At 38.3% G+C, this 230,686-nt stretch carries 224 protein-coding genes, 1 tRNA gene, 3 pseudogenes and 2 riboswitches (2 of these 230 only partly in view); of the genes and pseudogenes, 162 read left to right on the top strand and 66 right to left on the bottom strand.

Translation table 11 applies throughout. The annotated features are described in order from the left end of the window. From O3611_RS03555 to O3611_RS03470, 18 genes are all read left to right on the top strand, one after another. Nucleotides 1–195, top strand: partial view of a DUF1294 domain-containing protein gene (locus tag O3611_RS03555; RefSeq protein ID WP_075231611.1) — the 3' portion only. It extends 75 nt beyond the left edge of the window; the window shows 195 of its 270 coding nt (coding positions 76–270); its start codon lies off the left edge, out of view; its stop codon occupies nt 193–195. A 3-nt stretch (nt 196–198) separates the two neighbouring features. Continuing rightward, nucleotides 199–1,578: a 3-isopropylmalate dehydratase large subunit gene (leuC, locus tag O3611_RS03550; protein ID WP_248034378.1), complete on the top strand. Its 1,380-nt coding sequence runs from the start codon at nt 199–201 to the stop codon at nt 1,576–1,578. Nucleotides 1,579–1,590: 12 nt separating this feature from the next. Beyond that, on the top strand, nt 1,591–2,184 hold the full coding sequence (gene leuD / locus O3611_RS03545; RefSeq protein ID WP_248034377.1) for a 3-isopropylmalate dehydratase small subunit: 594 nt from the start codon (nt 1,591–1,593) through the stop codon (nt 2,182–2,184). Between the two features lie 24 nt (nt 2,185–2,208). Further along, nucleotides 2,209–2,988, top strand: coding sequence for an L-threonylcarbamoyladenylate synthase (locus tag O3611_RS03540; RefSeq protein ID WP_248034376.1), 780 nt, complete (start codon nt 2,209–2,211; stop codon nt 2,986–2,988). Between the two features lie 150 nt (nt 2,989–3,138). Further along, complete coding sequence (locus tag O3611_RS03535) at nt 3,139–5,079, top strand: McrB family protein (protein WP_371607852.1); 1,941 nt, start codon at nt 3,139–3,141, stop codon at nt 5,077–5,079. After that, complete coding sequence (locus O3611_RS03530; protein WP_371607851.1) at nt 5,063–6,394, top strand: McrC family protein; 1,332 nt, start codon at nt 5,063–5,065, stop codon at nt 6,392–6,394. Before O3611_RS03535 ends, O3611_RS03530 begins: the two co-directional genes overlap by 17 nt. 170 nt (nt 6,395–6,564) lie before the next feature. After that, nucleotides 6,565–7,548: a GMP reductase gene (gene guaC / locus O3611_RS03525; protein ID WP_000931194.1), complete on the top strand. Its 984-nt coding sequence runs from the start codon at nt 6,565–6,567 to the stop codon at nt 7,546–7,548. Continuing rightward, nucleotides 7,542–7,638: riboswitch (purine riboswitch) on the top strand. It overlaps the preceding gene by 7 nt. 76 nt (nt 7,639–7,714) lie before the next feature. Beyond that, nucleotides 7,715–8,296: a xanthine phosphoribosyltransferase gene (locus O3611_RS03520; RefSeq protein ID WP_371607850.1), complete on the top strand. Its 582-nt coding sequence runs from the start codon at nt 7,715–7,717 to the stop codon at nt 8,294–8,296. After that, nucleotides 8,296–9,555, top strand: coding sequence for a nucleobase:cation symporter-2 family protein (locus O3611_RS03515; RefSeq protein WP_000813114.1), 1,260 nt, complete (start codon nt 8,296–8,298; stop codon nt 9,553–9,555). Before O3611_RS03520 ends, O3611_RS03515 begins: the two co-directional genes overlap by 1 nt. 93 nt (nt 9,556–9,648) lie before the next feature. Beyond that, nucleotides 9,649–11,607, top strand: coding sequence for an NAD-dependent DNA ligase LigA (gene ligA / locus O3611_RS03510; RefSeq protein ID WP_371607849.1), 1,959 nt, complete (start codon nt 9,649–9,651; stop codon nt 11,605–11,607). A gap of 3 nt (nt 11,608–11,610) precedes the next feature. Further along, nucleotides 11,611–12,561, top strand: a complete 951-nt coding sequence (locus O3611_RS03505; RefSeq protein ID WP_371607848.1) for a diacylglycerol kinase family lipid kinase — start codon at nt 11,611–11,613, stop codon at nt 12,559–12,561. A gap of 32 nt (nt 12,562–12,593) precedes the next feature. Then, complete coding sequence (gene pulA / locus O3611_RS03500) at nt 12,594–14,876, top strand: type I pullulanase (protein WP_371607847.1); 2,283 nt, start codon at nt 12,594–12,596, stop codon at nt 14,874–14,876. Nucleotides 14,877–15,274: 398 nt separating this feature from the next. Further along, nucleotides 15,275–17,203, top strand: coding sequence for a 1,4-alpha-glucan branching protein GlgB (gene glgB / locus O3611_RS03495; RefSeq protein WP_371607846.1), 1,929 nt, complete (start codon nt 15,275–15,277; stop codon nt 17,201–17,203). Further along, complete coding sequence (locus tag O3611_RS03490; RefSeq protein WP_371607845.1) at nt 17,193–18,335, top strand: glucose-1-phosphate adenylyltransferase; 1,143 nt, start codon at nt 17,193–17,195, stop codon at nt 18,333–18,335. Before glgB ends, O3611_RS03490 begins: the two co-directional genes overlap by 11 nt. Next, nucleotides 18,325–19,464 carry a glucose-1-phosphate adenylyltransferase subunit GlgD gene (glgD, locus tag O3611_RS03485; protein ID WP_371607844.1) on the top strand — a complete coding sequence of 380 codons (1,140 nt, stop codon included), beginning with the start codon at nt 18,325–18,327 and terminating at the stop codon, nt 19,462–19,464. Before O3611_RS03490 ends, glgD begins: the two co-directional genes overlap by 11 nt. Further along, on the top strand, nt 19,461–20,894 hold the full coding sequence (gene glgA, locus O3611_RS03480; protein ID WP_371607843.1) for a glycogen synthase GlgA: 1,434 nt from the start codon (nt 19,461–19,463) through the stop codon (nt 20,892–20,894). Before glgD ends, glgA begins: the two co-directional genes overlap by 4 nt. A gap of 211 nt (nt 20,895–21,105) precedes the next feature. Then, nucleotides 21,106–21,747 carry a phosphoserine phosphatase SerB gene (gene serB / locus O3611_RS03475; protein ID WP_371607842.1) on the top strand — a complete coding sequence of 214 codons (642 nt, stop codon included), beginning with the start codon at nt 21,106–21,108 and terminating at the stop codon, nt 21,745–21,747. 16 nt (nt 21,748–21,763) lie between these two features. Further along, nucleotides 21,764–22,879, top strand: coding sequence for a glycerate kinase (locus O3611_RS03470; RefSeq protein WP_371607841.1), 1,116 nt, complete (start codon nt 21,764–21,766; stop codon nt 22,877–22,879). Here O3611_RS03470 and O3611_RS03465 read toward each other — a convergent pair. Then, nucleotides 22,876–23,319, bottom strand: a complete 444-nt coding sequence (locus tag O3611_RS03465) for a DUF1694 domain-containing protein (protein WP_060955799.1) — start codon at nt 23,317–23,319, stop codon at nt 22,876–22,878. The genes O3611_RS03470 and O3611_RS03465 overlap by 4 nt on opposite strands. Before the next feature lie 163 nt (nt 23,320–23,482). Here O3611_RS03465 and eno point away from each other — a divergent pair, with 163 nt between their 5' ends. The 27 genes and pseudogenes from eno to O3611_RS03330 all read left to right on the top strand — a co-directional run bounded on the left by eno (nt 23,483) and on the right by O3611_RS03330 (nt 53,502). Beyond that, nucleotides 23,483–24,787, top strand: a complete 1,305-nt coding sequence (gene eno / locus O3611_RS03460) for a surface-displayed alpha-enolase (protein WP_371607840.1) — start codon at nt 23,483–23,485, stop codon at nt 24,785–24,787. Between the two features lie 230 nt (nt 24,788–25,017). Next, entirely contained in the window at nt 25,018–26,358 is a 1,341-nt protein-coding gene (gene xseA, locus O3611_RS03455) for an exodeoxyribonuclease VII large subunit (protein WP_371607839.1), read from the top strand. Next, nucleotides 26,336–26,548: an exodeoxyribonuclease VII small subunit gene (locus tag O3611_RS03450; protein WP_075230269.1), complete on the top strand. Its 213-nt coding sequence runs from the start codon at nt 26,336–26,338 to the stop codon at nt 26,546–26,548. The genes xseA and O3611_RS03450 overlap by 23 nt, the downstream gene beginning before the upstream one ends. Then, nucleotides 26,545–27,420, top strand: coding sequence for a polyprenyl synthetase family protein (locus O3611_RS03445; protein ID WP_075231592.1), 876 nt, complete (start codon nt 26,545–26,547; stop codon nt 27,418–27,420). The genes O3611_RS03450 and O3611_RS03445 overlap by 4 nt, the downstream gene beginning before the upstream one ends. Next, nucleotides 27,413–28,228: a TlyA family RNA methyltransferase gene (locus O3611_RS03440; RefSeq protein ID WP_075231591.1), complete on the top strand. Its 816-nt coding sequence runs from the start codon at nt 27,413–27,415 to the stop codon at nt 28,226–28,228. Before O3611_RS03445 ends, O3611_RS03440 begins: the two co-directional genes overlap by 8 nt. After that, the gene (locus tag O3611_RS03435; RefSeq protein WP_075231590.1) at nt 28,221–28,652 is read left to right on the top strand and encodes an arginine repressor; all 432 of its coding nucleotides are present in this window, start codon (nt 28,221–28,223) and stop codon (nt 28,650–28,652) included. The genes O3611_RS03440 and O3611_RS03435 overlap by 8 nt, the downstream gene beginning before the upstream one ends. A 6-nt stretch (nt 28,653–28,658) precedes the next feature. Continuing rightward, entirely contained in the window at nt 28,659–30,326 is a 1,668-nt protein-coding gene (recN, locus tag O3611_RS03430; protein ID WP_371607838.1) for a DNA repair protein RecN, read from the top strand. Beyond that, nucleotides 30,327–31,055 (top strand): metallophosphoesterase family protein, encoded by a 729-nt coding sequence (locus tag O3611_RS03425; RefSeq protein WP_371607837.1) that lies wholly within the window; start codon nt 30,327–30,329, stop codon nt 31,053–31,055. A gap of 78 nt (nt 31,056–31,133) precedes the next feature. Beyond that, nucleotides 31,134–32,957: a translation elongation factor 4 gene (gene lepA, locus O3611_RS03420; RefSeq protein ID WP_371607836.1), complete on the top strand. Its 1,824-nt coding sequence runs from the start codon at nt 31,134–31,136 to the stop codon at nt 32,955–32,957. A 299-nt stretch (nt 32,958–33,256) separates the two neighbouring features. Continuing rightward, nucleotides 33,257–33,478, top strand: a pseudogene (locus tag O3611_RS03415) (transposase); the annotation flags it as partial. Between the two features lie 632 nt (nt 33,479–34,110). Beyond that, a pseudogene (locus O3611_RS03410) lies at nt 34,111–34,503 on the top strand (hypothetical protein); the annotation flags it as partial. 256 nt (nt 34,504–34,759) lie between these two features. Beyond that, on the top strand, nt 34,760–35,236 hold the full coding sequence (locus O3611_RS03405) for a PTS sugar transporter subunit IIA (protein WP_371607835.1): 477 nt from the start codon (nt 34,760–34,762) through the stop codon (nt 35,234–35,236). Between the two features lie 39 nt (nt 35,237–35,275). Further along, nucleotides 35,276–35,581, top strand: coding sequence for a PTS sugar transporter subunit IIB (locus tag O3611_RS03400; RefSeq protein WP_000590576.1), 306 nt, complete (start codon nt 35,276–35,278; stop codon nt 35,579–35,581). Nucleotides 35,582–35,625: 44 nt separating this feature from the next. Beyond that, nucleotides 35,626–37,101, top strand: a complete 1,476-nt coding sequence (locus tag O3611_RS03395; RefSeq protein ID WP_371607834.1) for a PTS transporter subunit IIC — start codon at nt 35,626–35,628, stop codon at nt 37,099–37,101. 102 nt (nt 37,102–37,203) lie between these two features. Beyond that, nucleotides 37,204–38,097, top strand: coding sequence for an aldose 1-epimerase family protein (locus O3611_RS03390; protein WP_371607833.1), 894 nt, complete (start codon nt 37,204–37,206; stop codon nt 38,095–38,097). A gap of 257 nt (nt 38,098–38,354) precedes the next feature. After that, complete coding sequence (gene lacA, locus O3611_RS03385; protein WP_000029280.1) at nt 38,355–38,780, top strand: galactose-6-phosphate isomerase subunit LacA; 426 nt, start codon at nt 38,355–38,357, stop codon at nt 38,778–38,780. A gap of 29 nt (nt 38,781–38,809) precedes the next feature. Beyond that, entirely contained in the window at nt 38,810–39,325 is a 516-nt protein-coding gene (gene lacB / locus O3611_RS03380; protein ID WP_001216925.1) for a galactose-6-phosphate isomerase subunit LacB, read from the top strand. A 10-nt stretch (nt 39,326–39,335) separates the two neighbouring features. Next, the gene (locus O3611_RS03375; protein ID WP_371607832.1) at nt 39,336–40,265 is read left to right on the top strand and encodes a tagatose-6-phosphate kinase; all 930 of its coding nucleotides are present in this window, start codon (nt 39,336–39,338) and stop codon (nt 40,263–40,265) included. A gap of 1 nt (nt 40,266) precedes the next feature. Beyond that, nucleotides 40,267–41,247, top strand: a complete 981-nt coding sequence (lacD, locus tag O3611_RS03370; RefSeq protein WP_371607831.1) for a tagatose-bisphosphate aldolase — start codon at nt 40,267–40,269, stop codon at nt 41,245–41,247. Nucleotides 41,248–41,482: 235 nt separating this feature from the next. Beyond that, a complete protein-coding gene (locus tag O3611_RS03365) occupies nt 41,483–42,319 on the top strand; it encodes a PRD domain-containing protein (RefSeq protein WP_371607830.1) in 837 nt (278 codons plus the stop codon). Between the two features lie 35 nt (nt 42,320–42,354). Then, the gene (locus tag O3611_RS03360) at nt 42,355–42,672 is read left to right on the top strand and encodes a PTS lactose/cellobiose transporter subunit IIA (protein WP_049548115.1); all 318 of its coding nucleotides are present in this window, start codon (nt 42,355–42,357) and stop codon (nt 42,670–42,672) included. Then, on the top strand, nt 42,672–44,363 hold the full coding sequence (locus O3611_RS03355) for a lactose-specific PTS transporter subunit EIIC (protein WP_371607829.1): 1,692 nt from the start codon (nt 42,672–42,674) through the stop codon (nt 44,361–44,363). The genes O3611_RS03360 and O3611_RS03355 overlap by 1 nt, the downstream gene beginning before the upstream one ends. A 213-nt stretch (nt 44,364–44,576) precedes the next feature. Further along, complete coding sequence (gene lacG, locus O3611_RS03350; protein ID WP_371607828.1) at nt 44,577–45,983, top strand: 6-phospho-beta-galactosidase; 1,407 nt, start codon at nt 44,577–44,579, stop codon at nt 45,981–45,983. Between the two features lie 42 nt (nt 45,984–46,025). After that, on the top strand, nt 46,026–46,280 hold the full coding sequence (locus O3611_RS03345; protein ID WP_371607827.1) for a DUF3884 family protein: 255 nt from the start codon (nt 46,026–46,028) through the stop codon (nt 46,278–46,280). A gap of 306 nt (nt 46,281–46,586) precedes the next feature. Next, nucleotides 46,587–49,154 (top strand): pneumococcal-type histidine triad protein, encoded by a 2,568-nt coding sequence (locus O3611_RS03340; RefSeq protein WP_371607826.1) that lies wholly within the window; start codon nt 46,587–46,589, stop codon nt 49,152–49,154. Nucleotides 49,155–49,307: 153 nt separating this feature from the next. Then, nucleotides 49,308–50,237, top strand: coding sequence for a metal ABC transporter substrate-binding protein (locus tag O3611_RS03335; RefSeq protein ID WP_371607825.1), 930 nt, complete (start codon nt 49,308–49,310; stop codon nt 50,235–50,237). 7 nt (nt 50,238–50,244) lie between these two features. After that, entirely contained in the window at nt 50,245–53,502 is a 3,258-nt protein-coding gene (locus O3611_RS03330) for a pneumococcal-type histidine triad protein (protein ID WP_371607824.1), read from the top strand. 76 nt (nt 53,503–53,578) lie between these two features. Here O3611_RS03330 and pepT read toward each other — a convergent pair whose 3' ends face one another. Further along, nucleotides 53,579–54,802 carry a peptidase T gene (pepT, locus tag O3611_RS03325; protein ID WP_371607823.1) on the bottom strand — a complete coding sequence of 408 codons (1,224 nt, stop codon included), beginning with the start codon at nt 54,800–54,802 and terminating at the stop codon, nt 53,579–53,581. A gap of 154 nt (nt 54,803–54,956) precedes the next feature. Here pepT and hemH point away from each other — a divergent pair, with 154 nt between their 5' ends. Next, complete coding sequence (gene hemH / locus O3611_RS03320) at nt 54,957–56,051, top strand: ferrochelatase (protein ID WP_371607822.1); 1,095 nt, start codon at nt 54,957–54,959, stop codon at nt 56,049–56,051. Nucleotides 56,052–56,443: 392 nt separating this feature from the next. Here the strand turns inward: hemH and mnmE are convergent, their stop codons facing one another. Both mnmE and O3611_RS03310 read right to left on the bottom strand, forming a co-directional pair. After that, nucleotides 56,444–57,817 (bottom strand): tRNA uridine-5-carboxymethylaminomethyl(34) synthesis GTPase MnmE, encoded by a 1,374-nt coding sequence (gene mnmE, locus O3611_RS03315; RefSeq protein ID WP_075231777.1) that lies wholly within the window; start codon nt 57,815–57,817, stop codon nt 56,444–56,446. A gap of 122 nt (nt 57,818–57,939) precedes the next feature. Then, entirely contained in the window at nt 57,940–58,122 is a 183-nt protein-coding gene (locus O3611_RS03310) for a 4-oxalocrotonate tautomerase (RefSeq protein ID WP_001117401.1), read from the bottom strand. Nucleotides 58,123–58,245: 123 nt separating this feature from the next. Between O3611_RS03310 and O3611_RS03305 the strand changes: the two genes are divergently transcribed. The 20 genes from O3611_RS03305 to O3611_RS03210 all read left to right on the top strand — a co-directional run bounded on the left by O3611_RS03305 (nt 58,246) and on the right by O3611_RS03210 (nt 80,131). Beyond that, nucleotides 58,246–58,845 carry a thymidine kinase gene (locus O3611_RS03305; protein ID WP_049504679.1) on the top strand — a complete coding sequence of 200 codons (600 nt, stop codon included), beginning with the start codon at nt 58,246–58,248 and terminating at the stop codon, nt 58,843–58,845. Further along, nucleotides 58,835–59,314 carry a GNAT family N-acetyltransferase gene (locus O3611_RS03300; protein ID WP_371607821.1) on the top strand — a complete coding sequence of 160 codons (480 nt, stop codon included), beginning with the start codon at nt 58,835–58,837 and terminating at the stop codon, nt 59,312–59,314. The genes O3611_RS03305 and O3611_RS03300 overlap by 11 nt, the downstream gene beginning before the upstream one ends. Before the next feature lie 9 nt (nt 59,315–59,323). Then, nucleotides 59,324–60,403 carry a peptide chain release factor 1 gene (prfA, locus tag O3611_RS03295; protein ID WP_075231774.1) on the top strand — a complete coding sequence of 360 codons (1,080 nt, stop codon included), beginning with the start codon at nt 59,324–59,326 and terminating at the stop codon, nt 60,401–60,403. Next, nucleotides 60,403–61,239: a peptide chain release factor N(5)-glutamine methyltransferase gene (prmC, locus tag O3611_RS03290; protein WP_371607820.1), complete on the top strand. Its 837-nt coding sequence runs from the start codon at nt 60,403–60,405 to the stop codon at nt 61,237–61,239. Before prfA ends, prmC begins: the two co-directional genes overlap by 1 nt. After that, nucleotides 61,223–61,825 (top strand): L-threonylcarbamoyladenylate synthase, encoded by a 603-nt coding sequence (locus tag O3611_RS03285; protein ID WP_371607819.1) that lies wholly within the window; start codon nt 61,223–61,225, stop codon nt 61,823–61,825. The genes prmC and O3611_RS03285 overlap by 17 nt, the downstream gene beginning before the upstream one ends. Nucleotide 61,826: 1 nt before the next feature. Then, nucleotides 61,827–62,258, top strand: a complete 432-nt coding sequence (locus O3611_RS03280) for an N-acetyltransferase family protein (RefSeq protein WP_371607818.1) — start codon at nt 61,827–61,829, stop codon at nt 62,256–62,258. Between the two features lie 66 nt (nt 62,259–62,324). Continuing rightward, entirely contained in the window at nt 62,325–63,581 is a 1,257-nt protein-coding gene (gene glyA / locus O3611_RS03275; protein ID WP_371607817.1) for a serine hydroxymethyltransferase, read from the top strand. 7 nt (nt 63,582–63,588) lie between these two features. Then, nucleotides 63,589–64,563: a nucleoid-associated protein gene (locus tag O3611_RS03270; protein ID WP_070460651.1), complete on the top strand. Its 975-nt coding sequence runs from the start codon at nt 63,589–63,591 to the stop codon at nt 64,561–64,563. After that, nucleotides 64,563–65,165 (top strand): lysozyme family protein, encoded by a 603-nt coding sequence (locus O3611_RS03265; protein ID WP_371607816.1) that lies wholly within the window; start codon nt 64,563–64,565, stop codon nt 65,163–65,165. Before O3611_RS03270 ends, O3611_RS03265 begins: the two co-directional genes overlap by 1 nt. Nucleotides 65,166–65,247: 82 nt before the next feature. Next, the gene (locus O3611_RS03260) at nt 65,248–66,222 is read left to right on the top strand and encodes a DUF1002 domain-containing protein (protein WP_311522711.1); all 975 of its coding nucleotides are present in this window, start codon (nt 65,248–65,250) and stop codon (nt 66,220–66,222) included. A 74-nt stretch (nt 66,223–66,296) separates the two neighbouring features. Further along, the gene (gene rlmD / locus O3611_RS03255) at nt 66,297–67,667 is read left to right on the top strand and encodes a 23S rRNA (uracil(1939)-C(5))-methyltransferase RlmD (RefSeq protein WP_371607815.1); all 1,371 of its coding nucleotides are present in this window, start codon (nt 66,297–66,299) and stop codon (nt 67,665–67,667) included. 313 nt (nt 67,668–67,980) lie between these two features. Then, nucleotides 67,981–69,051, top strand: a complete 1,071-nt coding sequence (locus O3611_RS03250; protein ID WP_371607814.1) for a hypothetical protein — start codon at nt 67,981–67,983, stop codon at nt 69,049–69,051. Nucleotides 69,052–69,074: 23 nt separating this feature from the next. Next, a complete protein-coding gene (locus O3611_RS03245) occupies nt 69,075–70,244 on the top strand; it encodes a hypothetical protein (RefSeq protein WP_371607813.1) in 1,170 nt (389 codons plus the stop codon). Between the two features lie 140 nt (nt 70,245–70,384). Continuing rightward, the gene (locus O3611_RS03240) at nt 70,385–72,124 is read left to right on the top strand and encodes an N-6 DNA methylase (RefSeq protein ID WP_371607812.1); all 1,740 of its coding nucleotides are present in this window, start codon (nt 70,385–70,387) and stop codon (nt 72,122–72,124) included. Nucleotide 72,125: 1 nt separating this feature from the next. Next, nucleotides 72,126–73,262, top strand: a complete 1,137-nt coding sequence (locus O3611_RS03235) for a restriction endonuclease subunit S (RefSeq protein ID WP_371607811.1) — start codon at nt 72,126–72,128, stop codon at nt 73,260–73,262. Nucleotides 73,263–73,274: 12 nt separating this feature from the next. After that, complete coding sequence (locus O3611_RS03230) at nt 73,275–76,511, top strand: type I restriction endonuclease subunit R (protein WP_371607810.1); 3,237 nt, start codon at nt 73,275–73,277, stop codon at nt 76,509–76,511. Between the two features lie 289 nt (nt 76,512–76,800). Next, nucleotides 76,801–77,367, top strand: coding sequence for a hypothetical protein (locus O3611_RS03225; RefSeq protein ID WP_371607809.1), 567 nt, complete (start codon nt 76,801–76,803; stop codon nt 77,365–77,367). A 115-nt stretch (nt 77,368–77,482) separates the two neighbouring features. Beyond that, complete coding sequence (locus tag O3611_RS03220) at nt 77,483–79,273, top strand: DUF262 domain-containing protein (protein ID WP_153225505.1); 1,791 nt, start codon at nt 77,483–77,485, stop codon at nt 79,271–79,273. Nucleotides 79,274–79,373: 100 nt separating this feature from the next. Beyond that, nucleotides 79,374–79,751: a hypothetical protein gene (locus O3611_RS03215; RefSeq protein ID WP_371607808.1), complete on the top strand. Its 378-nt coding sequence runs from the start codon at nt 79,374–79,376 to the stop codon at nt 79,749–79,751. Further along, nucleotides 79,748–80,131, top strand: coding sequence for a hypothetical protein (locus O3611_RS03210; protein ID WP_371607807.1), 384 nt, complete (start codon nt 79,748–79,750; stop codon nt 80,129–80,131). Before O3611_RS03215 ends, O3611_RS03210 begins: the two co-directional genes overlap by 4 nt. 137 nt (nt 80,132–80,268) lie before the next feature. Here O3611_RS03210 and O3611_RS03205 read toward each other — a convergent pair. The 3 genes from O3611_RS03205 to O3611_RS03195 all read right to left on the bottom strand — a co-directional run bounded on the left by O3611_RS03205 (nt 80,269) and on the right by O3611_RS03195 (nt 81,333). Further along, nucleotides 80,269–80,340: transfer RNA gene (locus tag O3611_RS03205), tRNA-Arg, on the bottom strand. A 107-nt stretch (nt 80,341–80,447) separates the two neighbouring features. Next, complete coding sequence (gene mscL, locus O3611_RS03200; protein ID WP_248034325.1) at nt 80,448–80,828, bottom strand: large conductance mechanosensitive channel protein MscL; 381 nt, start codon at nt 80,826–80,828, stop codon at nt 80,448–80,450. Between the two features lie 70 nt (nt 80,829–80,898). Next, a complete protein-coding gene (locus tag O3611_RS03195) occupies nt 80,899–81,333 on the bottom strand; it encodes a GtrA family protein (RefSeq protein WP_371607806.1) in 435 nt (144 codons plus the stop codon). A 28-nt stretch (nt 81,334–81,361) separates the two neighbouring features. After that, nucleotides 81,362–81,459, top strand: a riboswitch (PreQ1 riboswitch). Between O3611_RS03195 and O3611_RS03190 the strand changes: the two genes are divergently transcribed. The 13 genes and pseudogenes from O3611_RS03190 (at nt 81,460) to O3611_RS03130 (ending at nt 92,590) form a co-directional block, all read left to right on the top strand. Beyond that, on the top strand, nt 81,460–81,969 hold the full coding sequence (locus tag O3611_RS03190; RefSeq protein ID WP_045763277.1) for a QueT transporter family protein: 510 nt from the start codon (nt 81,460–81,462) through the stop codon (nt 81,967–81,969). A gap of 202 nt (nt 81,970–82,171) precedes the next feature. Beyond that, nucleotides 82,172–82,636, top strand: a complete 465-nt coding sequence (gene tnpA / locus O3611_RS03185) for an IS200/IS605 family transposase (RefSeq protein ID WP_371607805.1) — start codon at nt 82,172–82,174, stop codon at nt 82,634–82,636. Between the two features lie 203 nt (nt 82,637–82,839). Then, nucleotides 82,840–83,253, top strand: coding sequence for a hypothetical protein (locus tag O3611_RS03180; protein ID WP_371607804.1), 414 nt, complete (start codon nt 82,840–82,842; stop codon nt 83,251–83,253). Between the two features lie 28 nt (nt 83,254–83,281). Further along, nucleotides 83,282–83,916, top strand: a pseudogene (locus O3611_RS03175) (hypothetical protein). 71 nt (nt 83,917–83,987) lie between these two features. Then, entirely contained in the window at nt 83,988–84,785 is a 798-nt protein-coding gene (locus tag O3611_RS03170; RefSeq protein WP_371607803.1) for a formate/nitrite transporter family protein, read from the top strand. Between the two features lie 382 nt (nt 84,786–85,167). Further along, nucleotides 85,168–85,965 carry a formate/nitrite transporter family protein gene (locus O3611_RS03165; protein ID WP_075226869.1) on the top strand — a complete coding sequence of 266 codons (798 nt, stop codon included), beginning with the start codon at nt 85,168–85,170 and terminating at the stop codon, nt 85,963–85,965. 80 nt (nt 85,966–86,045) lie between these two features. Continuing rightward, on the top strand, nt 86,046–87,320 hold the full coding sequence (locus tag O3611_RS03160) for a DUF2130 domain-containing protein (RefSeq protein WP_371607802.1): 1,275 nt from the start codon (nt 86,046–86,048) through the stop codon (nt 87,318–87,320). Nucleotides 87,321–87,329: 9 nt separating this feature from the next. Beyond that, on the top strand, nt 87,330–87,773 hold the full coding sequence (locus tag O3611_RS03155) for an N-acetyltransferase family protein (RefSeq protein ID WP_371607801.1): 444 nt from the start codon (nt 87,330–87,332) through the stop codon (nt 87,771–87,773). Nucleotides 87,774–87,804: 31 nt separating this feature from the next. Next, nucleotides 87,805–88,608 (top strand): alpha/beta fold hydrolase, encoded by an 804-nt coding sequence (locus tag O3611_RS03150; RefSeq protein WP_371607800.1) that lies wholly within the window; start codon nt 87,805–87,807, stop codon nt 88,606–88,608. Nucleotides 88,609–88,611: 3 nt separating this feature from the next. After that, the gene (truB, locus tag O3611_RS03145) at nt 88,612–89,490 is read left to right on the top strand and encodes a tRNA pseudouridine(55) synthase TruB (RefSeq protein WP_371607799.1); all 879 of its coding nucleotides are present in this window, start codon (nt 88,612–88,614) and stop codon (nt 89,488–89,490) included. 176 nt (nt 89,491–89,666) lie between these two features. After that, complete coding sequence (gene rocS, locus O3611_RS03140; protein WP_000021254.1) at nt 89,667–90,158, top strand: chromosome segregation protein RocS; 492 nt, start codon at nt 89,667–89,669, stop codon at nt 90,156–90,158. 69 nt (nt 90,159–90,227) lie between these two features. Next, entirely contained in the window at nt 90,228–90,818 is a 591-nt protein-coding gene (locus O3611_RS03135) for a 3'-5' exonuclease (protein WP_248034317.1), read from the top strand. Between the two features lie 8 nt (nt 90,819–90,826). Next, a complete protein-coding gene (locus tag O3611_RS03130; protein WP_371607798.1) occupies nt 90,827–92,590 on the top strand; it encodes a glycerophosphoryl diester phosphodiesterase membrane domain-containing protein in 1,764 nt (587 codons plus the stop codon). Between the two features lie 46 nt (nt 92,591–92,636). Here the strand turns inward: O3611_RS03130 and O3611_RS03125 are convergent, their stop codons facing one another. Then, the gene (locus O3611_RS03125) at nt 92,637–92,942 is read right to left on the bottom strand and encodes a YbaB/EbfC family nucleoid-associated protein (RefSeq protein ID WP_371607797.1); all 306 of its coding nucleotides are present in this window, start codon (nt 92,940–92,942) and stop codon (nt 92,637–92,639) included. A 179-nt stretch (nt 92,943–93,121) separates the two neighbouring features. Here O3611_RS03125 and efeO point away from each other — a divergent pair, with 179 nt between their 5' ends. From efeO to O3611_RS03040, 17 genes are all read left to right on the top strand, one after another. Next, on the top strand, nt 93,122–93,994 hold the full coding sequence (gene efeO / locus O3611_RS03120) for an iron uptake system protein EfeO (protein ID WP_371607796.1): 873 nt from the start codon (nt 93,122–93,124) through the stop codon (nt 93,992–93,994). A 5-nt stretch (nt 93,995–93,999) separates the two neighbouring features. After that, nucleotides 94,000–95,214: an iron uptake transporter deferrochelatase/peroxidase subunit gene (gene efeB, locus O3611_RS03115; RefSeq protein WP_371607795.1), complete on the top strand. Its 1,215-nt coding sequence runs from the start codon at nt 94,000–94,002 to the stop codon at nt 95,212–95,214. Further along, the gene (locus O3611_RS03110) at nt 95,189–96,877 is read left to right on the top strand and encodes an FTR1 family protein (protein WP_371607794.1); all 1,689 of its coding nucleotides are present in this window, start codon (nt 95,189–95,191) and stop codon (nt 96,875–96,877) included. The genes efeB and O3611_RS03110 overlap by 26 nt, the downstream gene beginning before the upstream one ends. Continuing rightward, complete coding sequence (gene tatC / locus O3611_RS03105; RefSeq protein WP_371607793.1) at nt 96,877–97,608, top strand: twin-arginine translocase subunit TatC; 732 nt, start codon at nt 96,877–96,879, stop codon at nt 97,606–97,608. Before O3611_RS03110 ends, tatC begins: the two co-directional genes overlap by 1 nt. Further along, a complete protein-coding gene (locus O3611_RS03100) occupies nt 97,592–97,759 on the top strand; it encodes a twin-arginine translocase TatA/TatE family subunit (RefSeq protein ID WP_000512114.1) in 168 nt (55 codons plus the stop codon). The genes tatC and O3611_RS03100 overlap by 17 nt, the downstream gene beginning before the upstream one ends. 302 nt (nt 97,760–98,061) lie before the next feature. Next, nucleotides 98,062–98,769 carry a 2-C-methyl-D-erythritol 4-phosphate cytidylyltransferase gene (locus tag O3611_RS03095; RefSeq protein ID WP_371607792.1) on the top strand — a complete coding sequence of 236 codons (708 nt, stop codon included), beginning with the start codon at nt 98,062–98,064 and terminating at the stop codon, nt 98,767–98,769. Between the two features lie 4 nt (nt 98,770–98,773). Then, entirely contained in the window at nt 98,774–99,796 is a 1,023-nt protein-coding gene (locus O3611_RS03090) for a ribitol-5-phosphate dehydrogenase (RefSeq protein WP_301559981.1), read from the top strand. 12 nt (nt 99,797–99,808) lie between these two features. After that, entirely contained in the window at nt 99,809–100,678 is an 870-nt protein-coding gene (locus O3611_RS03085; RefSeq protein WP_311523504.1) for a phosphotransferase family protein, read from the top strand. Then, complete coding sequence (locus O3611_RS03080; RefSeq protein ID WP_311523505.1) at nt 100,668–101,546, top strand: DMT family transporter; 879 nt, start codon at nt 100,668–100,670, stop codon at nt 101,544–101,546. The genes O3611_RS03085 and O3611_RS03080 overlap by 11 nt, the downstream gene beginning before the upstream one ends. A 12-nt stretch (nt 101,547–101,558) precedes the next feature. Next, complete coding sequence (locus tag O3611_RS03075; RefSeq protein WP_311523507.1) at nt 101,559–102,248, top strand: sugar phosphate nucleotidyltransferase; 690 nt, start codon at nt 101,559–101,561, stop codon at nt 102,246–102,248. Nucleotides 102,249–102,496: 248 nt separating this feature from the next. Next, on the top strand, nt 102,497–103,297 hold the full coding sequence (locus O3611_RS03070; RefSeq protein ID WP_371607791.1) for a dihydroorotate dehydrogenase electron transfer subunit: 801 nt from the start codon (nt 102,497–102,499) through the stop codon (nt 103,295–103,297). Continuing rightward, nucleotides 103,260–104,246: a dihydroorotate dehydrogenase gene (locus tag O3611_RS03065; RefSeq protein ID WP_371607790.1), complete on the top strand. Its 987-nt coding sequence runs from the start codon at nt 103,260–103,262 to the stop codon at nt 104,244–104,246. The genes O3611_RS03070 and O3611_RS03065 overlap by 38 nt, the downstream gene beginning before the upstream one ends. Before the next feature lie 65 nt (nt 104,247–104,311). Continuing rightward, a complete protein-coding gene (locus tag O3611_RS03060; RefSeq protein WP_371607789.1) occupies nt 104,312–105,223 on the top strand; it encodes a bifunctional riboflavin kinase/FAD synthetase in 912 nt (303 codons plus the stop codon). 436 nt (nt 105,224–105,659) lie between these two features. Then, entirely contained in the window at nt 105,660–106,823 is a 1,164-nt protein-coding gene (gene mutY, locus O3611_RS03055; RefSeq protein ID WP_371607788.1) for an A/G-specific adenine glycosylase, read from the top strand. Between the two features lie 64 nt (nt 106,824–106,887). Then, nucleotides 106,888–107,592: a response regulator YycF gene (gene yycF, locus O3611_RS03050; protein WP_075231732.1), complete on the top strand. Its 705-nt coding sequence runs from the start codon at nt 106,888–106,890 to the stop codon at nt 107,590–107,592. Next, nucleotides 107,585–108,934: a cell wall metabolism sensor histidine kinase VicK gene (gene vicK, locus O3611_RS03045; RefSeq protein WP_248034301.1), complete on the top strand. Its 1,350-nt coding sequence runs from the start codon at nt 107,585–107,587 to the stop codon at nt 108,932–108,934. The genes yycF and vicK overlap by 8 nt, the downstream gene beginning before the upstream one ends. 1 nt (nt 108,935) lies before the next feature. Next, nucleotides 108,936–109,745 (top strand): MBL fold metallo-hydrolase, encoded by an 810-nt coding sequence (locus O3611_RS03040; RefSeq protein ID WP_045763287.1) that lies wholly within the window; start codon nt 108,936–108,938, stop codon nt 109,743–109,745. 36 nt (nt 109,746–109,781) lie between these two features. Here the strand turns inward: O3611_RS03040 and O3611_RS03035 are convergent, their stop codons facing one another. Next, nucleotides 109,782–110,129: a thiol reductase thioredoxin gene (locus tag O3611_RS03035; RefSeq protein ID WP_049508487.1), complete on the bottom strand. Its 348-nt coding sequence runs from the start codon at nt 110,127–110,129 to the stop codon at nt 109,782–109,784. Nucleotides 110,130–110,385: 256 nt separating this feature from the next. Next, nucleotides 110,386–112,104 (bottom strand): phospho-sugar mutase, encoded by a 1,719-nt coding sequence (locus O3611_RS03030; protein WP_371607787.1) that lies wholly within the window; start codon nt 112,102–112,104, stop codon nt 110,386–110,388. Nucleotides 112,105–112,256: 152 nt separating this feature from the next. Between O3611_RS03030 and O3611_RS03025 the strand changes: the two genes are divergently transcribed. The 12 genes from O3611_RS03025 (at nt 112,257) to O3611_RS02970 (ending at nt 123,264) form a co-directional block, all read left to right on the top strand. Beyond that, nucleotides 112,257–114,158 carry an ABC-F family ATP-binding cassette domain-containing protein gene (locus O3611_RS03025; protein ID WP_371607786.1) on the top strand — a complete coding sequence of 634 codons (1,902 nt, stop codon included), beginning with the start codon at nt 112,257–112,259 and terminating at the stop codon, nt 114,156–114,158. A gap of 1 nt (nt 114,159) precedes the next feature. Next, nucleotides 114,160–115,023 (top strand): XRE/MutR family transcriptional regulator, encoded by an 864-nt coding sequence (locus O3611_RS03020; protein ID WP_371607785.1) that lies wholly within the window; start codon nt 114,160–114,162, stop codon nt 115,021–115,023. Between the two features lie 75 nt (nt 115,024–115,098). Further along, nucleotides 115,099–116,292 (top strand): MFS transporter, encoded by a 1,194-nt coding sequence (locus tag O3611_RS03015; RefSeq protein ID WP_371607784.1) that lies wholly within the window; start codon nt 115,099–115,101, stop codon nt 116,290–116,292. A gap of 413 nt (nt 116,293–116,705) precedes the next feature. After that, the gene (locus tag O3611_RS03010; protein WP_075231397.1) at nt 116,706–117,092 is read left to right on the top strand and encodes a hypothetical protein; all 387 of its coding nucleotides are present in this window, start codon (nt 116,706–116,708) and stop codon (nt 117,090–117,092) included. A gap of 13 nt (nt 117,093–117,105) precedes the next feature. Continuing rightward, complete coding sequence (locus O3611_RS03005; protein WP_371607783.1) at nt 117,106–117,990, top strand: hypothetical protein; 885 nt, start codon at nt 117,106–117,108, stop codon at nt 117,988–117,990. Nucleotides 117,991–118,079: 89 nt separating this feature from the next. After that, nucleotides 118,080–118,871, top strand: a complete 792-nt coding sequence (locus O3611_RS03000) for an alpha/beta hydrolase (RefSeq protein ID WP_371607782.1) — start codon at nt 118,080–118,082, stop codon at nt 118,869–118,871. Next, nucleotides 118,852–119,571: a class I SAM-dependent methyltransferase gene (locus O3611_RS02995; protein WP_371607781.1), complete on the top strand. Its 720-nt coding sequence runs from the start codon at nt 118,852–118,854 to the stop codon at nt 119,569–119,571. Before O3611_RS03000 ends, O3611_RS02995 begins: the two co-directional genes overlap by 20 nt. Before the next feature lie 277 nt (nt 119,572–119,848). Next, nucleotides 119,849–120,730, top strand: coding sequence for a diacylglycerol kinase family protein (locus tag O3611_RS02990; protein ID WP_371607780.1), 882 nt, complete (start codon nt 119,849–119,851; stop codon nt 120,728–120,730). A gap of 45 nt (nt 120,731–120,775) precedes the next feature. Next, on the top strand, nt 120,776–121,654 hold the full coding sequence (locus O3611_RS02985) for a DUF4300 family protein (protein WP_371607779.1): 879 nt from the start codon (nt 120,776–120,778) through the stop codon (nt 121,652–121,654). Between the two features lie 84 nt (nt 121,655–121,738). Further along, nucleotides 121,739–122,059, top strand: coding sequence for a hypothetical protein (locus O3611_RS02980; RefSeq protein ID WP_371607778.1), 321 nt, complete (start codon nt 121,739–121,741; stop codon nt 122,057–122,059). A gap of 38 nt (nt 122,060–122,097) precedes the next feature. Beyond that, a complete protein-coding gene (locus tag O3611_RS02975) occupies nt 122,098–122,409 on the top strand; it encodes a hypothetical protein (RefSeq protein WP_371607777.1) in 312 nt (103 codons plus the stop codon). 48 nt (nt 122,410–122,457) lie between these two features. Continuing rightward, nucleotides 122,458–123,264, top strand: coding sequence for a hypothetical protein (locus O3611_RS02970; RefSeq protein ID WP_371607776.1), 807 nt, complete (start codon nt 122,458–122,460; stop codon nt 123,262–123,264). Between the two features lie 33 nt (nt 123,265–123,297). Here O3611_RS02970 and O3611_RS02965 read toward each other — a convergent pair whose 3' ends face one another. Next, nucleotides 123,298–124,317 (bottom strand): hypothetical protein, encoded by a 1,020-nt coding sequence (locus O3611_RS02965; protein WP_371607775.1) that lies wholly within the window; start codon nt 124,315–124,317, stop codon nt 123,298–123,300. Between the two features lie 118 nt (nt 124,318–124,435). Here O3611_RS02965 and O3611_RS02960 point away from each other — a divergent pair, with 118 nt between their 5' ends. The 17 genes from O3611_RS02960 to O3611_RS02880 all read left to right on the top strand — a co-directional run bounded on the left by O3611_RS02960 (nt 124,436) and on the right by O3611_RS02880 (nt 138,709). Continuing rightward, on the top strand, nt 124,436–124,942 hold the full coding sequence (locus tag O3611_RS02960) for a YfbM family protein (protein WP_371607774.1): 507 nt from the start codon (nt 124,436–124,438) through the stop codon (nt 124,940–124,942). A 31-nt stretch (nt 124,943–124,973) separates the two neighbouring features. Continuing rightward, complete coding sequence (locus O3611_RS02955) at nt 124,974–125,825, top strand: CbrC family protein (RefSeq protein WP_371607773.1); 852 nt, start codon at nt 124,974–124,976, stop codon at nt 125,823–125,825. A gap of 18 nt (nt 125,826–125,843) precedes the next feature. Further along, nucleotides 125,844–126,326 carry a hypothetical protein gene (locus tag O3611_RS02950; protein ID WP_371607772.1) on the top strand — a complete coding sequence of 161 codons (483 nt, stop codon included), beginning with the start codon at nt 125,844–125,846 and terminating at the stop codon, nt 126,324–126,326. A gap of 17 nt (nt 126,327–126,343) precedes the next feature. Beyond that, nucleotides 126,344–126,898 carry a hypothetical protein gene (locus tag O3611_RS02945; protein WP_371607771.1) on the top strand — a complete coding sequence of 185 codons (555 nt, stop codon included), beginning with the start codon at nt 126,344–126,346 and terminating at the stop codon, nt 126,896–126,898. Nucleotides 126,899–126,908: 10 nt separating this feature from the next. Continuing rightward, nucleotides 126,909–127,406, top strand: a complete 498-nt coding sequence (locus tag O3611_RS02940) for a hypothetical protein (RefSeq protein ID WP_371607770.1) — start codon at nt 126,909–126,911, stop codon at nt 127,404–127,406. 48 nt (nt 127,407–127,454) lie between these two features. Continuing rightward, a complete protein-coding gene (locus O3611_RS02935) occupies nt 127,455–128,249 on the top strand; it encodes a DUF4261 domain-containing protein (protein WP_371607769.1) in 795 nt (264 codons plus the stop codon). A 43-nt stretch (nt 128,250–128,292) separates the two neighbouring features. Further along, on the top strand, nt 128,293–128,760 hold the full coding sequence (locus O3611_RS02930) for a hypothetical protein (protein ID WP_371607768.1): 468 nt from the start codon (nt 128,293–128,295) through the stop codon (nt 128,758–128,760). Then, nucleotides 128,753–129,769, top strand: a complete 1,017-nt coding sequence (locus O3611_RS02925; protein ID WP_371607767.1) for a hypothetical protein — start codon at nt 128,753–128,755, stop codon at nt 129,767–129,769. The genes O3611_RS02930 and O3611_RS02925 overlap by 8 nt, the downstream gene beginning before the upstream one ends. 600 nt (nt 129,770–130,369) lie before the next feature. Continuing rightward, nucleotides 130,370–131,824: an aminotransferase class I/II-fold pyridoxal phosphate-dependent enzyme gene (locus tag O3611_RS02920; protein WP_371607766.1), complete on the top strand. Its 1,455-nt coding sequence runs from the start codon at nt 130,370–130,372 to the stop codon at nt 131,822–131,824. Beyond that, nucleotides 131,825–132,685 (top strand): polyamine aminopropyltransferase, encoded by an 861-nt coding sequence (gene speE / locus O3611_RS02915; protein ID WP_371607765.1) that lies wholly within the window; start codon nt 131,825–131,827, stop codon nt 132,683–132,685. Then, nucleotides 132,682–133,941 carry a saccharopine dehydrogenase family protein gene (locus tag O3611_RS02910; protein ID WP_248034272.1) on the top strand — a complete coding sequence of 420 codons (1,260 nt, stop codon included), beginning with the start codon at nt 132,682–132,684 and terminating at the stop codon, nt 133,939–133,941. The genes speE and O3611_RS02910 overlap by 4 nt, the downstream gene beginning before the upstream one ends. Further along, a complete protein-coding gene (nspC, locus tag O3611_RS02905) occupies nt 133,941–135,068 on the top strand; it encodes a carboxynorspermidine decarboxylase (RefSeq protein ID WP_371607764.1) in 1,128 nt (375 codons plus the stop codon). Before O3611_RS02910 ends, nspC begins: the two co-directional genes overlap by 1 nt. Continuing rightward, nucleotides 135,065–136,150, top strand: coding sequence for an agmatine deiminase (gene aguA / locus O3611_RS02900; RefSeq protein WP_371607763.1), 1,086 nt, complete (start codon nt 135,065–135,067; stop codon nt 136,148–136,150). Before nspC ends, aguA begins: the two co-directional genes overlap by 4 nt. Before the next feature lie 9 nt (nt 136,151–136,159). Then, entirely contained in the window at nt 136,160–137,035 is an 876-nt protein-coding gene (gene aguB / locus O3611_RS02895) for an N-carbamoylputrescine amidase (protein ID WP_371607762.1), read from the top strand. Nucleotides 137,036–137,142: 107 nt separating this feature from the next. Continuing rightward, nucleotides 137,143–137,919, top strand: a complete 777-nt coding sequence (locus tag O3611_RS02890) for a nucleotidyltransferase domain-containing protein (RefSeq protein ID WP_281335590.1) — start codon at nt 137,143–137,145, stop codon at nt 137,917–137,919. Between the two features lie 194 nt (nt 137,920–138,113). Beyond that, nucleotides 138,114–138,299, top strand: a complete 186-nt coding sequence (locus O3611_RS02885) for an AbrB family transcriptional regulator (protein ID WP_371607761.1) — start codon at nt 138,114–138,116, stop codon at nt 138,297–138,299. Beyond that, nucleotides 138,296–138,709, top strand: a complete 414-nt coding sequence (locus O3611_RS02880) for a type II toxin-antitoxin system death-on-curing family toxin (RefSeq protein WP_371607760.1) — start codon at nt 138,296–138,298, stop codon at nt 138,707–138,709. Before O3611_RS02885 ends, O3611_RS02880 begins: the two co-directional genes overlap by 4 nt. A 142-nt stretch (nt 138,710–138,851) precedes the next feature. Here O3611_RS02880 and O3611_RS02875 read toward each other — a convergent pair whose 3' ends face one another. Genes O3611_RS02875 through O3611_RS02865 form a run of 3 tightly spaced genes read right to left on the bottom strand, consistent with a single transcriptional unit; the run spans nt 138,852 to nt 140,701 of the window. Then, entirely contained in the window at nt 138,852–139,667 is an 816-nt protein-coding gene (locus tag O3611_RS02875) for a TIGR03943 family protein (RefSeq protein WP_371607759.1), read from the bottom strand. Then, nucleotides 139,664–140,569: a permease gene (locus tag O3611_RS02870; RefSeq protein ID WP_371607758.1), complete on the bottom strand. Its 906-nt coding sequence runs from the start codon at nt 140,567–140,569 to the stop codon at nt 139,664–139,666. The genes O3611_RS02875 and O3611_RS02870 overlap by 4 nt, the downstream gene beginning before the upstream one ends. After that, nucleotides 140,570–140,701 (bottom strand): SPJ_0845 family protein, encoded by a 132-nt coding sequence (locus tag O3611_RS02865; RefSeq protein ID WP_371607757.1) that lies wholly within the window; start codon nt 140,699–140,701, stop codon nt 140,570–140,572. It abuts the gene before it with no gap. A gap of 155 nt (nt 140,702–140,856) precedes the next feature. Here O3611_RS02865 and O3611_RS02860 point away from each other — a divergent pair, with 155 nt between their 5' ends. Genes O3611_RS02860 through O3611_RS02850 form a run of 3 tightly spaced genes read left to right on the top strand, consistent with a single transcriptional unit; the run spans nt 140,857 to nt 143,754 of the window. Further along, nucleotides 140,857–142,986, top strand: coding sequence for a Tex family protein (locus O3611_RS02860; protein ID WP_371607756.1), 2,130 nt, complete (start codon nt 140,857–140,859; stop codon nt 142,984–142,986). Then, nucleotides 142,973–143,422 (top strand): SprT family protein, encoded by a 450-nt coding sequence (locus tag O3611_RS02855; protein ID WP_281335595.1) that lies wholly within the window; start codon nt 142,973–142,975, stop codon nt 143,420–143,422. The genes O3611_RS02860 and O3611_RS02855 overlap by 14 nt, the downstream gene beginning before the upstream one ends. A 59-nt stretch (nt 143,423–143,481) precedes the next feature. Beyond that, nucleotides 143,482–143,754 (top strand): PspC domain-containing protein, encoded by a 273-nt coding sequence (locus O3611_RS02850; protein WP_371607755.1) that lies wholly within the window; start codon nt 143,482–143,484, stop codon nt 143,752–143,754. 212 nt (nt 143,755–143,966) lie between these two features. Here O3611_RS02850 and O3611_RS02845 read toward each other — a convergent pair whose 3' ends face one another. Next, a complete protein-coding gene (locus O3611_RS02845; RefSeq protein WP_371607754.1) occupies nt 143,967–144,662 on the bottom strand; it encodes a VIT family protein in 696 nt (231 codons plus the stop codon). Between the two features lie 218 nt (nt 144,663–144,880). On the opposite strand from O3611_RS02845, the gene O3611_RS02840 reads away from it, so the two are divergent. Both O3611_RS02840 and radC read left to right on the top strand, forming a co-directional pair. After that, the gene (locus O3611_RS02840; protein ID WP_371607753.1) at nt 144,881–146,161 is read left to right on the top strand and encodes an O-acetylhomoserine aminocarboxypropyltransferase/cysteine synthase family protein; all 1,281 of its coding nucleotides are present in this window, start codon (nt 144,881–144,883) and stop codon (nt 146,159–146,161) included. Nucleotides 146,162–146,224: 63 nt separating this feature from the next. Continuing rightward, nucleotides 146,225–146,905, top strand: coding sequence for a DNA repair protein RadC (radC, locus tag O3611_RS02835; RefSeq protein WP_311522272.1), 681 nt, complete (start codon nt 146,225–146,227; stop codon nt 146,903–146,905). A gap of 23 nt (nt 146,906–146,928) precedes the next feature. Here radC and O3611_RS02830 read toward each other — a convergent pair whose 3' ends face one another. From O3611_RS02830 to O3611_RS02800, 7 genes are all read right to left on the bottom strand, one after another. After that, the gene (locus O3611_RS02830) at nt 146,929–147,618 is read right to left on the bottom strand and encodes a gamma-glutamyl-gamma-aminobutyrate hydrolase family protein (RefSeq protein WP_371607752.1); all 690 of its coding nucleotides are present in this window, start codon (nt 147,616–147,618) and stop codon (nt 146,929–146,931) included. Nucleotides 147,619–147,633: 15 nt separating this feature from the next. After that, a complete protein-coding gene (locus O3611_RS02825) occupies nt 147,634–148,275 on the bottom strand; it encodes a redox-sensing transcriptional repressor Rex (protein ID WP_000660647.1) in 642 nt (213 codons plus the stop codon). An 81-nt stretch (nt 148,276–148,356) separates the two neighbouring features. Next, nucleotides 148,357–148,572 (bottom strand): DUF4649 family protein, encoded by a 216-nt coding sequence (locus O3611_RS02820; RefSeq protein WP_371607751.1) that lies wholly within the window; start codon nt 148,570–148,572, stop codon nt 148,357–148,359. A gap of 9 nt (nt 148,573–148,581) precedes the next feature. Continuing rightward, nucleotides 148,582–148,929, bottom strand: a complete 348-nt coding sequence (locus tag O3611_RS02815) for a DUF1831 domain-containing protein (protein ID WP_075230512.1) — start codon at nt 148,927–148,929, stop codon at nt 148,582–148,584. A 4-nt stretch (nt 148,930–148,933) separates the two neighbouring features. Then, complete coding sequence (locus tag O3611_RS02810; RefSeq protein ID WP_371607750.1) at nt 148,934–150,049, bottom strand: cysteine desulfurase family protein; 1,116 nt, start codon at nt 150,047–150,049, stop codon at nt 148,934–148,936. 15 nt (nt 150,050–150,064) lie between these two features. Next, nucleotides 150,065–151,009, bottom strand: a complete 945-nt coding sequence (locus O3611_RS02805; protein ID WP_045762947.1) for a ribose-phosphate diphosphokinase — start codon at nt 151,007–151,009, stop codon at nt 150,065–150,067. Between the two features lie 124 nt (nt 151,010–151,133). Beyond that, a complete protein-coding gene (locus O3611_RS02800; protein ID WP_371607749.1) occupies nt 151,134–151,703 on the bottom strand; it encodes a CYTH domain-containing protein in 570 nt (189 codons plus the stop codon). Between the two features lie 134 nt (nt 151,704–151,837). Between O3611_RS02800 and O3611_RS02795 the strand changes: the two genes are divergently transcribed. From O3611_RS02795 to O3611_RS02725, 15 genes are all read left to right on the top strand, one after another. Then, a complete protein-coding gene (locus O3611_RS02795) occupies nt 151,838–152,509 on the top strand; it encodes a GTP pyrophosphokinase family protein (RefSeq protein WP_000627444.1) in 672 nt (223 codons plus the stop codon). Beyond that, nucleotides 152,493–153,311, top strand: coding sequence for an NAD kinase (locus O3611_RS02790; RefSeq protein ID WP_371607748.1), 819 nt, complete (start codon nt 152,493–152,495; stop codon nt 153,309–153,311). Before O3611_RS02795 ends, O3611_RS02790 begins: the two co-directional genes overlap by 17 nt. Next, complete coding sequence (locus tag O3611_RS02785) at nt 153,308–154,207, top strand: RluA family pseudouridine synthase (RefSeq protein WP_371607747.1); 900 nt, start codon at nt 153,308–153,310, stop codon at nt 154,205–154,207. The genes O3611_RS02790 and O3611_RS02785 overlap by 4 nt, the downstream gene beginning before the upstream one ends. Before the next feature lie 15 nt (nt 154,208–154,222). Continuing rightward, nucleotides 154,223–155,197 (top strand): phosphate acetyltransferase, encoded by a 975-nt coding sequence (gene pta, locus O3611_RS02780; protein ID WP_371607746.1) that lies wholly within the window; start codon nt 154,223–154,225, stop codon nt 155,195–155,197. A gap of 251 nt (nt 155,198–155,448) precedes the next feature. After that, on the top strand, nt 155,449–156,141 hold the full coding sequence (locus O3611_RS02775) for a YjjG family noncanonical pyrimidine nucleotidase (RefSeq protein ID WP_371607745.1): 693 nt from the start codon (nt 155,449–155,451) through the stop codon (nt 156,139–156,141). 61 nt (nt 156,142–156,202) lie between these two features. Then, nucleotides 156,203–156,856: a uracil-DNA glycosylase gene (locus tag O3611_RS02770; RefSeq protein ID WP_371607744.1), complete on the top strand. Its 654-nt coding sequence runs from the start codon at nt 156,203–156,205 to the stop codon at nt 156,854–156,856. 9 nt (nt 156,857–156,865) lie between these two features. Beyond that, nucleotides 156,866–157,330, top strand: a complete 465-nt coding sequence (locus O3611_RS02765; RefSeq protein WP_371607743.1) for an NUDIX domain-containing protein — start codon at nt 156,866–156,868, stop codon at nt 157,328–157,330. Nucleotides 157,331–157,342: 12 nt separating this feature from the next. Beyond that, nucleotides 157,343–158,614 carry a dihydroorotase gene (locus tag O3611_RS02760; RefSeq protein WP_371607742.1) on the top strand — a complete coding sequence of 424 codons (1,272 nt, stop codon included), beginning with the start codon at nt 157,343–157,345 and terminating at the stop codon, nt 158,612–158,614. 10 nt (nt 158,615–158,624) lie between these two features. Continuing rightward, nucleotides 158,625–158,894 (top strand): hypothetical protein, encoded by a 270-nt coding sequence (locus O3611_RS02755; protein ID WP_371607741.1) that lies wholly within the window; start codon nt 158,625–158,627, stop codon nt 158,892–158,894. 2 nt (nt 158,895–158,896) lie between these two features. After that, nucleotides 158,897–160,237, top strand: a complete 1,341-nt coding sequence (locus O3611_RS02750; protein WP_371607740.1) for an MATE family efflux transporter — start codon at nt 158,897–158,899, stop codon at nt 160,235–160,237. A gap of 179 nt (nt 160,238–160,416) precedes the next feature. Further along, nucleotides 160,417–161,385 (top strand): thiamine pyrophosphate-dependent dehydrogenase E1 component subunit alpha, encoded by a 969-nt coding sequence (locus O3611_RS02745; protein WP_371607739.1) that lies wholly within the window; start codon nt 160,417–160,419, stop codon nt 161,383–161,385. Nucleotides 161,386–161,401: 16 nt separating this feature from the next. Next, complete coding sequence (locus tag O3611_RS02740; RefSeq protein WP_371607738.1) at nt 161,402–162,394, top strand: alpha-ketoacid dehydrogenase subunit beta; 993 nt, start codon at nt 161,402–161,404, stop codon at nt 162,392–162,394. A gap of 215 nt (nt 162,395–162,609) precedes the next feature. Next, entirely contained in the window at nt 162,610–163,653 is a 1,044-nt protein-coding gene (locus O3611_RS02735) for a dihydrolipoamide acetyltransferase (protein ID WP_075231347.1), read from the top strand. Between the two features lie 39 nt (nt 163,654–163,692). Then, the gene (gene lpdA / locus O3611_RS02730; protein WP_075231346.1) at nt 163,693–165,396 is read left to right on the top strand and encodes a dihydrolipoyl dehydrogenase; all 1,704 of its coding nucleotides are present in this window, start codon (nt 163,693–163,695) and stop codon (nt 165,394–165,396) included. A 58-nt stretch (nt 165,397–165,454) separates the two neighbouring features. Then, a complete protein-coding gene (locus O3611_RS02725) occupies nt 165,455–166,444 on the top strand; it encodes a lipoate--protein ligase (RefSeq protein ID WP_075231345.1) in 990 nt (329 codons plus the stop codon). A 67-nt stretch (nt 166,445–166,511) separates the two neighbouring features. Here the strand turns inward: O3611_RS02725 and xerS are convergent, their stop codons facing one another. From xerS to O3611_RS02650, 15 genes are all read right to left on the bottom strand, one after another. Next, nucleotides 166,512–167,582 (bottom strand): tyrosine recombinase XerS, encoded by a 1,071-nt coding sequence (xerS, locus tag O3611_RS02720; RefSeq protein WP_075231344.1) that lies wholly within the window; start codon nt 167,580–167,582, stop codon nt 166,512–166,514. Between the two features lie 360 nt (nt 167,583–167,942). After that, complete coding sequence (locus tag O3611_RS02715) at nt 167,943–168,824, bottom strand: GIY-YIG nuclease family protein (RefSeq protein WP_371607737.1); 882 nt, start codon at nt 168,822–168,824, stop codon at nt 167,943–167,945. Between the two features lie 308 nt (nt 168,825–169,132). Then, nucleotides 169,133–170,683, bottom strand: coding sequence for a chloride channel protein (locus O3611_RS02710; RefSeq protein WP_371607736.1), 1,551 nt, complete (start codon nt 170,681–170,683; stop codon nt 169,133–169,135). Between the two features lie 18 nt (nt 170,684–170,701). Further along, nucleotides 170,702–171,484 carry a ribonuclease HII gene (locus O3611_RS02705; RefSeq protein WP_371607735.1) on the bottom strand — a complete coding sequence of 261 codons (783 nt, stop codon included), beginning with the start codon at nt 171,482–171,484 and terminating at the stop codon, nt 170,702–170,704. Then, the gene (gene ylqF, locus O3611_RS02700; RefSeq protein ID WP_371607734.1) at nt 171,471–172,322 is read right to left on the bottom strand and encodes a ribosome biogenesis GTPase YlqF; all 852 of its coding nucleotides are present in this window, start codon (nt 172,320–172,322) and stop codon (nt 171,471–171,473) included. The genes O3611_RS02705 and ylqF overlap by 14 nt, the downstream gene beginning before the upstream one ends. 167 nt (nt 172,323–172,489) lie before the next feature. Beyond that, nucleotides 172,490–172,822 (bottom strand): Imm40 family immunity protein, encoded by a 333-nt coding sequence (imm40, locus tag O3611_RS02695; RefSeq protein ID WP_371607733.1) that lies wholly within the window; start codon nt 172,820–172,822, stop codon nt 172,490–172,492. Between the two features lie 76 nt (nt 172,823–172,898). Next, nucleotides 172,899–174,911 carry a glucosaminidase domain-containing protein gene (locus O3611_RS02690; RefSeq protein WP_371607732.1) on the bottom strand — a complete coding sequence of 671 codons (2,013 nt, stop codon included), beginning with the start codon at nt 174,909–174,911 and terminating at the stop codon, nt 172,899–172,901. 213 nt (nt 174,912–175,124) lie between these two features. Continuing rightward, nucleotides 175,125–175,571, bottom strand: a complete 447-nt coding sequence (locus O3611_RS02685) for a hypothetical protein (protein ID WP_371607731.1) — start codon at nt 175,569–175,571, stop codon at nt 175,125–175,127. Beyond that, a complete protein-coding gene (locus O3611_RS02680) occupies nt 175,552–176,463 on the bottom strand; it encodes a phosphodiester glycosidase family protein (RefSeq protein ID WP_049526308.1) in 912 nt (303 codons plus the stop codon). Before O3611_RS02680 ends, O3611_RS02685 begins: the two co-directional genes overlap by 20 nt. Beyond that, complete coding sequence (locus tag O3611_RS02675; RefSeq protein WP_075231336.1) at nt 176,460–177,503, bottom strand: bifunctional glycosyltransferase family 2/GtrA family protein; 1,044 nt, start codon at nt 177,501–177,503, stop codon at nt 176,460–176,462. Before O3611_RS02675 ends, O3611_RS02680 begins: the two co-directional genes overlap by 4 nt. A gap of 223 nt (nt 177,504–177,726) precedes the next feature. Beyond that, entirely contained in the window at nt 177,727–178,224 is a 498-nt protein-coding gene (locus O3611_RS02670; RefSeq protein ID WP_371607730.1) for a YkgJ family cysteine cluster protein, read from the bottom strand. Nucleotides 178,225–178,350: 126 nt separating this feature from the next. Further along, nucleotides 178,351–179,529 (bottom strand): hypothetical protein, encoded by a 1,179-nt coding sequence (locus O3611_RS02665; protein ID WP_371607729.1) that lies wholly within the window; start codon nt 179,527–179,529, stop codon nt 178,351–178,353. A 16-nt stretch (nt 179,530–179,545) separates the two neighbouring features. Then, entirely contained in the window at nt 179,546–183,196 is a 3,651-nt protein-coding gene (gene addA, locus O3611_RS02660; protein ID WP_371607728.1) for a helicase-exonuclease AddAB subunit AddA, read from the bottom strand. After that, nucleotides 183,193–186,444, bottom strand: a complete 3,252-nt coding sequence (gene rexB, locus O3611_RS02655; protein WP_371607727.1) for an ATP-dependent nuclease subunit B — start codon at nt 186,442–186,444, stop codon at nt 183,193–183,195. The genes addA and rexB overlap by 4 nt, the downstream gene beginning before the upstream one ends. Before the next feature lie 132 nt (nt 186,445–186,576). Then, nucleotides 186,577–187,248 carry a lysostaphin resistance A-like protein gene (locus O3611_RS02650; protein WP_371607726.1) on the bottom strand — a complete coding sequence of 224 codons (672 nt, stop codon included), beginning with the start codon at nt 187,246–187,248 and terminating at the stop codon, nt 186,577–186,579. A gap of 179 nt (nt 187,249–187,427) precedes the next feature. On the opposite strand from O3611_RS02650, the gene O3611_RS02645 reads away from it, so the two are divergent. The 3 genes from O3611_RS02645 (at nt 187,428) to O3611_RS02635 (ending at nt 190,185) form a co-directional block, all read left to right on the top strand. Then, on the top strand, nt 187,428–188,237 hold the full coding sequence (locus O3611_RS02645) for a Cof-type HAD-IIB family hydrolase (RefSeq protein ID WP_371607725.1): 810 nt from the start codon (nt 187,428–187,430) through the stop codon (nt 188,235–188,237). Nucleotides 188,238–188,507: 270 nt separating this feature from the next. After that, a complete protein-coding gene (locus O3611_RS02640) occupies nt 188,508–189,416 on the top strand; it encodes an ATP-binding cassette domain-containing protein (protein WP_371607724.1) in 909 nt (302 codons plus the stop codon). A 10-nt stretch (nt 189,417–189,426) separates the two neighbouring features. Further along, nucleotides 189,427–190,185: an ABC transporter permease gene (locus O3611_RS02635; RefSeq protein WP_371607723.1), complete on the top strand. Its 759-nt coding sequence runs from the start codon at nt 189,427–189,429 to the stop codon at nt 190,183–190,185. Between the two features lie 39 nt (nt 190,186–190,224). On the opposite strand, the gene O3611_RS02630 is transcribed toward O3611_RS02635, so the two are convergent. The 8 genes from O3611_RS02630 to glmU form a co-directional block, all read right to left on the bottom strand. After that, nucleotides 190,225–191,103, bottom strand: a complete 879-nt coding sequence (locus O3611_RS02630) for a sensor histidine kinase (RefSeq protein WP_371607722.1) — start codon at nt 191,101–191,103, stop codon at nt 190,225–190,227. Continuing rightward, the gene (locus O3611_RS02625) at nt 191,100–191,801 is read right to left on the bottom strand and encodes a response regulator transcription factor (RefSeq protein WP_371607721.1); all 702 of its coding nucleotides are present in this window, start codon (nt 191,799–191,801) and stop codon (nt 191,100–191,102) included. Before O3611_RS02625 ends, O3611_RS02630 begins: the two co-directional genes overlap by 4 nt. A 105-nt stretch (nt 191,802–191,906) precedes the next feature. Then, nucleotides 191,907–192,167 (bottom strand): SemiSWEET family transporter, encoded by a 261-nt coding sequence (locus O3611_RS02620; protein WP_006150712.1) that lies wholly within the window; start codon nt 192,165–192,167, stop codon nt 191,907–191,909. A gap of 312 nt (nt 192,168–192,479) precedes the next feature. Beyond that, the gene (gene pcrA / locus O3611_RS02615) at nt 192,480–194,768 is read right to left on the bottom strand and encodes a DNA helicase PcrA (RefSeq protein ID WP_371607720.1); all 2,289 of its coding nucleotides are present in this window, start codon (nt 194,766–194,768) and stop codon (nt 192,480–192,482) included. Nucleotides 194,769–195,060: 292 nt separating this feature from the next. Further along, nucleotides 195,061–195,756 carry a 5'-methylthioadenosine/adenosylhomocysteine nucleosidase gene (locus O3611_RS02610; protein ID WP_281334944.1) on the bottom strand — a complete coding sequence of 232 codons (696 nt, stop codon included), beginning with the start codon at nt 195,754–195,756 and terminating at the stop codon, nt 195,061–195,063. A 10-nt stretch (nt 195,757–195,766) separates the two neighbouring features. Then, complete coding sequence (gene macP, locus O3611_RS02605) at nt 195,767–196,078, bottom strand: cell wall synthase accessory phosphoprotein MacP (RefSeq protein WP_060955683.1); 312 nt, start codon at nt 196,076–196,078, stop codon at nt 195,767–195,769. Further along, nucleotides 196,071–196,634: an NUDIX hydrolase gene (locus O3611_RS02600; RefSeq protein ID WP_371607719.1), complete on the bottom strand. Its 564-nt coding sequence runs from the start codon at nt 196,632–196,634 to the stop codon at nt 196,071–196,073. Before O3611_RS02600 ends, macP begins: the two co-directional genes overlap by 8 nt. 9 nt (nt 196,635–196,643) lie before the next feature. Then, nucleotides 196,644–198,023, bottom strand: coding sequence for a bifunctional UDP-N-acetylglucosamine diphosphorylase/glucosamine-1-phosphate N-acetyltransferase GlmU (glmU, locus tag O3611_RS02595; RefSeq protein WP_371607718.1), 1,380 nt, complete (start codon nt 198,021–198,023; stop codon nt 196,644–196,646). Nucleotides 198,024–198,179: 156 nt separating this feature from the next. Between glmU and O3611_RS02590 the strand changes: the two genes are divergently transcribed. The 5 genes from O3611_RS02590 (at nt 198,180) to lysS (ending at nt 202,665) form a co-directional block, all read left to right on the top strand. Further along, entirely contained in the window at nt 198,180–198,980 is an 801-nt protein-coding gene (locus tag O3611_RS02590) for a glycoside hydrolase family 25 protein (RefSeq protein WP_371607717.1), read from the top strand. A 109-nt stretch (nt 198,981–199,089) separates the two neighbouring features. Then, nucleotides 199,090–199,932, top strand: a complete 843-nt coding sequence (locus O3611_RS02585; protein ID WP_371607716.1) for a DUF368 domain-containing protein — start codon at nt 199,090–199,092, stop codon at nt 199,930–199,932. After that, on the top strand, nt 199,932–200,417 hold the full coding sequence (locus tag O3611_RS02580; protein ID WP_371607715.1) for an aminoacyl-tRNA deacylase: 486 nt from the start codon (nt 199,932–199,934) through the stop codon (nt 200,415–200,417). The genes O3611_RS02585 and O3611_RS02580 overlap by 1 nt, the downstream gene beginning before the upstream one ends. Continuing rightward, the gene (locus O3611_RS02575) at nt 200,414–201,046 is read left to right on the top strand and encodes a histidine phosphatase family protein (RefSeq protein ID WP_371607714.1); all 633 of its coding nucleotides are present in this window, start codon (nt 200,414–200,416) and stop codon (nt 201,044–201,046) included. Before O3611_RS02580 ends, O3611_RS02575 begins: the two co-directional genes overlap by 4 nt. A gap of 128 nt (nt 201,047–201,174) precedes the next feature. After that, on the top strand, nt 201,175–202,665 hold the full coding sequence (gene lysS / locus O3611_RS02570; protein ID WP_371607713.1) for a lysine--tRNA ligase: 1,491 nt from the start codon (nt 201,175–201,177) through the stop codon (nt 202,663–202,665). A 93-nt stretch (nt 202,666–202,758) separates the two neighbouring features. On the opposite strand, the gene O3611_RS02565 is transcribed toward lysS, so the two are convergent. The 3 genes from O3611_RS02565 to O3611_RS02555 all read right to left on the bottom strand — a co-directional run bounded on the left by O3611_RS02565 (nt 202,759) and on the right by O3611_RS02555 (nt 207,256). Next, complete coding sequence (locus O3611_RS02565) at nt 202,759–204,429, bottom strand: formate--tetrahydrofolate ligase (protein WP_371607712.1); 1,671 nt, start codon at nt 204,427–204,429, stop codon at nt 202,759–202,761. 171 nt (nt 204,430–204,600) lie between these two features. After that, nucleotides 204,601–206,076, bottom strand: a complete 1,476-nt coding sequence (locus O3611_RS02560) for a hypothetical protein (protein ID WP_371607711.1) — start codon at nt 206,074–206,076, stop codon at nt 204,601–204,603. Then, a complete protein-coding gene (locus tag O3611_RS02555; protein ID WP_371607710.1) occupies nt 206,057–207,256 on the bottom strand; it encodes a hypothetical protein in 1,200 nt (399 codons plus the stop codon). Before O3611_RS02555 ends, O3611_RS02560 begins: the two co-directional genes overlap by 20 nt. A 141-nt stretch (nt 207,257–207,397) precedes the next feature. Between O3611_RS02555 and O3611_RS02550 the strand changes: the two genes are divergently transcribed. From O3611_RS02550 to O3611_RS02540, 3 genes are read left to right on the top strand one after another with little or no spacing between them, the layout of a single operon-like run. Further along, nucleotides 207,398–208,087 carry a phosphopantothenate--cysteine ligase gene (locus O3611_RS02550; RefSeq protein ID WP_371607709.1) on the top strand — a complete coding sequence of 230 codons (690 nt, stop codon included), beginning with the start codon at nt 207,398–207,400 and terminating at the stop codon, nt 208,085–208,087. Nucleotides 208,088–208,098: 11 nt separating this feature from the next. After that, nucleotides 208,099–208,650, top strand: coding sequence for a phosphopantothenoylcysteine decarboxylase (gene coaC, locus O3611_RS02545; RefSeq protein ID WP_371607708.1), 552 nt, complete (start codon nt 208,099–208,101; stop codon nt 208,648–208,650). Continuing rightward, nucleotides 208,634–209,197 carry an ECF transporter S component gene (locus O3611_RS02540; RefSeq protein ID WP_001042711.1) on the top strand — a complete coding sequence of 188 codons (564 nt, stop codon included), beginning with the start codon at nt 208,634–208,636 and terminating at the stop codon, nt 209,195–209,197. Before coaC ends, O3611_RS02540 begins: the two co-directional genes overlap by 17 nt. A gap of 193 nt (nt 209,198–209,390) precedes the next feature. Here the strand turns inward: O3611_RS02540 and udk are convergent, their stop codons facing one another. The 3 genes from udk to O3611_RS02525 form a co-directional block, all read right to left on the bottom strand. Continuing rightward, nucleotides 209,391–210,029 carry a uridine kinase gene (udk, locus tag O3611_RS02535; protein WP_007555045.1) on the bottom strand — a complete coding sequence of 213 codons (639 nt, stop codon included), beginning with the start codon at nt 210,027–210,029 and terminating at the stop codon, nt 209,391–209,393. Nucleotides 210,030–210,153: 124 nt separating this feature from the next. Further along, nucleotides 210,154–211,887, bottom strand: a complete 1,734-nt coding sequence (gene ptsP / locus O3611_RS02530) for a phosphoenolpyruvate--protein phosphotransferase (RefSeq protein WP_371607707.1) — start codon at nt 211,885–211,887, stop codon at nt 210,154–210,156. Between the two features lie 4 nt (nt 211,888–211,891). Continuing rightward, nucleotides 211,892–212,155, bottom strand: coding sequence for a phosphocarrier protein HPr (locus O3611_RS02525; RefSeq protein WP_000146952.1), 264 nt, complete (start codon nt 212,153–212,155; stop codon nt 211,892–211,894). A 362-nt stretch (nt 212,156–212,517) separates the two neighbouring features. Between O3611_RS02525 and nrdH the strand changes: the two genes are divergently transcribed. The 6 genes from nrdH (at nt 212,518) to O3611_RS02495 (ending at nt 220,030) form a co-directional block, all read left to right on the top strand. Then, complete coding sequence (gene nrdH, locus O3611_RS02520) at nt 212,518–212,736, top strand: glutaredoxin-like protein NrdH (RefSeq protein WP_000259242.1); 219 nt, start codon at nt 212,518–212,520, stop codon at nt 212,734–212,736. Between the two features lie 68 nt (nt 212,737–212,804). Continuing rightward, nucleotides 212,805–214,964: a class 1b ribonucleoside-diphosphate reductase subunit alpha gene (nrdE, locus tag O3611_RS02515; protein ID WP_371607706.1), complete on the top strand. Its 2,160-nt coding sequence runs from the start codon at nt 212,805–212,807 to the stop codon at nt 214,962–214,964. Nucleotides 214,965–215,137: 173 nt separating this feature from the next. Continuing rightward, nucleotides 215,138–216,100 carry a class 1b ribonucleoside-diphosphate reductase subunit beta gene (gene nrdF, locus O3611_RS02510; RefSeq protein ID WP_371607705.1) on the top strand — a complete coding sequence of 321 codons (963 nt, stop codon included), beginning with the start codon at nt 215,138–215,140 and terminating at the stop codon, nt 216,098–216,100. Nucleotides 216,101–216,227: 127 nt separating this feature from the next. Further along, on the top strand, nt 216,228–216,995 hold the full coding sequence (locus tag O3611_RS02505) for a DeoR/GlpR family DNA-binding transcription regulator (RefSeq protein ID WP_049526101.1): 768 nt from the start codon (nt 216,228–216,230) through the stop codon (nt 216,993–216,995). Between the two features lie 274 nt (nt 216,996–217,269). Beyond that, nucleotides 217,270–219,609, top strand: coding sequence for a Xaa-Pro dipeptidyl-peptidase (locus tag O3611_RS02500; RefSeq protein WP_371607704.1), 2,340 nt, complete (start codon nt 217,270–217,272; stop codon nt 219,607–219,609). Next, a complete protein-coding gene (locus tag O3611_RS02495) occupies nt 219,560–220,030 on the top strand; it encodes an arginine repressor (RefSeq protein WP_075231622.1) in 471 nt (156 codons plus the stop codon). Before O3611_RS02500 ends, O3611_RS02495 begins: the two co-directional genes overlap by 50 nt. 34 nt (nt 220,031–220,064) lie before the next feature. Here the strand turns inward: O3611_RS02495 and O3611_RS02490 are convergent, their stop codons facing one another. From O3611_RS02490 to O3611_RS02420, 15 genes are all read right to left on the bottom strand, one after another. Then, nucleotides 220,065–220,229: a hypothetical protein gene (locus O3611_RS02490; protein ID WP_000502583.1), complete on the bottom strand. Its 165-nt coding sequence runs from the start codon at nt 220,227–220,229 to the stop codon at nt 220,065–220,067. 9 nt (nt 220,230–220,238) lie between these two features. After that, nucleotides 220,239–221,549: a GTPase ObgE gene (obgE, locus tag O3611_RS02485; protein ID WP_153224708.1), complete on the bottom strand. Its 1,311-nt coding sequence runs from the start codon at nt 221,547–221,549 to the stop codon at nt 220,239–220,241. Nucleotides 221,550–221,624: 75 nt separating this feature from the next. Further along, the gene (locus O3611_RS02480) at nt 221,625–221,759 is read right to left on the bottom strand and encodes a DUF4044 domain-containing protein (protein WP_049548929.1); all 135 of its coding nucleotides are present in this window, start codon (nt 221,757–221,759) and stop codon (nt 221,625–221,627) included. A 30-nt stretch (nt 221,760–221,789) separates the two neighbouring features. Continuing rightward, entirely contained in the window at nt 221,790–221,981 is a 192-nt protein-coding gene (locus tag O3611_RS02475) for a PspC domain-containing protein (protein WP_075229473.1), read from the bottom strand. A 26-nt stretch (nt 221,982–222,007) separates the two neighbouring features. After that, nucleotides 222,008–223,324: a glycosyltransferase family 4 protein gene (locus O3611_RS02470; RefSeq protein ID WP_153224709.1), complete on the bottom strand. Its 1,317-nt coding sequence runs from the start codon at nt 223,322–223,324 to the stop codon at nt 222,008–222,010. Between the two features lie 8 nt (nt 223,325–223,332). Next, a complete protein-coding gene (locus O3611_RS02465; protein ID WP_228113854.1) occupies nt 223,333–224,385 on the bottom strand; it encodes a glycosyltransferase family 4 protein in 1,053 nt (350 codons plus the stop codon). Nucleotides 224,386–224,484: 99 nt separating this feature from the next. Next, complete coding sequence (locus O3611_RS02460) at nt 224,485–224,814, bottom strand: metal-sulfur cluster assembly factor (protein ID WP_000331926.1); 330 nt, start codon at nt 224,812–224,814, stop codon at nt 224,485–224,487. Between the two features lie 17 nt (nt 224,815–224,831). Beyond that, nucleotides 224,832–225,941, bottom strand: coding sequence for an RNA polymerase sigma factor RpoD (gene rpoD, locus O3611_RS02455; protein ID WP_000201894.1), 1,110 nt, complete (start codon nt 225,939–225,941; stop codon nt 224,832–224,834). A 2-nt stretch (nt 225,942–225,943) separates the two neighbouring features. Next, nucleotides 225,944–227,704, bottom strand: a complete 1,761-nt coding sequence (dnaG, locus tag O3611_RS02450) for a DNA primase (protein WP_371607703.1) — start codon at nt 227,702–227,704, stop codon at nt 225,944–225,946. Between the two features lie 103 nt (nt 227,705–227,807). Next, entirely contained in the window at nt 227,808–228,191 is a 384-nt protein-coding gene (locus tag O3611_RS02445) for a hypothetical protein (protein ID WP_371607702.1), read from the bottom strand. A 69-nt stretch (nt 228,192–228,260) separates the two neighbouring features. Beyond that, nucleotides 228,261–228,686, bottom strand: a complete 426-nt coding sequence (locus O3611_RS02440; RefSeq protein WP_371607701.1) for a hypothetical protein — start codon at nt 228,684–228,686, stop codon at nt 228,261–228,263. Between the two features lie 36 nt (nt 228,687–228,722). Then, entirely contained in the window at nt 228,723–229,031 is a 309-nt protein-coding gene (locus tag O3611_RS02435; RefSeq protein ID WP_371607700.1) for a hypothetical protein, read from the bottom strand. 277 nt (nt 229,032–229,308) lie between these two features. Next, the gene (locus O3611_RS02430) at nt 229,309–229,641 is read right to left on the bottom strand and encodes a DUF2185 domain-containing protein (protein WP_371607699.1); all 333 of its coding nucleotides are present in this window, start codon (nt 229,639–229,641) and stop codon (nt 229,309–229,311) included. Next, nucleotides 229,634–230,098 (bottom strand): ankyrin repeat domain-containing protein, encoded by a 465-nt coding sequence (locus tag O3611_RS02425; RefSeq protein ID WP_371607698.1) that lies wholly within the window; start codon nt 230,096–230,098, stop codon nt 229,634–229,636. Before O3611_RS02425 ends, O3611_RS02430 begins: the two co-directional genes overlap by 8 nt. 213 nt (nt 230,099–230,311) lie before the next feature. Continuing rightward, a protein-coding gene (locus O3611_RS02420) for a hypothetical protein (protein ID WP_371607697.1) crosses the window boundary here: on the bottom strand, nt 230,312–230,686 show its 3' portion. Its footprint extends 111 nt past the window's final position; the window shows 375 of its 486 coding nt (coding positions 112–486); its start codon lies beyond the right edge, outside the window; it ends in the stop codon at nt 230,312–230,314.

Below are 230,686 nucleotides of genomic sequence, written 5' to 3'. Positions count from 1 at the left end.
AAATCCAAGGCAAGAAGAGGTGCTTGGCGCGTTCCAGAGAAAATCTTACTCATTTTAGCCTTTACTTGTGCTGGATTTGGTGCCTGGTTAGCAGGAATGACCTTTCACCACAAGACTAGAAAATGGTACTTTAAAACAGTTTGGTTTCTTGGGATGGTGACCACGTTAGTAGCTTTATATTTTGTATGGAGGTAATGAATGGAAGGAAAATCAATTTTTGATAAATTATGGGACCTCCATGTGATCACAGGAGAAGAGGGACAACCTCAGCTTATGTATGTGGATCAACACTATATTCACGAGGTGACCAGTCCTCAGGCTTTTCAAGGATTGCGAGACGCAGGACGCAGATTGAGACGACCAGACTTGACATTTGGGACCTTTGACCACAATGTACCGACAGTTAATATCTACGATATTCGAGATGTGATATCCAAGGCTCAAATTGATAAGTTGGCAGAAAATGTTGAGGAATTCGGGATTGAACATGCGGCCCATGGTTCTGAAAAACAGGGCATCGTTCACATGGTTGGTCCAGAAACAGGACGAACACAACCAGGAAAATTCATCGTCTGCGGAGATAGCCATACGGCTACTCATGGAGCTTTTGGAGCGATTGCATTTGGAATTGGAACCAGTGAGGTCGAGCACGTCTTTGCAACTCAAACCATTTGGCAGGTCAAACCCAAGAAAATGCTGGTAGAATTCACTGGAGTTCCTCAAAAGGGAGTTTATTCCAAGGATTTCATTCTAGCCTTGATTGCCAAGTATGGTGTTGCATGTGGTGTTGGCTATGTGGTGGAATATCGTGGTCAAGCGATTGATGTACTCAGTATGGAAGAGAGAATGACTATCTGCAATATGTCCATTGAATTTGGCTCTAAGATGGGAATCATGAATCCAGATCAGACCACCTATGACTATCTTGAGGGACGTGAGTGTGTTCCCAAGGATTTTGATGCAGCAGTTGCTGATTGGAAAAGGCTGGTTAGTGATGACGATGCCGTTTATGACAAGGTTATCCGAATGGATGTCTCTGAATTGGCTCCTATGGTGACTTGGGGAACCAATCCAGCTATGGGTGTTGATTTTGATAGTAGCTTCCCAGAAATAAAGGATATGAATGATGAACGTGCTTATCATTACATGGATTTACAACCAGGTCAGAAACCAGCAGATATCCAACTTGGCTATGTCTTTATCGGTTCTTGTACCAATGCTCGACTTAGCGATTTACAATTGGCTGCTCGATTTGTTGAAGGGAAGAAAATTGCCCCTAACTTAACAGCTATTGTGGTACCTGGTTCTCGACCAGTCAAGCGAGCTGCTGAAAAGTTGGGCTTGGATAAGGTTTTCCAAGATGCCGGCTTTGAGTGGAGAGACCCAGGTTGCTCCATGTGTCTAGGGATGAATCCTGACAAGGTACCAGATGGTGTTCACTGCGCCTCAACTAGCAATCGTAACTTTGAAGATCGCCAGGGATTTGGTGCTAAAACTCATCTTTGCAGTCCAGCCATGGCTGCTGCGGCAGCAATTGCAGGGCGCTTCGTAGATGTTCGGAAAATGCCTGAAGCCTAGTAAGGAGAGGATATGGAAAAATTTACAGTTTATACAGGAACAACGGTTCCTCTTATGAATGATAATATTGATACCGACCAAATCCTACCCAAGCAGTTTCTAAAGTTAATTGATAAAAAAGGCTTTGGTAAGTACCTCATGTATGCTTGGCGTTATCTGGATGACAAGTATACGGAGGATCCAGACTTTGTTTTTAACCGACCTGAATATCGCAAAGCTAGTATTCTCATCACAGGGGATAACTTTGGCGCAGGGTCTTCAAGGGAACACGCAGCTTGGGCGCTAGCAGACTATGGCTTTAAGGTCGTGATTGCAGGATCTTTTGGAGATATTCATTACAATAATGAGCTCAATAATGGAATGTTGCCTATTGTTCAGCCTAGGGAGGTTAGAGAAAAGATAGCCCGATTGAAACCAACTGACCAGGTAACTGTGGACTTGGAACAACAAACAATCATCACACCAGTTGGAGAATTCACTTTCGAAATTGATAGCGAGTGGAAACACAAGCTCTTAAATGGTTTGGATGATATCGGTATTACCTTGCAGTATGAAGACTTGATTGCTGCTTACGAAAAACAACGACCAGCCTACTGGCAAGAATAAAAAAATAGAAAAGGAACTAGAACTATGACAAAACACATTCAATGGAACGGAACACTTTCACAAGAAGGCTATGAAATCTTGAAAGGTGAGGGCGGATGTATCGTTTGCCCTACAAAAGTTGGTTACATTATCATGACTAGCGACAAGGCAGGACTTGAGCGCAAGTTTGAAGCCAAAGAACGTAATCGTAATAAACCAGGAGTAGTTCTCTGTGGTAGCATGGATGAGCTTCGCGCTTTAGCACAACTCAACCCAGAAATTGAAGCTTTTTACCAAAAACATTGGGACGAAGATATTCTTCTTGGTTGTATCCTTCCATGGAAACCAGAAGCCTTTGAAAAACTCAAAGCTTACGGTGATGGTCGTGAAGAACTCATGACCGATGTGCGTGGAACTAGCTGTTTTGTTATCAAGTTTGGGAAAGCTGGTGAACAATTAGCTGCCAAACTTTGGGAAGAAGGCAAAATGGTATATGCTTCATCTGCAAACCCATCAGGAAAAGGAAATCGTGGTAAGGTTGAAGGAATCGGAGAGCGTATCGAAGGAGCAGTGGACCTTGTCATTGAGGCAGACGACTACGTTGCTTCAATCCAACCAGACAAAACAGTTGAAACTCGCTACGAGCAAGGTGTGATGGTGTCTATGGTCGATAAAGACGGCAAACTCATTCCAGAACAAGGTGGAGCACGCTCAACTTCACCAGCGCCAGTTGTGATTCGTAAAGGGCTTGACATTGATAAAATAATGATGCACCTATCGGATACCTTTAACTCATGGGATTATCGTCAGGGTGAGTATTACTAAAATAAGAAAGAAGTCTAGTGTTAAGAGGGGAGAAAGCCTCTACGCTGGGCTTTTTCTTTAGAAATTCTTTTCTTTTTCTATAGGATATGATATTCTATATATGAAATATATACTTTTTATTCGAACATTATTATAAAAGGAGTAAGATTGATGCTGAAAAGAAAAGTTAGTTTGGAAGATTTTTATGCTTGGTACCAAGAAAATAAAATAAGATTAAGAGAAGATGCATCTAAATATAGTATCTACAATGAGCAATTATGTGAAGAATTTCTTAAAGAGTGGCCACTTGATAGAATTTTAACCATGTCTATCGATGAATATGTCATTGGGAAAGGAGCTCAAAGCAATTCTTTTTGTTACGGTCTTGAGAGGGGAAAATACAAATCCTTATTTATGGGAATTGGAGGTGGTGGTTCTTCAAAATTTGGTATTTATTGGAATGAAAAAACAAAGAGTTATAAAGATCAAGCTAATAAAGTCATTCCTCTTTCAGAGTTGGAACATCGATTTACAAAATCAAAATCAGATTTGTACGAAATTATTAAGGAAGGTATTCATTTCAAATTTGATAATCCTATCTTTGATATGAAAAAGTCTACGAATGAATTTATTGGGCGTTCTGCAGTTGTCACAAAACTACTTTGTATCTATTCTGAAGGCTATCCTTTCTTAAGTGTAAATCTTAATAGTCAAAAGAAATTCTGGAACAAGCTACTTCCTCAAAAAAATCAAGGGGGCCCTTATCTTCAGAATCATGAGATTTGTCAACTCGTATTGCAAAAATATCCTGAGCTGGAACCATCATTGTTGGGAAGTATCTTATTTGAATATTCAATACAATTTTTAGACGAAAAAGAAAAGAAAGAAGAAAAAATGTCTCTAGAATATAAGGTTTATCATCCATTGAGTCAAACTCTACTACAATCCAAAAACCTCATCCTCCGTGGTGCTCCTGGTACAGGTAAAACCTATCTTGCTAAAGAAATTGCCAAAGAATTAACGGATGGCAACGAAGACCAAATCGGCTTTGTTCAGTTTCATCCATCCTATGACTATACAGATTTTGTGGAGGGGTTAAGACCGGTATCAAATGGGGATGGCGCTATTGAGTTTAAGCTACAGGATGGTATTTTTAAAGATTTTTGTCAGAAAGCAAAAGAAGCCCAATTGATTGGAGGACAAGACAATTTTGACCAAGCTTGGGATTCTTACTTAGAATATATAAATGTTGCTGAAGAAAAAGAATATATAACAAAAACATCTTACTTATCTGTTAATAGTAGACAAAATTTGTCAGTAAATTATGATAGTGGTGTTCCAGGATGGTCAATACCTCGCAAATATGTTTACGAGTTGTATAAAGATAAAAATTATAATAAGCAAGAATACTACAAAAGTGGTGGAAGAACTGTCCTAGAAACATTGAGAAAGAGATTTGGTCTGAAAGACTACCTTTCTCCAACAGAGGTTGATACAGACAAAAATTTCGTCTTCATCATCGATGAGATTAATCGTGGTGAGATTTCTAAGATTTTTGGCGAACTCTTTTTCTCTATCGACCCTGGTTATCGTGGTAGAGATGGGGAAGTTTCTACTCAATACGCAAATTTACACGAAACTGATGAGAAATTTTATATTCCTGAGAATGTTTACATCATTGGAACTATGAATGATATTGACCGATCAGTGGACACCTTTGATTTTGCAATGCGCCGTCGTTTCCGTTTTGTTGAAGTTACTGCTGAAAGCCAATTAGGAATGCTGGATGATGTTCTTGGCGATAAAGCGGAAGAAGCTAAAATCCGCCTAAGAAATTTGAATACTGCTATCGAAAAGGTTCCGGAGCTAAACAGTCATTATCATATCGGACCAAGTTATTTTCTTAAGTTAGAGGAAGTGGATTATAATTATGAATTACTCTGGTCAGATTATCTGAAGCCACTCTTGGAAGATTACTTGCGGGGCTCTTACGAGGAAGCTGAAACTCTTGAAACATTGAAAAAAGCATTCGATCTGACAAAGAATGAACAAAAAGATCAGGCAGTAGCTGACGACAATGAAGGCGATGAAAATAATGATGCGGATAACTGATAATCAGCATGAAATTGCGAAAGAAGACTTTGTCGCAGAATTTCCCAAACTAAGCCAACTTCTCTTAGATAGAATATTAGGAAATCTTTCTCAAGAAGACAATATCTTTATTTTTCCAAATGACTTGCAGTATTCTCCTGACTTGGATAAGGACCAAAAGATATTGGAAACCGTCAATCAGAAAATCAAGACAGGAAATGTGATTGGTTTTCTGGGCTATGGTCAGGAAAGATTAACAATCTCCTCTCGCTTTTCGAGTAAAGGTGATGACCATTTCTTGCATTATCTTTTACAAAAGGTTCTTCATATCAATCTGACTAGTTTAGATGTTGCTTTGTCGCGTGAAGATAAACTCTATCAGCTTTTAATCTACCTTTTTCCTAAGTATCTTCAAGCAGCTCTCCGAAAAGGTCTTTATAAGGAATACCAGAGATTTTCTCATAATGACAGCAATGTCAAGGGAGTGATTGATTTCGGAAATCATCTCAAGAAAAATCTTCCTTTCACGGGAAATATTGCCTACACAACTAGAGAGTTTACCTATGATAATCCTCTTATGCAGCTGATCCGTCATACAATTGAATACATGAAGAATCAGAAAAGTCTTGAGAGAGGAGTTCTTGATAATCTCTCAACTAGTCGTGAGAATGAGGCAGAAATCGTGCGAGTAACGCCCTCTTATAAATTAGCTGATCGTGCTAAGATTATCCGACTAAATCAAACCAAGCCTCTTCGTCATGCATATTTTCGAGAGTATAGAAAATTGCAAGAGCTTTGTCTGATGATATTAAACAGAGAAAAGCACGGTTTAGGATACCGAGAGCAAAAAATCCATGGTATTCTTTTTGATGTTGCCTGGCTTTGGGAAGAGTATGTTTATACCTTGTTACCAAAAAATTTCATCCATCCACGAAATAAGGATAAGACGGACGGTATTTCGTTATTTTCTGATCGTAAACGAAAAGTTTTCCCAGATTTTTATAACAGAGAACTAAGGACGGTTTTAGATGCTAAATATAAAAAACTAGAATTTACTGAAAAAGGAATTAACCGTGAGGACTTGTTCCAGCTGATTTCTTATTCTTATATTTTAGAAGCTGAGCAGGCTGGGTTTGTTTTTCCGAGCAAGGAGAAGGTAGTTTATAATGAGATAGGTAAGCTAGCAGGTTATGGAGCCCTGTTGAAGAAATGGTCTATCCAAGTCCCTGGACAAGCTGAAAGCTATCAAGATTTTGTCAGGAAGATGGAGTCCTTTGAAAAAATCTTTATCGAAAATCTAGGTAGAAATTTAAAAGGTAAGACAAATTCAAGGTAAATGTCTAGTTATCTCCTTGATCAAAAATACGAAACACGAACATTATTTGTTTTCGGTCATTACAATTGACAAAAAACGGACATTATTGTAAACTTGTTAGAGTAATTGTCTGGAAAAGACGAGGCTATTCCTAACTTTAGGAAGGTCTAAACAAGAGAAATGAGAGAAATATGTTAAACGAATTTCCGATCTTTGACTATGAAGATATTCAGCTAATCCCTAACAAGTGTGTTCTTAAAAGTCGTGCAGAGGCTGACACGCAGGTAACTTTAGGGAAGCATACCTTTAAATTACCAGTTGTTCCTTCCAATATGCAAACAATCTTAGATGAAAATGTTGCTGAACAACTTGCTAAGGGTGGATATTTCTATATTATGCATCGTTTTGATGAAGAAGGACGCATTCCTTTTGTCAAACGTATGCACGATCAGGGCTTGATTGCTTCAATCTCGGTAGGTGTTAAAGACTACGAGTATGATTTTGTGAGTCAATTAAAGGCTGATGCACCAGAGTACATCACCATTGATATCGCTCATGGTCATGCGGACAGCGTTATTTCAATGATTCAGCACATCAAGAAAGAATTACCTGATACTTTTGTCATCGCTGGTAATGTTGGAACTCCAGAAGCTGTGCGTGAACTTGAAAATGCTGGTGCAGATGCTACTAAGGTCGGAATTGGTCCAGGTAAGGTATGTATTACTAAGGTAAAAACTGGTTTTGGTACTGGGGGTTGGCAGTTAGCAGCCCTTCGCTGGTGTGCTAAAGCTGCGCGTAAACCAATTATTGCCGATGGTGGTATCCGTACACATGGTGATATCGCCAAGTCAATCCGTTTCGGTGCGAGCATGGTCATGATTGGTTCACTGTTCGCAGGGCATATCGAAAGTCCTGGTAAAACAGTTGAAGTGGACGGTAAACAATTCAAAGAATACTATGGTTCAGCTTCAGAATACCAAAAAGGTGCTTATAAGAATGTCGAAGGTAAGAAAATCCTTCTTCCTGCCAAAGGACATTTACAGGATACCTTAACAGAGATGGAACAAGATTTGCAAAGTTCGATTTCTTATGCTGGAGGTCGTAAAGTAGCTGATCTTAGACATGTGGATTATGTGATTGTGAAGAACTCTATATGGAATGGAGATGCTCACTAAAAAATATCATTACTTATTTATGCCGCGAATTGGCGTGGCGTTTCTACAAGGTACCGTAAATACCTAACAATGAGTAAGCTGCAGAGATATAAGGATAGGTGTTGAATCTATTTCTTTGTTTCCCAGAGGCTTACTTGGTAAGTCTCTTTTTATTTCGGAGGTTATTGTGAAATTATTAGAAGAACGAATTTTAAAGGACGGAAACGTTCTTGGTGAGAATATTCTTAAGGTGGATTCTTTCTTGACTCACCAAGTTGATTACAAGTTGATGCGCGAGATTGGTCGCACCTTTGCAGAACATTTTAAAAATGCTGGTATTACCAAAGTCGTGACGATTGAAGCGTCAGGGATTGCCCCAGCCTTATATGTGGCAGAACAGTTAGATGTTCCCATGATTTTTGCTAAAAAAGCAAAAAATATCACGATGAATGAAGGAATTTTAACTGCTGAGGTTTATTCTTTCACGAAACAAGTAACAAGTACCGTATCCATTGCAGGTAAGTTCTTATCTCCTCAAGATAAAGTATTGATTATTGATGATTTCTTGGCAAATGGCCAAGCAGCTAAAGGTCTGATTCAGATTATCGAGCAAGCTGGTGCTACAGTTGAAGCTATCGGAATTGTGATAGAAAAATCCTTCCAAGATGGTCGTGAACTGCTAGAAAAATCAGGTCATCAAGTAGTATCACTCGCGCGATTAGAGCGTTTTGAAAATGGAAAAGTTATCTTTAAGGAGGCAGATATCTAATGAAACAACAGGAAAACCACTCACAGGCAGCCGTTCTTGGTTTGCAACACTTGCTAGCCATGTACTCAGGTTCAATCCTGGTACCAATCATGATTGCAAGTGCTTTAGGGTATTCAGCTCAACAGTTGACCTACCTTATTTCAACAGATATCTTTATGTGTGGGGTTGCAACTCTTTTACAATTACAACTCAATAAACATTTTGGTGTTGGTTTGCCTATTGTTCTTGGGGTAGCCTTCCAGTCTGTTGCTCCTCTTATCATGATCGGTCAGAGTCATGGTAGTGGTGCTATGTTTGGAGCTTTGATTGCTTCAGGGATTTATGTTATCCTGATTTCAGGTATCTTCTCTAAGGTTGCCAATCTTTTCCCTGCAATCGTAACTGGTTCTGTTATCACAACAATCGGATTGACCTTGATTCCAGTTGCTATTGGAAATATGGGAAATAATGTTGAAAAACCTACTGGACAAAGTTTAGCTTTGGCAATGATTACAGTTCTCATTATTCTTTTGGTTAATATCTTTACCAAAGGATTTATCAAATCTATTTCAATTTTGATCGGTTTGATTGCAGGCACCATTATCGCTGCAACTATGGGCTTGGTTGATTTCTCTCCGGTAGCAGAGGCTCCACTCGTTCATATCCCAACTCCATTTTACTTTGGTGCTCCACAGTTTGAGATTTCATCTATTGTCATGATGTGTATCATCGCTACTGTATCTATGGTAGAATCAACTGGTGTGTATCTTGCCCTTTCTGATATTACCAAGGATCCAATCGATAGCACTCGTCTCCGCAATGGTTATCGTGCTGAAGGTCTTGCTGTCTTACTTGGTGGACTTTTCAATACCTTCCCTTATACAGGGTTTTCACAAAACGTAGGCTTGGTGAAACTTTCAGGTATTCGTACTCGTTTGCCAATCTACTACGCAGCTGGTTTCCTTATCTTGCTCGGTCTCTTGCCTAAGTTTGGTGCCTTGGCTCAGATTATTCCAAGCCCTGTTCTTGGTGGAGCTATGCTCGTCATGTTTGGTTTCGTGTCTCTCCAAGGGATGCAAATCTTGGCGCGTGTAGACTTCGAACACAATGAACACAACTTCCTCATTGCAGCGGTTTCTATCTCTGCTGGGGTGGGATTAAACGGAAGTAATCTCTTCAATACTTTACCGACTGAATTACAAATGTTCTTCTCAAATGGTATTGTCATTGCAAGTACAGTAGCCATCGTCTTGAATGCTATTTTGAATCGTAAAAAATAAAAATAAATGAGAAGCGATAGAAATATCCTTCTCATTTTCTTTTTTAGAGCTTGAGTATTGTTTATAGAGTCCTTTTTATGGTAAAATGGTTCTATGAATGAAAGAATGAAAGAGCTCGTTGAACTGCTCAATCGCTATGCGACAGAGTATTATACAAGTGATAATCCATCTGTATCTGATAGTGAGTATGACCGTCTTTATCGTGAATTGGTAGAGTTAGAAAAAGCTCATCCTGACCAAGTTTTACCAGAAAGTCCGACACATCGTGTTGGTGGAAAGATTCTTGATGGGTTTGAGAAATATAGTCATCAGTATCCTCTTTATAGTTTGCAGGATGCTTTTTCACGTGAAGAACTCGACGCCTTTGATGCGCGTGTTCGTAAAGAATTGGATGATGTCACTTATATTTGTGAGTTGAAGATTGATGGTTTATCGATTTCCTTGACTTATGAGCAGGGAATTTTTGTTGCTGGGGCAACTCGAGGTGATGGCTCCATCGGTGAAAACATCACTGAAAATCTTAAACGAGTGAAAGACATTCCTTTATCATTACCAGAAAAATTAGATATTACAGTTCGTGGTGAATGTTATATGCCGAGAGCTTCCTTTGACCAGGTCAATCAATCTCGTCAAGAAAATGGGGAGCCAGAATTTGCTAATCCAAGAAATGCTGCTGCAGGAACCCTTCGTCAGTTAGATACAGCAGTAGTAGCCAAACGTAATCTTGCAACCTTCCTTTATCAGGAAGCTAGTCCTTCAACTCGGGATAGTCAAGAGAAGGTTTTGAAACATTTAGAACAATTAGGTTTTGTGGTTAATCAAAGACGTCTATTAGCTCATAGTATGGATGAGATTTGGGCGTTTATTCAAGAAATTGGTCGAGAAAGAGATCAATTGCCTTATGATATCGATGGAGTTGTGATTAAGGTCAATGATCTAGCTGGTCAGGAGCAACTAGGATTTACAGTCAAAGCACCTAAGTGGGCAGTCGCTTATAAATTCCCAGCAGAAGAAAAAGAAGCGAAACTTCTTTCTGTTGACTGGACTGTTGGCCGTACAGGAGTTGTGACTCCGACTGCTAATCTTACTCCAGTGCAACTTGCAGGTACAACTGTAAGTCGTGCAACCCTTCATAATGTTGACTATATCGCCGAAAAGGATATCCGTAAGGATGACACAGTCATTGTCTATAAGGCAGGGGATATCATTCCAGCTGTTTTACGCGTGGTGGAATCAAAACGTATATCTGAAGAAAAACTCGACATTCCAACAAACTGTCCAAGTTGTGACAGTAAGCTTTTACATTTTGAAGATGAGGTTGCCCTTCGTTGTATCAATCCGCGATGCCCTGCTCAAATCAAGGAAGGCTTGACGCACTTCGCATCGCGTGATGCTATGAATATTTCTGGCCTTGGTCCATCGATCGTGGAGAAACTATTTGCTGCCGATTTGGTTAAGGATGTTGCAGATATTTATCGTTTGACTGTGGAAGATTTGCTCTTGCTAGATGGTATCAAGGAAAAATCTGCTCAAAAGCTCTACCAGGCTATTCAAGCATCCAAAGAAAATTCTGCGGAAAAACTCTTGTTTGGTTTGGGGATTCGTCATGTAGGAAGTAAGGCAAGTCAGTTGCTTTTACAAAACTTCCACTCAATCGAATCACTAGCACAAGCTAATCCTGAAGAAATTGCAAGTATCGAAAGTTTGGGAAGTGTCATTGCCCAAAGCCTACAGACCTATTTTGCTACAGAGGGTTCTGAAATCCTTTTAAGGGAATTGAAAGAATCAGGTGTTAATCTAGACTACAAAGGACAGACAGTTGCAGCAAATGCAGCCTTGTCTGGTCTAACTGTCGTATTGACAGGAAAGCTAGAGCGTCTTAATCGCTCAGAAGCTAAAAATAAATTAGAAAGTCTAGGAGCCAAGGTTACTGGTAGTGTGTCGAAAAAAACAGACCTTGTTGTAGCAGGAGCAGATGCAGGAAGCAAGCTCCAAAAAGCACAAGAACTGGGAATAGAGATTCGTGACGAAGCTTGGCTTGAGAGTTTATAAGCTATGAAAGAAGAAAAAAAACGCGCACGTCTCATTTATAATCCGACCTCAGGCCAGGAAATGATCAAACAAAATATCGCAGAAGTCCTAGAAGTGTTAGAGAGCATAGGCTATGAAACCAGTGCTTTTCAGACCAAACCTGAACACCTGACAGCCCAGAAAGAAGCAGAAAGAGCTGCAAAAGCTGGCTTTGATTTGGTTTTAGTAGCTGGTGGTGATGGCACCATCAATGAAGTGGTTAATGGAATTGCACCTCTGGAACATCGTCCAAAGATAGCCATCATTCCTACTGGAACTACCAATGACTATGCAAGAGCATTGAAAATCCCTATGGGGGATCCAGTTGCTGCAGCGAAGATTATTGCCAAAAATGAAACCAAGCAAATTGATATTGGTCGTGCCTTTGGTGACAAGTATTTTATCAATATTGCTGCTGCAGGAGCTCTTACAGAGTTAACCTTTAGTGTTCCGAGTGAACTGAAGACGCGTTTGGGTTATCTGGCCTACGTTGCTAAGGGTATCGAGATGTTTCCAAAATCTAAAGCCCGTCCTGTTCGTATTTACCATGATTGGGGAATTTTTACAGGAGAAGTTTCTCTTGTCTTTGTTGCCTTGACCAATTCTATTGGTGGATTTGAGCAATTCGCACCTGATAGCAAGCTGGATGATGGCAATTTTACGCTTATTCTAGTAAAGACAGATAAAATCCTAGATATGTTGAGTCTACTAGTTCAGGCCATAAACGGAGGCCAACACGTATCAGATGTCAATGTTGAATATCTGAAAACTAGTAAACTCCGAATTGAAACTTTGGATCAGGAAGAGCCGTTTATGCTTAATCTTGATGGAGAATACGGTGGTGACATACCAGTAGATTTGGAAGTATGTCATAATCACATTGAGTTTTTTGTGAATTGTGAGGCGATTGATCAAGAAATTATTAGTAACATATAAAATCAAATTTAATTTAGAAATTAGGGAGAACTATGTACAATTATCCTGTACTTATTCATTACCATCGTAAGGATGAAGCCTACGAGGCTTGTAGTTTCAGTAAAAAAACAGTAGATTCAGTAGAGCTTATCAAAGAAGAAGAATATTTTGGTGCCAAATTTTCACTGACTCAATCGAGTGAAGTAGCACTTGAAACCATGACTTTTAGCGTTGAAAAAGACGGTGTCAGCAAAGAATATCCTATTCGATTCAATTACTATCCACTTTTGACAGAGGTTTGGATTTTGGATGGAGACGATACAGTTTATTATTCTGAAAATCCTGCCATTGCAAGTCCACACTATAAGGACCAAAATCCTTTTGCCTTTGACAAGGCAATCAATAGTGCGAGTTTCGACCACCACTGGGGTTATCAAGGAGAGTTGGGATGTCAAGTTTCTGAAAATGAAACAAGTTTTAGCTTATGGGCACCAACAGCTACTTCTGTCCAAGTAGTAGTCTATGAATCAACGAGCAATGACGCTCCTATCCTTAAAACCTTTGAAATGGAACGAGGAAATAGTTATTCCTATAGCCACAAGTATAATACCATTGGTGTTTGGAGTTTAACAGTTTCAGAAAACCTAGCAGGTCGTGCTTACCACTACCAAATTGACTTTCCTCATCACCAGTCATTAACTCGTGATCCATATACAATAGCGACAAGTCCTGATGGAAAACGTTCAGCCATTGTCTCAAATCAAGATCGTCAGGTCGAAGGTTTTGAGGTTAAGCATGGTACAGAAGCAACTTGGCGTTTGGAAAATCCTTGTCAGGCTGTTGTGTATGAAATGCATATCCGTGATTTGACCAAGTCTGAAACATCTGGTGTTGCGCCAGAATTAAGAGGAACCTTCTTAGGTGCAGCGCAAACTGGAACAGTTAACCAATATGGTCAATCCACTGCGTTTGATTACATCAAAGAACTTGGTATCAACTACGTTCAGCTGCAACCAATTGCTGACCGTCATAAAGAATACGACCCAGATGGAAATGTAACTTATAACTGGGGATATGATCCACAAAACTACAATGCTCCAGAAACTAGCATGTCTACAAATCCAAATGATCCAGGTCAAGCTATCCGTGATTTGAAAGCCATGGTCCAAGCTTATCACGATGCTGGTATCGGTGTTATTATGGATGTTGTTTACAATCATACCTTCTCAACGGTGGATGCGCCATTCCAAACAACGGTTCCCGATTATTATTATCGAATGAACCATGACGGTACCTACCAAAATGGAACAGGAGTCGGTAACGAAACTGCCAGTGAGCATGAAATGTTCCGTAAATATATGATTGATTCTCTTCTCTACTGGGTAAAAGAATTCAATATTGACGGTTTCCGCTTTGACTTGATGGGAATTCATGATATCAAAACTATGCAGATGATTCGTTGGGCTATGGACGAAGTCGATCCTAAAATCATCCTTTATGGAGAAGGATGGGATATGGGAACTGGTCTTGCTCCTTATGATAAGGCTAAGAAAGACAACGCCTACCAGTTGCCAAACATTGGATTCTTTAATGATAATCAACGTGATGCGGTCAAAGGTTGTGAAGTCTATGGCTCTATCAAATCTGGTTTCGTCAGTGGTGCTGGAACTGAACCGATTGTCGCAAAAGCTATTCTTGGAAGTCGTGAGTTAGGTTCTTACCTCAGCCCCAATCAGGTTCTTAACTATGTAGAAGCCCACGATAACTACAATTTGCATGATTTGCTTAAAACCCTTCATCCAACGGAGAGTGAAAAACGCATCATGAAGAAAGTAGAAACAGCGACAGCCATGAACCTTCTCATGCAAGGGATGGCCTTCATGGAGCTGGGGCAAGAGTTTGGTCGTACCAAGCTTGTAGCTACGGGAGAAAATGGCGAGTTGACTCACGCAGATCGTGAGCGAGCTATGAATAGTTACAATGCTCCTGATAGCGTCAACCAAGTCAACTGGGATTTGATCAATGAGCGTCAAGATAGTATCGAGTTTGTTCGTCAGATTATCCGACTTAAAACACAAAACAGTGCCTTTTCATACCCTACTTATGAAGAAGTCTACCGTCATGTATTTGTTCATACAGCCATTGAAAATAGTGGTTGGATTGTTTATGAGATTCATGGTGGCGAAGAGCACTTCTTGGTTGTATTCAATGCCAAAGGGGCTTCCTATTACTATGAAAATGCAGGGAACCTAGAAATGTTGGTAACTAATAGTCGTTCTAACCAAGAAAATGCTATTGATGATGTCAGTGTGGCAGTTATGAATGTTTTATCCTAAAAAATGAACCAAAACTCAAGATTTATGCTTGAGTTTTTTTATATTTTCTAGACATAAAAATAAAAATGGAACAATTACTAAAAATAGTTGAAAATTTCAGAAAATTTGGTAAAATTATATAAAAAGAGTTATCTACGAATATTATGTTATCAAAATCTAAAAATGTTCAGTTTTTAAGCAAGTTGTTTTATATATAGATAATGAGAGTTATTTTTGTAACAGTAGCTAATAGAAAATTCCATCGCTTATCATCATTTATGAAAATTTTAGAAATGTTAAGATAGCTATATGAAGATTTTCGAAAAAAATTTTAGTAGAATTCGGAAATTAGTTGAAAGTTTTCTTAAAAGATAGTATAATAAAGGTATAGAAAACGCTTACAATAAAAGGGGGATTCAATGGATAAATTTGAGGCTTTAATAACTTTTACTAGTGGCGAAAATTTTCATCTTCAGCACTATTTGGGAGCGCATTGTGAAGAAAGAGACGGTGAGTATGGTTATACATTCCGTGTCTGGGCGCCAAATGCGCAGGCTGTCCATCTAGTTGGTGATTTTACTAACTGGGTTGAAAATCAAATCCCCATGGTTCGTAATGAATCTGGAGTTTGGGAAGTTTTTACAACTTTAGCTCAAGAGGGGCATATTTATAAATATCATATTACTCGTGCTAATGGTCATCAGCTTATGAAGATTGATCCCTTGGCAGTACGCTATGAAGCTCGTCCGGGAACAGGAGCTGTTTTAACAGAAATACCTGAGAAAAAATGGAAAGATGGTCTCTGGTTAGCTCGTAGAAAACGTTGGAGATTTTTCGAAAGACCGGTCAATATCTATGAGGCGCATGCAGGATCTTGGAAGAGAAATCCTGATGGGACACCTTATAGTTTTGCTCAACTCAAAGAAGAGCTCATCCCCTATCTTGTTGAGATGAACTATACTCATATCGAGTTTATGCCTTTGATGGCTCACCCACTTGGTTTGAGTTGGGGTTATCAGCTCATGGGCTACTTCGCTTTAGAGCATGCCTATGGTCGTCCTGAAGAGTTTCAAGACTTTGTTGAGGAATGTCATATCAACAATATCGGAGTAATTGTGGACTGGGTACCTGGACACTTTACAATCAATGACGACGCTTTGGCATACTACGACGGCACCCCGACTTTTGAATACCAGGATCATAATAAGGCTAACAACTACGGTTGGGGAGCACTCAACTTTGACCTTGGTAAAAATGAAGTCCAATCTTTCTTGATTTCTAGCATTAAGTTCTGGATTGATTTCTATCACCTAGATGGGATTCGTGTAGATGCAGTAAGTAATATTCTCTATCTAGATTATGATAATGCTCCGTGGACCCCAAATAAAGACGGTGGCAATCTCAACTATGAAGGCTATTATTTCCTACAACGTTTGAACGATGTTATTAAGCTAGCTCATCCGGATGTTATGATGATTGCAGAGGAGTCTTCTTCAGGTACCAAGATTACTGGCATGAAGGAAATGGGTGGACTTGGATTTGATTACAAGTGGAACATGGGTTGGATGAATGACATCCTACGTTTCTACGAAGAAGATCCAATTTACCGTAAGTATGACTTTAATCTAGTGACCTTCAGCTTTATGTATGTATTCAAAGAAAATTATCTTCTACCATTCTCACATGATGAGGTTGTACATGGTAAGAAGAGTATGATGCATAAGATGTGGGGTGATCGTTACAATCAGTTCGCTGGTTTGAGAAACCTCTACACCTATCAAATTTGTCACCCTGGTAAAAAATTACTCTTTATGGGTAGTGAATTTGGTCAATTCTTAGAGTGGAAGTCCGAAGAACAATTGGAGTGGTCTAACCTTGAAGATCCGATGAATTCCAAGATGAAATACTTCACATCTCAGTTGAATCAACTTTATAAGGACCACCGTTGTCTTTGGGAAATTGATACAAGCTATGATGGAATTGAAATTATCGATGCAGATAATAGAGATCAGAGTGTTCTTTCCTTTATTCGTAAAGGAAAGAAAGGCGAGATGCTAGTCTGTGTCTTTAATATGGCACCAGTCGAACGTCCTGATTTCACAATTGGACTGCCAGTTGCAGGTGTGTATGAAGAAATTTGGAATACAGAGTTGGAACAATGGGGAGGTGTTTGGAAAGAACACAATCAAACCGTTCAAACTCAAGAAGGATTATGGAAGGATTATGAGCAGACTTTGACCTTTACTTTGCCAGCTTTGGGGGCAAGTATCTGGAAAATCAAACGTCGCTTGAAACCCGCTAAAAAAAAATCAAATAAATCTCAAAAAGGAGTAGAAAATGAAGAATGAAATGCTAGCTTTAATCCTTGCCGGTGGGCAAGGAACTCGTCTCGGTAAACTCACTCAAAGCATTGCAAAACCTGCTGTGCAATTTGGTGGGCGCTATCGTATCATTGACTTTGCTCTTTCTAACTGTGCCAACTCTGGTATCAACAATGTTGGGGTTATCACACAGTATCAACCTCTTGCTCTTAACAATCACATCGGAAACGGTTCTAGTTGGGGTCTAGATGGTATTGACACCGGAGTTTCTATCCTTCAACCCTACTCTGCAAGCGAGGGGAACCGTTGGTTTGAAGGTACAAGTCATGCTATTTACCAAAACATCGACTATATCGACAGCATCAATCCTGAGTATGTTTTGATTCTTTCGGGTGACCATATCTACAAGATGGACTACGATGATATGCTCCAATCACACAAGGACAATAATGCCAGCTTGACAGTTGCTGTCTTGGATGTACCATTAAAAGAAGCTAGCCGTTTTGGTATCATGAATACAGATGCTAATAATCGTATTGTCGAATTTGAAGAAAAACCAGCTCAACCAAAATCAACTAAGGCCTCAATGGGAATTTATATCTTTGATTGGAAACGACTTCGCAATATGCTAGTTACAGCTGAAAAGGCTAATATTGATATGTCAGATTTTGGTAAAAACGTTATTCCAAACTATCTTGAAACTGGTGAAAGTGTCTATGCTCATGAATTCAATGGATACTGGAAGGACGTTGGTACTATCGAATCACTCTGGGAAGCAAATATGGAATACATCTCTCCAGAAAATGCTCTAGATAGCCGTAACCGTCAATGGAAAATTTATTCTCGTAACTTAATCGCTCCACCAAACTTCCTTGGAGAATATGCTCAGGTAGAAGACTCTCTTGTAGTGGACGGCTGTTACGTAAATGGTACAGTGAAACACTCTATTCTTTCTACAACTGCTCAAGTTCGTAAGGGAGCAGAAGTTGTTGATTCTGTCATCATGAGTGGAGCAGTTATCGGTAGAGGTGCTAAAATTACACGTGCAATCATCGGTGAAGGTGCCATTATTGCCGATGGTGTTGAAATTGATGGTACAGAAGAAGTGCAAGTAGTCGGATATAACGAAGTAGTGGGGGTAGCAACAGATGAAGATTGATAAATATTCAGCGATTTTAGGAAATACCGTTGGTTTCCATGATATGTCAACCTTGACAAGTAACCGTCCAGTGGCAAGTTTGCCATTTGGAGGAAAGTATCGTTTGATTGACTTCCCACTTTCAAGTTTAGCAAATGCTGGGGTTCGTAGTATCTTCGGAATCTTCCAACAAGATAACATCAGCTCTGTATTTGACCATATTCGTTCAGGACGTGAGTGGGGCTTGAATACGTTGCTTAGCCACTACTATCTTGGAATCTACAATACTCGTGTAGAAAGCAGCACTGTTGGTAAAGAGTACTATCAACAACTTTTGACTTACCTAAAACGTTCAGGTTCAGACCAAACCGTTTCCTTGAACTGTGATGTTTTAGTGAATATCGATCTCAATCAAGTTTTCCATTTGCATAATACAACAAAATCACCGATTACAGTAGTTTATAAGAAATTACCTAAGAAGGACATTTCAGAAGTAAATGCTATCCTTGATATTGATGAAACTGACCATGTAGTTTCCCATAAACTTTTTGATAAAAAATCAGACCAAGATTTCTACAATATGTCGACAGATATCTTTGTCGTAGACACTCAATGGTTGATTAAGCGTTTGGAAGAAGAAGCTCAAAAAGAGCATCCAGAAAAATTACGTTATGTTCTTCGTGATTTGGCAGCAAAAGAAGGTGCCTTTGCCTATGAATATACAGGTTACCTAGCAAATATTCATTCAGTAGAAACCTACTACCAAGCTAATTTAGATATGCTGAATCAGCAAAAATTCTACTCTTTGTTCTCACCAAATCAAAAAATTCATACTAAAGTTAAAAACGAAGAACCTACCTACTATGCATCAGGTTCAAAAGTGAACACATCTCAATTTGCTTCTGGTAGTATCATTGAAGGTGAAGTGGATAAATCTATTATTTCGCGTAATGTTCGTATCAATAAAGACAGCTTGGTTAAAGAGTCTCTTATTTTCCCTCGCGTTGTCATTGGAAAAGGTGCACAAGTCGAGTATGCAATCGTTGATAAGGGTGCTGAAATAGCTGAGGGAGTTGTTATTCGAGGTACAGCAGAAAATCCTGTTATCATCAAAAAAGGCGAAAAAGTAACAGAGGATGTCCTGTCATGAAAATTTTATTTGTAGCAGCAGAAGGCGCCCCCTTTTCAAAAACAGGTGGATTGGGAGACGTTATCGGAGCACTTCCTAAATCATTAGTAAAAGCTGGGCATGAAGTTGCTGTTATCCTGCCATACTATGACATGGTTGAGGCCAAGTTTGGTGATCAGATTGAGGACGTCCTTCAATTCGAAGTTTATGTTGGCTGGCGCAGACAATTTTGTGGAATTAAGAAAACTGTTTTAAACGGTGTGACCTTCTACTTTATTGACAATCAATATTATTTCTTCCGCGGACATGTGTATGGAGATTTTGATGATGGTGAACGCTTTGCCTTCTTCCAACTCGCTGCCCTTGAGGCTATGGAACGTATTGGATTTATCCCTGATGTCCTCCACGCTCATGACTACCATACAGCAATGATTCCGTTCTTGTTAAAAGAAAAATACAGATGGATTCAAGCCTACCAAGGAATCAAGACTGTTTTGACCATTCATAACTTGGAATTTCAAGGTCAATTCTCTGAAAGCATGCTTTGGGACTTGTTCAGGGTTGGATTTGAGCGCTACGCTGATGGAACAGTTCGTTGGAATGATTGCCTAAACTGGATGAAGGCAGGTATTCTCTATGCAGATCGTGTATCAACCGTGTCACCGAGCTATGCTTATGAGATCATGACTACAGAGTTTGGTTGCGGTATTGATCAGATTCTTCGTATGGAATCAGGTAAGGTTTCAGGTATTGTTAATGGTATTGATACAGATTTGTACAACCCAGAGACGGATGCTTTACTTGACTATCATTTTAATAAAAATGATCTGTCAGGAAAGGCTCAAAATAAAGCAAAACTTCAAGAAAAAGTTGGTCTTCCTGTTTGTCCTGATGTGCCATTGATTGGTATTGTATCTCGCTTGACTCGTCAAAAAGGATTTGATGTGGTGGTTGAAAGCCTGCATCGTATGCTTCAAGAGGATATTCAAATCGTTCTCTTGGGAACTGGAGATCCAGGATTTGAACAAGCCTTCTCTTGGTTTAGTCAAGTATTCCCAGAAAAACTTTCTGCCAATATTACTTTCGATGTGAAATTAGCTCAAGAGATTTATGCAGCATGTGATATTTTCCTCATGCCAAGTCGCTTTGAACCGTGTGGCCTTTCACAAATGATGGCCATGAGATATGGTACGCTTCCTTTGGTAAATGAGGTTGGTGGTCTTAGAGATACTGTTCAAGCCTTTAATCCAATTGATGGAACAGGTACAGGCTTTAGCTTTAATAACCTAACTCCATATTGGCTCAACTGGGCCTTGCAAACAGCTCTGGATGTTTATCACAACCATCCTGATGTTTGGAAAAATATGCAAGTTCAAGCTATGGAATGTGATTTCTCTTGGGATACAGCCTGCAAGTCATATCTTGATTTGTACCATAGCTTAGCAAACTAAATAGTTAAAAGGCGGTGGGACAGAAATCGATAGACAGAGTCTCGATTTCGTAGTCCCAGCCCCGCGAGGATGATTAGAAGCTTTTTGGAGTCTAAAAGACGAACAAAAAGTTCAATCAGCTACCGCGTCAAAGTTTGATTGCTAATAAAAAGTGAGGTCGGGATCTTTTGTCTCAACCTCTTTTTTGAAATGAAAAAAGTAAGGAAGTTATATGTGTAAAACTAGAGGGCTCTGTGTACTGGATGTGGACGGTACTCTAATCGAAGAGGAATTCATTGATTTGTTAGGGAAAGAAGCAGAGTGTGAAAATGAAGTAGCTCTACTGACTGCCCAAGCTATGAGGGGAGAACTAGATTTTGAAGAAAGCCTGAGAAAACGTGTTTCTTTATTACAAGGCCTATCTGTCGATAAATTTGAACATCTTTATACACAGGTTCATTTTAGCAAGAATGCTAAGCAATTTATCAAAGTTCTTCAAGAAAATCAGATAGAAGTCGGTCTGGTTTCAGGTGGTTTTATGCCTATTGTCGAAAGATTGGCAACTGAACTTGGTATTAGGCTAATTGCTGCAAATCGTCTTGAAGTAAAAGATGGATTTTTGACAGGAAAACTTGAAGGAGAGATCATTACTAGGGAAGTAAAGGAAGAGACACTGGTAAGATGGGGCAAAGAATTAGACCTTCCTATTGAGAGGACCGTAGCTATCGGAGATGGGGCTAATGATTTAGCAATGTTGAAGAGAGCTGGCATTGGAGTTGCCTTCTGTGCCAAAGCAATCGTGAAAGAGAAAATTCCCCTTCAAATTGAAGAAAGAGATTTCTCAAGAGTATTGAAGCTGATAGATTTATTTTGATTAGAAAGGAGAGTGTATGAAAATTGTTATCGCACCTGACTCTTTTAAGGAGAGTCTCTCTGCAAGTGAAGTAGCTAAAGCTATCAAACGAGGCCTTCAAAAGGCTCTACCTGAATCGGAATGTTTGCTCTTACCTGTTGGCGATGGTGGAGAGGGGACTGTCAATGCTATTAAGAATACACTAGGTCTTATAGAAAACACCGCTTTGGTGACAGGCCCCTATGGAGATGAGGTGCAAATGCCTTATGTTTATAAAGAAAATCTTGCTTTATTTGAAGTTGCGGATTTGATAGGTCTTGCTAAAATCCCTTTTGAAAAACGTAATCCTCTAGAGATTCAAACAAAGGGAATTGGTCAACTAATCCTGCATTTAATAGAGCAAGGGATGAAAGAAATCTATATCGGAGTTGGTGGGACATCCAGTAACGATGGTGGGATTGGTATTGCTTCAGGACTTGGTTACCAGTTCTATGACAAAAATGGGGATGAACTTCTAGCTACTGGTCAATCCTTGTTTGAAATTACTGATATCTCAGAGGAGAAAGCTATATCTATTCCTTCTGATGTGCGAATTAAAATCTTAGCAGATGTGACAAATTCACTCTGTGGACCACACGGTGCCACTTACACATTTGGGAAACAAAAAGGATTAGATCCAACTCAATTTCATGAAGTTGATTCTGCTATTGAAAACTTCTATCGTAAAGTTGCCCCTGAAATCTTAAAGCTGGAAGGGGCTGGAGCAGGCGGCGGTATTGCAGCTGGCTTATGTGCTTTTGCTGGAGCAACAATTGTGTCTGGTATTCAAACTTGTTTAGATCTAATCGGTTTTGATCAGAAGGTTGCGGATGCAGATCTTGTCATCGTTGGTGAAGGTAGGTTAGACGCTCAAAGTCTTGCTGGCAAGGCTCCAATCGGGGTAGCAAAAAGAACACCAGATGGTGTTCCAGTTATTGCTATTTGTGGGAGTTTGTCAGAGGCTTTACCATCCTTACCATTTGAAAATCTCGTTGCAGCCTTTTCTATCTTAGAAAAAAGTGAACCACTAGAAGAGAGTCTGAAAAATGCCGCTATCTATTTAGAATATACAGCTACAAACATTGGTCAAATCTTAGCTTTGAAGAAGAATTAACCAAACCATTTTTTCCAAAAAGAAGTAGGAGCTTTGGTCTCTTTCTCTTGCCACAAGTCTGGAAAGGCCTTTTTAAGATCTTTTTCATTTATTTGAACAGGGGCATCACTATGAATAATCAAACCAAAAGGGGATGAATTGTGATCTTCTGAAACGATAGTCGCTTGGCAGTCAGCATCTTTGGCTTGTTTTAAATAATAGACCTGTTTTTCAAATACTACTTGAGGAGAAATCTTGACAAACAGTGGTTCAGTTTCTTTTTTTAGACTCACTAAAATAGATACATAACCCTTTTGAAATTTATCATCATTAGCTGTTTCAAGGTCTGCATAGCCGAGGACCCTTTCCTCGAAAGTTCCGAGAAAACGTCTCTGTTCATCTGGATTTAGTTTAAGCCCGCCATGAGCCTTTTCTAGGATTTGTTTTGATACATCAGTCATAAAAATAGTATATCATAAAATAAAGGAGAAAACAGACAAAAGAAAGCGATTACTTTATAAACTTAAGGAAAATTTGCACAAAGATAATGTTTTTTCTTGAAAAAGGTCTCTTTTTAAGGTATCATAGAGGTGTAAAAAATTTAACTCAAAAGGAGAGTAAAAAATGTCAATTATTACTGATGTTTACGCTCGCGAAGTCCTAGACTCACGCGGTAACCCAACACTTGAAGTAGAAGTTTATACTGAATCAGGTGCTTTCGGACGTGGTATGGTTCCATCAGGAGCTTCTACTGGTGAACACGAAGCAGTTGAACTTCGTGATGGTGATAAATCTCGTTACGGTGGTCTTGGTACACAAAAAGCTGTTGACAACGTAAACAACATCATCGCTGAAGCAATCATCGGCTACGATGTACGTGACCAACAAGCTATCGACCGTGCTATGATCGCACTTGACGGTACTCCTAACAAAGGTAAATTGGGAGCTAACGCAATCCTTGGTGTGTCTATCGCTGTAGCTCGTGCTGCTGCTGACTACCTTGAAATCCCACTTTACAGCTACCTTGGCGGATTCAACACTAAAGTTCTTCCAACTCCTATGATGAACATCGTAAACGGTGGTTCTCACTCAGACGCTCCAATCGCTTTCCAAGAATTCATGATCGTACCTGCTGGTGCACCATCATTCAAAGAAGCTCTTCGTTGGGGTGCTGAAATCTTCCACACTCTTAAGAAAATCCTTAAAGGTCGTGGTCTTGAAACAGCCGTTGGTGACGAAGGTGGATTTGCTCCTCGTTTCGACGGAACTGAAGATGGTGTAGAAACTATCATCGCTGCTATCGAAGCTGCTGGTTATGTTCCAGGTAAAGACGTATTTATCGGATTTGACTGTGCATCATCAGAATTCTACGATAAAGAACGCAAAGTTTACGATTACACTAAATTCGAAGGTGAAGGCGCTGCTGTTCGTACTGCTGAAGAACAAATCGCTTACCTTGAAGGATTGGTTGACAAATACCCTATCATACTTATCGAAGATGGTATGGATGAAAACGACTGGGAAGGTTGGAAAGCTCTTACTGAACGTCTTGGTGGTAAAGTTCAATTGATTGGTGACGACCTCTTCGTAACAAACACTGATTACCTTGAAAGAGGTATCGCTGAAGGCGCTGCTAACTCAATCCTTATCAAAGTTAACCAAATCGGTACTCTTACTGAGACATTCGACGCTATCGAAATGGCTAAAGAAGCTGGTTACACTGCAGTTGTATCACACCGTTCAGGTGAAACTGAAGATTCAACAATCGCTGACATCGCAGTTGCAACTAACGCAGGACAAATCAAGACTGGTTCACTTTCACGTACAGACCGTATCGCTAAATACAACCAATTGCTTCGTATCGAAGACCAACTTGGTGAAGTAGCTGAATACCGTGGATTGAAATCATTCTACAACCTTAAAAAATAAAATAGTTCAGTGAACTATTTTATCCCGAACCTTGAAACTCAAAAGTTCGGCTCTTGATTAAACAAGATTTAAGCCCCTCGGATTTTATCCGAAGGGCTTTTGTATATTATAAGACAAGGTCAAAGAAATCCAGTCTTGTTTTCGTATTCTAGAGGTGAAAAAAGAGATTTTTAAACGTTTTTTTGGTATAATAATACCTAGGAAAAACTAGAGAAAAGAAGGAGGTAGAGATGGAAAAGTATTTATCAGTTACAACTTTGACCAAGTATTTAAAAATGAAATTCGATAAAGACCCCTATTTGGAACGGGTCTATTTAACTGGTCAAGTCTCTAACTTCCGCAAGCGTCCAACCCATCAGTATTTTTCTCTTAAAGATGACCGAGCGGTTATTCAGGCAACCATTTGGTCAGGTATTTATCAGAAACTAGGTTTTGATTTGGAAGAAGGGATGAAGATCAATGTGGTTGGTCGTGTTCAAGTCTATGAGCCAAGTGGAAGTTATTCGATCATCATTGAAAAAGCTGAACCAGATGGTGTCGGTGCCTTAGCTATCCAATTTGAACAACTTAAGAAGAAACTGGCAGAAGAAGGTTTGTTTCAAGAGCGATTTAAACAATCTTTACCACAATTTTCAAAAAAAATAGGTGTGGTGACCAGTCGAAGTGGTGCTGTGATTCAAGATATCATTACTACAGTCAGTAGACGCTTCCCTGGTGTGGAAATTGTCTTATATCCTACAAAAGTTCAAGGTGAGGGTGCTGCAGAGAAAATTGCTCGTAATATAATTCGAGCCAATGAACGCGATGACTTAGATGTTCTGATTATCGGCCGTGGGGGAGGTTCTATTGAAGATCTTTGGGCCTTTAACGAAGAGATTGTAGTTCGCTCTATCTTTGAATCACGGTTACCCATCATTTCAAGTGTGGGTCACGAAACAGATGTCACTTTGGCTGATTTTGTTGCTGATAAGAGAGCGGCAACGCCGACAGCTGCTGCTGAACTCGCTACACCAGTAACTAAGTTAGATCTTTTGACCTATCTTCAGAATCAAGAAAAACGCATGACTACAGCGGTTAAGCATACCTTGTCAAAGAAACAAGAAGCTTTGAGAATCCTCAGTCAATCGGTCATCTTCAGACAACCAGAGCGTTTATATGACGGTTATCTACAACGCTTGGATCAGTTACAGCTGCGACTGAAGCAAGGATTGAATGCTGAATTGGTTCGTAATCAACAAAAGGTGCAAGAACAAGTCCACCGTTTGGAACAATTATCACCAATTATTAAAATCCAGCGTTATCAGGATCGTATTTTCCAACTGCAAAAACTAATGCGTAGCCAGATGGCTGTGACCTATGATGCAAAAGTAGCAGAAGTAAAACGTCTATCAGAAGCTCTCCTTATGCTAGATACTAGTCGAATTGTAGCCAGAGGTTATGCAATTGTCAAAAAAGGAGAAGTTGTAGTGGCTTCTGCGAAAGATTTGAAAGAAAATGACCAAGTATCACTGTTGATGCGGGACGGTCAAGTAGAATTAGAGGTAAGAGATGTCAAAACAAAAGAAATTTGAGGAAAATCTAGCAGAGCTTGAGACTATTGTTCAAAGCTTAGAAAATGGTGAAATTGCTTTGGAAGATGCTATTTCTGCTTTTCAAAAAGGAATGCTCTTATCCAAAGAATTGCAGGCAACACTTGATAAGGCTGAAAAGACCTTGGTTAAAGTCATGCAAGAAGATGGAACAGAAAGTGAACTTCTATGAACAAGCAGGAAAAATTAGCTTTGGTCGAGTCAGCTCTTGAAGACTTTTATGGAGACCAACAATTTGCATCAAATTTAAGAGATGCCGTTCTTTATTCCATACATGCAGGTGGTAAACGGATTCGTCCTTATTTACTTTTAGAAGTTTTGGAGTCCCTTCAACTTTCCATTACACATGGGCATGCACAAGTTGCAGCGGCGCTTGAAATGATTCATACAGGAAGCTTGATTCATGATGATCTTCCAGCAATGGATGATGATGATTACCGTCGAGGTCGTTTAACCAATCATAAGAAATTTGGTGAAGCCCTAGCTATTTTAGCAGGCGATGCCCTCTTTTTGGATCCCTATGCTTTAATTGCTCAAGCTGATTTGCCGAGTCAAACAAAGGTTGATTTAATAGCTAATTTATCACTTGCTTCTGGTAGTATGGGAATGGTAGCTGGTCAAGTATTGGATATGGAAGGTGAAGGTCAGCAGTTGAGCCTAGAAGCCCTTCAAACAATCCATGCTAATAAAACGGGTAAGCTCTTAGCATTCCCTTTTCAAGCAGCTGGAATCATTGCTGAATTAGATAAAAATCTTCAAAATCAACTTAAAACTGTTGGAGAACTGATTGGACTTGCTTTTCAAGTGAGAGATGATGTCCTTGATGTAACAGCAAGTTTTGAGGAAATCGGTAAGACACCCCAGAAAGATTTGCAAGCCGAAAAGTCAACCTACCCTGCTTTGTTGGGATTAGATCAGGCGATAGCGTTTTGCAATCAAACTTTGGATCAAGCTAATGCGAAACTTGAAGAGATTAGCCGAGTTGTGAGCTTTGATAAGGAACCAATTGTGAAAATAGTAGAAAGTTTGAGAATCAATGGCTAAGGAAAGAGTAGATGTATTAGCTTACAAACAAGGTTTATTTGAAACGAGAGAACAAGCCAAACGAGGTGTTATGGCTGGTTTGGTAGTCGCTGTTATAAATGGCGAACGATTTGATAAACCAGGAGAAAAAATTCCTGATGATACAGAGTTGAAACTCAAGGGCGAGAAACTTAAGTATGTTAGTCGTGGTGGCTTGAAACTTGAGAAGGCGCTAGATATTTTTGATCTATCAGTTGAGGGACAAACGACCATTGATATCGGAGCTTCAACTGGAGGTTTTACGGACGTCATGTTGCAAAATGGTGCTAAACAAGTTTTTGCAGTTGATGTTGGTACTAACCAACTGGCATGGAAATTACGCCAAGACCCTCGTGTTGTCAGTATGGAGCAGTTTAATTTCCGTTATGCTGAAAAGAGCGACTTTAATCAGGAACCAAGTTTCGCAAGTATCGATGTCAGTTTTATTTCCTTAGGCCTTATTTTGCCAGCCTTACACCGTGTTTTAGCCGATCAAGGTCAGGTTGTGGCTCTAGTTAAGCCTCAATTTGAGGCTGGTCGAGAACAGATTGGTAAAAATGGAATTATCAGAGATGCCAAGGTTCACCAAAATGTTTTAGAATCAGTTACTAAAATGGCAGTTGATGAAGGATTTTCAGTCTTAGGATTGGACTATTCTCCTATTCAAGGTGGTCATGGGAATATCGAGTTTTTAGCCTATTTGCGAAAAGAAGATCACGCAATCAATCAGGTTACTTCTGAAATAGAAAAAATAGTGGAGAAAGCACATAGAGAATTTAAAGATGAATAAAAAAGAGCGACTTGAGAAGATTAGAAGATTTGTTACAGATTATCAAATCGGCACACAGGAAGAAATCGTTGAACACTTGAGAGAAGCTGGTATCTCTGCTACTCAAGCAACAGTCTCCCGAGATATTAAAGAATTAGGTATTGTAAAAATTCCATTGAAAGACAATACTTACATTTATGAATTACCAAAATCAATCGTTAGAAGCTTGCAATTGGCAGAAAACAATATTATTCATGCTGAACGCATGGGGAATATGATCAATTTGCAAGTCATTCCAGGAAATACTGTTTTTGTTAAGAGTCAGTTGATGGCTGTTTTTTCTGACCAAATTTTTAGCTGTATTGCTGATGATAATTCCATCTTGATGGTATTGAGAAGTGAAGAAACAGCCAAGGATATTTTTGAGCAAGTTAAAAATTGGTAGGATTATATGTTACTGGAAATTTCGATTAAAAATTTTGCTATCATCGAATCAATTTCTCTGAATTTTGAACAAGGGATGACAGTTTTAACTGGTGAAACAGGTGCGGGTAAATCAATCATTATTGATGCTATGAATATGATGTTAGGAGCTCGAGCTACAACAGAGGTTATTCGTCATGGGGCTCCCAAAGCAGAAATTGAAGGTCTTTTTTCAATTGAAAGTAATCGCGCGCTAGAAGAAATTTTTGATGAACAAGGATTAGAATTGAGTGATGAAATCATTATTCGTCGTGAAATTTTACAAAACGGCCGAAGCATCAGTCGTGTCAATGGACAGATGGTTAATCTCTCAGTATTAAGGACAATTGGTCAACAGCTAGTTGATATCCATGGTCAACATGACCAAGAAGAATTAATGCGTCCTCATCGACACATCCAGATGTTGGATGAGTTTGGGGATGCTTCTTTCTTTGAATTAAAAGAAGCCTATCAGATGAGCTTTGATAACTATCGCCGTATGCGTAAGCAAGTGCTTGACATCAAAAAAAATCAGCAGGAACACAAGGCTCGAATTGAAATGTTGGAATTTCAGATGGCTGAGATTGAAGCAGCTAATTTGAAAGCTGGTGAAGATGTTACTCTCAATCAAGAAAGAGACAAACTACTGAACCATAAACATATTGCCGATACTTTAACAAATGCTTATAGTATGCTTGATAATGAAGAATTTTCAAGCCTTGCAAATGTTCGTTCGGCTATGAATGATATGGAAAGTCTTGAAGAGTTTGATCCAGAGTATCGTGAGATTTCAAGCTCCCTTTCTGAATCCTATTATGTTCTAGAAGATATCACCAAGCGATTGGAATCCATTATTGATGATTTAGATTTTGATGGTAATCGTTTGATGCAGGTTGAAAGCAGACTAGATTTAATTCACACCATTACCCGTAAGTATGGTGGTAGTGTAGATGATGTCCTTGAATACTTTGCCAAGATTACAGACGAATACAATCTTCTAACAGGAAATAATCTATCTTCTGAAGATATGGAAATCGAACTCAAGAAACTTGAAAAAAATCTTGTGGACCTAGCAGGTCAAGTTGCTCAGGCTCGCCATAAAATAGCGCAGGACTTAGAAGCTGAAATCAAGCAAGAATTGCAAGACCTCTACATGGAGAAAGCACAATTTCAAGTTCGTTTTAGTCAAGGAAAATTCAGTCGTGAAGGTAATGAGAGTGTTGAATTTTATATTTCAACCAATCCTGGAGAAGATTTTAAACCTTTAGTAAAAGTAGCTTCTGGTGGGGAATTATCTCGTCTCATGCTAGCTATTAAGTCTGCCTTTTCACGTAAAGAAGGCAAGACTAGCATTGTCTTTGATGAGGTGGATACGGGAGTTTCAGGTCGTGTAGCTCAGGCTATTGCGCAGAAGATTCACAAAATTGGACAAAATGGACAAGTGTTGGCCATATCTCACCTTCCTCAAGTTATTGCTATCGCAGATTATCAGTTCTTTATTGAAAAGATTAGCAATGAACATTCAACAGTATCAACTGTTCGCTTGTTAACAGTTGAAGAAAGGATTGAAGAAGTCGCTAAGATGTTGGCTGGGGAGAATGTGACAGAAGCAGCATTGACTCAAGCGAGAGAATTATTACAAAGTAAGGAGAAATAAATGACAGACTATTATGTAATTGGTGATGTCCACGGAAAAGCTGGAATGTTAGAAGACTTACTTAAAACATGGGATGGTAAGACTCAATTACTCTTTCTTGGAGATTTGATTGATAGAGGAGAAGATAGTTGCCGAGTTCTAGAAATGGTCAAAGATTTAGTAGATAACCAAGGAGCTATCTGCTTATCAGGGAACCACGAGTATATGTTTTTAACTTGGTTGGATAATCCTGAAGAAAGCTATGACCACTATCGTCGTAATGGTGGGGATACAACCATTAATTCCATTTTAGGCCGTCCACTAGATGCACCAGTAGATGGAGTAGTAGATGCGAAGCGTGTTGAGACAGAAGCAGCAGACTTAGTGGAGTTTATCCGTCAGATGCCTTTTGTCATTGAAACAGATAAGTATATTTTTGTTCATGCCGGTATTGATTTGACTTTGGATGATTGGCACGATACTACCGATTATAAGAAGGTATGGCTCAGAAAACCATTCCACGAAGCAGCCAATCATACTGGAAAAACAATTGTCTTTGGTCATACACCAGTCTATGGTTTGTTGGATCAAAAACCTGGCACATCTGAACTCTGGATAACAGAAGATGGTAAGATTGGAATGGATGGAGGAGCAGTCTATGGTGGTGTCCTTCATGGAATCGTCTTTACAGACCAAGGTATGACAGAACATTACTTCATTGAAAATGACGGCTTTGTTGCTGAAGATTAGTACTCCTAACAGGGTATGGTCTTGTCAAAATGTTAAAAACAATTTATAATTAATAGATACCCTGAAAGGAAGAGAATGATGAACTTAGAAGAATTGAAAAAACGACAGGAGAAGATTCGTAACTTCTCTATTATCGCCCATATTGACCATGGAAAGTCAACCCTAGCAGACCGTATTTTGGAAAAGACAGAGACAGTTTCCAGTCGCGAAATGCAGGCCCAACTTTTGGATAGTATGGATTTAGAGCGTGAGCGTGGAATTACGATCAAGCTTAATGCTATCGAGCTTAATTATACGGCTAAAGATGGTGAGACTTATATCTTCCACTTGATTGACACACCTGGACACGTGGACTTTACCTATGAGGTTTCACGTTCGCTTGCTGCCTGTGAGGGAGCGATTTTGGTAGTAGATGCTGCTCAAGGGATTGAGGCTCAAACCCTTGCCAATGTGTATCTAGCCTTGGACAATGATTTGGAAATCATGCCAGTCATTAACAAAATTGACCTGCCAGCAGCAGACCCTGAGCGCGTGCGTATAGAGATTGAGGATGTCATTGGTTTGGATGCCAGTGAAGCAGTATTGGCTTCAGCCAAGGCTGGTATTGGTATCGAAGAAATTCTCGAGCAAATCGTGGAAAAAGTGCCAGCACCAACGGGTGATGTGACGGCGCCACTTAAGGCCTTGATTTTCGACTCAGTTTACGATGCTTACCGTGGGGTTATCCTCCAAGTGCGTGTCATGGACGGAGTGGTCAAACCTGGTGATAAGATTCAGCTCATGAGCAATGGTAAGACCTTTGATGTGACCGAAGTCGGTATTTTTACACCAAAAGCAGTTGGTCGTGATTTCCTTGCGACTGGTGACGTTGGTTATATTGCGGCTTCTATCAAGACGGTTCAAGACACTCGTGTAGGTGATACCGTTACCTTGGCAACCAATCCTGCGGCAGAGCCATTACATGGCTACAAGCAGATGAATCCTATGGTCTTTGCGGGTCTCTATCCAATTGAGTCAAACAAGTACAATGACCTGCGTGAAGCTCTTGAAAAATTGCAACTGAATGATGCCAGCTTGCAGTTTGAACCAGAAACATCCCAGGCTCTTGGATTTGGTTTCCGTTGTGGTTTCCTTGGACTTCTTCATATGGATGTTATTCAGGAACGTTTGGAACGTGAGTTTAACATCGACCTTATTATGACTGCGCCATCTGTTATCTACAAGGTTAATCAGACTGATGGTGAGTCTATGGATGTGTCAAACCCGTCTGAATTCCCAGACCCAACCAAAATTGCTACCATTGAAGAACCTTATGTTAAAGCTCAAATCATGGTACCGCAGGAGTTTGTCGGAGCAGTAATGGAATTAGCTCAACGCAAACGTGGGGATTTTGTAACTATGGACTATATTGATGATAACCGAGTCAATGTTATCTATCAAATTCCACTTGCTGAAATCGTCTTTGACTTCTTTGATAAGCTCAAATCTTCAACACGTGGTTATGCAAGTTTTGACTACGAGTTGTCAGAGTATCGTCCATCTAAGCTGGTGAAAATGGATATCCTTCTTAATGGTGATAAGGTGGATGCTCTTAGCTTTATTGTTCACAAAGACTTTGCTTATGAACGTGGGAAACTCATTGTTGATAAGCTCAAGAAAATCATCCCTCGTCAACAATTTGAAGTGCCGATTCAAGCAGCTATTGGGCACAAGATTGTGGCTCGTACTGATATCAAGGCTCTTCGTAAGAACGTACTTGCTAAGTGTTACGGTGGTGACGTTTCTCGTAAACGCAAACTCCTTGAAAAACAAAAAGCTGGTAAGAAACGCATGAAAGCCATCGGTTCTGTAGAAGTACCACAAGAAGCCTTCCTCAGCGTATTGAGTATGGATGAAGAATAGTTGAGATCTCAAGAAAAAATAAGATAAATATAAAATAATGATTTTTTAAGAGACTGGGTAAAAAGTCAATTTTCTCCGAAAATGGAAAAAATATAACGCATAGTATCAAGGTTTTCAACACCTGATATTATGCGTTTTTCTGATTTTAAAGATTTTTTGCCCAGCCTCTTTTCTTAATGTTTGACAAACGCGCCAACCTCAAGTATAGCAGATTGAACTTAGAATAGTATACTACAGATTCTAAAACATTTTTAGAAATTGATTTGACTTTCCTAATCTCTTTGTTCATATCTTATTTCAATCAACTATACAAGTTTGGGAATCGACATTTCTGGGCGGAAGGTTATTATGTGAGTACAGTAGGGCTTAATGAAGCCACAATTAAGAAATATATTCAAGAGTGAATAAATTATCCAGTGGATGATTTCTAAACGAGTATGAAAATTTGAAAATAAGTAAAGCATGATCTATCACTAGATAAATTGAGTGTAAAAGAATATGAGGATCCCTTTAGGGGATAGTAGCAAGTAATACTCACGCCTTTTTAAGAGGCAAGTGACGAGTCAAGAGCAATGAGGATTGAACAAGGTGAAAGCCAGCGTCTTTAGGCGCTGGCTGGTAATTTGGGATTATAGCGTTCTGGTGCAAACCAGCCGTTAGATGGATGGTTATGTTTTTTTGATTTTTTTCAACTTTTATTATACAATAAAACCAAATAAAAAGAAAGCGGTAACAATATGCTTAATGTGAAAATTTTTTATATATTTTTATTTTTGATCGTTGTCGAAACTACAGGCTTGTTGTTGTTGAAAAACGGTCTTGAAAGAGGTTATTTAGATACAGGATCTATCATCCTTGCAGTTTTTTCATTTGCTTTCTACAACCTATGTTCATTCGGTTGGGTCTACTTTACAATAAAAAACAATAAAAAATAAATAGACGTATTTTTAGTCAGAACTTCTCAAAAAACGCATTTTCTTGCACCTGCTCCGTAAATGTGTTATACGGATTCTGCGAAAAAGTGATAGTTTTCTAAGCCATGAGCAATGGAAAAGCACCAGCAGTGCGAATACTGAGGCTTTTTTTCGTGGTTGCAAATCACGTCCGGCCCAGTGGCACTTAATCATCGCCTTTCTTATCTAGCCAGACATAAGAAACTCAAATAGTAGGCTCAGATGATTATGGCTATGTGAAAATTCCTAAATCATGGGTTCATTTCAAAGAAATCGAAGGTGGAGATGGCATTCAGTACTGTGATGGGACGGATGTCAATATTGTAACTCTCAATACCTTTAAACCTTAGCAGTTTGGTATTAGTGAAAGTGAGTACGCTGCGCTTGAAACTGTTCAAATTTTAACTAGCATTTATGAATCTAAACAGAAAAGTCAAGACTTCTCCAAGGTATGGGAGGCAAAATCAACTATCGGAGGCTATGAGGCCTACGTAGTAAACTGTATTGCTAAGAATGGTAAATATTTAATTATCTGGATTTTTAAATCCGATGATGGCAAGTTTAGATATGTTTCTCTCGAAGGTGTTCCATAGGTATTAAAAAATCTCCTTCCAATGGTGGAAGAAAGTTGGACCAATAAAAAGAGTTAATATCGTGAAAACAGGAGTCATTCCTGTTTTTTTATTATACTTATTAGGAAATTATAAAAAATATGTTTGAAATTATTAAATGTTTAATTCGTAAACAAAAAAAATAAAAATCAAACAAAATGCAACAAAAAAATATTGACAACGGTTTCATATAGTGTTATACTTATACCATAAAAGTTAAATATGAAGGGAGAAGGTCATGGGATTAGATCATTTCTTTGACAAAGACCTAGTCTTTTGCTTAGAAGCAGATAATCAAGAGCAACTTTTCGATCAAGTTGCAACCATATTAGAAGAAAAGAAAGTTGTTACAGAGACCTATCGATCGGCCTTGATTGAACGTGAAAAATCGTTCCCAACTGGTTTGGATATGGAGTTTTTAGGGAAGGATTTGCCTAACGTAGCTATTCCCCATACTGATACAATTCATAATCTAACTGAAAATGTTGTCGTGGTTCGTCTGGAAAAACCAGTAACGTTCCACAATATGATTGCACCTGATAAGGAAGTAGAAGTCTCATTACTCTTCTTTATCATCAACAATTCAAGTTCAAGTCAAACAAATATTCTTGCACAGTTGATGGACTTCTTTACAGGCAATGGTCATCTTGAAGCGCTGTCTAAGATTAAGGAACCTGAAGCTTTGTTCCAATACATCTCAGAAGCGACTGCTTAATTTGTTAATAATTTTTATATAAAAACGGAGGAAATCCAAATGATTAAAATTCTTGCTGCTTGTGGTGCAGGTGTTAACTCAAGCCACCAAATTAAAAGTGCTCTTGAAGAAGAACTTTCTAACCGTGGGTACGATGTTCAATGTGATGCTGTTATGGTAAAAGATGTCAATGAAGACTTGATTAAAGGTTATGATATCTTCACACCAATCGCTGCTACTGATTTAGGTTTTGAACCAGGTATCCCAGTTGTTGAAGCAGGACCAATCTTGTTCCGTATTCCAGCTATGAGCGCTCCAGTCTATGACAATATTGAAGCAGCTATCAAAGAACATGGTCTAAGCTAATTATTAATTTGTAAATATTCCATAAAAATAAAGGGAGGAAAATTATGGATTTCATTATCGAACTAGCCAATAAGCTGTTCAAGCCTATCTTGGAAATGGGTGGACCGATCATCATGCTGATCATTTTGACACTATTGGCTCTACTTTTTGGAGTGAAATTCTCCAAGGCGCTTGAAGGTGGTATCAAACTTGCCATCGCTCTTACTGGTATCGGTGCTATCATCGGAATGCTTAACGGAGCTTTCTCAGCTTCTCTTGCAAAATTCGTTGAAAATACTGGTATTCAATTGAACATCACCGACGTTGGTTGGGCACCACTTGCTACAATCACTTGGGGTTCAGCTTGGACACTTTACTTCTTGCTTGTGATGTTGATCGTCAACATTGTCATGCTTGCAATGAAGAAAACTAATACACTTGACGTCGATATCTTTGATATCTGGCACTTGTCTATCACAGGTCTTTTGATTAAATGGTACGCTGACAACAATGGAGTTAGCCAAGGAGTTTCACTCTTCATCGCGACTGCAGCAGTTGTCCTTGTTGGGGTTCTTAAAATCATCAACTCTGACTTGATGAAACCAACATTTGATGACCTTCTTAACGCACCAAGTTCATCACCAATGACTTCAACTCACATGAACTACATGATGAACCCAGTTATCATGGTTTTGGATAAGATTTTTGATAAACTCTTCCCAGGTCTTGATAAATACGACTTTGACGCTGCTAAATTGAACAAGAGAATCGGTTTCTGGGGATCTAAATTCTTCATCGGTTTCATCCTTGGTATCGTTATCGGTTTGATGGGAACTCCACATCCAGTTCCTGGTGTTGAAGGTGCTGATAAATGGGAACTTGTTATTAAAGGTTGGTTGTCACTTGGTTTGACTGCCGGTGTCTGCTTGGAGCTCTTCTCATTGATCGGTTCATGGTTTATCGCAGCCGTAGAACCACTTTCACAAGGTATTACAAACGTTGCTACTAAACGTCTTCAAGGACGTAAATTCAACATCGGTCTTGACTGGCCATTTATCGCTGGTCGTGCTGAAATCTGGGCTTGTGCCAACGTACTTGCCCCAATCATGTTGGTTGAAGCAGTGCTTCTTTCAAATGTCGGAAATGGTATCTTGCCACTAGCTGGTATCATCGCAATGGGTGTAACTCCAGCTCTCTTGGTAGTTACTCGTGGTAAATTGCTCCGTATGATTATCTTCGGAACCCTCTTGTTGCCACTCTTCCTTCTTTCAGGTACACTTATCGCACCATTCGCTACTGAACTTGCTAAAGGTGTAGGTGCCTTCCCAGAAGGTGTAAGCCAAACTCAATTGATTACTCACTCAACTCTTGAAGGACCAATCGAAAAACTATTTGGTTGGGCAATTGGTAACGCTACAACTGGTGATATCAAAGCAATCCTTGGCGCATTAGTATTCCTAGTATTCTACGTTGGTATCTTTGCATGGTACAGAAAACAAATGATCAAACGTAATGAAGAATACGCAGCAAACGCAAAATAATTCGCTCCTAAAAATGTAAATTGTAAAAACTAGGTTGTCAGTTTCCAAATCTGGAGTCGACAGCCTAGTTTTTTAGGCCTTAAATAAATGGAGGTAATTCTAATGATTGAATTAAAAACAGAACAGCTAAGTGTACAGTTTCAAACTTTTGGTGGTGCACTTTCTTCAATAAAAGACAAAGATGGAATTGAGTATTTGTGGCAGGGAGATCCAACTTACTGGAGTGGACAAGCACCTGTTTTATTTCCAATTTGTGGATCCGTTAGAAATGATACTGTCTTATATGATCAAGCAGATGGTAGTCAAGTAACAGGTAAAATTCCACGTCATGGATTGGTTCGAAAAAAAGAATTTGAATTAGTGGAACAAACAGAGAACTCTGTCACCTTTGCTATCGAAGATGACCAAGAAATGTATGAGAATTATCCCTATCATTTTCGTCTAGAAATAACTTATACTGTTACTGGAAAGACTATTCGAACACAGTATCAAGTTACCAATAAGGAAACAAATAAGAAAATGCCATATTTTATTGGTGGACATCCAGGCTTTAACTGTCCTTTATTTGATGATGAGGCTTATGAAGACTACTATCTTGAATTTGAAAAGTCAGAAACTTGTACAGTTCCTAAACCATTCCCAGAAACAGGGATGTTAGATTTTCAAGATAGAAGTAGCTGGTTAAAAGACCAAAAAGAATTGGATCTAAACTATGATTTCTTTAGCTATGATGCTGTGACTTTAGACGAGTTAGCCTCTCGCTCTGTTTCCTTACGGTCACGTAAGCATGATAAAGGGTTGAAACTAGACTTTAAGGAGTTTCCAAACCTCATCGTTTGGTCAACGCTTAATAAAGGTTCCTTCCTTGCTCTGGAACCTTGGTCAGGTTTGTCAACTTCACTCGAAGAGGGCGATCATCTAGAAGATAAGAGAAATGTTCGAATCTTAAATCCAGGTCAAAGTGATCAAATTGGTTTTGATATAGAAATTTTCTAAAAAATAAACAAAAACAAACATAAACTGTTGACTTTTTTAAACAATAGTAGTATATTATGTTTAGAAAGAACAATTTGTGTTTGTTTTAACAAGTTATTCTTCCAATTTCTCCAAGGAGAAGTTACAAAGAGTGATTAGATAAATCATTCTTAAACTAAAATAGTCAACAAAAACTACCAGTAACTACTTGGTAATGGTCATTTTCTTTCCAGAACCCAAAAATTTTTACTGGTCTATATAAAAAAGGAGTATACAATATGTCTATTGTTATTGGTGCAGATGCTGCAGGTTTGAGATTGAAAGAAGTCGTTAAAGATTTCTTGGAAAAAGAAAACTTCCACGTTGTGGATGTTACAGCTGAAGGTCAAGACTTCGTTGATGTAACTCTTGCAGTTGCTGAAGAAGTTAAAAAAGAAGAACAAAATCTTGGTATTGTCATTGATGCTTATGGTGCTGGTCCATTTATGGTTGCAACTAAAATCAAGGGAATGGTTGCAGCAGAAGTATCTGACGAACGTTCAGCCTATATGACTCGTGGTCACAACAACTCACGTATGATTACTATGGGTGCTCAACTCGTTGGTGACGAATTGGCTAAAAACATTGCTAAAGGCTTTGTAAATGGTAAGTATGACGGCGGTCGTCACCAAATCCGTGTCGACATGTTGAACAAAATGTGCTAATTTTTATAACGAAAGAAAGGTAAGATAAAATGAGAATTGCAATTGGATGTGACCACATCGTAACAAATGAAAAAATGGCGGTTTCAGAATTTTTGAAATCAAAAGGACATGAAGTCATCGACTTTGGTACTTATGACCACGCTCGTACTCACTACCCAATCTTTGGTAAAAAAGTTGGTGAAGCAGTAGTCAGTGGCCAAGCTGATCTTGGTGTATGTATCTGTGGTACTGGTGTAGGTATCAATAACGCTGTTAACAAAGTTCCAGGTGTTCGTTCTGCTTTGGTTCGTGATATGACAACAGCTCTTTACGCTAAAGAACAATTGAATGCCAACGTTATCGGATTTGGTGGTAAAATCACTGGTGAATTGCTTATGTGCGATATCATTGAAGCTTTCATCAACGCTGAATACAAACCATCTGAAGAAAATAAAAAATTGATCGCTAAAATCCAACACGTTGAAACTCATAACGATCATCAAACAGATGCCAACTTCTTTACAGAATTCCTTGAAAAATGGGATCGCGGTGAATACCACGACTAAGAGGTGACTCATGATTTTAACAGTCACAATGAACCCATCCATCGATATTTCCTATCCTTTGGATGAATTGAAAATTGACACTGTCAACCGTGTGGTGGATGTCACTAAAACGGCTGGTGGTAAAGGTCTTAACGTTACTCGTGTCCTATCAGAATTTGGTGACTCCGTAGTCGCAACAGGACTTGTCGGTGGTAAACTTGGTGATTTTTTAGTAGAAAATATTGATGATAAAGTAAGCAAACGTTTCTTCTCTATTCAAGGTGAAACCCGTAACTGTATCGCAATTCTACATGGAGAAAACCAAACAGAAATCCTAGAAAAAGGTCCTGAAGTTCAAGAAAAAGAAGGTCAAGATTTCTTGGCTCATTTCAAAGAACTTTTAGAGACTGTAGAGGTAGTAGCTATCTCAGGTAGTCTGCCAGCTGGTCTTCCAGTTGATTACTATGCGAGCTTGGTAGAACTTGCTAATCAAGCTGGCAAGCCTGTTGTTTTGGACTGTTCAGGAGCTGCACTTCAGGCGGTTCTTGAATCCCCACATAAGCCAACAGTTATCAAACCAAATAATGAAGAATTGTCTCAACTTTTGGGGAGAGAAATTTCTAAAGACTTGGATGAATTAAAAGAAGTCCTTCAAGAACCACTATTTGATGGAATCGAGTGGATTATCGTTTCCTTAGGCGCTAATGGTGCCTTTGCCAAACACGGGAACACTTTCTACAAAGTAGATATTCCAAGAATTCAAGTAGTAAATCCAGTCGGTTCTGGCGATTCTACAGTGGCAGGTATTGCTTCAGGATTATTCCATAAAGAATCTGATCAAGAACTGTTGATCAAGGCAAATGTCCTTGGTATGCTTAATGCACAAGAAAAAATGACCGGTCATGTCAATATGGCTAACTATCAAGGTTTATATGACCAATTAATTGTAAAAGAGGTATAAAATGGTTTTAACAGAAAATAAACGCGCTTGTATGCAAAAACTCTCTGATGAGAATGGTATCATCTCAGCTCTTGCTTTTGACCAACGTGGTGCTTTGAAACGCCTCATGGCTCAATACCAAACAGAAGAGCCAACAGTAGCTCAAATGGAAGAACTTAAAGTCTTGGTAGCAGATGAATTGACAAAATACGCTTCATCTATGCTTCTTGACCCTGAGTATGGACTTCCAGCTACAAAAGCTCTTGATCCAAAAGCTGGTCTTCTCCTTGCTTATGAGAAAACTGGATACGACACAACAAGTACAAAACGCTTGCCAGACTGCCTGGATGTTTGGTCTGCAAAACGTATCAAAGAACAAGGTGCAGATGCTGTTAAGTTCTTGCTTTACTATGACGTAGATAGCTCTGATGAACTCAACCAACAAAAACAAGCCTACATTGAACGCATTGGTTCTGAGTGTGTGGCGGAAGATATTCCATTCTTCCTTGAAATCTTGGCTTACGATGAAAAGATTGCGGACGCAGGTTCTGCAGAATACGCTAAAGTAAAACCACGCAAGGTTATCGGTGCTATGAAGGTCTTCTCAGACCCACGCTTTAACATTGATGTCTTGAAAGTGGAAGTTCCAGTTAACGTGAAATACGTTGAAGGCTTTGGTGATGGCGAAATCGTTCATACACGTGAAGAAGCAGCTGCTTTCTTCAAAGCGCAAGACGAAGCAACTAACCTTCCATACATCTACTTGAGTGCAGGTGTATCCGCTAAACTCTTCCAAGAAACTCTTGTCTTTGCCCACGAATCAGGCGCAAACTTCAATGGTGTTCTTTGTGGACGTGCCACATGGGCTGGATCAGTTGAAGCTTATATCAAAGACGGTGAAGCAGCAGCTCGTGAGTGGTTGCGTACAACTGGATTTGAGAACATTGACGAACTCAATAAAGTACTTCAAACAACAGCTACTTCATGGACTGAACGTGTCTAAATTTCCCCCCCTTTTATGTCCTAAAACCTAGCTAAAAAACTTTTAAAAAAAGTTGTATGTTAGGGTTTACAAAAAATCATTCTTGTGCTATACTTAAGTCAAAAGTTAATACAAAGTGAGTGTTACTAAGTAATATTAGGCATGATCACAGATGACTCAGAGCTATATTTTCTGAACTCATTTGTGGTCATTTTTTATGCTCACAAAACTTAAATAATAGGGCAAGGAGGTTGCCATGTATCGGATATTAAATCCAATGAATAACAATGTTTCTCTCGTGCGGAATAGCAAGGGAGAGGAGTTGATCGTAATTGGTAAGGGGATTTCGTTCGGTAAGAAGAAGGGAGATTTGATTTCTGAGGATCAGGTTGAAAAAGTTTTTCGGATGAAAACAGAAGAGTCGCGAGAAAACTTTATGGCTCTTCTCAAGGATGTACCGCTTGATTTTATTACGGTCACTTATGAGATTATTGATAATCTTTCTAAAAAATATCAATATCCTGTCCAAGAGTATTTATACGTCACTCTGACAGACCATATCTATTGTTCTTATCAGGCTATTAGCCAAGGACGCTATAAGGATAGTAACTTACCTGACATTTCTGCCAAATATCCTATCGCTTTTCAAATTGCACAAGAAGCTTTTGAAATTTATCGTCAAAAACTGACAGAAAATTTTCCTGAAGACGAAATCATTCGTATCGCTTATCATTTCATAAATGCCGAAGGTGAGAATGAAGTCGAAGTTGTTGAGTCAATTGATAAGAGAAAGGAAATTTTAAAGAGGGTCGAAAGCGTTTTGAAGAGTTATAAAATCCAGCGAACACCTGAAAATAATAATTTTTACGACCGCTTTATGATTCATCTAAATTATTTTTTGGATTATCTGGATCGTAGTCGCGATGATAATCAATCCTTGCTCGATATGGAAAAACATATAAAGACTACGTATCCACAAGCATTCGAGATTGGTAGTAAAATTTATGAAGTCATTGCTCAGGAAACTGGTCTTGACCTCTACAAGAGTGAACGAGTTTATCTTGTTCTACACATCCAACGTTTATTGTCATAACGCTTTACTAAAAAATATATAAGGAGAAATCTATCGTGAATAGAGAAGAAGTGACATTGTTAGGTTTTGAGATTGTTGCCTATGCTGGCGATGCTCGTTCAAAACTATTGGAAGCTTTGAAGGCTGCTGAAGCTGGTGATTTTGCGAAAGCGGATAGCTTAGTTGAGGAAGCTGGTGCTTGCATCGCAGAGGCTCACCACGCCCAAACAAGCTTGTTAACAAAGGAAGCTGCAGGTGAAGATTTAGCCTATAGCGTGACCATGATGCATGGTCAAGATCACCTGATGACAACAATCTTGCTAAAAGATTTGATGCATCATTTAATTGAACTTTATAAAAGAGGAGCTAAATAATGAATAAGTTAATTGCCTATATCGAGAAAGGAAAGCCTTTCTTTGAAAAACTATCTCGAAATATCTATCTTCGTGCTATTCGTGATGGATTTATCGCAGGAATGCCAGTCATTCTATTCTCAAGTATTTTTATCTTGATTGCTTTTGTTCCAAACTCTTGGGGCTTCCAATGGTCTGATGAAGTAGTGGCTCTATTGATGAAACCTTATAGCTATTCAATGGGTATTCTCGCACTTTTGCTAGCTGGTACGACTGCTAAATCATTAACAGACTCTGTTAACCGTAGCATGGAAAAAACCAACCAAATCAACTATATGTCAACGCTATTAGCGGCTATTGTTGGTTTACTGATGTTAGCAGCTGATCCAATTGAAGGTGGCTTTGCAACAGGATTCCTCGGAACAAAAGGTTTGCTTTCAGCTTTCCTAGCAGCCTTTGTGACTGTAGCAATCTATAAGGTTTGTGTGAAGAATAATGTTACTATTCGCATGCCTGACGAAGTTCCACCGAATATTTCACAAGTCTTTAAAGACGTTATTCCGTTTACGCTTTCAGTTGTTTCTCTTTATGCTCTTGACTTGCTCGCTCGTCAATTTGTTGGTGCAAGCGTAGCTGAATCAATTGGTAAGTTCTTTGCGCCTTTATTCTCAGCAGCAGATGGTTATGTTGGAATTACGATCATTTTCGGTGCTTTTGCATTCTTCTGGTTTATTGGTATCCATGGACCATCTATCGTTGAACCTGCGATTGCAGCAATCACTTATGCAAATGCCGAAGTCAACTTGAACCTTCTTCAACAAGGTATGCACGCTGATAAGATCCTTACATCTGGTACACAAATGTTTATCGTCACTATGGGTGGTACAGGAGCAACTCTTGTAGTTCCATTCATGTTTATGTGGTTGTGTAAGTCTAAGCGTAATCGTGCCATCGGACGTGCTTCAGTAGTTCCAACCTTCTTCGGTGTAAACGAACCAATCTTGTTTGGTGCACCACTTGTTTTGAACCCAATCTTCTTTATCCCATTCATCTTTGCTCCTATCGCAAACGTATGGATCTTTAAGTTCTTTATCGAAACACTTGGCATGAACTCATTTACTGCCAACCTTCCATGGGTTACTCCTGGACCTTTGGGGATTGTCCTTGGTACAAACTTCCAGTTCTTATCATTCGCTCTTGCAGCATTATTAATTGTAGTAGATATTGTTATCTACTATCCATTCCTCAAGGTTTATGATGAACAAATTCTTGAAGAAGAACGTTCAGGTAAAGCTAATGATGAATTAAAAGAAAAAGTAGCAGCAAACTTTAATACTGCTAAAGCTGATGCTATCCTTGAAAAAGCTGGACTAGAATCAGCACAAAATACAATTACAGAAGAAACCAACGTACTCGTTCTTTGTGCGGGTGGAGGAACAAGTGGTCTTCTTGCCAACGCCTTGAACAAAGCAGCAGCAGAATACAATGTTCCTGTTAAGGCAGCCGCTGGTGGCTATGGTGCTCACCGTGAAATGTTGCCAGAATTTGACCTTGTTATCCTTGCTCCTCAAGTAGCTTCAAACTATGAGGACATGAAGGCTGAAACAGATAAACTTGGAATCAAATTGGCTAAGACTGAAGGAGCTCAATACATCAAGTTGACTCGTGATGGAAAAGGTGCTCTAGCCTTTGTTCAAGCTCAATTCGATTAACGATAGGGACTCTGAAATAGTCTCCTATCGTTACGGAAATCGCTATGGCGAATTTCCTAATCGCCTTATTAATTCGTCGGTAAAAAGATATCGTTTTTACCTCCTCATGTCACAATTCGGTGACTTGCTACAAGAAGTGAGACGGAGATGGATAGCTCACTAGCTCCTCTCCGCTCGCTTTTCATTTTATTCAATCAAGAAATAGGTGAAAAAATGACAAAAACACTTCCTAAAGATTTTATATTTGGTGGCGCAACAGCTGCTTATCAAGCAGAAGGAGCTACTCATACAGATGGTAAAGGTCCTGTTGCCTGGGACAAATACCTAGCAGATAACTATTGGTACACAGCTGAACCAGCTAGTGATTTTTACCATAAATATCCAGTAGATTTGCAGTTAGCTGAGGAATATGGGGTAAACGGTATCCGTATTTCAATTGCTTGGTCACGTATTTTTCCAACTGGTTATGGTGAAGTAAATCCAAAAGGGGTAGAATTCTATCATAACTTATTTGCAGAATGTCATAAACGTCATGTAGAACCGTTCGTAACTCTTCACCATTTTGATACACCTGAAGCTCTTCACTCAAATGGAGACTTCTTGAATCGTGAGAATATCGAACACTTTGTAAATTATGCTGCCTTCTGTTTCGAAGAATTTCCAGAAGTCAACTACTGGACTACTTTCAATGAAATCGGACCAATCGGTGATGGTCAATATTTGGTAGGTAAATTCCCTCCAGGGATTCAGTATGACCTTGCTAAAGTTTTCCAATCACACCATAACATGATGGTATCTCACGCCCGTGCTGTGAAATTGTACAAGGACAAAGGCTATAAAGGTGAAATCGGTGTTGTTCACGCCCTTCCAACTAAGTATCCATTAGATCCTAAAAACCCTGCAGACGTTCGTGCAGCTGAGTTAGAAGATATCATTCACAATAAATTCATCTTGGATGCAACTTATCTTGGTCATTATTCTGAAAAAACCATGGAAGGGGTCAACCACATTTTATCAATAAATGGTGGTAGCCTAGATCTTCGTGACGAAGACTTTTTAGCGCTTGAAGCAGCTAAAGATTTGAATGACTTCCTCGGAATTAACTACTACATGAGTGACTGGATGGAAGCCTTTGATGGTGAAACTGAGATCATCCACAATGGTAAAGGAGAAAAAGGAAGCTCTAAATACCAAATCAAAGGTGTTGGACGTCGTGTAGCTCCTGACTATGTACCTCGTACTGACTGGGACTGGATTATCTATCCTCAAGGATTATACGACCAAATCATGCGCGTGAAAAAGGATTATCCAAACTACAAGAAAATCTACATCACAGAAAATGGTCTTGGTTACAAAGATGAATTTATGGACAATACGGTTTATGACGATGGACGGATTGATTATGTGAAGCAACACTTGGAAGTTCTGTCCGATGCGATAGCGGATGGGGCAAACGTCAAAGGCTACTTCATCTGGTCTCTCATGGACGTCTTCTCTTGGTCAAATGGTTATGAAAAACGCTATGGTCTCTTCTATGTGGACTTTGAAACACAAGAACGCTATCCAAAGAAATCAGCTCACTGGTACAAAAAACTAGCTGAGACCCAAGTGATTGAATAGTACAACTAGTTATTAGGTATAGAATTTAAGCGAGGAAAGTTTATGCTCAAAGATTTTATCAAATCAATCTATGAAAAAGTTTATATTATTAACTTTGAACATTGCTCTCATGTACCATCCTTGACCAAGGAGCAACTTGCAAGTCTTGGAAAATGGTATGTCTCGACTGGTAAGGAGTGGATTTGTCATTCAGACTATGAATTTGAAGAATTTCAAAAGCTATTTTTAAATTTTGTAAACGCAGAAGATAAGGATAACATTTTCTTTGTTTCGGATTTTATGCCATTTCAACACTAAAATATTATAAAGAGGAATCTATCTCATACTAGGGGATATTCCTCTTTTTTATCTACTTTTTACCAAAATTTTAAAAATTTTCTTGACAGATTTATGTTATAGGAGTAAACTATTAACTAGTTAAATAACTGGTTAAGCACATAAAGAGGTAACTCACTCGCTCAAATCTTGTTTGAAATATAGAAAATAGAAGGAGTTTTAAAAGTGAGTTATTTTTCTAAATCGATATTTAACCGGTTAAGGATGTTCTTTAGGAAAAGTATAGTTCTTCTTTAACGAATAAATGAAAATAGAAAGTGTGTTTAGATGAAAATCAATAAAAAATATGTTCTTGGTTCGGTAGCTCTTTTAGCCTTAAGCCTTTCCAGCTATGAATTGGGGCGTTACCAAGCGGTACAGACTAGCAAAGAGTCTAATCGTGTGTCTTATATAGAAGGGAATCAGGCTAGTGCTAAGACTGAAAATCTGACGCCTGATGAGATTAGTCAGAGAGAGGGGATTAATGCTGAACAGATTGTCGTTAAGATTACCGATCAAGGCTACGTAACTTCACATGGAGACCATTATCATTACTTTAATGGCAAGGTTCCTTATGATGCTATTATCAGCGAAGAACTTTTGATGAAGGATTCGAATTATCAACTTCGAAATGAGGATATTGTCAACGAAGTCAAGGGTGGTTATGTCATTAAGGTTGATGGTCGCTATTATGTATACCTCAAAGATGCATCCCATGCAGAGAATATTCGTAGTAAGGATGAGATTAATCGTCAGAAGCAAGAACACGGACATGGTAGTGGAACAAAAGTTAGCAATGAAGTTACCTTAGCAAGGACTCAGGGACGTTATACAACGGATGACGGCTATGTTTTTAATGCAAGTGATATTATTGAGGATACTGGCGATGCTTACATCGTTCCACATGGCAATCACTTCCATTATATTCCAAAGAGTGACTTGTCTTCCAGTGAATTAGCTGCGGCCCAAGCCTTCCTATCCGCTAAAGGTGGTCAAACAAGCTCAGTTGGGTATCGACCGTCAACAAATTCTTCTAGCAGCTCATCAGATGCTTCGAATAGTAGTACATATAGACAAACGAATCAAAGCAATGTTGAGGCAAATACTAGAAGATGGACCCCAAGTGTTAGCCCACAAGTGGATAATAGTTATCAAGCAAGTCCAAGTGAAGACGTATCTAGTCTTTTGAAACAACTTTATGCCTTGCCACTCAGCCAACGACATGTGGAATCAGATGGGCTTGTCTTTGATCCAGCGCAAATTACAAGAAAAACTGCGAATGGTGTTGCAGTTCCTCATGGGGATCACTATCATTTTATCCCTTATTCTCAAATGTCTGATTTAGAGCAGAAGATTGCGAGAATGATTTCTGAAAATTATCAAGGAAATCATACAACTGCAGGTGGTAAAGAATTAAAACCAATTCCGACTCCAAGTCTTCCAAATCCAATCCCTGCTCCAGAGCCTACCCCAATACCAGGTCCACAACCTGTACCAAATCCTCAACCAGCTCCAAGCAATCCAATTGATGGAAAATTGGTAAAACAGGCGATTCGAAAGGTGGTTGATGGTTATGTCTTCGAAGAGAATGGAATTTTGCGTTATATTTTTGCCAAGGAACTTTCAGCAGAAACTGTTGCAGCCATTGATGATAAACTTGCTAAACAAGAAAGTTTGTCTCATGAGTTAGGAGCTAAGAAAACCAATCTTGTATCTGGTGATCAAAAATTTTACAACAAAGTTTATGATTTACTAGCAGCAGTTCATCAAGATTTGATTTCCAATAAAGGGCGCAAAGCTGATTTTGACGGTTTGGATAGACTATTGGAACGTCTCAACGATGAGTCAAGTGATAAAGTCAAGTTAGTTGATGATGTCCTTGCTTTTCTAGCGCCGATTCGTCATCCAGAACGTTTAGGAAAACCAAATGCACAAATAGCTTACACAGATGATGAGATTCAAGTAGCCAAGTTGGCAGGCAAGTATACAACAGAAGATGGCTATATCTTTGACCCCCGTGATATCACAAGTGATGAGGGGGATGCCTATGTAACTCCGCATATGAGCCACAGTCATTGGATTAAGAAAGAAAGTTTATCTGAAGCTGAAAGAGCAGCAGGTCAAGCTTATGCTAAAGAGAAAGGTTTGACGCCTCCTTCAACAAATAATCAAAGTTCAGGAAATTCTGAGGCTAAGGGAGCAGAAGCGATTTACAATCGAGTAAAAGCAGCTAAGAAGGTACCACTTGACCGTATGCCTTACAATCTCCAACATACTGTGGAAGTTAAAAATGGAAGTTTGATTATACCTCATTATGACCATTACCATAACATCAAATTTGAGTGGTTTGACGAAGGACTTTATGAGGCACCTAAGGGGTATACTTTAGAAGAGCTATTTGAAACTGTGAAGTATTATGTTGAACATCCAAACGAACGTCCGCATTCAGATAGTGGTTGGGGCAATGCGAGCGATCATGTTCAAAGAAACCACAATAGTCAAGCTGCTAACAATCAAACAGAGAAACCTCAGACAGAAAAAATTGAGGAGGAAAAACCTCGCGAAGAAAAACCGAAAAATGAGAAAGCAGAATCTCCAAAACCAAAAGAACCAGAGGAATCAGAAGAAGAATCACCATCGGAACCAGAGGAACCTCAGGTTGAAACTGAAAAGGTTGAAGAAAAACTGAGAGAGGCGGAAGAGTTACTTAAAAAGATTCAGGATCCAATTCTTAAGTCTAATGCCAACGAAACTCTCACAGGATTAAAAAATAACCTGTTATTTGCTTCTCAGGACAACAATACTATTATGGCAGAAGCTGAAAAGCTATTAGTCTTGTTAAAGGAGAGTAAGTAACTATACAACTATTATAGAAGATAAAAAGGGAGCAGAATATGGATTCTGTTCTCTTTTTTATGAAATTGTGTAAAAATTCTTGACATATTTTCTAAATAAAGTTAAACTATTTACTAGTTAATTAAATGGTTAAATACTAGTTAAGGAGTTGTTATGAAAAAAAGAAGTTTCCTATGGCTTGTGCTTGCCTTCTTTGCTCTTACCATAGGAGCATGTGGACAAAAGACCAGTCAAGACAAGAGTGATGAAACTAAGGGGATGAAAATTGTGACCAGTTTTTATCCTGTTTATGCCATGGTCAAAGAAGTTTCAGGTGATCTAAATGATGTTCGGATGATTCAGTCTAGTTCTGGTATCCATTCCTTTGAACCTTCTGCAAATGACATTGCGGCCATCTATGATGCTGATGTTTTCGTCTATCATTCCCATACCTTGGAATCTTGGGCAGGAAGTTTGGATCCAAGCCTGCAAAAATCCAAGGTAAAGGTCTTAGAAGCATCAGAAGGTATGACCTTGGAGCGCGTGCCTGGCTTAGAAGATATGGAAGCTGGAGATGGGATTGATGAGAAGACCTTGTACGATCCTCATACTTGGTTAGATCCTGAAAAAGCTGGCGAAGAAGCGCAAATTATCGCTGACAAACTTTCAGAGGTTGATAGTGAGCATAAAGAAACTTACCAGAAAAATGCGCAAGCCTTTATCAAAAAAGCTCAAGAATTAACCAAGAAATACCAACCCATCTTTGAAAAAGCTAATCAAAAGACTTTTGTAACCCAACACACAGCCTTTTCTTATCTAGCTAAGCGATTTGGACTCAATCAACTTGGAATCGCAGGTATCTCTCCAGAACAAGAACCAAGTCCGAGACAACTAACAGAAATTCAGGAATTTGTAAAAACCTATAAGGTTAAAACGATTTTTACAGAAAGTAATGCTTCTTCAAAAGTAGCTGAAACTCTTGTTAAATCAACAGGTGTGAGTCTTAAAACCCTCAATCCTTTAGAGGCAGACCCACAAAATGACAAGTCCTACTTGGAAAATTTAGAAGAAAATATGGCTATCTTAGCTGAAGAATTGAAATGAGGAGATTATGAAGATTAATAAAAAATATCTAGCGGGATCTGCAGTGGTCCTTGCCTTAAGTGTTTGTGCTTATGCTTTAAATCAACATCAAGCACCTGAGAAAAAAGATGACAACCGTGTATCCTACGTTGATGGTAAAGAGTCTGAAGCTAAAAAGAATGAAACTCTGACACCAGACCAAGTTAGCAAGAAGGAAGGAATAGAAGCTGAACAGATTGTTACCAAAATCACTGATCAAGGTTATGTGACTTCACACGGCGACCATTTCCATTACTATAATGGTAAGGTGCCTTATGATGCTATCTTTAGTGAAGAACTGGTCATGAAAGATCCAAACTATCAGCTGAAGGATAAAGATATTGTCAATGAGATTAAAGGTGGCTATATCATCAAAGTGGACGGTAAATACTATGTCTATCTAAAAGATGTGAGTCACGCTGATAATATTCGCACCAAAGAACAAATCGAGCAGCAAAAACAAGAACACACATCAGATAGTGGTAGTGCAAGTGAGGAAGTTCTTGCTGCCAGAGCACAAGGTCGATATACAACGGATGATGGTTATGTCTTTAATGCTGCAGATATTATTGAAGATACAGGGGATGCTTATATCGTTCCTCACGGTGGGCATTATCACTACGTTCCAAAGAGTGCCCTATCTTCAAGTGAATTAGCAGCAGCTCAAGCCTATCTAGCTGGAAGAGGAAGTCAACCGAGTGTGACGGATTATAAACCAAATCCAAGTGTTACACCAAGTTCTCAAGCCGATAGCCCAGCAACAAGCATCCCAGTAGATCAAGAGGATAGCCTCCAAAGTCTTCTTGCTCAGTTAGATGTTTTACCAGTTAGTCAACGCTATCAAGAATCTGATGGTTTGGTATTTGACCCAGCTAAAATTACCAGTCGTACACCATCAGGGGTGGCCATTCCACACGGTAATCACTACCATTTCATTCCCTATAGTAGTCTATCTGCTTTGGAGCAAAAGATTGCTCGTTTGATGCCACTTTCAGGTCTAGTAAGTCCGTCAAATCCTGTAGAAAATCCAAACAAACCAAGTGAAGATCATGAACACCATGGACACGACCAAGAAGAGCCGGGTCATCATGGTCAGGAAGGCGAAGGACAAGGCCATGACCATGACCACAATCATGACAATCCCCACGATCACGGATTCGATACTAATCGTGTTATAAGTGAAGATGAGCAAGGTTTTATCGTTTCTCATGGGGACCACAATCATTATTTTTACAAGAAAGATTTGACGGCCAAACAGATTAAAGAAGCTCAGGAACACTTGAAAGGTAAAACCGAAGTTAAACCTAATCCATCAGATGAGCCCCATGATGAAGACGGACATGATAACCACCATGGTGAAGATCACGATCACGGATTCGATGCTGACCGAGTGATAAGTGAAGATGAGGAAGGTTTTGTCGTTTCTCATGGAGACCACAATCACTATTTCTTTAAAAAGGATTTATCAGCAGAGCAGATTAAGGATGCTCAAGAGCACTTGAAGGAACATCATCAGGCAGAACCTGTTAAACCTCTTGCCAAGACTGTAGAAAGTTTCTCTCGAGATGCCAGCGATGAAGAAAAGATAGCTTATATCTCTAAAACCTATGGTGTTCCGCTTGAAGCGATTCGTATTTCAAATGGATTCTTTGTATTTGGAAATCCAGACCAGGCTTACGACCCAACTCACATTCACCCTTATGCAGTTCGAAAAGAACACGTTCGTATTCCGCTTCAAACAGGCGATGCAGAACTTGATTTCCTAAACGAACTCTATACAACTGCACTTCGTGATGGTGTCTCTCCATATAGTTTGCAGGTGGAAAATGGTAGCTTTGTTATTCCTCACGGTGACCATAATCACTACATTAAAGTTCAGACTAAAGGTTATGAAGTTGCTTTGAAACATAAGATTCCTGCCTTGCAATCCAACTACCAACCAGGAGCCTTTGATGAAGCTACTGTTCAAAATAAGGTTGATCAACTTTTAGCAGAAAGTCGCGAAGTTTACAAGGATAAACCAATTTTACAAAGACAGATTGAGCTTGCCTTGGGACAATTCTCTGAAAATATGAAGAAGCTCTCAACAAACTCTACAGCTGGTTATCTAGCTGCTTTAGATCTCTTTGACAAGCAGTATATCCACGTTGACTCTAGTGTAAAACCAACAGAAATCAGTCCTTTAGACAAGAAATATCAAGCTTTAGTAGATAAGATTAATACCTTGGATACGGATGCTTATGGACTTCCTAAAAAGGATCTCTTGGCTCAACTCCAAGAAAATAAATTGGCTCAAGATGAGGCTGGTTTAGATGCTGTTGAAGCTAAACTAGAAGCTCTTCAAGACTTTAATGATCGTACTGGAGTTACAACAGTTGAGTACATTAAGTATTTCTATCAACATCTGTCAGATGGTCGTTTAAATGATACTCTTAGAAATAAGGTTGCCAACTTAACTTGGACCCTTTATCAGTCACAATCCTTCCTCAAGGCGACTGACTTGAACAAACTATTCCCTGAAATCTATCAAACAAAACTAGAAGTTGAAGAAGCTCTTAAAAACGAACCAGTTGCAAGTAAGCCTTCTGAAACAATCTTAGATAGAGAAAAAGTTGATGGTCATAGTGCTAAAACTGCAGTTTATGAGTTCTTGAAAGGTTTGTTTGATGATATTCAACCTGAGGAACAAAGTAACCATGTCTTAAAAGGTCAGGTGGCAGGACTTTTAACAAAAGCTGTAGAATTGGTAAGCCAAGTGAAAGAAGAAGGTGTTAAAGCTTCACTTGTTGACGAAGTGAAAAATCTGAAAGCTGCTCTAGATAAAGATGAAGCAGACCTTGATGAATTAAATACGCAAGTCCAAGATCTTCTGAAACGTATTTCACTAACCATTCAGAATGAACGTGAGAATGCTAACCAAGACCCAGAAGTTTTAGTTCTCTACCAAAAACTTTATAATGGTATCATTGCCCTTCATACTTATTTAGAAATGAATAATGGTTCTGATGCTGATTTTGAAAAAGTGGACGCCTTATTTGATAAGCTTAGTGCCGCAAGCAAAGACAAGCAAGCTCTTTTAGCTCTTGCTCAAGAAATCGTTTTGTTAAACCAAGAATTTCAATCCAAAGTCAAGCCAGCTGAAGCTAGCACAGAAACAGCCAATACAGAAACAAACGATAAACAAGCTGAGTCAAACTTAACTCCTGCAACTAGCTCTCCAGAAACGAAAGAAAAAGTAGCAGAATAATAAAAAACTTAGACAGCTACCGTGTCAAAAGTAGGCTGCTGATAAAAAAGAGGTCGGGAATTTTTTCCCGATCTCTTTAGTCTTTATAAGCTACAATTCCAATAATGGTGTCGACTGCACGTTCCATTGTTTGTAGACTAACGTATTCAAAACGACCGTGCATATTTTCGCCACCAGCAAAGATATTTGGCGTAGGAATTCCCATAAAGGAAATTTTAGAACCGTCTGTTCCTCCACGGATAGGCTCGATAATTGGTGTGATACCAAGGTCTTCCATAACTGCTTTGGCAATGGTTACTGGTGTCATATCCTTTTCAATGACTTCCTTCATGTTGTAGTACTGGTCCGTCAATGTTAAAGTAAGACGATCACTACCAAGTTCTTGGTTCATTTTATCAGTAATAGCTTGCATAGCAGCTTTACGAGCTTCAAAGTTTTCTTTTTCAAAGTCACGAATGATATAGCTAGCACGCGCTTCCTCTACACTACCAGATACATCCATGAGATGGTAGAAACCTTGGTAACCATCAGTCAATTCTGGTCGGTCACCAGCTGGAAGTTGGTTGTGGAAATCAATGGCTAGCTGAAGAGCATTGACCATTTGGCCTTTTGCTGTACCAGGATGGACATTACGACCTTGGAAATGCAATTCAGCACCCGCAGCAGAGAAGGTTTCATATTGAAGTTCACCTAGAGGTCCACCGTCGACTGTATAAGCAAAGTCGACATTGAAGTCCTCTGCATCAAACTTGTTGGCACCTACTCCGATTTCTTCATCTGGACCAAAACCAACACGAATTTCACAATGTTTAATCTCAGGGTGTGCGTTCAAATATTCGATAGCTGTCATGATTTCAGCGATACCAGATTTATCATCAGCCCCGAGAAGGGTAGTTCCATCAGTTGTAATCAAGGTTTGCCCTAGATATTTCTCTAAGCTCTTGAAATCCGCTGGATCTAGTTTGAAACCAGAGTTCCCAAGCTCAATAACGCCACCATCATAATTTTCAATAACTTGTGGGTTAACGCCTTCAGCATTAAAATCAGCTGTATCCATGTGGGAGATAAAACCAACCTTACGAGTCAAACTAGGATCGTTAGCTGGAAGAGTACCGATAGCAAAACCGTTTGGCAAATAATAGACATTTTGCAAACCGACACGTTTCATTTCTGGGATGAGGACATTGGTTGCGAAGTCTACTTGACTTTGGGTACTTGGTGTAGTGGTTGAATGTTCGTCAGAACGTGTATTGACTTTGACATAAGTCAAAAAACGCTCCAACAAAGTTGGGTATTTCATAAAAACTCCTTTTTTACTTCTTTTAAAACCATTGTATCATAGAAGGAAGAGAAAAACAAAAGTCAGAAAGGAGATAAAATTCTTATGTTAGCGTTTACTTATGGCTTCTTTAGTGATACAATAAAAAAGATAAAAATATCACAAGGATGCAAATATGAAAAAAGCGATTTTAATGATGACATTTGGTTCACCAGAAGAGATTACCTTTGAAGGGGTAGCCGATTTTTTTACCAACATTCGTCGAGGAGTTCGACCTCAAGACCACGAGATTCAAACCCTTTATGATAATTATGTTCGAATTGGAGGAACTCCACTTCAAAGAATTACCCGTGAAGAAGTTGCCTTGGTAGAAGCTAGGTTAGGAAATGAATATAGTGTCTATTTTGCCAATAAATTTTCAACCCCTTTTATTCCAGATGTAATTCGGCAAATGGAAGCAGATGGAATTGAAAAGTGTATTTGCTTGATTTTGGAGCCACACTATTCCTTTTACTCTGTCATGGGGTACGAAAAGTTTCTGGAAAGCAAACAAATTCAGTTTTTAGTTATTAAGGACTGGTATCAAGAAGAAGCACTATTAAATTATTGGACAGCTGAAATTGATAAGATTTTAAAAGAAAAGGTGAAACAGGATAGCTTTAAAGTCATCTTTTCTGCCCACAGTGTGCCCATTTTTGCCTTGGATTTTGGTGATCCCTATATCGACCAGATTTTCGAAAATAGCAAGTTAATTGCTGAGAAATTAGACTTGAAACCAGAGCAATATACCAACACTTGGCAGAGCGAAAGTGATATTGGTATTCCTTGGATCAAACCAGATGTATTGGAGTATCTTAGAGAACAGGAAGAACATCCAGAGCATTATATTTTTGTGCCTATTAGTTTTATCAGTGAGCATATTGAAGTCTTGTTTGACAACGATGTGGAATGTCATGACTTGTGTCAGGAATTGGAGGTGAACTACCATCGTCCACCAATGCCAAATACAGATTCTCGTTTGATTGATGCCTTGGTCAATATTGTCCGAGCTAACGAACATAAAGAATTTAGAGAATTCCTCCCAGAAGAAGAAACCTTTGATGAATTAGTCCCTTCGGATGAAACTAAGAATATTTTAGATGAATCACAAGACTTACAAATGCCAGAATTTGTTAAAAAATTAATTGAGAAAAAAGGTCGTGAAAATGTCAAGATGCCTTATTTAATCAAAAAAATGCTTGAAAAAGCTGGCAAATTACCCAAAGACTAAGTGAAAATAGAAAAGAACTGGTAATACTCTTCGAAAATCAAATTCAAACTGCGTCAACGTCGCCTTGCCGTACTCAAGTACAGCCTGCGGCTAGTTTCCTAGTTTGCTCTTTGATTTTCATTGAGTATAAGGTTTGTTTCAGATTTCTGCTAAGGCAGGATATAACTTAGAAGGTGAAAGAAAAGGCGGTGGGACAGAAATCGATAGACAAAGTCTTGATTTCGTAGTCCCAGCCCCGCGAGGATGATTAGGAGCTTTTTGGAGTCTAAAAGACGAACAAAAAGTTCAATCAGCTACCGCGTCAAATTATGATTGATAATAAAAAGTGAGGTCGGGATCTTTTTGTCCCAACCTCTTTTTAGGTGACTAGCATTTTTTGACCTAGTTTTTTCTTATTTACCCAGACAAAATTGGCTGAACAACTGTGTAATGAGTTCATCTGGAGCAGCATCTCCAGTGATTTCTCCGAGGATTTCCCAAGTACGAGTTAAATCAACTTGAAGCAAATCAACTGGCATACCGAGTTCAAGACCTTCGTTAACTGCTTGTAGGCTTTCAACCGCCTTCTCAATTAAGGAAATGTGACGGGCATTAGACAAGTAAGTGGCATCTTGTTCGACCAAGCCAGCATTTTCAAAGAAGAGGTTGTTAATCCGTTCTTCAATCTTATCAATGTTTTGATTTTTGAGGACTGAAATACGGATGACATCTTCAGGAAGTTCCTGAGTTTCAATAGCCTCAGGTAGGTCAGTTTTGTTAAGTAGGATGATACGGTTGGTATCTTGGCTGATTTCAAGAAGTTGTCGGTCTTGGGCAGTTAGAGGTTCGCTGGCGTTTAAGACAAGTAGTACCAAGTCAGCTTCCTTGAGAGCTTTTTTGGAGCGCTCGACACCGATTTGTTCGACGATATCATCTGTTTCACGGATACCCGCAGTATCAATCAACTTAAGTGGTACACCATTGATGTTGACGTATTCTTCAATGACGTCACGGGTTGTACCTGCAATATCCGTTACAATGGCCTTATCTTCACGCAGGAGGTTATTAAGAAGGCTTGACTTCCCAACGTTTGGACGACCAATGATAGCCGTTGAAATTCCTTCACGGAGGATTTTCCCACGACGTGCCGTTTTAAGGAGATTGGTCAGTAATTGTTCAAACTCCATAGTTTTTTCACGGACAACAGCAGTAGTGGCTTCTTCTACATCGTCATACTCAGGGTAGTCGATATTAACCTCTACTTGTGCTAGTGTATTGAGGATTTCCTGACGAGTATTATTAATCAAGTCAGATAGAGAACCGTCTAATTGTTTGACCGCTATATTCATAGCCTTGTCTGTCTTTGCGCGGATGATATCCATAACAGCTTCAGCCTGAGTCAAGTCCACACGACCGTTGAGGAAGGCACGCTTGGTAAATTCTCCAGGTTCTGCCATACGAGCCCCTTCACGGATAGCCAGTTGGAGGATTTCATTAGTCACGGCAATCCCTCCGTGGGTGTTAATCTCGATAATGTCTTCACGAGTGAAGGTCTTTGGAGACTTCATAGCCCCAACCATAACCTCGTCCATGACCTTACCTGAATGAGGATCAACAATGTGGCCGTAGTTAAGAGTGTGGCTAGCAACCTTGCTCAAGTCCTTGCCTTTAAAGATTTTCTGCGCAATGGCAAAACTATCCGTTCCGCTTAGGCGGACTATCCCAATAGCCCCTTCACCAAGCGGTGTCGAGATGGCTGCAATGGTATCAAATTCCCGTGTAATCATTTCAATTCCTTTATAGTTTATTTGTTTGTATAGACTAATATCTCTTCAAATTGTAACAAATTTTAGTATTTTCTTCAATGAATGTTACTTATAAAGAAAAGCCTAAGCAGATTGCTTAAGCTTTACTTAGTGCGCATTTCGCCTTGTGGGAAATAGGTTCCTTCAGGCATATCGTTGATAATGACATGAACAGCAGACTGAGGTGCACCAGTGTTGCGAACAACAGCTTCCGTAACTTCCTTGGCTAGGGCTTTCTTTTGCTCTAACGTGCGTCCTTCAAATAAATCGATGCGTACAAATGGCATAATTGCGTCCTCCACTAGTTATTTGATTTCTTCTATTTTACCACAATTTGCCGTTTAAAGCTTTGAGAAAATATGGTATACTAGAATGTAGCAAAAATTTAGAAATGGACGTGAAATAGAAGCATGGCACAGTTGTATTATCGTTATGGGACCATGAACTCAGGCAAGACGATTGAGATTCTCAAGGTAGCCTATAACTATGAGGAGCAAGGAAAGGGAGTTGTGATTATGACTTCGGCTCTGGATACGCGTGACGGTGTTGGCTATGTTTCAAGTCGAATTGGGATGAAAAGACCAGCAGTTGCTATTGAGGAAACAACGGATATCTTTGGATTTATCCGAGATTTACCTGAAATGCCTTACTGTGTTCTTGTCGATGAAGCCCAATTTTTAAAGCGTCACCATGTTTACGACCTAGCTCGTGTTGTGGATGAGTTAGACATACCTGTTATGGCATTTGGTTTAAAAAATGACTTTCGTAATGAACTATTCGAAGGTTCAAAATATCTTCTGCTCTTAGCAGATAAGATTGACGAAATCAAGACCATTTGTCAATATTGCAAGAAAAAAGCAACCATGGTGTTGCGTACGCAGAATGGTCTGCCAGTCTATGATGGTGAGCAGATCCAGATAGGTGGGAATGAAACCTATATCTCGGTTTGCCGTAAACATTATTTTGCCCCACTGATAACATCTAAAAAGGAACAAGACTATGACAATTGAACTAAGAGATGTTACAATGGAAAATTATTTTGATGTTCTGAATTTGGATGTTAAGGAATATCAAAAACAATTTATTGCTACCAACGTAATTAGTTTAGCTGAAGCATATGTCTACACAAAAAATGGAGATTTTGTAGCTCCATTGGCAGTTTATGATAATGATGCAATCATAGGTTTTGTAATGTTAGCTTATGATAAAAAAATCGGAATTAGTAATGGAAATTATTTACTATTTCGTTTCATGATTGATAAGCATTTTCAAGATCAAGGATATTTTAAACCAATTATGGATAAGGTGCTAGACTATGTTCGGACAGCGCCAGCAGGTTTAGCCAATAAACTTTGGTTGTCTTATGAACCAGAAAATGAACATGCAAGATCTTGTTACCTCAGTTATGGATTTAAAGAAACTGGGGAAATATTTGAGAACGAAGTAGTAGCCATATACGATTTAACAATTGAAAAATAAGGAGAAAAAATGAACATCTATGATCAACTACAAGCTGTAGAAGACCGTTATGAAGAGTTGGGAGAATTGCTGAGCGACCCTGATGTAGTTTCAGACACCAAGCGTTTTATGGAATTATCCAAAGAAGAAGCTGGGACACGTGACACCGTAACTGCCTACCGCGAATACAAACAAGTCCTTCAAAACATTATCGATGCCGAAGAGATGATTAAAGAATCAGGCGGAGATGCGGACTTGGAAGAAATGGCCAAACAAGAATTGAAAGATGCTAAGGCTGAAAAAGAAGAGTACGAAGAAAAACTGAAGATTTTGCTTCTTCCTAAAGATCCAAACGATGATAAGAACATTATCCTAGAAATCCGTGGTGCAGCTGGTGGAGATGAAGCAGCTCTCTTCGCTGGAGATCTTCTAACTATGTACCAAAAGTATGCGGAAGCCCAAGGTTGGCGCTTTGAAGTTATGGAAGCTTCAATGAACGGTGTTGGTGGTTTTAAAGAAGTGGTTGCCATGGTTTCTGGTCAGTCAGTTTACTCTAAACTCAAGTATGAGTCTGGTGCCCACCGTGTGCAACGTGTCCCTGTGACAGAAAGTCAAGGTCGTGTGCATACTTCAACAGCGACAGTTCTCGTTATGCCTGAAGTGGAAGAAGTAGAATACGATATTGATCCAAAAGACCTTCGTGTGGATATCTACCACGCTTCTGGTGCTGGTGGACAGAACGTCAACAAGGTTGCGACTGCCGTTCGTATCGTTCACTTGCCAACCAATATCAAGGTTGAGATGCAGGAAGAACGTACCCAACAGAAAAACCGTGAGAAGGCAATGAAGATCATTCGTGCGCGTGTTGCTGACCACTTTGCACAGATTGCCCAAGATGAGCAGGACGCAGAGCGTAAGTCTACTATCGGTACTGGAGACCGCTCAGAACGTATCCGTACTTATAACTTCCCACAAAACCGTGTAACAGATCACCGTATCGGCTTGACCCTCCAAAAACTTGATACTATTTTGTCTGGTAAACTAGATGAAGTTGTGGATGCCTTGGTTCTTTATGATCAAACGCAAAAATTGGAAGAATTAAACAAATAATGAAACTAGCTCAAATGTTTAAAGATTTTGAGGAAAAATTGATAGCACAAGGAGAGGAAGCTGAAAGCCTCTCTTTTGTCTATCGTAGCCTGAAAAATCTATCTTTTACAGACTTTGTCTTTGCTCTTCAGCAAGAAATTTCAGAGGAAGAAAGACAGTTTGTAGAGGACATTTACAGGAAATTGGCAAATCATATACCCGCCCAGTATATTATCGGTCATGCTGAATTCTTTGGGATGCAGTTAAAAGTAGATGAGCGGGTCTTGATTCCCCGTCCAGAGACAGAAGAACTAGTGGAGCTCACCCTGGCTGAGAATCCAAAGAAAAATCTCAAAGTTCTAGATATTGGAACAGGTAGTGGAGCTATAGCTCTTGCCTTAGCTAAAAATAGACCATATTGGACAATCACAGCTGCCGATATTTCTCAGGATGCTTTGGATTTGGCGATGGAAAACGCTAATAATCAAGGTTTAACATTATTCTTTATTAAATCTAACTGTTTCTCCGAAATTTCTTCAAAATATGATATAATTGTATCCAATCCACCTTACATATCTCGAGTAGATGAGGCAGAAGTTGGTTTGAATGTTCTCCATTCAGAGCCACATTTAGCCCTCTTTGCAGATGAGGATGGTCTAGCGATCTATCGCAGAATCGCGGAAGAATCAAAGGACTATCTAAATGATGGTGGTAAGATTTATCTTGAAATTGGCTACAAACAAGGACAAAGCGTTCCAGCTCTTTTCAAGGAAAATTTTCCTGGGAAGCGAGTTCGAACTCTGAAAGACCAATTTGGCCAAGATAGGATGGTTGTCATTGATGATGGAGAAAATTAAGCACGAGCTTGAAAATGGTGGAGCTGTTGTCTTGCCAACGGAGACAGTTTATGGACTTTTTGCAAAAGCATTGGATAAAAAGGCTGTTGACCATGTTTATCAGCTTAAATGTCGTCCAAGAGATAAGGCACTCAATCTCAATGTTGCTAGTTTAGACGATATCTTGAACTTTTCTAGGAATCAGCCAACTTATTTACAACAATTGGTTGAAAGTTTTTTGCCAGGCCCTTTGACCATTATCTTAGAAGCTAATGACAAGGTTCCTTACTGGGTCAATTCAAATTTGACGACAGTTGGATTTCGCATGCCGAGTCATCCTTTAACTCTGGAGTTGATTCGTGAGTTTGGCCCCTTAATCGGACCTTCTGCCAATATTTCAGGTCAATCAAGTGGAGTAGATTTTCAAAAGATTCTTCAAGACTTTGACCAAGAGGTCTTGGGATTTGAAGACGATAGTTTTTTAACAGGTAAAGATTCTACTATTTTAGATTTAACTGGTAAGAAGGTAAAAATTATACGGCAAGGTTCAATCACGCAAGAAGACATTCTTGCCAAGCTACCTGAAATTCCTTTTGAGGAGGTATGATATGCTACGTGATTTGAAAACAAGAGATGTTGCAGCTATTTGTGAGATTAATAAAGAAATTTTAGGCTATTCGTTTAGTTTAGAGGAAACGGCTAGTCAACTAGCTAAGTTATCTCAAGACTCACATCATTACCTACTGGGTTTCGAGGATTCGACCAGCCATGACTTACTTGGTTATGTTCATGCCGAGGTTTATGAATCCCTTTATTCAAAACCAGGTTTTAATATCCTAGCTTTAGCTGTTTTGCCTCAAACACAGGGTCAGGGTATCGGAAAAACTTTGCTCCAAGGATTGGAACAAGAAGCAAAAAAACGAGGCTATAACTTTATTCGCTTAAATTCTGCAGACCATCGTCTGGGTGCCCATGCATTTTACGAAAAAGTTGGTTATACCTGTGATAAGACGCAGAAACGGTTTATTCGCATTTTTTAGTTTGGATTTTATATTCTTGTTGTAAAAACAAACTAAAGACCTGTCACACTATAAAGGAGAAGACATATGATTTTTGACAAAGATGATTTTAAAGCTTATGACGCAGATCTTTGGAATGCTATTGCTAAAGAAGAAGAACGGCAACAAAACAACATCGAGTTAATTGCCTCTGAAAATGTTGTTTCTAAGGCTGTTATGGCAGCTCAAGGGTCTATCTTGACCAATAAATACGCCGAAGGTTACCCAGGACGTCGTTATTACGGTGGTACTGATGTAGTAGATATCGTTGAAAGTCTAGCTATTGAACGTGCAAAAGAAATCTTTGGTGCCAAGTTTGCCAATGTCCAACCTCACTCAGGAAGTCAAGCCAACTGTGCAGCTTACATGGCTTTGATTGAGCCAGGTGATACGGTCATGGGAATGGATTTGGCAGCAGGTGGGCACTTGACTCACGGAGCTCCTGTCAGCTTCTCAGGTCAAACCTACAACTTCGTTTCATATAGTGTTGATCCTGAAACCGAACTTTTAGACTTTGACGCCATCTTGAAACAAGCTCAAGAAGTAAAACCCAAACTAATCGTAGCAGGAGCTTCAGCTTATTCTCAAATTATTGATTTTTCAAAATTCCGTGAAATTGCTGATGCTGTTGGTGCTAAACTCATGGTCGATATGGCGCACATTGCTGGTTTGGTTGCTGCAGGTCTTCATCCAAGTCCAGTCCCTTATGCACATATTACAACAACAACGACCCACAAAACACTTCGTGGGCCACGTGGTGGTTTGATTTTGACTAACGACGAAGAGCTTGCTAAGAAGATCAATTCTGCTATTTTCCCAGGTATCCAAGGTGGGCCATTAGAGCACGTTGTTGCTGCTAAGGCTGTTGCCTTTAAAGAGGTATTGGACCCAGCATTCAAGGAATATGCAGCAAATGTTATTAAGAACAGCAAGGCTATGGCAGAAGTCTTCTTGCAAGACCCTGATTTCCGTATTATCTCTGGTGGTACTGAAAATCACCTCTTTCTAGTTGATGTAACTAAGGTTGTAGAAAACGGAAAAGTTGCTCAAAACTTGCTAGATGAGGTCAATATTACCCTAAATAAAAACTCAATTCCATACGAAACTTTGTCACCATTTAAGACAAGTGGGATTCGTATCGGTGCAGCAGCAACAACTGCACGTGGTTTTGGTGAAGAAGAAAGTCGTAAAGTGGCTGAACTTATCATTAAAACTCTTAAGAATGCAGAAAATGAAACTATTTTAGATGAAGTAAGAAGCGAAGTCAAAACCTTGACAGATGCCTTCCCATTATACGAGGACTAAAATTTTTATGGACATTTATATTAAGAAAGCTATTATCCATCAGTTCAGCCCGGATGACACAGAGTTGTTTCTAGCGGATAAATTTCTCAATATCACTCCAAAAATCGAAGAATACTTACGTAAGAAAATCGAACGTGTGTATTCAGATGAAGCCAAGACTGGGATTTTCGAAGAAGAAAATCCCTTCTTCAATCACATCACAGACGATTTGTTGGAGACGTCGGTGACACTGGCAAACCTCTGGAAAGAGGAGTTCAGCATTTCTGAAAATCTCAAGACCAACGACTTGATTTTTGTGCAATTTTCTAAAGAAGGTGTAGAGCATTTTGCCTTCCTAAGAATTGCACTGCGTGAGACCTTAACTCACCTCGGTGGAGAGGTTGATAATCCAATCAAGCTAACTCAAAACAATCTTCCAGGATTTGGTACAGGCGCAGATGAGGCCTTGGTGGTCAATCTTCAGAGTCGCAAGTACCATCTGATCGAAAAACGAATCAAGTATAACGGAACTTTTTTGAACTATTTTTCTGAGAATCTAATACAGGCTCAGCCCAAAATTTCACCTAAGAAGTCAATCAAGGAACTGGAAAAAACAGCTCAGAGAATTGCTGAAACCTTCAATACGGACGATTTTCAATTTCAATCTAAGGTCAAGTCTGCTATTTTCAATAATCTTGAAGAAAGTAATGAATTGTCTCCTGAAAAATTGGCAAATGACCTTTTTGACAACAATCTCACTGCACGTCTTAGCTTTATTGACCAAGTCAAGGAAGCAGTGCCAGAGCCAGTTCAGTTTGATGAAATCGATGCCAGTCGTCAATTAAAGAAATTTGAAAACCAAAAACTTTCTCTGTCAAATGGGATTGAGTTAATCGTACCCAATAATATTTATCAAGATGCTGAGTCGGTCGAATTTATCCAAAATGACAATGGTACCTACTCTATCTTAATCAAAAACATCGAGGATATACAAAGCAAATAATGTTTAAATTTATAAGAAGGGTCTTGGTGCTTGTTCTTATCTTATTTACTGGTTATAAACTTTTTCATATGTATCGGGATGTGAAGCAGGTCATGACCTATCAATCCTTGGTACGAGAGGTTTTAAGTGAGCAAGATACACCCGCAAATGAAGAACTAGTCCTGGCCATGATTTATACCGAAACCAAAGGTAAAGAAAGTGATGTGATGCAGTCAAGTGAGTCTGCCAGCGGAACTACAAATACAATCTCTGACAATAGGAGTAGTATTCGTCAGGGAATTCAAACCTTGACAGAGAATCTTTATTTAGCTCAAGAAAAGGGTGTAGATGTTTGGACTGCTGTACAGGCCTATAACTTTGGGCCTGCTTATATCGATTTTATAGCCCAAAATGGGAAAGAAAATACCCTTGCACTAGCCAAGCAATACTCAAGAGATACCGTTGCTCCGATTTTAGGAAATACAACTGGAAAAACCTATCGATATGTCAATCCAATTTCCATCTTTCAAGGTGGAGAACTCTATGTGGATGGTGGAAACTATTATTACTCTAGACAGGTTCAACTAAATCTCTACATTCTTAAATTTTTTAATCTATTTTAAGCACTTAGAAAATTCTAGGTGCTTTTATAAGCTTTCTTTAAGGCTAATCGACTATCCTAGATAGGAAAAGGAGGAGAGTCCAATGAGAAAGAAATTCTTTCTGATTAGTGCTGCAGTTCTTTTAGCAGTTGCAACTTTGCAAAGCGCTCAAGCAGCCACTGATGTTCAAAAAGTAATTGATGAAACTTATGTTCAACCTGAGTATGTCTTGGGTTCTTCGTTAACAGAAGATCAAAAAAATCAAACATTAAAAAAACTCGGCTATAACGCCTCTACAGATACCAAAGAACTGAAGACTATGACGCCAGATGTCTACTCAAAGATTATGAACGTCGCCAATGACTCTAGTCTCCAGCTCTATTCGTCTGCAAAAATTCAAAAATTAGGTGAAAAATCTCCACTTGAAGTGAAGATTGAAACCCCTGAAAATATCACTAAAGTGACCCAAGACATGTATCGTAATGCGGCCGTTACCTTGGGTGTGGAGCATGCTCGTATAACCGTAGCTGCACCAATCCCTGTAACAGGTGAAAGTGCTCTAGCAGGTATTTACTATTCACTAGAAGCTAATGGTGTTCAACTTCCTCAAGAAAATAAAGACCTAGCTCAGGAAGAACTAAAAGCCTTGTCAGACATCAACGATGAAAATAAGGACAAATCAGGCTATGATGCCAATAAACTCAATGTAGCCCTTGCCGATATCAAATCTGCTATCGCTAAAGCCAAAGAGTCTAAGGGCGAGCTTACTGAAGATGATGTTCGTAAGATTGTTGAAGATACGTTGAAAAATTATAAGCTGGATCAGGTTATAACAGGGAACCAAGTCAATATCATCATCAACTTTGCCTTCAATCTTTCCAAGAGCGATATTCTCAATAACGAAGATTTCACAAAGACTTTAAAGGATTTGAAACAAAGTATCGTTGCGCAAGCAGGAGATAGTTTTAGCAATATTGACCTTAACTTTGATGCTAATAAAGCTATTCAAGACGGTGGCAATATCCTCAGTGCTATTTGGCAAGCAATTGTAAACTTTTTCAAGAGTTTTGGTGCTTAGGCTAATTCATGGTATAATAGATGGTAACAGAACAGTTGCCGTCTTTTTTTGTCGGCTGATAGAAAGTGAAAATTATGTTAAAGAAAAATGATATTGTAGAAGTAGAGATTGTCGATCTGACCCATGAAGGAGCAGGAGTTGCCAAGGTAGATGGCTTGGTCTTTTTTGTAGAGAATGCTCTACCGACTGAGAAGATCCTTATGCGTGTCCTTAAAGTCAACAAGAAGATTGGCTTTGGTAAGGTTGAGGAATACCTTACACAATCTCCTCACCGTAATCAAGACTTAGATTTGGCTTACCTGCGTTCAGGGATTGCTGACTTGGGACATCTAGCTTATCCAGAGCAACTCAAGTTTAAAACCAAGCAAGTAAAAGACAGTCTTTATAAGATTGCTGGAATCAGGGATATAGAGATTGCTGATACTCTAGGTATGGAAAATCCTATCAAGTATCGCAACAAGGCTCAGGTTCCTGTACGTAGAGTAAATGGTGTTCTGGAAACTGGCTTTTTCCGTAAAAATTCTCATGACCTTATGCCTCTAGAAGATTTTTATATTCAGGATCCTGTTATTGATCAGGTTATTCTAGCCCTACGTGATTTACTCCGTCGCTATGACTTGAAACCATATGATGAGAAGGAACAGTCAGGATTGATTCGTAACCTCGTTGTGCGTCGTGGACACCATTCATGTCAGATTATGGTTATTTTGGTGACAACTCGTCCTAAAGTTTTCAGAGTTGAACAGGTAATTGAACAACTCCTCAAGCAATTTCCAGAAATTGTGTCTGTTATGCAGAATATCAATGACCAGAATACCAATGCAATTTTTGGAAAAGAATGGCGAACGCTCTATGGTCAAGATTACATTACCGACCAAATGTTGGGCAATGATTTCCAAATCTCTGGACCAGCCTTTTACCAGGTCAATACAGAAATGGCAGAGAAGCTCTATCAGACAGCCATTGACTTTGCAGAGTTGAAGTCGGATGATGTAGTTATTGATGCCTACTCAGGAATTGGGACTATTGGGTTGTCTGTTGCTAATCATGTCAAGGAAGTTTACGGCGTAGAGGTTATCTCAGAAGCAGTAGAGAATAGCCAGAAGAATGCTGCCTTAAACAGTATCACCAATGCCCACTATGTCTGTGATACTGCTGAAAATGCCATGAAGAATTGGCTCAAGGAAGGCATCCAACCAACTGCTATCCTAGTCGACCCACCACGTAAGGGCTTGACCGATAGCTTTATTAAGGCAAGCGCACAAACAGGAGCTGACCGGATCGCCTATATCTCATGCAATGTGGCTACTATGGCGCGTGATATCAAACTCTACCAAGAGTTGGGCTATGAATTGAAGAAAGTCCAGCCAGTGGATCTTTTTCCGCAGACGCATCATGTTGAGGCAGTATCACTGCTTGTACGAGCTGAGGCATCAGCGAAGTAGAAGTAGTATAGTAGTTTATATTCTTACAGGAAATCAAGCAATTTTATAGTAAGTTTTACAATCTGACAGGAGTCAAAAACTTTTTAGAATATTATTTCAGTTAACGATTAAAATTTTTAGTTCAGAAAATAAAATAGTTTTTAATGTGCTAATTATGTGTTAGTTATTGGACAGAATAATTAGCACATAGAAAGGGAAAATTTGACAGATGGACTAAGATAAAATTGTCAGTAACTGTGACCGAATGGTTAAGGTCTTTTTGGGTTTTAGTGGTATAATAAACAATATGAATAAGCTGTTTTGGAAGGACGAAATGACTGATAGTAATAAAGTGAAGAAAGTTGAAAAAGACTCTATAAAAATTGCCTTAGACAGCTCAACAAACCTCTCTGAGAAGATAAAATTGGGACAAAATACTGCAGCTATTTCTGTTTTGGCTGATACCTTTAGTAACTTTCAAGCAACTGTAAATGCTAACATTATTTCAGAATTAATTGCAACTTCAAATGTATTAAGTTCAGCTAAATTAGTGAATATTGCTAATTTGACGACTCCTTTAGTAAGTCTGCCTTCATTAATTCAAGTGGACAAAAACGCTATTAATGTCATGTCAGAAGTGATTGCTTCGTACAATAAAACGTTATCAAGCACACACTTGCAAGCAATTCAAAACATTGCAGATTCTGCAAAAAATTTAATTGCTAGCTATCAAATTGATTATTCAAAGATTTTTAGTGGCATCAATGAACTTTTAAAATCACTGCCTTCGATTTACACACAAGAAGAAATCGAGCAGATTATATCTCGAGTTCAACTGCTAGCAGAAAATGGATGGGTTATTTATTTTCGTGACAGAAATGTTTATCAGCGTATACTTGCTGAGGAATGGAATACCTTGGAGGACGAATGGATTAAGTTGCTTAGGGATAAACTAAAAAATGAGAAATTTATTATTTCCTTACAAAATTCGCCGTGTTACTCGGCTCCCCTAGTAAAATCAATGGTTGACTGCTACTTTAATAAAAACTTTTATGCAGCATACACTCTTGGGAGTTTGGCAATTGATGGTGCGCTAAATAGAATTTCAGAATTGACTTCATTAGAGAAAAAAATACCAGTAGGTCACCGAGCGATTAAAGAAATTGATAATATATTTATTGATAAGTCGTTTAGCGATGTAGGACTGATGCACTGGCTGTATCGTTTCTTCAAAGATACAAATAGGTTTACACTTGATGAACCAAATCGACATATGATTGGACATGGTAGGTGGGAGAAAGAAATAGAAGAACAAGAGTTTTTGAAGCTACTTAATGCAATGTTGTATATTTGTGATGAGTATGATTATTGGGAAGAAATTATTCGTTATGAACAAGACAACTAAGTATTTTTGGAGGTTAAACGCCTATGCTTGAAATATATCCTTTTATTCAGGAGCTAGTTAAGTGTGAAACGACCATACAGAAAATGGAAGTTTTCAATAGATGGAACCTTCATAAGTGTAGAGTTTTTCTATTTGATGAAGAAAAGTCAAATTTTGGTAATATAGGCAAATCATTTAGCTATGGAAAGTTTAATCTGATTGGTTTGGGAGATTACCAAAAAATTTGGGTTATTGATAAAAATACTGTGAATGCTAAGGATAATTTCTTACCCGTTGCTAGAATTGTCAATTACGACCTAAACATTTTTACTTACATACATGATTTATATAGAGGAAGAAATATCCTAGATAAGGAGAATTTAATTAGATTTTTACACGAGATTAAATCGTTGCGTCTAACAAATAATATTTCAACTGCTTTAATGGAAAGATATACCACCCCAATAAATCGTGAATTATTAGCTAAAATGATTGAAAGTTATGTTTATTTTGATAGCATTAATTTTGAAGTATTTCAATCTAATGTGCCTCAGACTCTAAAACCAGATAAATATATTTGGATGAAAGAAATCTGGGAAGATGCAGAATACTACCTAAGTAATGATGAGGTGATACAACATTATGAGGCAGTGTGTTGCTATATATTGAAAGCATTCATTTTGAAAAATACAAAAAATCTTTCTACAAAAGCTAAAGTGGCTGAGTTTAAACGCTATTGTATTGAGGATTTATGTGTATTTTTAGAATTGGAAATGACTTTATTAATACTTTTTTTGAAAAATGATAGTGCGGTTCAAGAAATATTTAAAAAGTTGCAGTTAAAGGCTGATAAGTTAATTGATAAAATACATAATACAGCATGGGATATTTTTCATATAAGACTATTGGAGCAAAGTACTTTATTAAATTGTATTGAAAACCCAGATGTGATTTATCTCCACTATTTTGCAACTGCGGATTCTGGGTTGGCCGAGGTATTACGAGCCAATCCTATTAAAATGCTGGTTTATTATAATAAAATAATTATACCTATACGTCGATATGATGCAAAAGATTTTTTCACTCAAGATGAGTTAGATTCTTATACTACTGAAGAAAAAATTAGATTACGTGCAGAGAAAGTTCAGGGGCTTGATTTCTGTTCTATAAAGCAGAGATTGAGCAGTGAGTTAGGGAATTTACTTACTAAATAAATTTTAATAGTTCCATTCCATAGTATAACTCCAACAGGGAAATATATGGCATTAGATAAATTAGAGAGTATCTGTATATCGCTGAACGGTACTCCTATCCTAACGATGTACTTGAATTTATTAAGGAGGAAAAATAGGGAATGAAAGATACAGAACTAAAACAATTAAAAGATAAACTATGGCATTCTGCCGATGTTCTTCGTGCAAGTGCGCATTTAGCTGCGAATAAATATGGTCAGCCTATTCTCGGGCTTATCTTCCTTAGATATGCAGATATTTTATATAAACAACATAAGGAAGATATTGAGGAAGAGTATAATCGTCTTAAAGGTGGACGTATGGAAAAATCCATGAAAGAAATCTCAATAGAAAAATGCGGATTCTATCTTCCAGGATGTGCTTATTATGACTTTATCAATGACGCACCGGACGATGCAAACAAAGCTATCATCGTAAAGGAAGCTATGGAAGCTATTGAAGATGAAAACCCTAGAATGGAAGGAGTTCTTCCTAAAGAAGTATACGCACAGCTTGTTCCGGATGAGGAACCAGAGCTTCTCTCTAACATCGTGCGTATTTTCAAGGATATTCCTGAAAATAGCACTATTGATATCTTTGGTGAAATTTATGAATACTTTTTAGGAAAATTCGCACTTGCGGAAGGTAAGGATGGAGGAACATTCTACACTCCTGCAACTGTTGTAAGATATATGGTTGAAGTATTAGATCCTCAGCCCGGTGAAAAGAAGTTCCTAGATCCAGCATGTGGTTCAGGAGGGATGTTTGTTCAGGCAGCAAGGTACATGCATAATCACAATGCCAGCGAGAGTGAACAGATGAAATTCCGTTGCTATGGTGTGGAAAAGGAACCAGACACCGTTAAACTGGCAAAGATGAACCTTCTTCTGAATAATATTCGTGGAGATATTACACAAGCTAACTCATTTTATTCTGATCCATATAATGCATTTGGACAGTTTGACTATGTAATGGCAAATCCACCCTTTAATGTTGATGAGGTTGTGGTTGAGAAAGTTTCTGACGATATCCGTTTCAATACGTATGGCGTACCAAGAAATAAGACAAAATCGACAAAGAAAAAATCAGATAAAAAAGAAACAGTACCAAACGCTAACTACTTGTGGATTGGCTACTTTGCCACTGCGTTAAATGAGCATGGTAAGGCAGCTCTTGTTATGGCTAATTCCGCTTCGGATGCTTCTGGTTCAGAATATGAAATCAGAAAGAGAATGATTGAAGAAGGTATTATTTCACAAATGGTGACTCTTCCTTCAAATATGTTCTCATCTGTTACACTTCCGGCAACTCTTTGGTTCTTCGATAAACAGAAGCCAAACACTGATAAGAAAAATGAAATCTTATTTATCGATGCCAGAAATATATTTACTCAGATTGACCGTGCTCATAGAAAGTTCTCAGATGAGCAGATTAAGAACCTTGGCATAATAACAAAACTATATCAAGGTGATACACAAGCTCTTGTTGACTTGCTTGATGAATATAAAACAGAACTTGCAAATGCTCCAGAATCTTCTGATGATAAAGAAGTCCTAACTAAAGATTACTGGCAATCACAGATTGATTGGTTAACGGAAAGATTCCCAGATGGTGTATATGCTGATGTTATCGGCCTTTGTAAAGTTGCACCTATGAATGGTGAAGACGGAATCATTGAACAGGACTACTCCCTCAATGCAGGTCGTTATGTAGGTGTAGTGATAGAAGATGATGGATTAACCGAGGAAGAGTTTAAGGAAGAAATGTTATCCTTGAATGCCGAGTTCACTTCATTAAGTGCTGAGGCAAAGAAACTTGAAGAGCTCATCGCAAATAATCTGAAAGAATTGTTGGGTGAGTGATATGAAATATGTGAAATTGGGGAATATAGCAAAATTTCGCTATGGAAAGATGCCTGATAAAGATAAGTTTCTTGACGATGGATATCCTGTTTTCAGCGGATATAGAATAACAGGATATTATAGTGAATACATGGTTGAAAATCCGACTTTAATTGTGGTAGCAAGAGGAGTTGGAGGTACAGGGGATGTAAAAATTTCACCGCCAAAATCTTATATCACGAATCTATCTATCATTGTTGATCTTGATGAAAGTGTTGCAGATATGCGTTACTTATATTATCAATTTGTTTGCAATAATTTGAGATACTTGGATACGGGGGCGGCTCAATCACAAATCACAATAAATAATTTATCAAAACACAAAGCTTTACTACCAAGACTTGTTATTCAAAAGAAGATTTCATCGATATTGACAACTTACGACAACCTCATCGAAAACAACAACAAGCGGATCAAGTTGTTGGAGCAAATGGCAGAGAATCTATATAAAGAATGGTTTGTGAGATTTCGCTTTCCGGGATATGAAAATACAAAATTTGTAGATGGTATTCCTTCGGATTGGCAGATATTAAGAATGAGTGACTTCTGCTATGTTACTGACGGAACTCATGATAGCCCAAAACCTATAAACGATGGTGGTGTTCCATTGGTAACAGGAAAATGTATCAAGAACGGATTCATCGATTTTAATGAACCATATAATATTAGTTATCAAGATCATGAATCCATCTCCAAAAGAAGTGGTTTGCAGACAGGGGATATTCTTTTCAGTAATATTGGAACTGTCGGTACTACATGTCTTGTAAATTATGATAGAGAATTCAGTGTAAAAAATGTCATTATTTTCAAACCTGGTAATATAAAGGTTTCAAATTATTTATATTCGTGGCTGAATTCTGATTCAATTCAAGCGATATTTGCAACACAAACCAATGGAGCATCGCAACAATTTGTGGGCTTGAATTTTATGAGAAGGTTCAAAATTTTAGTTCCAAGCGAGAATGTATTAGATTTATATTCAGGCCGAATCAAACCTATACGATCTGAGATAGTTAAATTGCATGATATTAATGAGAATTTGACTAAGCAGAGAGATATGCTTTTGCCACGCTTAATGAGCGGAAAAATTGAAGTGTAAGGAGGTGTTCCTATGCGTAATTTTATATCTGAAGATGATATAGAACAGGCTATACTTGCAAAATTAAAAACGGAACCATTTAACTATGATATCCTCATTTGTGATGCTGATTTGAGTAAGCAAGATGATTTGAATGATGGTACAGGAAGAGCTTCTAAGAAAGAATGTGTTCTTCCTGATGTTATGCTGTCTTCTTTGAAACGCATTAATCCTACTATCTCTGAAGATAAAATCAAGGAAATAGTAAAAAACTTAAGGCAGGATTACACAGGTACAGATATTGTTGATACTAACTATAAAATATACAGGCAAATCCGCAATAATATAAAAATCACAGTTCGCAAAGACGACAAAGAAGACTTTGATTTTGTAAAGCTAATTGATTTTGAGCATCCGGAGAACAATACTTTTACAGCAGTTTCTCAGATGTGGATTCAAGGAAAGGCCTATTATCGCAGACCGGATATCCTTATCTTCATCAATGGAATGCCTCTTGTGTTCATTGAACTGAAGAATAGCATTGTTAAAATTGAAGAAGCCTATAATAATAATTTAAAGGATTATTTACGAGATATTCCAAATCTATTTGCATTCAATCAAATTTGTGTTCTCTCAAATGGATTAGAAACAAAGCTTGGTGCCTTCAATGCGACCTATGACTACTTTTTTGAATGGCTTAAAGTTGATAGTGAAAAAGAAGTACTGGATCGAGAAGCTATTCACTCAGCTGAAAATGTAAAAGATAGTTCTGTAAGATATTTTGTTGATGGTTTATTAAACAAGGATAAATTGATTGATTATATCGAAAATTTTATTCTCTTTGAGAATCAACAAATAAAAATTATCGCTAAAAACCATCAGTATTTAGGCGTAAATAATCTGATGGAATCAGTAAAAAACAGAAAAGAATTAAATGGTAAACTGGGTGTCTTCTGGCATACACAAGGTTCGGGTAAGTCCTACTCTATGGTTATGTTTGCCCGTAAGGTTAAACGCAAAGTGGCTGGTAATTTTTCATTCCTTATTATCACAGACCGTGAAGATTTGGATACGCAGATTCATAAGAATTTTGTACGCACAGAAGTTATTGGTTCTAAAGAAGAGTGTCAACCAAAAAACAGCAAGCAGCTGCGAGAATTTTTAACTACTAACAAAGCATTTATCTTCACACTAATTCATAAGTTTAGATACGATAAGACGAAGAAGTATCCTGTTCTTTCTACACGTGATGATATCATTGTTCTAGTTGATGAGGCACATAGAACACAGTACAAAGATTTAGCAGAAAACATGAGAACAGCACTTCCTAATGCTAATTTTGTTGCGTTTACAGGAACACCACTTCTCGGGGCTAAGCGTCTTACTAATCAATGGTTCGGTGAGTATGTGTCAGAGTATAACTTTGCACAATCTGTCGAAGATGGTTCTACTGTACCATTGTTCTATTCCAGACGAGTTCCGGAAGTAGGTCTTGAAAATAATTTCCTTGATGATGATGTTGTAGATATTATCGAAGAAGAAAATCTTAACGACGACGAAATCCGTCTGTTAGAAAATGCATCCTCTCGTATTTTAGAAGTTATTAAGCGTGATGACAGACTGGATAAGGTTGCGCAGGATATTGCATACCACTTCCCAAGACGAGGATTTCTTGGGAAGGGAATGGTTGTGTCAGTTGACAAATATACAGCTGTCAAGATGTATGACAAGGTTCAGCATTACTGGGCTATTGAAAAACAAAATATTACGAAACAGCGAAATTCTGCCACTACAAAGGAAGAACGTGATCAGCTCACAAATATTCTTGCTTATATGAATAAGGTGGAAATGGCAGTGGTTATTTCTGAAGAGAATGATGAAGAAGCTAAGTTTGCTAAACAAGGGTTGAGAATATCGGAGCATCGTGCAAAGATGAAAGAAATCACATCTGATGGTAGAGATATCGAGGATAGGTTCAAGAGTCCAGATGATCCTTTGCAATTAGTATTTGTGTGTGCTATGTGGCTAACAGGATTTGATGTGAAAAACCTTTCTACGCTCTATCTTGACAAGCCGATGAAGGGACACACGTTGATGCAAGCCATAGCTCGTGCCAACAGAGTTTATCCTGGAAAACCTGCTGGAATTATTGTTGATTATGTGAATGTTTTTAAATATATGAAGAAAGCATTAACAGAATATGCCACGGGTAATGACGGAACAGAATTTCCTGCAAAAGATATAGAACAGCTAATCGGATACATTGATGGTACAATTCATGAGGCAGATTCTTTCTTGCTTTCTTTAGGTGTTTCATTAGAGAAAATCATTGCAGATTCCAATACTCTGGATAAACTGGATGCTTTAAGAAGAGCTTATGACGCTATTATTGCTAAAGATGATGCTAAAGAGAAATTCAAGGTTATACTGAACACCTTAACGAATCTCTACGAAGCATCAAAACCAGAAATCTTTGAAAGAAATTGGACTAATGATAAATTTGCACCACTCGTTTATTTACATGGATTGTTTTATCATACTATTGATGACGAAAAAGTAGCTCGTGCCAGACAGAAAATGAATCAAATTCTGGACGGTAGTGTAATTGCAAGTCCGGATTTCGCTAATTATGTTCGGGGGAAAGAAGCTCAGTACATGATTAAAGGGACAAAGGCCATAGATTTATCTAAAGTAGATATTGAACAGCTAAGACAAGAAATAAAATTGGCTGAGTATAAAGCTATTGAAATTGATGATTTGAAGGAATATATAGAGCAAGCACTAGAACAAATGCTTAATAGAAATTGCACTAGAACGAAATTCTCCGAACGATTCAAACGCATTATTGATTCCTATAATGCAGGCGGTACTGAAAATGAAGATTATTACGAACAGCTTGTTAAACTTCTTGAAGAGATGCGTCAAGAGGACAATCGTGCAAATATGGAAGGTCTTACGGAAGAAGAACTGGAAATTTACGATTTGTTGATTGCTGGAAAGAAATTGACACAGGTTGAGGAGCAAAAAGTAAAACTGTCTGCAAAAAATCTGTTTAAGAAATTGATGGATAATCGTAGTAATCTTCTTGTGGTAGATTGGTACAAAGATGAACAGCCGCGTGCCAAACTTAAATATGAAGTTGAATTATCATTAAATCAGGATCTTCCTGAGAGTTATGACAAAGCAGCCTTTGATTCTAAGGTATCATTACTCATTAACCATTTTGTTGATATGGCAGTACAAGGATATGGATGGATTGGTCTTGCATAGGGTTATATTGAAAATAATCATTAAATTGTTTTTCTAATTATTTTTATAAAGACCATCCTACTTAAAAATTTAAGTAGGGTAACTAGGTTGGCGATAAATAGCTTACGATCAATATCGTTGATATTACAGAAGTTCTGGGTGTAGCTAATATTGGGGCACTCAGATTTTTTTGTAACTACCTATGTTTGGAAAAGGTATTTAGGAGTTGATAGAGAATAGCTTTTTATTATTTGTAGTACAATTCAATAAAGTGATACAATATTGGTAGAGAAAATGGGAGAGATTATCAATGCTTATATTGGAATTGTATCAAAATCATTATTCAAAAGATTTAGTCGTGTTTGACTCTTTAGAAGATGGAAAAGCCTTTGTAGCTCAAATTCCTGGATATACTTTAGAAACAGAAGATGGGTTTCAAGTGGAGTATGTGAACCCAAAACACTTGCCAGATTATATGGAAATTGTGTTCAATGGAAATATTGTCCCTTTATCTAGATTTTCATTTGAACCTGAAGAAAATGTCGAGATTATTTGGAAAGAAATTTCGAATCTTTCCGTTAAAAACAATCAAGTAATCGAAGGGGATTCAAAAATCGATGCCTATATCGTTAACAACGATGAAGTCAAAGCTTATATCGAAGCACGAGAAGTCAAGTATCATCAGGCAAAGGACTTTTTAGAGCGCAACGGGTATGAAGTCGACAGAAACTTTTTCGGAAGTGAAGACGGGGAAGCGATTGTCTATAGAAAAAAAGGCGCCGAAGATTGGCACTTTTTGTGTCACCTTGATCCTTCGTTTTTAGAGATTGAAGATGTAGAAGGATATGTGAAAGAAGCCATGGAAGATATGCAATAGTTACTAAAAGTTCGTTTTGAATGTGTAGGATTGCTAGTTAAAGCGATTTGATATAGTTTTCAAAATAATCAATAAAAAATGTAGTATTTTAGCAAATATAATATGGAGGTTTAAGATGCCAACTACAATAGAAGTTAATAAGCAGAGTGTTGAAGCACTACTTGGTAGTGGAAGAACAAAACCATTTGTTATTCCAGAATATCAGCGTCCTTATGCTTGGACGGATGAACAGGTTGAAACACTGTTTGAAGATTTATGGGAATTTACCGTCAGTAATGGTGGTACTGAACGCGAAGGTTCGTATTTTCTTGGAAGTATCGTTTCGTATGAAAATGATAATGGTGAACAGGAAATTATTGATGGTCAGCAACGTATTACCTCTCTGTTTTTATTGTTAAGAGCGATTTACACAAAGCTATTTAATTCTCCATTATCAGAACGAACTCCAGAAGCGAACAATTTTATTGGTAAGATTGAACCCTCAATCTGGCGCACTAATAAACTGACTGGAACAGTTGATTATAAGACTACTCTTCTAACATCACGTGTTGTTAATAATGAAGGTAATGAAATTCTTCGTAAAATTCTCGAAACTGGAAGAGCAAATAAAGATTCTAAAGATAATTATTCTAGAAATTATATTCATTTTCAGGAGTTACTTGATAAACATTCAAGTGAGAATCCCTTAATGATTTATCAGTTCATTTATTCCCTATTAAATCAAGCTATTCTTTTACCAATAACTGCTGATACCCAAGATACAGCATTGACTATTTTCTCTACTCTAAATGACAGAGGTTTACCGCTATCTGATGCTGATATATTTAAAGCTAAGATTTATAACCATCTTGAGGGAAAAGATAAGGAAACATTTATTGAACGCTGGAAAGAGCTTGATGAACAAGCTACAGCAGCTAATGAAAGTATCCAACAATTATTTTATTACTATATGTTCTATCTTAGAGCTTTGGAAAAAGATACTAAAAGTACTACACCTGGTGTCAGAAAATACTATTCGAGTAACAAATTTGAACGCCTTTATCAATCTGAATTATTAGATAATTTATTCGTAATGATCGAATTATGGAAAGTAATTAATAAAGGTGAAGTGCTGGAAGATGAGAGTTGGTCATCAAATATAAAGATAAAACAAACATTAGATACACTTACTTCATATCCTAATGAGTTCTGGAAATATCCGGTGATTATATATTATATTTGTTATCGTAAGGATAAAAACTTTGAAGATAAATTTGCAAGATTCTTAAACAAATTACTCGCTGAACTAATGACAAAATACATTCTTATTCCAACTATCAATGCTGTTAAAGGTGATATTTTAAAATTAAATTCAGCAATTGTTGTATCAGATATTCCTAAATTTGATTTCAAAGAACTAGACCAAGCTCAACTTGAAGCAGGAATCCAAAATCCTCACCGTAATGTGGTGAGAATGTTGCTTAAAACACTTGCTTATAAACATCAGGATTCATTATTACCAAGTAAATGGGAAATCGAGCATATCTTCCCTCAAAAATGGCAAACTAACTACTTTATAGATGAATCAGATCATAAAATCCGAGAGAAAATCGAGCATATAGGCAATAAATTACCATTTGAAAAGAAGTTAAATATTATAGCAGGAAATGGTTACTTTGCTAAAAAGAAAAAAGAATATGCAGCTTCTAAGATCGAAATCACAAAATTTATGGGACTTTCTGAAATTCAAGAGTGGAATTTAGAGTCAATTTCGAAAAGAGATATCAGGATTTCAGATTCTATTATTGCAATTCTTAAAAAATGGAACAAAGAGTATTCGGTTATTACAAAAGAAATTGTTTCCAATAAACCTTCAGATGAGGATTTAGCTCGTATTGCTGAATTTAAGGAAAAAGGATGGATTTAATGGTGAATCAATAACAAGTAGCTGTGCGTTTTTTAAACTATTTTAGATTTTTATAGAGAGAAAGTGTGTGTGATGAGAAAATAGTGGAGGGAGAGATTTAATGCTAGAGTGGAAATCTGTACCAGAGGATGAATATGAAGCTAGTGCAGCTTTTAGTGAAAATAGTCATTACGAGATTTCTACGATGACTTTGAAGGGAAAGAAACATCTGATTCGATTGAAATTTCCCTTCTGTCATTTTTACCAAATCACAGATAGAGACTTATTTGATGCTCTTCATAAGATTCCTAGTTCGTCAAATCTTTGTAAGCTAGAGACTAGTAGCCTGATTACAGAAGTGATTCATAGGGCGGGTGGAGTTTTGACTGAAGAAGACTTGGTTCATTTTCGTATTTATGCTAAGAATCTAGTTTTTGACTTAATTCTCTATAAAAATCAAGAGAGTGATATAAGGATAGAAGAGGTCGTTCAAGGATGAAGTGGGTTCATATTGGTGAGGAAATCAAGTATAATTGGTATGAATTACAGTGTCAACTTTCTCAAGAAAATCACCTGCAAATTTTTCTTGAGGGCTTAAAGAATCAAAAGCTCAAATACTGTATTGATTTTGGTAAGATTCTTTTTTGCAGATCTATTGATGAGGGGTGGGACCTGAATTTACTAGAAGAAGATTTACTCAGCGGACCAGAATTTCCCTATTTATCAGATGGGATTTTACTTGAAATGATAGACACTCACCTTAAAAACCGAGTTCAAAAGTTTTATCCTGCCCCCATCTATCACTACCAAGTACAGGGAATTAATTTTGGGATAGACGTCCTTACAGAGGCATTTCCGATTATAAAAAAACTAGACTGAAGCCTAGATAAAAGTAAACCTTTTCAACAATAAAATAGACTCCATAATATCTATAGGGAATTTATCCACTAGAAATATTATAGAGCCTGAATCCTTACAGCTTTATCTACAGATTTTGGTAAGTTCTTTATAAAATATCCACCCTGAGGGAATCGAACCCCCATCTCAAGAACCGGAATCTTACGTGATATCCATTACACTAAGGGTGGAAACTTTAATTATTATATCAAAAAAGAGAGCTGAACTCAAGTTTTTTCTAAACTCAGCAAAAAGAGAAGTAAAAAAGATTCAGTATTGAACCGAATCCTCTAGATGATTATTTTTTCTCAAGAAGAGCTTTGATTTCTTGAAGAACTTCCAACTCAGTTGGACCAGCAGGTGCTTCTTCAGCAACTTCTTCTTTTTTGGCAAGGTTTTGAGCTTTTTCCATTGCTTTAATCACAAAGAATAGAACGGTACCAACAACAAGGAAGTTGATAACAGCACTCAAGAAGTTACCGTAAGCAACACCATTCCATGAAAGTTCAGCAATACGTTCAATTTTTGCAGCTTTCAAAGCAGGGTTCAATAGAAGTGGAGTGATGATATCATTAACAAATGAAGTCACGATAGCACCAAAAGCAGAAGCGATGATTACACCGACAGCAAGGTCTACAACGTTACCACGGAGCAAAAATTCTTTAAGATCTTTTAACATTTTCTTTTTCCTTTCGAAATTTTACAGTCTAAATTATATCTCAATCATCTGTTGAATTCAAGAAATATGCTCAGTGTTTTTTAAAAACAAAAACTTTACTGAAGATGTAATTGAGGACTATGATCGTAACTTGTGCAAAAATAGTCTCAATTGTGTTGATAGTATTGAGATTATCACCTACAAATTGACCGATGATGTGAGGGAAACTCGTCACAAAAATAAAGGTCAGAAGGAGGTCTAATAGAAAAGTTATGAATCTTGCAGTTGTAAATTTTATCAGACGTTTGAACCAATTTTTTCGTTTCTGTTTAAAAACAATGGTATCGTTGGTGAAAAAAGCAAACAAAATTCCAGTTATATTTCCCAGAGCAGTCGCCCATAATTCTTGTTGGCAAAGGTAAAAAATCGTGATACGAACAATAATCGAAACAAGTGTCGTTGCAACTCCAAAAAATAAGTAGGAGAGGATTTCATTGTCGAAAAAATTTTTTATGGATGTTTTCATAAAAATAGTATAGCATAAAGCACATAAATGTGCTATACTTGAAAGGTTGACTTGTTCAACCCTTGGTGCTTAGCTTCTTTCACCAAGCATATTATACGCGGGTTAATCGCTAAAGGAGAATAATAGATGAAAAAACTTACTGTCCGTGATTTGGCAGATATTGCCATTGTCGCAGCAATTTATGTGGTTTTGACAATCACACCACCCCTTAATGCTATCAGTTACGGTGCTTATCAGTTCCGTATTTCTGAAATGATGAATTTTCTTGCCTTTTACAATCCTAAGTACATTATCGGTGTTACTCTTGGCTGTATGATTGCTAATTTCTTCAGTTTTGGAATCATCGATGTCGCGGTTGGTGGAGGATCAACTCTTGTCTTCCTAAGCTTAGGCGTGTGGTTGTTTAGCAAATATAAAAAAGACTATCTTTTTAATGGATTGATTCGTAAAGATCATTTCTTCTTTTCAATTCTTTTTTCGATTTCAATGATCACCATTGCTGCTGAATTGAACATCGTAGCAGAAGCACCTTTCTTCTTAACTTGGTTTACAACTGCTATCGGAGAATTCGCTTCTTTGATTGTTGGTGCTATTCTTATCGGAAAAATCGGTAAACGTCTTGATTTGACCAGATAAAGAAATCACATCAAGTATTCATGAAAAGGTCTGAACTTTGTTCAGTCGTTTTCTTATGTGACTTTCAGTCCGTCTCGCTCCGTTAGGTGCGAGACAAAAAAACCACCCGCTATGCGGGTGCGCATCGAAGGTTATACCAAAAAACTCCAAACGCGATACAATTAAGGTGTTCAAGCCAATTGTAAAGCGAAAGGAGAAAAATATGGCTCAAAAAGCACATAGTTTATCACACACAAAATGGATGTGTAAATATCACATTGTGTTCACCCCTAAGTATAGACGAAAAGTGATCTATAATCAATATCGAAGTAGTTTGGGAGAAATATTCCATAGATTATGTAGTTATAAAGGTGTTGAGATTATCGAGGGCCATTCAATGCCAGATCATGTTCATATGTTGGTAAGTATTCCACCTAGAATTAGTATTTCAAGTTTCATGGGATATTTAAAAGGTAAAATCGCTCTAATGATGTTCGATAAACACGCAAATCTGAAATATAAGTTTGGAAATCGACATTTTTGGGTAGAGGGATATTATGTGGGTACAGTTGGCCTCAATGAAGCCACAATAAAGAAATACATTCAGGAACAAGAGCGAAAAGATATTGCTTTAGATAAGTTGAGTGTAAAAGAATATGAAGCTCCCTTTAGGGATAGTGGCAAGTAGTACATATGCCTCTTTAAGAGGCTTGTGACGAGTCAAATGCAATAAGGCTTGAACAAAGTGAAAGCCAGCGTCTTTAGGCGCTGGCTAGTTATCTGGGCTTATAGCCCTGGTACAAACCACCCGTTTGACGGGTGGTCATGATTTGTCCATAAAACTAGTTGCTCAATAAAAGTGATATAATAAGGTAAAAAGGAGCTTTAATTATGATAGATTATTTTTTGATTGGGCTAAAATCTATGATGAAAAGCTCGGTTTTGACTTTTGCTATTTACTTTATTTCCTTCCTTCTTTTACTAATTCTATGGCGTCGTTATGTCATTGTGCGCCAAAGTGGTGGTAACTTTTTTGCCCCGTTTCATATTGCTAAGGGAAGATTTTATATCCATAATGCTTATGTTTTTAGAAAGCGCATTATGCCACTGAATAATATTAAAAAGATTGAGGTCGATTTTATTCCAAGTGTTAAATTGAATGGAGCTAGATATTTTTTGAGTATCCAACAAAAGAGCGGAAAATCTCTGGCCTATTTCTTTGGCCAATCAAAAGAGAATGATAAGCTTGTCAGAAATTTAAAAAATGAAACGAAAAAGTATCATATCAAAGTTATCATTCACTGACAATTCCAAATATTGGAGAGGGATAAAGATGGAAAGGCTACAAATAATCAGAAATAATCAGCATTTAAGAAGATTACTTTTAGATGAGTGTGATATTTACTTTTATGATCAAATCAGAGAGGTGCAGTTTTCTAACAACGATGAGGAATATTCTCTAGCTTGTCAGGCCTTTGCGAGGGAGAATATGTAATTCTTGAGGATGAGAGTATCGGCTTTATAGGGAGTGAAGGCCAAGTTGGTCGGGTAGCAGAAAGCCTTAATGACTTACTTGCCTTCTTACTTCATGCTGGATCTATCTCAGACTTTTCCTGTCGTTTGCTCTATCAAAACAAGCATTTGCTGGCACAATTCTGTAAAGGATTTATCGACAATGCACGAGAAAACTATCAGTCAAAAGGCGAAGAGTGGGATAAAGTGAGAGCTGAACTTGCACAAGAGTTGGGACTTGAATTTCAGCCAGAAAAACTGCAAGAGTTAGCCTTCAATTTTTATCAATCAGCCATAAGAACCCCTCAATTCACTTGTAAATATGGTCATGGTGAGAATGAATACATTTGTGATTCTGTTTTGTCGGATATTGTCGGCTTGTGGGTTTCAGAGCTGGTAGGGTTGACTGCAGAAGAAATTGAAGCTTTTGCAAGCACTAAAAACAATCAAATGTAAAGGACAAAAATTTATTTCCACTTAAAATATTTTATGTTATAATATTAACAACGATGTTTTAAGGAGTTTATATGAGTTCGTCAGAATTTATTTCAAAGATTGATTATTATTGCCATAAGAAAGAAAGTTTATTTGACCAAAGCAAGTTTAAATATGCCATTCGCTCGATGTTTGCAGGTGCTTTCTTAACCTTTAGTACGGCCGCTGGGGCTATAGGTGCTGATCTACTCAATAGCATCGTTCCAAGTGCTGGCTATTTTCTTTTTCCCTTTGTATTTGCTTGGGGACTTGTTTACATTGTATTTTTAAATGCTGAATTGGTCACATCAAACATGATGTATCTGACAGCTGGAACATTCTTGAAGAAGATTGATTGGAAAAAAGCCTTTGTCATTTTGCTCTATTGTGCCTTTTTCAACTTAGTTGGTGCTCTGTTAGCAGGTTGGTGCTTTGCTAATTCATCGGCATTTTCACATTTGACTCACGATAGTTATCTTCCAAAGATTGTAGCTAAGAAGTTAGCAAGACCTAGTGATTTGGTATTGTTGGAGGGGATTTTGGCAAATATGTTCGTAAATATTGCTATTTTATCTTCTATTTTAGTTAAGGATAGCAGTGCTAAGCTATGGATTATCTTATCAGCTATTTCTATGTTTGTTTTCTTATCTAACGAGCATATTGCAGCCAACTTTTCATCCTTTAGCATTATTAAATTCAGCATTGTTTCTGACCAAATTGCTAACTTTGATATTCCAAATATCCTCCGTCATTGGAGTGTTACCTTCATTGCTAACTTGATTGGTGGAGGATTCTTGATAGGTTTACCATACGCTTATCTTAATAAAAATGAAGAGACTTATGTTGATTAGTACAAGCTTTTGAAAATAAAATGAATATTAATAATAGAGGAGGTCGGGACTAAAAATCCAGACCTCGATTTTTTTGTCCAAAGAAGCTTTTGATAAAAACGTTATTTTTCTGTCTATAAATTCAAACAAATTATTAGTGCATGGATTTTAGCTGAAAACTAAAGAGACTCTTTTGTAAATTCATATAGAACAAAAAATATATATTAAATATATTGAGTCAGAATTTGAAATTAAAGAGTTGAAAACATTAAAGATGCTGATACAAAGCAAATGGAAACGATTGCTAAAAGTGATAAAAATATTGTAAATAGAATTAAGAAAGCCTTCCCATAATTTCGATTTTATGTTATAATATTCACAAATAAAAGTTTTAGGAGTTTATATGGTTTCTTCAGAATTTATCTCAAAAATTGAGTTTGCTTGTAAGAAAAAGGAAAGTCTTTACAGTCAAAGTAAATTCAAGTACGCTATCCGTTCAATGTTTGCTGGTGCATTCTTAACATTTAGTACAGCAGCTGGTGCAGTTGGAGCTGACTTGATTAATAAGATTGCTCCAGGTAGTGGACGTTTCCTCTTCCCATTTGTTTTCGCTTGGGGATTGGCTTATATTGTCTTCTTAAATGCTGAGTTGGTTACATCTAATATGATGTTCTTGACAGCTGGTAGCTTTTTGAAAAAGATTAGCTGGAGAAAAACAGCTGAAATCCTTCTATACTGTACTTTCTTCAACTTAGTCGGTGCTCTTATAGCAGGTTGGGGATTCGCCCATTCAGCAGCTTATGCAAACCTAACACATGATAGCTTTATTTCTGGAGTTGTGGAAATGAAGTTGGGCCGTTCAAATGAACTTGTCTTGCTTGAAGCTATCTTGGCTAATGTCTTTGTAAATATCGCGATTCTTTCATTCGTTTTAGTTAAGGATGGTGGAGCAAAACTTTGGTTGGTTCTTTCAGCCATTTACATGTTTGTATTCTTAACAAACGAGCACATCGCCGCAAACTTTGCATCATTTGCTATTGTGAAATTCAGTGTTGCTGCTGATTCAATCGCAAACTTCGGTATTGGAAATATTCTTCGTCACTGGGGTGTAACCTTCATCGGTAACTTTATCGGTGGTGGTCTACTCATGGGATTACCTTACGCCTTCTTAAATAAAAACGAAGATACATATGTAGATTAAAAGTTGGATTCATTCCAACTTTTTCTTTTTGTTTATCCATGCTATAATGAAAGTAGAATAGATAAATTTAGAGGAATAACATGAACGAGATTAAATGTCCCAATTGTGGCGAAGTATTTACAGTCAATGAAAGCCAATATGCAGAACTGCTTTCTCAAGTTCGCACTGCAGAGTTTGATAAGGAATTGCATGAACGAATCAAACAAGAGTTGACATTGGTGGAACAAAAAGCCTTAAATGAACAACAGGCAAAACTGGCTCAAAAAGATCAAGAAATAGCCCAGCTTCAAAGTCAAATTAACAACTTTAATACAGAAAAAGAATTGGCTAAGAAAGAAGTGGAGCAAAGTGCAAGTCAAAGCTTGCTAGAGAAGGAAAAAGAAGTCCAAGCTCTCGAAAATCAATTGGCTACCTTGCGCTTAAAGCATGAAAATCAACTACAAAAAACACTATCTGATTTAGAGAAAGAACGTGATCAGGTCAAAAACCAGCTCCTTTTACAAGAAAAAGAAAATGAGTTGTCTCTAGCCTCTGTAAAACAAAATTATGAAGCCCAGCTAAAGGCAGCCAGTGAGCAGGTTGAATTCTACAAGAATTTCAAGTCGCAACAATCAACCAAGGCAATTGGTGAAAGTTTGGAACATTATTCTGAGAGTGAGTTCAACAAGGTTCGTAGCTTTGCCTTTCCAAATGCCTACTTTGAGAAGGACAATAAGGTTTCAGCACGTGGTTCTAAGGGCGATTTTATCTTCCGTGATTTTGATGAAAATGGACTAGAATTCATTTCCATCATGTTTGAGATGAAAAATGAAGCTGATGGTACTGAGAAGAAGCATAAGAATTCGGATTTTTACAAAGAATTGGATAAGGATCGTCGTGAGAAAAACTGTGAGTATGCAGTTTTGGTAACTATGCTTGAGGCTGATAACGACTACTTCAATACAGGGATTGTCGATGTTAGCCACGAGTATGAGAAGATGTATGTCATTCGTCCCCAGTTCTTTATCCATTTGATTGGACTCTTACGAAATGCTGCACTGAATTCTCTCAAATACAAGCAGGAATTGGCGCTTGTTCGTGAACAAAATATTGATATCACTCATTTCGAGGAAGACTTGGATGCTTTCAAGGTAGCCTTTGCAAAGAACTATAATTCAGCTTCTGTCAACTTCGGCAAGGCCATTGATGAAATTGACAAGGCCATTAAGCGTATGGAAGAAGTCAAGAAATTCCTGACCACATCAGAAAACCAACTGCGCCTTGCTAACAACAAATTGGATGATGTTTCCGTTAAAAAATTGACACGAAAAAATCCGACTATGAAAGCAAAATTTGATGCGCTGAAGGGGGAATAGGAGGATCCTATGCAGATACGAAAAGCAACCATGAAAGATGCTGAAGCCCTACTGTCTCTATACGAAGACTTGGGCTATCCAACGACCGCTTCTAAGCTGTCTCGACGTTTAGAAATGATTCTTTCTCAACCACATTATGGCTGTCTTCTAGCTGAAAGAAACGGAGAAATTTTAGGTTTCTTAGGTTATGCAAAGCTCTTCTTTTTTGAAGCAGATGGATCTTACTATCGTATTTTAGCTTTGTCAGTTGCAAAAGAAACAAGACGACAAGGAATTGCTAGTAGGCTAATCGATGAATTGAAAAAACAAGCTGTAAAAGAAGGAGTTACGGCACTGGTTCTAAATAGTGGATTAACCGCTGAACGAAATGCTGCACATCAGTTTTATCAGGCAGTTGGATTTGAAAAAGTGACTGCCGGATTTGCCTTGCATTTAAAAACTCAACATGAATAAATCATGAAAAAATAGTAGAGGGAACGAAGTAATGTCTTCAACAAAAGGGAAAACCTTATATTTTAGCGAAAAGAGCATGGACTATGTGACCTTTGGTAAAGGAAAGAAGTCTCTCGTTATCATACCTGGGTTGGGGGATGGGCTTCAGACCGTTAAAGGTATGGCTATGCCTTTTTCAATCACATACCGTATACTTGCCGAACGTTACAAAATTTATGTTTTTTCTCGAATCAATGAGTTGAGGCGGGGTTATACGACACGGGATATGGCATCAGATGTTGCAGAAGCAATGGAGGTGTTAAATATTACCAGTGCCTATGTTATGGGGATTTCACAAGGTGGGATGATTGCCCAATGGCTAGCTGTAAACTTTCCAGAAAAGGTTGAAAAGTTAGTTTTGGCTCTTACAACTGCAAAACTAAGTAATCTAGGTAGGGATAGAATTAGTTGTTGGCTGAACCTGAGTCAAACAGGAACTTATAAAGATCTGATGATTGATATCGCTCGTCATTCTTACACGACTAAATCCTTCGGAAAATTTAAATACCTTTATCGAATAATGGGAATTTTTGGTCATATTAAAGATAAACAACGTATTGATATTCAGTCTGTATCTTGTTTGAAACATGATAGTCTAGATTTTTTGGAAAAAATCAACTGCCCTACGTTAATCATTGGAGCAGAAAAAGATGATGTTCTTGGCGTAGATGGTTCGTTTGGATTGCATCATCATATCAGAGGTAGCCAACTGATTATTTTACCAAGGTGTGGACATGCACTCTATGAACAGAATAAGGATTTCCAAAAAAGAGTTTTAGTATTTTTAGAAAGTTAAACAATGAACGGTATTATCAACTTAAAAAAAGAGGCGGGGATGACCTCGCATGATGCAGTTTTCAAGCTGCGTAGGATTTTAGGAACTAAGAAGATTGGTCATGGGGGGACTTTAGACCCTGATGTTGTCGGTGTTTTGCCGATTGCCGTCGGTAAGGCAACCCGCATGGTCGAGTTTATGCAGGACGAGGGTAAAGTCTATGAAGGTGAAATCACCCTAGGCTATTCAACAACAACCGAGGATGCTAGTGGTGAGCTGGTTGCTGAGACACCAGTATTGTCTCCCTTAGATGAAAAGATTGTTGATCAAGCGATTGCCAGTTTGACAGGTCCTATCACTCAGATTCCACCTATGTACTCTGCTGTCAAGGTCAATGGTCGCAAACTCTATGAATATGCGCGTGCTAGTCGGGAAGTGGAGCGTCCAGAACGTCAGGTGACGATTTATAAGTTCGAAAGAACCAGCCCGATTTCTTATGAGGATAAACTTGCGAGATTTACTTTTCGTGTAAAATGCAGCAAGGGGACTTATATCCGTACCTTGTCAGTTGACTTGGGAGAAAAACTTGGCTATGCAGCTCATATGTCTCATTTAACACGAACAAGCGCTGCGGGCTTGCAGTTAGATGATGCTTTGACCTTGGAAGAAATTTCCGAAAAAGTTGAGGCTGGACAACTAGATTTTCTACATCCGATTGAGATTGGAACAGGTGAGTTAGTTAAGGTTTATTTGACTCCAGAACAAGCAGAAGAAGTGCGTTTTGGTCGTTTTATTGCATTGGAGCAAACTGAGAAGGAATTGGCTGGCTTTGAAGGTGATAAATTATTAGCCATTTTAGAGAAACGAGATCATCTTTATAAACCAAGAAAGGTTTTCTATTGATTAGAGCTGGTGGAAAAATTGCAAACTGATGTTTAGTTTAAAAAAGCTGATAGACAGTCTAGTTTAGAAGAAAAATTGTTTTGAAAAAGGGTTGAAAACACGGTGATATTTGACAGTTTTGCTTGCTTATGATAATATTTAAATAAAGAAAAGCTAGAAAACTTTCAGAGGATATTATGAGTATTGAGATGACTGTTAGTGAGATTGCTGAGGTCTTGGGCTTGTCCCGCCAAGCAATCAATAACCGTGTCAAGGAATTACCTGAAGAAGATACGACTAAAAATGATAAAGGAGTCACTGTGGTAACTCGCAGTGGCTTGATTAAGCTTGAAGAAATCTACAAAAAAACCATTTTTGAAGATGAACCTGTTAGTGATGATGTGAAGCAACGTGAGTTAATGGAGATTCTTGTTGATGAAAAGAACGCTGAGATCATCCGTCTTTATGAGCAGTTAAAAGCTAAAGACAAACAGTTAGCTGAAAAAGATGAACAGATGCGTGTCAAAGACCGTCAAATCGCAGAAAAAGATAAGCAATTGGATCAACAACAACAGTTAACCCTACAAGCCATGAAGGACCAAGAAAACCTTCAGTTGGAGTTGGATCAGGCTAAGCAAGAAGTACAAGCAACGAAGAAAGGCTTCTTTGCTCGCTTATTTGGAGGATAAGAAAAAACTGCTTGGTTTCTAGGTATAACCAAGTAGTTTCTTTTTCAAATACAATAAGGAATGGATAAGATGGAAAAATTAAGAGATTATATTTCATTTGATTTGGAATTTAATAAACACCAAGATAAAACTCACTTGATTCAGGTATCTGCGGTCCGTTTTAAAGATGGTGAAGAAGTAGGAGCATTTGACTCATATGTTCATACCGATGTGCCTTTGAAAAGTTTTATTAATGGTTTAACGGGTATCACGTCTGAAACCTTGAAAGATGCACCGATGGTGGAGGAAGTTCTTAAGAATTTTCAAGACTTTGTGGGTGAGTTACCCCTTGTTGGTTATAATGCAGCCAAGAGTGATTTACCGATTTTGTTGGAGCATGGTTTGGATTATAGTAGCCAATATCTAGTGGATCTCTATGATGAAGCATTTGAGCGACGCAGTTCTGATCTTCATGGTATTGCCAATCTCAAGTTACAAACTGTTGCAAGTTTTCTAGGATTTAAGGGACAATCTCATAACAGTTTAGAGGATGCTCGTATGACTGCGCGTGTTTATGAAGCATTCCTAGAGTCTGACGAAAGTAAAATCTTACTGGACGTCAAGAGTAGTCTTAACTCTAATCCTTTTGGTGGTTTAGATTTATCACAACTGTTTGATTAGGAGCTTTTATGAAACCTGAAAAGCCTAAAAAATTGGGTTTTAAAAAGATTTACCTCAATCTTGATAAAATCCTCTTTCTATTTTTTTTAATCTTTATGTTGGTCGACTATATTTGGTTACCTTTGAATTCATTGATAGCGGGTTTTTTGCTAAGTCAGACGGGCTATTTGTTTATTTCTTACAATAACATTTTTGCCATTATCAAAAATGCTCCTATAGTCAGTATTGGCTTCTTAATCTTAATCATTCTTAACCTTTTAGTTGCTTATTTTCAACTCAGTCTTCTCTTTATAGGGGCGCGTCATCTTCTCTATCATGAGAAAAGAACACTGATAGAATACAGTCGTAAGGTCTTTCGTGAGAGTCTTGTCTTTATGAAAGGTCTGACAATTACAAAAGCCTTATTTATCTTCTTCTATGTTGCCATGCTTTTTCCTTTTATCAGGAAGATTTTAAAGATTTATTATTTTAATAAAATCGTAATCCCAGAGTTTATTCAGACCTACATGGAAGATAAATACTGGATGTGGTGGCTAGGTATTATCATCTTGTCAATCCTCTTCCTCTACGTTTCTGTTAAGTTAGTATTTGTTCTTCCAAAAATCTTGTATGACAAGATGACAGTCAAGGAAGCTGTGCTCTATAGTCTTGAAAGAACTAGAAATCAATTCTGGTTTTACGCTTGGCATCTCTTTCTAATCCTTGTCAAAACGAATCTTTTCTTTTATTTACCTTTAATTCCTCTATTGATGATCCAGTCTTTAGCAGATGGTCTCACACACCGAGAATCCTTGATTCTAGCTATTTCAAACTATATTTTGATTAAAAATATCCACTATATGTCTTTAACCTACTTCTTGGTTAAGTTTACCTCCTTTTTAACTGGAGAGGAGTTGGATATTATGCCAAGACGGAAAAAGAACCATATTATGAGATGGGGTGTAATGGGGTGCGCAAGTATCTTCTTTGCGATTGAAGGCTATATTTATCTCGAAGCACCCGTAGTCAATCCTCCACTTGTCATCTCTCACAGAGGAGTTTCTAATGGGAATGGTGTCCAAAATACAGTTGAATCCTTAGAAAAAACAGCTCGGTTAAAACCAGATTTAGTTGAGATGGATGTGCAGGAAACCAAGGATGGTCAGTTTGTCATGATGCATGATGCTAACCTAAAAAGTTTAGCGGGATTAAATGTAACACCGCAAGACTTAACTTTAGATGAGTTGAAGCAATTAGATATTTATGAAAATGGTTATCAGACCAAAATTTCCAGCTTTGATGATTATATAAATCGTGCCAATGACCTTCATCAGAAATTGCTGATCGAAATAAAAACGAGTCGAAAAGATAGTGCTCAAATGATGGATCATTTTCTAGATCAATATGGGGCAAAGATCAAAGTCTATGGGCATCAGATGCAATCTTTGGATTACCATGTTATTGAAAAAGTAACCCAGTATGATAAGGAAATTCCAGTCTATTTCATTCTTCCCTATAATTCCGTTTTTCCAAGAACGAATGCAACAGGCTATACCATGGAATATTCTACCTTAGATGAATATTTTGTAACCAAGCTTTGGAATACAAAACAAAAACTCTATGTATGGACAATCAATAGTTCGGAATCCTTTGATAAGTCCCTACGTTTGGGAGTTGATGGTATGATAACAGATGATCTAGAAAGAATTAAAGAAGAGCTTGAGACCGCTCAGGAAGATCCTGAATATACGGATTTGCTTCTCAAGAAAGCAGCAGAAATATTTACTTTCTAGGTAAGACAAAAGAGGCTGAATTGAACATCAGCCTCTTTTTATGCTATTAGAATGGTAATTTACCAGCAAAAGCAAAAGCACCTAGTTTCTTTTTAGTTGCTTCATCAATTTGTTCAAGAGCAGCATTGACTGCTTGAACTGTCATATCTGATAGAGTTTCAATATCTTCTGGGTCAACAACTGCTGGATTGAAATCAATTTTTGTAACTTTCTTGTCCCCTGTTAGTGTAGCAGTTACAAGGTTTTGGGCAGAAGTTCCAACAAATTCTGTAGCAGCAAGTTCAGCCTGACTTTGCTCCATTTGTTTTTGAAGTTTTTGAGCTTGACGCATCATGTTTTGCATATTCATCATAAGATTTAAGGTTTCCTTTAACAATTTTTACTCCTTATTTTATCAATTTTAGATAGAAATGTCTAATGTTAATTTACAGCTTGTAACATTAAATTTTCTGACAATTTATTGAATAATTAGAAAAACTATGATATAATTTATTAAAAAATGGGATTCCCATGATTTAATAGGAGCGTTATATGAAAAAACTTGGTTTTATCCTTTTATCTTCGACTTTGTTGTTATCAGCTTGTGCAGTTCGTTTTGAACAATCGTCAACTACAAGTGATTCATCTCAGGTCGCAAAATTGTCAGAAGATAACCAAAAACTATTGGATAAGGCAACTAGTGACTACAAAACCTTTGTGGAAGAACAGATTGATAAACTTTTAACGGATACAGAAGGTTTTGTTCAACTATTGAAGGATGGTAAGCTAGAAGAAGCTAAAAAGGCCTACCCTTTAATCCGTATGTCTTATGAACGTTCAGAGCCGATTGCAGAGAGCTTTGGAGAATCTGATGTGAAGATTGATTTTCGATTAGCAGACTACTTAGATGAAAACAAGACCGAAGAAGGTTGGTCTGGTTTCCACCGTATCGAGCGCATTCTTTGGGAGGAAAACACAACCAAAGGAACTGAGTCGTATGGTGACCAACTGGTAAATGACATTAAGGAATTGAAGGCTAAGATTGCGACTGTAGATGTTGATTACAAGATTATGCTAACTGGGGCTGTTGATCTTTTAAATGAAGTAGCGACAAGTAAGATTACTGGCGAAGAGGAGATTTATTCTCATACAGATTTGTATGATTTTCGTGCCAATATCCAAGGTGCTGAAAAGATTTTCCAACTCTTTAAACCTTTGCTTGAAAAATCAGATGCAGCCTTGGTTAAGGAGTTAGAGGAAGATTTCAAATCTGTCAATAGTTTGTTAGACAAACACATGACGGATAAGGAACACTATAAGCTCTATACAGACTTAACGAAAGAAGATACCAAAGAATTGTCTGAAGCAGTCACAAAACTTGGTGAACCATTATCACAAATGGGTAAATTTCTTGGTGGAGAATAAGTAATATGACAAACAAAGGCGAAAAATTTTTTGAACAAAAAATGGACCGTCGAGAATTTCTAAAAAAAGCAGGTATCGGAGGTGCTGGTCTCGCACTTGGTCTCTCCGGTGCTTCTGCTTTTTTCGCACCTAAGCTTGATGGTCAGGAGAAAATCTCGTACGGGGATGAAAAGATAGCCTTCTATGGCAAACACCAAGCTGGCATTACAACTGTTATGCAGAAAAACATTTATTTTGTGGTTTTAGATTTGCATACAACTGACAAAGAGAAAATCATCCAGTTATTTAAAGATTGGACGGATTATAGTGCCAAACTTGTAGAAGGAGAATTGGTTAAAAAAGATGGTAACAATAGCCTCTTGCCTCCGAGTGATACTGGAGAAACAGTTGGGCTTAATCCTCATCGTTTGACCCTGACCTTTGGAATTTCGGCTAGTTTCCTAGAAAAGCTGAAACTAGAGAACAAACGTCCCAAACTTTTCAGAGATTTACCTCCATTTCCAAAAGAACAGTTACGAGAAAAGTACATGGGTGGAGATATAGTTATCCAAGCTTGTGCTGATGATGAGCAAGTTGCTTTTCATGCTATTCGTAACCTTATTCGTAAGGGTAGGAATGCAGTTACTCTTCGTTGGAGTCAATCAGGTTTTGCAGCTATCGGTAATCGTATGGAAACTCCTCGGAATCTCTTTGGCTTTAAAGACGGGACTGCTAATGTCACTACTGAGAAAGAATTTGATCAGATTGTGTGGGCAGACAGTAAGGACTGGATGGAAAATGGTTCCTACATGGCCGTTCGTCGCATCCAGATGTTCCTTGATACTTGGGACCGAACCAATCTGGAGGAGCAAGAAAATACCTTTGGGCGCTATAAGGAAAGTGGAGCTCCTTTTGGTAAGAAAAACGAATTTGATGAGGTGGACTTGAGTCTTCTTCCTGACGATTCTCATGTACGCTTAGCAAAAGAAGTGGATAAACCTCTCCTGCGTCGCTCTTATTCTTATTCTGATGGCATAGATGAAAAGACTGGTCAGTTTGACACTGGTTTACTCTTTATTTCTTTTCAAAAGGACCCAGATAACTTTGTTAAGGTGCAGACCAATCTGGGGGCTACGGATAAAATGAATGAGTACGTTACCCATATAGGCAGTGGACTTTTTGCCTGCTTTGGTGGAGTAGAGAAGGGAGGTTACATTGGGCAGAAATTATTGGAACCTTAAAAGTATTATCCTCCTATGTGCTTGTTTCTTTCTGTTGATTTTTCCGGTAGGAGCTAAGGAAAATTTGAGTCCCTACTTTGTGAAAATAACTGATGCAACTAAAGCTGTTAAAGAAGGCAAACAAGATCAGGCAAGAAAACTAATCGATGAAATGACCAAAGAATTCGAGAAAGTCGAGAATTCTGACTCTGAAGCAGGACGTAAAGTTCAAGAAAAGTTGGCCTTAACTGGTGATATTACTGAAGACCAGCTAACTCAGATTTCTTTAGCCCTTTTGACATTTGAGAAAGAGCAAAATCCAGTCGACCTTGATGCAGAAAAAGAGAAACTTGTTTTACGATTAGAACCTCGTTTTCAAGCCTTAGACAAGGCAATCGCTTCTCAAGATCTGGAAGCAGTAAGAGAAGCCTATAAAAAAATGAATTCAACCTGGACCATCAATGAAGCAGTGGTTCGCGACCATAGTACAGCTCATTACGGACAAGTGGAAACAGCAATTTCCTTCCTACGTAGTAGCATTGAGACTGAACCAACGAACTTTGATACTATTCAGGCATCCTTTGATGATTTGAAAAAAGCTATTTCTAACTTTGTTGAAGGTACAGAAGTTGCGACGACATCATCCAATCTGACACTGAAGGATGGGATAGACCTTTTAAAAAAGGCCTTGACACAATTTCAAGCTGGTCAAGATAGTGATGCAGCTGCGACGATGAAGGAGTTTATTACTATTTGGCCAACTATCGAAGGTTCTGTAAGTACAACCAATCCTTCACTTTATACCAAGGTTGAAAGTGAAAGTCCTGTCATCATGGTTAAGGGAAAGGAAAGTGAATATCAAGAAAAGCTTTCTAGCTTGATTGCAGAGCTATCTCAAATTGATACTAGCGCTTCCTATAATGCATTTGACGCCATGCTCATCTTGCTCCGAGAAGGTATAGAAGCCCTCTTGATTGTCATGGCGCTTGTGACAACTTTGAAAGCTGCTAAGATGAGAAAGGGGCTCAAGTGGGTCTATGGTGGTGCATTTGCGGGAATAGTGGCCAGTCTTTTAATTGCCTATATCCTACAGCTTGCCTTTCCAGCAGTCACCTCAGGAACTAACCGTGAAATCATCGAAGGTGCAGTCGGGATTTTTGCGGTTATCATGATGATTTTAATCGGTATTTGGCTTCATAGCAAATCCTCTGTTAAAAAATGGAATGCTTTTATGGAATCGCAGATGCAAACTGTTACGAAAACAGGTTCTTTTCTTTCTATGTTTGCTCTGAGTTTTCTAGCGGTATTTCGTGAAGGTGCTGAGACGGTTTTATTCTATGTGGGGATTCTGCCAAGGATTTCTAGTTTTGATTTTGTCCTAGGAATTTCTCTAGCCCTCTCAGTTTTAGTCGTGATTGCCTTTGTGATGAACAAGGCTAGTCAATTTTTCCTGCCTCATAAGGTTTTCTTTATCCTGACTTGGATGATTTATGTCTTAGCCTTTAAGATGACGGGAGTCAGTATCCATGCCTTACAGTTGACAAATATGATTCCAAACCATCTGATCTCAGGAATACCAAGTATTGATATATTGGGAATTTACCCTAGTTGGGAAGGGTTAGCAGGTCAGATTATCTTTATCCTCGTAGTTTTTCTAATTACCATTAGACAGGGTGAAAAATGATGGATCAAAAGGAATTGACAATTATTGAACATTTGGTAGAATTTAGAAAGAGATTGCTAGCAGTAGTTGTTTGCTTCTTTCTAGTTTTCTGCCTTTCAATATTATTTGCCGATCAGGTTTATCAGTATATCACACAAGGTTTTAGTCAGAAGTTAATCGTCTTAGGGCCGAATGATATTTTATGGATTTATCTCCGTTTAGCAAGTTTAATGGCCTTTAGCCTTACCTTACCTTTTACGGTCTATCAAGTCTGGAGTTTTGTTCGACCAGCACTTAAAACTGAAGAAGCAGGAGCGATTTTTGCTTATATCCCTGCAACTTTCCTTTGTTTTATCTTGGGATTAGCCTTTGGCTTTTATTTTGTGACACCAGCTTTACTTCAGGTCTTACTGGGACTGGGTGAAAACTTATTTGAAACGCAGTTAACGGCGCAAAATTATCTAGCTTTTGTCTTTCAAACTACTGTACCACTAGCATTTATCTTTGAATTGCCAGTTATCATTGCTTTTTTTACCTCAATTGGTTTGATTGGGCCTGGCCTACTCATTGCTTATAGACGTTATGCTTACTTCATTTTATTGGTATTGGCAGTTATATTGACACCTGCTGATTTTATTAGCGATTTAGCGATGACTGTTCCCCTAATCCTTTTGTATGAGGTTAGTATCGCTATTAGTAAATGGATGATTAAGAGAAAAAGGAAAGGAGAAAAAAATGGGAATCTTACGTGATATTGGTGCACCAGGCTTGATAGTCATTGTCCTTGGAGCGCTATTGATTTTTGGACCAAAACGCTTACCAGAGTTAGGCGAGTCAGTAGGAAAAATGCTTGCCGAGTTTAAGAAAGCTGTTAAGGGCATCGGTGAGCAAGAAGAAAAATAAACGAAAAATGATTGAATAGAGTTGAGAATTGTTAGCTTGGAATTATCTCTGGCTACAATCTCAACTTTTTATTTAGTTTAAGTTTTCTTTAAGTTTTCTTTAAGTTTTCTATACTATTCTGAAAAACTCTATATTTGTTGAAAACAGAGTTGAGATTTTTTATCATTCAAGTTACTTTCCCTAAAGGTATGCCTAGGCTATTTCTGACTAGAGAATTCTAGTATTTATTTCGATAAAGGGCTAGGTTGTGATATAATAGTAAAGAATGAGTTTTTTTAAGAACAGACTAAAGGAGTATTAAAATGATCTACGCTGGAATTTTAGCAGGTGGAACCGGCACGCGCATGGGGATTAGTAATTTACCCAAACAATTTCTTGAGTTGGGAGATCGCCCAATCTTGATTCATACTATTGAAAAATTTGTTTTGGAACCAAGTATTGAAAAGATTGTAGTTGGAGTTCATGGTGACTGGGTTACACACGCAGAAGATTTAGTTGAAAAATTCCTTCCACTCCACAAGGACCGTATTATCATCACAAAAGGTGGTGCAGACCGTAATTCTAGTATTAAAAAGATTATTGAGGCTATTGATGCATACCGTCCACTGACAGCAGATGATATCGTGGTGACGCATGATTCAGTTCGTCCTTTCATCACTCTTCGAATGATTCAAGATAATATTGAACTCGCTAAAAACCATGATGCTGTTGATACCGTGGTTGAAGCTGTGGATACCATTGTTGAAAGTACAAATGGTCAGTTCATCACAGATATTCCAAATCGCGCTCATCTATACCAAGGACAGACTCCACAAACCTTCCGTTGTAAAGACTTTATTGATTTGTATGGTTCTTTATCCGAAGAAGAAAAAGAAATTTTGACAGATGCATGTAAAATCTTTGTCATTAAGGGTAAAGATGTAGCCTTGGCTAAGGGTGAATACTCAAATCTAAAAATCACAACAGTTACAGACTTGAAGATTGCTAAAAGCATGATTGAGAAAGACTAGAGACATGATTAATCAAATTTATCAACTGACAAAACCCAAATTTATCAATATCAAATACCAAGAAGAAGAGATTGATCAAGAGAATCATATCCTTATTCGACCAAACTTTATGGCGGTTTGTCATGCGGATCAACGTTACTATCAAGGAAAACGTGATCCAAAAATTTTATCAAAGAAACTTCCAATGGCTATGATTCATGAGTCTTGTGGAACTGTTATTTCTGATCCCACAGGTACCTACAAAGTTGGTCAGAAGGTTGTCATGATTCCCAATCAACCACCTATGCAGAGTGATGAGGAATTTTATGAAAACTATATGACAGGAACCTATTTTTTGTCTAGTGGGTATGATGGCTTTATGCGAGAATTTGTTTCTCTACCTAAGGATCGTGTGGTAGCTTACGAGGACATCGAAGATACAGTAGCTGCCATTACTGAATTTGTCAGTGTGGGTATGCACGCTATGAATCGTTTCTTGACGGTTTCTCACAGCAGACGTCAGCGTATTGCAGTTATTGGCGATGGTAGTTTAGCTTTTGTAATGGCTAATATTATCAACTATACCTTGCCTGAAGCTGAGATTATTGTTATTGGTCGTCATTGGGAAAAATTAGAACTCTTCTCTTTTGCTAAGGAGCTATACATTACAGATAGTATTCCAGAAGATCTTAGTTTTGATCATGGTTTCGAATGTTGTGGTGGTGATGGATGCGGACCTGCTATTAATGATCTCATCCGTTACATCAAACCACAAGGTACTATTCTGATGATGGGTGTTAGTGAGTACAAGGTCAACATCAATACCCGAGATTCCTTGGAAAAAGGTTTGTTACTAGTAGGTTCTTCTCGTTCAGGACGTGTTGACTTCGAAAAAGCTATCCAAATGATGGAGATTAAGAGATTTGCCAATCGTTTGAAAAATATCATTTATTTAGAAGAACCAGTACGAGAAATTAAGGATATTCACCGAGTTTTTGCAACTGACTTAAATACCGCATTTAAGACAGTCTTTAAGTGGGAAGTCTAATGGAGGAAGATTGTGGAAAAAATCATTAAGGAAAAACTGACATCTTTACTATCAACTGATGAAGATATTTTAAGTGTTGAACAACTAGGAGGAATGACTAATCAAAACTATTTGGTTAAGACAACCTCAAATCAGTATATCGTTAAGTTTTTCGGAAAAGGCACAGATAAATTGATCAACCGCCAGAATGAGAAATTTAATCTGGACTTGTTAAAAGATTTAAAACTTGATGTGGAAAATTATCTTTTCGATATTGAAGCAGGTATCAAGGTTAATCAGTACATTAAATCTGCGAATACTCTTAATTCCACTACTATCAAGACTAAGTTTGAAAAGATTGCGCCTATTTTACAAACGGTTCATGCTTCGGGTAAGGAATTAAAAGGGGAGTTTGCTCCTTTTGAGGAAATCAAAAAATATGAAACCTTGATTCAAGGGGAGATTTCCTATCCGAACTATGAAACTGTCAGAAAGTTAGTATTTTCTCTGAAAGAAGAGCTTGAAGAAATTGGTATCGATAAGAAATCATGTCACATTGATTTGGTTCCTGAAAATTTCATAGAAGGACCAGATGGTCACCTTTATCTGATTGATTGGGAATATTCATCTATGAATGATCCTATGTGGGATTTGGCAGCCCTCTTCTTAGAATCTGAGTTTACTTCAGACGAAGAAGAGAACTTCTTAAGTCATTATGAAAGTGACCTGACACCAGTTTCTCGGGAAAAAATTCGTATTTACAAAATCTTGCAGGACATTATTTGGAGTCTCTGGACTATCTACAAAGAAGAAAATGGTGCAGATTTCGGAGATTATGGAATCTCTCGTTACAATAGAGCTGTGAAAGAGTTGAATTCTATGGGAGGTTCTGATGAAGACTAAAAACGGGGTTTCTTTTGGGCTACTATCAGGTGTGTTCTGGGGATTAGGATTAACTATTAGTGCTTATATCTTTTCAATATTCACTGATTTATCGCCCTTTGTAGTAGCAGCAGCACACGACTTCCTCAGTATTTTTATCTTACTAGGATTTCTTCTAGTTAAGGAAGGAAAAGTACGATTTTCAATCTTCTTGAATATTCGAAATGTCAGTGTTATTATTGGTGCTTTACTGGCAGGGCCGATTGGTATGCAGGCCAATCTCTATGCAGTTAAGTATATTGGAAGTTCTCTAGCATCGTCTGTTTCAGCGATTTATCCTGCTGTTTCAGTCTTGCTAGCCTTCTTCTTTTTGAAGCACAAGATTTCCAAAAATACAATTTTTGGTATCTTTCTAATCATTGCTGGGATTATTGCTCAGACCTATAAAGCAGAGCAAGTGAATTCTTTCTATATCGGAATTTTATGTGCATTGATTTGTGCCCTTGCTTGGGGAAGCGAAAGTGTTCTTAGCTCTTTTGCTATGGAAAGTGATCTCAGTGAAATTGAAGCCCTCTTGATTCGACAAGTCACATCCTTCTTGTCTTATTTAGTCATTGTACTCTTTACACATCATTCATTTGTAGAAGTGGCAAATGGCCAATTATTTGGTCTATTGATAGTCTTTGCAGCGTTTGATATGATTTCTTATCTAGCCTACTATATTGCTATTAATCGATTACAGCCAGCAAAAGCAACAGGTCTAAATGTGAGTTATGTGGTATGGACTGTTTTGTTTGCAGCAATTTTCTTGGGGTCGCCCCTTAATTTACTGACCATCATTACTTCACTTATCGTAATGGCTGGTGTTTATATTATTATTAAAGAATAAAGGAGAAAACGCGTGAAAGCGATTATCTTAGCAGCGGGATTGGGAACTCGTTTGAGACCCATGACAGAAAACACTCCCAAAGCCTTGGTTAAAGTCAATCAAAAGCCATTGGTTGAATATCAAATTGAATTTTTAAAAGAACGCGGAATTGATGACATTATCATCGTTGTAGGTTATTTAAAAGAACAATTCGACTATCTTAAAGAAAAGTACGGAGTTCGTTTGGTCTTCAACGATAAGTATGCTGATTACAATAACTTTTACTCACTTTACTTGGTGAAAGAAGAGCTAGCCAACAGCTATGTTATCGACGCAGATAACTATCTTTTCAAGAATATGTTCCGCAATGATTTGACTCGTTCGACTTATTTTAGTGTTTATCGTGAAGACTGTGATAATGAGTGGTTCCTAGTTTATGGAGATGATTACAAAGTTCAAGATATCATTGTCGATAGCAAAAATGGACGCATCTTGAGTGGTGTATCATTCTGGGATGCTCCAACAGCTGAAAAGATTGTTGATTTTATCGATGAAGCCTATGCAAGTGGCGAGTTTGTTGACCTCTATTGGGACAATATGGTTAAAGATAATATCAAAGAACTAGATGTTTATGTAGAAGAGTTGGAAGAAAATTCTATCTATGAAATCGATAGTGTCAAAGATTATCAAAAATTAGAGCAGATTCTTTCTTCACAAAAGTAAGCCACTTTCATGAACTGATACCTTACCTATTTTTACTTGACTTTTCACGTTTGATACAGTATACTAGTGAAAATTTAACCTTTAAGGGAAGTCCAGAGAGACTTACAAGGTGTCAGAGAAAAGAAACTACGATTGAAACAAGTAAGCAAGTGCTTATTTGCTGCTTTTGTGTAAATATCTTACCTGAAACCTTGCAATTGCAAGGTTTTTCTTTATCTGATCCCCTTAAAATTTAAGGAGGAAAAGTTATGAATCCAAATTGTAAGAAGCGTATGGGTGCTATTCGTTTAGAAAACATGAAAGTGATTGCGCAAGAGGAAATCGCACCAGTGATCTTTGAACTAGTTCTCGAAGGAGAAATGGTTGAAGCTATGAAAGCTGGACAATTTCTTCATTTGCGTGTGCCCGATGATGCCCATCTCTTGCGTCGTCCAATTTCAATCTCATCCATAGATAAGCCTAAGAAACAATGTCATCTGATTTATCGAGTTGAGGGTTCTGGTACAGCAATCTTTTCAAGCTTAAAATCAGGTGATAGTTTAGATGTTATGGGGCCTCAAGGAAATGGCTTTGATCTATCTGAACTAGACAAGCATAGCAAAGTTCTTCTTGTTGGTGGAGGAATCGGTGTACCTCCTTTACTTGAAGTAGCTAAACAACTTCATGAGAGAGGTGTAGAAATTACAACTGTTCTAGGTTTTGCTACTAAAGATGCTGTTATCTTGGAAGACGAATTAGCTCAATATAGTCAAGTTTTTGTGACAACAGACGATGGCTCCTATGGTATCAAAGGAAATGTTTCGGTAGTGATAAATGAATTGGATAGTGAGTTTGATGCCATCTACTCATGCGGAGCACCTGGTATGATGAAATACATCAATCAAACATTTTTCGACCATCCAAGAGCTTATCTATCTCTAGAATCTCGTATGGCTTGTGGGATGGGGGCTTGCTATGCTTGCGTCTTAAAAGTTCCAGATAGTGAAACAGTTAGTCAACGTGTCTGTGAAGATGGACCTGTCTTTAAAACAGGAACAGTTGTTATATAAGGAGAGTGACATGACAACAAATCGATTACAAGTTTCTCTACCAGGATTAGAATTAAAGAATCCTATCATTCCTGCTTCAGGCTGTTTTGGGTCTGGTCAAGAGTATGCCAAATACTATGATTTAGACCAATTAGGATCTATCATGATAAAGGCTACAACCCTTGAACCACGTTTTGGGAATCCTACTCCACGAGTGGCAGAAACACCTGCTGGTATGCTTAACGCCATTGGTTTACAAAATCCTGGTTTAGAAGTAGTTCTCTCTGAAAAGTTACCTTGGCTAGAAAAAGAGTATCCCAATCTTCCTATAATTGCTAATGTAGCAGGTTTCTCGAAACAAGAATACGCAACAGTTTCTCATGGAATTTCAAAGGCAAGAAACGTGAAAGCTATTGAGCTCAATATTTCTTGTCCAAATGTCGACCATGGAAATCACGGACTACTAATTGGGCAAGACCCTGATTTGGCTTATGATGTGGTAAAAGCAGCCGTAGAGGCATCGTCAGTTCCTGTTTACGTTAAATTGACTCCAAGTGTAACTGATATTGTAACCATCGCAAAAGCAGTAGAGGACGCAGGAGCTAGTGGCTTAACCATGATTAATACCCTTGTTGGTATGCGATTTGATCTCAAAACTAGAAAACCAATCATTGCCAACGGTACTGGTGGAATGTCTGGACCTGCTGTCTTTCCGGTAGCTCTTAAACTAATCCGTCAAGTAGCTCAAACAACTAATCTTCCAATCATTGGTATGGGGGGAGTAGATTCTGCTGAAGCTGCAATAGAAATGTACTTGGCGGGTGCCTCAGCGATTGGAGTCGGTACAGCAAACTTTACGAATCCTTACGCCTGCCCTGATATCATTGAAAATCTACCTAAAGTTATGGACAAGTACGGGGTTGAAAGTCTAGAGTTGTTGCGAAAAGAAGTGAAAGAAAGTTTTCTCTAAGTTTTATGAGGTGAATTCAGTCTAAATTGTTTTGAAAGCGCCATTTTTTTGGTATAATAAATACTATGATTATTACAGTACCTATTAAAACAGAAAAAGACATTGCAACACCAGGACCAAACGTCCTTGTACTTGGTTATTTTGATGGAGTTCACCTTGGACATCAAAAATTATTTGATATAGCTTCTAAGATTGCTGCTGAAAAGCGCCAGGGAGTAGCTTTAGTAACCTTCAACGAATCACCAAAACTAACACTTAATCAATACTCACCTGAACACTTATTGCATATTTTGAATGCTAGTGAACGTGAACGTAGATTGAAGAGAGCTGGAGTTGAGAGCTTATATTTGATGGATTTCACTAGTCGAGTAGCAAATATGACTGCAAAAGAATTCATTGATACCTACGTCAAGGAAGCAAAGGCAGATACGATTGTAGTTGGTTTTGACTATACTCTTGGTTCAGATAGAAAAACAGCTGAGGATTTAAAAGAACTTTTCCATGGTGAAGTAGTTATTGTTCCACCAGTTGAGGACGAAAAGGGGAAAATTAGTTCAACGCGCATTCGCCAAGCCATTCTAGAAGGAGATGTAAAAGAAGCAGGCAAACTTTTGGGATTCCCTTTACCAACGAGAGGTGTAGTGGTTCACGGAAATGCTCGAGGTCGAACTATTGGCTTCCCGACAGCTAATCTAGTCAACTTGGATAGGACATATATGCCAGCTGATGGTGTTTATGCTGTTGACGTTGAAATTCAAAGAAAAGTCTATCGTGGTATGGCGAGTCTAGGTAAAAATGAAACCTTTGATGGCGAAGAAGAGCGTTTTGAAGTTCATATCTTTGATTTTTCCGACGATATCTATGGGGAAACTGTCATCGTTTCCTGGTTGGACCGTATCCGTGATATGGTAAAATTTGATAGCGTTGATCAATTAGTTAAGCAACTAGAAGAAGATGAAAAGATAGCTAGAAAATAAAATCAAAAAATAGTAGAGTTTGGGATTTTCTCAAACTCTTTTTATTTGTATTTTTAGCTTAAGTTTGGGGAATCATCATAACTATTATAGTAGGCTAAATAAAGAATAGTTCATTTCGACTTCTAAAACATTGCTAGAAATTAGTTTGACTCTTTGTTCACATCTTATTTCAATCCACTATATTTAACTTAAATCAACATTTAAAAATAAAAATTGACAAGTGACTATATAAAAATTAGAGTATTATGAACAGAATAAATCTTTTCCACTTTTGTTTCCGGACATCTTAAATTTTGATAAACTTTTTAAACTATGTGTTTATTCAAATTTTAAACAAGATAATCTTTAGATTTCCTTTTAGTCTTATAGTCTTTGTTTTATTGAATGTCTATCTTGATTTTTTGAGTATCCTAAAAGGTTATGCTATACTAGAAATATGTTAGATTTGGAGAAATATGGTGTGACCATGTGGGAAGAGGACAAGATTCTCTCTTTCCGTCAAAAACTATTAGCCTGGTATGACGAAAACAAGCGGGATTTACCTTGGAGACGGAGTAAGAATCCTTATCATATATGGGTATCTGAAATTATGTTGCAACAGACTCGAGTTGATACCGTCATTCCCTATTATGAACGTTTTTTAGACTGGTTTCCGACCGTAGAAATCTTAGCAAATGCTCCTGAGGAGCGCTTATTAAAAGCATGGGAAGGACTTGGCTATTATTCTCGTGTTCGCAATATGCAAACTGCAGCTCAGCAGATTATGGAGGACTTTGATGGAGAATTCCCATCAACTTATGAAGGTATTTCGAGCTTAAAAGGGATTGGTCCTTACACAGCTGGTGCAATTTCTAGTATTGCCTTCAACCTTCCACAGCCTGCAGTAGACGGCAATGTCATGCGTGTTTTGGCACGTTTGTTTGAAGTCAATCATGATATTGGAAATCCTAGCAATCGAAAAATATTTCAAGCGATGATGGAAGTTCTGATAGATCCTGATCGTCCAGGTGATTTCAATCAGTCTTTGATGGATTTAGGTTCAGATATTGAGGCTCCTGTTAATCCAAGACCGGAGGAGAGTCCTGTTAAGGAGTTCAGTGCTGCTTACCAACATGGAACCATGGATCGCTATCCCATTAAGGCGCCCAAGAAAAAGCCAATCCCTATTTATCTAAAGGCTCTTGTAGTGCAAAATAGTCAGGGCCAATTTCTATTAGAGAAGAATGAGAGTGAAAAACTCTTGGCAGGATTTTGGCATTTTCCCTTGATTGAAGTTGATGACTTCTCAGACCAGACTCAGGACTTGGACCTTTTTAGTCAAGTAGCGGAACCAATTTTACAGCTTGGACCATCTCCACAGGAGAGTTTTGAACAGGACTATGATCTTGAAGTTGATTGGCAAGAACTACGTTTTGAAGAGGTTAGGCACATTTTTAGCCATCGTAAATGGCATATCCAGATAATTTCAGGGCGAGTTGCTGAGACACAGGAATATGTTGATAGAGAAGTCCTTTGGTTAAGTCCAGAAGAATTTAGCAATTATCCCCTAGCTAAACCTCAGCAAAAGATCTGGCAATCCTACTTGAAAAGAAACCACTAGCATCGGTCTTGCGTGTCTTCTTTACATTTTTTTGGTATAATGAGATAAGGAAAAAGGTGACTAAATGAAAAAAATACTAATTGTAGATGATGAAAAACCCATCTCAGATATTATAAAATTTAATATGACCAAGGAGGGTTATGAAGTTGTAACTGCTTTTAATGGTCGTGAAGCACTTGAACAATTTGAAGCTGAGCAACCAGATATTATTATCTTGGATTTGATGCTTCCTGAGATTGATGGACTTGAGGTCGCAAAAACTATTCGTAAGACAAGTAGTGTTCCTATTATCATGCTTTCAGCAAAGGATAGCGAGTTTGATAAGGTTATCGGTCTTGAACTTGGAGCGGATGACTATGTAACCAAGCCATTTTCAAATCGTGAACTACAGGCCCGTGTTAAAGCTCTTCTCCGTCGTACAGATCTTGTTTCAGTTGATAGCCAAGAACCTGAAACGAAATTACAAAGTCTGCAGATTGGCGATTTGGAGATTTTACCAGATGCCTACGTGGCTAAGAAATATGGTGAAGAGTTAGACCTAACCCACCGTGAATTTGAACTCTTGCATCATTTAGCTTCTCATCTTGGACAAGTTATTACTCGAGAACATCTTCTTGAAACTGTTTGGGGATATGACTATTTTGGAGATGTCCGTACAGTTGATGTAACCATTAGGCGTTTGCGCGAGAAGATTGAAGACACACCAAGTAGACCTGAATACATCCTAACTCGTCGTGGTGTAGGATATTATATGAGAAATAATGATTGAAGTAATTAGACAAACAATTTTGACGAGCGACTTTATCTTTATCCTCATCTTAATTGGCTTTATTCTGTTAGTGTCTTTTCTCTTGCTTGAGAGTCGTCGTGATAATATTCGTTTGAGGCAGATCAATCAGAAAATAAAAGATTTGATTGATGGTGATTATTCTCAGGTTTTGGATATGCAGGGAAGTTCAGAGATAACTAATATCACTAACAATCTTAATGATTTGTCTGAAGTCATTCGTCTGACTCAGGAAAATCTGGAACAAGAGAGTAAAAGGTTGCATAGTATTTTGTCCTATATGACAGATGGAGTGCTTGCAACCAATCGTCGTGGGCAAATCATCATGATCAATGATATGGCCAAGAGGCAACTTGGAGTTGAAAGGGATGATGCTCTTAATCAAAATATCTTAGAATTACTCAAGATTGAAGAAGAGTATGAGCTGAGAGAACTTATTACTCAGAGCCCTGAGCTGATGATTTATTCGCAGAATCTTAATGGCGAGTATATCAGTTTGCGCGTTCGTTTTGCCTTGATTCGTAGAGAGTCTGGCTTTATCTCTGGTTTAGTAGCAGTTCTACATGATACGACTGAACAAGAGAAGGAAGAACGTGAGAGAAGGCTTTTCGTTTCGAACGTTAGTCATGAGTTGCGTACACCTTTGACCAGTGTAAAATCCTATCTTGAGGCCTTGGACGAAGGAGCGCTGACAGAACCAGTTGCTCCAGATTTTATCAAGGTTTCTCTTGATGAAACCAACCGTATGATGCGGATGGTGACGGATCTCTTGCATCTCTCACGGATTGACAACGCAACTAGTCACTTAGATGTTGAGTTGATAAACTTTACGGCCTTTATCACCTTTATCCTTAATCGTTTTGATAAAATGAAAAGTCAAGATGAGGAGAAGAAGTACGAGTTGGTGAGAGACTATCCGATTACTTCTGTTTGGATTGAGATTGATACAGATAAGATGACCCAGGTGATTGACAATATCCTGAATAACGCTATCAAGTATTCACCAGATGGTGGAAAAATCACTGTTAACATGAAAACTACAGATGATCAGATGATTTTATCTATTTCAGATCAAGGACTTGGGATTCCTAAAGAAGATTTACCAAAGATTTTTGACCGTTTTTATAGGGTTGATAAGGCTAGAAGTCGTGCTCAAGGAGGAACAGGACTAGGATTGGCTATCGCCAAGGAAATCATCAAGCAACATAAGGGATTTATCTGGGCCAAGAGTGAATATGGCAAGGGATCTACCTTTACTATCGTACTTCCATACGATAAGGATGCCGTGAAAGAAGAGATTTGGGAGGATGAACTAGAAGACTAGAATGAGTGATATCGGTTTTAAATACAGTATTTTAGCGTCGGGTTCCAGTGGAAATTCATTTTACTTGGAAACACCAAAAAAGAAAATTTTAGTAGATGCAGGACTATCAGGCAAAAAAATTACAAGCCTATTGAGTGAAATCAACCGCAAACCAGAGGATTTGGATGCTATCTTGATTACGCATGAGCATTCAGACCATATCCACGGCGTGGGCGTTCTGGCTCGTAAGTACGGCATGGATCTTTATGCCAATGAGAAAACCTGGCAAGCTATGGAAAATAGTAAGTATCTCGGTAAGGTTGACTCGTCGCAAAAGCATATTTTCGAGATGGGTAAAACAAAAACCTTCGGTGACATCGATATTGAGAGTTTTGGTGTGAGTCATGATGCAGTGGCGCCCCAGTTTTATCGTTTTATGAAGGATGATAAGAGCTTTGTCATGCTGACGGATACGGGCTATGTTAGTGACCGTATGGCTGGCATTGTCGAGAATGCAGATGGCTATCTGATCGAATCAAATCATGATGTGGAAATTCTACGAGCAGGATCTTACGCATGGCGACTCAAGCAACGCATCCTGTCTGATCTTGGACATCTCTCAAATGAAGATGGAGCAGACGCCATGATTCGTACACTAGGTAATCGTACCAAGAAGATTTACCTAGGCCATTTGTCTAAGGAGAATAATATCAAGGAACTGGCCCACATGACCATGGTCAATCAGTTAGCTCAAGCAGATCTTGGAGTTGGAGTAGACTTTCAAGTTTACGATACTTCACCAGACACTGCAACACCATTGACGGAGATATAAAAAAGAAGGCACAAGCCTTCTTTTTTATAGACTATTTTACAACCCAGCAAATTCTTTGATTTCTTGAGCTGACATTGAAGAGTCGCAACGGACATTGATTTGTCCATTTGCAACATGGACGAATCCTGGTACAGTAGGGATTTCATAGCGTGAGCGGAAGTCTTGTAAAGCTTCAAGTTGACTTGGCTCTTCGCTATTGATGAAGTAGATGTGCGCTTTGGTTTCAGCCACCACACCAGCCAATGTACCAGCAAATTTACGGCAATAAGGACAAGTTTTGCGTCCGATAAAGAAAGTTGCTGTTTCTTGCTTGTCAAGTGCTTCTTGAGCACGTGCTACAGTTGTAACTTCAAGATCTTTGATGTTTTCTAAAAATTGTTCCATGAGATTACCTCGCTTTCATTGATATGTCTAGTATGCCATAAATTTTCTAAAATTGCTCAGTTTTGATACGAGAATAGATGGTGGTGCAGAAAGCAGTAGACTAAGTCTGATTTTTAGTCCTATATTTCTGTATCTTTAAAGAAATAGCAACTAAAGTTCTGGTCAAAAGAGATAGAAGAAGACATAAATTACAGTCAGCTTTTACTTTATCATCAAAAATAAAGGTCAGGATTTTTCCCGACCTTTAAATAGTTTTTTATTTTACAAAGGCATTGATTTCTGCTTCGATGTTAGCAATCTTAGCTTGTGATTCTTCGTTGCTTTCACCAACAACTGCAATGTAGAACTTGATTTTTGGTTCTGTACCTGAAGGACGAACTGCGATCCATGAACCATCTGCAAGAGTGTATTTCAATACATCACTTGGAGGAGTTGTCAAGGTTGTTACAGTGCCATCGGCTGCAGTAGATGTTTGTGCTTTGAAGTCTTCAACGACAGTGATAGTTGTTGCATTCCATTCTTTTGGTGCATTGTTGCGGAATTTAGCCATAATTGCTTTAATTTGTTCAGCACCGTCAACACCAGAAAGAGTAACAGAGATTGTCTTTTCAGCATAGTAGCCATACTCTTTGTAGATTTCTTCGATACCGTCAGCAAGGGTCAAACCACGTGAACGGTAGTAAGCTGCAAGTTCAGCAACAACAAGAACAGCTTGGATAGCATCTTTATCACGTACGAATGGTTTAATCAAGTAACCGAAGCTTTCTTCAAATCCCATCATATAAGTGTGATTGTGTTTTTCTTCGAATTCTTGGATTTTTTCAGCGATGAATTTGAAACCTGTCAAGACGTTGAACATGGTTGCGCCGTAGCTTTCAGCAATCTTTGTTACCAAGTCAGTTGATACGATAGATTTGCAAAGAGCCGCATTTTCAGGGAGAGTTCCAGCATTTTTGTGGGCTTCCAAGATGTATTTTGCCATGATGGCACCGATTTGGTTCCCTGAAAGGTTAAGGTAGCTACCATCTTTTTGAAGAACTTCAACACCAACACGGTCAGCGTCAGGGTCAGTTGCAACAAGAACATCAGCGCCTAATTGGCGACCAAGTTCTTCTGCAAGGGCAAAGGCTGCTTGACTTTCTGGGTTTGGAGATTTAACAGTTGAGAAGTCTGGGTCTGGAGTTGCTTGAGCTTCAACGACTTGAACAGAGTCAAATCCTGCTTGGGCAAGAGCACGACGAGCCAACATTTCACCAGTACCATGAAGTGGTGTGTAGACAATCTTCATGTCTTTACCGAATTCTTCAATCAAGGCTGGGTTGATGTTTACGTCCTTAACCTCTTTAAGGTATTCTACGTCAACAGCTTCGCCGATGACTTCAATCAAGCCAGAAGCTTTTTCAGCTTCCACATCAGCAACTTCAACTGCAAATGGATTTTCGATAGCACGGATATAAGTTGTCAAAGCATCCGCATCGTGTGGAGGCATTTGTCCACCATCTTCACCATAAACCTTGTAACCATTAAATGGAGCTGGGTTGTGGCTGGCAGTAATCATGATACCTGCAAAGCAGTTGAGGTGACGAACGGCAAATGAAAGTTCTGGTGTTGGACGGAGACTTTCAAAAACATAAGATTTAATACCGTGTTTAGCAAGAACTGCTGCAGATTCAAAGGCAAATTCTGGAGAGAAGTGACGGCTATCATAAGCGATGGCTACACCACGTTCTTTTTCATTTCCACCTTTTGACTCAATCAAACGAGCCAAACCTTCAGTTGCTTGACGAACAACGTAGATATTAATGCGGTTAGTTCCAGCGCCAATCAATCCACGCATACCTGCAGTACCAAACTCAAGATTTGTATAGAATGCGTCTTCCTTAGTTTTTTCGTCCATATTTTCCAAATCATGACGAAGATAGTCTGGAAGTTCTGCGAAATCAACCCATTTTTGGTAGTTTTCTTGGTAAGCCATAGGAAATCTCCTTTAATATATAATCTAATCGCCTTCATTATACCACGATTTGAAGTTTTAGTAAAACGTTAGCATAAGTTTCTGAAAAAGTTATGAAATATACCTAAACCACAAGTCTTGAACGGCTTACAGAAACATGCTATACTAACTGTATGATTATTTTACAAGCTAATAAAATTGAACGATCTTTTGCAGGAGAGGTTCTTTTTGATAATATAAACCTACAAGTAGATGAAAGAGACCGCATTGCCCTCGTTGGAAAAAATGGTGCTGGAAAATCTACTTTGCTCAAGATATTGGTTGGAGAAGAGGAGCCAACCACTGGTGAAATCAATAAGAAAAAAGATATTTCCCTCTCTTATCTAGCACAGGATAGTCGCTTTGAGTCTGAAAATACTATTTACGATGAAATGCTACATGTATTTGATGACTTGCGTCGTACTGAAAGACAACTTCGACAGATGGAGTTAGAGATGGGAGAAAAGACTGGTGCAGAACTAGATAAACTCATGTCTGATTATGATCGCCTATCAGAGAATTTCCGTCAGGCTGGAGGCTTTACCTATGAAGCTGATATCCGTGCTATCTTAAATGGTTTTAAGTTTGACGAGTCCATGTGGCAGATGCGAATCGCTGAGCTTTCTGGTGGGCAAAATACCCGTTTAGCCCTTGCCAAAATGCTCCTTGAAAAGCCTAGTCTCTTGGTCTTGGATGAGCCGACTAACCACTTAGATATTGAAACGATAGCCTGGTTAGAAAACTATCTAGTTAATTATAGCGGTGCTTTAATTATCGTCAGCCACGACCGTTATTTCCTCGATAAGGTTGCAACCATTACTTTGGACTTAACTAAGCATTCTCTAGATAGATATGTGGGAAATTACTCTTCTTTTGTTGAGCAAAAAGAACAAAAATTAGCAACTGAAGCTAAAAACTACGAAAAGCAACAGAAGGAAATTGCTGCCTTAGAAGACTTTGTTAACAGAAATCTTGTCCGAGCATCGACAACCAAACGAGCTCAATCTCGACGAAAACAACTGGAGAAGATGGAGCGCTTAGATAAACCCGAAGCTGGTAAAAAATCAGCTAATATGACCTTCCATTCTGATAGAGTATCTGGTAATGTTGTTTTGACAGTTGAAAATGCTGCCATTGGCTATGATGGTGAAATCTTATCAGCACCCATCAACCTTGATCTTCGTAAGATGAACGCTATTGCCATTGTTGGTCCAAATGGCATTGGTAAGTCAACCTTTATTAAGTCTATTGTGGACCAGATTCCCTTTATCAAGGGTGAAAAGCGCTTTGGTGCTAATGTTGAGGTTGGTTACTATGACCAGACTCAGAGCAAACTGACACCGAGCAATACGGTCTTAGACGAACTCTGGAATGATTTTAAATTGACGCCAGAAGTTGAAATCCGTAATCGACTTGGTGCCTTCCTTTTCTCAGGTGATGATGTTAAGAAATCAGTTGGAATGCTCTCAGGTGGTGAGCGAGCTCGTTTGCTTCTGGCTAAACTCTCCATGGAAAACAACAACTTCTTGATCCTCGATGAGCCGACAAACCACTTAGATATCGATAGCAAGGAAGTTCTGGAAAATGCCTTGATTGACTTTGATGGAACTCTTCTATTTGTCAGCCATGACCGTTACTTTATTAATCGTGTAGCCACTCATGTTCTAGAATTATCTGAAAATGGCTCAACTCTTTATCTAGGTGATTATGACTATTATGTTGATAAAAAAGCAGAGCTAGCAGCTAGTCAAGCAGAAGAAGCTTCAGCTTATAGCCAAGAAAAAGAGGCTTCTCCAGTTAATGACTACCAAGCGCAAAAAGAGAATCAAAAAGAACTTCGTAAGTTAATGAGACAAATTGAAAGTCTTGAGACAGAAATCGAAGAGCTGGAAACTCAAGCCCAAGCAATCTCTGACCAAATGCATACCACCAATGATGCAGATGAACTCATGCAATTACAAGCAGAACTGGATAAAATTAGCCATCGTCAGGAAGAAGCTATGTTGGAGTGGGAAGAATTGTCGGAGCAGGTGTAAGATGGAAAATCTTGGAAAAGTCTTTCGTGAATTTCGAATCAGTAAAAATTACTCTCTAAAAGAAGCTGCAGGAGAGGCCTGTTCGACCTCCCAATTATCCCGATTTGAATTGGGGGAGTCGGATCTGGCTGCATCTCGTTTCTTTGAAATATTAGATAATATTCACGTGACGATTGAGAATTTTATGGATAAGACTCGAAATTTTCAACATCATGAGCATGTCGGCTTGATGGCTCAGATTATTCCGCTTTACTACTCAAATGATATTGCAGGTTTTCAAAAGCTTCAAGAAGAACAACTTGAAAAAGCTAAGAGTTCAACAAATCCCCTCTATTTTGAGCTGAACTGGATTTTGTTACAAGGTCTGATTTGTCAAAGAGATACTAGCTTCACTATGAAGCAAGCTGATCTAGATAAGGTGGCAGATTATCTTTTCCAAACTGATGAATGGACCATGTATGAGTTGATTCTGTTTGGCAATCTCTACAGCTTTTATGATGTGGACTATGTTGCTCGCCTTGGTAGAGAAGTGATGGAGAGGGAAGATTTCTATAAAGAAATTGGTCGCCATCGAAAACTGGTCTTGATTTTAGCTCTTAACTGTTACCAGCATTGTTTAGAACATCTTGCTTTTGAAAATGCCAGCTACTTTGAAGCTTATATAGAGAAGATCATAGGTAAGAGCATCAAACTCTATGAGCGTAATGTTTTCCACTTTCTTAAGGGATTTGCTCTTTATCAGAAGGGGCAAAAAGAAGAAGGTTGTAAACAAATGCAGGAAGCAATGCATATTTTTGACCTACTAGAGCTTCCGGAGCAAGTAGCTTACTATCAGGAACATTACGATAAATTTGTAAAAAATTAATTTCCCAAATAAGGGAAAAATGAGAAACTCCTTCAAGTTTTGATACAATAGTTTCAAAATTTGAGAGGAGTTTTTATGAATCGATATGCAATACAGTTGATTAGTCGTGGAGCTATTAACAAACTAGGAAATATGCTCTATGATTATGGAAATAGTGTTTGGTTGGCATCAATGGGAACGATTGGGCAAACCGTTCTAGGGATTTATCAGATCTCTGAACTCGTTACATCCATACTAGTTAATCCCTTTGGAGGCGTGATTTCAGACCGTTTTTCCCGTCGCAAGATTTTGATGACAACAGACTTGGTTTGTGGGATTCTCTGTCTAGTTATTTCTTTTATAAGAAATGATAGCTTGATGATTGGCGCTTTGATTTTTGCTAATATTGTTCAGGCAGTTGCCTTTGCATTTTCTCGCACTGCCAATAAAGCTATCATAACGGAAGTTGTAGCAAAGGACGAGATAGTGACCTATAACTCTCGCTTGGAGTTAGTTTTACAGGTTGTAGGAGTCAGTTCTCCGGTGCTTTCTTTCCTTGTTTTACAATTTGCAAGTCTCCATCTGACGCTCTTATTAGATGCACTGACTTTTTTCATTGCTTTTGCTCTAGTTGCTTTACTTCCAAAAGAAGAACCAAAGGTTCAAGAGCAGAAACATTTTACTGGGAAAGATATTTTTGCGGATATCAAAGATGGTTTGCACTATATCTGGCATCAAAAAGAAATTTTCTTTCTCTTGTTAGTGGCTTCCAGTGTGAATTTCTTTTTTGCAGCTTTTGAGTTTTTGCTCCCTTTTTCAAATAAACTTTATGGTGTAGAAGGAGCCTATGCAACTATCTTAACCATGGGTGCAATTGGCTCAATCATCGGAGCATTGATTGCAAATAAATTTAAATCCAGTATGAATACACTTTTGTTCTTATTGATCCTCACAGGAGTGGGAGTTTTCATGATGGGCTTGCCACTGCCAAATTTTCTAACTTTTTCAGGAAACCTTGTTTGTGAACTATTTATGACGATTTTTAATATTCACTTCTTTACGCAGGTACAGACCAAGGTTGACGGAGACTATCTGGGGAGGGTATTGAGTACCATTTTTACACTGGCAATTCTCTTTATGCCGATTGCAAAAGGTGTGATGACATTTTTACCAAGTGTGCACTTAGCTTCCTTTTTGATTATCGGACTTGGAGTTATTTTACTTTCGTTGGTATCGATAGTCTATATTCAAAGACAGAAGAAGGATTCGGATGAGCAAAATCAAAATTGAAGATAAAATTAAGTAAATCTGCCCATTATAAAACGTATCGTATCAACTCTCTTTTGAAATCTTGATATTATACGTTTTTTTAATTTTAAAGACTTTTTAACTATTTTCTACGATTTGTTAAATTTATCAAGGTTAAAAAAATGCTACAAGACAGTAGCCATCCTGAAGTTTCTATCTTATTTTTAATACTAATTGAGTTATAAAAGGGCATGTTCAAATAACACCTCATCTGTATACAATAAAATGGACTAGGTAATCATTTTAGGGAATTGACCGATTACAATAGTATAGATCCGTGAATGCCATCTGCTTCAGTCTTTTTTCTGTTAATGTAGTATAATAAAGGGTGTAGGGATTCTATTTTTTAAAAGGATTTTTCTAAGAACGAAACTCCAATTAGAAAGAGGAGAAGTATGAAGCAATCACTTGAATTTTTAAGAGAAAGAATCACCGATAAGATGCCCTTAGAGGATATGGTAGCTATCTTTGAAGACTTGTGTCGTGAGCCTATTGATGATGAGATGATTTTGTTTGAAACAGGGACATTTACAAGTATATCTGATAAACCATTGTTTCAACTATCATTAGTAAGGCAAGCTCCAAATGAAGATGAAGAGTTTTATCAAGTTCACCTTGATATTTTCTATGAAGCAAGTCAAGACAATCAAATCTTTAGTGAATCAACCTGGGATGAAGATTTAGAGGAAAATATTTTTGACTACATTAGAAATTCAGAAGTATTTGCCTATGCTAAAGAGCAGGAATACCTAGCAGTCAAAATGTATCTTGAAGAAACTTAAGAAGGTGAGTTAAATGTTTGATTTTTTTAGAAAGAAAAAAGCTAAGGTCCTTTCTATGAATTTCCACGGAAATTCTATCGATGTTCTAGAAACAAGCTTGCATTTCCCTTTATCATTAAAGGATATAGAAACTGTTTTTGGAAAACCTGACCGATTTTTCAAAAAAGAAGGGCAGTTTATCAAATATATTTATGATGAACTTGGTTTCGTATTTGTGCATTCCTTTGAAATTAAACAACACTTAAAGAGTTGTGAGGTCTATATTGATGAGGAGCATTTAATTACTTCGCTTTATTTATATTTTGGAGAGAAGGTCAAACCCATGTGGGACGAGGAAGAATTACCTCTCAATCCTTGCAAGACCCTGATAACTTGTAATGGAATTCCAGAGACCATTACAGATACACTATCAATTTCCTACTTCCCAGAGGTCAAACATGAACGGGAAAGCTACAAGTTAAAAGAAACTGACGAAGAACTGCTACACTTTGACAATATAAATTTTAAACTAACTATTATCCAAGTTTTGATGTACGATTTACGAGTACTGAAACCCTACTTTGACATCTATGATTTTGCGGATGAATTTAGTGAACTGGAAATCGATACAGAAAGTATGGAGATTATTCAGCCAGCACTTGATTATATGATAAATCTTCCGATACCCAAAAAATATGCCGAACAAGTCCAAGAAATCTATATGGATGGCGGAAATGAAATTTATCTGAATTTGATTCCTCAGTGGGATGGAGAAGATGATGGTTTCGATCTAAATGAAGTTAGTCTTAAAGAACTGCAACAGTTTCCAAATCTGAAGCAAGCGACTATCATAAGCAGTAATTTTGAACATGTCAAAGAAACGTTCGACATGCAAGGGGTTCAAGTGAAGGTATTATAATTGTTGCATTTATCTGAATAAATCATAAATGGATGGTATAAGTTCTTTAAGGATAAGGGCTAAAAAGGAAAGAAATCTGGTGATAGATAATGAACATTCTTGATCTTAATTCTAATCAGAAAGAGACGATATTGTTAATCCACCCTATGTTATCTTCTGCTAAAGGGATGAAGTCCCTCATTGCAGATCAGATGGGGCAAGAGTTTAGATATATTATTCCGGCTTTGTCCGCGCATGGGCAATTAGCTTCGGATACTTACGAGTCAGCTCTTAAGGAAAGCCAGATGATTTATGATTATCTAAAGGCTCATCATATAAAAGACTTGTGTTTAGCCTTTGGCGCATCCTTGGGTGGTGTTGTATTACTGCAATTATTGAATTATAAGGATATCAGGTTTGGGAAACTTGTTTTTGAAGGGGTTAGTTTATGGACAAATGCGCCCTTGCTTGATGTCTTTACTAGGTATTTATTATTAATAAAGCATAGAAAAGCTCTGAGAAATAGAGATCTTGCTGTTCGTAAGATGGTTGCACTTTATGGAGAAAAAGGAGAGATGATGGTGGATTCTTTCATTGCTATGGGTGAAGAAAGCATCAAACATATTTCCCATGATTGTGCATTTGTGGCTTTGCCTAACCTCACGCCAGAGGAACAAAAAAATTGTGTTTTCTTTTATGGTTCAAAAGAATTCGACTTGATAGCTGCTAAAAAAGTTATCCCCAAAAAGTATCCTCATGCCACATTTCACATTTGGCAAGGATATGATCACTGTTGCAAAATCACTGAAAATTCGGCAGTTTACTGTAAATTATTAAAAGAAATGATTGTAAAGAAAAATACCAGTTTTAATGAGGTAACACATGACAAGCAAAAGATCTGATCTTGAACATTATAGAAATATGTTAAAACAACCTTGGGGAAAGATACAATATGAAATAACCTTTGCCCAACTTGCTCATCTGGAAGGTAAGAAAATTCTTGATTTTGGATCTGGATTTGGCTTGGTCAGTGAATTTCTTTCTTGCAAGAATCAAGTTATTTCTGTTGAACCTAATGAGGAAATGCTCTATGCCAACTCTTCCACATCCTATGAAAAATTGTGGGGAAGTATTGACCAACTCGCTCGTTTTACGGATAAATCCTTTGATCTTGTCCTTTGCCATAATGTTTTAGAATATATAGATCCTAATTACCGAAAAGACTATCTTCTGGAGTTCAAAAGAATTTTAAAAGATGATGGCTTGATTTCAATTATCAAGCATAATCAAGTTGGAAAAGTTCTACAAAGTGTTGTTTTTGCTAATGATATCAATCAAGCATTTAGCTTACTCAATGGTGAAAATTTTGAGAGCCTATCTTTTGCAAGTGGTTCTACTTATACAATTGAGGAAATATTAGCTTTGTCTGGTCTTAAATTAGAAAACTATTTGGGGATTCGAACATTTTACAGTCTACAACCAAATGAATTTAAGAGCAAAGAAAACTGGTTAGAAGAAATGACAAAGATTGAACTTGCAGTATGTGATTTAAAACCCTATAAAGATATTAGTTTTTTACAACATTTGTGGCTAAAAAAATAATAGAAGCATAGTTTTTGTTTTAAAGTAAAATAAAAACAGTCGTATATGAAGAAAGAGTGAATGAGATGATTTCTTCAGTTTGTAACTTGATAAAATTTTTTCCACAAATCTATTTTTCTAATTTTGAAAGAATAATTCTTAGACAGTTCAGGATTGTATTTATTTTAGTTCAGTACTTTCAATTTTTGTTTTTAGAAATTTCATTATATAATAGAGTGTATCAAAAAAAGATATATTAACAACCTAAGGATGTAAATAGATATTGAGGAGAAAATGAATGCAGAAAATAATGTTGATTATCAATCCAACCTCTGGTGGAGAAAAGGCTTTATATTATAAGGAAAAGTTAGAAAATAAGGCTAAAAAATACTTCGAGCAAGTCGATACCAGAATTACACAAAAAGCGCAAGATGCAACACATTTTGCTCAAGAAGCCTCAAAAGAAAAATATGAGGCAGTTCTCGTATTCGGTGGAGATGGGACAGTCAATGAAGTGATCTCAGGTATCGCTGAAAGAGACTATATTCCTAAACTAGCGATTATTCCAGGAGGAACTGGAAATCTTATTACAAAGTTATTAGAAATCAATCAAGATATAGATGGTGCTATTGACGAGCTTGATTTTAATTCTACAAATAAGATTGATATCGGAAAATCCAATGGCCACTATTTCGGCTACATTTTTAGTATTGGTTCACTACCAGAAGCCATTCATAACGTTGGAATTGAAGATAAAACAAAGTTTGGTATGCTAGCCTATGCGCTTAATACTGTAAAGTCTGTCGTGACAGATCAAACATTTAACATTCAAGTTGAAACAGAAAATGGAAACTATATTGGAGAAGCAAGTCACGTTTTAGTTCTCCTCACCAATTATTTCGCTGACAAAAAAATCTTTGATGAGGACAAGGATGGTTATGCCAATATTTTGATTTTAAAAGATGCCTCAATCCTTACTAAATTGTCAGTTATCCCTGATTTATTAAAAGGTGATGTTGTAGAAAATGATCACATCGAGTACATAAAAGCTCGTCATATAAAAATTTCTTCTGATTCTGAATTAGAAACGGATGTTGATGGTGACAAATCTGATGACCTACCAGTAGAAATTAAGGTGCTAGGTCAGCATATTCAAGTCTATTCTCAACCGAAAGCATAATCTTATTTACCTTTAACAACAATTTTTTTAAACAAAGGAAAGCCTATGAAATTTAAAAGATTAGCGACTATTGGTCTTTGCTCAACACTTCTTTTGACCTTAGTAGCTTGTAGTCAAACTCAAAAGACATCTGATAGTACTGCTGAAACTTCAGTGACTCAATCACAGTCGAATCAGGTTTCCTGGAAAGCAACTTATAGCAATTTGAACAATCAACCGAGTGCAGAAGAAGTTCGGAAAGCCTTGGCCGCACATTTGGATAAAGACAGTGTGGATGCATTTTTCAACCTTGTAAATGATTATAACGCGACTGTTGGTTCAGTAGGCTTAACTGGAGATTTTTCTACATTTACCAAAACAGACTATGACGTAGAAAAGATTAGCAATCTTTGGACTCCTCAAAAAGGTGATTTTATCGGGACTAACTGTCGTATTAACAGTTATTGTTTATTGAAAAATTCTATCGAAATCCCTAAGTTAGAGAAAGATGATTCTCTCTTGTTTGTCGATAACGATGCCATTGATAAGGGCAAAATCTTTGGTACGGAAGACAAGGATGCTTTTGATATCTTATTTTCAAGAGTCAAGACCGAAGCAACGACAGATGTTAAGGTGCATGCTGCTAAGATGGAACAGTTCCTTTCTCAATTCAAGTTTAATGAAAATGCAAGAATGCTCTCCGTAGTAGTCCATGATGACTTGGATGGTCAATCCCTCTTTATCGGTCATGTCGGCATACTTGTGCCAAGCGAGGACGGTTATCTCTTTGTCGAAAAGTTAACCTTTGAGGAGCCTTATCAAGCTATCAAATTTGCAACCAAGGAAGATTGCTACAAATATCTAGATACAAAATACGAAAACTATACAGGTGAAGGTCTAGCGAAGCCCTTTATTATGGACAATGATAAATGGGTTCAACTCTAAAAATAGGATGATTTGCCTAAAGAGTGGGATAAGAAGTTACCAACCGAATGATAGTTAAATTGATATGATTAGAGGACAGCAAGCATGGATGAATATACATTAAGAGTTGTAAAAATTGATAAAGAAGCTATTTTTGAGTTGATCTACGAGACTTTTATAGCGCAAGAGCAAGAACTGTTGGACCTGTCTCCAGTAGATCTTATCAATGATTGTGCTATGGATTGGGAAAAGGGAGAGTTTATCTTTGCAGCACATCTTCAGGAAAATAGTCTGGGAGAATTTAATTCTCTTCCCAAAGATATTGATATCCAAGAATTGCTGAAAAAACTACCTGTTACAACAGATTCCGTTCTTGGTAAAGAAGTGATTTATAGAGATTTTTCATTCGACCAATTAAAAAAATAGTATAATAGAAGTAAATAAAATAGTCATAAGGAGACATAATGGATATTAAAGATTTTACAGAAAAAGAACAAGATATGATTAAAAAGGGACTAACTTTCTCTAAGCTGAACGATAAGGAAACTGCCGATAAGATTATCGCCTTAATTCCTCAAGATATGATTAAACGGATTCCATTTTTTGTTAGAAAACATGCCATTACTCGTACTGTTAAGAGAATCTCGCTCGAGTATCCAGAGTTGTATGCTGTAGCTGAACAAGAAGGCCAACTTCCTGAAAAGGAAGCTCAAGAATTACGACAAATTCTTACAGATATTTTCCAAGAGAAAATGAACAAACATAAGATTAAATAAGTTTTGAGAGTTATCGATAAGATGTCGATTGAGCATTAGGAGTTGAGAATGGCTATTGATGGCGTTAAAATCATTGACAGTGATCAAGGCTATGACATTTATAATGAGGTAGTTGGTCGCTATAGAGACGGTGATCATGTGTCCAATATTATCAAGGATATCCTCGATGCGGAGAATGATTACTGTCAAGCAGACTTTTTTACAGAAATTTATTGGACAGCTCTTGCCTACTCACTGTGGAAGATTGGTCATCTGACAGACGACATCAGAGATAAAACCTTAGAGCTTATCAAAAAAGGTCCCGATCCATTTTGGTTTGAAATAGATTCAAAGGCTTTGAAGCAAAGGCAAAAGGTCTTGGATAAACTTGCTATCCAGTTGCAAACTGAAAATCCTAGACCTCTAAAGGTTCCTAAAGCAAAAGCTAAACGCAAACCTTACTTTGAAGAAGGAGATATCCTTGCTGTAAAGTTCCAAGATGCGTATGGTCTTGTCTTTGTATCTATGGTTGATCAGAGTCCTAGAAAGATTGAGTACCATCTGGCTTGCACGCGCTTCTTACAAACAAAAAAGCCCACAATCGATGATTTTTTGACCAGTCAAATTTCCTGTAAGATGGACAATACAAAGTTTGCTCTGGTTACAGATTGCTGGTTCAATCACAAAGATTTAGGGCAATTATTAGGAAATATTGAAAAAATTGGACAGGTGAAGCTTAGACCTTTCAGTCTTTGGATGCTGGCACCTGCCCAAAATTTAGAAGATATTTATGAAGAAATCACTAGAGATAAAGGCTCTTCTGGCCTTCGATTCATCGAAAGCTACAAACTTGTAGATGATATTTTTTCAGTCTAATGTCTATCTGATAAGAGGAAAATAAGGGGTGAATCATTCCCAAATACTATGTTGGGCTCTGACACCATAGCTATCTAGGGAACCATCTCTATTAAACTTGGCTTCAATCCTGTATCTTTTCCAGAGGTCGTAATCTGCTGTTTGAATGGTTAGGATAAAGTTGTTATCTTTATCAGAGACATTATAATCAGCAGGATTGACTTCAAAGATATTGATTAATTTTCGTGTTTGAAAATCTTGGAGCTTGAGATTTGCTAGCTTGACATGATTGATGGAAATTTCTTCTAGCTGATTGTTATCCTTAGGTGTTCTGTAATAGGTGATGACGCAGTTTTTGAGCTGATCAGTATCTTTACCTGTGGGAGTAAGGCTCATAAAACCGTAGGACTGATTATCCCGCTTGACTTCGAGAAGCTGACCGTAGTAGAAGTGGTCGTTTTTGGGATTGGTGATGGAGCTCTCTGGACTCTTATCTTCGAATTTAAAGCCTTGGTCTAAAAGCTCGGAAGCCTTGGTCTCCCCGATAATTACAGTAGTATCTTGAATGGTGACTGGAACAGGTTGAGCCGGAAGACCACTCATCATCATGCAAAACATAAAAACATAACTCGTTAAAAAAGCTGTCCCGATAAAAGCGTTGGTTGATGCATAGACATGACTGTTTTGAAAGCTTTTTCTTATAGCCAGTACAACAAATTTGCCAATACTTTTTAAAACCATACTAACAATTACGATAAAAAATTGTTTTTTCAAACATTCATAAATGGCTTGAGGAAAGCTATTACCATGATAGTAGAAGACAGACAATACGAGTAGATTTACGATTAAATAGATTAGCAAGAACCAATGAATCTCTTTAAGGGTATTAGCATCAGTGATTTCTTCATAGTCAACGTGAATTCTTCCTTGAACAGCATGGCCAAGTTTATAAATCCATTTTGGGACATCTTTCCCTTGTCTAACAGCAACTACAAGTCTGATATAGAGATAGATAGTAAAGGACAAGGATAGAAAGAAAAGAGCATAAAAACCCAAAACAATACTAGTGAACATGACTGTTCCCCCTATTTAACATTCAATTAAACAATTTCTTAGCTCCATTATAGCATTTTCTATAGAAAAAGAGCTAGAAACATCAGTATTATCCTACAAGATTCAAAGGAGAAAAATCATGGGAATGATTGCCAATTATCAATATTTACCAGACAATGAATTAGAACAAATAAAAGGTCTTTCTAAGCAAGAAGATGACTTGTTAGATTTTGCTGAGGACTCCGCTGATAGTCATGATATCTTACTAGATATTGACAAAATGTGGGATGCTCTTCTCTTTTTCATGACAGGATTTAGTAGTTCAGAATTTTTGGATGACAATCCCTTGAGAGAAGCAGTTTTAGGAGTGACTCCTTTAGAAGAAGTGTCTGAGTACATAGCCTATACTGAAAAAAACAAGATAGTCGAGATCGTAGAAGCTCTAGAAAGTTTTGACATGGACAGGGCTATGGCTAACTTTAGTATGGAAGCATGCAAGAAAGCTGACTTGTATCCTGATATTTGGGATTATCTTGAGGAAGAGGAAGAAATCAAGGATGATATTCGAATCAGTTTTGTAAATATGAAAGAGTTTTACAAAAAGATTCTGGAGCTCAATGGAAATGTCCTGGTTACTATTTGTTAAGGTTTTTATATTCCATTAGAAAGGTAGTCCCATGAATCCATTTCTAGAAAAGTATATTACTTTAAAAAAGCAATACCTGGAACAAGATGGAAATTCTTCCAGTGTTGTAGCTCTTTATGATTTGGCTGATGAATTAGCTAAGTCTGAGGATTTAGAAGCTAAAAAAGTCTTAGTTGACCTCTATGAACAATTGGGTCTCTACACTAGTGCCTATAGCTTATTGACCGAAATCTTAGACAAACCTGATCGAAAACAGATAAAGAAACTGAGCCGTTTACAAGAAATGAGTCAGAGTCATGGCGATCGTTTTGCCCTTCCTCGTCCTCTAAGAAAAGAAGAGAAGAAGCAAAGACAGAAGCTATTACAGTCTTTGCCACATTTTCTCTATCATCCAGATCCCTTAGCTACAGGTTCATTTGTTGAAGGAGAAGCCAAGGTTTGTCCATCTTGTGGGAAAGAAAGCAATGTTTATTATGCCTTGATACCTTATAGTATAGAGGATATAGAATACCTTTGCCCAATGTGCATTGCAAATGGTCAAGCAGCTAAAAAATTCGATGCAGAATTTATCCAAGATGCCGAGTGGCAGGGTGAATTGGATCCAGAAAAGAATCAGCTGCTTTTTTGTCAGACCCCAGGCTACTCTAGTTGGCAGGGAGAATATTGGCTTTCTTGTTGCCAAGATTATTGTGCTTACTTGGGTACAGTTGGAACTCGAGAATTGAAGGATATGGGAATCGCTGAGCAAGTCTTGGCAGACTATGAAGCGCGTGTAGAATATCAAGAGGTAGAAGACTACTTGGTCAAAGACGGGCCTATCTGTGGTTATTTGTTTAGATGCCTCCATTGTCAAAAATACCAGATCTGGGTTGATGCAGATTAAATCGAAATGTGAATAGCTATGAAAAATAAAGAGAAGACTATGGAAGAACTAGAATTATTCGAAGCCGCCTCCAAAGATTTATTTGATACTATGCAGGGATTTAAAGACAATCTATCTGTTCAATTTCCCCTATTAGATAGTGATAACTGGCAGTATGATAAGGGATCGATAAAAGTTTGTAAGGCTGATGAGTCAGGATTCAAAAAAAGATGTAGGGTCGGAATCAGCTACAACTTGAAAGTCTCCCTATTAAACGAAGATGCCGAGCAAATCTGGTTACTGTTTAAAGACTGGTTCAATACTAGCAGATTGGGTCAAGTTGAAAGAAATCCTAATAATGAGGATTTGGGAAGATATGTCTTCTCAGCAAGTTCCCCTCTAGGTGATCAGGTAGATTGTTCGATTTATTTGGCTAATGAGTGGAATATCCCTCAGATTAGCTTTTCAGGCTATCTAACAGCTCGTTATAGGGCTTGTGATCTTGATAAATTGCAAGAATAAGATGGAGGTTTTTAGAGATGAGAAAGATTGATTGGGGCAAGATAAAGACTCGCTTAGATGCCTTTCTGGTCATTGATGAGTATCTAACAGATCCGAGTGAGGATTGGCTTAGACTCGTGATTAAGACTGAGGAAGACTATGGACTCCGCTATCTTATTGACAATGGCTCTGGTGATTCTTTAGATGTGATTTTGACTGATAAAATGATCCTCATAAAAGGTTTTGATCATGAAAGTAGTTTAAGCCAGTTTGCTGCTGACGAGTGGAATCAAGATATCATCGATAGTTTTTATAAAGGACTGGATGAAAAGTATCTCTCACTTTATTCAGAAGACCAAAAAGATGAAACAACCTTCTTTATCTGGTATGATGGTCATGCGCATCAACAGACTTACCAAGATCAGGATGGCGGAGAATGGTTGCTCTCTTACCTTTTTGATAGCTTTGAGAGATTTCATGAGTTTGTGACTGACTATTATGAAATTACCGTAGATAAAGATTTACTTAGGAAACTCTACATGGAAGGCTTTCTTTCAGACCTAGAATTAAAGCAATTAATCCAAGATGATTAAGAGGCTTATTATGAGAGTGAACTATAAAAATACCCCTGAAAAATATCAAACTCTGGCAGAAAGAATCATCCCACCCTTGCTTGATTTACTCAAAAGTTTAACCTTGTTAGAAGAGGAAATTTTTGAGCGTAACAGGGCACTGGATAAGAAAAAAGAAGCCCTTGGCATCCCAGCAAATCAAGTTCATCCCAAGTGGAATGAACTTATGGATGACTATTTTCAGAGGCAAATGCAACTTCTAACTGGACGAGTGACTCAAAAATACTTGGAAGGAGGAGTTCGAAATTCTTATGGCTCCCCAAGTGAGTATAACTATGTTAAAAAGAATGATTTTTCTGTAGATTTTATCATGACAAAAGCTGAAGAAGCAAGAATTATCACCCATTATCAAGAAGCCTTAGAAATGAAGCATCAGTTTGTACTTAGTTTGGTAGATGGAAATTGGCTACTTGATGAGAAATTTTACGGTTTTGAGGATGAGGAAACTTGGTATCTCGACTCACTTTGACCAAGATAGCTTTGCTTCCCAACTAATATGAAAAAAAGGAGAAGTCCTATGAATTTTTTAAAAAATCTATTTACTAGTAAGAAAGAAAAGTCAGAGAAGAAAAAACAACTGATCTTGTCCATGACCCTCTTCAAAGGCAAGCAGGCCTATTCTTTAGATCAGGTCGTTCAGGAATTGAAAACTCACTGGGGGCTTGAAATTTCTGAAGTTTCTGGGGATGATTCTAGTGCAACCTTTGTGATTGATGGTGCTCTCGTTGCGCTGGCTTTAATGGATCTTCCTATCCCAAGTCAAGAATTTGAAGAATTGTATGCCTATTCTTACCTCTGGCAGGATGTTGAGAAGGAAACACAGGAGCACACACAACACGCCATTGTTTCTATTTTGTCTGACAATCTTTCGCCAGTAGAAACTTATTCCTTATTAACTAAAGTCAATGCCTCTATCCTAAAAACTAGTCAATCAGCTATTGGTATTTATCAGGGTTCTACCACCTTGCTCTTACCCAAAGATCTTTATCTAGACCTGGCTGACCTTTTGAAAGAAGAAATGCTTCCCCTTCAACTCTGGATTTATATGGGAATTATCAACCAGGGAGATAAAACTAGTATTTACACTTATGGTTTGAAAGAGTTTGGAAAAATTGAGATTGAGATTATCGAGTCTCCTATGAATAGCGATGACTTATATTATTTCCTCTTGTCCATTCTTCAGTATGTTTTAGGCAGTGATGTCACCTTAAAGGACGGTGAAACCATTGGATTTTCAGAAGAGCAAAAAATCAAAATCACTGAGTCAAAAGCCGTCTATTTGGAAGGAAATTCCTTGAAATTAGATGTTTAAACCATGATTTATAATTGAGTGCCCTTCCTAGATTGGAGGTTTTATGAAGCGTGATATAAAAAAGTATTATCTCTACCGATTTCTGGCCTATAGATTTGAAAAACTCTCTTGTAAGAATCCAAGTCTCAAGGAAATAAAACCAGAGAAGAGAGATAGAATCGTTCTAGAGGCTACTCGAACTAGTCAAAAGATTATTCTAGTCCTTGGAATTCTTTATGTTTTGCTTAATACTGCTATGTTCATTTACCTAAGGCTCAATGATTTTCAAAATCCCTTATTGGCTTGGTTTACTGATTACGTCGACTATTTGGGGGTACTGATAAACGGAGAATGGGGCGGTAGTTTGCGTCAAAAGAAAGCTAGTTTTTTGATGATTGCTCTACTGGCTTTGCCCATTGTGGTCATAGAAGGTGGCCCCTTCTTCTTGCTGGTTTTATTGATTGGGAATTGGGTACTAAAGAGAAAGATAAGATTTGTGAGAGAACATAAAGGAGTAAAGAGCCATGGGTAGGACGGCGATAATAGGTACTTTAATAGTTTTTGCAATCTTTAATCTGCTACTCGGTCTGGGCTTTTATCTCTTTCTAAAAAAGAGGAGAGAGAATGGGCAGTCATTGTACGAAACCCCTGTAAATCAACAAACTCGAACAGAAAAACTGGGTCTAGGCGAGATTTTGGTCTACCTGTCCCTGATTGCAATCGCGGGGATGTTTGCTTTTCAGACCTTAAATAGAGGTGGTGTTGGGAATTCTATTTTAGCCAAAATGATCCTCCTACCAGCTCTAATGGCCCTTTTTAATGCTCGAAAACGAACAGGGAAGTCTATGCTCGCCCTCCTTATAACCTTTATGGTTTTTCTAGTAGGAGTCATGTTTAATCTCACGATTGGACTCCCGCCTCAAGCACCGATTTTGCAAATTAATGAAAGTAAAATCACGTTAGCAGAAACAAAAGCAAGTGATCTGATGGAAGCTGGATTTGATATCTATGTAAGACAAGGTGATGGTGGTAGCGACTCCGAAGACCTCCTGACAGAAGGCAATTTCCAAAAGTATTCAGGAGATAAGTCAGTCACTATCGAAAAAGGCTTCAGACTTGATAGCAATGCTGTTCCCTACGCTCCCTATCTCTTTGCAAAAGATGGCATAGTTCTTGGGAGTATTTCCTTTTACGGGGCAGAAGATAAGGACGTGGTTCTAGAAGATTCTAAGGTTATTCAGGTTCGATTTAACAAGGATAGCATTGAAGCAGCTAAAGAACATTCTATAATTTTGAAATTGGATGAACTCGACTTGACTAGTCGACTGGATGTTCCACTTGTTCAAGAAACTTTTAAAAAGCATCTATGGTCAATCCCCCCATCACATACAAGTGATGTCACTCAATTGTGGTATGGATTACAGTGGTCAAGTAACAGTGACTCTCTATTTTGGAATGAATATTATAGTCTTATCCGACTAGATGAAAATTATTTGATGACTGATTTTGAGCTAGCTATTCAAGTAGCACGAGATGAGTAGATAGGATTTTGAATAGTTGATAATGCTTATGATTCATTAAAGAAACTAATCTATTTAGTTTCTTTTTTTGTTTTTTGATTTAAATTTAAAACGATTTCCATTTTTAAGTTAAAGCAATTTCACGAACGAAAAAAATGAATTTATTTAAAAAAGTTTCTAAAAATACTTTACAAGAATACGAAAACATGATATAGTAATGAAGCTTAGAAAATGAGATGATGTTTTCTAGCAAATATAAACCCGAGTAAAAAATGCCTACGGACAGGCAGGGTTGAATGCCGAAGCGTGGTTGAAAAGCCACATTATTGATAGGGTTAAAAGCCTACTTTTATAAGTTGATGTTAGGACACTTGTCCTAATTCGTATAGATTTGTTAGTGTGGTGAAAGCACACGTCATCTTGTGAAACGATCAATAAAGTACGTAATATTTGCTACTAGAGAGTTAGGAAACATCAGGAACAGACATACTCAAAAGAAACAAACATAAACACGTCAGTAGATTGTAGAGCAGGTGCCAACCTGCTCTTTTTTCATAAGTATCCTTTAGAGCCTTACATGGTTAAGGTGTAAAAAATATGATAAAGGAGTATGTCTTTATAATGTTAAATCAAAACCAAGCTCCCATCTATGAGGGGTTGGTCAAATTACGAAAGAAAAGAATTGTACCGTTTGACGTACCTGGTCACAAGCGTGGCCGTGGTAACCCAGAGTTGGTTGAACTTTTAGGGGAAAAATGTGTAGGGATTGATGTCAATTCTATGAAGCCCTTGGATAATCTGGGGCATCCCATTTCGATTATCAGAGAAGCAGAGGAACTAGCGGCTGAGTCTTTTGGTGCTGCTCATGCCTTTTTAATGATTGGCGGTACAACCTCATCTGTTCAAACCATGATTCTCTCCACTTGTAAAGCTGGAGATAAGATCATCCTTCCTCGAAATGTCCATAAATCAGCCATCAATGCTCTCGTTTTATGTGGCGCTATTCCCATCTATATCGAAATGAGTGTGGATCCAAAAATCGGTATTGCTTTGGGGCTTGAAAATGAGCGTGTAGCACAAGCTATTCAGGAACATCCAGATGCCAAGGCTATCCTAATCAACAATCCTACCTACTATGGGATTTGTTCAGATCTTAAGGGGCTAACAGAGATGGCGCACGGTGCTGGAATGAAAGTCTTAGTAGATGAGGCGCACGGTGCCCATCTGCATTTTACAGATAAACTTCCTCTATCTGCTATGGATGCAGGAGCAGATATGTCAGCTGTATCCATGCATAAGTCTGGTGGTAGCTTGACACAAAGTTCACTTCTTTTAGTTGGGGATCAGATGAATCCTGAGTACGTGCGTCAAATCATTAACCTGACCCAATCAACATCAGCATCTTACTTACTAATGTCTAGTTTGGATATTTCACGCCGCAATCTGGCCCTTCGTGGTAAAGAGTCATTTGAGAAGGTCATTGAGCTATCTGAGTACGCTCGTCGTGAAATCAATGCCATCGGTGGCTACTATGCCTACTCAAAAGAGTTAGTAGATAGCGTGACCGTTTGTGATTTTGACGTGACCAAGCTGTCAGTCTACACTCAGGGAATTGGTTTAACAGGTATTGAAGTTTATGACCTCTTACGTGATGAATATGACATTCAGATTGAGTTTGGTGATATCGGGAATATCTTGGCCTACATTTCGATTGGTGACCGTATCCAAGATATTGAGCGCTTGGTTGGTGCTTTGGCTGATATCAAGAGACTCTACTCACGAGATGGAAAGGACTTGATAGCTGGAGAATATATTCAGCCCGAGTTAGTGCTGTCTCCACAAGAAGCCTTCTATTCAGAGAGAAGAAGTTTGACCTTAGACGAGTCTGTTGGACAAGTCTGCGGAGAATTTGTCATGTGTTACCCTCCAGGTATTCCAATCCTAGCGCCCGGTGAACGCATTACACAAGGTCTTGTCGATTATATTCAATTTGCCAAAGAACGTGGTTGTTCCCTCCAAGGAACGGAAGATCCAGAGGTCAACCACATTAATGTCATTGAGAGAAAGGAGAACTAAATGGATTTATGGTTTTCTGAAGTTCATACTCCAGATGTGAAATTATCCCTGAGAACAGCCAAGCAACTCTATGCTGGTAAAAGTGAATGGCAGGATATCGAAGTCTTGGATACGCCAGCTTTTGGGAAAATACTGATTTTAAATGGGCATGTCTTGTTCTCAGATGCAGATGATTTTGTTTACAATGAAATGACCGTACACGTTCCCATGGCTGTCCACCCAAATCCCAAGAAAGTCTTGGTTATTGGGGGTGGTGACGGTGGTGTTGCCCAAGTATTAACTCTCTATCCAGAATTGGAACAAATTGATATTGTAGAACCAGATGAGATGCTGGTTGAGGTTTGTCGAGAATACTTCCCAGAATTTGCTGCTGGTCTAGATGATCCTCGTGTTACCATCTACTACCAAAATGGACTAAGATTTTTGAGAAACTGTGAAAATGATTACGACATTATCATTAACGATGCGACTGATCCCTTTGGTCATACGGAAGGGCTCTTTACCAAGGAATTTTACGGCAATAGTTATAGGGCTCTTAAAGAGGACGGAATCATGATCTATCAGCATGGTAGTCCCTTCTTTGACGAAGATGAGTCAGCTTGTCGAAGCATGCACCGCAAGGTTAATCAAGCCTTTCCAATCAGTCGAGTTTATCAGGCACATATCCCTACCAGTCCTGCAGGCTATTGGTTATTTGGGTTTGCATCGAAAAAATACCACCCTGTCAAAGATTTTGACAAGGAAGGTTGGAAAAAACGCCAGCTTTTCACAGAATACTACACTGCAAACTTACATGTAGGAGCCTTTATGCTGCCCAAGTATGTAGAAGACATTTTAGAAGAAGAGGAAGGAAGAAAATGAGTCGTTTATTAGTTATCGGATGTGGGGGCGTTGCCCAGGTTGCTATTTCAAAGATTTGTCAAGACAGCGAAACTTTTAAAGAGATTATGATTGCAAGCCGTACCAAGTCAAAATGTGATGACTTGAAGGCTAAATTAGAAGGTAAAACAAATACTAAGATTGAGACAGCTGCTCTTGATGCTGACAAGGTAGAAGAAGTGATTGCCTTGATTGAAAGCTACAAACCAGAAGCTGTTTTGAACGTAGCTCTACCATACCAAGATTTGACTATTATGGATGCTTGTTTGGCAACAGGTGTGCACTATATTGACACAGCTAACTACGAGGCAGAGGATACAGAAGATCCTGAGTGGCGTGCCATCTATGAGAAACGTTGTAAGGAACTTGGTTTTACTGCCTACTTTGACTACTCATGGCAGTGGGCTTACCAAGAAAAATTCAAGGAAGCTGGATTAACCGCTCTGCTTGGATCTGGTTTCGACCCAGGTGTGACCAGCGTCTTTTCAGCATATGCACTCAAACATTATTTTGATGAAATCCATTATATCGACATTTTGGACTGTAATGGTGGTGACCATGGTTATCCATTTGCGACAAACTTTAACCCAGAAATCAATCTACGTGAGGTTTCTGCACCGGGTTCTTACTGGGAAGATGGAAAATGGGTAGAAGTCGAAGCTATGTCTATCAAACGTGAGTATGATTTCCCTCAAGTTGGGCAAAAAGACATGTATCTCCTTCACCATGAAGAAATTGAATCATTAGCAAAGAATATTCCAGGAGTTAAACGCATTCGCTTCTTTATGACCTTTGGTCAATCTTACTTGACGCACATGAAATGTCTTGAAAATGTTGGACTCCTCCGTACAGATACTATTAACTTCAATGGACAAGAAATCGTTCCAATTCAATTCTTGAAAGCCTTGCTTCCAGATCCTGCAAGCCTTGGCCCACGCACTGTTGGTAAAACCAATATCGGCTGTATCTTTACAGGTGTCAAAGATGGCGTTGAGAAGACTATCTACATCTACAATGTTTGCGACCACCAGGAATGCTACGCAGAAGTTGGTTCACAGGCAATTTCTTACACAACAGGTGTTCCTGCCATGATTGGAACAAAATTAGTGATGGATGGTACTTGGAAACAACCAGGAGTTCATAACCTTGAAGAGTTGGATCCAGATCCATTCATGGAAGCCTTGAATAAATACGGTTTGCCATGGGTTGTGGTTGAAAATCCACAAATGGTGGACTAATGAAGTTAGAACAAGTACCAACACCTTCTTATATCATTGACTTAGGAAAATTAGAGGAGAATTGCCGCATTCTACAAGAGGTTCAAGAAAAGGCAGGCTGTAAGGTGTTGCTAGCTCAAAAGGCCTATTCCCTCTATAAAACCTATCCTTTGATTAGTCAGTATCTGTCTGGTACGACAGCTAGTGGTCTCTATGAAGCTAAGCTAGCTAGAGAAGAGTTCCCGGGAGAAGTCCATGTCTTTGCGCCTGCTTTCAAGGAAGCTGACATGGAAGAGTTGCTTCAAATATCTGATCATATTGTTTTTAACTCTGAGAGACAATTACGAAAATATGGTCAACCTTGTCGTGAAGCTGGTATTAGTGTAGGTCTACGCATCAATCCTCAATGTTCAACACAAGGAGATCACGCGCTCTATGACCCTTGTGCTCCTGGATCCCGTTTTGGAGTGACATCAGACAAGATACCGAGTGATTTGCTGGACTTGGTGGACGGCCTTCATTTTCATACTCTTTGTGAGCAAGGGGCAGATGATTTACAAACGACTTTGAAAGCAGTAGAAGAGCAGTTTGGAGCCTATTTGCATGAGGTCAAATGGCTCAATATGGGAGGCGGACACCACATTACGAGAGCCGACTATGATGTGGACTTGCTGATTTCTGAGATTAAACGTATTCGTGAAACCTATAACCTTGACGTCTATATCGAACCAGGAGAAGCGATTGCACTCAATGCTGGTTATTTAGCTACTGAAGTCTTAGACATCGTTGAAAATGGGATTGAGACTTTAGTCTTAGATGCTTCAGCAAGTTGTCATATGCCAGATGTCCTTGAGATGCCCTATCGTCCCCCATTGAGAGATGGCTTTGAAGCGAAAGAAAAAGCCTATACTTATAGATTATCTTCCAATACCTGCCTAACAGGTGATATTATTGGCGACTATAGTTTTGAAAATCCAGTTGAGATTGGAGATAGATTGTACTTCGAGGATATGGCAATCTACTCCTTTGTCAAAAATAATACCTTTAACGGGATTGGACTTCCAAGTTTGTATGTGATGGATAAAGAGGGTGAATGCAGTTTAGTCAAGGCATTTGGTTACCAAGACTTTAAGGAGAGATTATCATGATGGACAGTCCAAAAAAATTAGGCTATCGTATGCCAGCAGAATATGAACCCCACCATGGGACTCTTATGATATGGCCTACTCGACCAGGGTCTTGGCCATTTCAAGGTAAGGCTGCAAAAACAGCTTTTAGCCAAATCATCAAAAACATTGCCCAAGGGGAAACAGTCTATCTTTTGGTGGAGCAGGACTATCTATCTGAAGCGCAATCCTATCTTGGAGACCAGGTCGTCTATCTAGATATCCCAACAAATGATGCCTGGGCTCGTGATACAGGTCCGACCATTCTCCTTAATAATAAAAGGGAAAAATTAGCGGTAGATTGGTCTTTCAATGCTTGGGGAGGTTCTGTGGATGGACTCTATCAAGACTATGAAGCAGATGACCAAGTGGCCAGTCGTTTTGCAGAAGTCTTAGAGGTACCTGTTTACGATGCAAAACCTTTTGTACTAGAAGGTGGAGCTATTCACAGTGACGGTCAAGGAACGATACTTGTGACTGAAAGTTGCCTTCTCAGTCCGGGTCGCAATCCTCATATGACTAAAGAAGAGATTGAAAAGACCTTACTAGAGAGTCTTGGTGCTAAAAAAGTCATTTGGCTTCCTTATGGTATTTATCAAGACGAGACAAATGAACACGTCGACAATGTAGCAGCCTTTGTTGGTCCTGCAGAGCTTGTTTTAGCTTGGACGGACGACGAAAATGATCCCCAGTATGCCATGTCTGCAGCAGATCTAGCTCTTTTAGAGAAGGAAACCGATGCAAAAGGCCGTCCCTTCACTATTCATAAACTCCCGATTCCAACTATTCATCAAGTAGTTACAGAGGAGGATTTGCCGGGATATACTTATGAAGAAGGTGAAGAGGAGCGTTATGCAGGTGAAAGACTAGCAGCTTCCTATGTGAACTTCTATATTGCCAATAAGACTGTCTTGGTGCCACAATTTCAGGACGAAAACGACCAAGTGGCCTTAGATATTCTCAGTCAGTGTTTCCCAGACCGTGAAGTCGTAGGAATCCCTGCAAGAGATATTCTTTTAGGGGGTGGGAATATCCACTGTATTACCCAACAAATTCCAGAATAGGAGAAAAAGATGAGAAATGTAACGGTTGCAGCTATTCAGATGCAATGCGCTAAGGATGTCGAAACGAATATCCAAACAGCTGAACTTTTAGTCCGTCAAGCTGCGGAGCAAGGTGCGCAAATTATTCTCTTACCAGAGTTGTTTGAACGTCCCTATTTCTGCCAGGAACGACAGTATGACTACTACCAGTATGCCCAGTCGGTGACAGAAAATACGGCTATTCAGCATTTTAAAGTGATTGCCAAGGAGTTAAAGGTCGTTTTACCGATTAGTTTCTATGAAAAAGATGGTAATGTCTTATATAATTCGATAGCTGTCATTGATGCTGATGGAGAAGTGCTAGGAGTTTACCGCAAGACGCATATACCAGATGACCATTATTATCAAGAAAAATTCTTCTTTACTCCTGGAAATACTGGTTTTAAAGTTTGGGATACTCGCTATGCCAAGATTGGTATTGGGATTTGTTGGGACCAGTGGTTCCCTGAAACAGCCCGTTGCCTTGCCTTAAATGGTGCAGAATTACTCTTTTACCCAACAGCCATTGGTTCGGAACCAATTTTGGATACAGATAGTTGTGGTCATTGGCAACGTACCATGCAAGGACACGCAGCAGCAAATATTGTGCCAGTTATCGCAGCCAATCGCTATGGCTTGGAAGAAGTTCAACCTTGCGAGGAAAATGGTGGACAAAGTTCAAGTCTTAATTTCTACGGGTCATCCTTTATGACTGATGAAACAGGAGCTATTTTAAGTCAAGCCGAACGACAAGATGAGGCAATCCTCTTAACCACTTATGACCTCGACAAGGGAGCAAGCGAGCGCCTAAACTGGGGCTTGTTTAGAGACAGACGACCAGACATGTATAAAGATATTGTCAGATGAAAAAGCCTAACGTAGGCTTTTTTCTGTAGATACTATAATAATTTTTGATAATGTCCTAGGATTCTGATAAAATGGGGTATAAGAAATTAATAAGAAAGAGAAGCACCATGCAAACACAAGAAGAAATGAATATTCTGGTACCTGAAAAACTAGCGGAAATTGAACGTGATTATGATGTTACCGTATTGTGGGCAATTGAGTCTGGCAGTCGCGCTTGGGGCTTTGAGTCTCCGGATAGTGACTTTGATGTGCGTTTCATTTACAAGCATAAGCAAGATTTTTATCTTAGTTTGAACGATCATCGCGATGTCATAGAACTACCAATTGACGATACCTGGGATGTGAGTGGCTGGGATTTGGACAAGGCTTTAAAGTTGCTTTATAAGTCAAATCCAACTCTCTTTGAGTGGTTACAGTCGCCAATCGTTTACCAGCAAGACGAAGGCTTTATTGACCGTATTCGTCCGCTTGTTAGTCAGTATTTTTCAGAGAAAAAGATGCTCCACCATTACTTGAATACTGCTAGAACTCAAATGAATAAGTATCTTTCAGGAGACAAGGTCAAACCTAAAAAGTACTTCTATGCTCTGCGTCCAATTTTAGCCTGTCGTTGGATAGAAAAATATCATTCTGTTCCACCGATTTTATTTGATGATTTAGTGAAAGAATTGCTTCCTGATGAAATGAAAGAGCATGTGTCTAGATTGCTTGATATCAAGATAAATGGACCTGAAGGTATGGAAATTGAGCCGATTAAGCCCATCCAGGACTACATCACCAAAAATATACAAGAACTAGACGATTACATCCAAAGTGTTACCGAGGAGAAGAAAGACTGGGAAGCTCTCAATCATTTTTTCCTTGAAGAATTAAGTCGTGACTGAGGTTAGATATGGGAAAATGGACATGTAGATGTGGTCAAACAATGAACGACCACCAAGCGTTCAATCTAAATATTTATTCGGTTTATTCAGATGAGTTCTTAGCAGAAATTTCTCAAGCTGAATTATTTTAACTGACATTCTGTCATTGTAATTACGGTAATTATTTATTATAATACGCCAGAGGAGGGAGTCATATGATTGTAAAAACAAGAAAACAAGGAAATTCAATCACCATTACCAATCCAAATGGTGAAATTATCTTTACTCCCGAAGAGTCTGGACATCAGATTTCTTATGTATCTGATGATGTCTTTGACTTAAATTTGGACAAAATTTTTGATGAATACGATGATGTTTTCAAAGCTTTGGTGAAAAAATGACAGTCTATCTTACAGAAAGGCAAATCGAGAAAATCAATGCTTTAGCAATTCAACGTTATTCACCTAATGAAAAAATTCAGACAGTTAGTCCTTCTGCCTTAAATATGATTGTCAATTTACCAGAACAATTTGTTTTTGGTAAACCTTTTTATCCAATAACTTTTGATAAGGCAACGATACTATTTGTCCAATTGATTAAGAAGCGTGTTTTTGCCAACGCTAATAAACGAACTGTTTTCTTCGTTTTGGTGAAATTTCTGCAGTTGAATAGTTATCGTTTTTCTGTAACAGTTGAAGAAGCGGTCGATATGTGTGTAACTATCGCAGTAGAATCCTTAACAGATGAAAGGTTAGCTAGCTACACCAAATGGATCTCTGAACATTCATTTATTGCTAATGGCAAAAATTAAGCTTGGATGTTTAAATCCTAAAAGTAAAAAAATAGATAAACAGACAGTATTAGAATTCTGTAATGCAGAAAACTAATCTTTTGAATACGTCAAACATTCAACCTTACTAAACAAGAAAAAGTAGCCAGCTCAGGCTACTTTTTTAAAATTCTTTGTAAACATAAGGATTCTCTGGTTTGTCCACTTTTATGAAAGACTGGACTTCGATTGTTGGAAGGACTTGGTTAAGTTCCTTGTGGTAGCGATTTCTAATCTTTCCTTTGACTCTCACCCATGTGTTATTGTCATAATGATTGGTATTTCCAGTGGTCAATAGGCCAAAAACTCCTGAATCAGCGATACAGTGCATGATACCAAAGCGAAAGACAAATTGACTTTTAGCGTGATTCGGATCGTTGTAGACAAAGCCTGTGAACTCGATTTCCTTGCCTTCAAATTCATTTGGATAATCATAAATAGCTTCCATGACTTCCAAGTAATTCTCATCGGTGATGACAATACTAGATTGAGTTAAGTATTTATCAGCAATCTTACGAACAGTGTCTACATAAGCTGTGTGTGAATAAAACCTACTGGTATCCGGCTTAAGATACTGACTGCTCGTACCTTCGCTTGCTTGGATTGCCTTGTCCGTTCCTTCTGACAGAGGAAAATAATATCCTTTTGCCGATACTGTTTGCGAATCTAGCTCGACAGTTGGAAAGGTAAATCCAACTAACAAAGGTAAACTTAAGAGGACAAAACTAGCAAGCTTGGCTGAAAAACTATGTAAGTGGCTGTGTTCTTCCAAACGCTTGAAGCAAATATAGGCTTGAATAATGGCTAGCAAGAAAGACAACACCATTGTTATATAAGCCAGATAAGAATAGTGGAGGTTTAGATACTGATTGAGCTTACCTGATAGCTGCAGATAAAGGGTTAAGAAAAAATAACTAATCAAAATAAGAAATCGTATCATATCATCACCCCGACTAGATAAGAATAGACAAGAACAACAAGAGTCACAATGATCATGAACTGCCAAATAAAGCGAGTTTTAAGATAATTCTTCATCATGAGTAGGTTTTTGACATCGAGCATAGGGCCTATAACCAGAAAGGCAAGAACTGGCGCAAATCCGAAACTAGAGAGCAACGAAGAGCCAATAAAGGCATCCGCTTCACTACAAAGTGATAGAAGAAAGGATAGAACCATCAAGAGAACGATTGCAAGTAGAGGTGTTGCGCTGATAGAAGTCAGGATCCGAGTTGGTACATAGACTTGGACTATGCTAGCAAAAATACAGCCAAAGACCAAATAACGTCCCATATCAAAGAATTCATCAATAGCTTGGATGAAGACCTGAAGAAATTTCTGATCTTTTGTCAAATGAGCAAAATCATGTTCATGACAAGCCAGCCTATTTTCCTTTTGAATCGATCCCTCCCAGAAAAATCCAAGGAATATACCCAATATAGTAGCAACAAGAATCGAACCTAAAGCGCGGAGTAAGACCATTTTAAATGAATTACCAAAGGCTGAATAAGTTGCAAAAAGTACGATGGGATTGATGATAGGAGCGGTTACTAGAAATGGAACAGCTGTATAGCTTGGAACCTTCTTCTCCAAGAAACGGTTGATGATCGGAACAATTCCACACTCACAAGAGGGAAAGAGAAAACCTATAAATGTACCAAAAAAGATCCTCCCCAAACGATTTTTAGGGAGAAATCTATATACTTTTTCAGGAGTCACATAGACTTCAATAGCACCTGAGATAATGCTACCAATTAAGACAAAGGGTAGGGCTTCAATGATGATTGATAAAAAGATAGCGCCAGCTTGTAACACACTAGAAGGTAGACTTTGAAAAATCGTCATCTATTTTTTCTTTTCTGCCTTATTTTTCTTTTCTTTATCATCTGGAAATGTCACTTGCTTCAAATCAGGAAGTTTAGCGAACTCTTCGAACATCTTATCTAAGTCATCAGTTTTTGTAAATTTAACAGCCATTGGGCATACCTCAATTCTTATTGTTTCCTCTATTATACTATTATTTCTGGGAAATAGTTGGATTTTAAAACAAACATTGCTTTTCTCTTTATAAAGTTGAAATAAAGCAACAAATTAAGGAAAACAAGCTTTCTTCCTTATGGTATAATAGATTCATGGATAAAAAATATGAAAAAATTTCCCAAGATTTGGGTGTAACCTTAAAGCAAATTGATACGGTCTTGTCTTTGACAGCAGAAGGAGCAACCATTCCCTTTATCGCTCGTTATCGGAAAGACATGACTGGTAGTTTGGATGAGGTGGCTATCAAAGCTATTATCGACCTTGATAAAAGTCTTACCAACCTCAATGACCGTAAGGAAGCTGTTTTGTCAAAAATCAAAGAGCAAGGTAAGTTGACCAAAGAGTTAGAAGAAGCCATCTTAGCTGCTGAAAAACTCGCAGACGTTGAAGAGCTCTATCTTCCCTATAAGGAAAAACGTCGCACCAAGGCAACGATTGCGCGTGAGGCGGGGCTTTTCCCTCTTGCTCGCTTAATCTTACAAAATGTTTCTGACCTAGAAAAAGAAGCAGAAGCATTTGTCTGTGAAGGATTCGAGACTCCACAAGATGCTTTAGCAGGTGCAGTTGATATTTTGGTTGAAGCTCTCTCTGAGGATGTCAACTTGCGTTCGATGACTTATCAAGAAGTTCTTAGACATTCTAAAATTACATCTCAACTTAAAGACGAAACTCTAGATGAAAAGCAAGTCTTTCAGATTTATTACGATTTCTCAGAGACGGTTCCTAACATGCAGGGATATCGTACTCTTGCCCTTAATCGTGGTGAGAAGTTAGGCATCTTGAAGATTGGTTTTGAGCATGCGGTTGAACGTATTCAAGCCTTCTTTGCTGCTCGTTTTAAGGTTAAAAATGCCTATATTGAAGAAGTTATTCAGCAATCTGTTAAGAAGAAGGTACTGCCAACTATCGAGCGTCGTATCCGTACAGAGTTAACAGAGAAGGCAGAAGAAGGAGCTATTCAACTCTTCTCAGAAAACCTCCGTAATCTTCTTCTGGTAGCACCTCTTAAAGGGCGCGTGGTTCTTGGTTTTGACCCTGCTTTTCGTACAGGTGCCAAGCTTGCGGTCGTTGATGCGACTGGGAAAATGTTGACGACACAAGTCATTTATCCAGTCAAACCAGCTTCAGCTCGTCAGATTGAAGAAGCTAAGCGTGATTTGGCAGATTTGATTGGCCAATACGGTGTTGAAATTATCGCTATCGGAAATGGAACTGCTAGTCGTGAGAGTGAAGCCTTTGTGGCAGAACTTCTGAAAGAGTTTCCAGAAGTTAGCTATGTCATTGTCAATGAGAGTGGTGCGTCTGTCTACTCAGCTAGTGAACTTGCCCGTCAGGAGTTTCCAGAACTAACCGTTGAAAAACGTTCGGCAATCTCAATCGCTCGTCGCTTGCAAGATCCCCTTGCTGAATTGGTTAAAATTGACCCTAAATCCATCGGTGTTGGCCAGTATCAGCACGATGTTAGTCAGAAAAAACTATCTGAAAGTCTTGATTTCGTGGTGGATACAGTTGTTAACCAAGTTGGTGTCAATATCAATACAGCTAGTCCAGCCCTACTTTCACATGTTGCAGGACTAAACAAAACCATCTCTGAAAATATCGTTAAGTACCGTGAGGAAGAAGGAAAAATCACTTCACGAGCCCAAATCAAGAAAGTTCCTCGACTAGGTGCTAAGGCCTTTGAGCAGGCTGCTGGTTTCCTTCGTATTCCTGAAAGCAGCAACATCCTTGACAATACTGGTGTTCACCCAGAAAACTATGCAGCGGTCAAGGAACTCTTCAAACGCTTAGATATTAAAGACCTAAATGAAGAAGCGCAAGCCAAGCTAAAATCCGTTTCAATCAAGGAAATGGCTCAAGAGCTAGAACTCGGTCAAGAAACACTTAAAGACATTATCGCTGACCTTCTCAAACCAGGACGTGATTTCCGTGATTCCTTTGATGCTCCAGTCCTTCGTCAGGATGTCTTGGATATCAAAGACTTACAAGTTGGGCAAAAACTTGAAGGAGTTGTGCGCAACGTCGTTGACTTCGGTGCCTTTGTTGATATCGGTATCCATGAGGATGGTCTCATTCATATTTCTCACATGAGTAAGAAATTTATCAAACATCCAAGTCAAGTAGTATCAGTCGGCGATTTGGTAACCGTTTGGGTGAAAAAAATCGACGCTGACCGCGAAAAAGTGAATCTGTCGCTTCTTGCACCAAATGAATCTAACTGATTACGTTAAACAGGTTTCTATAGAAGATTTTGGAAAACCTTTCAAACACCAAGCTCAATGGAATACTCGTCTACGGTCGACAGGTGGGCGATTTTTCCCTAAGGATGGTCATTTGGATTTCAATCCCAAAGTATATCAAGAACTTGGTTTAGAGGTTTTTCGTAAAATTGTTCGTCATGAGCTCTGTCATTACCATCTTTACTTTGAAGGCAAGGGCTATCAGCATAAGGATTTAGCCTTTAAGCAACTTCTAAAAGAGGTCGATGGTCTCCGCTTTGTTCCTCCCTTATCAAGTGCCAATCAAAAGCCAAGCTTAGTCTATACTTGTCAGACTTGTCACCAAATCTATCAAAGAAAGCGAAAAATCGATACCAAGCGTTATCGTTGTGGTCTCTGTCGTGGAAAGCTCCTCTTGTTAAATCGGCCTAAGGACTGATGTAGCAAATCTAGCTTAGTGCTATACTAAGATTAAGAAATCCGAAAGAGGAATAAATTATGAATACAAAATTTTATAAAATGAGAAGAAATCGCATGATATCAGGTGTTCTTGCAGGTCTATCTGATAAGTGGAATCTTGATGTAACCCTAGTTCGTTTCCTTTTTGCAATCTTTACAATCGCAAACTTTGGACTCGGAATTATTATCTACATTATCTTAGCTTCTATCCTACCAACAAAGGAAGATATCGAAGCTGAAATGTATGGAACAGGCCCACGCAAGATCAAAGAAGCCAAACCTATCAATGATGACGAAGGTTGGTTTTGGTAAATCAAATTAACTGTCTATATTTTGATAGTAAAAGAGGCTGGGACGAAAGTCCTAGCCTCTCAATTGTCTTTGGATTGCCGAGCAAGACGCAGTGGTTGAGTGGGCTTTACTACGCTGATTTCATCAGCTTTTACAGCCCTACTCAACTGTGCGGAGGTGGGACGACGAAATCGAATTCTAACGAATTACTGATTTCTGTCCCACTCTCTTTTTTAAATACTAAACAATTGACCCAATAGATAAGTCATTCCCATGGTTAAAAGACCGATACAAAGGTTACGAATCATAGCTGTTTTGGTTGGGGCTTTCCCGAGTCTTGCACTGGTGTAACCTGTAATCAATAGAGAAATCGCAACGATAAAGACAGTAGCAGGAATTCTGTATTCGCTTGGGAAAATAATAATCGAAAGCATTGGTGGTAGGCTACCAAGTACGAAGGCAATAAAGCTAGATGCAGCAGCATGCCAAGGATTAGTAAATTCTTCGTACTCGATTCCGTATTTTTCCTCAACCAAAGCCTTGAGAGGATTTTTAAGAAATGCTTTGTTGGTTAGTAGTTGAGCAGATGTTTCACACTCACCATTTTGAAGATAAGCTGCATAGAGGGATTTTTTTGCAGCTTCGGTATCCTTATCCAAAAGTAATTGTTCACGCGCTACAGCGGCTTCTTCAGTGTCTTTTTGAGTTGATACAGAGACATATTCACCTCCAGCCATAGAAAAGGCACCAGCAAGGATTGCGGCTAAACCTGAGAGAAAGATTATCCAGATATTACTGGTTGCACTGGCAACACCGATAACGACTCCAGCGATGGAAATAATCCCGTCATTAGCTCCAAGAACACCAGCACGTAAAATATTTAAACGACCAGCAAAGTTTGTATCTATTTCATGTTTATTTTCTGACATAGTATTCTCCTTTATATCTAGTATAAAGTATAGGAGAAGTGAAAACAAACATTTTTAACTATCTGAAAAAAGTTCTACAATTCTAATAAAAGGTTGCTATTTTTCTCTATCAGGCATAGCCATAGCTATTGCTTATGCTAATATATAACAAAGTTGTATTTGTAACCTAGTGAAATAGGTGATACAATGAACCTAATGAAATCTTTGGAGGTCTGACTATGACTCGTGAATTTAAATTTGAAACTCTGCAATTGCATGCAGGACAAGTGGTAGATGCTACTACCAAGTCTCGTGCTGTACCCATTTACCAAACAACTTCCTTTGTATTTGAAGATACACAAGAAGGTGCAGACCTTTTTGCCCTTCAAAAAGCTGGTAATATCTATACTCGTATCACTAACCCAACAACTTCAGCCTTTGAAGAGCGTATTGCAGCTCTTGAAGGTGGAGTAGGGGCACTTGCAACTGCTTCTGGAATGGCAGCTCTTACTTATACTATTCTTGGACTAGCTCACGCAGGTGACCATGTTGTTGCAGCTTCAACTATCTACGGTGGAACCTTTAACCTTTTGAAAGAAACCCTTCCTCGTTACGGAATCACCACAACTTTTGTTGATATCGATAATCTAGAAGAAGTAGAAGCAGCTATTAAAGATAATACCAAACTTGTTTTGATCGAGACTTTGGGTAATCCAGTTATCAACATTCCTGATATTGAAAAAATAGCTGAAATTGCTCATAAACATCAGATTCCTTTGGTTGCTGACAATACCTTTGCAACACCATACCTCATTAATGTTTTTTCTCATGGTGTTGACATTGCGGTTCACTCAGCAACTAAGTTTATCGGTGGACACGGTACAACTATTGGTGGTGTCATTGTTGATGGCGGCAAGTTTGATTGGGCAGCTTCAGGGAAGTTCCCTCAATTTGTCAATGAAGATCCAAGCTACCATAATTTAAGCTACACTAGAGATGTAGGTGCAGCAGCCTTCATCGTTGCCCTTCGTGTTCAATTGCTACGTGACACTGGTGCAGCTCTGTCACCATTTAACTCATTCTTGCTCTTGCAAGGTCTTGAAACACTTTCTCTACGTGTTGAACGCCACGTTCAAAATGCTGAAAAAATCGTTGATTTCCTTGTTAACCATCCAAAAGTTGAAAAAGTTAACTATCCAAAATTAGCTGAAAGCCCTTACCATGCCTTGGCGGAGAAATATTTACCAAAAGGTGTTGGTTCAATCTTTACTTTCCACGTTAAAGGTGGAGAAGCAGAAGCACGTAAGGTGATTGACAACTTGGAAATCTTTTCAAACTTAGCCAATGTAGCAGATGCTAAATCATTGGTAGTTCATCCAGCAACTACCACTCATGCCCAGTTGTCTGACTCAGATCTAGAAGCAGCAGGGGTAACTAAAAATCAAATCCGTCTATCAATTGGTCTTGAAAATGTTGATGATTTGATTGAAGATTTGCGTTTTGCTCTTGAAAAAATCTAAAAATAACTAGTTTTTATCGAATTATAAATCCTTCTCACGAATAATAAAGTGAGGAGGATTTTTATGTATAGTATTTCATTTCAAGAAGATTCACTCTTGCCAAGAGAACGGCTGGTGACAGAAGGAGTGGGAGCTCTGAGCAATCAGGAATTACTAGCTATTTTACTCAGAACGGGGACACGTCAATCTACCGTTTTTGAAATCGCTCAAAAAGTATTGAATCAATTAAGTTGCTTAACTGATTTGAAAAAAATGACCCTACAAGAACTACAGGGATTATCAGGTATCGGTAGAGTGAAAGCTATTGAATTGCAAGCCATGATTGAACTGGGCCATCGTATTCATAAACAAGAAACCATTGAGGCAGAGAGTATTCTCAGTAGTCAAAAGTTGGCTAAAAAGATGCAAGCTGAGCTGGGAGATAAAAAACAAGAGCACCTGGTGGCGCTCTATCTGAATACACAAAATCAAATCATTCATCAGCAAACCATTTTTATCGGTTCAGCTACTAGAAGTATTGCTGAACCACGGGAAATTCTCCACTATGCTTTAAAGCATATGGCAACATCTGTGATACTGGTTCATAATCATCCATCTGGTGCTGTCATGCCGAGTAGAAATGATGACCATGTTACGAAGCTTGTCAAAGAAGCATGCGAATTAATGGGTTTGGTCTTATTGGATCATCTTATCGTCTCACATTCCGATTATTTTAGTTACCGTGAGAAGACGGATCTGGTATAAAAAACCTGTATATGATACAGGTTTTACAATTCATTGATGACATAGTCGAAAAGTGTTTTATCTTTGGGACGATTTTCAAAGAGAAATTCTGGATGCCATTGAACACCGAGGTAAGGGAAACCATCCGTTGTTGTAACAGCCTCGATAATTCCATCTTTAGGATCATGAGCTACAACCTTGAGATTTGGAGCTAGGTCCTTAATACTCTGATGGTGGAAAGAGTTGATATGGGAGATTTCTCCATAGATATCTCGAAGAATAGTATCAGGCTCGGTGACTAAACGTTGAGTTGTATACTCGGCTGAAGTATCCTGCCAATGGTCTTCAATATCTTGATAAAGAGTTCCTCCCATAGCCACATTAAAGAGCTGGGTGCCTCGACAAACAGAAAAAATCGGTTTCTTCTGTTTAATGGCTTCTTTTATAAGAGCTAGCTCAAAAATATCTCTCTGAAGGTGGTAGTCATCGCTATCGATCGTTTTAGATTCACCATAGAACTTTGGATCGACATTTTGTCCACCAGTTAAAATGAGTTTATCAATCAAGCCAATGTAGTAACTGGCCATTTCTTGATCACCAATTGGTAGGATAATGGGAATTCCCCCAGCTTCCTTGACTCCTTCAACAAAGCCCTTTGCAGCATAGCTCATCATCAGCTCATCATCAGGATGAGCTTTTTCGTTTCCTGTAATCCCAATAACTGGTTTTTTCATAAATGCTTTCGCTTTCTAATCCTCTTTTCTCATGAAATAGAGGAGAGTTTGCAATTCACTAGTTAAATCCACATATTGAGCCACCACATCTTTTGGTAGTTGGAGATGAACGGGTGAAAAGCTTAAAATTCCTTTAATACCTGCTTCTACAAGGAGATTAGCTACTTCTTGTGACTTGACACTCGGTACAGTTAAGATTGCAGTTTTAACATCTGCATTCTTTATTTTATCCTTGATTTGGGAAATTCCATAAATTGGGATTCCATCAGGGGTTTTCGTCCCAACTTCAGGATGATCATCCAAATCAAAAGCCATAATGATTTTCATTTTGTTTCGTTCGTGGAAACGGTAGTGAAGGAGTGCATGCCCCATATTACCAATACCCACCAACATAACATTTGTAATAGAATTATCATTTAGAAGATCAGCAAAAAACGTCATTAGTTTTTTGACATCGTAGCCAAATCCACGGCGACCAAGTTCACCAAAGTAGGAAAAATCTCGTCTAACAGTAGCAGAGTCAATACCAATGGCCTCGGCAATTTGTTTTGAGTTGGCTCTTTCAATTTTTTCTGCATGAAACCTTTTAAAGATACGATAATAAAGAGAAAGTCTCTTTGCTGTTGCTTTTGGAATAGCAGACTGTTTTTCTTTCACAAAATCACAACCTTTCTAAATACTATTTTATAGAAAGATTGTGAAAAAATCAACAAAAATAAGAAAAAACTAAGAAAAATCTTAGCTTATCTTTGTAAAATCATAGTGAGATAGAAAACGATAGAGATTTCCCAGAAGCCCCTGATAGATTTCTTTTCCATTATAGGTCAGAGAAGTAATAACAGTAGTATCTGGAAGAGTCACACAGCCTGAAAGTGATAGCATGAGTGCTTCATAATCTTCGTATTCTAAAACGCGATCGACTTGATAGGTATCTTTGTAAATTAATCGAAACATGATTGCCTTCTATCTTTCGCTTTTAGTAAAGACATCACGTTCAACAAGACTATCCATCAAGAAGTAAAATTTCTCTTGGTGGATATGAGTTTCTTCTGACTTAAAGATATCGACTAAACGTAGACCAAATTTATCAGTGATGTTGATTTTTGCACCTGTTAAGTCTTTGTTGATGATAATCTTAAGTTGGAAACCTTCCCCACTATTTGGAACTTTTTCAAGAAGACGCGTTAGTTCATAGTTACCAACCTTAGTTTCAAAAAAAGTGTTATCTTTTAGAGTGAACTTTTTGACGGTTGGGCTAAGTGTGTAATTATAACGGCAATTTTTAAGACTAATGGTTTTTTCGAATGCCATTGAGTTAACCTCCAATGATTTCTTTTAGAGTTTGTGCGAGAGTGATTATTTCTTGCTCTGTATTTTGAGGTGAAATGCTGATGCGAACGGATTCGTGTAAGCGAGGAGAGTCTTCACCGTAGAAAGCCTGAAGAACATGACTAACCTGAACGACACCTGCGGTACAAGCAGAGCCAGTTGAAATAGAAATACCTTCAAGATCTAGACGAAGGAGTAGTAGATCATTACGTTGACCTGGGAATCCAATATTAAGGACATAAGGTAGCTGGTCTTTTCCTTGGTTGAGGTAATAGTCTGTTCCAGCAATTTCCTTTAAGAATGTTTCTTTTAGTTTTTGAACCTTTTTAAAGTTTTGTTCTTGGTTTTCAAGATCATCCTTTAAAGCTGCTACCATTCCCACAATGGCAGGAAGATTTTCTGTTCCTGCTCTTTTTTTCTGCTCTTGATCGCCACCATGAAGGTAGGAGTCAAAATCTGTAGATGCAGCATAGAGAAAACCAACTCCTTTTGGACCATAAAATTTGTGTGCAGAAGCGCTAAGAAAATCAATTCCCAATTTTTCGGGAAGAATCTCTAATTTACCAACTGCCTGAACCGCATCGACATGATAGACGGCTGGATGATTTTTTAGAACTTCCCCAATTTCAGCAATAGGTAAAAGTGTACCAGTTTCATTGTTTGCAAACATAGTAGAAACAAGAATGGTATCTTCACGCAGTGCATTTTTGACCTGGTCTGCAGTAATTTCTTGATTTTCAGGCTGTAAAATAGTCACTTCAAAACCGAAATTTTCAACCAAGTATTTGATGGGTTCTAGAACAGCATGGTGCTCAATCGCAGTAGTGATAATGTGCTTTCCACGATTTTGATGGCGAAGGCAGTAGCCGATGATAGCAGTATTATTGCTTTCAGTACCACCAGTGGTAAAGAATATATGTTGTGGCTTTGTTCCTAGTAAACTTGCTAGTTCTTGACGAGCTTCTCGTAATAGTTTACCTGCTTGGCGCCCATGTCCATGAATACTAGAAGGGTTGCCATAAGTTTCTTGCATGACTTGAGTCATTGCTGAGATAGCTACTGAAGACATCGGAGTCGTTGCAGCATTATCCAAATAAATCAAAAACTCACCTAATTTCTATTTAAATAGTGGACTAACTGGTTTTCTTTCGTGAATACGAACCATAGCATCACCAATCAATTCGCTAGCAGTGATGTATTGCACGTTTTTAGGTTTTCTACTTTCTGTCAAAACAGAATCTGTAACCAAGATTTCCTTAATATTTGTTGCATCTAATAACTCTGCAGCACCGTTAACGAATAGTCCATGACTTGAAACCGCGTAGATTTCAGTAGCACCATCGCGTTCCAAAATTTTAGCAGCTTCAGAGAAGGTACGGCCAGTGTTCAGAATGTCATCGATTAAGATTGCTTTCTTACCTTCAACCTCCCCGATAATGTAACCTTGGCTACGTTCAGAATCATCTTGTGCATAATCAATGATAGCAATCGGAGCATCAAGATATTCTGCAAGACTACGCGCACGTTTTACACCAGAGTTTTTAGGACTAACAACAACCACATCTGAACCAGTTAAACCTTTATCGCAGTAATGTTTTGCAAAAAGTGGGATAGTATAGAGGTTATCTACAGGAATGTCAAAGAATCCTTGAACCTGAACGGCATGGAGGTCAAGAGTCAATACACGACTAACTCCAGCTTTGACCAGCATATTTGCAACCAGTTTTGCAGTAAGTGGTTCGCGTGAAGAAGCGATACGGTCTTGGCGAGCGTAGCCGAAGTATGGAAGTACAACGTTAATGGTATTTGCACTAGCGCGAACACAAGCATCAACCATAATCAAGAGTTCCATCAAGTGGTTATTTACTGGATAACTAGTTGATTGGATGATATAAACATCATATCCACGAACACTTTCTTCGATGTTAACTTGGATTTCACCATCTGAAAATTGGCGTGAAGATACTTTTCCAAGTGGAACACCTGCAGCATCTGCGATTCTTTGAGCAATTTCCTGGTTGGAAGATAGTGCGAAAAGTTTCATGTTTTTTGTATCTGACATCGATAAACCGTCCTCTTTAAACTAAGTGAATCGCTGTAGTGAAACACTTTTAGTGATAAATGCTCTCTACAACAGATTCTATTATTTTTCATCCCTTTTATTTTATCAAAAAAAGAAGATTATTTCAGTATTTTTTCATATTTTCTATAAAACGAACCAATTTTGAAGGAGCTTTTTTGTAATGGATTTCATTGGCTTGTAAAAATTCTTGGAAATCAAGACTACCTTGGTTGCCATCTTCCACTTCTAATTCAAGCTCATAGTCAACAATATCAAAGTATTGGCTTTGATCAAGTGCCATGAGTCCGATCGGAGTTTGCTTTTCGTAGCGAACAGTAGTTAGGCAACCTAAAACTACCCAGCCATTGGTTGAAAGTCCACGGCTAGTCAATTCGTCAAGAATCATTCCTTGTGGAAGTTTACATTCTTTAAGACAATGGTTTGCTTCCTCAAGGCTGAGACCTTGATTATACTCCATATTTCCGACTTTTTGTGGGATTTTTATGGTCAATTCAGCGCTATTTTCAAAAGTACGAATGCGCATAGCGATTTTATGTTGGCGAAGGTAAAAATCAGGCGTGTCTAGGTAGTAATTTCTTTGTGTAATAGGTGTGACTCCTGAAAAGTGCTCCTGCAATCTTTGATATTCATCCTTGTTTAGAAGTGTTTTCATTTCAATTTCTAAATGTTTCATTTTTTTTACTTTTTCCTTATCTTTGAAAGCGATTGTATGGTATAATAAGCATTGTATTTATTGTATAAGATTTTTCCTAGAAAATCAAAAACTAGATAAATCGAAGTGTATAGAGAATTGGATGAAAAAGATATATGATTACAGAATGGGAAGAATTTTTAGATCCTTACATTCAGGCTGTCGGAGAGCTGAAGATAAAACTCCGAGGTATTCGAAAACAATACCGCAAACAAAATAAACATTCTCCAATTGAGTTTGTAACTGGTCGAGTCAAACCGATCGAAAGTATAAAAGAAAAAATGGCTCGTCGAGGGATTGGATACGATACGTTGGAACAGGACTTGCAAGATATTGCAGGTTTACGCGTCATGGTTCAATTTGTAGATGACGTGAGCGAGGTTGTTGCCATCCTTCGTAAGAGGCAAGATATGAGAGTGGTACAAGAACGTGACTACATTACTCATCGAAAGGCTTCAGGCTATCGTTCTTACCATTTGATTATTGAGTATACAGTTGATACGATCAATGGGGCAAGAACGATTCTGGTGGAGATTCAGATTCGTACTTTGGCTATGAATTTCTGGGCTACCATCGAGCATTCTCTCAATTATAAATATCAAGGGGATTTTCCAGAAGAAATTAAGAAACGCTTGGAAATCACAGCAAGAATCTCTCACCAATTGGATGAAGAAATGAGTAAAATTCGTGATGATATCCAGGAAGCACAGGCACTCTTTGATCCATTGCATAGAAAGTTAAATGACGGGGTAGGTAATAGTGACGATACCGATGAAGAATACAGGTAAACGAATCGATCTAATCGCTAATCGCAAACCTCAAAGTCAACGAGTCTTATATGAATTAAGAGATCGACTAAAAAAGAATAACTTTATATTAAATGATAAACATCCCGATATCGTGATTTCCATAGGTGGGGATGGGATGCTTTTGTCTGCTTTTCACAAGTATGAAGACCAGCTGGATAAGGTTCGCTTCGTTGGTGTTCACACAGGTCATTTAGGTTTCTATACGGATTACCGTGATTTTGAACTAGATCAACTGCTTACTAATTTACAGTTGGATACTGGGGCTCGTGTGTCTTATCCACTGTTAAATGTAAAGATATTTTTGGAAAATGGAGAAGTGAAAATTTTCCGTGCCTTGAACGAAGCAAGCATTCGGAGAACTGACAGAACCATGGTAGCGGATGTTGTCATCAATCATGTACCCTTTGAACGCTTTCGGGGAGATGGTTTGACCGTCTCGACACCAACTGGTAGTACAGCTTATAATAAATCTCTTGGGGGGGCTGTATTACATCACACTATCGAAGCTCTACAATTGACAGAGATTGCAAGTTTGAACAATCGTGTCTATAGGACTCTCGGTTCGTCAATCATTGTACCTAAGAAGGATAAGATTGAGTTGATACCGACTCGCAATGACTATCATACCATTTCAGTTGACAATAGTGTTTACTCCTTCCGTAATATTGAGCGAATAGAGTACCAGATTGACCACCACAAGATCCACTTTGTCGCAACTCCAAGTCATACCAGTTTTTGGAATCGTGTCAAAGATGCCTTTATTGGTGAGGTGGATGAATGAGATTTGAGTTCATTGCTGACGAACACATCAAGGTAAAGACCTTTTTAAAAAAGCATGAAGTCTCTAAAGGTTTGCTAGCCAAAATCAAGTTTCGAGGTGGAGATATTCGCGTAAACGGTCATCCACAAAATGCAACCTATCTCTTGGATATAGGAGATGTGGTTGTCATCGACATTCCTCCTGAGGAAGGTTTCGAGACACTGGAAGCAATAGATTATCCACTGGATATTCTGTTTGAAGATGATCATTTCTTGATTTTAAACAAACCCTTTGGTGTGGCCTCGATTCCTAGTGTCAATCATTCCAATACCATTGCTAACTTTATCAAGGGCTACTATGTGAAACAGAACTATGAAAATCAGCAGGTTCACATTGTAACCAGACTAGATCGAGATACTTCGGGTCTCATGCTTTTTGCTAAACATGGTTATGCTCATGCTAGACTAGACAAGCAGTTGCAAAAGAAAGCCATTGAAAAGCGCTATTTTGCACTCGTTAAAGGAGATGGTTTTCTGGAACCTCAAGGTGAAATCATTGCCCCGATTGCCCGTGATGAAGATTCAATCATTACTAGACGAGTGGCAAAAGGTGGTAAATATGCCCATACTTCCTATCGAATAGTGCAGTCTTATGGCAATATTCATCTAGTTGATATTCGACTACATACGGGAAGGACACACCAGATTCGTGTTCATTTCTCCCATATCGGTTTCCCTTTGCTTGGCGATGATCTCTATGGTGGTAGTCTTGAACATGGCATAGAGCGTCAAGCTCTGCATTGCCATTACTTATCGTTTTATCATCCTTTTCTTGAAGGGCAGTTGGAGATGGAAAGTCCACTGCCGGATGATTTCAACACCCTTATTACTCAGTTATCAAATAATAATTTATCTTAAAAGGAGTAAAAACTCATGGAAGTTTTTGAAAGTTTAAAAGCCAACCTAGTTGGTAAAAATGCACGTATTGTCTTGCCTGAAGGTGAAGAACCACGTATTCTTCAAGCAACAAAACGCATCGTAAAAGAAACAGAAGTTATTCCTGTCCTACTAGGAAACCCTGACAAAATTAAAATCTATCTTGAAATCGAAGGAATTATGGATGGTTATGAAGTGATTGATCCTGCACACTACCCTCAATTCGAAGACATGGTAGCATCACTTGTAGAACGTCGTAAAGGAAAAATGACTGAAGAGGAAGCGAGAGAAGTGCTCATCAATGACGTTAACTATTTTGGTGTTATGTTGGTATACATGGGCTTAGTCGATGGTATGGTTTCAGGAGCTATTCACTCTACTGCGGCAACTGTTCGCCCAGCTCTTCAAATTATCAAGACTCGTCCGAATGTTAGCCGTACTTCAGGTGCCTTCCTCATGGTTCGTGGTACTGAACGTTACCTCTTTGGTGACTGTGCCATCAATATCAATCCTGATGCTGAAGCTTTGGCAGAGATTGCGATTAACTCTGCAATTACAGCTAAAATGTTCGGTATCGAACCAAAAATTGCTATGCTAAGCTATTCAACTAAAGGTTCTGGTTTTGGTGAAAGCGTAGATAAAGTTGTTGAAGCAACTAAGATTGCTCATGATCTTCGTCCTGACCTTGAAATTGATGGGGAATTGCAATTTGATGCTGCCTTCGTTCCAGAAACAGCTGCTCTTAAGGCACCAGGAAGCAAGGTTGCTGGACAAGCAAACGTCTTTATCTTCCCAGGTATCGAAGCAGGAAATATTGGCTACAAGATGGCAGAACGTCTCGGTGGCTTTGCAGCAGTTGGTCCAGTATTGCAAGGTTTGAACAAACCAGTTAATGACCTTTCTCGTGGATGTAACTCAGATGACGTCTTCAAACTTACACTAATCACAGCAGCACAAGCTGTACACCAGTAAAATACAAGATAGCTCCTTTTCTGTTAAAGGAGCTTTTCAATAGGAAGAATTCAAACTGGTTATTAAAAGGTGATAGGAATATCGGCTTTTGTTAATACTCGGTGAAGTTTATAGATCAAACCTATAGATACCCAAAGAATTGGTTGGAAACATAGTCAATACTGCCAGTTCTATAGAAATTAGCTTCTGCAATCTTTTGAATGACTATTTATTTTTTTACTCACTTAATGTTCAGAAAGGAGTATTTTAATTTGAAATATAAGTATTTACTTTTCGACCTCGACCACACTTTGCTTGATTTTGATGCTGCTGAGGATGTGGCTTTAGACTTTCTACTCGCTGAAGAAGGAGTTGAGGATATCCAAACTTACAAAGATTATTATGTGCCCATGAACAAAGCCCTTTGGAAGGATTTGGAGCAAAAGAAAATCAGTAAACAAGAGCTCGTTAACACGCGCTTTTCTCGTTTATTTGCTCATTTTGGACAGGAAAAAGACGGTAGTTTTCTAGCCCAGCGTTACCAATTTTACCTCGCTCAACTGGGACAAACTTTTTCAGGCGCTCATGAACTTTTGGACAGTCTCATTGAGCGTGATTATGAGCTGTATGCTGCGACAAATGGGATAACTGCTATTCAAACGAGTCGTTTGGCTCAATCAGGTCTGGCTCCCTATTTCAATCAAGTATTTATCTCTGAACAGTTGCAAACACAAAAGCCTGATGCTCTCTTTTATGAAAAAATTGGTCAGCAGATTGCTGGATTTAGCAAAGCAAAGGCGCTGATGATTGGAGATTCTCTAACCGCCGATATCCAAGGTGGCAATAATTCTGAGATTGACACTATCTGGTACAATCCTCATCACCTCGAAAATCACACACAAGACCGGCCGACTTACGAAGTCCATTCTTATCAAGACTTGCTGGATTGCTTAGATAAACTGTAAAAAGTGGTTTCCATAGCCACTTTTTGCTATAATAGAGGCAGTAAAAACGAAGGAGTCGGCTATGGAACACTCGTCTTGGCATGCTTTGATTAAGGAGCAATTACCTGAAGGTTATTTTGCGAAAATCAATCAGTTTATGGAGCAGGTCTATGCTCAGGGAACTGTTTATCCACCTAAGAAAAAGGTTTTTCAGGCTCTCTTGACTACACCGCTTGAAGAAGTTAAGGTGGTGATTTTAGGGCAAGACCCCTATCACGGGCCAGGTCAAGCGCAGGGCTTGAGTTTTTCTGTTCCTGACTCTATCCCAGCTCCGCCATCCTTGCAAAATATCTTGAAGGAATTGTCAGATGACATTGGTGTTAAGAAATCCCATGATTTGACGGCTTGGGCTGAGCAAGGAGTCTTACTTCTCAATGCTTGCTTGACTGTTCCTGCTGGACAGGCCAATGGTCATGCTGGTCAAATATGGGAGCCTTTTACTGATGCTGTGATTCAGGTGGTCAATCATCTAGATAGACCAGTGGTCTTTGTACTATGGGGAGCTTACGCACGTAAGAAGAAGTCCTTAATTACCAATCCTCATCACTTGATTATCGAATCAGCCCATCCCAGTCCTTTATCTGTTTACAGAGGATTTTGGGGTTCCAAGCCTTTTTCCAAGGCCAATGCTTTTTTAGAAGATACAGGACAAGAGCCAATCGATTGGCTTAGATAAGGAGAGAATATGCCTCAGTTAGCGACAATTTGCTACATTGATAATGGAAAAGAATTGCTCATGCTTCATCGCAATAAAAAGCCTAATGATGTCCATGCAGGGAAATGGATTGGTGTTGGTGGAAAGATTGAACGTGGGGAAACACCACAAGAATGTGCTGCTCGTGAGATTTTAGAAGAAACTGGTCTAAAAGCAAAACCAGTATTAAAAGGAGTGATCACCTTTCCTGAGTTCACACCGGACTTGGACTGGTACACCTACGTCTTTAAGGTGACAGAATTCGAAGGAGAATTGATTGACTGTAATGAAGGGACCTTAGAATGGGTTCCTTATGATGAAGTTTTAAGCAAACCGACTTGGGAAGGAGACCATACCTTTGTCGAGTGGCTCTTAGAGGATAAGCCTTTCTTTTCAGCCAAGTTTGTCTATGATGGTGATAAGTTATTGGATACCCAAGTGGATTTCTATGAATAAGGGAGAAAGCAGATGCTACTAATTAAAAACGGCCGTGTAATGGATCCCAAGTCTGGTTTGGATCAAGTCAGTGATATTTTAGTTGAAAATGGAAAAATCGTTAAAATCGCTCCTCGAATCGATGTTGAGGGAGTTCAAGTAATAGATGCTACTGGTCTTGTAGTTGCGCCTGGATTGGTGGATATCCATGTTCATTTCCGTGAACCTGGTCAAACTCATAAAGAAGACATTCATACGGGAGCACTAGCAGCAGCTGCAGGTGGATTTACAACTGTCGTTATGATGGCTAATACTAATCCAACGATCTCTGACGTAGAAACCTTACAAGAAGTCCTTCAGTCGGCAGCTAAGGAAAAAATCAATGTCAAGACTGTAGCAACGATTACCAAGAACTTTAATGGCCAAGGTTTGACAGACTTTAAGTCGCTTTTAGAAGCTGGAGCTGTTGGTTTTTCTGATGACGGAATTCCACTTGAAAGAAGTAAAGTTGTCAAGGAAGCCATGGAAGAGGCTAAAAAACTCAACACCTTTATCAGTCTGCACGAAGAAGATCCTGGTCTGAATGGTACGCTAGGTTTTAATGAAAATATTGCTAAAGAACACTTCCATATTTGTGGCGCTACAGGGGTTGCAGAGTATGCAATGATTGCACGTGATGTCATGATTGCCTATGCAACAAAAGCCCATGTTCATATCCAGCACTTATCCAAGGAAGAAAGTGTTAAGGTTGTGGAGTTCGCTCAAAATATGGGAGCAAACGTAACTGCAGAAGTAGCACCCCAGCATTTTTCTAAGACTGAAACTCTTCTTTTGACTAAAGGAAGTAACGCTAAGATGAATCCACCTCTTCGTCTGGAGTCTGACCGTCGTGCAGTTATTGAAGGACTTAAATCTGGAGTCATTTCTGTCATTGCTACTGACCACGCGCCTCACCATGCTGACGAAAAAAATGTTGAGGATATTACCAAAGCTCCATCAGGTATGACAGGTTTAGAAACTTCTTTGTCACTCGGTTTAACTTACTTAGTCGAAGCTGGTGAGCTAACCCTGATGGAATTATTAGAAAAAATGACAGTAAACCCTGCCAAATTGTATAATTTTGAAGCAGGATATTTGGCTGAAAACGGCCCAGCTGATATTACAATTTTCGATGATAAAGCTGACCGAATCGTTGATACGCATTTTGCTTCTAAATCAGCTAATTCTCCATTTATTGGTGAACAATTAAAAGGGCAGGTTAAATATACTATCTGTATGGGACAAATCGTTTATCAAGCAGATTAGGAGCTTGAGGATGAATTATTTTCGTAAACTTAGAAATCGTAAACGAAATGCTTGCCATGGAGTATATTGTCAAGCCGCTAACCGTGCTAAAATTCAGTATGAAACCAAGGAAAAAGCTGATCATGCTGTAGAGTATGATAATGGTGGCTTGGTTAGAAGCTATTATTGCGCCTCATGTAATTGCTGGCACACGACATCAAAAACTAGTAATCCACCTTTGAGCTTGAGAAAATACGGCTTAAAGCTTTTTGGCTTGGATGCAAAGGAGCAGAAAGAGTAGGTATGCATTCAACAGAAACTATTAAAGACAAAATCATCTTATTTTTAAAAATTTTCTTCCCTATTTTAATTTATCAATTCGCTAATTATTCCGCATCTTTTGTCGATACCACGATGACAGGCCAATATAATACTCTCGATCTAGCGGGTGTTTCAATTGCAACTAGTTTATGGAATCCTTTCTTTACCTTTTTGACTGGAATCGTCTCAGCCTTGGTCCCTATTATTGGTCACCATTTGGGACAAGGAAAAAAGAAAGAAGTTTCTTCGGATTTTTATCAATTTCTTTATTTGGCTTTAGCCTTATCTATCGTACTTTTTGGCTTGGTTTTCTTTTTAGCACCAATTGTGTTACAATTCATGGGACTGGAAGTGGCTGTATCCAGCGTTGCCATACGTTATCTGTGGCTCTTAGCCATCGGTATTATTCCTCTCTTGCTTTTTAGTGTTATTCGATCGCTACTTGATACGCTAGGACTGACAAAATTGTCTATGTATCTCATGCTCCTCTTGCTACCCTTAAATAGTGGTTTCAACTATGTATTGATTTATGGAGCTTTTGGTTTTCCTGAGTTAGGAGGTGCAGGAGCAGGTCTGGGAACTTCCCTTGCCTACTGGGCTTTGTTGCTGATTTCGATTTTGGTCTTGTTAAAGCATAAAAAGCTCAAGGAATATCAACTCCAAAAACCTATGCCCCTACAAATCAAAAAAATCAAGGAAGCTATTTATCTTGGTCTACCAATTGGTGGGACGGTATTTGCTGAAGTAGCCATTTTTTCAGTTGTTGGTTTGATTATGGCGAAATTCTCATCTCTTATTATTGCCAGTCATCAGTCAGCTATGAATTTTTCAAATCTGATGTATGCTTTTCCTATGAGTATTTCAACTGCTATGGCTATTGTGATTTCTTATGAGGTAGGAGCTAAACGGTTAGATGATGCTAAACAGTATATCCATATTGGTCGTTTAACAGCTATGGTGTTTGCAGTTTTAACACTTAGTTTTCTCTATATCTATCGTGAAAATGTAGCCAGATTATATGGTCAAGATCCAGAATTTATCCAACTGACAGCTTCTTTTATGACCTATAGCTTGTTCTTCCAGTTAGCTGATACCTTTGCGGCACCTTTGCAAGGGATTTTAAGAGGTTACAAGGATACGATTGTTCCTTTTTGCCTTGGTCTTCTTGGATACTGGGGTGTTGGGATTCCGCTTGGGTTATATCTTGATTATTCGACTAGTTTAGGTGCGTACTCCTATTGGATTGCTCTCATCATTAGTTTAATGGTAAGTGGAATTCTTTATCAGTGGCGTTTACAAGTTATTATGAAAAGATTCAAATAATTTGTTGAAAAATAATGAAAAAATAACTTGTGAAATTTGTATTTTATATAAAGAAAAGTCTTGGTTTTACTGACTTTTCTTTTTGTATATTGTGAAAAATTGCAGGCATATTTTTTGACACAAATTAACATATACAGTAAAATAGAACTATAAGAAATTAAACTTAGAAAGGCAAGATTATGTCAACTTTAGATAAAAATCTTTTGCTTGAGATGTTCCGTAAGATGGAAGAAATTCGTCGTATGGACTTAAAAATTGCTCAATTAGTAAAAAAAGGTAAAGTGCCCGGTATGACGCACTTTTCTGTTGGTGAGGAAGCTGCCAACGTTGGGGCTATGTTAGCTCTAAACGAAGATGACCTCATAACCTCAAACCACCGTGGTCACGGACAAGCCATTGCTAAAGGAATCGACCTTAATGGGATGATGGCTGAGATCCTTGGTAAATACACAGGAACTTGTAAAGGTAAAGGTGGATCTATGCATATCGCCGACCTAGATGCAGGAAACCTTGGTGCTAACGGTATCGTCGGTGGTGGTATGGGAATCGCAGTAGGTGCAGCCCTTACTCAACAAATGAAAAACACTGGTAAGATTGTTGTTTGCTTCTTTGGGGATGGCGCGACAAATGAAGGTGTATTCCACGAGGCTGTTAATATGGCTTCAATTTGGAATCTACCAGTTATTTTCTACTGTATCAATAACGGTTATGGAATCTCTGCTGACATCAAGAAAATGACAAATGTCAAGCATATCCACGAGCGTAGCGCAGCTTACGGTATTCCTGGAATGTTTATCGAAGACGGTAACAATGTTATCGATGTCTACGAAGGATTTAAGAAAGCAGTTGACCATGTTCGTTCTGGTAAAGGCCCTGTCTTAATCGAAAGTGTAACCTATCGTTGGCTTGGTCACTCATCATCAGACCCTGGTAAATATCGTACACGTGAAGAAGTCGATATGTGGAAGGAAAAAGATCCAATCGAGAACCTGCGCAAGTACCTTGTTGAAAATAATATTGCTAGTGCAGAAGAGCTCGAAGAAATTCAAGCGCAAGTTAAGGAAGCAGTGGAAGCATCTGTTAAGTTTGCAGAAGAAAGTCCATTCCCTCCACTAGAATCAGCTTTTGAAGATATTTACGCAGACTAAGGAGAAGTAGAGAAATATGGAAACAAAATTAATGTCTTTCCGCGATACCATTATCCTTGCAATGTCTGAGGAAATGCGTCGCGATGAAAATGTACTCTTGATGGGTGAAGATGTCGGTGTCTTCGGTGGAGACTTTGGTACATCTGTAGGTATGCTTGAAGAATTTGGACCAGAACGTGTACGTGACTGTCCGATTTCCGAAGCAGCGATTTCTGGAGCAGCTGCTGGTGCTGCTATGACTGGACTTCGCCCAATCGTTGACATGACTTTCATGGACTTTTCTGTTATTGCCATGGATAATATCGTCAACCAAGCAGCTAAAACTCGTTACATGTTTGGTGGTAAAGGTCAAGTGTCTATTACAATCCGCTGTGCCGCTGGTAACGGAGTAGGTTCTGCAGCTCAGCACTCACAATCATTGGAATCTTGGTTTACTCATATCCCAGGATTGAAGGTTGTAGCTCCAGGTACACCAGCTGATATGAAGGGACTTCTTAAGTCTTCTATCCGTGACAACAATCCTGTTATCATTCTTGAATACAAATCAGAATTTAACCAAAAAGGTGAAGTTCCTGTTGATCCAGACTATACTATCCCACTTGGTGTCGGAGAAATCAAACGCGAAGGAACTGATGTAACAGTAGTAACATACGGTAAAATGCTTCGTCGTGTCATGCAAGCAGCTGAAGAATTGGCTGAAGAAGGGATTTCAGTAGAGGTAGTTGACCCACGTACTTTGGTTCCACTTGATAAAGACATCATCATTAATTCAGTTAAGAAGACTGGAAAAGTAGTTCTTGTCAACGATGCCCACAAGACAAGTGGTTTTATCGGTGAAATTTCAGCTATTATCTCAGAATCTGAAGCATTTGACTACTTGGATGCGCCAATTCGTCGCTGCGCAGGGGAAGATGTGCCAATGCCTTACGCACAAAATCTTGAAAATGCAATGATTCCGACAGTTGAAAGCATCAAAGATGCAATCCGTAAAACTCACAACAAACAATAATACATAATATAAATTATGTAAAAAATTAATTAGACGAGAAGCTTTGTATCTTTTAGGTGCAGAGTTCTCTGCGTTCTTGATATCTTAGATTAGAGCACGGGCTAAAAGCTCGGAAAAAAGATAAATCTCCTTGACTTCATCGAAGTCTGCGTAGATTTCCTATTTTTCAGTCGCTTTTAAACGCCCTTTGCATCATAAATAGAATAGGAGAGGTCATGGCTGATGATAAGCTAAGAGCGACTCCTGCAGCTAGAAAATTAGCGGATGATTTAGGGATAAATCTCTACGATATTTCTGGCTCAGGCGCAAACGGTCGTGTCCACAAAGAAGACGTGGAAACATTTAAAGACACTAATGTGGTTCGCATTTCACCACTTGCAAAACGAATTGCCCTTGAACATAACATTGCTTGGCAGGAAATCCAAGGAACTGGTCATCGTGGCAAGATTATGAAGAAGGATGTTTTAGCTTTCCTTCCGGAAAATATTGAAAACGAAACAATCAAGTCACCTGCTCAAATCGAGAAAGTAGAAGAAGTTCCAGATAACGTAACTCCTTATGGAGAAATCGAACGCATTCCGATGACTCCTATGCGTAAGGTTATTGCTCAACGTATGGTTGAGTCATACTTGACTGCCCCAACCTTTACGCTTAACTACGATGTTGATATGTCTGAAATGCTTGCACTTCGTAAGAAAGTTCTTGATCCAATCATGGAAGCAACTGGCAAGAAAATTACTGTTACAGACTTGCTTTCACTTGCGGTTGTTAAGACTCTTATGAAACACCCATACATCAATGCGTCATTAACTGAAGATGGTAAGACAATTATCACTCACAACTATGTCAACCTTGCGATGGCTGTTGGAATGGATAATGGTTTGATGACGCCAGTTGTTTATAATGCTGAAAAAATGAGCTTGTCTGAGTTGGTAGTTGCCTTCAAAGATGTTATCGGACGTACTTTGGATGGTAAACTGGCTCCTAGCGAATTGCAAAACTCAACCTTCACCATCAGTAACTTGGGGATGTTTGGTGTTCAATCATTCGGTCCAATCATCAATCAACCTAACTCAGCAATCCTTGGGGTTAGCTCAACAATTGAGAAACCTGTTGTAGTAAATGGTGAAATCGTGATTCGTCCAATTATGAGTCTTGGTTTAACAATTGACCACCGTGTCGTAGATGGTATGGCTGGTGCTAAGTTTATGAAAGACTTGAAAGCTTTAATTGAAAACCCAATCTCAATGTTGGTTTAGAGAATTTATTTTTAGAAATATAGATAAAGGAAGTAAGATATGGCCTTAGAAGTAATTATGCCAAAAGCCGGCGTGGATATGACAGAAGGACAAATCGTCCAATGGAATAAAAAAGTCGGAGAATTTGTAAAAGAAGGAGAAATCCTTTTGGAAATCATGACTGACAAAGTCAGCATGGAATTGGAAGCAGAAGAAGACGGTTACTTGATCGCTATCCTGAAAGGGGACGGCGAGACTGTTCCTGTTACTGAAGTTATCGGTTATCTTGGTGAAGAAGGGGAAAATATCCCAACAGCTGGAGGATCTGCACCAGAAGCTAGCCCAGCACCTGCAGCAAGTGCTTCGAACGATGATGGTAAGAGCGATGATGCTTATGATATCGTTGTTATTGGTGGTGGACCTGCTGGTTATGTTTCTGCCATTAAAGCAGCTCAATTAGGTGGTAAGGTTGCTCTTGTTGAGAAATCTGAACTTGGTGGAACTTGTTTGAACCGTGGATGTATCCCAACTAAGACTTACCTTCACAACGCCGAAATTATCGAGAATATCGGTCATGCAGCAAATCGTGGTATCGTAATTGAAAATCCTAATTTCACAGTTGATATGGAGAAACTTTTAGAAACAAAATCTAAAGTTGTCAATACCCTTGTAGGTGGTGTTGCAGGACTTCTTCGTAGCTATGGAGTTGATGTTCATAAAGGTATCGGTACTATTACTAAAGATAAGAATGTCTTGGTAAATGGTTCTGAATTGCTTGAAACTAAGAAGATTATCCTTGCTGGTGGTTCAAAAGTAAGCAAAATTAACGTTCCTGGTATGGAATCATCTCTTGTGATGACTAGTGATGACATCCTTGAAATGAACGAAGTACCAGAAAGTCTCGTTATCATTGGTGGTGGAGTTGTCGGTATCGAGCTTGGCCAAGCCTTCATGACATTTGGTTCAAAAGTTACTGTTATCGAAATGATGGATCGTATTGTTCCAGCAATGGATGCGGAAGTATCTAAGAACCTTCGCTTGATTCTTGAACGCAAAGGTATGACTATCTTGACAGGTACTAAACTTCAAGAAATCATTGAAGAAGATGGCAAACTCCGTATCAAAGTTGAAGGCAAAGATGATATCATCGCAAATAAAGCACTTCTTTCAATCGGTCGTGTTCCAGACCTTGAAGGAATCGGAGAAGTTGAGTTTGAGTTAGACCGTGGTCGTATCAAGGTTAACGAGTACATGGAAACTTCTGTTCCTGGTATTTATGCACCAGGTGATATCAACGGTACTAAGATGTTGGCACATGCTGCCTTCCGTATGGGTGAAGTTGCTGCTGAAAATGCCCTTAAAGGAAACCACGCTGTTGCCAAATTGAACTTGACTCCTGCAGCTATCTATACACTTCCAGAAGTAGCAGCAGTTGGTTTGACTGAAGAACAAGCTCGTGAGAAATACGATGTCCAAATCGGTAAATTCAACTTTGCCGCAAACGGACGTGCAATTGCATCAGATGCTGCTCAAGGATTTGTTAAAGTCATTGCCGATAAGAAATATGGTGAAATCCTCGGAGTCCACATCATTGGTCCTGCAGCTGCAGAATTGATCAATGAAGCGTCAAGCATCATCGAAATGGAAATCACTGTAGAAGAAATGCTTAAGACAATCCACGGTCACCCAACATACTCTGAAGTTATGTACGAAGCATTTGCTGATGTTCTTGGAATGGCTATCCATTCACCTAAGAAAAAATAAAAATAGATAGACTAGACTGGAATTATTTTCCAGTCTCTATCGTATTAGAAGGTATCTTATGAAATACATTATCAATCATTCAAACGACACTGCTTTTAATATCGCCTTGGAAGAATATGCCTTTAAACACCTTTTGGATGAGGATCAAATCTTCCTTCTTTGGATTAATAAACCATCTATCATTGTCGGTCGTCACCAGAACACTATCGAAGAAATCAATCGTGATTATGTACGCGATAACGGTATTGAAGTAGTCCGTCGGATCAGTGGTGGTGGAGCTGTTTACCATGATTTGAACAACCTTAACTATACCATCATTTCAAAAGAAGATGAAAACAAGGCCTTTGACTTCAAGAGCTTCTCTACTCCGGTAATCAATACCTTGGCTGAACTTGGTGTTAAAGCTGAATTTACAGGTCGTAATGACTTGGAAATCGATGGTAAGAAATTCTGTGGAAATGCGCAAGCCTATATCAACGGACGTATCATGCACCATGGTTGTCTTCTCTTTGACGTGGATTTGTCAGTCCTAGCTAACGCACTTAAAGTGTCTAAAGATAAGTTTGAATCAAAAGGGGTTAAATCAGTCCGTGCTCGAGTAACTAATATTATCGATGAGTTGCCAGAAAAGATCACTGTTGAAGAATTCCGTGATTTACTCTTGGAATACATGAAAAAAGAATACCCTGAGATGACTGAATACGTTTTTTCTGAGAAAGAATTGGCTGAAATCAATCGTATCAAAGAAACTAAGTTTGGAACTTGGGACTGGAACTATGGGAAATCACCTGAATACAATGTCCGTCGTGGAACTAAATTCCCAAGCGGTAAAGTTGAAATCTTTGCGAATGTTATTGAGTCAAAAATTCAAGACATTAAGATTTATGGTGACTTCTTCGGTATCGAAGATGTAGCAGCTGTAGAAGATGTCCTTCGTGGTGTCAAATACGAACGCGAAGACGTTCTTAAAGCCCTAGAAACCATTAACTTAGGCCGTTACTTCGCAGGAATAACTGCAGAAGAAATTGCTGAAGCTGTTGTTGAATAAAAAAAGAAGTTGGTTTTTCCCAGCTTCTTTTTTGCAAGAATTATGTACATAATTTATATTATGTATCTTATAAACTATCCAAGGCATTTTTCTGCTCATCATTAACGATATGTGTATACAAGTCAGTTACTTGTGTGCTTGCATGTCCAAGTTGATGACTTACCAAAACTTGTGATTTGGTTGCATCATATAGACGTGTTGCAAGCGTATGGCGTAGTTTGTGGGGAGTTACGCGGACTTTAAAGTCTTCCGAATACTTGGCCACCATCTTTTCAACACTAGAAGTATCGATACGGTTTGGAACACCTCGATACAAGGTCAGAAAGAGAGCTGTATCAGTCCTTTCTGTCTTATAACGTTTGTCTCGAATAGCAAGATATTGCTCCAGATAAGGCTTAGCAAAGGCGGCTACATTTACCGAATCGCGTTTCCCACCTTTTCGAGTGACGTCAATGACCATCATCTTAAGATTGAGGTCACGAAGGTCTAGGTTAACAGCTTCAGATAAACGGACACCAGATGCCAAGAGAAGGGCGATAATGGCCAAATCACGTTCCTTATTTTTTTTAAACGATGATAGAGCACGATTTGAGAGTTGTTGTGGGTACTCTTGGTCGATATAAGTCAGAAAACCTTCTGTTTCATCACCTAAAAAGAGTTTTTGCTTGATATTCTCAGCCCGTGCAGCCAAGGTTTCTTTCTTTTTCTTGGTAGCAACCTTCTTCATGACATTACGATAGAAATAAGGTTCCCCTTGCTCGTTTTCAACTTCCTCAGTTAAATACTTATAAAGACTAGAAAGAGCTGATAAAGTACGGTTAATGGTTGTTTGGGAGACACCATTTTTAGTTGTATTAGCATTAAGCAAAGGACGTTCACGTAAGTAAAGAATAAAAGATTCCATGTCTTTCTTGGTCATGTTCTCCAGAACATCCAAAGGAATATTTGCCATAGTATCAGCATCCGATATACCAGATTCCAAAACCCAGGTGAAAAATCGATCGTATTCCTTTAAGTATTCGTACAATGTCGTAAAACTGTAGGGAACGGCCAATTTTGATTGGTAGTATTCCAGAACGTACCAGGGCATAACTTGTTTGAGTTTATCAATCCGTTCTAATAAGATCTCGCGTTTCATGTTTTTCTCCAAATATTCTATACTAGTAGTATAGCATAGCTAGTTATATTTTTCAAGAAAATTATAGTTTTTCGGAAAGATGTTATAGGGGAGATAATTTATACTATATCAAATAAACTACTTTGTTTGTGCCTCAATTATTATTCGCTGTAATTTGAAAGCCATCTAAAGCTATCTCCTTGCTTTCTCAATTTATATATTTTAACTTTATCTTCATAAGTTAATTTGATAATAAAACACTCCAAAAGTTAATTTTTTTCTGTCTAACTTTTGGAGTGCAGTTCAGAACGTGTTTTGTTTTATTTATTTTGTTACATTTTCCTTTTTATATAACATAAATTGTAGAACACGTATTCGCATTTAATTACAGTTATATCCAAATTCACGAGTTTGAAGAGCAATTTTCCACCAAGATTCGCGACTGATTACTGTATTTCCAATTTCTTTATTGTCGCTTGGAAGAACTTCTAGAAGCGTATAAGTAAAGTAAGCTTCAAAATAACTTGCACCCTCCTTTTCAAAGAGTTCTTTCAAGGCCTTATTTCCACCATGGTAGGTTTCAACATACTCTGTCCAACGACCCCAAAGTTTGTTTTGTCCGTAAGCAGAACCTACGTACTGTTTTCCAGTCTTAGTGTCTGTCTGTAGATAAATAGCATTCAAATGAGACAAAGCTGTTTTCCATGTTGGATTTTGATTTTTAATAATGCTCTTCAACTCTTGGTAAGTCAAACGAACATTTCGATAATTTTGAAATTCAACACTTGAAATCTCACGCTCTAAAATAGAGTGTAGCATAAATCCTTTTGCTGTAGCTGTTTCCAAACCAATTCGTACATGTTGTGAACTGTCAGGACGCTCAAATTTAACAATTAAACGGCCTTTCAACTTACTGTGCTCAGGAGCTAAATTCAACTTGTAATAAGTCGTTACACGGTCTTCATACGTTTGTTGGTAAGTACCGCTTTGAGAGTAAGCTCCTACAAAGAGCCACAATTTATTAGCTTCGTCATATGGGATTAAGTGAATGGTATAAGGGCGGTCCATTACATAGGACCAATGAGGTGTATCAGTCTTACGCAAAGTGTCATAGAGATACCCCATTTGTTCCAATAATTTTGGTTGGTCATTAATATAAAGGCTTTTCGTATCAATTCCAAATTGATCGATTTTATCTAATTTTACGTAAAAATCTTCTGGGTTTTGAATGTTTAAGATTTCTTGCAATACTACTGTTTCCATTTTAAATTCCTTTCAATTTGTAGTTAACTACTTACTTTATAGATCCTACGATTCAAATTGTTGTGTGCTCTCTAGCTATATAAAATAGCTTATTTTGTCCTTCTGTATTATTAATTATTGACGCATATTCGCAAAAACTTTGGTAGAACACTACACATATTCAACTTTCTCATTCTTTGCTTGTATTTGAATTTGAAAACTAAAGATGAGATTTATTTTATTTTATATTTTGGAACTTATCTTTTTCATAAAACCACAAAATCCATCCTTGCCTAAAAATATTTAATTACATAATTTATGTTACGTAATTACAACAACAAATCTTTCACTTTTCCAATTTCACTTTTTGGAATTACGAGATGAATCATATCACCTAGATACATCCTTGTAGATCCATTAACTGTCTTACTCTTACCATTATGTACCTGGGTTGTGATGAGCACATTGTGTGGTAAATTGAGTTCATGTACTTGCTTACCAGCTATCTTATCAGAAACTGGGATTTCAATAAGAGTAACTTCACCATCGTCACTTGCGGTTTCTGGTAACATTTTCTCCAGCATGGCTTCATAGACAGGTGCTCCTTTGAGTAGATCCATGATAATATAGGCAACTAGGGTCACCATCCCTAAAGGCATGAAATTGCGGATGTCACCAACCATTTCCGTCACAAGAATCATAGCTGTCAAAGGTGCTTTTGAGATAGCCCCAAAATACCCGCTCATTCCAAGAATCACAAAGATAGGAAATTGCTGCTGGGTAACAAGGCCTAGATTGACACAAATAACACCAACCAGGGCACCAAGTAAGGATCCTAAAGCTAAAATTGGCAAAAAAATACCACCTGGCAGTCCACTACCATAACTGATCATACTCCAGATAAATCGAATGATAAAGTAAATTAAGAGAATTTGAAAACTATAATCTTGTTCTGTTAAGGATAAGACAAGCTGATTGCCCCCACCAAGTATCTGTGGTAGGAATATTCCTACTGGAATGATAAGGAGAAAGGCTAGAATAGGATAATAGGCCTTATCCAGATGAATCTTTTGACCAATCCAATCATATACTTTTCCGACATTCAGAACGGCTTTTTCATAGAGGAAACCTGAGAGACCTAGAAAAATTCCCATCACCAGATAAATCCAATATTGGCTCAAGTTCATGAGAGGGATATTGTCCGGCATATCAAGTACAGGTGTTAAGCCAAAGATGAGAAGAGAAACGAAGTTTGCTACTAGACTAGCAGCCAAGGTAGAAACCCAGAAAAATCGTGAAAAATGATGGTAGACTTCTTCTACTACAAATAGGAGTCCTGCAATAGGTGCATTAAAAGCTGCAGCAAGTCCAGCAGCAGCTCCGCTAGCAATCAAAGAACGCTCTTCGACAGGGCTAGACTTGAGCCACTTAGCAACCCCTTTACCTCCAACAGCACCTAGTTGAATACTTGGACCTTCACGCCCTAACATGAGTCCACTTGCAATTGCGAGAATACCAAGAACATATTTCTTCCATAGCACACTCCACCAGTTGAGAGACATGAGACCTTTTAACTCTGCCTCAACTTGAGGAATACCAGAACCTTTGATATCTTTTTCCGAGCGTGTTAATTTGGCGCTAAGCCAGCAAATAACAAGATAAAGCAAGGAGATAATCAACAGATTACGTACAAGATTATCTTGATCATGATAAAGCCCTTGGATGACATGAAATCCTTTTTCAATAGAAAACCGAAAAGACCCAACAATAAGGCCTACGACTAATCCAACGATAATTCCTCGCCCTACTTGAGATAGAATTGTACTTGACGCAAAGGCAAATTCTTTCTTGGAACTAAGTGTTTCCGACTGTTCCTCCATAATTTTCTCCTTTAATTATTAATTATCTTTTTCAGCTTCTGAAACGATCGTTTTAATCGGTTCAAAGCTTGTGCGATGAATGGGTGTAACACCGTGCTTTTCTAAACCTTCTAAATGTTTAGCCGTTCCATAACCAGCATTTTGAGAAAAATCATAACCTGGAAATTCCTGATCATAGTTTGCCATGATTTTATCTCTGGTAACCTTAGCAATGATGGATGCAGCTGCAATGGATAGGGAATTCGCATCTCCTTTGATGATGGATGTCTGAGAAATCGGTAAATCCAACTTCATAGCATCAATCAAAAGGTGTTCTGGTTGAGGGTCAAGCTGAGAGATAGCTTCTTTCATAGCTAGTTTAGTTGCTTCATAGATATTGACTTGATCAATGACTTGATTGTCCATAATGCCAATACCAATTGCTAGAGCATTGTCCTTAACGGCTTGAAAAATCTCCTCGTGTTTTTTCTTAGGGATCTTTTTACTGTCATTTAAGCCTTTAATCTTACAATTTTGGGGCAGAATGACTGCTGCAGCAACAACAGGACCAGCTAAAGGCCCACGTCCAACTTCATCTACACCTGCAATTAAGCTAATACCTTGAGCGTAAAGCTCTTTTTCATAAGATAACATGCCTTCTAAGCGGAGATTTTCATCAATTTCAGCTTGAATAGCTTTTTTGCGCTTTTCAATTTCTTTTTGGACACCTGAACGAGAATCTTTTTCAAATTCTTTAAACAAGGTGCTATTAAGTTCAATTATCTTTGCTAATTCTTCTTTTATTTCTTTAATCGTTGCCATTGAGGTCTTCCAATGTATCTAATGTATAGTTGCCTAGTTTTCCATCACGAACTTCCTTGACGAAAAGGTTGTAAAAACGATCGTAATCATTACGGAAACCAAGGATACGAGTCATGTCCATGATGATTTCAGGAGCTTCATCGTCCAGATTCATTTGTTTAAAACGTTCTTGAAGCTTATCAGGATAATGGGTTTTAAAGTAATTGAGACCGAAAATAGTCACTTCATCCATTGGAAGCAATTGATCCTTTATTGCTCCTGTAAGGGCAAGTTTAAGAGCAACAGTTTCATCTTCAAATTTTGGCCAGAGAATCCCTGGAGTATCCAAGATTTCCAAATCCTTATTTGTTTTGAGCCATTGCTGACCCTTTGTCACACCTGGCTTATTACCAACTACAGCAATTTTCTTACCAGCCAAACGGTTCATTAGCGTCGATTTACCAGCGTTTGGAATACCGATTATCATGGTACGTAAGGTTTCGATTTGAATCCCACGTTCCTTTTGACGAGCTATCTTATCTGCCATGAGTTTCTTAGCAGCGTCCGTTACAACTTTTACCGTAATTTGCTCTTTAGAATTGATTGCCAGTGTTTGAATGCCTTGTGATTCAAAATGCTGACGCCATTCTTTTGTTAATGCTGGGTCTGCTAGGTCTGCCTTGTTCAAAATCAATAGTCTTGGTTTATCTCCGATGATTTTAGTCAGCATCGGATTTTGACTTGACAAGGGCAAACGTGCATCTACTAAAACTGTCACAAAATCAACGAATTTTAAATTTTCCTGAACCTGACGACGCGCCTTAGACATATGTCCAGGAAACCATTGAATAGTTGCCATTCTGTAAAATTCCTTTCTCTTATTGGATTTGTATTTATTTTTCCAGTTTCAAAAATTAAATAGATATCCTTTTTCTAAAATAAATCACTATCTTTTATTATAACATGATTTCTCGTATTTGACGCTTGATTCAATGCCGATTGTAAAATGTTTTCTAAGTAAATCAGTCACAAATGAAATTCCTCATTGTCTAAAACGATTGAAAAATAATAGTGTTCACCATAATTTTTAACATAGTTGCTGATATACTTTTCTGTTTGAAAAATGGATTTACTGCTATCAATAGTTGGATCTTGTTTCTCGTAATACCAATTATCATAAGTATGTGTCAGTTGGCCATTCTTGTAGCAAAACACATCTCCACCTAATATTGTCAGATTGTTTGCTTGGACAATAGCAAGTAAGTCTGGGATTGCTGAATAATCATAAGCGTATGCATCAATCCCTAAGTCACGTAGATCAATTCCTCTTTTATTTCTATTCTCAATATTCTGTTTCATAAAGTTCATTTCTCAAGTTTCTCTTGATAAGCAAAATCGATAACCACCATACAGTCGTTATCGATTTTAATGATTTTTAATCTTTTTCGCCTAGTTGACTATTGATTCTCATCATGATACTTGCAATTTTTTCTCCCCAGTATGGATCTGAAGCATAAAGAACATTCATACCTGATGATTTATTTCCTAGGTATGTTCTGCCATTATCGATGTAATTTTCGCGAATCCACTTAGCTGCACCTAAGATACCCTTGTCAACATCGTCGAAGCTTTTAGCTGAATCATATGGTGTTGTATCGTAAGCTGCGATACCGAAGAAATTATTTTTATCCTTAGCGATTTGGCTACGTCCCCATGAACTTTCAAGGGCACTATGGGCGATTAGATAGAGAGCGTTGATCTGATAGCGTTCTTCAGCTTCTTTAAAGATTGCCCCCTTACCTGCCAGACGACTTCCCTTGATATTCATAAGAGAATAGACTTTATCTAATTCTTCAGCTGTGTAATTGCTTGGTTTTCTTAAATCTCTAAATAAGAAAGGATTTTCAACTGTAAAGTTTTCAAAGTTAATACCATCAGCTGAATAGTATTTTTTGCCAATGGCCATTGATGAATTATGAGGTGCTACACGAATACTTGCGTAAGGTGATAACTCATGGTAAAGATAACGACCATCCGTAGTATAGTGAGGAATGAATTCACTATCTGTGCTGACCGCTACTAGATCACTCTTGTTCATATATCCTGAAAGTCCTGATATTTTGACTGGAAGTCGACCACCTTGAACTTCAGCCCCAGTAACCGAAACAATGCTACCTTGTGAGATATAGCTGAGTCTATCACCAGAAGCACTGTATACATAAGCTGTAATTGGTGTTACTTTATAATAGGATGATGGATCAGAAATCCATTTTCCATTGCTTTGGAATGAATAGTCTTTACCTTTGATTTTGAAAGTCCCTGTTACATATACCCCATCATCTTTGAGGTAATACCAAGCATCATAGTTCTTATCAAAAATCCATTCATTCTTAGCCATATAGCCACCAGATTTTAGATAGTAAGCACCCTGCCATTGATTTTCAGCATAAGCACCGTCCGACTTGAGGTAGAACCAGCTATTATATTTCTTATCAAAGATCCATTCATTCTCAGCCATGGCTCCACTATCTTTTAGATAGTATTTAGATTTCCATTGACTACTTAGCATGTCACCATCTTTATTAAAATAGTACCATGTACCGTTGATTTTTTCCCACTTGTCGCGAATAATTTTTCCTGATTCTGTAGCAAAGTACCATTTATCAGCAATTTTTACCCAAGAATTTTCTGCCATAGCACCGCTAGTCTTGAGAAGATAATCATTATAAATAGTATTGCTTAACATTGTGCCAGATTCATCAAATCGATACCAAACACCAGCTATCTTTTTCCAAGTATTACGAGTAATTTTCCCGTCCTCATTGGCATAGTACCATTTATCAGCAATTTTCACCCAAGCATTTTCTGCCATAGCACCACTACTTTTGAGAAGATAATCATTATAAATAGTATTGCTTAACATTGTGCCCGATTCATCAAATCGATACCAAACACCAGCTATCTTTTTCCAAGTATTACGAGTAATTTTCCCGTCCTCATTGGCATAATACCATTGATCGTCAATTTTTACCCAAGAAGATTCTGCCAAAGCACCGCTATTATTCAATAGATAATCATTAAAGATAGCGTTACTAAGCATGATGCCATCTTGATTAAAATAGTACCAAACACCAGCTATTTTTTTCCAATTCGAAACTGGTTGATTATTCTCATAATAACGCCATTGGTTATTTTCTTTTTGCCAACCTTCTTTGTTAACTACTTCTACTATTGCTTCTTTTGAAGATTGTTCCTGGGTATCAGGAGTTTGAGAGGTTGCTTTTTCAGCTTCGCTTTGATTTTTCTTCTCATTGCTTACTGTATTGGTAGCAATCTTTTCTGATGATTGAACATTATTGGTAGCTTGAGAATCCTCGGCATAGACGGTCGTTTTTGCAAAACATGCCATAGAGAGGGCAACCGTACTTGCCAGCAATATTTTTTTCATTCTTTTCTCCTAGTAAATACCAAGATTGGGATTTGTTTTTCCTAAATATTGTATTAAAATCGCTAATTATCCATTTTATTATACAATATTCTGTTAAATATAAAAGTAGTATCTTTCAGAAGAAAAGAACTTGTAATATTTCTACAATATTTTAGAAATAAAAGGCGATAAAAAGTAGTCGAAAATCAGCTGAACGACTACTTTTTTATAACATTATGCCTGACCATAGACTTCTTTGCGATTTGTTTTGGTTGCTTTAGTAGAATTCTTCCAAAGGTTTGGATTGATGAAAATAGTGACAATCGCTAGTATTGCAAAACCAATCCCAACATGCCAGTAGGGTGTATCCAAGGTTGTAGAGCGTCCTGAAAGATTGACAATTCCTCGGAAAAGTGTACCCGCTGTAATAATCGCTACTGCCGAATTCCATAGATTTAGACTAATACGAGAGAAATGAGGGAGAACCTTGAGAAAGATTGCTAGTAGAATCCCCCCTACAAGAGGTGCAGTAAATAGATAGTGCATATGAACAGAAGTTTCTCCAAAGCTGAATGCTTCGTAAATTCTAGAAAATGCAAAGAAGAAAATAGTGATTAGTGTGTAAGAAATGACTGTTTTCTTAAAACGTTTTTTGCCAAGATTAGTAACCGATGTAGACAATATCACTCACCGCCCTTTCTGAAATTTTGTTTCCTCCAGTCGTTGGTTTATTGATAACCTGACCGTTGAAGTAAAGTGTAGATGATCCACCACCATCAAGGTTGTAGGCTGTTTTTGCTCCATAAGATTTCATAACCTCAGCAAGCTGATAAAGAGAGAGACCTTCACTTTCAGAGGTACGTCCATCTGAAACCACGATGATATAGTGGTTTTCATCGATAATACCAATAGCTGTACGAGGATTTGAAGCCATGGCCTGTCCTACTTCTGTATTGGTATCAACTGCAATTTCACCATTTTCGACCAAGGCTGGTCCAAAAGCCAAGAGATTGACGACACCGTCATTTACTAGTTGCTCAGCCGAGATCTGATCTTCGTAAATAACCTTGAAAGAGCCATCTTTATAAATAGCTAGGTCGCCATTACTAGAATCTTCACGAACAGTATCACGATAAACTACTCCATTACGGATAACATAACCTGTTGAGTTAGCACCATAGTAGTCCCCGTTTACCGCTAAAATGGCATTGTTGTCAGCTGCGGTTACAGAGGTTTTAGCAGTTACGTTAGTTCCATAGGCATTTTGAGCAAAGGCAGTTTTCAGATAATCTGATGAGCTCAGAGTAATATCAGCAACGTAGACTTGTGTATTATTGACCGTCGTTTCAGACAAATTGACGGAAATATTGTCATCTTTATAACTAGAGTCAGTGACAGTAGCTGTCTTAGCAGCTTGACTTGCTGCTGCAGCATTGGAACTTGTGCTAGTTGTAGCGACTGTTGATATTGTCTCAGCGAGGACAAAGGTCTTTAGCATTGAGTAACTAAAGGATCCTGTCAAGAGTAGGCCAAGAACTGAGGCGTAAGCATAGCGTTTCTTTAAAAATTTCATAATACAGTTGATGTCCTTTCCTTAAAGATGAATTTCTTCTGCACTGTCCAAGAGACAGCGAAGAGAAGGATGCCGACGATAACTTTGGCAATCAGAAGGTTGATTCCGAAGACTGTAAAGAAGAGACGAATCAGTAGCGTGTCTAAGACAAAGAGTCCGACTGCTAGACCAAAGTACCCCATCCCTGTTTTTACAAGGCTATCGTCATTTTTAAATACTAGTTTTTTATTTGTAGAATAGTTAAAAATTGAGCTAGTCACACGAGCTACTCCGTTTGCTAGAAAAATTCGTAGACTCGTCGGAACTGTCGGCAAAATCAAGATTGCTAGGGCGTAAACGACATAGTCTACAACAAAGCTACTGAGAGATGATAAGGCAAATTTAAAGATATTTTTATAAATCATGAGCCCGTCTTGGATTGGGCGGAAGTGTGAAGCCTCATTATCATTGATATAGACAGTTTCAATAGGCACTTCTAGAATCTCGTATTCTTTCGTTGCTTCGAGCAACATATTCATTTCATATTCATAACGTTGGCCTTCTATTTTTAACATAAAAGGAATCAAGTTTGTCGTAAAAGCACGAAGACCTGTCTGCGTATCTGTTACTCCTACTCCTGTTTGAAGTTTAAAGAGAGCTTTGGTTAAGCTGTTACCAAAACGGCTACGAAGGGGAACTTTTCCAGAAAAGGCACGTACACCCAAGATTAGCTTGTTTGGATTTTCGGAAGCTTTATTAGCCGTGCGGAAAATATCCCATACCTTGTGCTGTCCATCCGCATCTGCTGTGACAACCGTACCATAAATGTTTTGTTCTTGGATATAAGTAAAGGCTGTTTTTAGAGCCTGCCCTTTACCTTGGTTCACTTGGTGACGAATGACAGTAGCAAATTGTTTTGCTTTATCAAAGATTTTTTGGCACTCTGATGAACTGCCGTCGTCTATGACTAAGATATGAAAATCACTCTTTTCGTGAATTTTTTCGATGAGTTTGATAAGGTTATTATCTGGTTGATAAGCTGGAATGACTATGTAGTTCATATCGATACCTCTTTCTTTGATGATGGTATAACTATACAGAAAATCGCTTAAAGATACCTTATATCAGTTTTCTTTAAGAAAAAGTTTAAAAAACTTTAAGCTTAAAAAAGGACTTATCACTCAATAAGATATTTAGTTTGAATTTTCAGATAAAAATAAATATACAAAAATCCTCAAATAGCGACTGTATTTGAGGATGATTCTTATCATACAATGAGAGTACTTAGTCTATTTTCTCTCTTAACTTTTCAACAAAGAGATAGGCTGCGGGGCAGGTTAGGGTATTTTTAATAGTAAGATTATTGATTTGGTAAATCTTCTTACGGTCAGTATGTGGAAATTCACGACAGGCTTTGGGACGAACATCGTAGATGGAACAGAGATTATCGCCTCCTAGAAATGGACAGGGCATAGATTTGAAGACCTTATCCCCATCCTCGTCTACCTGCAAAAACTCAGCTTCAAAGGCTGGCAATTTCATTTTAAAGTACTTTGCAATACGTGTGATATCTGCTTCTTTGAAGTCTGGACCAAGACTCTTGCAGCAGTTAGCACAGGCTGTACAATCAATTTCATTAAAAACTTCTTGATGGATTTCAAGCGCAATTTTATCTAAATTTTTAGGAGCTTTCTTCTTTAGATTTCCTAAAAACTTACGATGCTCTTTTTGTTTTTGCAAGGCTAGTTGGTGATAATATTCGATATCGATTTCTTTTGACATAGTTTCTTTCTAATTTTTTAATGTTGATACAAATATTTTAAATTTATGCATAAATTAAATTATGTAAAAACTTTGAGACATAATTTTAACAATAATGACTCTCTCCATGCAGGACGAAAACTACTGCTATACTAACATTCTTTCTAAAAAAGGTTTGATGCAGTTGGTTAAAATGCCTTCTATCCAAGATTTTTGTGCGGACGATAGATTCTCCGCATCAAAACATTCCTTTAGAAAATCACGTACCTGATCAGGTGCTATTTCAAATTCAAAAGCCTTCATTTTGTAGAAAAAGTCAAACAAAGTGTTAGAGAGATAGTCAGTTGAAAATGGAATTTCTCCAGTTTTTCGATACATGATTAGAAGTCGGGAAAATCGAGCTTTTTCTTCGGGTATATCCTTAAAATACGAGTTAAGCAACCAGACTTGCTTTTGTTTTCTTTCAAGATGATCTTGACTAGCAATGCGTTGATCCTTTTCAAGTTCTCTTTGGTACTGTTTTGATTTTATAGAACGTTCTGTACGATTTTTACCAAAGAGAATTTTTTCCCACTGGCGTTCCTCTAGAGTCAGTGTTTCGCTCAGTCCAAAGTAATCCTGATAGGCACGTTCAGCTGGTCCCATTGCTAGAACCAGATTATCCGCGTATTGTTTAGCAATCTTGTCTCGCTTCTTTCGCTCCTTTTCAGCCTTGATGCGAAGTTCCTGCTCATAGTCAATTTTTTCTTTTCCTAGTTTAACTAGATAGAGTTGATCATCAGATTTTCCAAGCAAAAAGGGTTTGATAAATTTTTCAAGGACTTCTTCCATACGAGCTTTCTTCAAAGGCTCTGCTCTACTCCAACTTCCACCTTGAAATACTTCCAAAAAGAGTTGATAATCCTTTTCTGGTGAGAATTGATTACCTCGATTTGACTTAAAAGCTCCCTTTTCCCATAGCCAGTTGAGCAGTCGTTCATCAAAATCTGTTTTATTAACTCGAATGACTTCTTTTTTCTGGGCCTTTCTGGTTAGATTTTCAAGCTTTCTGAGAAGTTTTTCTTCCTCTTCTAGCTGTTGATCTAGGCTAATTCTTTGGAAATGACGCACACAGTCACTCCCGATAGGAAAGAGACGTTTGCCAGTAACTCCGTTAAAAAGTTCATATGCATACTTAATAGCATTACCGCAGACACAATTGCTTCGACCGATTCCATTAAAAATCAAGGAAACTTCACTCCATTCTTTGGTAGCTTGTTCCCAAGTATCGGCTTTAGAGGCCTCTAAAACTGCATCATATAAGTTTTTTCTAACAGGAATGGACATGATGTCTCCTTTCTTTTTAAAGTTTAACGACTTCTACTTGGTCTTTACCAAGTAGAATCAAATATTTCTCAACTGTTTCTATCTGATATGAACGAGATAGAGCCTCTGCATAGAGTTCTAATTGACCACGATAACGTTCAACAAGCTGACTAGCATGCTCATAACGGTCTGTCTTGTAGTCAAAGAGAGCAATCTTATCATCGTAGAGGAGATAACCATCTAAGATTCCACGGACAACAAAGTTTTCTTGGCTCTTCTCGTCTCTTTTTAACATTGAGAAAGGTTGTTCTCGATAGAGTTTATCTTGATTTGCAAGAATTTCTTGACCGAGAGCTGTATCAAAGAAGGATAAAATTTTTCCTAGATTGATTTTGGATTTGACATCCGAGCTTACTTGAACTTGCTCCAAGGCCTCTGTTAAAGTCTCTAAAGTGGGGTTCTTAGCTAGATTAATTCTCTGCATGAGTTCATGGGTGGCACTACCAATCTCAGTTCCAGTGACTTTTTCTGTCTTGGAGAAGTCTGGAAGTTCAAACTGAATCAAATTATCTTTCACTTTACTTTGACCAGCTACTACTACTCCTTCCATATCCATGACTGGTTCATAGAACTTTTTAATCTGACTTGGCGTTTGAACACTTGGAAGATTAATTGCTGCTCGGTGGACTTGATTATAGACTTCCACTTCTTTCAGCATTTCTAAAGCTTCCTTAATGGTATCAGATTGACGGTTGCTTGCCTGAGAAAGATCTTGGAGATGGCTTTTAGTTTCCAACTTACCGATAGCTTCTTCTGTCAGTTGTTCTTCACCCTCGAAACGAACACTAAAGTGTAAGTCCTCTTTAGAAAAAGCTTGGTAAATGGCCCAAATCCAATCTTGGAAATTACTAGCATCTAGTCTAGTTTCTCGAGTCAAAAGACCTTTTCCATTTGTCGGGTATTCTTTAGACTCCAACTTCTCCCTTGATCCCTTTCCGACTAGATAGATTTTTTTCTCAGCACGAGTCATGGCTACATAAAGTAAACGCATCAACTCAGAATAGCTTGCTAATTGGAGTTCTTCTTCATTTTGCGTATAGGTCAAGCTAGGGATAGATAATTTAATAGTAGATGGAACGTATTCCTCTTTGGAATCTGTATCATCTGTAGCAACTCTAGCTACGTACTTAAGACCAAGGCCATTTTTACGACTTAGGATGACTTGAGACATGGAATCTTGCTTGTTGAATTGCTGATCAATATTAAGGATAAAGACATAAGGAAACTCTAGGCCCTTACTTTTATGAATACTCATAAGTTCTACTGCATCCTTAGGTGGTGCCACAGCAACATTAGCAAGATCATGTTGGGCTTCCAAGACCTGATCTATCATTCGAATAAAGCGAGATAATCCCTTGAAATTACTCTTTTCAAACTGATCAGCTCGTAAAGCTAAGGCATAGAGGTTAGCCTGTCTGGCCTGTCCATTTGGTAAAGCACCGACATAGTCATAGTAAAAACGATCGCTATAGATTTTCCAAATGAGATCATAAAGTGAGTGCGTTTTAGAATACAAGCGCCAAGCCTGGACTGTTTCCATGAAGAAGTTTAGTTTCTTTTGTAATTCAGCTTTGATTAAATCCTTTTGAAGACCAGTTTTCTCCTGAGCATTGACTAGTTTTTCATAAAAATTTTCTTGAACCTTATCCTCGGATTTTTGAAGAGCTAGACGAGCTAATTCATCCTCATCAAAGCTAAACATCGGAGACTTCATGAGAGCAACCAAAGCAAAGTCTTGAAGAGGGTTGTGGATGACACGAAGAGTATCCAACATAACCTGCACTTCTAGGGATTGCAAATAGTTTGATTGTGCGCCATCTGTCTTAACTGGAATACCATATTCAGACAAGGCAAGTAAAACCTGATCATTGCGACTTCTACTGGCAGTTAAGAGAGCCATGTCCTTGAAAGGGACACCTTTATCATTGTGGAGATGCAGTATCTCCTTAAGGACTATGCGCATCTCACCAGTCAGTTTGTTGGTTGCAAGTTCCTCATCATCAGAATCGCTATCATCCTTATCATATAAGAGAACTTCTGCCTTGTTTTCAGGATTTACTTGAATATCAGTATTTCCAAAAACAAGTTGATGCATACCGTCATAAGATATCTCTCCTACTTCCTCGTCCATAAGATGCTTAAAGACATCATTTGTAGCATCTAGAACCTCTGAACTACTACGGAAATTTTCCTTAAGCAGAATTAACTGACCTTCTTTGCCATCTTGAGCAAATCTATGAAATTTTTCGTTGAAGATTTGGGGATCTGCCTGTCTGAAACGATAAATAGACTGCTTAATATCTCCTACCATAAAACGATTATGACCGTTTGAGAGGAGTTCCAGCATTCTCTCCTGGATGTGGTTGGTATCCTGATATTCATCGACCATAACTTCGTGGAAGCGTTCCTGATATTCTAGTCTAACCTGAGGGAAGTTTTCCAAAATCTCAATGGTATAGTGGCTAATATCCGCAAATTCGAAGGCATTTTCTTCGCGTTTACGCTTTCGATAGGCAGCAACAAAATCACTCATGAAGAGTTGGAAAGTCTTTGCCAAGTTCCAAGACTCTTGATGATAATCTTCCTGGAATTTTAATAAAGTAATTTGGTCATTTAGTGCGTTTAGCTTTTCAAACTTGTCTTTTCTCTCTTGGTTGTATGCTTTTTTCAGATCTTGAAGTTCAGCCTTGCGACTAGCATTTGTGAGAGCACGGCCACCCTTATCCTTAGAAATACTCACAACTCGCTCTAGAACTTCTTGATATTGATTAAAAGTAGATTCGTTTGTTAAAGCTCCAATTTCATCAAGAACTTGTTGGACAGCTTCTAAGTAGGCTGCTTTCCCAAATTCCTTGGCATCATTCTCTAGATGATAACGGAAGAAACTTTCTAAATCCCAAAGTTTTTCCTTTATAACATCTGCGAGTTTTTCTTTGGAAACTGTAAAATCAGCCTTTTCAAAGCCTTTTAGAAAAGAATTTTCTAGCCAGGCCTGAGGATTACTAGTAGATTGTAAGAACTCATAAATCATATAGACCTGTTTACGCAATCCACGTGCATCCTTGCTTTTACCCGCAAAGTTCTTGACCAGCTGACTAAACTGTTCTTGTTCCTTACTTTGGTAGTGACTTTCGAAAACTTGTCGAAAAACATCATTCTTTAAGAGGAGTTGCTCACTTTCATTCTCAAGAATCCGAAAGTTTGGGGCGAGGTCAATCAGATAACCATGTTTAGCCAGGAACTTCTGAGTAAAAGAGTCCATAGTTCCAATAGCAGCGTTTGGTAAATCAGCTAATTGTCTTCCAAGATGCTTTTTTAGCTCCAAATCTTGAGTCTCTTGGATTTGTTGGCTGATTTTCTTTTCCAAGCGTTCTTTTAACTCGGTTGCTGCCTTTACCGTAAAGGTTGAGATAAAGAGTTGGCGAATTTCTACACCACGCGCTAGTTGATCAAGAATTCGTTCAGCCATGACAAAGGTTTTTCCTGAGCCAGCTGATGCTGAGACCAGAATGTTTTGACCAGAACTGTAGATAGCTTGAATTTGCTCAGCAGTTTTCTTGGGTTTCTTGTCAGAATGAGCTTCTGCTACTTGTAATGCTGCAATCTCTTCTTGAGATAAAAATTTCATCGTTCCAACTCCTCTCTAATTTTATTAAACCATGTTTCCTTATCATTATTTTTAGCAACCTTATCTAACAATCTTGCCTGACCTAAATGGTAGTTAGCTTCAAAACCAGTTATCGACTGATATTGTTGGACATATGGGGCAATACTTCTACCGTCTTCTGTATAAGGATTGATAGCAAAACTACCAGATAAAATCTTCTCTGCCGCCTTCTTATAGATAAGGGCGTTATAGTCCAGCAATAACTGAAATTCCTCATCAGACAACTGATAGGTTTTGTTTTTATTGTAAAGTTCCCCAAGGTTCTTTATCTCTTTTTCGAGAAATAACCCTTGATATTTCATATTCTTAGTCGTTTCTGCTAAAGCCTTTGAAAGAGTTTTAACAGTTTGTAAGGACTGAACTGGCTCAGCCATCTCTAAATACATGGCACCAAAGAAGTCTGTATTTCCTTCTTTCTTAAGAGCAGCTAGATAGGTCGGCAATTGTGAATTAAGGCCGTTATAAAAGAGAGGGAAGTTAAACTGAGTTAGAGAAGATTTGTAATCGACAACACCAATAGCTTCACTTGTCTTTAAGCGATCTATACGGTCAACTTTACCACGGACATAGACATTTCTGCCGTTTTCTAACTGAACAAAAGCTTGTTCCTTGCCACCAAAGACGGCTTCTTCCTGAATGGTTTCAATTTCAGAATTGTGACGAAGTATATGCCCAGTTGCACGCGCAACGTCTAAAAGAACTTCTTTGGTTAATTGGGCTTCCAAACTTTCTTGATAAATGGCTTGAAACTCACGTTCTTGACTGGTTTCAGAAATTGCTTGTTCTAAACGATGATCAAAGGATTCATCACTCGGAAGTTTCAATACACGTTCAAAGATCCGATGCAAGAAATTCCCGTGACTTCGTGCATCAGGTCGCAGACGCAATTCTTCCTCCAAGCCTAAGACATAACGAAGGTAATAGCTGTATTCATTTCGATAAAACTCTGTCAATCCCGAAGTTGATAGATAAAAATCTTGCTCTTGAGGATACAAGGCTTCCAAAGTTTCAGTAGCTAAGGTCTTACTTTTTGGACTTGTCGGTAGGACAGGATTATCAAGACCTTGATCTTCTAATTTTCTCCCCATGACACGAACTAGAACCTTAATAAAAGTTAAGTCCTGCTCACTTGTCTCCGTATCACCTTGCTGGTGATAAGCAACAAGACTAGACAAAAGACTGTGATAAGAACCAATATCATCCTTTGATAGGTTTCTTCGATCGATTCTCTTTTCAATCTTGCTAAAACCAAAATCCTGCAATTCTTTCAGATAAACTGACTCTTTACTCTCGTTTTCATTGAGTAGACTAGGCGCTGATAAGACTAATTGCTTCTTGGCAGAATTTACCAAAGAAAGCATGGTATAGCGATTCTTCTTAAGATTTTCATGGCTAGCAATCAATAATTGAGAGCCATCTTCAGTACCTTGGTTTAAAACTTCTCTTTCTTCATCACTCAAAAGACTAGTATTTTGGGTGATTTTAGGTAGATGATCCTGGGTTAAGCCAAGTGCATAGATGTAATCAGAAGTCAAAGGCGAAATCAAATCATAGCTTTGCACCAGAACCGTATCTACCGTTGCTGGGATTGTACGATAATTGGACAAGGACATTCCTGAATGAAGAAGAGCCAAGAAATCATCTAAAGCGACCTGAGAACCTTCAAATACAGTAGCAAATTGCTCCATTACGTGGCAAAATGCTTTCCAGACCTCTTCTTGTCTTTCTTGTTCTGTCGCATCCATGGTTTCAGATAAGGATTGTAATTGCTTGGTAACAGATGCATCCTTCAAAAAGTTGTTCCATTTTGTAAGGATATTTCCAGTCTTTTGCTTACGACTAGATAATAAAGTTTCTAGTGGATTTAGAACACGAACACGCAGCTCATTTAATTTTTCTAAATCAAATTTCCCATGATGATTTTTTGTAAATTCTTGTTTAAAGTTAGAAAGTCCATCAATACCTAAATAGCGGATATATTGTTCAAAGCTATCGATTTCTTCCTGAGCGAGATTGGTGTATAAGCCGGTTCGCAAGAGATTAACCAAATCTTCCTGACGGAAATAGTACCGTTTTAGCCGTCCCACAGATTCTACAAATTGAGTCAAAGGATGATGAGCCATAGACTCGCTTCTCCCCAGATAGAAGGGTATCTGATATTGATTAAAAATTGTCTGCAAGGACAGTTTATAAGATTCTACGTCTCCTAGTAAGATACGAAAATTTTTGTAGCTTAGTTCAGGTTCTTGGTGCAATTTCTGGCGAATACTACGAGCAATGAGCTCTAGCTCTTCTTTCTGTGTCAAACAAGACCAGATTTGCAATTCTTCTCTATCCTTAGCATCCACTTCCAAACTGACTTCAGAATAATCATAAGCACTTTCCAGTAATTTTGAGGCCTTGGCAAAAGCATCAAGATTTTTATGTTCTTGACATGCATCTTCTGCCTTGGTCTGATATTTAAAAGCTAAATGACGTAAAAACTCAACACTGGCTTGATAGAGGTTCCCTTCACTAAAGGGGCTAGTGTAGGCTTTCTTAGACGCATATACGCCAATAATAATCTCAACACCCTTACGATGAAGCAAATCCACTAGGTATTCCTCTTCTGCAGAAAAACGGGTAAAACCATCAATGACTAGGGCAATCTTGCTAAAATCGCTACTTACCTTGTTTTCTTCGATAGCATCAATCAGATAGGATAATGGACTTCCCTGTGAAACTTGACCTTGATTTAAATAAGCTGTTATCTTTACAAAAATCAAGAGTAAATCAGAGCGTTTATCAGCATCTGTCAAACTTTCCAAGTCCAAAAAACTCATCTTTGCAGTTGAAATTTCATGATAAATCTCAATCAGTTGCTGGATGAATTGCGGATCTTGTTTAATAGCCCCATAAACACGTAAATCCTTAGCGTCTATCTCAGACAGACATTTATAGAAAGCCATACCAAGACCGATATCATCGAGACTTGACCTCTCAGGAATATCATTTAAAACTAGATAACGAGCCATTTGAGCGAAGCGCGTGACTGTGATAGCAAAAGAAGCCTGCTGACTCAAGCACTCCAGCACGGCACGTTCCTTTTCAAAAGAAAGAGAGTTAGGGGCGATATAAAAGACTCGTTTGCCTTGGGCAACTAGTCCTTGAGCCTCCTTGGTTAGGATTTCTGTCAAAGAAGTCCGAATATCGGTATAAAGTAGTTTCATCTCAGCCTCGTTTGTTTTTGTCATTACCTTTTATTATATCATTTTTTAAGTAAAAACAGATTGATATAAAGCCCTAATTTTAACCTGTCCCATATCAAAAAAGTCGGAATAAAATCCGACCTTTTATAGTTATTAACTACCAGAAAACAAGAGTACCCATAATTCCCAAAATGCTGTAATGTTAATCAAGATATGGAGCAAAATGGGATAATAGAGAGAGTGAGTTTTTCGGTAGAGGAATGCTAAAATCGTTCCACCACTTGCATAGGTGAAAAAGGCGAGTGGTGTTAAACCTGAACTGACATGCACATAGCCAAAGACACAAGCTGATAGTAAAACATCTCCATACCAAGGTGAATCTTTCAAAAATGTATTCATCAGAACTCCTCGGTAAACCATTTCTTCTGTAATTGGTCCTAGCAGACAAACAATAAGTAAAAGATAAGGTAACTCTTGTCGCCCTGTCATCTCAGTCAATTCATTTAAAGAGATTTGATTGGACGTTGCTGGGGTTAAAAAGGAAAACACAATACCTGAAAGATAACTGACTCCATAAGCAAGAAGCAAATAAACTGGATAACTCCATTTCCACTTCAACTCAAGAATTCTTCTACCTTCGAATACTAGTAAATAAAGAATAGCTAGAAGACTTACGCTAAGCTCTAAAAAAGCAAGAATCTGAAAAAATTCTCGACTAGCGGCTACAAATCTAGCTGAAAAGTGATTAAAAATCCACCAAAACCATGTCTTTCTATAAATAATTACTAATAAAGCTAGTAAAATCTGTACTGTTCTTCTTTTCATGATAAACCCTCTGCTTTTTTATCCATTATCAGTATATTGCAAGTTTAGTATAGCATATATTTGCCAAAAAGCTTCTTCCAATCATGAATTGTAATTGAAACGTCCCAAATTGACATAGTAATCCTTATTTCATCCAAAATATGCTATAATATAGACAAAATACGTGAAAAGGAAATACTATGATTAAATTACTTGCCCTTGATATGGACGGAACTCTGCTCAACGAAGCCAAAGAAATTCCTCAGGCTCATATTGATGCCATTCATAAGGCTATCGAAAAAGGTGTTAAACTGGTTCTCTGTACTGGTCGTCCTCTCTTTGGGGTTCTTCCCTACTACAAGAAACTAGGACTAGATTTGCAGAATGAATACGTCATCGTCAACAATGGTTGTTCTACCCACCAAACTAGTGACTGGGGCCTTGTTGACTGGCGAGAACTTAGTAAATCAGACATTGAATACCTGAATGACCTTGCTGAAAAGAGTGAGGTTCAGTTAACTCTCTTTGACGAGGAACACTACTTCGTTCTCGGAGGCGAACCAAATCCTATCGTAAAATACGATGCGACACTTGTCTTTTCTGACCTGACTGAGATTTCACTAGAGGAAGCTACCAGTGGTAAATATCGCATGTTCCAGGGTATGTTCTTAGGTACAAAAGAACAAACAGATGATTTTGAACAACGATTTGCTGATGAACTTTGTCAGAGATTTAGTGGAGTTCGTTCTCAACCAGTTATCTATGAAGCAATGCCACTCGGTACAACTAAGGCTTCTGCACTTTCTCGTCTGGCTGAGATTTTGGATATCCAAGCTTCTGAAATCATGGCCATGGGTGATGCCAATAACGATATTGAGATGTTAGAATTTGCAGGGCTTGGGATTGCCATGGGAAATGCTAGCGACTATGTCAAATCTCTCGCGGATGCCGTAACTGCTAGCAATGAAGAAGATGGTGTTGCACGCGCTATTGAGAAATATATTTTGTAGAAAATAAGCCCAGTCAACTAGCATTTCTAGCCAACTGGGCTTTTTATTTTTTAGAAACTTAAAAACTTTAGAAACACTTTAGAAATGCTTGACGATTCTTTGATATCTATGCTTTATACTAGAGTTATAAAAATAAAACATCTTATACTCTTCGAAAATCAAATTCAAACCACGTCAGCTTCGCCTTGCCGTACTCAAGTACAGCCTGCGGCTCGCTTCCTAGTTTGCTCTTTGATTTTCATTGAGTATTAAAGGTTAAAGGAGAAAACTATGAAAGCAGTCCTCGAAATCCATGGCTTGTCCAAACAATTTGGCAAACAACCTATTCTACAAGATCTTAGTCTCTCAGTTAAAGAAGGAGATATCTATGGACTTATCGGAAAGAATGGTGCTGGTAAAACTACTCTGATTAAAATCATTACCCAATTATTATCTGCTGACTATGGAACTATTTCCCTCTTTTCCAGTCAAGGTTATAAGGAATGCACCAAAGCCCTATCCCGAGTAGGTTCAGTCATTGAATCCCCAGTAGCACACAATCATTTAACAGCCTATCAAAATCTTAAATATTATTGTACTATTCGACATATCCCAAATGCTGATCAAGTCATTCAGGAAACGTTAAAATATGTAGGGTTATCAGATACAGGTAGAAAAGTTTTTCGAGATTTCTCTCTTGGGATGAAACAACGTCTGGGCATTGCTATTGCTCTCCTATCAAAACCAGACTTTCTCATCCTTGATGAACCCATCAATGGACTTGACCCAATCGGTATCAAAGAGTTTCGTCAAATGATTCAACGTCTGAATCAAGAACTAGGAATGACCATTCTCATCTCTAGTCATATCTTGTCAGAACTCTATCTCGTTGCCAATCGCTTTGGAATTCTGGACCAAGGGAAGATCATTCGAGAAATCAGTAAGGCCGAATTTGAGACACTTAATGAAGACTATATCGTTCTGAAAACAAGTGAAAAAGAAAAAGCTAGTCAAATCTTAAAAGACAAAGTGCGTCTTGAGTTTAAAGTTGTGAATTCAGAAAATGAGATTCATATTTTTAGTCATGAACAAGATGTCAAACGAATTCTCAAAGAACTTACTCTAGCAGATGTCGCTGTTGATGAGATTTACTATGCTCGTCAAAATCTTGAAGAATACTTCACACAATTAGTAAAATAGGAGGAAGATCATGATTCATACAATTCAAGCAGACTTTTACCGTCTTTTCCGTTCCAAAGGTTTTTGGATTACAGAGATTGTTCTCTTTGCACTCATGTTAATGGGAGCTACTATTGGGGCTACAGGACATCTAATGTCAGTTAATACAACGCCCCCAGAATCAGAAATTCCAACCCAAGGTTGGAATGGTGTGCAAGCCCTGATTAACGCATCGAGTCAAGGTTCAAACCTCGTTTTTCTCTGTATTATCCTTGCTTGCCTCGTTCTGGGAGTTGACCTTATCGGAAAACTCTATAAAAACAGTTTGACAGTAGGGGTTTCTCGTACAGAATTCTTTCTAGCCAAATCTGTTGTATTAGCCAGTATCGCTCTAATGCAAATTCTTATTAGCCTAGTTATTGCTTTCGTACCAGCAACTATCCTAAACGGAGTAGGAACCATGCCAGAAGGATTTATTGGCAATCTCCTTCTAACGATTGGTCTTCAATTCCTCTGCCTTCTTGCTTGGCTTTCCATTATTTCCTTCATTCTCTATGTGACTCATTCTTATCTGGCTGTTTTCATTGGCTATTTAATCAGTTCTATCTTGCTTTCAATGCCGATGCTTATATTCCCAGATATTGAGATTTTACGCTATTTATCCTTAAATGTTGCCTATGCCATGACTGCCTATAGTCAAGCTGTTCTATACACCATTATCGTTACAGTGACTGTTATTCTATTCTTTACCATCAGTGGACTTGCTGTATTCAAGAAGAAAAGCTTATAAAAATGACCTCCTCTATTCAAAAAGAGGAGGTTTTTTGTTTTAAAAGAGAATCTTAACTGTAAACCAAGCACCATCTGTACTTAGTTGTAGTTCTGCTCCAAGGAGATGGGAAAGTTCTTCAGTAATATAAAGACCTAAACCAGAGGATTCTTCTGTATCTGAGAGATTTTCAGAGTAAAATCGCTGACTGAGATTTTCAATTTTGCGAATGGGTTGTTTGACCAGATTTGAAATTTCCAAACAAATGTGATTATCCACTTCCTTCAAAGAAAATCTCGCTTCATCCTTCCCATGTTTTAAAACATTGCCAATGAGATTTTGCAACATACGGTCTAATAAATCCGAATCTGTCAGTAAATACAAACCAGATTCTACTTGCAAATCAAGGTCAATCTTTGCCGTTTGAAAAGAATCATAATAGGTTAGTAATTTTTGCGTCATAAATGTCGAGACTTCTAACTCAGATAAGTCAGGTTTAACTGCTCCTTCCATTAACCGACGATAGTCCAAAAGAGCCTCTAGACGTTTTGAAACTTGATTGAGATGGTGGGAAATTTTTTTCAAACTCTCAGACTCAGGATTTTCTGTTTTAAGCAATTGCTGAGTATAACCCGACGCAATCGTTAAAGGCGTCCGAATATCATGTGCAATATTGCTAATAGCCATGTCCAAAGTCTGCTTTTCACGTTTCATAATCAAGCGTGACTGCTCAACTTCTTGAAAGAGATGATTGATTTGCTGGTAAAGATGTAAAAAATCCTTGGAGAAAGTTGACACTCCGATTCTCTTCATACTTCCAGTCAGAATCTTATCTTCAATCTGTTGGCTCAAGTTAACGAGTGCTAGATGATAGCGAATCAACCATATCGTCAATAGGATAATGACCAGCACTAGCAAAGATAGTAAAATGTAGATCATTGCTCATCTCCTTTTAACCGAACACCAACTCCCCAGATAGTTTCAATATACTCTTGCTCTGGATCCAGTTGGCCTAATTTTTTACGGAGATTACTTAAATGAGTGTTGAGAGTATTGTCGCCTGGTAAATAAGTATCCTCCCAGACCAATTCATAGAGTTCTTCTTTCGTGAAAATTTTCTTAGGATGTCCCAGTAAGGTTTGAAGAATCAAGCACTCTTTCTTAGCTAGGCGAATAGTTTCCTGGCTATTTTTGATTTCAAAACTATCTGCATCAAATTGAATATTTTTTAACTGTTGAATCAACTTGTCAGGATTTTCGATTTCAGCTGCTTGCTTGTCACTATTTTGACGTAATTGTACCGTAACCCTGGCAAAAACTTCATCCAAATCAAAAGGCTTTACAATATAATCATTAGCACCATCTAAGAGATATTGGCTGATGAGCTTTTTATCGCTTAGGGCAGTTAGCATGATGACAGGAACTGAACTATCGTGTCTAATGGCTTTTAAAACTTGATCGCCATTTTTTCCTGGAAGCATAATATCTAACAAGATTAGATCAATGCCACCTTGCTCAAATCGAATCATTCCTTCAGTACCAGAAAAAGCTTGAATCACCTCATGTTCCTCAGAAAGAAGAGTTCTCAAAATTTCTTGAATCTCATTATTATCTTCAATGATAAGTATTCTAGCCATAAACACCAACCTTTCTAATAGTATTATATCATGTTTTTTTAGGAATTTCGGATAAAGAAAAACTCTCCCTCATAACTAGATACGAAGAAGAGTTTACTTTATGTTTTAGAATAAAGCTGTCAACGCGGTAATAATCCCAAAAACAATACCTGGTGCATTGGCTGCTGCCAAAGGAATATCACGTTCTTTTTTAAAGAGTCCGTAGTATACCCAAAGACTGCAGTTAATTGCAGCTACTGCTGGTTGGATAAAGTTTCCTTTTTGACCCGCAAGGTTGTTCATAATTTGTGGAATATATGAGATATACATCATAACAGACATAAAGGTTGCAATCCAACCTAAAGTTTTCATTTGTTTTTCAGTCATTTTTTCTCCTTTCAAATACAGTCTCAATTATACACTATTTTTAAAATCGTGTGAGCAAAAAACCTTTTTGTTATGAAAATGTAAATTATCACAAGATTGTGATAAGAGTATTCTTAAAAATGGCGGTGGGACAGAAATCGATAGACAATGTCTCGATTTCGTAGTCCCAGCCCCGCGAGGATGATTAGGAGCTTTTTGGAGTCTAAAAGACGAACAAAAAGTTCAATCAGCTACCGCGTCAAAGTTTGATTGCTAATAAAAAGTGAGGTCGGGATCTTTTGTCCCAACCTTAATCTTATTCATTTAGAAAACTTACTTCTTCTCAATCGGTGCTACGCTGGCTAGGAGTTTTTTGAGGCCGACTTCTGGGAAATTGATTTTCAATTCCTGAGTAGATCCACTTCCTGAAACTTCTAGAACAGTTCCTTCGCCCCATTTCTTATGAAGGGCAATATCACCAATAGACCAACTTGTCTCACTAGAAGTCGATGTAGAACCAGCTGAAAACTGTCCAAAAGGTAGTCCTTTTGATTCAATTGATCTTGGTGCTGCGTTGCGTTTACGATCTTGTAGAGCTTGAGCTAGGCTCATGCCCTGACCAAAGGCGACACCTCCACTACTATAGGATGCTTTGAAGCTACTATTAGCAGGACGCGCCAAACCTTGATAAGTTAACAAATCTGAACTAATCTCATTGATAAAGCGTGTTGGGCGATTATAGTTCGTTCGACCAAACAGTAAGCGTGAGTTAGCATTAGTCAGATAGAGAATTTTCTCTGCGCGCGTGATACCGACATAGGCTAGACGGCGTTCCTCTTCTAGTTCATCCATGTCTTCTGCTGCACGACTAAGTGGAAAGACATTTTCTTCCATCCCAATCAAGAATACAACTGGAAACTCGAGTCCCTTGGCCGCATGGAGCGTCATCAAGGTTACTTCTGATGTTTCCTGACTGCCAGAGTCTGTATCTGCAATCAAGGCCAAGTCATTGAGGAAGCGACTGAGTTTATCCAGTCCAGTTTCCTCTTCTTGATTATCTGGATTATCATCGAAATTCTTGGTAACAGAAAGAAACTCTTCGATATTTTCGACGCGAGCCTTACTTTCCAAAGTAGCCTGTGCATTAAGAATATCCACGTAGCCTGTCTTTTCCAATATCCCTTCAACAAGTTCGGTGATGCTTAATTGGTCCAGTTGCTCCCGCAAATCAAGAATCATATTGGCAAAATCCCAGATCGACTGAGCTGCCTTACCTTTAATTCCTGATAACATGATATTAGCTGAAGCATCTAGCATAGACATGTTTTGTAGGTTGGCAAAGTCACGAATTTTCTCTACTGTTCCAGGGCCAATGCCACGTTTAGGTTCATTGATGATGCGCTCAAAACTGATATTGTCACTCAAATTGGCAATGAGATTCAGATAAGCGATGATATCACGGATTTCCTTACGGCTATAGAATTTTGTTCCACCGACCATGGTATAGGGAATATTGGACTTGAGCAAAGCTTCTTCAATAGTACGAGATTGGGCATTGGTACGGTAAAGCACTGCAAAGTCTTTATGAAGGAAGTTTTGGCTTCGACCAAGTTCATCGATGGTTTTGGCTACAAAGACTGCCTCGTCTTGTTCATCATTAGCACGATAGTAGACAATCTGTTCCCCATCAGCATTTTGAGTCCAGAGATTCTTAGGACGACGATTTTTATTGTTTTTAATAACGTCATTAGCAGCTTGGAGGATGGTCTTGGTTGAACGGTAATTTTCCTCCAACAAAACAACCTTGGCTTGAGGATAATCCTTCTCAAAGTCCAAGATATTCTGCATATCAGCACCACGCCAACCATAGATAGACTGGTCTGCATCCCCAACTACACAGATATTTTGGAAGCGAGAAGCCAGGAGTTTGACTAATTGATACTGGGCATGGTTGGTATCTTGATACTCATCAACGTGGATATACTGGAACTTCTGCTGATAATAAGTCAAGACATCGGGATTTTGGTCAAAGAGACGCAGAGTAAACATAATCAAATCATCAAAGTCCACCGACTCTGACTGACGAAGTTCTTTTTGATAGGCTGTATAACACTTTGCTACAATTTGCGTGTACATATCTCCTGCCTGGGCAGCATAAGCAACATCGTCAATCAGATCATTCTTAGCATTGGAAATGGTTCCCAAAATAGTCCGTTCATTCCATTTTTTAGGATCCAAGTTTAACTGCTTGAGGATGCGTTTCATGAGCGTTCGCTGCTCTCCTGGATCTACAATCGTGAAATTGCGATTATAGCCAATATGATCCGCATCGCGACGTAGGATACGCACGCACATAGAGTGGAAGGTCGCGATCAAACAATCCTGAGTAGCTGGGTTGAGGTTATAAGCACGCTCCTTCATTTCACGGGCAGCTTTATTGGTAAAGGTAATGGCCAAGATATTCCATGGGTTGACCATCTTTTCATCAATTAAGTAGGCAATACGGTGGGTTAAAACACGAGTCTTACCAGATCCCGCCCCCGCCATGATCAGCAAAGGTCCTTCTGTGGTTTGAACGGCCTCGACTTGACGGTCATTCATTCCCTTTAATAATTCGTTCATTTTCTTTTCCTTATTCTTCAAGTCAATGCTTCTATTATATCAAAAAAGTTTGAAAATAACTTTTCTTAGGAGCCTTCTGATTATTTAAGTTGGCAAGACAAGAAAAGGCTGGGACAAAAGTCCTAGCCTCTCAATTCTCTTTTGATTGTCGAGCAAGGCGCAGTGGTTGAGTGGGCTCTACTACGCTGATTTCATCAGCTTTTACAGCCCTACTCAACTGTGCGGAGGTGGGACGACGAAATCGAATTCTAACGAATTACCGATTTCTGTCCCACTCTCAGTAATTCTTCTATTAGTCCTTTATAGACTGCAAAAGCGTCATTAGGGCTTGGGCAGAACGACGTCCTGCTTCTACGATAAATTCATCAAAGGAAACGGATGCTTCATGGTTGGCATTGTCACTCATGGCACGAACGACTAAGAAAGGAAGGTTCAAAGCCTGAGCTGCTTGAGCAATAGCTGCCCCTTCCATCTCTACAGCAAGAACTTGAGGGAAATGCTCTTTTATCGCTTTGATTTTATCTTCTCCAGCAACAAAACTGTCTCCTGTCGCAATCAAACCTAAATGCCAAGTTTGGTCCAGTTTAGACAAACTCTCTTGAATCAAATTGATAAACTTTTTGTCTGATTCAAAATAGAGAGGCTGTTGAGCCATTTGACCGTAATCATAGCCAAAGGCAGTCACATCAACATCGTGATAGGTAAGCTTGTCTGCAATCACTACATCGCCTACTGCAATCCCATTTGCCACTGCACCAGCAGATCCAGTATTAATCACTGCATCCACCTGAAAGTGATCTGCTAAGATAGCGACACTCATAGCAGACATGACTTTTCCGATTCCACTCTCTACAAGTACAAGCTCGACAGAACCAACTTTTCCTGTGTGATAGCTATTTCCCAGAACCTTTTCTTCGCTGGCATCGTCCAAGTGTTGAATCAAGTAAACTAGCTCTTCTGGCATAGCTGCAATAATTCCAATTTTCATGATAGACCCCTTAAATAAATCTCATTGCTAAAATTAACAAAATCAAGAGAAAAATAACTGCAAAAAGAATCTTGTTTAATTTAGAATTAAAGACATTTCTCTTAGTATTTTCAATCCGACGACTTTTGTGAATAGAAGGTTCAACTTCTATGGTCAGTGTATCCTGGCTAAAACCATGATCTCTGGTTCGTGAATAGCCAAAATTTTGAGAAGAAGTCGGTAAAATCTTAGTTTCCTCATCATCTAGCAAGGGAGGACCTGAGATGTCCTCTCCTCGATTGGCACGTTCGATCATTTCATCTGTTAATAAAGGTTTACCCATGGGTTCCTCCACTATTTCTTTGTAATTCCCAGTACTGAATAGCCATGATAGTCTTGGCATCACAAATATCACCTGACTGGATCAGTTCTTTAGCTTGGTCAAGACTGACTTCAAGTAACTCTAAAGTCTCATCTTCATCCTGAGGACGAGGATTTTCAACTTTTGTCAAATCACTTGCCAAGTAAAGTTTTAAGCGCTCGTTACAAAATCCAATCGCAGAGTAAAAATCATAGAGAAGGCTTAATTTACCAGTATAGGCTGCTTCTTCTTCTAATTCACGAAGTGCTGCAGCTTCTGGATCTGCATTCTCCCCAATTTCAAGCTTACCTGCAGGAATTTCATATGAGACTTTTTCAATCGCCTTGCGATATTGTTTAACAAGAACAATCTTATTTTCTGGAGTGACTGCAAGGACACAAACTGCCCCATTGTGGAAAATCAAATCACGTTGCGCAGTACCTTTTCCAGAAGGTAGTTCAACCTGGTCTTGAACTAGCTGAAAAATAGGTCCTTTATAGATTTCTTTACGACTAAGCGTCTTTTCTTCAAAATCCATCGTTAGCTCCTATTTATTGTTAGGATGGTGAGGGAGGCGAGTTGCATATTCGTCCTTATTAATTTGGCGACCTCGTCCAATAGCAATGGCATCAGCTGGAACATCCTTAGTAATGGTTGAACCTGCCCCAACAAGAGAGTTATCTCCAAGTTCTACTGGGGCAATGATGGTTGAATTTGATCCAACGAAAACATTGTTGCCAATAGTTGTTTTAAACTTGTGTTGACCATCGTAATTTACAGTGATGGTTCCTGCACCAAAGTTGACATCACTACCAACTTCACAGTTACCAATATAAGTCAAATGACCTGCCTTAGTATTCTCCCCAATGCTTGAACCTTTGACTTCAACAAAGTTCCCGATATGCACATCTTTTGCAAGGCTTGATCCTGGACGGATATGAGCATAAGGCCCAACTGTAACACCATCAGCAACCGTGCTTTCTTCAATCATCGAGTTTGTAATCACAGTCCCTGAACCGATAGTGCTATCAAGGATATAAGTTCCATTGGTCAAAACAGTTCCTGCACCAATCTTACTAGAACCTTTGAGGGTTACATTCGCTTCTATTTGAACCTCTGGAGCGATCTCAACATCAATGTCAATGTAAGTAGCTTCAGGATTCACAAAACTAACTCCATTGACCATATGTGCTTGATTAATGCGGCGACGCATGATGCCTTCAGCTGTCGCAAGGGCAACACGGTCATTAACTCCGAGACTTTCATCAAAGTCTTTCAGAGTATAGGCACCAACTTTTTCCCCTGCTTCACGGAAAATTCCAATCACATCTGTGATATAGTATTCACCTTGAGCATTGTTGGTATTGATATTCTTCAAAGCTTCAAAGAGGCGTGCATTATCAAAGACATAGGTTCCTGTATTGATTTCCTTGATTTGTTTTTCAAAATCAGTCGCATCCTTCTGCTCCACGATACGAAGCACTTCAGCATTCTCATTGCGAACAATACGACCATAACCAAACGGATCTTCCGCTTCTGCAGTTAGGATTGTAGCTACGTTCTTGTGATTAACGTGGAAATCAATCAAGTTCTTTAGACTTTCACCAGTAATGAGTGGTGTGTCGCCAGCAATAACCAATGTTTGTCCAGAAAGTCCTTCAAGAATTGGCTCAGCCATCATAACCGCATGACCAGTACCTAATTGCTCAGACTGTCTTACAAAATCAGTTTGACCAGCTAAAACTTGCTCCACAAGTTCTGCCTTATGACCCACAACGGTTACTGTTTTTTCAGGCTTGATGGCCCCTACACTACGAAAAACATGCTCAAGCATTGAAATTCCTGCAACCTTGTGCATGACTTTTGGTAGATCTGACTTCATACGAGTACCTTTACCCGCTGCTAAAATAACTGCATAATTTGCCATAATTTTCTCTTTTCTATAGAAATTCCCTTATATTATATCATAAATTTGCTTTTTCAAACACAAAAGATGGTAAATGCTCTAAAACATCGCATTCTCTAGATGATTTCGAGTATTTTTTTTTGATTTTTTTCACCATTTACGATACACTATAAAAGTATGAGAAAGAAAATAAATCCTGTTTTTATTTTTACTGTATTAGCTACTCTCGTGGGTATTTTAATCATCAATAGACCCAAGTTCGAAGACCATCCAGTCAAAACAAAGCAAAATCCAGTTCAAGTAGAAACTCAAGCTTTACATAATATCAACAAGCCGATTATTGATGTTTCTGGCTGGCAAAGACCATCAGAGATCAATTATGACACCTTAACTCAAAATATTTCAGGTGCAATCGTTCGGGTTCATAGTGGAGCTCAAGCTTCTGTTGAAAATGATGCTTCATTTAAAAATGGGGTTGATAAGGCTTATAAAGAACATATCACAGAATTTCAAAAACGGAATATTCCAGTCGCTGTTTATGCCTATGTAGCTGGTAAAAATGTCGAAGAAATGGAAAAAGCTGCCGAAGTTTTTTATAATGCTGCTTCTCCCTATAATCCTAGCTACTATTGGTTGGATGTTGAAGACAAGACTATGTCTGACATGAACAAAGGTGTTGAGGTCTTTCGTGCTAAATTAGCTTCATTGGGTGCAAAAAATATCGGTATCTATGTTGGTGTCTACTTTATGGAGGAGCATAGTATCAGTACGGAAAATTTCTCAGCAATCTGGATACCGTCCTATGGAACCAACTCGGGTTACTACGAGAGTGCTCCAAAAACAGATCTTAACTATGATCTTCACCAATACACCTCTCATGGAAGCCTTGGAGGCTTTGAAAATCATCTCGATTTGAACCTTATTTCTTCCACAAAAAACAAGGAAGAAACCTTTAGAAAATTATTTTTAAATCCTTAATCACTATCACCATAAGCAAGTCAGACATTGCTTTCTGCTTGCTTTTCTTTATTTTTCAGTATTAAATTACTGTTTTATCTTTATAGAATATGAATCTCGGAGGACCTCTATGTTATCATGGTTATCAAAAATTATTAAGGGAATTGTAATTGCCCTAGGTTTCATTCTACCAGGGATTTCTGGTGGCGTTCTTGCCGCTATCTTGGGAATTTATGAGAGAATGATTCGTTTTCTTGCTCATCCTTTTAAGAATTTAAAAGAAGATGTGCTCTTTTTCCTACCTGTTGGTATTGGGATGTTACTGGGCATTGGACTTTTCTCCTATCCAATCGAGTATCTTTTAGAGAATTATCAAGTGTATGTATTGTGGAGTTTTGCTGGAGCTATCATTGGTACTATCCCAAGTCTTGTCAAAGAATCAACTCGTGACTCTGATAGAGACAAGGTTGACCACATATGGTTTTGGGCAACCTTCATCATCTCAGGTATCGCCCTCTATGCCTTGAATTTTGTAGTTGGTTCTCTATCTGCAAGCTTCCTAAACTTTACACTAGCTGGTTGTTTATTGGCTCTGGGGATTTTGGTTCCAGGGCTTAGTCCTTCCAATCTTCTCTTGATTCTTGGCCTTTATGGCCCTATGTTAACAGGGTTTAAGACTTTTGATTTATTTGGTACCTTCCTTCCAATAGGAATTGGAGCACTTGCTACTCTTGTCATTTTTTCAAAATTTATGGACTACGCTCTCCGTGTTTATCAATCTCGTGTTTACCACTTTATCATCGGAATTGTTCTTTCAAGTACAATCTTAATCCTCATTCCAAATGCTGGTAATGCTGAAAGCATCAGCTACAATGGATTATCTCTTGTGTCTTATGTCATCATTGCCTTTTTCTTCGCTCTAGGTATTTGGTTAGGTATTTGGATGAGTCAATTGGAGGATAAGTATAAATAATGGCTAAAAAAGTAAAAGTCAAAAAAACCTTGGTCCAACAAATTTTAACCAAGGCAGGAATTAATCATAAAGGAATTCAAATTAATGCCCTGGAAGGTGAGATGCCTCAAGGTTATGAAAAGAGTCAGATTTTCAAGACTCTAGCACTTCTGGGAGATAAGACTGGCCCCATTATCGGTATCCTTCCTATCACTGAACACCTTTCTGAAAAGAAGCTTGCAAAGATTTCAGGTAATAAGAAAGTGAGCATGATTCCACAAAAAGACCTAGAAAAAACAACAGGCTATATCCACGGTGCCAATAATCCAGTTGGAATCCGTCAAAAACATAACTATCCTATCTTTATCGACCAAACTGCTCTTCAACTGAATGAAATGATTGTTTCCGCAGGGGAGGTTGGTCATAGTATCATTATCACCCCTCAAGATCTAGCAGCCTTTGTTAAAGCTGAATTTGCTGATATCTTGGAGGCAAGTAGCACATGAAATTCTATTTTATTCGTCACGGTAAAACACTTTGGAATCTTGAGGGACGTTTTCAAGGAGCAAGCGGGGACTCTCCACTTCTTGAGGAATCCATTGAAACCTTAAAAAAATTAGGCCAATATCTTCAGGAAACTTCATTTGATGTGATTTATTCTAGTGATCTTCCTCGTGCTAAAACTTCCGCTCAAATTATCCAAAGTCAACTGAAAAACAGCTGTCCATTAGAAGAGATACCCTCACTAAGAGAATGGCAACTTGGAAAACTTGAAGGTGCAAAATTTGCAACCTTGGAAGCCATCTATCCCGAGCAATTAAAAGCTTTTCGTACCAATCTAGCAAAGTTTGATTCAACTATGTTTGGAGCAGAGTCTGTCTATCAAACAACTCAGCGGACCATTCAGTTTATCAAATCATTAGAGTCCAAACCTTTTGAACATGTCATGATTGTCGGTCACGGAGCCAATCTCACAGCCAGTATTCGAACTCTTTTAGGCTATGATACTCCACTACTTAGAAAAGAAGGAGGTCTAGCAAATGCTAGTGTTACTATTGTCGAAACAGAAGACTTTAAAAACTTCAACCTCTTAGTCTGGAACGACACTTCTTATCAAAATCTAAAAAGAACTTAACAATCGCTGTTAAGTTCTTTTTAGATTTTGTAGAATATCCGTGAATTTATTTGATTTTTATGATAAAATGGGAGTATCGCAAAAAAGACTCATCGTATCAAGAATTGAGTAAAAACTAGGAGGAAACCATGTCAACAGAACATATGGAAGAACTAAATGACCAGCAGATCGTTCGCCGTGAAAAAATGGCTGCGCTCCGCGAACAAGGAATCGATCCATTCGGTAAACGCTTTGAACGCACTGCTAACTCACAAGAATTAAAAGATAAATATGCTGACCTTGACAAAGAACAACTACACGATTTAAACGAGACTGCTACTATAGCTGGACGTTTGGTAACAAAGCGTGGTAAAGGTAAAGTTGGATTTGCCCACCTTCAAGACCGCGAAGGTCAAATCCAAATCTACGTTCGTAAAGACGCCGTCGGTGAAGAAAACTACGAAATCTTCAAAAAGGCTGACTTAGGAGACTTCCTTGGTGTCGAAGGTGAAATTATGCGTACAGATATGGGAGAACTCTCTATCAAGGCTACACATATCACTCACTTGTCCAAAGCCCTTCGTCCGCTTCCAGAGAAATTCCACGGTTTAACAGACGTTGAAACTATTTACCGTAAACGTTACCTTGATTTGATTTCAAACCGTGAAAGCTTTGAACGCTTTGTTACTCGCTCAAAAATCATCTCTGAAATCCGTCGTTACCTTGATCAAAAAGGTTTCCTAGAAGTTGAAACACCTGTTCTTCACAACGAAGCTGGTGGTGCTGCTGCTCGCCCATTCATCACACACCACAATGCTCAAAACATTGATATGGTTCTTCGTATTGCGACTGAGCTTCACTTGAAACGTCTTATCGTTGGTGGTATGGAGCGTGTTTATGAGATTGGCCGTATCTTCCGTAACGAAGGAATGGATGCTACACACAACCCTGAGTTCACTTCTATCGAAGTTTACCAAGCATACGCAGACTTCCAAGACATCATGGACTTGACTGAAGGCATCATCCAGCACGCTGCTAAATCAGTTAAGGGTGATGGTCCAGTTATCTATCAAGGAACTGAAATCAAGATCAACGAACCATTTAAACGTGTACACATGGTTGATGCAATCAAGGAAATTACAGGTGTTGATTTCTGGAAAGATATGACTTTCGAAGAAGCAAAAGCTATCGCAGCTGAAAAGAATGTCCCAGTTGAAAAACACTACACTGAAGTTGGACACATTATCAATGCCTTCTTTGAAGAATTTGTTGAAGAAACATTGATTCAACCTACCTTTGTCTATGGTCACCCAGTAGCTGTATCACCACTTGCTAAGAAAAATCCTGAAGATGAACGCTTTACTGACCGTTTCGAACTCTTCATCATGACTAAAGAATACGGAAATGCCTTTACTGAGTTGAACGACCCAATCAACCAGCTTAGCCGTTTCGAAGCTCAAGCCAAAGCCAAAGAGCTTGGTGATGACGAAGCAACAGGCATTGACTACGACTACATCGAAGCCCTTGAATACGGTATGCCACCAACAGGTGGTTTGGGAATTGGTATCGACCGTCTTTGCATGCTACTCACTGATACTACAACTATCCGTGATGTACTTCTTTTCCCAACTATGAAATAAAAACTCAAATCTCCTAGTTATCTCTATCTAGGAGATTTTTTAATAATAACAAAAAGACAAACTCAATGTTGAGCTTGTCTTTATATTGTTCAATTAGAATAATCCAAGAACTGTACCATCACTTTCAACATCCATGTTGAGGGCAGCAGGTCTTTTTGGAAGACCAGGCATGGTCATAACGTCACCAGTAAGTGCAACGATAAAGCCTGCCCCCAATTTTGGTACCAATTCACGAATAGTAATTTCAAAGTTTTCAGGTGCACCAAGAGCATTTGGATTATCTGAGAAACTATATTGAGTTTTAGCCATACAGATTGGCAATTTGTCCCAACCATTTTGAACGATTTGAGCGATTTGAGTTTGAGCTTTCTTCTCGAAGTTTACTTTGCTACCACGATAGATTTCAGTGACAATCTTTTCAATCTTCTCTTGGACAGAAAGGTCGTTGTCATACAAACGTGTATAGTTAGCTGGGTTTTCGTCAATTGTTTTGACGAGAGTTTCAGCCAAAGCCACTCCTCCTTCAGCTCCATCAGCCCATACGCTAGCTAACTCAACCGGAACATCGATTGAAGCACAAAGTTCTTTCAAGGCTGCGATTTCTGCTTCTGTATCAGATACAAATTCGTTAATTGCAACAACTGCTGGAATACCGAACTTACGGATATTCTCAACGTGACGTTTCAAGTTTGCAAATCCTGCACGAACAGCTTCTACATTCTCTTCTGTCAAAGCATCCTTAGCAACCCCACCATTCATCTTAAGAGCACGAAGTGTTGCAACAATCACTACTGCATCTGGTGAAGTTGGCAAGTTTGGAGTTTTGATATCCAGGAATTTCTCAGCACCAAGGTCTGCACCAAAACCTGCTTCTGTTACTGTGTAATCTGCCAAGTGAAGGGCAGTAGTTGTAGCCAAGACAGAGTTACATCCGTGTGCGATATTGGCAAATGGGCCACCATGTACAAAGGCAGGTGTACCGTAAATTGTCTGAACCAAGTTTGGTTTGATAGCATCTTTCAAAATCAATGCCAAGGCACCTTCAACCTGTAGATCACCCACTGAAACAGGTGTACGGTCATAACGGTAACCAATGACGATATTGGCCAAACGACGTTTTAAATCTTCAATATCAGTTGCCAAGCAAAGGATGGCCATGATCTCTGAAGCAACAGTGATATCAAATCCATCTTCACGTGGAATACCGTTAAGAGGACCACCAAGGCCGACTGTTACGTGACGAAGAGCGCGATCGTTCAAGTCAACCACACGTTTCCAAAGAATACGACGTTGGTCGATTCCTAGCTCGTTTCCTTGGTGCAAGTGATTGTCAATCAAGGCAGAGAGAGCATTATTTGCAGTTGTAATAGCGTGCATATCTCCAGTAAAGTGAAGGTTGATGTCTTCCATTGGTAAAACTTGGGCATAACCACCACCAGCTGCACCACCTTTAATCCCCATGACTGGTCCAAGAGAAGGTTCGCGGATAGCAATCATGGTTTTCTTACCAATCTTATTCAAAGCATCAGCAAGTCCGATAGTGATAGTTGATTTTCCTTCACCAGCAGGTGTTGGGTTGATAGCTGTAACCAGGATCAATTTACCGACTGGATTACTTTCCACTTCACGAATTTTATCAAAACTAAGCTTAGCCTTGTATTTTCCATACAACTCCAAATCGTCGTAAGAAATACCAAGATTCTCAACGACTTCTACGATTGGTTTTAACTCGATACTCTGTGCAATTTCAATATCTGTTTTCATAACAAACTCCTCTACCTCTAATGTGTTATTTCATTATAACATAAAATAAGATTTTTAACAGTCATTATGTTTGTTAACGTTCGTAAATATGGCTAAATCACAGGCTTTATTTATCTCTATTTAAATTTTTATATGCCTTTATAGGTTTTAACTATAGTTGAAAGCTTTCTACTAACTCAGAAAGTAGCTATCAATTTCGGATAAATCATGTAGAATTTCGTCATCAGAAACTCCTATATACTCAGCTAATTCAATTGTATATTCAAAACGAAGACGTGTATTGATAGATAAATCAAAAGAGTAATCCTGTAATTGTCCTAGTTTATGATATTTATCCATAACATCATTAAAAATAATCTTGTATTTATCATCTAACTTTTTGATATGATTATCTAAGTTTTCCCTGTAATCTTGAATTAATTCCTGTTCCCTATCACTTAAAATTCCTTTACCTATTTCCCAAATTATTGAAGTAGCTATTGAACCTACTACTGCTCCTAAGACAGGGACAGGAATAAGTGTTTGACCAACGCATGAACCAATTGTCGCTAATGTTGTATCCAATGTATTGATAGTTATAAAATTTATAAATTCATCCTCAGTAATCTCATTTGTTCTAAGTTTAGTAATAATATCTACCATGCCGTAACTTGCTGTTACAAACGCACTTGCATTAGGAGCACTCATTTTAAAAACATTAGTGAGACCATAAATCGCGTAACCTGATATAGAACCTTTTACCGCACCTTCCACTGTTTCCAGTCCACAGTCTAACCAATCTGATTGATCAAATTCAAAAATTGTTTTTCCTTCTTTGTATTTCCCATACACAGCTGACATTAATGCTAAACCACCTTGTAAAAGAAAAGTATTTTTTGCAATCTTGTTAGCTTCTCTTAAATTTGGTAAAGAATTTTTTTTGGCAAGAATTTTCTTCTTAGCTAATTCTCTCCGCTTTACTTTGACCTTTTTATCAATTTTTATTTTCTCTAAGTCTAATACTTTATTAATTGAATTTCTTTTAGCATCATCATAATTTAGAACAGATGATTTCATCCAAGATTTATATGAAGTAAGTCCCTTGCTTTCGGTAATATCATTGATCATTTGTCGTATATCAGTAATTTGTTTAATAGACAATTTTTTACCATTAAATTCAACTTCTTTGGCGCCAGCCATAATTTTTTCGTATACTAACACGTGATCTTTTGGAAACATCATTTTCATTTTTGCACTGTAATGAAATGATTGAGCTAGTTCATCACGTAAATTATTATAAAACTTCATTTGAATGGTATTTCTACCAATTAATAAATCGGCTGGTCCATTATCATTCAATACTTTTACAATAGGATTTAATCCTTCAAAAGCTCTTCTCGCATTCACAATTCCTGCTTCTGCAAATTCAGCAATAAAACCGTGACCGCCGTATTCACCTCCACGATTCTTTAGAATAACGTCTTCAATGTTATCTCTAGCATAGTTTAAAATTTTAGAGGCATTGTCCTTGTTTAAAATGACATGTCGAGCTTCATCCTCAATCATTTTCATGGCAATTTGTAAGTCTTGAATTCTCAAGTTGTTTAAACAATTGACATAAGCACCTATCCCTTGATAAAATGCTCTATTAACAGCCTGATTCATCATTTATTTTAATTTCCTTATTAATCATCGAAGTAAGTGAGAGGGTTGAATTTACTAAAGCACCTGCTTGATATTTTTCTTCTTCAGAAAATAAGCTATAGTCCAGCCCAGTTAAAGATAAGTTGGCTAAATAAATCCCCTCAGTTTGCTTTTCAATTAAATTAATTAATTCACTAATTTCTATTATTGATTTATCAGTTTGTCTAATTAATAACTCAATTTTCTTTTGTTCATCAAGCGCTTCTTTAGCTACTTCTTCATTTTTTTTATTAGCAAAAACACCTGCTCCGACAGACGCTGTTAACATTAAGCCAGCAATCCCCCAACCAACAGGGCCCGCCATGGCTAAAAAGGCATTGCCAGCAGCCATACCTCCTCCGCCTGCTGCTAGACTTCCTCCACCTAACCAAGCTAATGCCGCACTATTTGCTGCTGCACCTGTCAAGCTAGAAATTGCTGTTCCTGTTGATGCGACACCAAAAGTAGTTGCAACTCCCATAGCTGCAGTAGGACCTAAAGTTGCGACTGTCACACCTAAAGCACTTAAAGAAGCTGTAGCTGCCGTACTACCGCTGGCTAATTCTGCTTCTTTGATTGCCTGAGTAATAGCTAACTGCTTATCTTCGAAATTCTGTATTTCAACAATTATTTCGTCTAATTTTGTTTCAAATTCTTTCGGTTTATTTGCTAATTTACTAATTCTTTCTTCAATGATTTTGACAACTTTGATCGCCTTGTCTCTACTTTTATAAAGCTCAGTCGATTTATTCGTTAGATCTGTAGCTTTTTCATTATATGTTTGAATAGATTCATGATAATTCGCAACAGCTTCGGACCTTAGTTTACCATTAAAAATATCTATTGAATCAATTTGTGTTTTTGCTTCCGTTGCAACTTTACCAGCTTGATTAAGCGTGCCAGATGCAACCTCTGTTACTTGTTGAACAGTATCATTCGCTACTGTAGCAGCTTGACCTGAAACGTCTGAAACAACATTTCCTATCTTATTTGATACATCTCCTATTACTTTTACAGAATCTGATAATAAATCTCCTGTAACTTTCCCAGCGCTATCTAAAGCTTTTCCAGCTTCATTAAGTACACTACTGGTTGTCTTACTAGCATCATCAATTACTTTACTAGCTTCTTTAACCATATTATCTGCAAACTTAAAAAAGTCCATAACGGCTTCCCCTTTTCATATATAACTAAAATAATTATCTTATATCTTAAATTAATTGTCAATAATAATATAGTTATAAAGTTTAGTTATATTTTATCGCTTTCATTTTACTTACTGTTCATTTTTTTGTACAATAGTTCTATGAAAATTTTAGTTACATCTGGTGGTACAAGCGAAGCAATTGACCGAGTTCGCTCCATTACCAACCACTCTACTGGTAGACTTGGTAAAGTTATAACTGAGACTTTACTAAAAGCTGGTCACCAAGTTTGTCTGATTACTACGCAACAAGCACTAAAACCAGAACTACACCCGAATTTGACTATGATTGAAATCAAAAACACTTCCGATTTACTCCAAGAGATGAAACGGATTGTCCCTGATTATCAAGTCTTGATCCATTCAATGGCTGTTTCTGACTACAGCCCAGTTTACATGACAGGTCTTGACCAAGTTCAAGCGAGCCAAGATTTAAGTGAATTTTTACATAAGAAAAATATGGAAACAAAGATCTCCTCTAAGGATGAGGTGCAAGTCCTATTTCTCAAGAAAAATCCAAAGATTATCTCTCTTGTTAAAGAATGGAATCCAAGTATCCATCTCATTGGCTTTAAACTGCTTGTCGATGTTACTAAGGAGCATCTGATTCAAATCGCTAGAGAAAGTCTTGTAAAGAATCAAGCAGACTTGATTGTCGCTAATGACCTCACTCAGATTAATGTTGATCAACACCTGGCTTATCTAGTAGAGGAAAAAGATTATCAGATTGCTGCTAGCAAACAAGAAATTGCTGACTTGTTAGTCAGAAAAATTCAAGGATTTGATCGTTAGAAAGGAAAATTATGGCTCGTATTACACTCGCTGTGACAGGCTCTATCGCCTCTTACAAGGCTGCTGATTTGGTAAGTGGCTTGAAGAAACAAGGGCATTCTGTTACTGTACTCATGACTCAGGCTGCGACTGCCTTTATTCAACCTTTAACCCTTCAAGTCTTATCTCAAAATACAGTTCATCTCGATCTTATGCAGGAACCATATCCTGACAAAGTCAATCATATCGAGCTAGGAAAAGAAACAGACTTGTTTATCCTTGCCCCTGCGACCGCTAATACGATTGCGAAAGTCGCGCACGGTTTTGCCGACAATATGGTTACTGCTACTGCTCTTGCCTTGCCACACTATATTCCAAAACTAGTAGCACCTGCTATGAATACCAAAATGTATGACCATCCAGCAACTCAAACAAACCTAAAAACTTTAGAAACTTATGGTTATACAATTATTGCTCCAAAAGAGTCCCTACTGGCCTGTGGCGATGTAGGACGTGGTGCTCTTGCTGATCTTGATACTATTTTACAACAGATAAAGGAAAAACTTCATGAACAAACGCTCTAATATTGCTCCAATTGCTATCTTTTTTGCCAGCATGATCGTCATTCATCTGCTGAGCTCTATTGTCTTTAATGTCTTGCCCTTTCCAATTAAACCGACCATAGTCCATATCCCAGTCATCATTGCTAGTATCATCTACGGACCACGGATTGGTGCAATCTTAGGTTTCTTGATGGGAATGATTAGCTTGACAGTCAATACGATCACGATTCTCCCAACCAGCTACCTCTTCTCTCCATTTGTGCCAAATGGTAACATCTACTCCCTAGTTATTGCGATTGTACCACGCATCCTTATTGGTTTAACTCCATACTTTGTCTACAAACTCCTCAAAAACAAGGCAGGGCTTATCTTCGCGGGAGCACTCGGTTCCCTCACAAATACTGTATTTGTACTAGGCGGAATCTTCTTCCTCTTTGGAAATGTTTTTGACGGAAATATCCAAAAACTATTAGCTACTGTTATCTCAACAAATTCTATTGCAGAACTCATAATCTCAGCAATACTGACCCTAGTTATTGTTCCGAGACTTGAAAAAATCAAAAAATAAGAGGTCGGGAAAATCCCGGCCTCGATTTTTATTTGACCTAAGTAACTGACTCTGTATTTAATTAAGATTACAGACTTCTAAAAGTCCCTTTGACGAGACTATCTAAAAGCATGATTGTAAAGACTCACTGATATTGGAAAAGGCTTCAATCTTAGAAAAATATTTACTTTCCCACAGCCTTTTTATCTGCTTATTATTGAGCAAGACGTGCTTCTTCTAAAATCTTTTCAATCTTTGTTGTCAGCAAATCAATAGCTACTGTATTGGTTACTCCTTCTGGAATAACGATATCTGCATAACGCTTTGTTGGCTCAATAAATTGATGATACATGGGTTTTACCACACCAAGATACTGGTCAATAACGCTATCCAGGCTACGACCACGTTCTTCCATATCACGTTTAATACGGCGAATGATACGAACATCATCATCTGTATCTACGAAAATCTTGATATCCATCAAATCACGAAGTCGTTTGTCCTCCAAAACCAAGATTCCTTCTACGATAAAGACATCCTGAGGTTCTTGACGATAAGTTTTAGAACTTCTGGTATGGGCAGCATAATCATAGGTAGGAATATCAACTGGACGACCTGCCAACAACTCTTTGATTTGCTCAATCATCAAATCAGTATCAAAAGCAAAAGGATGGTCATAGTTGGTCTTAATACGCTCTTCAAAGGTTAGATGAGATTGATCTTTATAGTAGGAATCATGCTCAATCATAGAGATTTTTTCATTTGGAAAATGCGACAAGATTGCTTTAGATACGCTTGTCTTTCCTCCTCCAGATCCACCTGTTACTCCGATAATGATTGGTCTATTTTGCATTGTAGCCTCCTTGTTTTTTCCCCTGTCTATTTTACCATATTTTTGATAAATTTTACAGATGGAGTTTTCTAGGAAATAGAAGAAAAAATCCTCATAGCTAGAAGCTACAAGGATTTGTAATTAATTAATCGAAGTTAACGTATTCTTTAGAAAGTTCAAGAACTTCTTCCATTGTTGAACATTCTGTAAGAGCACGGTTAGCGTATTCTTGCATTTTAGCAGTGTCAAGTTTCTTCATCAAGCTACGTGTACGAAGTACAGATGTCGCTGACATAGAAAACTCATCCAAGCCCATTCCGACAAGAAGTGGAACAGCTGTTTGGTCACCAGCCATCTCACCACACATACCAGCCCATTTGCCTTCAGCGTGAGCTGCTTTGATAACGTTGTTGATCAAACGAAGGATCGATGGGTTATATGGTTGGTAAAGGTATGAAACTTGCTCGTTCATACGGTCTGCTGCCATTGTGTATTGGATCAAGTCGTTTGTACCAATTGAGAAGAAGTCAACTTCTTTTGCGAATTGGTCTGCAAGCATTGCTGCTGCAGGAATTTCAATCATGATACCAACTTGGATGTCATCCGCAACTGCAACACCTTCAGCAAGAAGGTTTGCTTTTTCTTCATCGAATACTGCTTTAGCTGCACGGAATTCTTTCAAAAGCGCAACCATTGGGAACATGATACGCAATTGACCGTGTACAGAAGCACGAAGAAGAGCACGGATTTGAGTGCGGAACATTGCATCTCCAGTTTCAGAGATAGAGATACGAAGAGCACGGAAACCAAGGAATGGGTTCATTTCATGTGGCATATCGAAGTAAGGAAGCTCCTTGTCACCACCGATATCCATTGTACGAACGACAACTGGCTTACCGTTCATTCCTTCAAGAACAGCCTTGTATGCTTCGTACTGCTCGTCTTCAGTTGGGAAGTCTTGAGAATCCATGTACAAGAACTCTGTACGGTAAAGACCTACAGCTTCTGCACCGTTGTCATTAACACCCTCAACGTCTTTTGGAGTACCAATGTTGGCAGCCAATTCAAAGTGTTTACCGTCAGCAGTAACAGTTTGAGCATCCTTCAAGAGTGCCCATTCAGCTTTTTGTTGAGCGTAAGCTTCACCAGCTGCTTTAAATTCAGCCGCTTGTTCTTCACTAGGGTTGATAATCACTTCACCTGTAATACCGTTAACGGCAAGTAGGTCACCATCTTTGACAATTTCAGTGATATTGTTTGTACCCAAAACTGCAGCGATTTCAAGTGTACGAGCCATGATAGCTGAGTGACTTGTACGACCACCAATGTTTGTTACAAAAGCTTTTACAAAGTTTTTGTCCAATTGAGCTGTATCAGATGGAGTCAAGTCGTGAGCAATCACGATCACTTCTTCATTGATAGAAGCTGGGTTTGGCAATTTTTTACCAAGGAGGTTAGCCAATACACGTTTTGTTACGTCACGGATATCCGCTGCACGTTCCTGCATGTATGGATTGTCTTCCATGCCTTCAAAGATTGTGATAAACATATCTGTAACTTCTTTCAGACCTGCTTCTGCATTCACTTTCTTAGCACGGATAGTTTCTTTGATTTGACCAATCAATTCAGGGTCAGCAAGAACCATCAAGTGAGCGTCAAATACTTGTGCCGCTTCTTCACCAAGCGTACCTACAGCCTTCTCGCGGATAAGAGAAAGCTCGTTTTGAGAAGCTTCAAGAGCAACATCCAAACGAGCCTCTTCTGCATTTGTATCTTCGACTGTAACAGTCTCGAATGATAAATCCGGTTGAACGAGTAGATATGCTTTTGCAACTGCAACACCGTCAGATGCTGCGATTCCTTTAAGCATTTCTGTCATTTCCTTATGCCAATCCTTCTTTTTCCATTGTTTCTGAGATTGCAGCGATAGCGTCATCAGCGTCTGCACCTTCAGCAGTGATTGTAACGTCAGCACCTTGACCAACACCAAGACTCATTACACCCATGATAGATTTAAGGTTAACTGATTTACCTTTATACTCAAGAGTGATATCTGAAGCAAATTTGCTAGCAGTTTGTACCAACAATGTTGCTGGACGTGCGTGGATACCTGTTTCTGCCACTACGTGGAAATCTTTAGAAGCCATAGTTTGACTCTCCTTTAATAGTTTTCTTGTTGAGTTACATATCTGATAACCCTTACAATTTAGTATTATATCACCTTCATTGATATTTTTCAAGTATTTTATGGACTTTCTTCAATTTCCTTTCAGATAACTTGCTGAAAATCTTCTATTAAATTTAACAAAACACAGTATGTAGTTTTGGTGAAAATCCTAATCATTGAAATAATGCTTTTTCGCTAGTTGCTTTCAAAGTCTACACTATATATTGTGTTCGTAGGTAAAATCGGTAAAACAATTACACAAGATTTAGTTTTAGAAAGTTGACAAAGTTTTTTTTTCTGATATACTAAGAAAGTAATTAATTTTTAAAGAGGACTTACACAATGGTAACCGTATATTCTAAAAACAACTGTGTCCAATGTAAAATGACCAAACGCTTTTTGGACAGTAATAATGTTGAATATAAAGAAATCAATCTTGATGAACAGCCTGAATACATTGATCAAGTAAAAGAGCTTGGCTTTAGTGCCGCTCCTATCATTCAGACACCAACAGAAGTTTTCTCTGGTTTCCAACCAGGTAAACTCAAACAACTTGCTTAAGAATCAAGACAAAAGCTTCTATGTCTATCTTAGAAGCCTTTCTTTTGTAATTAGATAAAGGATTTTTTATGGGATTAAAACAACTTGAAGATGTGACTTACTTCCGTCTTAATAACGAAATTAACCGTCCTGTGAATGGACAAATCATGCTTCACAAAGACAAGGAAGCTCTTGAAGCCTTCTTTAAAGAAAATGTTGTACCTAATACAATGGTTTTTCATTCAATTACGGATAAAATAAATTTCCTTATTGAACATAACTATATTGAAACAGCATTTATCAAGAAATACCGTCCAGAATTTTTGGAAGAACTATCTGAATTTATCAAAGACCAAAACTTCCAATTTAAGTCTTTCATGGCTGCCTATAAATTCTATAATCAATACGCCTTGAAAACTAATGACGGAGAGTACTATCTTGAGAGCATGGAAGACCGTGTCTTCTTTAACGCTCTTTACTTCGCGGATGGTGATGAAGCGATTGCTATTGATATTGCTAATGAAATCATCCACCAACGTTATCAACCTGCTACTCCTTCTTTCTTGAATGCAGGCCGTGCACGTCGTGGTGAATTGGTATCATGTTTCTTGATTCAGGTAACAGATGATATGAACTCTATCGGACGTTCTATCAACTCTGCTCTTCAACTTTCACGTATTGGTGGTGGTGTGGGAATTTCCCTCAGCAACCTTCGTGAAGCTGGAGCTCCTATTAAAGGCTATGAGGGTGCTGCTTCTGGTGTCGTACCAGTTATGAAGCTTTTCGAAGACAGCTTCTCTTACTCTAACCAACTCGGTCAACGTCAAGGTGCTGGGGTTGTTTACCTCAATGTCTTTCACCCAGATATCATCGCCTTCCTTTCAACTAAGAAGGAAAACGCCGATGAAAAAGTGCGTGTCAAGACTCTTTCACTTGGTGTTGTGGTTCCAGATAAATTCTACGAATTGGCTCGTAAAAATGAAGAAATGTACCTCTTCAGTCCTTACTCTGTAGAGCTTGAATACGGCGTGCCATTTAACTACATCGATATCACAGAAAAATACGATGAGCTAGTTGCAAATCCAAACATCCGTAAGACAAAAATCAAAGCGCGTGATTTGGAAACTGAAATTTCTAAATTGCAACAAGAATCTGGCTATCCTTATGTAGTAAACATCGATACTGCTAACCGTGCAAATCCTGTCGATGGTAAGATTATCATGAGTAACTTGTGTTCAGAGATTCTTCAAGTCCAAGAACCAAGTCTTATCAATGATGCTCAGGAGTTCCTAAAAATGGGTACTGATGTCTCATGTAACCTTGGTTCAACAAACGTGGTCAACATGATGACTTCACCTGACTTTGGTCGCTCCATCCGTGCTATGGTTCGTGCCCTTACTTTTGTTACAGATAGTTCACACATCGTCGCTGTTCCTACTATCGACCACGGAAACAGCCAAGCTCATACATTTGGACTTGGAGCTATGGGACTTCACAGCTATCTTGCTCAACAATTGATCGAATACGGATCACCTGAGTCTGTTGAATTTACAAGCATCTACTTTATGCTTATGAACTACTGGACCTTGGTTGAGTCAAACAATATCGCACGTGAACGTGGTGTAACCTTCCACAACTTTGAAAAATCAGACTATGCTAACGGAAGCTACTTTGATAAGTATTTAACTGGCGAATTCCTTCCGAAATCAGACCGTGTTAAAGAGCTCTTCAAAGATATCTTTATTCCTACTGCTGCTGACTGGGCTGAACTTCGTGATAAAGTTAAAGCAGATGGACTTTACCACCAAAACCGCCTTGCTGTAGCGCCAAATGGTTCTATCAGCTACATCAACGATGTTTCTGCCTCTATTCACCCAATTACGCAACGTATCGAAGAACGCCAAGAGAAGAAAATTGGTAAGATCTACTATCCTGCTGCTGGTTTGTCAACAGAAACAATTCCTTACTACACTTCTGCTTATGACATGGATATGCGTAAGGTAATTGATGTTTATGCTGCTGCGACTGAGCACGTGGACCAAGGACTTTCACTCACACTCTTCATGCGCAGTGATATCCCAACAGGTCTTTACGAATGGAAATCAGAAAATAAACAAACAACACGTGACTTGTCTATCCTTCGTAACTATGCCTTCAACAAAGGTATCAAGTCTATCTACTACGTCCGTACCTTTACAGATGATGGTGGAGAAGTCGGTGCTAACCAATGTGAGAGCTGTGTGATTTAATTCAACTCTCAAAAAAATTACATTTACTTAATCCATTTAACGTATTTTGCTGATAAAATCATGTAAGAACATAAAAGTCGGGCATCCGACTTTTTGTTCGATTATAGCATAGAATTATGATAAAATAAGAATGATTATGTTATCGCATTACTACACACAGAAAGAGATTTCAAATGAAAACTTACTACAAAGCCATTAACTGGAATGCCATCGAAGATGTCATCGATAAATCAACCTGGGAAAAACTGACTGAGCAGTTCTGGCTCGATACGCGCATCCCTTTGTCAAACGACTTAGATGACTGGAGAAAGCTTTCTAACAAGGAAAAAGACCTTGTCGGTAAAGTTTTTGGAGGTTTGACCCTTCTTGATACCATGCAATCAGAAACTGGTATCCAGGCTCTTCGTGCTGATATTCGTACACCTCACGAGGAAGCTGTTTTTAACAATATCCAGTTTATGGAATCTGTCCATGCTAAGTCTTACTCTTCTATCTTCTCAACCTTAAATACCAAGTCTGAAATTGAAGAAATTTTTGAATGGACTAATACTAATCCATATCTTCAGAAAAAAGCTGAAATTATCAATGAAATCTACCTAAACGGAACTCCTCTTGAAAAGAAAGTAGCGAGTGTTTTCCTTGAAACCTTCCTTTTCTACTCTGGTTTCTTCACACCACTCTACTATCTTGGAAACAACAAGTTGGCCAACGTGGCAGAAATTATCAAATTGATTATTCGTGACGAGTCTGTACACGGAACCTACATCGGCTACAAGTTCCAGCTTGGTTTCAATGAATTACCAGAAGATGAGCAAGAAAAACTCAAAGAATGGATGTACGACCTTCTCTATACTCTTTATGAGAATGAAGAAGGCTACACAGAGAGCCTCTATGACGAAGTCGGATGGACTGAAGAGGTTAAAACCTTCCTTCGCTACAATGCTAACAAGGCACTCATGAACCTGGGACAAGATCCACTTTTCCCAGACTCAGCAGATGATGTCAACCCAATCGTTATGAACGGGATTTCAACTGGTACATCAAACCACGACTTCTTCTCTCAAGTTGGTAATGGTTATCTACTTGGTGAAGTTGAAGCTATGCAGGATGATGATTATAACTATGGACTAAATTAATACCTAACCTAAAAAACATCAAAGTTTATTTAAAAACTAGATGTTTTTTTTTGTTTATTTTTGTTTTCTTTAAGTTGCTTAGCTGTTTAAAATATGATAAAATAATATTAGATTTGGGGGTGGTTCAATGCTGAAGCAAGAAAAATTAGATACTATTTTAGACATTGTTAATACAAAAGGAACTATCACTGTTAAAGAGATTATGAATCGCCTTGATATTTCCGATATGACAGCTAGACGATATTTACAAGAGTTAGCGGATAAGGATTTGCTGGTTCGAGTTCATGGCGGTGCTGAAAAACTTCGAACAGGTTCCTTATTAAATAATGAGCGTTCTAACGTTGAAAAACAAGGACTACAAACAGCAGAAAAACAAGAAATTGCTCGCTTTGCAGGTCACTTAGTTGAAGAAAGAGAAACTATTTTCATTGGTCCAGGTACCACATTAGAATTCTTTGCGCGTGAACTTCCTATCGATAACATTCGTGTTGTTACCAATAGTTTGCCTGTATTTCTCATTCTAAACGAGCGTAAGCTAACTGATCTCATTCTAATCGGTGGTAATTATCGTTCAATTACAGGAGCTTTTGTCGGAACTCTCACTCTTCAAGATATCGCTAGTTTGCAATTTTCAAAAGCTTTCGTTAGTTGTAATGGTATCAAGGATCATGCTATTGCTACTTTTAGTGAAGATGAAGGTGAAGCACAGAAATTAGCACTAGAAAACGCCAATAAAAAATATCTCCTAGCTGACCATAGCAAATTTGATAAATTTGATTTCTTTACATTTTACAATATCTCAGATATTGACACTATTATCACTGATTCAAAATTAAGTGACCAAACACTCCAATCACTATCTAAACAAACTAAAATTATCAAGTCAAAACCTTAAACTCTACAACTAGTCATAGAATTTAGTAGCTACTACTAATTACATGGCTAGTTTTTTATTTTATATTAAGCGTGCAATCTAAAATATTTCAATTATTTTTCAAATCTATGATTTCTGTATTTTTAATTTAATAGATTCCTCGAATCTGTCTTTTTATATTCCATTTCACGAAGTCATCCTTTTTAGTTTATTATAACAGTTACTTGTATTTTCTATCATTTCCTCTACTTTTTTGATATAATAAATTTAGAATGATTCTTCAAAGGAGGCATCTATGCGTTTTAATCAATTCAGTTACTATCCTGTAAGCCAACAAGAAGCTTTACAGGAATTATCCAGCCTTGGATTCAAGCTTGACCAATCAAATTCTGATAAAGAACTGTTTGAAGCTTTTGTTAGAACTTGCTTTTTCAATTACAAAAATACAGATTATCCCCTCTCAACTTTAGCTGTAGATAAAGAAACTGATCTGCTCACTTTCTTCAATTCTGATCGTGAATTAACTGCAGAGATTTTCTATACTGTTGCCTTTCAGTTGCTTGGTTTCAGCTACTTAACGGACTTTGAAGATGGTCTTGTTTTTCACAAAGAAACGGCATTCCCTATTGTATACGGAGATTTGATTGACAATCTCTATCAACTCCTTAACACGCGCACTAAAAAGGGAAATACCTTGATCGATCAATTGGTTAGCGATGGTCTTATCCCTGAGGACAATGATTACCACCACTTCAATGGCAAGAGCTTGGCAACCTTCTCTGCAAACAATGCTATTCGGGAAGTTGTTTATGTGGAAAGTCGTATTAATTCTGATAATGATGGACTGCCAGATCTTATCAAGGTAAACATTATTCGTCCATCTTACCACGGCAAAATTCCAGCTGTTATGACGGCAAGTCCTTACCATCAAGGAACCAATGATAAAGCAAGTGATAAAGCTCTTTACAAAATGGAAGCTGAGCTAGAAGTCAAGGAAGCACATGAAATTTCTCTAGAAAAACCAACATTAGACTTGGTTGAACCTGTTGGAGAAGCTGAACTCGTTCCAGAAGCTGAAGAAAAACTCACTCATATCAATAGCAGCTACACACTTAACGACTACTTCCTTCCAAGAGGATTTGCAAATATCTACGTATCTGGTCTTGGAACCAAGGATTCTCAAGGTCAAATGACCAACGGAGATTACCGCCAAGTTGAAGCCTATAAAAATGTTATTGATTGGCTCAATGGTCGTTGTCGTGCCTTCACAGACCACAGTCGTAAACGTCAGGTCAAGGCTGACTGGTCAAATGGAAAAGTTGCCACTACTGGTCTTTCTTATCTAGGAACAATGTCTAATGGTCTTGCAACTACAGGAGTTGATGGTTTAGAAGTCATTATTGCTGAAGCCGGTATTTCTTCTTGGTACAACTATTATCGAGAAAATGGTCTGGTAACAAGCCCTGGTGGCTATCCAGGGGAGGACTTCGATTCATTAGATGAATTAACTTATTCTCGTAATCTCTTAGCTGGTGACTATATTCGTGGAAACGAAGCTCATAAAGAGTCTATAGAAGAACTGAAGAAAAATCTAGACCGTAAAACTGGAGATTATAACCAATTCTGGCATGACAGAAACTACCTACTTAATGCTGAAAAAGTTAAGACTGAAGTTGTCTTTACCCACGGTTCGCAAGACTGGAATGTCAAACCACTTCATGTCTATCAAATGTTCAATGCTCTTCCAAGCAATATTAAGAAACATCTCTTTTATCATAACGGTGCCCATGTTTATATGAACAACTGGCAGTCTATTGATTTCCGTGAATCCATGAATGCTCTTTTGACGCAGAAATTATTGGGGCAAGAAACTGACTACCAGCTTCCAAGAGTCGTTTGGCAAGATAACACCAGTCCACAAACCTGGGTAACTCTTGAAGATTTTGGAAATCAAAGTGACCATAAAACTTTCTCTTTAGGTACTGAAGAAGCTGTCATTGAAAATCATTACCAAGAATCAGACTTTGAACGTTTTGGAAAGACCTACCAAACCTTTAACAATGAACTCTATCAAGGGAAAGTCAATCAGGTAACTATTGATCTGCCAGTGACAGAAGACCTTCATCTCAACGGTCGTGTTAAACTAAACCTCCGTCTCAAATCAAGTACCAATAAAGGCTTACTTTCTGCTCAACTTCTCGAACTTGGTCAAAAGAAATACCTACAACCGTATCCAGGAGTCTTGGCTGCTCGTACGATTGATAATGGTCGTTACCATATGCTGGAAAACCTTTGCGAGCTACCATTTAGTCCAAATGCTCAACGCGTTATCACCAAAGGCTATCTCAATCTTCAAAATCGTTATGATTTATTGAAAATTGAAGAAGTTAAGCCTGATGAATGGATGGAATTCCAATTTGAACTCCAACCAACTATTTACAAACTAAAAGAAAGCGATACAGTACGTCTCGTTCTTTACACAACAGACTTTGAGATTACTGTACGTGACAATACAGACTATCACTTGACTGTCGATCTTGCACAGTCTAGTCTTGAGATACCTTTTCAAAGGGAGGTAACTGTAGATGAACAAAGCCGAGCAAAGACACCAACTCATCCGAGCCTTAATCACTAAACAAAAAATTCATACCCAAACTGAATTACAAGAACTACTGATTGAAAACGGAGTACAGGTCACACAAGCAACACTTTCAAGAGACATCAATCTGATGAATCTTTCTAAGATTCGTGAAGGTGAACACTCCTATTATTCAATCAACACTGACTCTACATCCAAGTGGGAAAAACGGCTAGAAGTCTATATGGAGGAAGCACTCTACATGATGCAACCCGTCCAACACCAGGTTGTTATCAAAACCTATCCAGGTTTGGCACAATCCTTCGGATCTATCTTGGACGCCCTAAACTTCCCTGAAATAGTGGCTACTATCTGTGGAAATGATGTCTGTTTGGTTATCTGCGAGGATAAGGAACAAGCTCAATCTTGCTTTGAACGCCTCAAACAATTTGCACCACCTCTATTTTTTGATCGGTAGCAAAAACCCGTGATAATAATATCACGGGTTAATTTTATGATTTGCTATTTTCAGCTTGCTTTTTAGTCCTTGCAAGTCTCAACGCTCTATTTGGATTGAGGCGATTAAACAGTTCTTCTAACTTCTTCTCATTCCAGACATCTGCTGCAGAAACAAAATTTCCATCAGCATCACGGAAAGATATCGGTTTATCTCCCATAGCTATCTCCTAGTCTACAAACTCAAACTCAAACTTACCGATACGAACCAAATCTCCATCCTTGGCGCCACGAGCACGGAGAGCTTCATCAACTCCCATACCACGCAACTGACGAGCAAACTTCATGACAGACTCATCACGATCAAAGTTAGTCATGTTAAAGAGTTTGATGAGTTTTTCACCTGAAAGTACCCAAGTTGCATCGTCATCACGACTAATTTCAAATGGTTTTTCTTCTTCGTCAAAGCCATAATAAACTTCTTCTTCCATTTCTGACTCGTCATAAAGAAGGAATTCTGGAGTCTTATCAAGGAGCTCTGCTGTTGCATCTAGTAAAGGTGCTAAACCTTGTTTAGTCAAACCTGATATTGGGAAGATTGCTGGTAATTCCTCGAACTCATCAAAGTTAGTTGCCAATTTTTTCTTGAATTCTTCAAGGTTTTCCTGACTTTCTGGCATATCCATCTTATTAGCAACAATGATTTGGGGACGCTCCATTAGACGAAGGTTGTAAGATTCCAACTCTTTGTTAATAGCTAGATAATCTTCGTAAGGATCGCGACCTTCACTGGCTGACATATCGATGATGTGAAGGATAACGCGAGTACGCTCAATATGGCGAAGGAACTGAGTTCCCAAGCCCACACCTTGACTTGCTCCTTCAATCAAACCAGGAAGGTCTGCCACTGCAAAGGACTCACCTGATTGGGTACGGACCATACCAAGATTTGGAACGATTGTTGTAAAGTGATAGGCACCAATTTTAGGTTTTGCAGAGGTAATTACGCTGAGCAGAGTTGATTTTCCAACTGAAGGGAATCCAACCAAACCAACATCCGCAAGAATTTTAAGTTCTAACTGTAATTCGCGCTCCTGACCAGGTTCTCCATTCTCAGAGATCTCTGGAGCAGGATTTTTTGGTGTCGCAAAACGGATGTTCCCACGACCACCACGACCTCCATGAGCCACGATGAACTCTTGGCCGTTCTCTATCAAATCAGTGAGAACTTTCCCAGTCTCCGCATCACGTACAGTTGTACCTTGAGGCACTCGAACAATCAAGTCTTCTGCCCCTCTACCATGCATTCCTTTGGTCATCCCTTTTTCACCCGATTGGGCTTTGAAATGACGATTGTAACGGAAGTCCATCAGGGTACGTAAACCTTCATCTACAACAAAGACAACGTTACCTCCACGGCCTCCATCGCCACCCCATGGACCGCCATTAGGGACGTATTTTTCACGGCGAAAGGCAACCATCCCATCGCCACCATTTCCAGCCTTGACCTTAATCTTGGCTGTATCTAAAAACATACTCATATTCTTTTCTCACTTTAAAAAGGGCTGGGAAATCCCAGTCACCAACTATTACTACTTGCTAGAAAATCTAGCATTTTAAAATCTGCTAAATACACCAATGGCTGTAGCAAAGATACCTGCTAAGGTTACAAACAACATAATCAAAACGACGAATAGTGTCAATTTCTCAAAAAATGTTTTTTTACGTTTTCCATTATCACCAAATGCCATTATTCTCTCCTTTTCTATAATTCCCTATTTTTAATATTCTTCCGAAACTGGAGCAATTGCCCATAAAATTAAGTAAGCAATAAGTCCACTACCATAACAAAAAGCTAGAACTCCCCAGATTACACGTACAATTGTAGGATCAATATCAAAATAATTAGCTAGACCAGCGCATACTCCACCGATTTTTTGATCTCGACTACTTCTCATAAATTTCTTTTTCATTTCTTCATTTCCTTTCTTTGATGATCCTAGTCATTCCAATAATCTCTCAAATCATTCAACTGTTTCTTAGATGCCTTTAACATTCGTTTAGAACTTTTGACTGGAACTGAAACTGCCTGTTGTGGTATATAAAATACTGTCTTTAAAATACGTTTCGTAACAGGTTCATCTGCAGTCAATTCTTTTTCAAAATTGTTTGAGATGATAGCATCCAAATAAAACTCATGGACTCTCTTAGCAAAATTCTCAGCTGAAATTTCATACAATTTTTCAGCCAAAAGTTTCTCATCCATCTTTGGAGTTGCAATTAAAGCTTCTAAAATAGCCCCTGCTAGATCTCTCTCTTCATAATAAAGCGTTCCAAACATTTTATGATTGATGAGGTTATCAAGATAGGGATTTCCATGAGCTATAATTGGTGTCTTGCTAGCCAAACTTTCTAGATAGGTTAACCCCTGAGTCTCACTTGTAGAAGCTGAAATGAAGAAGTCAGCAGCCTTATAGTAAAGTGCTGTCTCACTCGGAGCGATCATACCTGTAAAGATAACAGAATCCTGAATTTGCAAATCTCCTGCTTGCTCCTTGAGGTTTTCCAGATAAGGCCCATCACCAGCAACGACTAATTTCACCTTTTGTTCTTCTTTTAGAACCTCTGCAAATGCAGCTAGTACCGCCTGAATATTCTTCTCGTAAGACACACGCGAAAGGCTAAGAAGCATTTTTTCATCTTCCTTAATACCTAGTTTAACCCGTAAGTCTGCGATATGTTCTGGTCCAATCTCTGGTCGTTCAAACTTGGCTAGCTCAATACCTGTAGGAATAACACGCTTTTCAACTTTGACCTTATAATCCGATAACAAGTCGCGCACAATTTCACTCGGACAAATCACACCATCAACATCATGAAGGAAGCCTCTCACAAGATACCTGACCATACCTGGACGAATCAACATCCCTTTAGCGATATAGTGAACATAATCTTCGTACTGGGTATGATAGGTATGAATAACAGGGATTTTCAGCTCACGCGCTATCCAAATCCCTAATAAACCAAGAGAAAACTCAGTCTGCGTATGAATAATATCCAGCTTGTATTGTTTTGCTATCTCAAGAGCTTTCGTAAATCCACGATAGGCGAAACGTCGATCCTTAAAGGCAAAGAAAGGAACACTAGGGATACGAATAATCTGCCAGTCTTCATAACGATTAACATCCTTGTCTGTTGTTGTAAAGATAAAGACGGCATGTCCTTGCTTTTCAAGTTCTGTTTTTAAGGTTCGAATACTGGTCGCAACACCCGAGACCTGCGGGAAATAAGTATCTGTAAATAAACCAATTCGCATATACTACCTCATTTTTTTCCTAAATCTGCTTGCTCCCGATAGAATTTTAGCCAGATCTCAAGAAGATGCTCTTCTGAATATTCTCTTGAAATGGCCTTAGCCTTTTCTTTTAATTCTTTTAGTGCTTCTGGATGCTCTCGATATTCCAAGATAGCCGCTTTCATCTCTTCTACATCACTTGTTGGTCTGTAATTTCCTTCAAGAATGACCTTGTAAAGATCTAGATCACGAAGCATAATGGGTGCTTCACAACTCGCAGCTTCTAAAATAGTCATTGGAAAGAGCTCGTTATAACTTGGAAGCAAGAAAAGATCAGCCAAGGCATAGAGTTCTCTCATCCGTTCTGGATCAACAATCCCTGGGAAAATTAGATTTTCAGGAGGGTTATCCATAATCTTTTTATAGCGCTCATAACCATCGGTTATTCCCCCAAAAGAGAAGCCACCAGCCCAAATAAAAGTGATATCAGGTAATTCCTCAGCTAGAGTGATAAAGTCATCTATTCCTTTGCGCTTCTGAACCTGACCTGCACCAACGACTACAAACTGATTCTCATCAATCCCCATATCTTTACGAAGTTGTTCGACTTGCTCTATAGGAAGTGGATGCCATTTTTCTTTGTTGACAAAATTAGGAATATAGGTCACTTTTTCACGTGGAATTCCAGCAGCAACCAAATCCTCAATGAAGCTAGGATTGACCACAACCAGATGCTCCATACGGTCATAAAAAGAAAATACATAGCGTTTGACAATCCCCTTTAAGAAGAATGGAATCTTCAAACTACCTTCCAAGGTATCTGGTAAGAAGTGAACATAGCCAATCTTACGTCCAGAACGTTTTTTCTGAAAGGTCGAGAGATAATAAGGAAAATCAATCGTATGAAAATGAGTAACATCCGCTTCGATTGGAAGATTTTCTGTTACGATCAGTTGGTCTTTCGCATCTCGTTTTAAAAGCTGTACCAGTTCACGGTATGCACCAGACACACCTTGGCCCGCCACTTTTTCACTTGAACTTAGCATGTTGATGCGTAATTTCTCTTTTTCCATAGTAACCATTATACCATTTTCTTCAAATAAAATCAGCAAATAAAAAGAGAGATAGTATAAAAGCTGGGAATTCCTGGCGTCTACACTATTTCTCTTTTCATAATATACTTACTTGATACCTAAAGCGATACGAGCGTAACGGCTCATTTTCTCAACTGTCCAAGCTGGATACCAAACTAATTTGACTTCAACGTTAGTAACTTCTGGAACATCTGTCATAGCATCATAGATTTGGTCAGTTAAAAGATCTGCCAAGGGACAACCCATGGTTGTCAAGGTCATATCAATTTCAGTCTCACCTGTATCGCCATCAAAACGAATCTCGTAGATCAAGCCTAGATTGACAATATCAATCCCCAACTCTGGGTCAATCACTTCTTCTAGGGCTGTCAAAATACGTGTTTTGATATTTTCGATTTGTTCTTCTGTGTAAGCCATCTTCATTCTCCCTTAACTTAATCTTCAATGAAATCACGAAGTGGTTTGCTTCGACTTGGCTGGCGAAGTTTTCTCAAAGCTTTGGCTTCAATCTGACGGATACGTTCACGTGTTACGTTAAAGACTTTACCAACATCTTCAAGAGTACGCATTTTCCCATCATCTAGACCAAAACGAAGTCGCAAGACATTCTCTTCGCGGTCTGTAAGAGTATCCAAGACTTCATCCAATTGTTCGCGCAAAACGATACGAGTTGTATAGTCCACTGGATTTTCAATCACTTCGTCCTCGATAAAGTCACCAAGATGGCTATCGTCCTCTTCACCGATAGGTGTTTCAAGAGAAACAGGTTCTTGGGCAATCTTGAGGATTTCACGAACTTTGTCAGGTGTCATATCCATGCGTTCAGCGATTTGTTCAGGAGTTGGATCTTGTCCCAACTCTTGAAGAAGATTACGTTGTTCACGAACAAGCTTGTTAATGGTTTCCACCATGTGAACTGGGATACGGATGGTACGAGCTTGGTCAGCAATGGCACGAGTAATGGCCTGACGAATCCACCAAGTCGCATAAGTTGAGAATTTGAACCCTTTAGAGTAGTCAAATTTATCAACGGCCTTCATCAAGCCCATGTTTCCTTCTTGAATCAAGTCAAGGAACTGCATTCCACGTCCAACATAACGTTTAGCGATAGATACTACCAAACGAAGGTTCGCTTCTGCAAGGCGTTGTTTAGCTTCGATATCACCCGCTTCAACAGCAAGGGCCAATTCTTTTTCCTCTTCATTTGTAAGCAGAGGAACAACCCCGATTTCTTTCAAATACATACGGACAGGGTCATTGACCTTAGCAGAGGTTGAACCGATCAAATCTTCATCAGTCAACTCTGGTTCTTCCTCAGTGCTCAAAACACGCGCACTTGGATTTCCTTCGTTGTCCGTAATTGAGATACCAGCATCTTGAATGCGTTGCAAAAGATTCTCAATACCTTCCACATCTAAAGTAAAAGGGATTACTAAGGCGTTATTGATTTCATCATCTGTTGCCGTACCAGTTTTTTTATGATTGCGAATAAATTCCGCTACTTGAACGTCAAAGGTTGTTACTTCTTTTTGTTTTGTTGCCATTCTTACTCCATTCTTCTTTTTTGGGCAATTAAGCGTTCTAGCTCTTCTAATGCGGTGTCTGTATCACCGACATGGCTAGCTTCCTGAACTTTCTTTTTAATTTGCAGATTTTCCTGATTCAAAAGAGCTCTTTTTCGAGACTCTTCCACTTCAGCTAACTCGTGAGGGGACATCTCAGGTGGCAAATCTAAGGCTAGGACTTGATACCAAGCACTCTCCACTTCTCTGGTCTGATGAGCCAAATCCTCAGACGAGATACTTCCATTATCAATCAAGAGTCCATACAAGGTCTGAAACTCTGGAGTTTCAAAGATAAAGTCATCTCTTAAGCGGTAGTCATTGAGCACCAAGGGATGTTCCATCATTCGGTAGAGAATATGAGCCTCCGCTCTCATCACTGCTGTCAGCTGCTTGGAGACAGACATGGTGATAGGACTGGGACTATAGGTCTCCTTGACCTTCTCCTTTCTCTGTCTGACACGACTTTCATTGACAATATGTTCGACTTGCTGATAGTCAAAAGATGGCAAGTGATCCGTCAAAATGTGAATGTAGGAATTCTGAGCTGTGATAGAGGGTTCCTTTGCGATTAAGGGGGCAATTTTCTCTATAAATTCAATCTGAGCTTGTAGATTTTCACTATTTTCAGGTCTGAAATGATGGATGTAAAACTCAACAGGACTAATGCGTGTATTGGTTAAGAGATAAGCCAAGTCTTGAGGAGAGTTTTTCTGCAAATATTCATCCGGATCCATCGCGTCAGGAATCTGGACTACTTGGACAGGTATATCTTTAAGCTCATCCAAGGCTTTAGCCGTCGCAGCTTGCCCAGCCTTATCTCCGTCATAGGTGACGATCACTTTTTTGGTAAAGCGTTTCAGATGCTCCACATGTTCACTCGTCAGTGCGGTCCCCATAGAAGCAACTGCATTTTCAATACCAGCACGATAAGCCGCAATGACATCCATAAATCCTTCCATCAGGTAGATTTCAGGTGCCTTGCCCGAGCCTTTTTTTACCCTCTCCAAATGATATAATTCGTAACTTTTGTTAAAAATTGCCGTCGCTCGACTATTTTTATACTTTCCAGTTTGAGAATCGGCCTCTTGCCATACACGACCAGAAAAGGCAATCACCTTTCCTTGATCATTTGAAAGAGGAAACATAATGCGATTATGAAAGGTATCAAAGAATTGGTTACTCTCAGATAGATAAAACAAACCCGAATCCAGCAAGTCCTTCTCACTATAATCATCTGCTAAACGCTGATATAGATAAGAGCGTTCTGCTGGAGCCAAACCAATCATAAAATGCTTGAGAACATCATCTGTTAAGCCACGTTTATAGAGATAGTTTCTCGCCTCTTCACCCATCTTAGTCGTCATGAGAATGGCATGATAAAAACGAGCGGCTTTCTCATGCATATCGTAGAGATTTTGATGGGGTGACCTAGGGTGTACAGAACTTTGAACAGGCGCTGCCATCTGAATTCCCAGTCTCTCAGCTAATATCCTCACTGCATCCGCAAAGGTTACCTGCTGATACTCCTCAATAAACTTAAAAACATCTCCAGAACGACCACATCCAAAGCAGTGGTAAAATTGCTTATCTTCAACCACGTTAAAGGAAGGGGTCTTTTCACCATGAAAAGGACAGAGCCCTAAAAAGTTCCGTCCAGATTTTTGTAAAGAAATCACTTCTCCTATGATTTCGACAATATTGGTATTGTTTTTGATCTCTTCGATGAGTCTCTTGTCAACCATAGACAATACCTCCATTTTATCACAGTTTACTCTAACTAGTATAGCTTATTTCTGAAAAAAAGTAAACCATTTCATACACTTTACATGAGACTATTTCATAAAACTAGCTAGTCACTTTCTCCACTTTTACATCGTTTTCGGATACAATATCCACTAAATATTCTGTCGACATTATGAAATAGTGATGAAGCTTTTTATTGGCTATATTTGCAGAAGTAACCAAGTCACCAAACTCTGTATTCTCGACCTCATAGATATAGTTGGTCAGATAAAGTGGTCTGTTCTTTGCCAATCCTTGCTCCCAATATTTATCTCTTAATTCTAAACTTTCCTGGACTGTTCGGAAAGCCCAAACTTTTGTAAAGGTAAATTTAAATTTTTCTGAATCTTTCAAGTAGGCAATTAGAGTATCCCCATCTATATTTATCTCGATGCCATAGTCACCAAAAAGGATGAATCCCGGTTTAATTTCCGTCCATTTTTCCATATCATTTCTCCAAGTTCTATTGTCTGATAATTATACTACAGTGGTATACATGTTTGATTAGCAAATTTTTTAGTATTGACTGATACTTAATTTCAAATTTGCAGAAACAAGAATATCCAGTACACTATCTTGAGTTATGATGATATAATGCCGTGAATGCAAAGTTCCTGGGTCATAATATGATGTGTATTCCAGTTTCTTCACTAATTGACTATTCTTGACTTCGTAAATGACATTTTGGAAATTATTTTTTTCAAATTTTTTAAACATCTCTTTATCCAGAATTGCAGATAAATACAATTCCCTGCTAAAAAATCGTGCTTCATCATAACAAAAACATGATAATTTAAAACGGTTCTGCTCTCCAATCAGCCTAATTTCTTGACCATCTGACAAGTTTGTCAACAAGACTTTTAACTTATACTTATCTACAGGAATCAAACCTTTAAAGACTTCTACCCATTCTTCATTTTTAGTTTCTAGCTCTGACGTCATATATACCTCCATTATTCCATTTTACGTTTTAAACCTCTAATTTTCATATATTTCATTTGATACTTCAATCAGTAAATCTTGAAGTTCCTCTAAATCAAGATACAGATTTCTAACTCCTACAAGTAACTGAGAAAAGGCTTGTCTATCTAATTGGCGATTCTCACTTAATGACTCAACAATCCAAGAATTTCCCTTCTCTATCCATTTTAAATGAAGGGGTAAATAATCATTTAAAATATCATCTATATTTTCTAAATTAGTAGAAGATATCTTGTTAGAGGTTTGACTGTCATTTATTAAAAATAAACTTTTACTTATTTTTTTCAACTCTGTTTCTATCGTCACTTTAATCTCCTCCCTTGTGAGCCAATATCTAAGACTCCAAATCATCCAAAGACTAGATGCTATAGTCTAAATGAAGGCCTTATTCCCCAGCAAACTCCCTAGTAAAAGCAAATGAGGAAAATCCATTCTTGAAAATCTTCTTGTGTGTATGCCATGTTTTTATCGCCTGCTTTTTATAAAACAATGCCTTTATCTGAATTTCTAAAATTTTTTAAAGTTACTTGGCTTAATGATTCATTTGGTTTTTTTTAAATATACCATAGTCATTCAGAAAAGATTATTGCAAAATCTCTGTAATAGTAACTTCTCTTTCTGACTTTAAATCATAAAATCCTATATGTACATTGTCCTTGTATAGCCAAAACAAATCTGTTCCATATTTTGCAGGAAAAATTTCTAGTAGAACAGGAGCAATTTGCAGTATACTTGTCGCACCTAGAATTGTAAAATTATCAGGATCAGAAATATATTCTTCATCATCAATAGAAGATAATATTGTCCATCCATTTAACTGAGAAATTGAAGATTTCTCTCTATAAGTGTACTGAATAGGATAACCATTTATTACATTATTTGAAACCATAAATCCACCAAAATCACTATTATTCATCAGCAAGTAACCCTCCATTTTCAGATAATAAATCTTGTCTCCAGCTGAATTCTCTCGCATAATCTATAGCTGACTTCCCTTGAAAATCTTTATGGTGAATATCAGAACCACTAGCAATCAACATCTCATATAAAGGCAAGGCTTCCTTAGTTGTTAATTTCAAGACTGTAATCTCAGTAATCAATGGAATTGCCCCATATTTATCAACTTGGTTAACATTTATCCCTGCTTTCAACAACATTGACATGATCTTAGTTGCATACTCAACATCTACTCTCCAATTCGCTTTAAATTGAAACAAATTATGTAAGGCATTTCGATTATCTGCGTCTAAACAATTAACATCAATTTTTTCATCAATAAGAAACTGAATAATCTTAAGTTTTTCATCTAGCAAAGTATTGCTAGTTAAAACCATGTTTAACAAATTTAATTTCTCATGTGTGACTTGATTCACATCGCCCTTGTAGAGCGAATGAAACTCTTCAAACGTTCCTTCTTGAGCTACATCAAATATATCTCATAATATCATTTCTTTCTCCTATTCATATTTATGACTCCTATTTGATTTTGGTACTTCAATTTGGAAATTAGCAGAATTTTACTGGTTTGTTTTTAATCAATCTACTATTTGGATCTATTGCTTGCTAAACTATCAACTTGCCAAATCTTAATCATATGTCACTTTTACTTTAACCTTAACAGTTTGGTTAGATAAATTCTTTATTTTGATCTCAAATCCTTTCTTTGAAGCAAACGAAAAAAGTGTCTTTTGAGGTGGATCCATAATAATACCTTCGCGATCGACACCAATGCCATTATGAGGATTCTCTAACATCGTTACATCCCAGCTTTGTGTTTTTTCATTGTAATGATATGTTTCAATCCGAGAATCCTTAATATTATATCCAATTCCTTTTTCAGGATCAAACCAATCATCACCTCGAGAAAGCTTTATCTTCCCATCTGTAGTAACTGGAATTACCTCTACATGGATTATGGAGTCTAAACTCTCGGAGTGTCCGTTTACACGCACCTTTGTCTC

It is taken from the genome of Streptococcus sp. 27098_8_91, from assembly GCF_041432385.1.
GTDB lineage: Bacteria > Bacillota > Bacilli > Lactobacillales > Streptococcaceae > Streptococcus.
The sequence above is the reverse complement of the archived record's forward strand: the minus strand, read 5'-3'. Positions and strand labels throughout refer to the sequence as shown.

Coding starts and splice junctions, on each gene's coding strand:
- leuC (WP_248034378.1), top strand. CDS start 199: ATGGAAGGAAAATCAATTTTTGATAAATTATGGGACCTCCATGTGATC.
- leuD (WP_248034377.1), top strand. CDS start 1,591: ATGGAAAAATTTACAGTTTATACAGGAACAACGGTTCCTCTTATGAAT.
- O3611_RS03540 (WP_248034376.1), top strand. CDS start 2,209: ATGACAAAACACATTCAATGGAACGGAACACTTTCACAAGAAGGCTAT.
- O3611_RS03535 (WP_371607852.1), top strand. CDS start 3,139: ATGCTGAAAAGAAAAGTTAGTTTGGAAGATTTTTATGCTTGGTACCAA.
- O3611_RS03530 (WP_371607851.1), top strand. CDS start 5,063: ATGATGCGGATAACTGATAATCAGCATGAAATTGCGAAAGAAGACTTT.
- guaC (WP_000931194.1), top strand. CDS start 6,565: ATGTTAAACGAATTTCCGATCTTTGACTATGAAGATATTCAGCTAATC.
- O3611_RS03515 (WP_000813114.1), top strand. CDS start 8,296: ATGAAACAACAGGAAAACCACTCACAGGCAGCCGTTCTTGGTTTGCAA.
- ligA (WP_371607849.1), top strand. CDS start 9,649: ATGAATGAAAGAATGAAAGAGCTCGTTGAACTGCTCAATCGCTATGCG.
- O3611_RS03505 (WP_371607848.1), top strand. CDS start 11,611: ATGAAAGAAGAAAAAAAACGCGCACGTCTCATTTATAATCCGACCTCA.
- pulA (WP_371607847.1), top strand. CDS start 12,594: ATGTACAATTATCCTGTACTTATTCATTACCATCGTAAGGATGAAGCC.
- glgB (WP_371607846.1), top strand. CDS start 15,275: ATGGATAAATTTGAGGCTTTAATAACTTTTACTAGTGGCGAAAATTTT.
- O3611_RS03490 (WP_371607845.1), top strand. CDS start 17,193: ATGAAGAATGAAATGCTAGCTTTAATCCTTGCCGGTGGGCAAGGAACT.
- glgD (WP_371607844.1), top strand. CDS start 18,325: ATGAAGATTGATAAATATTCAGCGATTTTAGGAAATACCGTTGGTTTC.
- glgA (WP_371607843.1), top strand. CDS start 19,461: ATGAAAATTTTATTTGTAGCAGCAGAAGGCGCCCCCTTTTCAAAAACA.
- serB (WP_371607842.1), top strand. CDS start 21,106: ATGTGTAAAACTAGAGGGCTCTGTGTACTGGATGTGGACGGTACTCTA.
- O3611_RS03470 (WP_371607841.1), top strand. CDS start 21,764: ATGAAAATTGTTATCGCACCTGACTCTTTTAAGGAGAGTCTCTCTGCA.
- O3611_RS03465 (WP_060955799.1), bottom strand. CDS start 23,319: ATGACTGATGTATCAAAACAAATCCTAGAAAAGGCTCATGGCGGGCTT.
- eno (WP_371607840.1), top strand. CDS start 23,483: ATGTCAATTATTACTGATGTTTACGCTCGCGAAGTCCTAGACTCACGC.
- xseA (WP_371607839.1), top strand. CDS start 25,018: ATGGAAAAGTATTTATCAGTTACAACTTTGACCAAGTATTTAAAAATG.
- O3611_RS03450 (WP_075230269.1), top strand. CDS start 26,336: ATGTCAAAACAAAAGAAATTTGAGGAAAATCTAGCAGAGCTTGAGACT.
- O3611_RS03445 (WP_075231592.1), top strand. CDS start 26,545: ATGAACAAGCAGGAAAAATTAGCTTTGGTCGAGTCAGCTCTTGAAGAC.
- O3611_RS03440 (WP_075231591.1), top strand. CDS start 27,413: ATGGCTAAGGAAAGAGTAGATGTATTAGCTTACAAACAAGGTTTATTT.
- O3611_RS03435 (WP_075231590.1), top strand. CDS start 28,221: ATGAATAAAAAAGAGCGACTTGAGAAGATTAGAAGATTTGTTACAGAT.
- recN (WP_371607838.1), top strand. CDS start 28,659: ATGTTACTGGAAATTTCGATTAAAAATTTTGCTATCATCGAATCAATT.
- O3611_RS03425 (WP_371607837.1), top strand. CDS start 30,327: ATGACAGACTATTATGTAATTGGTGATGTCCACGGAAAAGCTGGAATG.
- lepA (WP_371607836.1), top strand. CDS start 31,134: ATGAACTTAGAAGAATTGAAAAAACGACAGGAGAAGATTCGTAACTTC.
- O3611_RS03405 (WP_371607835.1), top strand. CDS start 34,760: ATGGGATTAGATCATTTCTTTGACAAAGACCTAGTCTTTTGCTTAGAA.
- O3611_RS03400 (WP_000590576.1), top strand. CDS start 35,276: ATGATTAAAATTCTTGCTGCTTGTGGTGCAGGTGTTAACTCAAGCCAC.
- O3611_RS03395 (WP_371607834.1), top strand. CDS start 35,626: ATGGATTTCATTATCGAACTAGCCAATAAGCTGTTCAAGCCTATCTTG.
- O3611_RS03390 (WP_371607833.1), top strand. CDS start 37,204: ATGATTGAATTAAAAACAGAACAGCTAAGTGTACAGTTTCAAACTTTT.
- lacA (WP_000029280.1), top strand. CDS start 38,355: ATGTCTATTGTTATTGGTGCAGATGCTGCAGGTTTGAGATTGAAAGAA.
- lacB (WP_001216925.1), top strand. CDS start 38,810: ATGAGAATTGCAATTGGATGTGACCACATCGTAACAAATGAAAAAATG.
- O3611_RS03375 (WP_371607832.1), top strand. CDS start 39,336: ATGATTTTAACAGTCACAATGAACCCATCCATCGATATTTCCTATCCT.
- lacD (WP_371607831.1), top strand. CDS start 40,267: ATGGTTTTAACAGAAAATAAACGCGCTTGTATGCAAAAACTCTCTGAT.
- O3611_RS03365 (WP_371607830.1), top strand. CDS start 41,483: ATGTATCGGATATTAAATCCAATGAATAACAATGTTTCTCTCGTGCGG.
- O3611_RS03355 (WP_371607829.1), top strand. CDS start 42,672: ATGAATAAGTTAATTGCCTATATCGAGAAAGGAAAGCCTTTCTTTGAA.
- lacG (WP_371607828.1), top strand. CDS start 44,577: ATGACAAAAACACTTCCTAAAGATTTTATATTTGGTGGCGCAACAGCT.
- O3611_RS03345 (WP_371607827.1), top strand. CDS start 46,026: ATGCTCAAAGATTTTATCAAATCAATCTATGAAAAAGTTTATATTATT.
- O3611_RS03340 (WP_371607826.1), top strand. CDS start 46,587: ATGAAAATCAATAAAAAATATGTTCTTGGTTCGGTAGCTCTTTTAGCC.
- O3611_RS03335 (WP_371607825.1), top strand. CDS start 49,308: ATGAAAAAAAGAAGTTTCCTATGGCTTGTGCTTGCCTTCTTTGCTCTT.
- O3611_RS03330 (WP_371607824.1), top strand. CDS start 50,245: ATGAAGATTAATAAAAAATATCTAGCGGGATCTGCAGTGGTCCTTGCC.
- pepT (WP_371607823.1), bottom strand. CDS start 54,802: ATGAAATACCCAACTTTGTTGGAGCGTTTTTTGACTTATGTCAAAGTC.
- hemH (WP_371607822.1), top strand. CDS start 54,957: ATGAAAAAAGCGATTTTAATGATGACATTTGGTTCACCAGAAGAGATT.
- mnmE (WP_075231777.1), bottom strand. CDS start 57,817: ATGATTACACGGGAATTTGATACCATTGCAGCCATCTCGACACCGCTT.
- O3611_RS03310 (WP_001117401.1), bottom strand. CDS start 58,122: ATGCCATTTGTACGCATCGATTTATTTGAAGGACGCACGTTAGAGCAA.
- O3611_RS03305 (WP_049504679.1), top strand. CDS start 58,246: ATGGCACAGTTGTATTATCGTTATGGGACCATGAACTCAGGCAAGACG.
- O3611_RS03300 (WP_371607821.1), top strand. CDS start 58,835: ATGACAATTGAACTAAGAGATGTTACAATGGAAAATTATTTTGATGTT.
- prfA (WP_075231774.1), top strand. CDS start 59,324: ATGAACATCTATGATCAACTACAAGCTGTAGAAGACCGTTATGAAGAG.
- prmC (WP_371607820.1), top strand. CDS start 60,403: ATGAAACTAGCTCAAATGTTTAAAGATTTTGAGGAAAAATTGATAGCA.
- O3611_RS03285 (WP_371607819.1), top strand. CDS start 61,223: ATGATGGAGAAAATTAAGCACGAGCTTGAAAATGGTGGAGCTGTTGTC.
- O3611_RS03280 (WP_371607818.1), top strand. CDS start 61,827: ATGCTACGTGATTTGAAAACAAGAGATGTTGCAGCTATTTGTGAGATT.
- glyA (WP_371607817.1), top strand. CDS start 62,325: ATGATTTTTGACAAAGATGATTTTAAAGCTTATGACGCAGATCTTTGG.
- O3611_RS03270 (WP_070460651.1), top strand. CDS start 63,589: ATGGACATTTATATTAAGAAAGCTATTATCCATCAGTTCAGCCCGGAT.
- O3611_RS03265 (WP_371607816.1), top strand. CDS start 64,563: ATGTTTAAATTTATAAGAAGGGTCTTGGTGCTTGTTCTTATCTTATTT.
- O3611_RS03260 (WP_311522711.1), top strand. CDS start 65,248: ATGAGAAAGAAATTCTTTCTGATTAGTGCTGCAGTTCTTTTAGCAGTT.
- rlmD (WP_371607815.1), top strand. CDS start 66,297: ATGTTAAAGAAAAATGATATTGTAGAAGTAGAGATTGTCGATCTGACC.
- O3611_RS03250 (WP_371607814.1), top strand. CDS start 67,981: ATGACTGATAGTAATAAAGTGAAGAAAGTTGAAAAAGACTCTATAAAA.
- O3611_RS03245 (WP_371607813.1), top strand. CDS start 69,075: ATGCTTGAAATATATCCTTTTATTCAGGAGCTAGTTAAGTGTGAAACG.
- O3611_RS03240 (WP_371607812.1), top strand. CDS start 70,385: ATGAAAGATACAGAACTAAAACAATTAAAAGATAAACTATGGCATTCT.
- O3611_RS03235 (WP_371607811.1), top strand. CDS start 72,126: ATGAAATATGTGAAATTGGGGAATATAGCAAAATTTCGCTATGGAAAG.
- O3611_RS03230 (WP_371607810.1), top strand. CDS start 73,275: ATGCGTAATTTTATATCTGAAGATGATATAGAACAGGCTATACTTGCA.
- O3611_RS03225 (WP_371607809.1), top strand. CDS start 76,801: ATGCTTATATTGGAATTGTATCAAAATCATTATTCAAAAGATTTAGTC.
- O3611_RS03220 (WP_153225505.1), top strand. CDS start 77,483: ATGCCAACTACAATAGAAGTTAATAAGCAGAGTGTTGAAGCACTACTT.
- O3611_RS03215 (WP_371607808.1), top strand. CDS start 79,374: ATGCTAGAGTGGAAATCTGTACCAGAGGATGAATATGAAGCTAGTGCA.
- O3611_RS03210 (WP_371607807.1), top strand. CDS start 79,748: ATGAAGTGGGTTCATATTGGTGAGGAAATCAAGTATAATTGGTATGAA.
- mscL (WP_248034325.1), bottom strand. CDS start 80,828: ATGTTAAAAGATCTTAAAGAATTTTTGCTCCGTGGTAACGTTGTAGAC.
- O3611_RS03195 (WP_371607806.1), bottom strand. CDS start 81,333: ATGAAAACATCCATAAAAAATTTTTTCGACAATGAAATCCTCTCCTAC.
- O3611_RS03190 (WP_045763277.1), top strand. CDS start 81,460: ATGAAAAAACTTACTGTCCGTGATTTGGCAGATATTGCCATTGTCGCA.
- tnpA (WP_371607805.1), top strand. CDS start 82,172: ATGGCTCAAAAAGCACATAGTTTATCACACACAAAATGGATGTGTAAA.
- O3611_RS03180 (WP_371607804.1), top strand. CDS start 82,840: ATGATAGATTATTTTTTGATTGGGCTAAAATCTATGATGAAAAGCTCG.
- O3611_RS03170 (WP_371607803.1), top strand. CDS start 83,988: ATGAGTTCGTCAGAATTTATTTCAAAGATTGATTATTATTGCCATAAG.
- O3611_RS03165 (WP_075226869.1), top strand. CDS start 85,168: ATGGTTTCTTCAGAATTTATCTCAAAAATTGAGTTTGCTTGTAAGAAA.
- O3611_RS03160 (WP_371607802.1), top strand. CDS start 86,046: ATGAACGAGATTAAATGTCCCAATTGTGGCGAAGTATTTACAGTCAAT.
- O3611_RS03155 (WP_371607801.1), top strand. CDS start 87,330: ATGCAGATACGAAAAGCAACCATGAAAGATGCTGAAGCCCTACTGTCT.
- O3611_RS03150 (WP_371607800.1), top strand. CDS start 87,805: ATGTCTTCAACAAAAGGGAAAACCTTATATTTTAGCGAAAAGAGCATG.
- truB (WP_371607799.1), top strand. CDS start 88,612: ATGAACGGTATTATCAACTTAAAAAAAGAGGCGGGGATGACCTCGCAT.
- rocS (WP_000021254.1), top strand. CDS start 89,667: ATGAGTATTGAGATGACTGTTAGTGAGATTGCTGAGGTCTTGGGCTTG.
- O3611_RS03135 (WP_248034317.1), top strand. CDS start 90,228: ATGGAAAAATTAAGAGATTATATTTCATTTGATTTGGAATTTAATAAA.
- O3611_RS03130 (WP_371607798.1), top strand. CDS start 90,827: ATGAAACCTGAAAAGCCTAAAAAATTGGGTTTTAAAAAGATTTACCTC.
- O3611_RS03125 (WP_371607797.1), bottom strand. CDS start 92,942: ATGATGAATATGCAAAACATGATGCGTCAAGCTCAAAAACTTCAAAAA.
- efeO (WP_371607796.1), top strand. CDS start 93,122: ATGAAAAAACTTGGTTTTATCCTTTTATCTTCGACTTTGTTGTTATCA.
- efeB (WP_371607795.1), top strand. CDS start 94,000: ATGACAAACAAAGGCGAAAAATTTTTTGAACAAAAAATGGACCGTCGA.
- tatC (WP_371607793.1), top strand. CDS start 96,877: ATGGATCAAAAGGAATTGACAATTATTGAACATTTGGTAGAATTTAGA.
- O3611_RS03100 (WP_000512114.1), top strand. CDS start 97,592: ATGGGAATCTTACGTGATATTGGTGCACCAGGCTTGATAGTCATTGTC.
- O3611_RS03095 (WP_371607792.1), top strand. CDS start 98,062: ATGATCTACGCTGGAATTTTAGCAGGTGGAACCGGCACGCGCATGGGG.
- O3611_RS03090 (WP_301559981.1), top strand. CDS start 98,774: ATGATTAATCAAATTTATCAACTGACAAAACCCAAATTTATCAATATC.
- O3611_RS03080 (WP_311523505.1), top strand. CDS start 100,668: ATGAAGACTAAAAACGGGGTTTCTTTTGGGCTACTATCAGGTGTGTTC.
- O3611_RS03070 (WP_371607791.1), top strand. CDS start 102,497: ATGAATCCAAATTGTAAGAAGCGTATGGGTGCTATTCGTTTAGAAAAC.
- O3611_RS03065 (WP_371607790.1), top strand. CDS start 103,260: ATGGACCTGTCTTTAAAACAGGAACAGTTGTTATATAAGGAGAGTGAC.
- O3611_RS03060 (WP_371607789.1), top strand. CDS start 104,312: ATGATTATTACAGTACCTATTAAAACAGAAAAAGACATTGCAACACCA.
- mutY (WP_371607788.1), top strand. CDS start 105,660: ATGTTAGATTTGGAGAAATATGGTGTGACCATGTGGGAAGAGGACAAG.
- yycF (WP_075231732.1), top strand. CDS start 106,888: ATGAAAAAAATACTAATTGTAGATGATGAAAAACCCATCTCAGATATT.
- vicK (WP_248034301.1), top strand. CDS start 107,585: ATGATTGAAGTAATTAGACAAACAATTTTGACGAGCGACTTTATCTTT.
- O3611_RS03040 (WP_045763287.1), top strand. CDS start 108,936: ATGAGTGATATCGGTTTTAAATACAGTATTTTAGCGTCGGGTTCCAGT.
- O3611_RS03035 (WP_049508487.1), bottom strand. CDS start 110,129: ATGGAACAATTTTTAGAAAACATCAAAGATCTTGAAGTTACAACTGTA.
- O3611_RS03030 (WP_371607787.1), bottom strand. CDS start 112,104: ATGGCTTACCAAGAAAACTACCAAAAATGGGTTGATTTCGCAGAACTT.
- O3611_RS03025 (WP_371607786.1), top strand. CDS start 112,257: ATGATTATTTTACAAGCTAATAAAATTGAACGATCTTTTGCAGGAGAG.
- O3611_RS03020 (WP_371607785.1), top strand. CDS start 114,160: ATGGAAAATCTTGGAAAAGTCTTTCGTGAATTTCGAATCAGTAAAAAT.
- O3611_RS03015 (WP_371607784.1), top strand. CDS start 115,099: ATGAATCGATATGCAATACAGTTGATTAGTCGTGGAGCTATTAACAAA.
- O3611_RS03010 (WP_075231397.1), top strand. CDS start 116,706: ATGAAGCAATCACTTGAATTTTTAAGAGAAAGAATCACCGATAAGATG.
- O3611_RS03005 (WP_371607783.1), top strand. CDS start 117,106: ATGTTTGATTTTTTTAGAAAGAAAAAAGCTAAGGTCCTTTCTATGAAT.
- O3611_RS03000 (WP_371607782.1), top strand. CDS start 118,080: ATGAACATTCTTGATCTTAATTCTAATCAGAAAGAGACGATATTGTTA.
- O3611_RS02995 (WP_371607781.1), top strand. CDS start 118,852: ATGACAAGCAAAAGATCTGATCTTGAACATTATAGAAATATGTTAAAA.
- O3611_RS02990 (WP_371607780.1), top strand. CDS start 119,849: ATGCAGAAAATAATGTTGATTATCAATCCAACCTCTGGTGGAGAAAAG.
- O3611_RS02985 (WP_371607779.1), top strand. CDS start 120,776: ATGAAATTTAAAAGATTAGCGACTATTGGTCTTTGCTCAACACTTCTT.
- O3611_RS02980 (WP_371607778.1), top strand. CDS start 121,739: ATGGATGAATATACATTAAGAGTTGTAAAAATTGATAAAGAAGCTATT.
- O3611_RS02975 (WP_371607777.1), top strand. CDS start 122,098: ATGGATATTAAAGATTTTACAGAAAAAGAACAAGATATGATTAAAAAG.
- O3611_RS02970 (WP_371607776.1), top strand. CDS start 122,458: ATGGCTATTGATGGCGTTAAAATCATTGACAGTGATCAAGGCTATGAC.
- O3611_RS02965 (WP_371607775.1), bottom strand. CDS start 124,317: ATGTTCACTAGTATTGTTTTGGGTTTTTATGCTCTTTTCTTTCTATCC.
- O3611_RS02960 (WP_371607774.1), top strand. CDS start 124,436: ATGGGAATGATTGCCAATTATCAATATTTACCAGACAATGAATTAGAA.
- O3611_RS02955 (WP_371607773.1), top strand. CDS start 124,974: ATGAATCCATTTCTAGAAAAGTATATTACTTTAAAAAAGCAATACCTG.
- O3611_RS02950 (WP_371607772.1), top strand. CDS start 125,844: ATGAAAAATAAAGAGAAGACTATGGAAGAACTAGAATTATTCGAAGCC.
- O3611_RS02945 (WP_371607771.1), top strand. CDS start 126,344: ATGAGAAAGATTGATTGGGGCAAGATAAAGACTCGCTTAGATGCCTTT.
- O3611_RS02940 (WP_371607770.1), top strand. CDS start 126,909: ATGAGAGTGAACTATAAAAATACCCCTGAAAAATATCAAACTCTGGCA.
- O3611_RS02935 (WP_371607769.1), top strand. CDS start 127,455: ATGAATTTTTTAAAAAATCTATTTACTAGTAAGAAAGAAAAGTCAGAG.
- O3611_RS02930 (WP_371607768.1), top strand. CDS start 128,293: ATGAAGCGTGATATAAAAAAGTATTATCTCTACCGATTTCTGGCCTAT.
- O3611_RS02925 (WP_371607767.1), top strand. CDS start 128,753: ATGGGTAGGACGGCGATAATAGGTACTTTAATAGTTTTTGCAATCTTT.
- O3611_RS02920 (WP_371607766.1), top strand. CDS start 130,370: ATGTTAAATCAAAACCAAGCTCCCATCTATGAGGGGTTGGTCAAATTA.
- speE (WP_371607765.1), top strand. CDS start 131,825: ATGGATTTATGGTTTTCTGAAGTTCATACTCCAGATGTGAAATTATCC.
- O3611_RS02910 (WP_248034272.1), top strand. CDS start 132,682: ATGAGTCGTTTATTAGTTATCGGATGTGGGGGCGTTGCCCAGGTTGCT.
- nspC (WP_371607764.1), top strand. CDS start 133,941: ATGAAGTTAGAACAAGTACCAACACCTTCTTATATCATTGACTTAGGA.
- aguA (WP_371607763.1), top strand. CDS start 135,065: ATGATGGACAGTCCAAAAAAATTAGGCTATCGTATGCCAGCAGAATAT.
- aguB (WP_371607762.1), top strand. CDS start 136,160: ATGAGAAATGTAACGGTTGCAGCTATTCAGATGCAATGCGCTAAGGAT.
- O3611_RS02890 (WP_281335590.1), top strand. CDS start 137,143: ATGCAAACACAAGAAGAAATGAATATTCTGGTACCTGAAAAACTAGCG.
- O3611_RS02885 (WP_371607761.1), top strand. CDS start 138,114: ATGATTGTAAAAACAAGAAAACAAGGAAATTCAATCACCATTACCAAT.
- O3611_RS02880 (WP_371607760.1), top strand. CDS start 138,296: ATGACAGTCTATCTTACAGAAAGGCAAATCGAGAAAATCAATGCTTTA.
- O3611_RS02875 (WP_371607759.1), bottom strand. CDS start 139,667: ATGATACGATTTCTTATTTTGATTAGTTATTTTTTCTTAACCCTTTAT.
- O3611_RS02870 (WP_371607758.1), bottom strand. CDS start 140,569: ATGACGATTTTTCAAAGTCTACCTTCTAGTGTGTTACAAGCTGGCGCT.
- O3611_RS02865 (WP_371607757.1), bottom strand. CDS start 140,701: ATGGCTGTTAAATTTACAAAAACTGATGACTTAGATAAGATGTTCGAA.
- O3611_RS02860 (WP_371607756.1), top strand. CDS start 140,857: ATGGATAAAAAATATGAAAAAATTTCCCAAGATTTGGGTGTAACCTTA.
- O3611_RS02855 (WP_281335595.1), top strand. CDS start 142,973: ATGAATCTAACTGATTACGTTAAACAGGTTTCTATAGAAGATTTTGGA.
- O3611_RS02850 (WP_371607755.1), top strand. CDS start 143,482: ATGAATACAAAATTTTATAAAATGAGAAGAAATCGCATGATATCAGGT.
- O3611_RS02845 (WP_371607754.1), bottom strand. CDS start 144,662: ATGTCAGAAAATAAACATGAAATAGATACAAACTTTGCTGGTCGTTTA.
- O3611_RS02840 (WP_371607753.1), top strand. CDS start 144,881: ATGACTCGTGAATTTAAATTTGAAACTCTGCAATTGCATGCAGGACAA.
- radC (WP_311522272.1), top strand. CDS start 146,225: ATGTATAGTATTTCATTTCAAGAAGATTCACTCTTGCCAAGAGAACGG.
- O3611_RS02830 (WP_371607752.1), bottom strand. CDS start 147,618: ATGAAAAAACCAGTTATTGGGATTACAGGAAACGAAAAAGCTCATCCT.
- O3611_RS02820 (WP_371607751.1), bottom strand. CDS start 148,572: ATGTTTCGATTAATTTACAAAGATACCTATCAAGTCGATCGCGTTTTA.
- O3611_RS02815 (WP_075230512.1), bottom strand. CDS start 148,929: ATGGCATTCGAAAAAACCATTAGTCTTAAAAATTGCCGTTATAATTAC.
- O3611_RS02805 (WP_045762947.1), bottom strand. CDS start 151,009: ATGTCAGATACAAAAAACATGAAACTTTTCGCACTATCTTCCAACCAG.
- O3611_RS02800 (WP_371607749.1), bottom strand. CDS start 151,703: ATGAAACATTTAGAAATTGAAATGAAAACACTTCTAAACAAGGATGAA.
- O3611_RS02795 (WP_000627444.1), top strand. CDS start 151,838: ATGATTACAGAATGGGAAGAATTTTTAGATCCTTACATTCAGGCTGTC.
- O3611_RS02790 (WP_371607748.1), top strand. CDS start 152,493: ATGAAGAATACAGGTAAACGAATCGATCTAATCGCTAATCGCAAACCT.
- O3611_RS02785 (WP_371607747.1), top strand. CDS start 153,308: ATGAGATTTGAGTTCATTGCTGACGAACACATCAAGGTAAAGACCTTT.
- pta (WP_371607746.1), top strand. CDS start 154,223: ATGGAAGTTTTTGAAAGTTTAAAAGCCAACCTAGTTGGTAAAAATGCA.
- O3611_RS02770 (WP_371607744.1), top strand. CDS start 156,203: ATGGAACACTCGTCTTGGCATGCTTTGATTAAGGAGCAATTACCTGAA.
- O3611_RS02765 (WP_371607743.1), top strand. CDS start 156,866: ATGCCTCAGTTAGCGACAATTTGCTACATTGATAATGGAAAAGAATTG.
- O3611_RS02760 (WP_371607742.1), top strand. CDS start 157,343: ATGCTACTAATTAAAAACGGCCGTGTAATGGATCCCAAGTCTGGTTTG.
- O3611_RS02755 (WP_371607741.1), top strand. CDS start 158,625: ATGAATTATTTTCGTAAACTTAGAAATCGTAAACGAAATGCTTGCCAT.
- O3611_RS02750 (WP_371607740.1), top strand. CDS start 158,897: ATGCATTCAACAGAAACTATTAAAGACAAAATCATCTTATTTTTAAAA.
- O3611_RS02745 (WP_371607739.1), top strand. CDS start 160,417: ATGTCAACTTTAGATAAAAATCTTTTGCTTGAGATGTTCCGTAAGATG.
- O3611_RS02740 (WP_371607738.1), top strand. CDS start 161,402: ATGGAAACAAAATTAATGTCTTTCCGCGATACCATTATCCTTGCAATG.
- O3611_RS02735 (WP_075231347.1), top strand. CDS start 162,610: ATGGCTGATGATAAGCTAAGAGCGACTCCTGCAGCTAGAAAATTAGCG.
- lpdA (WP_075231346.1), top strand. CDS start 163,693: ATGGCCTTAGAAGTAATTATGCCAAAAGCCGGCGTGGATATGACAGAA.
- O3611_RS02725 (WP_075231345.1), top strand. CDS start 165,455: ATGAAATACATTATCAATCATTCAAACGACACTGCTTTTAATATCGCC.
- xerS (WP_075231344.1), bottom strand. CDS start 167,582: ATGAAACGCGAGATCTTATTAGAACGGATTGATAAACTCAAACAAGTT.
- O3611_RS02715 (WP_371607737.1), bottom strand. CDS start 168,824: ATGGAAACAGTAGTATTGCAAGAAATCTTAAACATTCAAAACCCAGAA.
- O3611_RS02710 (WP_371607736.1), bottom strand. CDS start 170,683: ATGGAGGAACAGTCGGAAACACTTAGTTCCAAGAAAGAATTTGCCTTT.
- O3611_RS02705 (WP_371607735.1), bottom strand. CDS start 171,484: ATGGCAACGATTAAAGAAATAAAAGAAGAATTAGCAAAGATAATTGAA.
- ylqF (WP_371607734.1), bottom strand. CDS start 172,322: ATGGCAACTATTCAATGGTTTCCTGGACATATGTCTAAGGCGCGTCGT.
- imm40 (WP_371607733.1), bottom strand. CDS start 172,822: ATGAAACAGAATATTGAGAATAGAAATAAAAGAGGAATTGATCTACGT.
- O3611_RS02690 (WP_371607732.1), bottom strand. CDS start 174,911: ATGAAAAAAATATTGCTGGCAAGTACGGTTGCCCTCTCTATGGCATGT.
- O3611_RS02680 (WP_049526308.1), bottom strand. CDS start 176,463: ATGAAATTTTTAAAGAAACGCTATGCTTACGCCTCAGTTCTTGGCCTA.
- O3611_RS02675 (WP_075231336.1), bottom strand. CDS start 177,503: ATGAACTACATAGTCATTCCAGCTTATCAACCAGATAATAACCTTATC.
- O3611_RS02670 (WP_371607730.1), bottom strand. CDS start 178,224: ATGTCAAAAGAAATCGATATCGAATATTATCACCAACTAGCCTTGCAA.
- O3611_RS02665 (WP_371607729.1), bottom strand. CDS start 179,529: ATGTCCATTCCTGTTAGAAAAAACTTATATGATGCAGTTTTAGAGGCC.
- addA (WP_371607728.1), bottom strand. CDS start 183,196: ATGAAATTTTTATCTCAAGAAGAGATTGCAGCATTACAAGTAGCAGAA.
- rexB (WP_371607727.1), bottom strand. CDS start 186,444: ATGAAACTACTTTATACCGATATTCGGACTTCTTTGACAGAAATCCTA.
- O3611_RS02650 (WP_371607726.1), bottom strand. CDS start 187,248: ATGAAAAGAAGAACAGTACAGATTTTACTAGCTTTATTAGTAATTATT.
- O3611_RS02645 (WP_371607725.1), top strand. CDS start 187,428: ATGATTAAATTACTTGCCCTTGATATGGACGGAACTCTGCTCAACGAA.
- O3611_RS02640 (WP_371607724.1), top strand. CDS start 188,508: ATGAAAGCAGTCCTCGAAATCCATGGCTTGTCCAAACAATTTGGCAAA.
- O3611_RS02635 (WP_371607723.1), top strand. CDS start 189,427: ATGATTCATACAATTCAAGCAGACTTTTACCGTCTTTTCCGTTCCAAA.
- O3611_RS02630 (WP_371607722.1), bottom strand. CDS start 191,103: ATGATCTACATTTTACTATCTTTGCTAGTGCTGGTCATTATCCTATTG.
- O3611_RS02625 (WP_371607721.1), bottom strand. CDS start 191,801: ATGGCTAGAATACTTATCATTGAAGATAATAATGAGATTCAAGAAATT.
- O3611_RS02620 (WP_006150712.1), bottom strand. CDS start 192,167: ATGACTGAAAAACAAATGAAAACTTTAGGTTGGATTGCAACCTTTATG.
- pcrA (WP_371607720.1), bottom strand. CDS start 194,768: ATGAACGAATTATTAAAGGGAATGAATGACCGTCAAGTCGAGGCCGTT.
- O3611_RS02610 (WP_281334944.1), bottom strand. CDS start 195,756: ATGAAAATTGGAATTATTGCAGCTATGCCAGAAGAGCTAGTTTACTTG.
- macP (WP_060955683.1), bottom strand. CDS start 196,078: ATGGGTAAACCTTTATTAACAGATGAAATGATCGAACGTGCCAATCGA.
- O3611_RS02600 (WP_371607719.1), bottom strand. CDS start 196,634: ATGGATTTTGAAGAAAAGACGCTTAGTCGTAAAGAAATCTATAAAGGA.
- glmU (WP_371607718.1), bottom strand. CDS start 198,023: ATGGCAAATTATGCAGTTATTTTAGCAGCGGGTAAAGGTACTCGTATG.
- O3611_RS02590 (WP_371607717.1), top strand. CDS start 198,180: ATGAGAAAGAAAATAAATCCTGTTTTTATTTTTACTGTATTAGCTACT.
- O3611_RS02585 (WP_371607716.1), top strand. CDS start 199,090: ATGTTATCATGGTTATCAAAAATTATTAAGGGAATTGTAATTGCCCTA.
- O3611_RS02580 (WP_371607715.1), top strand. CDS start 199,932: ATGGCTAAAAAAGTAAAAGTCAAAAAAACCTTGGTCCAACAAATTTTA.
- O3611_RS02575 (WP_371607714.1), top strand. CDS start 200,414: ATGAAATTCTATTTTATTCGTCACGGTAAAACACTTTGGAATCTTGAG.
- lysS (WP_371607713.1), top strand. CDS start 201,175: ATGTCAACAGAACATATGGAAGAACTAAATGACCAGCAGATCGTTCGC.
- O3611_RS02565 (WP_371607712.1), bottom strand. CDS start 204,429: ATGAAAACAGATATTGAAATTGCACAGAGTATCGAGTTAAAACCAATC.
- O3611_RS02560 (WP_371607711.1), bottom strand. CDS start 206,076: ATGATGAATCAGGCTGTTAATAGAGCATTTTATCAAGGGATAGGTGCT.
- O3611_RS02555 (WP_371607710.1), bottom strand. CDS start 207,256: ATGGACTTTTTTAAGTTTGCAGATAATATGGTTAAAGAAGCTAGTAAA.
- O3611_RS02550 (WP_371607709.1), top strand. CDS start 207,398: ATGAAAATTTTAGTTACATCTGGTGGTACAAGCGAAGCAATTGACCGA.
- coaC (WP_371607708.1), top strand. CDS start 208,099: ATGGCTCGTATTACACTCGCTGTGACAGGCTCTATCGCCTCTTACAAG.
- O3611_RS02540 (WP_001042711.1), top strand. CDS start 208,634: ATGAACAAACGCTCTAATATTGCTCCAATTGCTATCTTTTTTGCCAGC.
- udk (WP_007555045.1), bottom strand. CDS start 210,029: ATGCAAAATAGACCAATCATTATCGGAGTAACAGGTGGATCTGGAGGA.
- ptsP (WP_371607707.1), bottom strand. CDS start 211,887: ATGACAGAAATGCTTAAAGGAATCGCAGCATCTGACGGTGTTGCAGTT.
- O3611_RS02525 (WP_000146952.1), bottom strand. CDS start 212,155: ATGGCTTCTAAAGATTTCCACGTAGTGGCAGAAACAGGTATCCACGCA.
- nrdH (WP_000259242.1), top strand. CDS start 212,518: ATGGTAACCGTATATTCTAAAAACAACTGTGTCCAATGTAAAATGACC.
- nrdE (WP_371607706.1), top strand. CDS start 212,805: ATGGGATTAAAACAACTTGAAGATGTGACTTACTTCCGTCTTAATAAC.
- nrdF (WP_371607705.1), top strand. CDS start 215,138: ATGAAAACTTACTACAAAGCCATTAACTGGAATGCCATCGAAGATGTC.
- O3611_RS02505 (WP_049526101.1), top strand. CDS start 216,228: ATGCTGAAGCAAGAAAAATTAGATACTATTTTAGACATTGTTAATACA.
- O3611_RS02500 (WP_371607704.1), top strand. CDS start 217,270: ATGCGTTTTAATCAATTCAGTTACTATCCTGTAAGCCAACAAGAAGCT.
- O3611_RS02495 (WP_075231622.1), top strand. CDS start 219,560: ATGAACAAAGCCGAGCAAAGACACCAACTCATCCGAGCCTTAATCACT.
- O3611_RS02490 (WP_000502583.1), bottom strand. CDS start 220,229: ATGGGAGATAAACCGATATCTTTCCGTGATGCTGATGGAAATTTTGTT.
- obgE (WP_153224708.1), bottom strand. CDS start 221,549: ATGAGTATGTTTTTAGATACAGCCAAGATTAAGGTCAAGGCTGGAAAT.
- O3611_RS02480 (WP_049548929.1), bottom strand. CDS start 221,759: ATGGCATTTGGTGATAATGGAAAACGTAAAAAAACATTTTTTGAGAAA.
- O3611_RS02475 (WP_075229473.1), bottom strand. CDS start 221,981: ATGAAAAAGAAATTTATGAGAAGTAGTCGAGATCAAAAAATCGGTGGA.
- O3611_RS02470 (WP_153224709.1), bottom strand. CDS start 223,324: ATGCGAATTGGTTTATTTACAGATACTTATTTCCCGCAGGTCTCGGGT.
- O3611_RS02465 (WP_228113854.1), bottom strand. CDS start 224,385: ATGGTTACTATGGAAAAAGAGAAATTACGCATCAACATGCTAAGTTCA.
- O3611_RS02460 (WP_000331926.1), bottom strand. CDS start 224,814: ATGGCTTACACAGAAGAACAAATCGAAAATATCAAAACACGTATTTTG.
- rpoD (WP_000201894.1), bottom strand. CDS start 225,941: ATGGCAACAAAACAAAAAGAAGTAACAACCTTTGACGTTCAAGTAGCG.
- dnaG (WP_371607703.1), bottom strand. CDS start 227,704: ATGGTTGACAAGAGACTCATCGAAGAGATCAAAAACAATACCAATATT.
- O3611_RS02445 (WP_371607702.1), bottom strand. CDS start 228,191: ATGGAAAAATGGACGGAAATTAAACCGGGATTCATCCTTTTTGGTGAC.
- O3611_RS02440 (WP_371607701.1), bottom strand. CDS start 228,686: ATGACGTCAGAGCTAGAAACTAAAAATGAAGAATGGGTAGAAGTCTTT.
- O3611_RS02430 (WP_371607699.1), bottom strand. CDS start 229,641: ATGAATAATAGTGATTTTGGTGGATTTATGGTTTCAAATAATGTAATA.